Origin of the sequence: Streptococcus iniae (genome assembly GCF_030732225.1) — a bacterium.
In the GTDB taxonomy this organism is placed as follows: domain Bacteria; phylum Bacillota; class Bacilli; order Lactobacillales; family Streptococcaceae; genus Streptococcus; species Streptococcus iniae.
Genome location: NZ_CP132230.1, coordinates 205,344 through 436,029 on the forward strand (window position 1 = coordinate 205,344; position 230,686 = coordinate 436,029).

Annotated in this window: 200 protein-coding genes, 5 tRNA genes, 3 rRNA genes, 1 other RNA gene and 8 pseudogenes (2 of these 217 only partly in view); 172 read left to right on the plus strand and 45 right to left on the minus strand. The window is 38.0% G+C overall.

What is annotated here, in order from left to right; all coding sequences use genetic code 11:
* The 3 genes from Q9317_RS01180 to Q9317_RS01190 form a co-directional block, all read left to right on the plus strand.
* On the plus strand, nt 1-23 hold the final stretch of the coding sequence (locus Q9317_RS01180; RefSeq protein WP_370297328.1) for a triose-phosphate isomerase. The gene continues 670 nt to the left of window position 1, outside the view; 23 of the gene's 693 nt are visible here — the last part of the coding sequence; the start codon falls outside the window, past its left edge; it ends in the stop codon at nt 21-23.
* 1 nt (nt 24) lies between these two features.
* Nucleotides 25-546 carry a YjbQ family protein gene (locus Q9317_RS01185; protein ID WP_003098938.1) on the plus strand — a complete coding sequence of 174 codons (522 nt, stop codon included), beginning with the start codon at nt 25-27 and terminating at the stop codon, nt 544-546.
* A 118-nt stretch (nt 547-664) separates the two neighbouring features.
* Complete coding sequence (locus Q9317_RS01190; protein ID WP_003098940.1) at nt 665-1,270, plus strand: stage II sporulation protein M; 606 nt, start codon at nt 665-667, stop codon at nt 1,268-1,270.
* Nucleotides 1,271-1,343: 73 nt separating this feature from the next.
* Here Q9317_RS01190 and Q9317_RS01195 read toward each other — a convergent pair whose 3' ends face one another.
* Nucleotides 1,344-2,519 carry an IS256 family transposase gene (locus Q9317_RS01195; RefSeq protein WP_003099060.1) on the minus strand — a complete coding sequence of 392 codons (1,176 nt, stop codon included), beginning with the start codon at nt 2,517-2,519 and terminating at the stop codon, nt 1,344-1,346.
* Between the two features lie 225 nt (nt 2,520-2,744).
* On the opposite strand from Q9317_RS01195, the gene Q9317_RS01200 reads away from it, so the two are divergent.
* The 9 genes and pseudogenes from Q9317_RS01200 to Q9317_RS01240 all read left to right on the plus strand — a co-directional run bounded on the left by Q9317_RS01200 (nt 2,745) and on the right by Q9317_RS01240 (nt 12,599).
* Entirely contained in the window at nt 2,745-3,065 is a 321-nt protein-coding gene (locus Q9317_RS01200) for a PadR family transcriptional regulator (RefSeq protein WP_003098942.1), read from the plus strand.
* Nucleotides 3,058-3,651, plus strand: coding sequence for a DUF1700 domain-containing protein (locus Q9317_RS01205; protein ID WP_003098944.1), 594 nt, complete (start codon nt 3,058-3,060; stop codon nt 3,649-3,651). Before Q9317_RS01200 ends, Q9317_RS01205 begins: the two co-directional genes overlap by 8 nt.
* Nucleotides 3,648-4,547 carry a DUF4097 family beta strand repeat-containing protein gene (locus Q9317_RS01210; RefSeq protein WP_003098945.1) on the plus strand — a complete coding sequence of 300 codons (900 nt, stop codon included), beginning with the start codon at nt 3,648-3,650 and terminating at the stop codon, nt 4,545-4,547. The genes Q9317_RS01205 and Q9317_RS01210 overlap by 4 nt, the downstream gene beginning before the upstream one ends.
* Before the next feature lie 79 nt (nt 4,548-4,626).
* Nucleotides 4,627-5,658: a S66 family peptidase gene (locus Q9317_RS01215; RefSeq protein ID WP_003098946.1), complete on the plus strand. Its 1,032-nt coding sequence runs from the start codon at nt 4,627-4,629 to the stop codon at nt 5,656-5,658.
* 340 nt (nt 5,659-5,998) lie between these two features.
* Nucleotides 5,999-6,922 carry a CPBP family intramembrane glutamic endopeptidase gene (locus tag Q9317_RS01220; protein WP_017794663.1) on the plus strand — a complete coding sequence of 308 codons (924 nt, stop codon included), beginning with the start codon at nt 5,999-6,001 and terminating at the stop codon, nt 6,920-6,922.
* 359 nt (nt 6,923-7,281) lie between these two features.
* Nucleotides 7,282-8,202: a metal ABC transporter solute-binding protein, Zn/Mn family gene (locus Q9317_RS01225; protein WP_003098950.1), complete on the plus strand. Its 921-nt coding sequence runs from the start codon at nt 7,282-7,284 to the stop codon at nt 8,200-8,202.
* A gap of 12 nt (nt 8,203-8,214) precedes the next feature.
* Nucleotides 8,215-10,707: a pneumococcal-type histidine triad protein gene (locus tag Q9317_RS01230; protein WP_003098952.1), complete on the plus strand. Its 2,493-nt coding sequence runs from the start codon at nt 8,215-8,217 to the stop codon at nt 10,705-10,707.
* Between the two features lie 312 nt (nt 10,708-11,019).
* Nucleotides 11,020-11,520, plus strand: a pseudogene (locus tag Q9317_RS01235) (pneumococcal-type histidine triad protein); the annotation flags it as partial.
* Nucleotides 11,521-11,672: 152 nt separating this feature from the next.
* Complete coding sequence (locus Q9317_RS01240) at nt 11,673-12,599, plus strand: CPBP family intramembrane glutamic endopeptidase (protein ID WP_003098956.1); 927 nt, start codon at nt 11,673-11,675, stop codon at nt 12,597-12,599.
* Nucleotides 12,600-12,807: 208 nt separating this feature from the next.
* Here the strand turns inward: Q9317_RS01240 and Q9317_RS01245 are convergent, their stop codons facing one another.
* Genes Q9317_RS01245 through Q9317_RS01260 form a run of 4 tightly spaced genes read right to left on the minus strand, consistent with a single transcriptional unit; the run spans nt 12,808 to nt 15,958 of the window.
* Complete coding sequence (locus Q9317_RS01245) at nt 12,808-13,449, minus strand: bifunctional 4-hydroxy-2-oxoglutarate aldolase/2-dehydro-3-deoxy-phosphogluconate aldolase (protein ID WP_003098957.1); 642 nt, start codon at nt 13,447-13,449, stop codon at nt 12,808-12,810.
* An 11-nt stretch (nt 13,450-13,460) separates the two neighbouring features.
* Nucleotides 13,461-14,468, minus strand: coding sequence for a sugar kinase (locus tag Q9317_RS01250; protein WP_003098958.1), 1,008 nt, complete (start codon nt 14,466-14,468; stop codon nt 13,461-13,463).
* 22 nt (nt 14,469-14,490) lie between these two features.
* A complete protein-coding gene (locus tag Q9317_RS01255) occupies nt 14,491-15,132 on the minus strand; it encodes an RpiB/LacA/LacB family sugar-phosphate isomerase (protein ID WP_003098959.1) in 642 nt (213 codons plus the stop codon).
* Between the two features lie 13 nt (nt 15,133-15,145).
* On the minus strand, nt 15,146-15,958 hold the full coding sequence (locus tag Q9317_RS01260) for a gluconate 5-dehydrogenase (RefSeq protein ID WP_003098960.1): 813 nt from the start codon (nt 15,956-15,958) through the stop codon (nt 15,146-15,148).
* Nucleotides 15,959-16,287: 329 nt separating this feature from the next.
* Between Q9317_RS01260 and Q9317_RS01265 the strand changes: the two genes are divergently transcribed.
* The 7 genes from Q9317_RS01265 to Q9317_RS01295 all read left to right on the plus strand — a co-directional run bounded on the left by Q9317_RS01265 (nt 16,288) and on the right by Q9317_RS01295 (nt 23,222).
* Nucleotides 16,288-16,722, plus strand: a complete 435-nt coding sequence (locus tag Q9317_RS01265; RefSeq protein WP_305981563.1) for a PTS sugar transporter subunit IIA — start codon at nt 16,288-16,290, stop codon at nt 16,720-16,722.
* Nucleotides 16,722-17,921: a glycoside hydrolase family 88 protein gene (locus Q9317_RS01270; RefSeq protein ID WP_016355781.1), complete on the plus strand. Its 1,200-nt coding sequence runs from the start codon at nt 16,722-16,724 to the stop codon at nt 17,919-17,921. Before Q9317_RS01265 ends, Q9317_RS01270 begins: the two co-directional genes overlap by 1 nt.
* A 36-nt stretch (nt 17,922-17,957) precedes the next feature.
* Nucleotides 17,958-18,449, plus strand: a complete 492-nt coding sequence (locus Q9317_RS01275; RefSeq protein ID WP_003098964.1) for a PTS sugar transporter subunit IIB — start codon at nt 17,958-17,960, stop codon at nt 18,447-18,449.
* Nucleotides 18,450-18,469: 20 nt separating this feature from the next.
* Nucleotides 18,470-19,336 carry a PTS mannose/fructose/sorbose/N-acetylgalactosamine transporter subunit IIC gene (locus Q9317_RS01280; RefSeq protein WP_003098966.1) on the plus strand — a complete coding sequence of 289 codons (867 nt, stop codon included), beginning with the start codon at nt 18,470-18,472 and terminating at the stop codon, nt 19,334-19,336.
* A complete protein-coding gene (locus Q9317_RS01285) occupies nt 19,323-20,138 on the plus strand; it encodes a PTS system mannose/fructose/sorbose family transporter subunit IID (RefSeq protein ID WP_003098967.1) in 816 nt (271 codons plus the stop codon). The genes Q9317_RS01280 and Q9317_RS01285 overlap by 14 nt, the downstream gene beginning before the upstream one ends.
* Nucleotides 20,139-20,208: 70 nt before the next feature.
* Complete coding sequence (locus tag Q9317_RS01290) at nt 20,209-22,125, plus strand: heparinase II/III domain-containing protein (protein WP_003098968.1); 1,917 nt, start codon at nt 20,209-20,211, stop codon at nt 22,123-22,125.
* Between the two features lie 95 nt (nt 22,126-22,220).
* Nucleotides 22,221-23,222 carry a LacI family DNA-binding transcriptional regulator gene (locus Q9317_RS01295; RefSeq protein ID WP_121791481.1) on the plus strand — a complete coding sequence of 334 codons (1,002 nt, stop codon included), beginning with the start codon at nt 22,221-22,223 and terminating at the stop codon, nt 23,220-23,222.
* 59 nt (nt 23,223-23,281) lie between these two features.
* On the opposite strand, the gene Q9317_RS01300 is transcribed toward Q9317_RS01295, so the two are convergent.
* Entirely contained in the window at nt 23,282-26,785 is a 3,504-nt protein-coding gene (locus Q9317_RS01300) for a polysaccharide lyase 8 family protein (protein ID WP_305981564.1), read from the minus strand.
* 265 nt (nt 26,786-27,050) lie between these two features.
* Here Q9317_RS01300 and Q9317_RS01305 point away from each other — a divergent pair, with 265 nt between their 5' ends.
* The 27 genes from Q9317_RS01305 (at nt 27,051) to Q9317_RS01435 (ending at nt 51,940) form a co-directional block, all read left to right on the plus strand.
* The gene (locus tag Q9317_RS01305) at nt 27,051-27,926 is read left to right on the plus strand and encodes an ABC transporter ATP-binding protein (protein ID WP_003098973.1); all 876 of its coding nucleotides are present in this window, start codon (nt 27,051-27,053) and stop codon (nt 27,924-27,926) included.
* Nucleotides 27,926-28,660 (plus strand): ABC transporter permease, encoded by a 735-nt coding sequence (locus Q9317_RS01310; protein WP_003098975.1) that lies wholly within the window; start codon nt 27,926-27,928, stop codon nt 28,658-28,660. Before Q9317_RS01305 ends, Q9317_RS01310 begins: the two co-directional genes overlap by 1 nt.
* Entirely contained in the window at nt 28,657-29,745 is a 1,089-nt protein-coding gene (locus Q9317_RS01315) for a sensor histidine kinase (RefSeq protein WP_003098977.1), read from the plus strand. The genes Q9317_RS01310 and Q9317_RS01315 overlap by 4 nt, the downstream gene beginning before the upstream one ends.
* A 1-nt stretch (nt 29,746) precedes the next feature.
* Entirely contained in the window at nt 29,747-30,343 is a 597-nt protein-coding gene (locus Q9317_RS01320; protein ID WP_003098979.1) for a response regulator transcription factor, read from the plus strand.
* Nucleotides 30,344-30,832: 489 nt separating this feature from the next.
* Nucleotides 30,833-31,708, plus strand: coding sequence for a MerR family transcriptional regulator (locus Q9317_RS01325; protein WP_017794719.1), 876 nt, complete (start codon nt 30,833-30,835; stop codon nt 31,706-31,708).
* Nucleotides 31,709-32,144: 436 nt separating this feature from the next.
* On the plus strand, nt 32,145-32,420 hold the full coding sequence (gene eutM / locus Q9317_RS01330; protein WP_003098984.1) for an ethanolamine utilization microcompartment protein EutM: 276 nt from the start codon (nt 32,145-32,147) through the stop codon (nt 32,418-32,420).
* 54 nt (nt 32,421-32,474) lie between these two features.
* Nucleotides 32,475-32,756 carry a helix-turn-helix domain-containing protein gene (locus Q9317_RS01335; RefSeq protein WP_003098986.1) on the plus strand — a complete coding sequence of 94 codons (282 nt, stop codon included), beginning with the start codon at nt 32,475-32,477 and terminating at the stop codon, nt 32,754-32,756.
* A gap of 18 nt (nt 32,757-32,774) precedes the next feature.
* Nucleotides 32,775-33,074 (plus strand): BMC domain-containing protein, encoded by a 300-nt coding sequence (locus Q9317_RS01340; RefSeq protein WP_003098987.1) that lies wholly within the window; start codon nt 32,775-32,777, stop codon nt 33,072-33,074.
* Nucleotides 33,075-33,085: 11 nt separating this feature from the next.
* Nucleotides 33,086-33,403 carry a BMC domain-containing protein gene (locus Q9317_RS01345; RefSeq protein ID WP_003098989.1) on the plus strand — a complete coding sequence of 106 codons (318 nt, stop codon included), beginning with the start codon at nt 33,086-33,088 and terminating at the stop codon, nt 33,401-33,403.
* Nucleotides 33,404-33,418: 15 nt separating this feature from the next.
* Complete coding sequence (locus Q9317_RS01350) at nt 33,419-34,774, plus strand: aldehyde dehydrogenase family protein (protein WP_003098990.1); 1,356 nt, start codon at nt 33,419-33,421, stop codon at nt 34,772-34,774.
* A gap of 54 nt (nt 34,775-34,828) precedes the next feature.
* The gene (gene cutC / locus Q9317_RS01355; protein ID WP_003098992.1) at nt 34,829-37,375 is read left to right on the plus strand and encodes a choline trimethylamine-lyase; all 2,547 of its coding nucleotides are present in this window, start codon (nt 34,829-34,831) and stop codon (nt 37,373-37,375) included.
* 65 nt (nt 37,376-37,440) lie between these two features.
* Entirely contained in the window at nt 37,441-38,397 is a 957-nt protein-coding gene (gene cutD, locus Q9317_RS01360; RefSeq protein WP_003098993.1) for a choline TMA-lyase-activating enzyme, read from the plus strand.
* A gap of 16 nt (nt 38,398-38,413) precedes the next feature.
* Nucleotides 38,414-38,767: a BMC domain-containing protein gene (locus tag Q9317_RS01365; protein ID WP_003098995.1), complete on the plus strand. Its 354-nt coding sequence runs from the start codon at nt 38,414-38,416 to the stop codon at nt 38,765-38,767.
* Entirely contained in the window at nt 38,764-39,210 is a 447-nt protein-coding gene (locus tag Q9317_RS01370) for a EutP/PduV family microcompartment system protein (protein WP_003098998.1), read from the plus strand. Before Q9317_RS01365 ends, Q9317_RS01370 begins: the two co-directional genes overlap by 4 nt.
* A complete protein-coding gene (locus Q9317_RS01375) occupies nt 39,207-40,337 on the plus strand; it encodes a 1-propanol dehydrogenase PduQ (protein ID WP_003099001.1) in 1,131 nt (376 codons plus the stop codon). The genes Q9317_RS01370 and Q9317_RS01375 overlap by 4 nt, the downstream gene beginning before the upstream one ends.
* 65 nt (nt 40,338-40,402) lie before the next feature.
* Nucleotides 40,403-41,041, plus strand: coding sequence for a hypothetical protein (locus Q9317_RS01380; protein ID WP_305981565.1), 639 nt, complete (start codon nt 40,403-40,405; stop codon nt 41,039-41,041).
* Nucleotides 41,034-41,873, plus strand: coding sequence for an ethanolamine utilization protein EutJ (gene eutJ, locus Q9317_RS01385; protein WP_003099009.1), 840 nt, complete (start codon nt 41,034-41,036; stop codon nt 41,871-41,873). The genes Q9317_RS01380 and eutJ overlap by 8 nt, the downstream gene beginning before the upstream one ends.
* 11 nt (nt 41,874-41,884) lie before the next feature.
* A complete protein-coding gene (locus tag Q9317_RS01390) occupies nt 41,885-42,181 on the plus strand; it encodes a EutN/CcmL family microcompartment protein (protein ID WP_003099011.1) in 297 nt (98 codons plus the stop codon).
* A 422-nt stretch (nt 42,182-42,603) separates the two neighbouring features.
* Complete coding sequence (locus Q9317_RS01395) at nt 42,604-43,236, plus strand: EutQ-related cupin domain-containing protein (RefSeq protein WP_003099012.1); 633 nt, start codon at nt 42,604-42,606, stop codon at nt 43,234-43,236.
* A gap of 15 nt (nt 43,237-43,251) precedes the next feature.
* Nucleotides 43,252-43,827 (plus strand): BMC domain-containing protein, encoded by a 576-nt coding sequence (locus tag Q9317_RS01400; protein ID WP_003099015.1) that lies wholly within the window; start codon nt 43,252-43,254, stop codon nt 43,825-43,827.
* 31 nt (nt 43,828-43,858) lie between these two features.
* Nucleotides 43,859-45,520, plus strand: a complete 1,662-nt coding sequence (locus Q9317_RS01405) for an acetaldehyde dehydrogenase (acetylating) (protein WP_003099017.1) — start codon at nt 43,859-43,861, stop codon at nt 45,518-45,520.
* 10 nt (nt 45,521-45,530) lie between these two features.
* Nucleotides 45,531-46,229, plus strand: a complete 699-nt coding sequence (locus Q9317_RS01410; RefSeq protein WP_003099019.1) for a phosphate propanoyltransferase — start codon at nt 45,531-45,533, stop codon at nt 46,227-46,229.
* Between the two features lie 12 nt (nt 46,230-46,241).
* Entirely contained in the window at nt 46,242-46,517 is a 276-nt protein-coding gene (locus tag Q9317_RS01415; protein WP_003099021.1) for a BMC domain-containing protein, read from the plus strand.
* Nucleotides 46,518-46,547: 30 nt separating this feature from the next.
* On the plus strand, nt 46,548-46,823 hold the full coding sequence (locus Q9317_RS01420) for a BMC domain-containing protein (RefSeq protein ID WP_003099022.1): 276 nt from the start codon (nt 46,548-46,550) through the stop codon (nt 46,821-46,823).
* 29 nt (nt 46,824-46,852) lie between these two features.
* Entirely contained in the window at nt 46,853-47,128 is a 276-nt protein-coding gene (locus Q9317_RS01425) for a BMC domain-containing protein (RefSeq protein WP_003099024.1), read from the plus strand.
* Nucleotides 47,129-47,250: 122 nt separating this feature from the next.
* Nucleotides 47,251-50,886, plus strand: a complete 3,636-nt coding sequence (gene nifJ / locus Q9317_RS01430; protein WP_003099026.1) for a pyruvate:ferredoxin (flavodoxin) oxidoreductase — start codon at nt 47,251-47,253, stop codon at nt 50,884-50,886.
* Nucleotides 50,887-50,905: 19 nt separating this feature from the next.
* Nucleotides 50,906-51,940, plus strand: coding sequence for a DMT family transporter (locus tag Q9317_RS01435; RefSeq protein WP_003099028.1), 1,035 nt, complete (start codon nt 50,906-50,908; stop codon nt 51,938-51,940).
* 216 nt (nt 51,941-52,156) lie between these two features.
* On the opposite strand, the gene Q9317_RS01440 is transcribed toward Q9317_RS01435, so the two are convergent.
* Nucleotides 52,157-53,332, minus strand: a complete 1,176-nt coding sequence (locus Q9317_RS01440) for an IS256 family transposase (RefSeq protein ID WP_003099060.1) — start codon at nt 53,330-53,332, stop codon at nt 52,157-52,159.
* Between the two features lie 141 nt (nt 53,333-53,473).
* On the opposite strand from Q9317_RS01440, the gene Q9317_RS01445 reads away from it, so the two are divergent.
* The 5 genes from Q9317_RS01445 to Q9317_RS01465 all read left to right on the plus strand — a co-directional run bounded on the left by Q9317_RS01445 (nt 53,474) and on the right by Q9317_RS01465 (nt 58,222).
* Nucleotides 53,474-54,544 (plus strand): SSURE domain-containing protein, encoded by a 1,071-nt coding sequence (locus Q9317_RS01445; protein WP_003099030.1) that lies wholly within the window; start codon nt 53,474-53,476, stop codon nt 54,542-54,544.
* Between the two features lie 133 nt (nt 54,545-54,677).
* Nucleotides 54,678-55,763, plus strand: coding sequence for an ABC transporter permease (locus Q9317_RS01450; protein ID WP_003099032.1), 1,086 nt, complete (start codon nt 54,678-54,680; stop codon nt 55,761-55,763).
* Between the two features lies 1 nt (nt 55,764).
* Entirely contained in the window at nt 55,765-56,442 is a 678-nt protein-coding gene (locus tag Q9317_RS01455; RefSeq protein WP_003099034.1) for an ABC transporter ATP-binding protein, read from the plus strand.
* 42 nt (nt 56,443-56,484) lie between these two features.
* A complete protein-coding gene (locus tag Q9317_RS01460; protein WP_003099036.1) occupies nt 56,485-57,174 on the plus strand; it encodes a response regulator transcription factor in 690 nt (229 codons plus the stop codon).
* Nucleotides 57,161-58,222 (plus strand): HAMP domain-containing sensor histidine kinase, encoded by a 1,062-nt coding sequence (locus Q9317_RS01465; protein ID WP_003099038.1) that lies wholly within the window; start codon nt 57,161-57,163, stop codon nt 58,220-58,222. The genes Q9317_RS01460 and Q9317_RS01465 overlap by 14 nt, the downstream gene beginning before the upstream one ends.
* 154 nt (nt 58,223-58,376) lie before the next feature.
* Here the strand turns inward: Q9317_RS01465 and Q9317_RS01470 are convergent, their stop codons facing one another.
* On the minus strand, nt 58,377-58,973 hold the full coding sequence (locus Q9317_RS01470; protein ID WP_003099040.1) for a uridine kinase family protein: 597 nt from the start codon (nt 58,971-58,973) through the stop codon (nt 58,377-58,379).
* A gap of 226 nt (nt 58,974-59,199) precedes the next feature.
* On the opposite strand from Q9317_RS01470, the gene Q9317_RS01475 reads away from it, so the two are divergent.
* The 4 genes and pseudogenes from Q9317_RS01475 to Q9317_RS01490 all read left to right on the plus strand — a co-directional run bounded on the left by Q9317_RS01475 (nt 59,200) and on the right by Q9317_RS01490 (nt 63,658).
* Nucleotides 59,200-60,069, plus strand: coding sequence for an Rgg/GadR/MutR family transcriptional regulator (locus tag Q9317_RS01475; protein WP_003099042.1), 870 nt, complete (start codon nt 59,200-59,202; stop codon nt 60,067-60,069).
* Nucleotides 60,070-60,146: 77 nt separating this feature from the next.
* Entirely contained in the window at nt 60,147-61,337 is a 1,191-nt protein-coding gene (locus Q9317_RS01480) for an MFS transporter (RefSeq protein WP_016355790.1), read from the plus strand.
* 134 nt (nt 61,338-61,471) lie between these two features.
* Nucleotides 61,472-61,927 carry a hypothetical protein gene (locus Q9317_RS01485; RefSeq protein ID WP_003099045.1) on the plus strand — a complete coding sequence of 152 codons (456 nt, stop codon included), beginning with the start codon at nt 61,472-61,474 and terminating at the stop codon, nt 61,925-61,927.
* A 288-nt stretch (nt 61,928-62,215) separates the two neighbouring features.
* Nucleotides 62,216-63,658, plus strand: a pseudogene (locus Q9317_RS01490) (IS1182 family transposase).
* A gap of 31 nt (nt 63,659-63,689) precedes the next feature.
* On the opposite strand, the gene Q9317_RS01495 reads toward Q9317_RS01490, so the two are convergent.
* The 6 genes and pseudogenes from Q9317_RS01495 to Q9317_RS01520 form a co-directional block, all read right to left on the minus strand.
* Nucleotides 63,690-65,132: an FAD/NAD(P)-binding protein gene (locus Q9317_RS01495; protein ID WP_003099048.1), complete on the minus strand. Its 1,443-nt coding sequence runs from the start codon at nt 65,130-65,132 to the stop codon at nt 63,690-63,692.
* A gap of 81 nt (nt 65,133-65,213) precedes the next feature.
* Nucleotides 65,214-65,720, minus strand: a complete 507-nt coding sequence (locus tag Q9317_RS01500) for a DNA topology modulation protein (protein ID WP_003099050.1) — start codon at nt 65,718-65,720, stop codon at nt 65,214-65,216.
* A gap of 92 nt (nt 65,721-65,812) precedes the next feature.
* Nucleotides 65,813-66,918, minus strand: a protein-coding gene (locus tag Q9317_RS01505; RefSeq protein WP_089180042.1) for an IS3 family transposase whose coding sequence is annotated in 2 segments (ribosomal slippage) — nt 65,813-66,642 and nt 66,642-66,918 — 1,107 coding nt in all. Because the reading frame shifts where the segments join, the coding sequence is not laid out codon by codon here.
* Nucleotides 66,919-67,512: 594 nt separating this feature from the next.
* Nucleotides 67,513-68,391 (minus strand): annotated as a pseudogene (locus Q9317_RS01510) (IS256 family transposase); the annotation flags it as partial.
* Nucleotides 68,392-68,440: 49 nt separating this feature from the next.
* Entirely contained in the window at nt 68,441-69,616 is a 1,176-nt protein-coding gene (locus Q9317_RS01515; RefSeq protein WP_003099060.1) for an IS256 family transposase, read from the minus strand.
* Between the two features lie 89 nt (nt 69,617-69,705).
* A pseudogene (locus Q9317_RS01520) lies at nt 69,706-69,993 on the minus strand (transposase); the annotation flags it as partial.
* Nucleotides 69,994-70,295: 302 nt separating this feature from the next.
* Here Q9317_RS01520 and Q9317_RS01525 point away from each other — a divergent pair.
* From Q9317_RS01525 to Q9317_RS01550, 6 genes are all read left to right on the plus strand, one after another.
* Nucleotides 70,296-70,994 (plus strand): lantibiotic protection ABC transporter ATP-binding subunit, encoded by a 699-nt coding sequence (locus Q9317_RS01525; RefSeq protein WP_003099057.1) that lies wholly within the window; start codon nt 70,296-70,298, stop codon nt 70,992-70,994.
* Between the two features lies 1 nt (nt 70,995).
* A complete protein-coding gene (locus Q9317_RS01530) occupies nt 70,996-71,751 on the plus strand; it encodes a lantibiotic immunity ABC transporter MutE/EpiE family permease subunit (protein WP_003099058.1) in 756 nt (251 codons plus the stop codon).
* Entirely contained in the window at nt 71,744-72,115 is a 372-nt protein-coding gene (locus Q9317_RS01535) for an ABC-2 family transporter permease (RefSeq protein ID WP_231138922.1), read from the plus strand. The genes Q9317_RS01530 and Q9317_RS01535 overlap by 8 nt, the downstream gene beginning before the upstream one ends.
* A gap of 85 nt (nt 72,116-72,200) precedes the next feature.
* A complete protein-coding gene (locus Q9317_RS01540; RefSeq protein WP_003099060.1) occupies nt 72,201-73,376 on the plus strand; it encodes an IS256 family transposase in 1,176 nt (391 codons plus the stop codon).
* Between the two features lie 352 nt (nt 73,377-73,728).
* A complete protein-coding gene (locus Q9317_RS01545; protein ID WP_003099063.1) occupies nt 73,729-74,397 on the plus strand; it encodes a response regulator transcription factor in 669 nt (222 codons plus the stop codon).
* Nucleotides 74,376-75,719, plus strand: a complete 1,344-nt coding sequence (locus tag Q9317_RS01550; RefSeq protein WP_016355796.1) for a sensor histidine kinase — start codon at nt 74,376-74,378, stop codon at nt 75,717-75,719. Before Q9317_RS01545 ends, Q9317_RS01550 begins: the two co-directional genes overlap by 22 nt.
* A 168-nt stretch (nt 75,720-75,887) precedes the next feature.
* On the opposite strand, the gene Q9317_RS01555 is transcribed toward Q9317_RS01550, so the two are convergent.
* From Q9317_RS01555 to Q9317_RS01580, 6 genes are all read right to left on the minus strand, one after another.
* Nucleotides 75,888-75,960 (minus strand) — tRNA-Lys (locus tag Q9317_RS01555).
* A 5-nt stretch (nt 75,961-75,965) separates the two neighbouring features.
* Nucleotides 75,966-76,160, minus strand: a non-coding RNA gene (gene ssrS, locus Q9317_RS01560) — 6S RNA.
* Nucleotides 76,161-76,246: 86 nt separating this feature from the next.
* On the minus strand, nt 76,247-77,518 hold the full coding sequence (locus Q9317_RS01565) for a replication-associated recombination protein A (protein WP_003100581.1): 1,272 nt from the start codon (nt 77,516-77,518) through the stop codon (nt 76,247-76,249).
* Between the two features lie 10 nt (nt 77,519-77,528).
* Nucleotides 77,529-78,104, minus strand: coding sequence for an aminodeoxychorismate/anthranilate synthase component II (locus tag Q9317_RS01570; protein WP_003100582.1), 576 nt, complete (start codon nt 78,102-78,104; stop codon nt 77,529-77,531).
* A gap of 22 nt (nt 78,105-78,126) precedes the next feature.
* Nucleotides 78,127-79,851, minus strand: coding sequence for an aminodeoxychorismate synthase component I (gene pabB, locus Q9317_RS01575; RefSeq protein ID WP_305981566.1), 1,725 nt, complete (start codon nt 79,849-79,851; stop codon nt 78,127-78,129).
* Between the two features lie 85 nt (nt 79,852-79,936).
* Nucleotides 79,937-81,916 carry an amidase family protein gene (locus Q9317_RS01580; RefSeq protein WP_016355800.1) on the minus strand — a complete coding sequence of 660 codons (1,980 nt, stop codon included), beginning with the start codon at nt 81,914-81,916 and terminating at the stop codon, nt 79,937-79,939.
* 202 nt (nt 81,917-82,118) lie between these two features.
* On the opposite strand from Q9317_RS01580, the gene Q9317_RS01585 reads away from it, so the two are divergent.
* From Q9317_RS01585 to Q9317_RS01615, 7 genes are all read left to right on the plus strand, one after another.
* Nucleotides 82,119-82,589, plus strand: a complete 471-nt coding sequence (locus tag Q9317_RS01585) for a DUF3013 family protein (RefSeq protein WP_003100587.1) — start codon at nt 82,119-82,121, stop codon at nt 82,587-82,589.
* A gap of 162 nt (nt 82,590-82,751) precedes the next feature.
* The gene (gene prmA, locus Q9317_RS01590; RefSeq protein WP_003100589.1) at nt 82,752-83,705 is read left to right on the plus strand and encodes a 50S ribosomal protein L11 methyltransferase; all 954 of its coding nucleotides are present in this window, start codon (nt 82,752-82,754) and stop codon (nt 83,703-83,705) included.
* Complete coding sequence (locus Q9317_RS01595) at nt 83,705-84,448, plus strand: 16S rRNA (uracil(1498)-N(3))-methyltransferase (RefSeq protein WP_003100591.1); 744 nt, start codon at nt 83,705-83,707, stop codon at nt 84,446-84,448. Before prmA ends, Q9317_RS01595 begins: the two co-directional genes overlap by 1 nt.
* 114 nt (nt 84,449-84,562) lie before the next feature.
* Nucleotides 84,563-85,813 carry an MFS transporter gene (locus tag Q9317_RS01600; RefSeq protein ID WP_003100592.1) on the plus strand — a complete coding sequence of 417 codons (1,251 nt, stop codon included), beginning with the start codon at nt 84,563-84,565 and terminating at the stop codon, nt 85,811-85,813.
* A 24-nt stretch (nt 85,814-85,837) separates the two neighbouring features.
* Entirely contained in the window at nt 85,838-86,878 is a 1,041-nt protein-coding gene (locus tag Q9317_RS01605) for an ArsR/SmtB family transcription factor (RefSeq protein ID WP_121791483.1), read from the plus strand.
* Nucleotides 86,879-87,071: 193 nt separating this feature from the next.
* Nucleotides 87,072-89,252: a PTS transporter subunit IIBC gene (locus Q9317_RS01610; protein WP_003100605.1), complete on the plus strand. Its 2,181-nt coding sequence runs from the start codon at nt 87,072-87,074 to the stop codon at nt 89,250-89,252.
* Between the two features lie 73 nt (nt 89,253-89,325).
* Nucleotides 89,326-90,141 carry an endonuclease/exonuclease/phosphatase family protein gene (locus Q9317_RS01615; RefSeq protein WP_003100608.1) on the plus strand — a complete coding sequence of 272 codons (816 nt, stop codon included), beginning with the start codon at nt 89,326-89,328 and terminating at the stop codon, nt 90,139-90,141.
* A gap of 44 nt (nt 90,142-90,185) precedes the next feature.
* Here the strand turns inward: Q9317_RS01615 and Q9317_RS01620 are convergent, their stop codons facing one another.
* From Q9317_RS01620 to Q9317_RS01630, 3 genes are all read right to left on the minus strand, one after another.
* Nucleotides 90,186-91,223 carry a M42 family metallopeptidase gene (locus Q9317_RS01620; RefSeq protein WP_003100618.1) on the minus strand — a complete coding sequence of 346 codons (1,038 nt, stop codon included), beginning with the start codon at nt 91,221-91,223 and terminating at the stop codon, nt 90,186-90,188.
* 90 nt (nt 91,224-91,313) lie between these two features.
* Nucleotides 91,314-91,778, minus strand: coding sequence for a class Ib ribonucleoside-diphosphate reductase assembly flavoprotein NrdI (gene nrdI / locus Q9317_RS01625; protein ID WP_003100621.1), 465 nt, complete (start codon nt 91,776-91,778; stop codon nt 91,314-91,316).
* A 105-nt stretch (nt 91,779-91,883) separates the two neighbouring features.
* Nucleotides 91,884-94,271, minus strand: coding sequence for a bifunctional 2',3'-cyclic-nucleotide 2'-phosphodiesterase/3'-nucleotidase (locus Q9317_RS01630; RefSeq protein ID WP_003100624.1), 2,388 nt, complete (start codon nt 94,269-94,271; stop codon nt 91,884-91,886).
* Between the two features lie 250 nt (nt 94,272-94,521).
* Here Q9317_RS01630 and Q9317_RS01635 point away from each other — a divergent pair, with 250 nt between their 5' ends.
* The 9 genes from Q9317_RS01635 to Q9317_RS01675 all read left to right on the plus strand — a co-directional run bounded on the left by Q9317_RS01635 (nt 94,522) and on the right by Q9317_RS01675 (nt 110,246).
* Nucleotides 94,522-96,741 carry a RelA/SpoT family protein gene (locus tag Q9317_RS01635; protein WP_003100627.1) on the plus strand — a complete coding sequence of 740 codons (2,220 nt, stop codon included), beginning with the start codon at nt 94,522-94,524 and terminating at the stop codon, nt 96,739-96,741.
* Between the two features lie 9 nt (nt 96,742-96,750).
* Complete coding sequence (dtd, locus tag Q9317_RS01640; protein ID WP_003100630.1) at nt 96,751-97,194, plus strand: D-aminoacyl-tRNA deacylase; 444 nt, start codon at nt 96,751-96,753, stop codon at nt 97,192-97,194.
* A gap of 13 nt (nt 97,195-97,207) precedes the next feature.
* Nucleotides 97,208-97,636 carry a GtrA family protein gene (locus Q9317_RS01645; protein WP_305981567.1) on the plus strand — a complete coding sequence of 143 codons (429 nt, stop codon included), beginning with the start codon at nt 97,208-97,210 and terminating at the stop codon, nt 97,634-97,636.
* 102 nt (nt 97,637-97,738) lie between these two features.
* Nucleotides 97,739-98,401 (plus strand): YdeI/OmpD-associated family protein, encoded by a 663-nt coding sequence (locus Q9317_RS01650; RefSeq protein WP_003100634.1) that lies wholly within the window; start codon nt 97,739-97,741, stop codon nt 98,399-98,401.
* A gap of 76 nt (nt 98,402-98,477) precedes the next feature.
* Nucleotides 98,478-99,323 (plus strand): helix-turn-helix domain-containing protein, encoded by an 846-nt coding sequence (locus tag Q9317_RS01655; protein WP_003100636.1) that lies wholly within the window; start codon nt 98,478-98,480, stop codon nt 99,321-99,323.
* Between the two features lie 130 nt (nt 99,324-99,453).
* A complete protein-coding gene (locus Q9317_RS01660; protein WP_003100637.1) occupies nt 99,454-100,587 on the plus strand; it encodes an ABC transporter ATP-binding protein in 1,134 nt (377 codons plus the stop codon).
* 80 nt (nt 100,588-100,667) lie between these two features.
* Complete coding sequence (locus Q9317_RS01665; RefSeq protein ID WP_305981568.1) at nt 100,668-102,275, plus strand: glycoside hydrolase family 13 protein; 1,608 nt, start codon at nt 100,668-100,670, stop codon at nt 102,273-102,275.
* A 238-nt stretch (nt 102,276-102,513) separates the two neighbouring features.
* Entirely contained in the window at nt 102,514-103,590 is a 1,077-nt protein-coding gene (locus Q9317_RS01670; protein WP_121791485.1) for a hypothetical protein, read from the plus strand.
* 386 nt (nt 103,591-103,976) lie between these two features.
* Nucleotides 103,977-110,246, plus strand: coding sequence for a pullulanase (locus Q9317_RS01675; RefSeq protein ID WP_003100640.1), 6,270 nt, complete (start codon nt 103,977-103,979; stop codon nt 110,244-110,246).
* A gap of 86 nt (nt 110,247-110,332) precedes the next feature.
* Here Q9317_RS01675 and Q9317_RS01680 read toward each other — a convergent pair whose 3' ends face one another.
* On the minus strand, nt 110,333-111,331 hold the full coding sequence (locus tag Q9317_RS01680) for a LacI family DNA-binding transcriptional regulator (RefSeq protein WP_003100641.1): 999 nt from the start codon (nt 111,329-111,331) through the stop codon (nt 110,333-110,335).
* Between the two features lie 150 nt (nt 111,332-111,481).
* Here Q9317_RS01680 and Q9317_RS01685 point away from each other — a divergent pair, with 150 nt between their 5' ends.
* From Q9317_RS01685 to Q9317_RS01735, 11 genes are all read left to right on the plus strand, one after another.
* Nucleotides 111,482-112,645, plus strand: coding sequence for a galactokinase (locus Q9317_RS01685; RefSeq protein ID WP_003100643.1), 1,164 nt, complete (start codon nt 111,482-111,484; stop codon nt 112,643-112,645).
* A 12-nt stretch (nt 112,646-112,657) separates the two neighbouring features.
* On the plus strand, nt 112,658-114,136 hold the full coding sequence (galT, locus tag Q9317_RS01690) for a UDP-glucose--hexose-1-phosphate uridylyltransferase (protein WP_003100645.1): 1,479 nt from the start codon (nt 112,658-112,660) through the stop codon (nt 114,134-114,136).
* Nucleotides 114,136-115,131, plus strand: a complete 996-nt coding sequence (galE, locus tag Q9317_RS01695; protein WP_003100646.1) for a UDP-glucose 4-epimerase GalE — start codon at nt 114,136-114,138, stop codon at nt 115,129-115,131. The genes galT and galE overlap by 1 nt, the downstream gene beginning before the upstream one ends.
* A gap of 52 nt (nt 115,132-115,183) precedes the next feature.
* A complete protein-coding gene (locus Q9317_RS01700; protein WP_003100648.1) occupies nt 115,184-115,525 on the plus strand; it encodes a DUF6568 family protein in 342 nt (113 codons plus the stop codon).
* A gap of 85 nt (nt 115,526-115,610) precedes the next feature.
* Nucleotides 115,611-115,979 carry a preprotein translocase subunit YajC gene (yajC, locus tag Q9317_RS01705; protein ID WP_003100650.1) on the plus strand — a complete coding sequence of 123 codons (369 nt, stop codon included), beginning with the start codon at nt 115,611-115,613 and terminating at the stop codon, nt 115,977-115,979.
* A gap of 169 nt (nt 115,980-116,148) precedes the next feature.
* A complete protein-coding gene (gene uppS, locus Q9317_RS01710) occupies nt 116,149-116,898 on the plus strand; it encodes an undecaprenyl pyrophosphate synthase (protein ID WP_003100651.1) in 750 nt (249 codons plus the stop codon).
* A 15-nt stretch (nt 116,899-116,913) separates the two neighbouring features.
* The gene (locus tag Q9317_RS01715) at nt 116,914-117,708 is read left to right on the plus strand and encodes a phosphatidate cytidylyltransferase (protein ID WP_003100652.1); all 795 of its coding nucleotides are present in this window, start codon (nt 116,914-116,916) and stop codon (nt 117,706-117,708) included.
* 29 nt (nt 117,709-117,737) lie between these two features.
* Nucleotides 117,738-118,997 carry a M50 family metallopeptidase gene (locus tag Q9317_RS01720; protein WP_003100654.1) on the plus strand — a complete coding sequence of 420 codons (1,260 nt, stop codon included), beginning with the start codon at nt 117,738-117,740 and terminating at the stop codon, nt 118,995-118,997.
* 20 nt (nt 118,998-119,017) lie between these two features.
* Entirely contained in the window at nt 119,018-120,874 is a 1,857-nt protein-coding gene (locus tag Q9317_RS01725; RefSeq protein WP_003100656.1) for a proline--tRNA ligase, read from the plus strand.
* Nucleotides 120,875-120,915: 41 nt separating this feature from the next.
* Nucleotides 120,916-121,473 (plus strand): nucleotidyltransferase family protein, encoded by a 558-nt coding sequence (locus tag Q9317_RS01730; RefSeq protein ID WP_003100659.1) that lies wholly within the window; start codon nt 120,916-120,918, stop codon nt 121,471-121,473.
* Between the two features lie 66 nt (nt 121,474-121,539).
* The gene (locus Q9317_RS01735; RefSeq protein WP_235284168.1) at nt 121,540-122,139 is read left to right on the plus strand and encodes a DUF975 family protein; all 600 of its coding nucleotides are present in this window, start codon (nt 121,540-121,542) and stop codon (nt 122,137-122,139) included.
* Here the strand turns inward: Q9317_RS01735 and Q9317_RS01740 are convergent.
* Nucleotides 122,125-123,078, minus strand: a complete 954-nt coding sequence (locus Q9317_RS01740) for an IS30 family transposase (protein ID WP_003098714.1) — start codon at nt 123,076-123,078, stop codon at nt 122,125-122,127. The two genes, Q9317_RS01735 and Q9317_RS01740, sit on opposite strands and share 15 nt — an antisense overlap.
* A gap of 91 nt (nt 123,079-123,169) precedes the next feature.
* Here Q9317_RS01740 and Q9317_RS01745 point away from each other — a divergent pair.
* The 4 genes and pseudogenes from Q9317_RS01745 to Q9317_RS01760 all read left to right on the plus strand — a co-directional run.
* Nucleotides 123,170-123,463 (plus strand): annotated as a pseudogene (locus Q9317_RS01745) (DUF975 family protein); the annotation flags it as partial.
* A 98-nt stretch (nt 123,464-123,561) separates the two neighbouring features.
* A complete protein-coding gene (locus Q9317_RS01750) occupies nt 123,562-127,956 on the plus strand; it encodes a PolC-type DNA polymerase III (RefSeq protein WP_003100662.1) in 4,395 nt (1,464 codons plus the stop codon).
* 66 nt (nt 127,957-128,022) lie between these two features.
* Complete coding sequence (locus tag Q9317_RS01755) at nt 128,023-128,448, plus strand: MarR family winged helix-turn-helix transcriptional regulator (RefSeq protein WP_003100663.1); 426 nt, start codon at nt 128,023-128,025, stop codon at nt 128,446-128,448.
* A gap of 129 nt (nt 128,449-128,577) precedes the next feature.
* Nucleotides 128,578-129,126, plus strand: a complete 549-nt coding sequence (locus Q9317_RS01760) for an NADPH-dependent FMN reductase (protein ID WP_031239163.1) — start codon at nt 128,578-128,580, stop codon at nt 129,124-129,126.
* Nucleotides 129,127-129,176: 50 nt separating this feature from the next.
* On the opposite strand, the gene def is transcribed toward Q9317_RS01760, so the two are convergent.
* Entirely contained in the window at nt 129,177-129,791 is a 615-nt protein-coding gene (gene def, locus Q9317_RS01765) for a peptide deformylase (RefSeq protein ID WP_003100665.1), read from the minus strand.
* Between the two features lie 247 nt (nt 129,792-130,038).
* Between def and Q9317_RS01770 the strand changes: the two genes are divergently transcribed.
* Nucleotides 130,039-131,214 (plus strand): IS256 family transposase, encoded by a 1,176-nt coding sequence (locus Q9317_RS01770; protein ID WP_003099060.1) that lies wholly within the window; start codon nt 130,039-130,041, stop codon nt 131,212-131,214.
* 474 nt (nt 131,215-131,688) lie between these two features.
* Here Q9317_RS01770 and Q9317_RS01775 read toward each other — a convergent pair whose 3' ends face one another.
* Nucleotides 131,689-132,354 carry a Crp/Fnr family transcriptional regulator gene (locus tag Q9317_RS01775; protein WP_031239164.1) on the minus strand — a complete coding sequence of 222 codons (666 nt, stop codon included), beginning with the start codon at nt 132,352-132,354 and terminating at the stop codon, nt 131,689-131,691.
* A 93-nt stretch (nt 132,355-132,447) separates the two neighbouring features.
* Between Q9317_RS01775 and Q9317_RS01780 the strand changes: the two genes are divergently transcribed.
* The 9 genes and pseudogenes from Q9317_RS01780 to Q9317_RS01820 all read left to right on the plus strand — a co-directional run bounded on the left by Q9317_RS01780 (nt 132,448) and on the right by Q9317_RS01820 (nt 142,020).
* The gene (locus tag Q9317_RS01780; RefSeq protein WP_003100667.1) at nt 132,448-133,617 is read left to right on the plus strand and encodes an MFS transporter; all 1,170 of its coding nucleotides are present in this window, start codon (nt 132,448-132,450) and stop codon (nt 133,615-133,617) included.
* 129 nt (nt 133,618-133,746) lie between these two features.
* Nucleotides 133,747-134,016, plus strand: a complete 270-nt coding sequence (rpsO, locus tag Q9317_RS01785) for a 30S ribosomal protein S15 (RefSeq protein ID WP_003100668.1) — start codon at nt 133,747-133,749, stop codon at nt 134,014-134,016.
* 412 nt (nt 134,017-134,428) lie between these two features.
* Complete coding sequence (pnp, locus tag Q9317_RS01790; RefSeq protein ID WP_003100670.1) at nt 134,429-136,591, plus strand: polyribonucleotide nucleotidyltransferase; 2,163 nt, start codon at nt 134,429-134,431, stop codon at nt 136,589-136,591.
* 2 nt (nt 136,592-136,593) lie between these two features.
* Complete coding sequence (locus tag Q9317_RS01795; protein ID WP_003100675.1) at nt 136,594-137,346, plus strand: SseB family protein; 753 nt, start codon at nt 136,594-136,596, stop codon at nt 137,344-137,346.
* Between the two features lie 10 nt (nt 137,347-137,356).
* Complete coding sequence (gene epsC, locus Q9317_RS01800; RefSeq protein WP_003100676.1) at nt 137,357-137,941, plus strand: serine O-acetyltransferase EpsC; 585 nt, start codon at nt 137,357-137,359, stop codon at nt 137,939-137,941.
* Nucleotides 137,942-137,961: 20 nt separating this feature from the next.
* Nucleotides 137,962-139,305, plus strand: a complete 1,344-nt coding sequence (cysS, locus tag Q9317_RS01805; RefSeq protein WP_003100677.1) for a cysteine--tRNA ligase — start codon at nt 137,962-137,964, stop codon at nt 139,303-139,305.
* Nucleotides 139,298-139,693 (plus strand): Mini-ribonuclease 3, encoded by a 396-nt coding sequence (locus tag Q9317_RS01810; RefSeq protein WP_003100678.1) that lies wholly within the window; start codon nt 139,298-139,300, stop codon nt 139,691-139,693. Before cysS ends, Q9317_RS01810 begins: the two co-directional genes overlap by 8 nt.
* A 112-nt stretch (nt 139,694-139,805) precedes the next feature.
* The gene (locus Q9317_RS01815) at nt 139,806-140,096 is read left to right on the plus strand and encodes a hypothetical protein (protein WP_003100679.1); all 291 of its coding nucleotides are present in this window, start codon (nt 139,806-139,808) and stop codon (nt 140,094-140,096) included.
* A 171-nt stretch (nt 140,097-140,267) separates the two neighbouring features.
* Nucleotides 140,268-142,020 (plus strand): annotated as a pseudogene (locus Q9317_RS01820) (IS1182 family transposase).
* Here Q9317_RS01820 and Q9317_RS01825 read toward each other — a convergent pair.
* On the minus strand, nt 142,012-144,138 hold the full coding sequence (locus Q9317_RS01825; RefSeq protein ID WP_003100690.1) for a GH92 family glycosyl hydrolase: 2,127 nt from the start codon (nt 144,136-144,138) through the stop codon (nt 142,012-142,014). The pseudogene Q9317_RS01820 and the gene Q9317_RS01825 overlap by 9 nt on opposite strands.
* 432 nt (nt 144,139-144,570) lie before the next feature.
* Between Q9317_RS01825 and Q9317_RS01830 the strand changes: the two genes are divergently transcribed.
* The 18 genes from Q9317_RS01830 to Q9317_RS01915 all read left to right on the plus strand — a co-directional run bounded on the left by Q9317_RS01830 (nt 144,571) and on the right by Q9317_RS01915 (nt 165,916).
* Entirely contained in the window at nt 144,571-145,227 is a 657-nt protein-coding gene (locus tag Q9317_RS01830) for a hypothetical protein (protein ID WP_003100692.1), read from the plus strand.
* A gap of 599 nt (nt 145,228-145,826) precedes the next feature.
* Entirely contained in the window at nt 145,827-147,110 is a 1,284-nt protein-coding gene (locus tag Q9317_RS01835; protein ID WP_003100694.1) for a glycoside hydrolase family 125 protein, read from the plus strand.
* A gap of 3 nt (nt 147,111-147,113) precedes the next feature.
* Nucleotides 147,114-149,762 carry an alpha-mannosidase gene (locus Q9317_RS01840; RefSeq protein WP_003100696.1) on the plus strand — a complete coding sequence of 883 codons (2,649 nt, stop codon included), beginning with the start codon at nt 147,114-147,116 and terminating at the stop codon, nt 149,760-149,762.
* Entirely contained in the window at nt 149,759-150,616 is an 858-nt protein-coding gene (locus tag Q9317_RS01845; protein ID WP_003100698.1) for an ROK family protein, read from the plus strand. Before Q9317_RS01840 ends, Q9317_RS01845 begins: the two co-directional genes overlap by 4 nt.
* A 9-nt stretch (nt 150,617-150,625) precedes the next feature.
* On the plus strand, nt 150,626-152,518 hold the full coding sequence (locus Q9317_RS01850; protein WP_003100699.1) for a beta-N-acetylhexosaminidase: 1,893 nt from the start codon (nt 150,626-150,628) through the stop codon (nt 152,516-152,518).
* 174 nt (nt 152,519-152,692) lie between these two features.
* Nucleotides 152,693-153,622 carry an ABC transporter permease gene (locus tag Q9317_RS01855; RefSeq protein WP_003100700.1) on the plus strand — a complete coding sequence of 310 codons (930 nt, stop codon included), beginning with the start codon at nt 152,693-152,695 and terminating at the stop codon, nt 153,620-153,622.
* A gap of 8 nt (nt 153,623-153,630) precedes the next feature.
* Entirely contained in the window at nt 153,631-154,548 is a 918-nt protein-coding gene (locus Q9317_RS01860; protein ID WP_003100701.1) for a carbohydrate ABC transporter permease, read from the plus strand.
* Nucleotides 154,549-154,650: 102 nt separating this feature from the next.
* Complete coding sequence (locus Q9317_RS01865) at nt 154,651-156,120, plus strand: ABC transporter substrate-binding protein (protein WP_003100702.1); 1,470 nt, start codon at nt 154,651-154,653, stop codon at nt 156,118-156,120.
* A gap of 127 nt (nt 156,121-156,247) precedes the next feature.
* Nucleotides 156,248-156,850 carry a DUF624 domain-containing protein gene (locus Q9317_RS01870; protein ID WP_016355811.1) on the plus strand — a complete coding sequence of 201 codons (603 nt, stop codon included), beginning with the start codon at nt 156,248-156,250 and terminating at the stop codon, nt 156,848-156,850.
* A 1-nt stretch (nt 156,851) separates the two neighbouring features.
* Nucleotides 156,852-158,489 carry a sensor histidine kinase gene (locus Q9317_RS01875; RefSeq protein WP_003100706.1) on the plus strand — a complete coding sequence of 546 codons (1,638 nt, stop codon included), beginning with the start codon at nt 156,852-156,854 and terminating at the stop codon, nt 158,487-158,489.
* Nucleotides 158,490-159,821 carry a response regulator transcription factor gene (locus Q9317_RS01880; RefSeq protein ID WP_003100708.1) on the plus strand — a complete coding sequence of 444 codons (1,332 nt, stop codon included), beginning with the start codon at nt 158,490-158,492 and terminating at the stop codon, nt 159,819-159,821.
* A 9-nt stretch (nt 159,822-159,830) separates the two neighbouring features.
* The gene (gene gmuD, locus Q9317_RS01885) at nt 159,831-161,213 is read left to right on the plus strand and encodes a glycoside hydrolase family 1 protein (protein ID WP_003100709.1); all 1,383 of its coding nucleotides are present in this window, start codon (nt 159,831-159,833) and stop codon (nt 161,211-161,213) included.
* Between the two features lie 89 nt (nt 161,214-161,302).
* Complete coding sequence (locus Q9317_RS01890; protein ID WP_003100710.1) at nt 161,303-161,725, plus strand: hypothetical protein; 423 nt, start codon at nt 161,303-161,305, stop codon at nt 161,723-161,725.
* A 601-nt stretch (nt 161,726-162,326) separates the two neighbouring features.
* Nucleotides 162,327-162,767: a hypothetical protein gene (locus Q9317_RS01895; protein WP_003100713.1), complete on the plus strand. Its 441-nt coding sequence runs from the start codon at nt 162,327-162,329 to the stop codon at nt 162,765-162,767.
* Nucleotides 162,764-163,591: a hypothetical protein gene (locus tag Q9317_RS01900; protein ID WP_003100714.1), complete on the plus strand. Its 828-nt coding sequence runs from the start codon at nt 162,764-162,766 to the stop codon at nt 163,589-163,591. Before Q9317_RS01895 ends, Q9317_RS01900 begins: the two co-directional genes overlap by 4 nt.
* A gap of 116 nt (nt 163,592-163,707) precedes the next feature.
* Nucleotides 163,708-164,454: a 23S rRNA (guanosine(2251)-2'-O)-methyltransferase RlmB gene (rlmB, locus tag Q9317_RS01905; protein ID WP_003100715.1), complete on the plus strand. Its 747-nt coding sequence runs from the start codon at nt 163,708-163,710 to the stop codon at nt 164,452-164,454.
* Nucleotides 164,455-164,456: 2 nt separating this feature from the next.
* A complete protein-coding gene (locus Q9317_RS01910) occupies nt 164,457-164,969 on the plus strand; it encodes an NYN domain-containing protein (RefSeq protein ID WP_016355814.1) in 513 nt (170 codons plus the stop codon).
* 83 nt (nt 164,970-165,052) lie between these two features.
* Nucleotides 165,053-165,916, plus strand: a complete 864-nt coding sequence (locus tag Q9317_RS01915) for a DegV family protein (RefSeq protein ID WP_003100722.1) — start codon at nt 165,053-165,055, stop codon at nt 165,914-165,916.
* Between the two features lie 398 nt (nt 165,917-166,314).
* On the opposite strand, the pseudogene Q9317_RS01920 reads toward Q9317_RS01915, so the two are convergent.
* The 3 genes and pseudogenes from Q9317_RS01920 to Q9317_RS01930 form a co-directional block, all read right to left on the minus strand.
* Nucleotides 166,315-166,602, minus strand: a pseudogene (locus Q9317_RS01920) (IS30 family transposase); the annotation flags it as partial.
* Between the two features lie 44 nt (nt 166,603-166,646).
* A protein-coding gene (locus Q9317_RS01925) for an IS3 family transposase (protein WP_089180059.1) occupies nt 166,647-167,752 on the minus strand; the annotation gives its coding sequence in 2 pieces (ribosomal slippage) (nt 166,647-167,476 and nt 167,476-167,752; 1,107 coding nt in all).
* A 72-nt stretch (nt 167,753-167,824) separates the two neighbouring features.
* A pseudogene (locus Q9317_RS01930) lies at nt 167,825-168,115 on the minus strand (helix-turn-helix domain-containing protein); the annotation flags it as partial.
* Nucleotides 168,116-168,411: 296 nt separating this feature from the next.
* Between Q9317_RS01930 and rplM the strand changes: the two are divergent.
* The 16 genes from rplM to Q9317_RS02010 all read left to right on the plus strand — a co-directional run bounded on the left by rplM (nt 168,412) and on the right by Q9317_RS02010 (nt 180,406).
* The gene (gene rplM / locus Q9317_RS01935) at nt 168,412-168,858 is read left to right on the plus strand and encodes a 50S ribosomal protein L13 (RefSeq protein WP_003100730.1); all 447 of its coding nucleotides are present in this window, start codon (nt 168,412-168,414) and stop codon (nt 168,856-168,858) included.
* Between the two features lie 20 nt (nt 168,859-168,878).
* Entirely contained in the window at nt 168,879-169,271 is a 393-nt protein-coding gene (gene rpsI, locus Q9317_RS01940) for a 30S ribosomal protein S9 (RefSeq protein ID WP_003100732.1), read from the plus strand.
* Nucleotides 169,272-169,670: 399 nt separating this feature from the next.
* A complete protein-coding gene (locus Q9317_RS01945) occupies nt 169,671-170,105 on the plus strand; it encodes a hypothetical protein (RefSeq protein ID WP_003100734.1) in 435 nt (144 codons plus the stop codon).
* 3 nt (nt 170,106-170,108) lie between these two features.
* Complete coding sequence (locus Q9317_RS01950; protein WP_305981569.1) at nt 170,109-171,365, plus strand: hypothetical protein; 1,257 nt, start codon at nt 170,109-170,111, stop codon at nt 171,363-171,365.
* A gap of 21 nt (nt 171,366-171,386) precedes the next feature.
* A complete protein-coding gene (locus tag Q9317_RS01955; RefSeq protein ID WP_225111325.1) occupies nt 171,387-171,701 on the plus strand; it encodes a hypothetical protein in 315 nt (104 codons plus the stop codon).
* A gap of 4 nt (nt 171,702-171,705) precedes the next feature.
* Nucleotides 171,706-171,966 carry a hypothetical protein gene (locus tag Q9317_RS01960; protein WP_003100745.1) on the plus strand — a complete coding sequence of 87 codons (261 nt, stop codon included), beginning with the start codon at nt 171,706-171,708 and terminating at the stop codon, nt 171,964-171,966.
* Nucleotides 171,967-172,479: 513 nt separating this feature from the next.
* Nucleotides 172,480-172,632 carry a hypothetical protein gene (locus tag Q9317_RS01965; RefSeq protein WP_183121191.1) on the plus strand — a complete coding sequence of 51 codons (153 nt, stop codon included), beginning with the start codon at nt 172,480-172,482 and terminating at the stop codon, nt 172,630-172,632.
* An 85-nt stretch (nt 172,633-172,717) separates the two neighbouring features.
* The gene (locus Q9317_RS01970) at nt 172,718-173,893 is read left to right on the plus strand and encodes an IS256 family transposase (protein WP_003099060.1); all 1,176 of its coding nucleotides are present in this window, start codon (nt 172,718-172,720) and stop codon (nt 173,891-173,893) included.
* A complete protein-coding gene (locus tag Q9317_RS01975) occupies nt 173,886-174,227 on the plus strand; it encodes a hypothetical protein (protein ID WP_304482256.1) in 342 nt (113 codons plus the stop codon). The genes Q9317_RS01970 and Q9317_RS01975 overlap by 8 nt, the downstream gene beginning before the upstream one ends.
* A gap of 29 nt (nt 174,228-174,256) precedes the next feature.
* A complete protein-coding gene (locus Q9317_RS01980) occupies nt 174,257-175,891 on the plus strand; it encodes an ABC transporter ATP-binding protein (protein ID WP_016355817.1) in 1,635 nt (544 codons plus the stop codon).
* 133 nt (nt 175,892-176,024) lie between these two features.
* Complete coding sequence (locus Q9317_RS01985; RefSeq protein ID WP_003100750.1) at nt 176,025-176,579, plus strand: GNAT family N-acetyltransferase; 555 nt, start codon at nt 176,025-176,027, stop codon at nt 176,577-176,579.
* Between the two features lie 296 nt (nt 176,580-176,875).
* Entirely contained in the window at nt 176,876-177,208 is a 333-nt protein-coding gene (locus Q9317_RS01990) for a hypothetical protein (RefSeq protein WP_003100756.1), read from the plus strand.
* The gene (locus tag Q9317_RS01995; protein ID WP_003100758.1) at nt 177,209-178,417 is read left to right on the plus strand and encodes an alpha/beta hydrolase family protein; all 1,209 of its coding nucleotides are present in this window, start codon (nt 177,209-177,211) and stop codon (nt 178,415-178,417) included.
* Nucleotides 178,405-178,800: a hypothetical protein gene (locus Q9317_RS02000; protein WP_003100760.1), complete on the plus strand. Its 396-nt coding sequence runs from the start codon at nt 178,405-178,407 to the stop codon at nt 178,798-178,800. The genes Q9317_RS01995 and Q9317_RS02000 overlap by 13 nt, the downstream gene beginning before the upstream one ends.
* Before the next feature lie 16 nt (nt 178,801-178,816).
* Nucleotides 178,817-179,098 carry a hypothetical protein gene (locus Q9317_RS02005; RefSeq protein ID WP_003100761.1) on the plus strand — a complete coding sequence of 94 codons (282 nt, stop codon included), beginning with the start codon at nt 178,817-178,819 and terminating at the stop codon, nt 179,096-179,098.
* A gap of 207 nt (nt 179,099-179,305) precedes the next feature.
* Nucleotides 179,306-180,406 (plus strand): LysM peptidoglycan-binding domain-containing protein, encoded by a 1,101-nt coding sequence (locus Q9317_RS02010; RefSeq protein ID WP_016355818.1) that lies wholly within the window; start codon nt 179,306-179,308, stop codon nt 180,404-180,406.
* Nucleotides 180,407-180,701: 295 nt separating this feature from the next.
* Here the strand turns inward: Q9317_RS02010 and Q9317_RS02015 are convergent, their stop codons facing one another.
* The 6 genes from Q9317_RS02015 to Q9317_RS02040 form a co-directional block, all read right to left on the minus strand.
* On the minus strand, nt 180,702-181,400 hold the full coding sequence (locus Q9317_RS02015) for a hypothetical protein (protein WP_003100764.1): 699 nt from the start codon (nt 181,398-181,400) through the stop codon (nt 180,702-180,704).
* Nucleotides 181,393-181,734: a PadR family transcriptional regulator gene (locus tag Q9317_RS02020; RefSeq protein ID WP_003100767.1), complete on the minus strand. Its 342-nt coding sequence runs from the start codon at nt 181,732-181,734 to the stop codon at nt 181,393-181,395. The genes Q9317_RS02015 and Q9317_RS02020 overlap by 8 nt, the downstream gene beginning before the upstream one ends.
* A gap of 185 nt (nt 181,735-181,919) precedes the next feature.
* Nucleotides 181,920-182,966 carry a [citrate (pro-3S)-lyase] ligase gene (citC, locus tag Q9317_RS02025; protein ID WP_003100768.1) on the minus strand — a complete coding sequence of 349 codons (1,047 nt, stop codon included), beginning with the start codon at nt 182,964-182,966 and terminating at the stop codon, nt 181,920-181,922.
* A 43-nt stretch (nt 182,967-183,009) separates the two neighbouring features.
* Nucleotides 183,010-183,897, minus strand: a complete 888-nt coding sequence (citG, locus tag Q9317_RS02030; RefSeq protein WP_031239169.1) for a triphosphoribosyl-dephospho-CoA synthase CitG — start codon at nt 183,895-183,897, stop codon at nt 183,010-183,012.
* Nucleotides 183,887-184,582, minus strand: coding sequence for a GntR family transcriptional regulator (locus Q9317_RS02035; RefSeq protein ID WP_003100772.1), 696 nt, complete (start codon nt 184,580-184,582; stop codon nt 183,887-183,889). Before Q9317_RS02035 ends, citG begins: the two co-directional genes overlap by 11 nt.
* A 143-nt stretch (nt 184,583-184,725) precedes the next feature.
* Nucleotides 184,726-186,129, minus strand: coding sequence for a CitMHS family transporter (locus Q9317_RS02040; protein ID WP_003100773.1), 1,404 nt, complete (start codon nt 186,127-186,129; stop codon nt 184,726-184,728).
* A gap of 314 nt (nt 186,130-186,443) precedes the next feature.
* Between Q9317_RS02040 and Q9317_RS02045 the strand changes: the two genes are divergently transcribed.
* The 9 genes from Q9317_RS02045 to Q9317_RS02085 all read left to right on the plus strand — a co-directional run bounded on the left by Q9317_RS02045 (nt 186,444) and on the right by Q9317_RS02085 (nt 193,222).
* The gene (locus Q9317_RS02045; RefSeq protein ID WP_003100774.1) at nt 186,444-186,770 is read left to right on the plus strand and encodes a hypothetical protein; all 327 of its coding nucleotides are present in this window, start codon (nt 186,444-186,446) and stop codon (nt 186,768-186,770) included.
* A 15-nt stretch (nt 186,771-186,785) separates the two neighbouring features.
* Complete coding sequence (locus tag Q9317_RS02050) at nt 186,786-187,187, plus strand: acetyl-CoA carboxylase biotin carboxyl carrier protein subunit (protein ID WP_003100777.1); 402 nt, start codon at nt 186,786-186,788, stop codon at nt 187,185-187,187.
* 24 nt (nt 187,188-187,211) lie between these two features.
* Nucleotides 187,212-188,333, plus strand: a complete 1,122-nt coding sequence (locus Q9317_RS02055; RefSeq protein WP_003100780.1) for a sodium ion-translocating decarboxylase subunit beta — start codon at nt 187,212-187,214, stop codon at nt 188,331-188,333.
* Between the two features lie 35 nt (nt 188,334-188,368).
* Nucleotides 188,369-188,497 (plus strand): OadG-related small transporter subunit, encoded by a 129-nt coding sequence (locus tag Q9317_RS02060; protein ID WP_003100782.1) that lies wholly within the window; start codon nt 188,369-188,371, stop codon nt 188,495-188,497.
* A gap of 76 nt (nt 188,498-188,573) precedes the next feature.
* Nucleotides 188,574-188,879, plus strand: a complete 306-nt coding sequence (gene citD / locus Q9317_RS02065) for a citrate lyase acyl carrier protein (RefSeq protein ID WP_003100784.1) — start codon at nt 188,574-188,576, stop codon at nt 188,877-188,879.
* Nucleotides 188,867-189,754 carry a citrate (pro-3S)-lyase subunit beta gene (gene citE / locus Q9317_RS02070; protein ID WP_003100786.1) on the plus strand — a complete coding sequence of 296 codons (888 nt, stop codon included), beginning with the start codon at nt 188,867-188,869 and terminating at the stop codon, nt 189,752-189,754. Before citD ends, citE begins: the two co-directional genes overlap by 13 nt.
* On the plus strand, nt 189,754-191,286 hold the full coding sequence (citF, locus tag Q9317_RS02075) for a citrate lyase subunit alpha (RefSeq protein ID WP_003100788.1): 1,533 nt from the start codon (nt 189,754-189,756) through the stop codon (nt 191,284-191,286). Before citE ends, citF begins: the two co-directional genes overlap by 1 nt.
* Complete coding sequence (gene citX, locus Q9317_RS02080) at nt 191,279-191,815, plus strand: citrate lyase holo-[acyl-carrier protein] synthase (protein ID WP_003100793.1); 537 nt, start codon at nt 191,279-191,281, stop codon at nt 191,813-191,815. Before citF ends, citX begins: the two co-directional genes overlap by 8 nt.
* Nucleotides 191,816-191,833: 18 nt before the next feature.
* The gene (locus Q9317_RS02085; RefSeq protein WP_003100795.1) at nt 191,834-193,222 is read left to right on the plus strand and encodes an oxaloacetate decarboxylase subunit alpha; all 1,389 of its coding nucleotides are present in this window, start codon (nt 191,834-191,836) and stop codon (nt 193,220-193,222) included.
* Between the two features lie 245 nt (nt 193,223-193,467).
* On the opposite strand, the gene Q9317_RS02090 is transcribed toward Q9317_RS02085, so the two are convergent.
* Nucleotides 193,468-195,108: a phosphoenolpyruvate carboxykinase (ATP) gene (locus Q9317_RS02090; RefSeq protein WP_003100797.1), complete on the minus strand. Its 1,641-nt coding sequence runs from the start codon at nt 195,106-195,108 to the stop codon at nt 193,468-193,470.
* Nucleotides 195,109-195,319: 211 nt separating this feature from the next.
* Here Q9317_RS02090 and Q9317_RS02095 point away from each other — a divergent pair, with 211 nt between their 5' ends.
* Nucleotides 195,320-196,042, plus strand: a complete 723-nt coding sequence (locus tag Q9317_RS02095) for an alpha/beta fold hydrolase (protein WP_003100799.1) — start codon at nt 195,320-195,322, stop codon at nt 196,040-196,042.
* Nucleotides 196,039-198,600 (plus strand): bifunctional lysylphosphatidylglycerol flippase/synthetase MprF, encoded by a 2,562-nt coding sequence (gene mprF, locus Q9317_RS02100; protein ID WP_003100800.1) that lies wholly within the window; start codon nt 196,039-196,041, stop codon nt 198,598-198,600. The genes Q9317_RS02095 and mprF overlap by 4 nt, the downstream gene beginning before the upstream one ends.
* A 23-nt stretch (nt 198,601-198,623) precedes the next feature.
* Here the strand turns inward: mprF and Q9317_RS02105 are convergent, their stop codons facing one another.
* The 5 genes from Q9317_RS02105 to Q9317_RS02125 form a co-directional block, all read right to left on the minus strand.
* A complete protein-coding gene (locus Q9317_RS02105; protein ID WP_003100801.1) occupies nt 198,624-201,098 on the minus strand; it encodes a YhgE/Pip domain-containing protein in 2,475 nt (824 codons plus the stop codon).
* Between the two features lie 374 nt (nt 201,099-201,472).
* Complete coding sequence (locus Q9317_RS02110) at nt 201,473-202,300, minus strand: energy-coupling factor transporter transmembrane component T family protein (protein ID WP_003100803.1); 828 nt, start codon at nt 202,298-202,300, stop codon at nt 201,473-201,475.
* Nucleotides 202,266-203,966: an ABC transporter ATP-binding protein gene (locus tag Q9317_RS02115; protein ID WP_003100804.1), complete on the minus strand. Its 1,701-nt coding sequence runs from the start codon at nt 203,964-203,966 to the stop codon at nt 202,266-202,268. The genes Q9317_RS02110 and Q9317_RS02115 overlap by 35 nt, the downstream gene beginning before the upstream one ends.
* An 18-nt stretch (nt 203,967-203,984) precedes the next feature.
* Complete coding sequence (locus tag Q9317_RS02120; RefSeq protein ID WP_003100807.1) at nt 203,985-204,530, minus strand: ECF-type riboflavin transporter substrate-binding protein; 546 nt, start codon at nt 204,528-204,530, stop codon at nt 203,985-203,987.
* Nucleotides 204,531-204,550: 20 nt separating this feature from the next.
* Nucleotides 204,551-205,393 (minus strand): SAM hydrolase/SAM-dependent halogenase family protein, encoded by an 843-nt coding sequence (locus Q9317_RS02125; RefSeq protein ID WP_003100809.1) that lies wholly within the window; start codon nt 205,391-205,393, stop codon nt 204,551-204,553.
* A gap of 433 nt (nt 205,394-205,826) precedes the next feature.
* On the opposite strand from Q9317_RS02125, the gene Q9317_RS02130 reads away from it, so the two are divergent.
* The 6 genes from Q9317_RS02130 (at nt 205,827) to Q9317_RS02155 (ending at nt 211,158) form a co-directional block, all read left to right on the plus strand.
* Nucleotides 205,827-207,375: ribosomal RNA gene (locus Q9317_RS02130) — 16S ribosomal RNA — on the plus strand.
* Nucleotides 207,376-207,593: 218 nt separating this feature from the next.
* Nucleotides 207,594-207,666, plus strand: a tRNA-Ala gene (locus Q9317_RS02135).
* A gap of 168 nt (nt 207,667-207,834) precedes the next feature.
* Nucleotides 207,835-210,737, plus strand: a 23S ribosomal RNA gene (locus tag Q9317_RS02140).
* A gap of 71 nt (nt 210,738-210,808) precedes the next feature.
* Nucleotides 210,809-210,923, plus strand: a 5S ribosomal RNA gene (gene rrf / locus Q9317_RS02145).
* Together the 16S, 23S and 5S rRNA genes with 3 tRNA genes alongside form the textbook arrangement of a ribosomal RNA operon.
* Before the next feature lie 11 nt (nt 210,924-210,934).
* Nucleotides 210,935-211,008, plus strand: a tRNA-Asn gene (locus Q9317_RS02150).
* A 76-nt stretch (nt 211,009-211,084) separates the two neighbouring features.
* A tRNA-Arg gene (locus Q9317_RS02155) sits at nt 211,085-211,158 on the plus strand.
* Between the two features lie 118 nt (nt 211,159-211,276).
* Here the strand turns inward: Q9317_RS02155 and Q9317_RS02160 are convergent.
* Complete coding sequence (locus tag Q9317_RS02160) at nt 211,277-212,629, minus strand: aspartate kinase (RefSeq protein ID WP_017794796.1); 1,353 nt, start codon at nt 212,627-212,629, stop codon at nt 211,277-211,279.
* A gap of 170 nt (nt 212,630-212,799) precedes the next feature.
* Here Q9317_RS02160 and truA point away from each other — a divergent pair, with 170 nt between their 5' ends.
* From truA to Q9317_RS02180, 4 genes are read left to right on the plus strand one after another with little or no spacing between them, the layout of a single operon-like run.
* On the plus strand, nt 212,800-213,546 hold the full coding sequence (truA, locus tag Q9317_RS02165) for a tRNA pseudouridine(38-40) synthase TruA (protein ID WP_003100813.1): 747 nt from the start codon (nt 212,800-212,802) through the stop codon (nt 213,544-213,546).
* The gene (locus Q9317_RS02170) at nt 213,539-214,306 is read left to right on the plus strand and encodes a bifunctional hydroxymethylpyrimidine kinase/phosphomethylpyrimidine kinase (RefSeq protein ID WP_003100814.1); all 768 of its coding nucleotides are present in this window, start codon (nt 213,539-213,541) and stop codon (nt 214,304-214,306) included. The genes truA and Q9317_RS02170 overlap by 8 nt, the downstream gene beginning before the upstream one ends.
* Nucleotides 214,290-214,763, plus strand: coding sequence for an ECF transporter S component (locus tag Q9317_RS02175; protein WP_003100815.1), 474 nt, complete (start codon nt 214,290-214,292; stop codon nt 214,761-214,763). Before Q9317_RS02170 ends, Q9317_RS02175 begins: the two co-directional genes overlap by 17 nt.
* A 13-nt stretch (nt 214,764-214,776) precedes the next feature.
* On the plus strand, nt 214,777-215,340 hold the full coding sequence (locus Q9317_RS02180; RefSeq protein ID WP_003100817.1) for a TIGR01440 family protein: 564 nt from the start codon (nt 214,777-214,779) through the stop codon (nt 215,338-215,340).
* 165 nt (nt 215,341-215,505) lie between these two features.
* On the opposite strand, the gene Q9317_RS02185 is transcribed toward Q9317_RS02180, so the two are convergent.
* Nucleotides 215,506-216,357, minus strand: a complete 852-nt coding sequence (locus Q9317_RS02185; RefSeq protein ID WP_003100819.1) for a mechanosensitive ion channel family protein — start codon at nt 216,355-216,357, stop codon at nt 215,506-215,508.
* Between the two features lie 380 nt (nt 216,358-216,737).
* Here Q9317_RS02185 and tig point away from each other — a divergent pair, with 380 nt between their 5' ends.
* The 15 genes from tig to Q9317_RS02260 all read left to right on the plus strand — a co-directional run.
* Nucleotides 216,738-218,021 carry a trigger factor gene (gene tig / locus Q9317_RS02190; protein ID WP_003100820.1) on the plus strand — a complete coding sequence of 428 codons (1,284 nt, stop codon included), beginning with the start codon at nt 216,738-216,740 and terminating at the stop codon, nt 218,019-218,021.
* A gap of 65 nt (nt 218,022-218,086) precedes the next feature.
* Nucleotides 218,087-218,755, plus strand: a complete 669-nt coding sequence (locus Q9317_RS02195; protein WP_003100822.1) for an HAD family hydrolase — start codon at nt 218,087-218,089, stop codon at nt 218,753-218,755.
* 102 nt (nt 218,756-218,857) lie between these two features.
* Nucleotides 218,858-219,427: a DNA-directed RNA polymerase subunit delta gene (rpoE, locus tag Q9317_RS02200; protein WP_003100823.1), complete on the plus strand. Its 570-nt coding sequence runs from the start codon at nt 218,858-218,860 to the stop codon at nt 219,425-219,427.
* Nucleotides 219,428-219,646: 219 nt separating this feature from the next.
* Nucleotides 219,647-221,254 carry a CTP synthase gene (gene pyrG / locus Q9317_RS02205; RefSeq protein ID WP_003100826.1) on the plus strand — a complete coding sequence of 536 codons (1,608 nt, stop codon included), beginning with the start codon at nt 219,647-219,649 and terminating at the stop codon, nt 221,252-221,254.
* A gap of 65 nt (nt 221,255-221,319) precedes the next feature.
* Nucleotides 221,320-223,071: a sensor histidine kinase gene (locus Q9317_RS02210; RefSeq protein WP_003100828.1), complete on the plus strand. Its 1,752-nt coding sequence runs from the start codon at nt 221,320-221,322 to the stop codon at nt 223,069-223,071.
* Nucleotides 223,071-223,802 (plus strand): LytR/AlgR family response regulator transcription factor, encoded by a 732-nt coding sequence (locus Q9317_RS02215; protein ID WP_003100829.1) that lies wholly within the window; start codon nt 223,071-223,073, stop codon nt 223,800-223,802. Before Q9317_RS02210 ends, Q9317_RS02215 begins: the two co-directional genes overlap by 1 nt.
* Before the next feature lie 134 nt (nt 223,803-223,936).
* Nucleotides 223,937-224,389: an antiholin-like murein hydrolase modulator LrgA gene (gene lrgA, locus Q9317_RS02220; protein ID WP_003100830.1), complete on the plus strand. Its 453-nt coding sequence runs from the start codon at nt 223,937-223,939 to the stop codon at nt 224,387-224,389.
* 15 nt (nt 224,390-224,404) lie between these two features.
* Nucleotides 224,405-225,115, plus strand: a complete 711-nt coding sequence (gene lrgB, locus Q9317_RS02225; protein ID WP_003100832.1) for an antiholin-like protein LrgB — start codon at nt 224,405-224,407, stop codon at nt 225,113-225,115.
* Nucleotides 225,116-225,178: 63 nt separating this feature from the next.
* Nucleotides 225,179-226,105, plus strand: coding sequence for an alpha/beta hydrolase (locus tag Q9317_RS02230; protein ID WP_003100833.1), 927 nt, complete (start codon nt 225,179-225,181; stop codon nt 226,103-226,105).
* Nucleotides 226,106-226,157: 52 nt separating this feature from the next.
* Nucleotides 226,158-226,243: transfer RNA gene (locus tag Q9317_RS02235), tRNA-Leu, on the plus strand.
* 193 nt (nt 226,244-226,436) lie between these two features.
* A complete protein-coding gene (locus Q9317_RS02240) occupies nt 226,437-227,318 on the plus strand; it encodes a class II fructose-bisphosphate aldolase (protein WP_003100835.1) in 882 nt (293 codons plus the stop codon).
* A gap of 460 nt (nt 227,319-227,778) precedes the next feature.
* Nucleotides 227,779-228,732 carry an IS30 family transposase gene (locus Q9317_RS02245; RefSeq protein WP_003098612.1) on the plus strand — a complete coding sequence of 318 codons (954 nt, stop codon included), beginning with the start codon at nt 227,779-227,781 and terminating at the stop codon, nt 228,730-228,732.
* 163 nt (nt 228,733-228,895) lie between these two features.
* On the plus strand, nt 228,896-229,084 hold the full coding sequence (gene rpmB / locus Q9317_RS02250; protein WP_003100836.1) for a 50S ribosomal protein L28: 189 nt from the start codon (nt 228,896-228,898) through the stop codon (nt 229,082-229,084).
* Between the two features lie 141 nt (nt 229,085-229,225).
* On the plus strand, nt 229,226-229,591 hold the full coding sequence (locus Q9317_RS02255; RefSeq protein WP_003100837.1) for an Asp23/Gls24 family envelope stress response protein: 366 nt from the start codon (nt 229,226-229,228) through the stop codon (nt 229,589-229,591).
* Nucleotides 229,591-230,686, plus strand: partial view of a DAK2 domain-containing protein gene (locus Q9317_RS02260; protein WP_121791487.1) — the 5' portion only. Its footprint extends 569 nt past the window's final position; only the first 1,096 of its 1,665 coding nucleotides appear in the window; the start codon lies at nt 229,591-229,593; its stop codon lies beyond the right edge, outside the window. The genes Q9317_RS02255 and Q9317_RS02260 overlap by 1 nt, the downstream gene beginning before the upstream one ends.

Consider the following 230,686-nt stretch of genomic DNA (forward strand, 5'->3'; position numbering starts at 1 on the left):
CAAGAATTGAAAAGGAGGTGTAAAATGGCTGTTTTTCAACAACAACTCCTTTTAGACACTGTTGCTGATAGGGATTCTTATTTTGATATAACAGAACATGTTAACACAGCAATTAAAGAAAGTGGCATTCAAAACGGCATTTGTCTAGTCAGTACGCCGCATACCACTTGTTCTGTATTTTTTGAAGAATTCACACATGATAAAGATTGTAATGGCGATGATTTGCTTAATTTAGATTTATCTGAAAAACTAGAAAAGCTTATTGATAGGCATGAGTCAGCCACCTCTTATCGTTACCCAGGACCAAAGCACTATGACGCTGTCGCCTCTTGGCCAAACCCTCAAGAGTGGCTGCCAAATGGTGATAAGAAAGCATTGTGGAACGCAGATGCTCATTTAAAAGCTAGCCTAATGGGATCTAGTGAAACTTTTCCGGTGACCCTGGGTCAACTAGCAGTAGGAAAGACAGGCTATGTTTACTTTGTTGATTTTGACCGCACACGTGGTCGAAGCCGTAAGGTTCAAATAACAATAATGGGTGACTAGAATCCCTTATTAAGGTGGGGAATAGTCGGTTTTAGCAAGGAGAAAAAGTCTTAATTTTATTACTTTGTCAATCTGTGTTATAATAATGATACAAAAAATACAAAAGGTAGGTTTAGGGATGTTTGTTGATAAAACATATCAAAAGACCAGTGACTTTATGCTTTACGCTGTCATATTGCTAGTGTTGACCACTGTGGTGACTTACGCCATTAATCCAAATACTAGTCGTTTAGTAACAGCAATTGCTACAAAGATTCCAACTAAGCTCAGTCAAGCTAATGGTATGGAAAAAGTAATGATATATATTCAACATAATGCCTTTACGGTGCCTTTGAAAATGTTGCTGTTGGCTCTTTTACCGATTCCATTTTTGTTTCTGATACATTTGTTATTGTCTGTGACTATTTTAGGGATTGCGTTTGCTATTGTTCTGAGGTATGATGCTGGACAAGGTATGGCTTTAATTCTTAGTAGTCTTCCACATTCTTTTTTTGAGCTTTTTGGAATATGTTTATTTGCTAGCCTACTTTATAGACTTAATAATGCTTTGTATCACTCTTTATATGTTAACTTGCCATTTTACCAGAAAGAAAAATGTTATTGCCTAAAAGAAGCAGCTCTATCCTTATTAAAAGTCTACTTTTTCTTGGTTTTACCAATTATTAGTTTTGCAGCGATTTGTGAGACTTATCTGACAGAATATATTTATTCATTTTTTCACTAAAAAGGCTAATAGAAGCCTTTTTTTTGATACTGTCAATAATTTTGTGTAAACACAAGAGTAGAGTTTTTGAATATTAGTCAAATAAGCTATCAAGTGTGTCAAAACATACTCCGAATCCTTTATGAATACGAGCTCCGAACTTAATGTTATAGTCTTCGAAAATACTTACAAGGCATCGTTCTAAGGCTTCTTCATTTGGAAAAACCACCCTCTTCTTGCTTTGTCGCTTGATTTCTTTATTGAGTGATTCAATCAAGTTTGTAGAGTAAATACTAGACCAAATGTGATGTGGAAATTGATAGAAAGTTAGGAGATTTTCAGTTGTTTCAAGTGATGTCATAACCTTTTTGTAACGAGGTTTCCACTCAGAAACAAATTGTTCCAATAATTTAATAGCCTCCTGTAAATTTGTGGCACGATAAATCTGCTTGAACTGATTTAGAATAGGTGCCCTATCTACTCGTTTGACCTTACTGGAGATATTGCGACCAATGTGAACCAGACACCGTTGCTGTTTAGCCATTGGATAGGCTTGTTGGATGATTTGATCCACACCGTTAAGCCCGTCTGTAACAACTAGAGAAACTTGCTTAAGTCCTTGATTTTGTAGCCTCTTAAGAAGATCTGACCAAGAGACATTATTTTCATTAGGGGCAATCTCATAGCCAAGAACTGATTTATACCCTTCAGGCGTGATACCAAGTGCAATGTGAATACATTCTTTACTGACCGTACCTCGTCGCAAGGGTAAGTAAGTTCCGTCTAGATACAAGACTGAGTAGTTAGTTTGAAAGGAACGCTCATGAAAGGCAGTGACACTTTCTTGAGTCACTTTTGTGATATTTGACACCGTTGCTGGACTGTAGTGGTGACCATACATGCGCTCAATAATGTCACTGATTTCGCGTGTCGTAACGCCAGTTTGATAGAGTTTAATCACCATCTCTTCCAAGTGGTCATCTCGTCTAGCATAAGATGGTAATAAAACTGGTGAAAACTCGCCGTTTCGATCTCTTGGAATGATTAAATTGACTAAGCCATACTTCGTTTCAAACTGTCGAGAGTAGGTCCCATTACGGCTATTACCTGTATTGTAACCTTCTTTTTTATATGGCTCATATCCAAGGAAAGCTGATAGTTCAACCTGCAAGAGATCATTCATAGCTATTTCTAAAGAGGATCGAAAGAATTCATCAATATCTTGTTTTTGCGCTAGGAAGTTAAGTAATTCTGTGGTAAACTGAGTCATGGGAATAAATCTCTTTCTAGTGAAGTGTCGTAACTCTACTATACAGGATTTATTCCTTTTTTGTGTTTACACAAGATATTTTACACTACCTTTTTTTTCTTCTTTAAAATAATATATAAAATTTTTACATATAAATACTTGACAGTTATTGTTAGTAGGTGTATTCTTGATATGTAAAATATTTATATATAAAAAAATTACACATTGAAATTGAGGAGGCAGTGAATGTATTTTCCAGTGTCAGCTACCTTAATTGAATTTCTGATTTTAGCAATTGTTGACAAGAATGACTCCTATGGATACGAAATCAGCCAGACCATTAAGTTAGTGGCCAGTATCAAAGAGTCGACACTCTATCCCATTCTCAAAAAACTTGAGAAATCAGGGTTTGTTTCAACCTATAGTCAGGAATATCAAGGAAGAAAACGTAAGTATTATGCGATGACCACTTCAGGTAAGGAGCAATTACTTTACTTGAAAGCAGAATGGGTGCTCTACAAGGACACTTTAGATGGGATTATTGAAGGAGGGTTAAAGGATGACTAAGGATGCTTACTTAAGAGCCTTAGATAAATACCTAAAGAAATTACCTGAGCAGGATTATCAGGATGCCATGGATTATTTTCAAGAGTATTTTGACGAAGCAGGACCAGAAAACGAGGAAGAAGCAATTACTGAGTTGGGAAGTCCCAAAGAAGCAGCGCGTGAGATTCTAGGAAAACTTCTCGATGATAAAAAAGAAGAGGACTCAAGCCTTCTTGGGCGAAATGGTAAATCCATTTTATGGATAACCCTTCTATCTCTTTTGTTGGCGCCTATGGCCTTCCCACTTGTCATTGCCTCTATTGCAATTGTTATTGCCATTGTGGTTACTGTCGCAGCCTTACTGTTTAGCCTTGTTGTTGTAGGTTTAGTCCTGTTGGCTAATGGCATCTATGTTTTGGGGGATAGTTTTCACTACTTATCAAGTTCCCTAGCAAACTTTAGTTTAAGTCTATCTATGGGATTTGGCATGTTGGCTGTCGCTCTTGCGGCATTGATGGCAGGTTACAAAGCGTCAGTGCTTATCATTAACGGAGGCTGGGCATTAATTCAGTGGCTGATTCAAAAAAGCCTAGGGGGTAGAGCATGAAAAAATATGAAAAAATCATTGGCATGATTGCTCTTGCTTGTCTGATGCTGGCCCTTTGCTTTGGTGCTTATGGCTATTTGTCAGGTGGTATAGAGGCAGAAAAAATACCTAAAGAGCACATCAAAAATGTCACTCAAACAGTCAAAGCTAAAAAGACATTGCGACTTGATAGTGATGTTAATGATGTGACGATTGAGACTTATAAGGGAAAAGATATCAAAGTCATTTATCCAAAGTCAAAGAAGAATCCTATCACAATTACAGAAGATGATGCTACTTTACAAATAAAAGATTCTGGAAACTGGACTAAGCCTAGAACAAGCGTGCATTTTCTAACCTTGGACTTGCTCAAAGACATTCATAAGGGGGTTAGAATCGGTTTTGAGAGTGGTTACCGCATCACTATTTTGGTTCCAAAAGGCTATCAATTTGACGACCTTAACTTACATTTGCCTGCAGGTAGTTTGGATTTATCGGATATTTCGGCTCAAAAGGCAACTATTACCTTATCAGCTGGGGAATTGCAACTTGATAAAGTGATGTTTAAAGAAGGAAATCTTAACCTTTCAGTAGGAAGCCTAGTGATTTCAAATAGTGTCTTGAATCAGTTTGATTATCAACTTAATACAGGAGACCTTGACATTACTAATAGCCAATTAGGTCAGACACGTGGGAAATTATCTCTAGGTAATTTTACTGGGGATGGTCTTATTTTCAAAGGGAAGAACACATTAGAGTCTCATGTTGGTGATGTTTTCATTTCCCTAAAAGAGTTGAACTTACTAGTGACTACTAAAGGTAATGTTGGTGACACAAACATTACCCCAAGTTTGAAAGACAGTGACACTAATAGATTGGAAATTAAAAATAATCTTGGGAATGTAACCATTCAGTAACAAAAAGGCTCAATACCCATTTGGTGTTGAGTCTTTTGTTCTTTTTTGCTATGCTATTAAAAAGCTTTGGAGGTTGCCTATGATTAAAAAAGTTGCTATTGTGAGTTTATCAAGTGGGATTCTAGGAGAAGACTTTGTTAAACATGAGTTGGATTTGGGGATTTCGCGTTTGAAAGAGTTTGGTCTTGAACTTGTTTTCATGCCAAATGCTTTACAAGGGATAGAGGAACTGTCAACCCATCCAAATCTCCGGGCTCAGGACTTGATTGATGCCTTTGCGGATCCGAGTATTGATATGATTCTTTGTGCCATCGGAGGAGATGATACTTATAGGCTTCTACCGTATTTGTTTGATAATGATGCCCTAGCAAAAGTTATTAATCAAAAAGTTTTTCTGGGCTTCTCAGATACGACCATCAACCATTTAATCTTGCATAAGCTTGGAATTAAAAGCTTTTACGGCCAATCCTTTCTGGCTGATATTTGTGAGTTGGATCATGACATGTTGCCTTATTCACGTGCTTTTTTTGAAGAATTGCTGCGCAATGAACAGATTGCAAGCATAAGTCCGAGTCCTTACTGGTATAGAGAGAGAACTGATTTCAGTGCCAAAGCTCTTGGAACAGCGAGACAGAAATATGCTGATAAAAGAGGTTTTGAATTGCTTAAAGGCCCTTCTCAGTTTAGTGGTCACATTTTGGGAGGCTGCATAGAATCCTTGTATGATATATTTGATGCTAATCGTCATCCAGACATGGTCAGTTTGTGTCAAAAATACCACTTATTTCCAAGCTTAGAAGAGTGGACAGGAAAAATTCTCCTTTTGGAAAGTAGTGAAGAAAAGCCAAAACCAGAACTGTTTAGAAAAATGCTGGAACGATTGAAAGCTACAGGCATATTTGATGTTATATCTGGAGTCCTTGTTGGCAAACCAATGGATGAAAGCTATTATCAATCCTACCGTACGATTTTGTTAGAGGTGATTGATGCAGACATTCCAATTGTTTACAACCTTAATATTGGCCATGCCACACCACGAGCAATCATTCCTTTTGGTGTAGCAGCTCAAGTAGACATTGACAAGCAAACCATTAGCTTTGATTATCCCTAATAATTGCTACTAAAAGTCAGTGTTTTCTTTAGCAAAGACACAAGGTTAGCTAATCTCTTTAAAAGAAGGATTTAGTCCTGTTTTGTATTGGGACAAGTCTTTTTTTTTTGCCTGTGTTTATTGTTGTCGAAAAATGCTTGTGTAGTTGCTTTTTCAAGCTCACTCAGTGATTTTAGGGGATTGCTGTGACTTTTAGTGTTCAGTTTGTTAATGGAAATGGTTGATTGAGGCATAAAGGGCTGAGAAAATCATCTTATAACGCTATATTTTTTAATAATACTATTGTTTTTCTAATATATTTGGTGTATGATGAGATTAAAAAGTGAAAAGAGGTAACTTTATGGGTAAAGCAATCTTAACCTTAACAACCAAACGCTATCAAAAACTTCCAGCCTGGGTCATGACTCTCCTTGCGTGTTTGATGGTACTATCTTTTTTATTTGTTGGTGAAACAGCTGTCAGTATTCTCTTTAGTATTGTTGGAACTCTCTTTTTTCTTGTCAAAATGGGTAGCATGTTCTCTTTTGACCAAGTGGTTGCTATGTTTGATAACATCTATGTAATGTTAACCATGGCAGGGGCACCAGGATTTATCTTGTATTTTTGGCTAAAATATTATGAAAAGCGTCCATTTTCAAGTCTTGGTTTTGTAAAAAAAATCTGGAAATCTGAAATTTTAAAAGGCTGGCTTGTTGGGACAAGTTTAATTATCATTTCTTTTTTAACCTCATATCTATTGGGAGGTTTAAGTTTAGTTTCAGTTGATTTTAGGCCTCTAACACTTCTCCAAATCCTTAGTTTGATGCCATTTTGGTTTTTACAAGGTGGTACAGAGGAACTTTTAACAAGAGGTTGGTTATTACCTGTAATTAAAAGTAGAACAAATCTTATCATTGCCATTGCTCTTTCAAGTAGTTTATTTGGGATTTTGCATATAGGAAATCACCACGTTACTTTCTTATCAATTTTAAGCATTAGTTTATCAGGAGTGTTAATGGCTCTTTATATGATTAAGACAGACAATATTTGGGGTGTAGCTGGTCTTCATGGAGCTTGGAATTTCACTCAAGGCAATATTTTTGGTGTGGCTGTTAGTGGTACAAATGCAGGTTCTTCCTTGTTTCGATTTCAAATTAATCCAAATAGTCCAGAGTGGATTTCTGGTGGAGCCTTTGGGACTGAAGGGAGTTTGATAGCTAGTATTGTTTTAATGATTGGGATCCTGATTTTAATGAAACAATTAAGGCAGGAAAAAACCTTATAAAAACAGTTAAAAAAGAAGTTACAGCTTGGAGGCAAAGGTATTTTGCCTCCAATTTTGTTCCCTTTTTAGAAAACAGCAAGCTGATTTAGTGATCTTTAATCAAAACACCATCTGTAGAATTGGATAAAGTATCACTTAAAGTTGCTATCTGTGTTTCAGGTGATCTTCTGGGGAAGTTTTCTTAAGTGTTCTTTTTGTGATCAATAAGGCCAAGATTTTTAGCGATAATATCAGAATTTTCTTATTGTTTTCACAATAAAAATCTTAGAGTTACTGATCTATAATCTATTGACAAGAGATTAAAATAGTGCTAACATTAACCAGTTAAATAACTGGTTGAGTAAAAAGAAAGGATATTTATGAAGAAATCGATTAAATTACTGTTAATGCTACTCTTAGCCCTTGTGATTAGTGGTTGTAGTAAGGCGGGGCATTTGAGTAAGCAAAAAGAAGGGCTACATATTGTCACGAGTTTTTACCCTGTTTATGCTATTACAAAATCTGTTTCAGGTGATCTCAATGACGTTCGCATGATACAGTCAGCTGCTGGGATTCACTCTTTTGAACCCTCTGTTAATGATGTTGCTGCTATTTATAAGGCTGACCTTTTTATCTATCACTCGCATACTTTAGAAGCGTGGGCTAAGGATTTGCATCCTAATCTTCAAAAATCAAAGGTTCATGTGTTTGAGGCCTCTCAGTCACTAACCTTAGACAGAGTTACTGGACTAGAAGATGTACCAGTAACAGAAGGAATTGATCCTGCTACTTTATACGATCCCCATACCTGGTCAGATCCTGTTTTAGCAGGAGAAGAAGCTCTTGCTATTGCTGAGGAATTGGGTAAGGCTGATCCTGATAATGCACAGCTATATTCCAAGAATGCAAAAGCTTTTAAAGAAGAAGCAGATAACTTAGCAAAGGAATATGCTAAAAAGTTTAAACAGGTCAAATCAAAAACCTTCGTGACACAACACACAGCCTTTTCTTATTTGGCTAAACGTTTTGGCTTGAAACAGTTAGGCATTTCAGGGATTTCACCAGATAGAGAACCATCTCCACGACAATTAACAGAAATTGAAGACTTTGTCCGTTCATATAAGGTAAAAACCATCTTTGCAGAAGATAATGTCAATCCTAAAATTTCAAAAACAATTGCAAAGGCGACAGGCGCTAAAATTGAATTTTTAAGTCCCTTAGAAGCTGCTCCAACTAATGACAAATCCTATCTGGAGAATCTTAGGGACAATATGGAAACACTCTATCAAAATCTTAAATAGAAAGAGACAAAAATGAAAAAGAAATCTGTTTATCTATCGTCAGTAGCTGTATTAATTGCGGCAAATATTGGATGTTATCAACTCGGCAAGCATAATGCTCTGACTGAAACTAATAAAAATAGAATTGCTTATATTGATAGCAAGGAATCACAATCGAAAGCTAAACCATCTGGTGCTAAAACCATGGACCAAATTAGTGCTGAAGAAGGCATATCTGCTGAGCAAATTGTCGTCAAAATCACAGATCAAGGCTATGTCACCTCACATGGCGACCATTTTCATTTCTATAATGGGAAAGTCCCCTATGATGCTATTTTGAGTGAAGAATTGTTAATGACAGACCCTAATTATCAGTTTAAACAGTCTGATGTCATTAATGAGGTTAGAGATGGTTATGTCATTAAAGTTGGCGGAAACTACTATGTTTATCTGAAACCTGGAAGTAAACGTAAAAATATTCGAACGAAAGCTCAGATTGAAGAGCAAGTTGCCAAAGGAACAAAAGAAGCAAAGGAAAAAGGCATTGAAGCAGTTGCACATCTTAGTAAGGCTGAAGCCGCTGCGGTTAAAGAAGCCCGCGCAAGTGGCCGTTACACAACAGATGATGGCTATATTTTTAGTCCAACTGATGTCATTGATGACATGGGAGATGCCTTCCTAGTGCCACACGGCAATCATTTCCATTACATTCCAAAGAAAGATTTATCTGCTTCAGAACTAGCTGCTGCACAGGCCTACTGGAATAACAAGTCAGGTGGTAAAGTTGATTTTTCTGGGAAACATATTTTTGCAAATAATCAGTGGGCTTCAGGTAATCATTCAGATTGGACAGCTGGAACTCCCAATTATCAGCCTGTTGGGCATTTGCCAAGCGCAGCCATTTCAGGTAATGAATACAAGAACAAATCATTTGGAGAATTGCTAGATCAACTGCACCGCCTTGATCTGTCAAAAAGACATGTGGAAGAAGATGGGTTGATTTTTGAGCCAACTCAAGTTACCCGTGCAAATGCTTTTGGTTATGTTATTCCACACGGGGATCATTTCCATATTATTCCTCGTTGGCAGTTGTCTCCTCTTGAGATTACTTTAGCAGAACGTTATCTTGCTGGGCAAACTCAGGGAACTTCAATGGGACCAGTGCAACCTATCCCTACAACACTAGCTCCAGCTTCAAGCGAAGTGCCAGATTCTGGGGTTAATCATCAGTTCTTAGGTCATACGATTCGTGCTTATGGAAAAGGTTTGGATGGTAGACCTTATGACACTAGCGACAGCTATATTTTTACCAAAGCTTCTATTTCAATGGTTGATAAAGCAGGTGTAACGGCTAAGCATGGGGATCATTTCCATTACATGGGCTTTGGTGAATTGGAGCAAGATGAACTCAATCAGGTTGAGGCTTGGCTGAAAGAACATCAACAAGATCAAGACATTAAAGCAAGTTTAGTTCAAATCAAGGTTGGGCAATCCTTATTTGAGCCAAAGAATGTCTTAACTAAAAAGACTGAGAATGGCAAAGTTGGCTATCTTGTTCGTGAAAATGGTGAGGAGATTTTTTACGATCGCAATCACCTTGACTGGACACAAATTGCCTTTGCTGAGCAAGAATTAATGTTAAAAGATACTTCGAACTACAAATATGATGTGGCTAAAAGCACTATAGAGCCACGCTTAGCTGTTCAAGTATCAAGTTTACCAATGCATGCTGGTAATGCTACTTTTGATACAGGAAAAGAATTTATTATTCCTCACATTGACCATATTCATGTGGTGCCTTACCTTTGGTTGAATGAAGAACAAATTGCAACCATTAAGTATGTCATGTTGCATCCAGAAGCTCGTCCTAATATTTGGTCAAACCCAGGGCATGAAGAAGTCGGAACTGTTATTGCAAATAGCACGCCAAAAGAAAAACGTGCAGGTCTAGCTAATTGGCAAATTATTCATACTGCAGAGGAAGTTCAAGAAGCGATTAAAGCAGGGCGTTATGCCACAAATGATGGTTACATTTTTGAGGCCAACGATGTTCTGACACCTGGAACTAGGGTTTGGAGTGATAACTCCTTTAGTATCCCTCGTCCTGGAGGTGAATCAATGCGAAATATCAGCAAAGACCAATTGTCTGATGCAGAATGGCAAAAAGTCCAAGAAGTGCTTGCAAGTAAGAAAGCTAGCGCTACACCACCAAAAGCAGTTGAAACACTAGAAACAGACCAAGAGAATGCAGATAAGGAAGGGCCTTTAGCAACAGAAACTCAAACTGAACCAGCTAGTGAAGACAAGGCTAAAGATAGCCTTGATGACGTTTCTGGTGAGGAAAAAGCAGAAGGAAGCAATCCATTTGGTATGGACCAAGCAAGTTTCAAAGCAAATTTAGCAGCAATTGCAAGTAAGGCAGGGCTTCAAGTGAATCAATTAATTGTTAACGCTTCTGGTGTTCAACACTATGATCAAAATGGTGATTTAGTGACTTATGATATCCATACGATGCAGAAAAAATAAGCCTTGCAATTACTGTAGTGAGCCAATGCATAGCAATTAGTGGTGATTGCACCGTGTTTTATTTCCTTGGGTCAAAGCAGGTTAAGTAAATGGTCTCATCTGAGCACATTGCTTGGTCTGAATCAATAGTTTCTCAAAAGCAATTTACTTAATTGATACCCAAGGTTAACCTTGGGTTAGTCATACAGTTTTCAATGAAAATGACTTGTTTACAGGTCATTTTCTTAGCAGTTTTTGGGATTAACCTTTACAAAAAATAATGCCACAAAGGGGTGAAATCACTCTATAAAAACCTATCATAAAGGAGAAAAAATGAAAAAGACAGCTGCTTATCTAACTGGTGTTTTAGTAGTTGTGCTTGTACTTGTAGGCCTCTTTAGCTTTTACCAAGTTGGTAAGCAAGATAGCAATGCTGGAAAAAAACAAAGGAGTGTCGCCTATATTGACAGTAAGGCATCGCAATCGCAGGCTAAACCATCTGGTGCTAAAACCATGGACCAAATTAGTGCTGAAGAAGGCATATCTGCTGAGCAAATTGTCGTTAAAATCACAGATCAAGGCTATGTCACCTCACATGGCGACCATTTTCATTTCTATAATGGGAAAGTCCCTTATGATGCTATTGTTAGTGAAGAATTGTTAATGACAGACCCTAATTATCAGTTGACACCGTCTGATGTCATTTCTGAAATGAGTGAAGCTGCAATTATTAAGGTTGATGACTCTTATGCTGTTTATGTCTTTCCAGACAGTAGTCGAAAAAATATCCGAACAAAAGATGAAATTGCCCAAGAAGTGGCTAAGGCAAACAAATAGCAGTATGCTAATCGTGGTCGGGGGATTTTTCAAGTGGAAAAGATATGACAAATAATATCAAACAAGCTCTTTATCTGACGATAGATAGCTTGTTTTTTTGTTTAAAATATTGTAATATAATAATAAAAGCATTAAAAAGGGGTAGTCCTATGACTAAAAATATGTTAGTTCTAGCAACTGAGCGTTATAAAAAACTGCCGGCTTGGTTGATGACGATTATTGCCTGCTTGTTAGTATTGTTCTTTCTCCTACTTGGTGAATTAAGTGCTAGTTTATTATTGGCCTTAGTTGCCTTAGTAGCAGCGGTTATGCAAGGTGGAGATACTGCGACTTTCTTTGAAACCGTAACATTATTTGATAATATTTATATTATGCTTGCCATTGCTGGTGCACCGGCAATTATCTTATTTTTCTGGTTACGTTGGTATGAGAAGCGACCATTTTCGAGTCTTGGCTTTTTTAAAAAATCATGGTTTGCAGAGATCATAAAGGGCTGGATGATTGGTATGTTCCTGCTATCTGTTTCTTTACTTGTTTCCTATTTGTTAGGAGGCTTGAAGTTGGTTTCTATTGATTTTTCTCTACAAACCATATTAAAAGTGCTAATCATTATTCCTTTCTGGTTTGTACAAGGTGGTACAGAAGAATTGTTGACCAGAGGATGGTTATTACCGTTGATTAATAAGAGAACGAATCTTATTTTTGCCCTTGTTCTTACAAGTAGTTTATTTGGGATATTGCACTTGGGCAATGACCATGTTACCTTTTTATCCATTCTAAGTATTACCCTATCTGGCTTATTAATGGCCTTATATATGCTTAAAACGGATAATATTTGGGGCGCTGCAGGCCTTCATGGAGCTTGGAATTTTACCCAAGGAAATATTTTTGGCGTTGCTGTCAGTGGGACAGATGCAGGTGCTTCACTCTTTAAATTTGCAGTGAAACCTGACAGTGCACAGTGGATTTCTGGTGGGATGTTTGGCACAGAAGGAAGTTTGATTGCTAGTATTGTTTTAATGATTGGTATTCTTGTTTTACTAAAACAATTGCGTCAAGAAAAATTGCAAAAGTAGAGGTTTCCCTATTTTAGGGGACTTTTTTTAGTGCCATAAAGAAATACAAAAAGGGGCTGGGCAAAAAGCCTAATATAAACAAAACCGCATGAAATCTTTCGTTTACAAACGTTGATTTCATGCGGTTTCTTATTTCGGAAATTTGAAAAAATCAATGAGATTTCGATTTTTTGCCCAGCCCCTTTTAAATAAATTTTTATGCTTGCTTTTAGTGAGCTTCATTTAAGATTTGGTGATAGGTTTTTGCAATTTCTGTGATGCTGTCAAATTGTCCTTGGGCTGCCAATTTATTAAAGTCACCGCCAATCCCGAGTGCGCAAGCACCTGCAGCAAACCATTCTGTCATATTGTGCTGGTTAACACCGCCTGTTACCATGACTTGTACATGTGGTAATGGGGCTTTTAAGGATGCTATAAAGGATGGCCCTAAGTTGCCTCCTGGAAAGACCTTAACCATCTCACTGCCGGCTTCAAGGGCTCTTGTTACTTCTGAGATAGTCATACAGCCAGGAATATAGGGAATAGCATAACGGTTACACATTCTAGCAGTTTCGTCATTAAATGATGGAGAAACAATAAATTGTGCGCCAGATAAAATGGCTAGCCGTGCTGTTTGAGCATCTAAAACAGTCCCGGCTCCTATTAGGATTTCCCGATTTTGTGCATATGCCTCTTTTAAATGGTTAATGACTTCGCTAGCTTTTGTGTTGGTGTAGGCAATTTCAACTACTCTTATGCCACCTTCAATACAAGCTTGAGATGCTTTAATCGCTTCTTGAGCAGTCTCTCCTCTGATTACCACAACGAGTTTTTGTGCTATTAAGGCTAAAATGGTTTCTGATTTTGTCATATGTTTCCCTTTTATCTGATAATATCTTGTGCTAGATTAAGAACCTTAGAAATGGTGTTTGGAGATTCAAACATATTGTCCCCTTTAAGTGTGCATTTTAGGCTAGCACTAGCAACAGCAAAATCGACGGTCCTTTTAGCATCAGCTGTTTGTAACAGTTGGTAAAGGGCTCCAGCAACAAATGCATCGCCACTTCCAACACGTTCTAAGACAGGAGTTGTGATGGTTTGTGATGTTATAAAGCCGTCATGAACACTTAGCATATAGGCTTTGTAATGGTTTCTTCCAAAAGAATCTAAGTGCCTATGGGTATGAAATAAAGCTTCGAAATGAAAAGTTTCCATTAATGCAAGCATTCGACTCTCAATGTCATCTTCACAGGCTTGCTCTCGTTTAAAAAAGGTAAGATCTGAAGCGTTTGCCATTAACGGTTCAATGCCAAAACAAATATCAGCATAGGAGGCGAATTCAGAAAATAGTTTTTTGGCCTGGTCGGCTGCTAATAGTGAACGGCGGTAATTGAGGTCAAAGGAGATTTTAATGCCTCTTTTTTGGGCTTCTTCTAATAGCAAGTGGCTTATTTTTTGAATGTCCTTGCTTAAGGATAAGGTGATTCCGCTGAAGTGAAAAAGACTGACATCATCAAATAAGGCATCTAGATCAATCTTATCATAGCAGAGGTTATGAATACTTGAATGCTTGCGGTCATAGTCAAGAAAAGCTTGTCTGCAACCAAAGGCATTTTCTAGGAAATAAAGTCCCAGACGCTCGCCGCTTTTTTGAATAAACTGAGTGTCTATTTTATTTTGCTCTAGAAATGTTAGAAGGTTTTGACCAAGTCTTGTATTTGGAAGGCAAGTGAGGAGTCTGGTTTCTTGTCCCATACCTTCAAGTGCCCTTGCGACATTAACTTCAGTGCCACCAAAGAAGAGCTGACAAGTTTCTGCATTTGACAAATGTGTCTTGTCTTGAGGGCTTAGGCGCATGAGAGCTTCGCCGAAAAAGAGAATTTTAGGCATATCTTATCCTTTCGCTATGCTGTTACGCCTTTAAGACTTCTTTGAGATAATCTGCAATTTCTGGTTTTTGGCAATTGTCAAAGAAATAGTCTTTGAAATAATGTCCAGAAATGGTTTCTTTTAGGAAGTTTTGATCAATTGTTTTTAAAAGGGTTAGGATATCGGTGTGGCTTACTTTTTTGATGTTTTCTAAAATTCGAGCGTTACGTTGTTCAGCAATAGCGCGTTCTTTAGGATAACCTCCGCCAATGTCATCTTGGAAAAGGCGTTCAAACATGTAGGTTAAATTGAGTTCAGCTCCCCACCCAAAGCCCTTAGCAAATGGAATAGATAAGGCATTGCCACCATTAATTTGAGAAAAGAGGTAGGCATCTAGAGGGTCAGCAGCAAAACCGCAGACCACGCCAGTAAAACTATTGCATGCAAGCATTGCGCCAACCCCTGTTCCGCAACCTGTAATCACAAAGTCAGCAGCACCGCTATTTAATAAGATGGCAGTAAGTAAGCCGTTTTGAACATAGGTTAATTGGCTTTCTCCTTCAACCCCATACATACCATAATTAAAGGTCTGAAAGCCTTTTTGATCAGCGACGGCTTTAAGTTGATTAAAGATGAGTTCGTTTTTAGAAGCTTGGCTATTTTCATTAATAAGTGCAATTTTCATAAGTGTTCCTTTCTTATTGAGGCTGTTTTCCAATGTAAGCTAAAATGCCACCGTCAACATAGAGAATATGTCCGTTGATAAAGTTTGAGGCATCGCTGGCTAAAAATACTGCAGGAGCAGCTAGATCTTCGGCTTCTCCCCAACGCGCTGCGGGTGTTTTCGAAATAATAAACTGGTCAAATGGGTGTCGGCTACCATCTTCTTGTACTTGACGAAGAGGCGCAGTTTGTGGAGTTGCGATGTAACCAGGTCCAATGCCGTTGCACTGAATGTTAGCACTGCCAAATTCAGAGGCAATGTTTTTGGTTAACATTTTAAGGCCTCCTTTTGCAGCAGCATAAGCAGCGACAGTCTCACGGCCAAGTTCACTCATCATGGAGCAAATGTTAATGATTTTACCATGGCCTTTTTCAATCATTCCTGGTAGGACCGCTTTTGAAACGATGAATGGAGCATTTAAGTCAATATCAATAACTTGTCGAAAATCACTGGCAGTCATCTCAAGCATAGGCGTGCGTTTGATAATGCCTGCATTGTTGACTAAGATATCTACAATGCCAACCTCTGTTTTTATTTTAGCAATCAAGTTCGTGATGGCTTCTTCATCAGTCACATCACAAAGATAGCCGTGTGCTTTAATGCCTAATTTTTGGTAGTTTTCAAGTCCTTGATCAATCAAATCCTGACGAATATCATTAAAGATGATGGTCGCGCCAGCCTCTGCTAAAGCGGTTGCGATGGAAAACCCGATTCCATAAGAGGCGCCGGTGACAAGAGCAATTTTTCCCTTGAGAGAAAAGGAGTCAAAAATAGTATTACGATCCATGAAGTTATCCTCCGTTATAATTATCAGGTGGTAAACCTGTTCACTTGAATCCTACCAAAGTAAACCGGTTTTGTCAATGCTAAGCCTCTTTTTTTTGAAAATACTCCGAAATTTAGAATAGTCAAAAAAGGAATTCATATATAGTAGAAAGTGATTAAAGAGTGGTTTTTAATTCTATTTACTAATTGTAAAGCCTCAACTAAAGCTATTTGAAGGTGAAAAGATATTAGTGACAAGAAGCGCTTTTTTTAAAAAAAAGGATTGACAGCCCAAAAAGAAAGCGCTATAATTTATGTATTCAAGTAAACCGGTAAACCAAAGGAGATGAAATGTTAAAAATAATAATTGTCGCTCATGGTCATTTTTCAGATGGCATTATGAGTGCTTTAGAATTAATTGCAGGAAAACAAGAAGACCTCGTTGCTCTTAATTTTATTGAAGGAATGTCTTCTCAAGAATTAGAAACCGCTATTAATAGTGAATTGGTTGCTAAACAAGAGTATTTAATTCTGACCGATTTGCTCGGTGGCACACCTTTTAATCTTGCGACTGGCCTGATGGTGTCGCATCCAGATAAAGTCATTCGTGTGCTGTCAGGACTTAATCTTGCCATGTTAATAGAAGCTGTTTTTTCACGAAACAGCATCTCTGATATTGATCAGTTGGTTGATTCGCTGATAAGTTCATCTCAAAAGGCTATTGTTGATGCTAAGGTTTGCGTGGCAGTTCAAGAAGATGAGCTTCCTTTTGAAGGAGGGATTTGATGGTGACAAAACTAAAAACAATCACGATTGAACCTATTGAAAATCCTGGCCGATTTCAAGAGGCCAAACTTCTGACAAAAGAAGAGATTGAAATTGCCTTAAAAGAAGCCCTTAATCAAGTCAAAAATAATATGGCATATTTCAAGCAGGCCTTTCCTAGACCTGCAACTGTAGACAATAGTTACCCTATTATGGATAATACCGAATGGACCAATGGTTTTTGGACGGGATGTTTATGGTTAGCCTACGAATACAGCAAGGATGACAGCATTAAAGATTTGGCTCATCAAAATGTCCTCTCTTTTAGAGATCGTGTAGAGAATGATATTGCATTAGATCATCATGATTTAGGATTTCTCTATTCTCCATCTTGTGTAGCAGAATACCGTATCAATGGCAATCAAGAGGCGAAATTGGCAGCATTACAAGCAGCAGATAAGCTCATTGAACGCTTTCAAGAAAAAGGCGGTTTCATTCAAGCTTGGGGGCAACTTGGAAAAGCGGAAGATTACCGCCTCATCATTGATTGTCTGCTCAATATTCAGTTGCTTTTCTTTGCTTATGAAGAGACTGGTAAAAGGGTTTATAAAGACATGGCTGAAAGTCATTTCTGTGCTTCGGCAAATCATGTGATTCGTGATGACGCCTCATCTTTTCATACCTTTTATTTTGATCCTGAAACTGGTCAAGCTCTAAAAGGTGTTACACGTCAGGGCTACAGTGATGATTCTTGTTGGGCGAGAGGTCAAGCTTGGGGTGTATACGGTATTCCACTAAGCTATCGTAAAATGAAAGACCCAGGGCAAGTTAACCTCTTTAAAGGGGTGACGCATTACTTCTTGAACCGTTTACCAAAAGATCATGTGTCTTATTGGGATTTGATATTTAATGATGGGTCTGACCACTCTAGGGATTCATCAGCAACAGCCATTGCTGTTTGTGGTATCCATGAAATGTTGAAATATTTACCTGACTCAGATAGTGATAAGGAAACCTATCAGTATGCCATGCATGCTATGTTGAGAAGTTTGATTGACAATTACACGCCTAAAAAAGTAAGCTCAGGAGGCCCTCTTTTGGTGCATGGTGTTTATTCTTGGCATTCCGGAAAAGGTGTTGATGAAGGTAATATTTGGGGAGATTACTATTATCTGGAAGCTCTTCTGCGTTTTTACAAAGATTGGGAACTCTATTGGTAAACACATAAACTTAAGGGATTAATAAGGAGAACACTAATGACAAAACCAAACATTATCATGACAAGGGTTGATGAACGCCTGATACATGGTCAAGGTCAACTATGGGTAAAATTTTTAAGTTGTAACACTGTTATTGTGGCAAATGATGCTGTTTCAGAGGATAAAATGCAACAAACCTTGATGAAAACAGTTGTTCCAGAATCTGTAGCCCTTCGTTTCTTTAGCATTCAAAAAGTGATTGATGTGATTCATAAAGCTAGTCCGGCACAAACCATCTTTATTATTATCAAGGACTTGAAAGACGCTTTGAAACTGATTGAAGGTGGCGTTCCGATTACAGCAATCAACATCGGAAATATTCATAATGCTCCAGGAAAAGAACAGGTGACACGCTCTATTTTCTTAGGAGTTGAGGATAAATTGGCCATTGAAAACATGCACCAAAAATATGGGGTGACCTTTAATACCAAAACGACACCAACAGGAAATGATGGTGCCGCTGACATTAATATTTTAGACAACATATAATCATTTTTAAGGAGAAAACTATGGATATCAGTATCGTTCAAGCTGTTTTGATTGGATTGTGGACAGCTTTCTGTTTTAGTGGTATGTTATTAGGGCTTTACACAAATAGGTGTATTGTGCTATCACTCGGTGTAGGGGTTATTTTAGGAGATATTCAGACTGCTTTGGCAGTAGGGGCTATTTCTGAGTTAGCTTATATGGGATTTGGTGTTGGCGCTGGTGGAACGGTACCGCCAAATCCAATTGGACCTGGGATATTTGGGACCTTAATGGCTATTACCACAGTAGCTGCTAAAGATAAAATTACCCCTGAAGCAGCCCTTGCTTTGTCAACACCTATTGCAGTAGGCATTCAGTTCTTACAAACAGCAACTTATACTGCATTTGCAGGGTCGCCAGAAGCAGCTAAAAAAGCTTTACAAAAAGGCAATATGAAAGCCTTTAAAATTGCTGCTAACGGCACGATTTGGGCATTTGCGGGTCTGGGCTTCTTGTTAGGTTTGGTAGGTGCACTTTCAATGGAAACCTTGACCAGTCTATTTGCTATGATTCCTCCAGTCTTATTAAATGGTCTAACATTAGCAGGAAAAATGCTACCAGCAATTGGTTTTGCAATGATTTTATCTGTAATGGCTAAAAAAGAATTAATCCCTTATATTATTTTAGGTTATGTTTTGGCTGTTTATTTTGGTCTACCACTTTTAACACCAACAAGCAATGCAGATGGTCTCTTAACAGCTGTATCAGCAGGGTCAGTCGCAGGTGTGCCAACTATTGGTGTCGCTTTAATTGCAACTATTTTTGCTCTTATTGATGTCTTTAGAAGACCAACTGTGAAATCTGTTGAAACAAAAACTGAAGGAGATGACCGAGATGACTGGATCTAATAAATTAACAAAAAGTGATTACACAAAAACAGCCTTAAGGGCATTCTATTTGCAAAATGGCTTTAACTACAGTAATTATCAAGGTTTAGGCTATGCTAATGTTATGTATCCGGCCTTGAAGAAATATTACGGCAATGACAAAGAAGCACTTTCAAAAGCCTTAGAAGAAAATGTTGAATTCTACAATACAAACCCACACTTCTTGCCATTTGTCACTAGCTTGCATTTGGCGATGTTAGACAATGAGCGTCCAGAAGAAGAAGTTCGTGGCATTAAGATGGCCTTGATGGGACCATTGGCTGGTATTGGTGATTCGCTATCACAATTCTGTTTGGCACCTTTGTTCTCAACGATTGCAGCTTCATTGGCATCAGATGGTTTGGTGCTTGGCCCTATCTTGTTTTTCCTTGCCATGAATACCATCTTAACAGCCATTAAACTAGCAACTGGGCATTATGGTTATAAACTTGGAACAGGCTTTATTGACAAGTTAAGTGAACAAATGGAAGTGATTTCTAGAGCTGCCAATATCGTTGGGGTAACAGTTATTTCTAGCTTAGCAGCAACTCAGGTTAAACTGACAATTCCTTACACTTTTGCTCCGGATAAAGTCACCAGTGCATCACAAAAAATTGTGACCATTCAAGGGATGCTTGATAAAATTGCACCAGCCATGTTGCCGGTTTTATATACCTTATTGATGTTCTATCTGATAAAAAATAAAAAATGGACAACCTATAAATTAGTTGTGTTAACAGTTGTGATTGGGATTATTGGAAGCTGGCTTGGAATTCTTGCATAGGTAATGTGTGAAAAAGAATGGGTTGATCCGTTAACTCATTCTTTTTACTTTGAGTAAATAGGGATGTCATATGATTAGTAAGAGACAGGAAAAAACAAGCCAATTCTTTAGTGGCTTTGACGATGAGTTTTGTAGGTATTATCTTATTCAGGAAGAAAAGGATGCTTATCTTAACCTGAAAAAAACAGTTGATATGATGATGGTAAATACCTTTATCTTTAATGATAATTGGGATATGGAGCCTTGTTTGACCCCTTATAGGTTAGAGCCCATGCAGTGGGATAAAGAGGTTAATGGGGATAAAGAGTGGAATTATATGCTCAATAGGCATACCTACCTCTTGAAATTTATGACGGTTTATCTGGTGGAACAGAACCCTCATTATTTAGACAAGGTCAAAGCCTTGATGTTTCATTGGATTGATCACAACCAGCTTAAGGCGGACTCACTTGTATCCAGAACTCTTGATACAGGAATGCGGTGTTTTACTTGGTTAAAATTACTTCTGTATTTAGAGCATTTTGAGGCTCTGACAGAAGCTGAGTATCAAAAAATTGTTGCATCCATGAAGGAACAACTTCAATTCCTTTGGGATAACTATGTGGATAAATACAGTTTGAGTAATTGGGGTGTTCTTCAAACGACGGCTATGTTAGCTTGTCTTGATTATTTTGCTGACGATGTGACGATTGCTGGTTTACAATCATTTGCTGAGAGTGAACTTAAGGAACAATTAAGGCTACAAATTCTAGATGATGGTAGTCAATATGAGCAATCGGTTATGTACCATGTTGAAGTCTTTAGAAGTTTGATGGACTTAGCTATTTTTTGCCCTCAGTACAGACCAATCTTGGAAGAAAAATTGCAAGAGATGGCATTGTATATTTATATGATGACTGGTCCAGATCATTGCCAAGTAGCTTTAGGTGACAGTGATATCACTGATACAAGAGACATGATGACGCTAGCAACGATTTTCTTTCAATCTGGGATGTATAAAGAGGCTGCTTTTGACAAGGTTGATTGTGATAATGTCATGCTTTTTGGGAAAGCAGGTATTTCTCACTTTGAAGAGATAAAAGCTCTTGCCATGGATCATCAGGCGAAACATTTCAAATCAAGTGGACATATTTGTCTAAAGGATTCGAGACGTTACCTGTTCTTTAAATGTGGACCTTTTGGGAGTGCACATAGCCACAGTGACCAAAATGCATTGTGTCTATATGATAAAGGAAAGCCTATTGTTATTGATCCGGGGCGTTACACTTATAAGGAAGATCCGCAACGCTACTTTCTTAAGAGTGCAAAGAGTCATTCAACTTGTACCCTAAGTGATATAAAAACAGAAGACATCCGTGATTCTTGGACCTATGAAAGTTATCCTAGTGCTGTCATGTCTGATCTACAAGAAAAAGGGCCTTTTCAATTAATAGAAGGGGTTTATCAGGTTGAAGCTTCTAATGGCAAGACTTTTGAACACAGACGCCTTATTTTATGTTTACCAAATGCTATAACATTGATTTTTGATCACCTAATCGCTAAAGGAGACCATTGTTTGGAAACGCAGTTTGTTTTAGACAAGGACCTTGTTTGTTCTGTGGATAAGTTGAATGACCTTAAGCTTGTTAGTGAAGTGCCTTTCAAATTGGAGCAAATGAGGATTTCTCAGCGCTATAACCAACTGCATCACACAAATGTTTTGAAGAAAACAGTACCCTTTACGGATGAGGGTTATGATTATACCTTGTTTTTAGATGAGCAGTTGGAGGTGACAAGGCTTCCCCTTATTCAAACAGGGTCTGTAAAAACACTAGCATCAGGCTTTGGATGTGACATCAAAGGACCTAACACTCATTATCTGCTTGGTATTTTGCCGCAGGCTATTATTCAAGGGGATAAACTGTATCAGATTGGGAATCAAAAGTTTAGAGGAAGAGTTGTGGTCTATGATGTTATTGCTGATAAACATTATTGCTTAAAGAGTTGACAGACGCTATTAAAATTAGTAAACTTGCTGATAGAAAACAGTTTAGTTAGTCTAAACTAAGCCCGAAAAATAAAGAAGTAAAGGAGGTCTAGCTTGTGTCTAAAAAAGTAACAATTACAGATATTGCCCGTTTGTCAGAAACATCCAAAACAACGGTTTCTTTCTATTTAAATAAGAAATATGAAAAGATGTCAGATGAAACCAGACACCGTATTGAAAGTGTTATTAAAAAAACAGGATATCGTCCAAGCACAATTGCTCGAAGCCTCAATTCCAAAAAAACAAATCTTATTGGTGTCCTTATTGGTGACATTACAAATACCTTTTCCAATCAAATTGTTAAAGGAATAGAGGATGTGACTAAAGAAAAATGCTATCAGGTAATTATTGGTAACAGTAATTACGACTCACAAAGAGAAGACCAATACATTGAAAATATGCTCAATTTAGGGGTGGATGGCTTTATTATTCAACCAACGTCTCACTTCAGAAAATACTCTAGAATTATCAATGAGAAAGAAAAACACATGGTGTTTTTTGATAGTCAACTGTATGAACATAAAACCAATTGGGTAAAAACCAATAATTATGATGCCGTTTATGACATGGTGCAAGGTGCTATGGAAAAGGGTTATACGGAATTTGTGATGATAACGGCTGATACGAGTCTATTAAGTACCCGAATTGAACGCGCTTCAGGCTTTATTGATGCTTTGTCTGAAAAAGATAATCATCATAAAAAATTAGTCATTGACCAGTACTCCACGCAATCAGAAGAGATTGAAAAATTTTTAGAGGAGGCTATTGATCGACGCAAAAAGACCTTGGTCTTTGTCCCCAACTGTTGGGCACTTCCAATGGTCTTTAGTGCGATGAAAAAACTTCAGTTTGATATGCCAATGACAGGTTTAGTTGGTTTTGATAACTTAGAATGGACCAATTTTTCATCTCCTTCGGTGTCAACGATTGTGCAACCAGCTTACCAAGAAGGAATGGAAGCTGCAAAATTGCTGATCAATGAGATTGAAGGGCAATTTCAAGAAGAAAGTCAAAAAATATTTGATTGCCAAATTGAATGGAAAGATTCAACTTATTAGTCGGAAAACATAAAAAGTCGCTGATGCTTGGGCATCAACGGCTTTTTTAGCTGATTTTCTTAAAACGCTTTTGAGATGGTCTGGTGTCTAAAGTAGCCTTTATGTGCATTGGCTAAGTAAAAGGGGGTTTTTAATGTTTTAGGAGCTTTTAAAGCCCAGTTCTTGCTGTCAAAGCTGATTTTCTTAGCCTTAGTTTGTGTTTTTAGAGAAGAAATGTCATTTTTGAAGGCATTAGCTGAACTTAAGCTCTGCAAAAGAGGTGCATTTGAGCCTTTAGGTGATAGCGTTTCAGGTAAAAGCAGTCGAGTGATTGTTTTGCTGGATGGCTCAGTTCTATCAGGTTGGTAATAGTTTTCCTGATAATAATCTCCCATATTTTTAAAAAGGTAAAGTCCAGCTTTTTCAGTTCTTAGATAATTGTTAACCGTTAGTTTATCATCCTTGTACTTGATTAAGGCCCAAATATCATTTCCTTTATCATGAATAAGCTGTTGCTGTTTACTGTTTTCGATAATGGTAATGTCTTGATTCATGCTTATTTTTTGGAAACTATCTTTATCAGTATTTGGAATCAAAAGGTAGGCGTAACTATCATCTGTCTTAAAGTGATTTTGAGAAATAGTGATGAAAGCATTAGTGATGCGGTCTTTGTTTTTAGAACTTGTGTTGATGTCAAAAAAGCTACCGCTTTGTGTTTGCCGTTTCAAATCAATGGTCGTTGGTTTGAGGAAGATGTAACCAAAACTTCGATTTGGTAGAGCTGACTCTAAAAAGATACTGTCTGTTTCAGAAAAACTGTAAGTGACTCCATCAGACAGTCTTACTTGTTTGCCGTTTATATAAACTTGATAAGGTGCTTGCGCATCCTCCTTACGTTGGTCAATAGTGGTGGATACTTTCCCGCTGTGATTAAGGTTTTGAATATCACTTCCTAAAAAGACAATCTTATCATCTAGGATACCCCATCCTTTTTTGGCTGTTAGGGTTCTGTCCCAGTTGGCAAAATCCATAGCTGCAATTCCTAGTTTAGGTGATAATGCCAAGGAGCCCACAAAAGGAGAGTGGCCAGTGACTTGGCCGGTTTCTTTTTTGGCGTCTTGTTTGAGAGCGGTCAGCTTATCCATCAGCTCTTTTGTGGTATTAAGGCGACTGTCATCTTTTTCAGTTGTTCCAGGCATTTTGTAAGGGTTGACAGTGGCCCAGTAGCCCTTTGTGTAATGTTCTTGGTCGTCGTTATAAAGATAGAACATGCCATCTGCGGTGTACCATCCTCTAGTGTTTTCGCCATTCATGCCTTCATAATTTTGAGTACGACTGGAGTGCATTGAAAGAGCAAAAGCAAAGTCTTTTTCAGCGTTGTAGTAGGCTAACTTATCCATGCTATTAAATGTCGAGAGGTAGGATGAAATGGGTTTAATAGCAATGGAGTTGTCAGCTAAGAGTTGATTCATGTTAGCAATGTCGGTATACGTTTTGAGGTTTCTGTAAAGGTGCCCTGTTTTATCTTGACTAAGGATAGATTTTAGGGTGCTTTGCAACTGGCTATTGCGATCATTTTTAGACATGTTTGTGAGTCGTAATAATCCACGGAAAATCTCAATAGCTGCATCGTGTGCATCTGCGCTTTCCCTACTAATAGAACGGCCCCTACTCATATCCATCAATTCTCCCTTGACGATTAAAGGAAGAAAAGCTTTGTTAATCCAAGAATAGAGGGTATCTAGTTGAGCGGTTGAAAAAGTGTCAGGTGATTGCTGAACCAAGGGGATGAGTTGTGTGAGGCCATCAATCAAGACACTACCATAAGCCCCAGTATAAGCAAGGTTGGTGTGATCAATATAGGAACCATCTGCATAGAAGCCTTCGCCTTTATCAACAGTTTTAAAGAGGTTATATAAGGATGAAACAGTCTGTTGAAACATGTCCTTATCTTGTCTTAGGATGGCTGTTAATAGTTTAACACGCCCCATATCCACGAGATTTCCACCTAATGCTTTGAAGGGATTGACCAAGGTTTTTCTGAAATAATAAGGGTCTGGCACAAAGTGATTAATAGCATCCGTGTGTCTTTGAATTTCCTGATCTGAGAAAAAGGGTAGCATCATGGTTAAGGTATTAACGATAGCGCGTGGACTACCAATCTCATAATCCCACCAATTGGCGGTTGCTTCAATGTCCTTATTCGCATTATAATGGTTCAAAGAGAGCCAGTCGAGGGCTTCTTTGACAAGGCGAATGGCAGCTGCGTCATGGTAGAGTGTTGAAGCAGGGTTGGTAATTTGTTTTGCTAAATCCTCAAGACGTCGGTAATGAGCTGTTAACTGTGCAGAATTACTGAAATTATTGAGGTCATTCCAGAGACAGTTTTTGTTTTCATCTGTGTTGACTGTAGTTAGTGCTAGTTTAGCCTTGTTTTCCAAGTCCTCAAACAAAGCTAGCATATTTGGATCCTTGTCATTATAGGACTTGTTGCCAAGAGTGATAGTATTCCAAAGCTGACTTAGTTGCTTGAACTGGCTATCTGAAGCCTCGGTAATCTTTAGAGGAATTATTTGAATCACTTCTTGTTTAGCATTTTTTACCTCTACAACCGTTGTTCCAAGGTGAAGGGGTGTGATTATCCCGTCTTTTAGAGTGGCGATTTTAGGGTCACGAACAGTATAGGAATACTCTTCCATGCACATTAAATGATAGTTGTTAAGTGGTAATGTAATGTCTTTTTCAAGAGTTCTATTTAGAGGTTTTGGTAGCTCAGAATCTTTTTTGCCCAAGGGAATCATTGAAATGTTGTCAAAACTCACTTTGCCAGTGCCTTGTTCATAATAGAGTTCAATGGTAACGTCTGAAACGGCAAGTTTTGGAGAATATATTTTACGGACGGTATGCCAGTTGCTTGTGCCACTAGTCATTGGGGAGAGCCAAAGTCGGTTAGCTTGACCAGGATTAGTGTTTTTTTCCACAATTCGTAGGAAAGCTTGGCCTTCTTTATTTTCGGTAGCGATGTCAAAGCTGATATCATACTGTTGTGAAGGGTCAATCTTGACGACTTGTGTGACCGCACCTCTAAATCCTATCTGGCTTTCCATCGTTAGTTTGGCATCATCTGATATTGCAATAAGAGGATGGGAATCACTTGTATTATTTGAGTCGATGTAAGGTGACCAGTTTTCAACCTCCATCGCATTAGACCATTTGGTATTTGGTGTGGTGGGAGATTTTTGGGTTACCTGATCAAAGTGACCATTTTGAATCCTATTTTGAGGTTTTCCGGATTCATTAGGGGCCTTATTTGAGCTTTCTGTTAGCAAGTTGAGACTGGTAGTGTTTGTAGCAGTAGTTGTTTGTGAACTTGGCTCAGTATTTTGCTTAGGGGTTACCTCTGTAACTGGGGGTTCTTTAGGTGGAGTTGTGGCGTTTTCTTTTTGGTTAAAGCTGATGCTACTTGTTTGTGGTGCTAAAGTCTCCTCAGCCAAGATTGTAGTAGGTGCTGCACTTAGCACTAGAGCTCCTAAAAATAAGCCCGAGTAACGAAAATAATGTGGTTTGGACTTTGGATTTCCCATGTCATTTCTCCTAAATAAGATATAGTAAACCGATTTAATTAAATTATAGCATGGGTTTTGGAAAAGTAAAGCGTTTTCTAGATAAACTTATAAGGATTTGTCAAATTTTGCTTTTAACTAAAATACCAAAGTGTGACCGATAGTTGTTTTGCAATCGAAGATGACTTTTGTCATGGCAAGTCATGACTTTTTGTACTAAAACTAATGTGACATTTGAGCTAAACTAGACCTATCGTATCCCCAAATAATGTAAGAGGTAGAAGTTATGATAAGTGTTGAAAAAGTGTCAAAAACCATTAAAGGTAAACGAATTTTAGATAATCTAACCTTTTCGGTTAATAAAGGAGAGTGTGTAGCTTTGATTGGGCCAAATGGTGCTGGAAAGACAAGCCTATTATCACTTCTTTTAGGTGATTTAAAAACAAGTGAGGGTTCTGTTTTAATTGATCATCACCCACCAAAAGCTACTTGGTTGAAGGGAAAAATTGCAGTTTTACAACAAGAGAACACCATTCCTAAAAGTGTAAAAGTTAAGGAATTAATCCAATTTTTTAGAGAGATTGCTAAGCGGCCCTTAACAGAAGAAACCATTGATAGTCTCTTGGGATTTACTGCTGAGCAGAAAAATCAACTGGCTGATAAATTATCTGGTGGGCAACGTCGCTTGCTCTCATTTGTTTTAATTCTGATTAACCAAACAGACCTTCTTTTTTTAGATGAGCCGACAGCAGGCATGGATACTTCCACACGAAGACGTTTTTGGGAGATTATTGCTACTTTGAAAAAAGAAGGTAAGACCATTATCTATACTAGTCATTATATAGAAGAAGTTGAAGATACTGCCGAACGCATCTTGATTTTAAACAAGGGGCAACTTGTGAAAGACACCACACCTTATGCTTTAGGAAACGCTGAACAAGAAAAAGAATTTGTTCTTCCCAAAAGCTATTTAGAATTAGTGGAAAAATCAACTGTCATCAATAGCATAATTGCCAAAAAAGATAGTATACGCTTTAGGACTTACGAGATTGAGGAAGTTTGGGCGTATTTACAGGAAAATGGGGTTTCTATTTCAGAAATACAAATTCAGAACAAATCACTCTTGGAGACTTTATTTGAGCAAACTAAGGAGGAAGTCTAATGGGACCATTACTTAAAATAGAGTGGATTAAACTGTGGCGTGAATGGCCAGTTCTTATTATGGGAATAGGGATGCCTGTTGGCTTTTTTGTATTCTATTCAGGAATGACAATGTCACCTAACAAGGAAACACAAAATCAATTCATTCAAAATTATATGTTAACCATGACAGCTTTTTCGATGTCAAGTTTTGGCTTTTTCTCATTCCCGGCAATGCTTTTTGAAGATCAAAAAAATCATTGGATTCACTATTTAAAGCATTCTAATGTGACTATTGGTCACTATTACATTTCCAAGATTTGTCGCGTCTACTTTAGTTTTATCACCTCTATTCTGGTGACATTTTTGGTGGCCGCTATTTTTAGAAATGTCCATCTAACATTTGGAAGATGGATAGGCTCAGCAGTCCTACTTTTAGTGTCTGGACTTGTTTTTCTTGCTTTGGGCTTACTGATTAGCCAGATTCCTTCTCCTCAGCTCATGACTATTGTTGGCAATGTTTCCTTCTTGTTATTAGCTATTATTGGAGGGTCTTGGATGCCGATAAGCCTCTTTCCAAATTGGGTGCAGACCATCTCTAAATTAACCCCGACCTATCATGTGAATCAGCTGATTACTCAATTTGCCAAATCAGGGTCACTTAATTGGCAGTCCTTGCTTCTTGTTATTAGCTATGCCATAATAGTGATAACAATAGCCCTCTGGCTAAAACGACAGAAAGAAGAGTTGGCATGATAACAGGTTGGAAACGAGAGAATCCTCTCTTTTATACTCCCTTATTTTTTATGGCATTCCCCATACTTGGACTCATCTATTTTGATTACCCTATTTGGACGCTCTCGATAACCTTACTTTTTCTGGCAGCTTATTTATTTTTAGTCCATGAAAAACCATCTCGATTAAGCCATCTTATCTGGTTATATATGCTAGGTTATATTGCTTACATGACTCTTTTTGTAAATGCTGGCATGATTTGGTTTTTGTTTTACCTCAATTCCTTATTTGTCTATAAATTTAAGGATTCTCTAAACAGTTTTCGGTTTTGGACTTACCTTGTAACAGAACTTTTGATGATTCTTAGTGTGTTTTTATTGTCAAATGATATTTCATTTCGTGCCATGGTTTTGATTGCCCCTTTCATTAATAGTTCCATGTTGATTTTTATGACAAATGAACGGCAAAAGGTAGAGGCAAAAGAAGTGCTTCAAGAAAAGAACAAGTCCATCAATTTACTGTTAGCTGAAAATGAAAGAAACCGAATTGGTCAAGATTTACACGATACTTTGGGGCATGTCTTTGTGATGATGTCGGTTAAAGCTGAATTGGTTCAAACCCTTTTAGAGAGAAAAGACATTGAAAAAGCACAAAAAGAAGTTGCTGATTTGCAAGCTATTTCTCAGACAGCAATGTCAGAAGTGCGTCAAATGGTTACTAATCTTAAAGAACATAAAATTAATCAGGAACTGCTTATTATTCAAAACATCATGGAACTAGCAGGAATTGAGCTAACAATTAAAGGGGCTAAAGAGTGTAATGTGCTTCCAGATCACCTTCAGACTAAAATCAGTATGATTTTAAGAGAACTAACCAATAATCTTCTCAAACATAGTCATGCAGACCAGTGTTTGTTGCAATTTATAAATGAAAAAGATAGATTTCAGCTGGTCTATCAGGATAATGGCCAAGGATTTTTGGAGCCTTACCATCATGACTTACATAGCATCAAAGACAGACTAGTTCTCATTAAAGGTAATTTAAGCATTACCTCCTATAAAAATCCCACTCAAATTGACGTAACCATTCCCTTAAAGGACATCTAAAATGAAACTATTAGTCGCAGAAGACCAATCAATGCTTAGAGATGCTTTATGTCAGCTTTTGTCTTTTCAAGATGAGGTGACCCAGGTATTCTCAGCGGAAAATGGGCAAAAAGCAATTCAACTCCTTTCAAAAGAAGTTATCGATGTCGCCATTTTAGACATTGAGATGCCAGAGCAATCAGGACTTGATGTGTTAGAATGGATTCGAGAAAATCAAGACATTAAAGTCATCATCGTGACAACTTTCAAACGAAAAGGTTATTTTCAACGGGCCTTAAAAGCTCATGTTGATGGGTATGTCTTGAAAGATCGCTCTATTTCCGAACTCATGAAAACAATCAATTTAGTCTTGGAAGGGCATAAAGAATATTCTCCCGAACTTATTGAAGAAGTGGCTTTTTCTTCCAATCCACTAAGTTTAAGAGAGCAAGAGATTCTTAAAGAGGTAGCCACGGGTTCTAGCAACCAAGAAATAGCAGAAACCCTTTTTCTATCTCATGGAACAGTGAGAAACTACATGTCCTCAATTCTGATTAAATTATCAGCTAGCAATCGAACGGATGCCGTCAGAATAGCACGTGACCAAGGGTGGTTATAATTAATTCTTAAATTTCTTAGCCCTTCTAAAGCCATTATTAGATTCAAAAGTCTTCTATAAGGCTTTTTTTGTTATATAATGTTTAGGCTTGGAAAACTTGCCTCCAAGGGAAAGGTTTACCTGCTGGTTAGACTGCTATTAGGAATTGTTAGCAGCAAGGTCTTGTTTTTTGTTTTAACTGGAGTGAAAAATAAACTGATCATTTCAAGTCTCAAAAAGCTATTTTATCATCTTTTAGGACATTTAGGCAGTTTTTTTTGAAGCTAATGTCAGTCTTTAAGAATGATTCTAAAGAATCTTGACCTTGCCCTTAAGGACAGGTTTACAATAGAAATTATCAGAAACTGTTCTATAAAAATAACCTTGACTATGAAAGAATAGTTTATTAAAATAGTTTGAAAAAATCGAGATGAGAAAGCTTTTACTGAATGAAGTCATTGTAAAAAAATGTGAACTGCAAAAATAAAAACGAGAAGGTAGAGGAAAAAGATGGTAGAAGACAGCTTATTTTCTATAGGACGAGCGGCAAACATGAGTGGTGTATCTGCAAAAACACTGCGTTATTATGAAAGTTTAGGACTGATTCATCCTAAATATGTTTCTAAAGAAAATGGTTATCGTTTTTACGATAAAGAAACCTTATTATTGATACCAATTATTAAATATTATCAGCAAGTTGGTTTAAATTTAAAAAGGATTAAGGAATTGATTTCCTTAACAGGCTGTTCCAATCATTATAAGTATTTGAAAAAACGCAAATCAGAAATTCAAGCAGAAAGAGAAAGGTTACTCATTTCCTTGGCTTCAATTGATGATTGGATTCAACTCATTATTGAAGGGGAAATGTGTTTGCAAAATGATCTGCATTCAGAAGCAATGGCTGTCAGTCACATTGTTAGTGTCAAGTATTATGCAGAAGAATCCAGTTACTGTTCAATTGAGCAGCCTTATTATTACAGTTATAAGGAGTCTATCATTAATCTTGATTGGATTAAATATTTAGAAGACAATCAGTTGGAAGTTTCTGGGCCAGTTATCTTAAAATATGATTCACACGAGCAAAAAGTCAAGGGGCAGACGGAAAAAGCAACTATTTTACAGCATTGTTTTCCAGAGTCCTCTGATTTTTCAAATTTTGGTGGCTTCATGGCCTTGTCTTGCTATCACATTGGGGCCTTGGATTCTGTTAATGAGACTTATCAAAAAATCAGAGATTACGCTGCTGCCCACAATTACACTTTAAAAGAAGAATGTTTTGAACGTCATGTTATTGATTACTGGGTGACCCAAAATCTGGATGAGTTTGTTACAGAAATCATCATTCCCATTGTTACAAAAGATGAGATAACAAGAAGTGATTGGTGATGTTCTGTGTAGAAGAAGCCATATCTATCTCAAGCACAAGGTGTAAGAGTCCTTTATAGGGCTTTTTTTGATGTTTTTTTTAACTTGAAGTGCTCTGACGGTATTTCCTTTTGGACTTGTCAAACATTTCTCTAAGAGTAAGGTTATAAGCCAATAAAAGCTTACCTTGGAAGGTCAATAGCTTGAACAGTGCTTGGTTTTGTTAGAAATTGTAGTTGCTAATGCTGAGCATGACAAGCTAGTATTCCCTTATTTATAAGGCTTTTACAAAAAAAGTTTTTTTGCTTGCCTTCACTGTTACATTTTTTACCTATCTCATATTGACCTTCCAGTTATGGAAGGGCTTACAATTGACTGAGATAGACTTTTAATAAGTAGTACTGAAGAAAAAGTCCTAAAAGTGTTTTAGTTAAAAAAATATATTGGAGGTAGTCTTATGAATTCCGAAGCATTAGGAATGATTGAAACAAAAGGATTGGTTAGCTCAATTGAGGCAGCAGATGCCATGGTAAAAGCTGCAAATGTGACTTTGATTGGCAAAGAGTTAGTTGGTGGAGGGCTTGTTACAGTTCTTGTCCGAGGGGATGTCGGTGCTGTTAAAGCAGCCACAGATGCAGGTGCCGCTGCGGCACAACGGATTGGAGAATTGGTTTCAGTTCATGTTATTCCACGTCCACATGGTGAAGTGGAAATGATTTTACCGACTAAATAACGTTATAAGAAGAAGGAGTCACTTCTTCACTATCTTAGAAAAAGAGGTATAGCAATGGGTTTACTACCAGCACGCACAGCTGTTCTAAATTACATGAACACTGTTTCTGAAGCCGATGTACATCAAGTGATGGCTGCCCTAAAGCCACAATATGGTCAGGAAAAACAATTTAAAGAGCCCTTGTTCTTAGAACACTTAATGTCCTTGGAATGCAATGGTTATCTAGAGCAAGCGGGTTATGATTTGGATGATAAGGATGATCTACGAATTTTATTTAGAATCACTGATGATGGCCGTTTAGCCGTACAAAAATATATTTCAAAAACATTTCAATAATAAAAGGAGTAAAGTGATATGAGATATCATGGAGGACAAGCTTTAGGACTTGTTGAGACTGTTGGTCTAGTCCCGGCTTTAGAAGCTTGTGACAAAATGTTAAAAGCCAGCAATGTTAAACTGGTCTCTTACGAAAATGTCGGATCAACCTTAGTGACAATTATGGTTGTTGGAGATGTTGCTGCTGTTGAAGCTTCTGTTGAAGCAGGGGCACAAGCAGCAGCTGCAATAGGAAAATTAACCTCTCATAATGTGATGCCAAGACCCATTCCCTCTGTTGGGGATATTGTTTCCGTGCATGATATTGATAATGAATAAAGGAGAATACCGTGGAAAGATATCAAGCAATTGGTGCCATTGAAACATTTGGATTGGTCTATATCCTAGAAGCAGCAGATGCAATGGTAAAAGCTTCAGAAGTTGATGTTATTGGTTATGAGAATACCGCTTCAGGTTATATTTCTGTGATTGTTCAAGGAGAAACAGAAGCTTGTAAAACGGCTGTTGCAGCAGGTGTTAAAGCTGTTGAAAAAATGGGAACAGAAGTTTACAGCCATGTAGTTATTCCTGGCCCCCATGAAGACTTAAGAAAAATTATTGACCGTTATTCATTATCCTTACTTTTACCAGAAGAGAGTCAAGAATAAGAAAGTGTAGTTTAGATGAGATATATTGACAAAGATTTAGATTCCATTCAAGAAACCAGAAATCTCCTCCTCAATGCGAAATCTTCTTTTCTTCAATTGCAAAGCCTTAATCAAAGTGATTTAGATACTTATAGTAAAAGCTTCATTAGCCAATTGAGCAGTCAGGCTGACGCTTTGATCCATGCTTTTACAATTGGGAATGATTATGGTGTTGAAAAGGACGAAGGTTTTCTTTGTCATACCTTTCTTCAACGTTTTAGTGACACCTTCCAAAACGAAAGCTATGTTGGTATTGTAGCTGGGGATGCAGATGACAAAGTGATTGAAATCGGTGTTCCATTAGGTGTGGTGGCGGTTTTGTTGCCAAGTCATCCAAGTTTTAGCCTAGTTGTGAATTTGATTTTAATAGCGATAAAATCAGGAAACGCCATGATTTTGGTAGCTAATAAACAGTCAAAACTTGCAACTTTAACAGGTATTAAAGAGCTTATTGCGCTAAACGATGAAAGCGGTTACTTAAATGGTGCTATAAGTTTGGCAGAAATTGTTAGTGACGCTGGGATTTCTGAACTTTTAGCTAGTGATAAATTAGACTTACTTGTCAATATTGGATGTCCAGAATACATTTCTAAAGAGTTTAAGAGCAATACCCCTTGTATCTTTGGAGGCGAATCTTCTGGGCCAGTCTTTATTGAAAGAAGTGCAGATATTGAGCAAGCTGTTAGGGATGTTATTTACTCCAGAAGTTTTCACAATGGGATTTTACCAGGAGCAGAACAGTTTCTTGTGACGGAAAATATTATCGCGCAGCCACTAAAAGCTAGCCTTACAGCTAATGGTGCTTACCTCCTCACAACAGATGAAAGGCGCAAGCTGATTACTTTTTTAAAAGTATCAGAAAAAAACATTAGCAATAATTACATGGGCAAGTCAGCTAAATGGATTGCCAAGATGGCTGGTATTTCAGTGCCAGAAAGCACAAAAGTGTTGGTTTGTGTTCAAGATTATTTGACAGAAGAAGACTATTTTAGTCAAAAATTACTGTGTCCGATTATTGTGGTTTATTTGGAACCAGATTGGACCTTGGCTTGTAGCAAGTGTATGTCTTTATTGTCAGAACTTAGAATGGGGCACACCTTGACCATTCACTCCACTAACTGGCAGGTGATTCGAGAATTTGCCATGGTCAAGGCAGTTGGCCGTATTGTTGTTAATGCTCCAACGTCTTGCGCGGCAACAGGACTGACGTCAAGTTTTCCACCGTCTTTAATTTTAGGAGGGATTACGACAGGACGTGGTTATAGTTCAGAAAATATGACTCCCAAACATTGGACTTACACTAGGCGAGTTGGTTTCAAACTAGAGAAATAATGATAGAAATGAGAAGTCGCTTAGGCGATTTCTAAATGAGAGGAAATATCACAAATGGATATGAAAGAATTTACAGCTAAGTTGGAAGAAGCAACGAAGCAATTAAGTGATGCTGAACGTGCCTCACTAGAAAAATTATTCCAAAGTGTATCAGGCGATATTACTAAAGCTGATGACACTCAAAAAGAAAGTCCTCTGATTGCAGCAGAAGGAACTGAAGTGCCAGACGGCATTACCCCACGTTTGAATGCTTTGAAAAAACAATATTTGGAAGCCAAACCAACCATTTCATTGATTAGAGCAATTAACTTAACAAAGATTTCTAAAGAAAATGAAGGCCTGCCAAAAGCTGTTTTACGTGGGACCGCTTTTAAAGAATTTTGTAAAATTGCGCCATTGATTATTCAAGATAATGAATTGCTTGTTGGGGCACCAAATGGTGGTGCACGCTTTGGTGCTTTCTCACCGGACATTTCTTGGCGTTGGTTACGTGATGAGCTTGATACTGTATCAACTCGTCCACAAGACCCATATGCCTTATCTGAAGAAGATAAGAAAATTTTAGTCGATGAAATCTTCCCATATTGGACTGGTAAATCTGTTGATGAAGCTTGTGAATCACAATACCGTGAAGCAGGTGCATGGGAATTATCAGGTGAATCCTTTGTTTCTGACTGTTCATACCATGCAACATCAGGTGGTGGTGACTCAAACCCAGGTTATGATGTCATTGCTATGACTAAAGGGATGCTAGATGTTAAAGCACAAGCACAAGAACACTTGGCTGACCTTGATTATGGTAACCCAGATGATTTAGAGAAAATTTACTTCTATAAAGCACAAATTTTAACTGCTGAAGGGGTTATGATTTATGCTCAAAGAATGTCTGACTATGCCGCACAACTTGCCGCTAAAGAAAGCAATCCAAAACGTAAAGCAGAATTAGAAGCTATTTCTCGAGTTAATGCTAATGTGCCTGCTCATAAACCAGAAACCTTCTGGGAAGCTATGCAATATGTTGTGACCATTCAAAACTTGCTTCTTTGTGAAGAAAACCAAACGGGTCTTTCAATTGGACGTGTTGACCAATACATGTACCCACTTTATAAAAGAGATATTGAAGCTGGCCGCATGACACCCTACCAAGCTTTTGAATTGTCAGGTGCTATGTTCATTAAGATGTCAGAAATGATGTGGTTGACCTCTGAAGGCTCATCTCAATTCTTCGCCGGTTACCAACCATTTGTCAACATGTGTGTTGGTGGTGTTACTCGTGATGGTCGTGATGCTACCAATGACTTAACTTATCTTTTGATGGATGCTGTTCGTCACGTCAAAGTATACCAACCAACCCTTGCAACCCGTGTTCACAATAAATCTCCGCGTGACTACTTGAAGAAAATTGTTGAGGTTGTTCGTGCAGGTATTGGATTCCCAGCTTGTCACTTTGATGACACTCACATCAAGATGATGTTAGCTAAAGGTGTGTCAATGGAAGATGCCCGTGATTACTGTTTGATGGGCTGTGTTGAACCTCAAAAATCAGGTCGCCTTTACCAATGGACATCAACAGCTTACACACAATGGCCAATCTTAATTGAAACAACCTTGAATCATGGTATTCCCCTTTGGTATGGAAAACCAGTTACCCCAGACATGGGATCACTTGATCACTATAAAACATTTGAAGCGTTTGAAACAGCTGTTAAAGAAACCATTAAGTATGTCACTAAATGGACATCTGTAATGACTGTTATTTCGCAACGTGTTCAACGGGAATTGGCACCAGTACCGTTGATGTCAATCATGTATGAAGGCACTATGGAAAATGGACGTGATGTTAAAGCTGGTGGGGCAATGTATAACTTTGGTCCAGGTGTTGTTTGGTCAGGACTTGCGAACTATGCAGACTCAATGGCTGCCATTAAAAAATTAGTTTTTGAAGATAAAAAATACAGTCTTGAAGAATTAAACAAAGCTTTAGTCGCAGACTTTGAAGGTTATGATCAGGTTCGTGCTGATTGCTTGTCGGTTCCTAAGTATGGGAATGACGATGACTATGTTGATTACTTCACGTCAGACATCATTGCCTTCACAGAAGCTGAACACCGTAAATACAAGACTTTGTATTCTGTCTTAAGTCATGGAACCTTGTCTATTTCAAACAACACACCATTAGGGCAAATCACAGCGGCATCAGCATCAGGTCGTCGTGCGTGGACACCATTATCAGATGGGATTTCACCAGATCATGGTATGGATACCAAAGGACCAACAGCAATTATTAAATCTGTTTCTAAGATGGCCAATGAAAACATGAATATTGGTCTTGTTCACAACTTTAAGATTATGGCTGGTTTACTTGATACACCTCAAGGAGAAGAAAGTTTAATCACCCTTCTTAGAACAGCAAGTATTCTTGGTAATGGTGAGATGCAATTTAACTATCTTGACAACAATACCTTGATTGACGCTCAAAAACATCCTGAAAAATACCGTGACTTAATTGTCCGTGTTGCAGGATACAGTGCCTTCTTTGTTGAATTGTGCAAAGATGTTCAAGATGAAATTATTGCAAGAACAGTTTTAACCAGAATTTAAGCAAATAAATGTCCTATAGCAGTCTTAAGTGTAACGGCTTCTATAGGAATAATTAGGAGAAAATAGTGGTGGTAACAACACATAAACATGAAACGCGAATTAATGTCTTCAATGTTCAAAAATACAACCTCTATGATGGTCCAGGAATCCGCACCATCGTCTTCTTTAAGGGGTGTCCGATGCGGTGTAAGTGGTGTGCCAATCCAGAAGGATTGGCATTTGGGACAAACATGATGTATAAAGAGACTCTGTGTAAACCCTATAATTCATGTGCGCAGACCTGTCCTCTTGGCAAAGTTTGCTTTGATTACACAGATAAAGAACATCCCATTGATATTAGGAATTACCAGAAAAAACTACCAAGCCAAGAGGATATTAAGGGCTGTCCAGAAGGTGCCTTAAGCATTGCCGGTCAGTCAAAAACCATCTCAGAACTCATGGCCATTATTCATGAAGACGATGCCTTTTATGACATGTCAGGTGGTGGTGTTACCTTGTCAGGTGGGGAATGTCTGGCACAACCTGAGGGTGCAATTGCTCTTTTACAAGCCTGTAAGCAAGATGGTTTGAACACAGCTGTTGAAACAGCTGGTCATGTGCCTAATAAGGTTGTTATGGCAGTTGCTGAATATACCGATTTATTCTTATTTGACATGAAGCACATGGATTCAAAACGACACAATGAACTTACAGGTGTTGGAAATGAACGGATTTTAGCAAATTTAAAATACATTATTGAAGCAGGATATCAGGTTAAAATCAGAATGCCGATGCTAAAAGAGATTAACGACAGTGAAGAAGAGATTAAATCAGTTATTGAGTTTTTGCTTCCTTACAAAAATTATCCCAATTTTCAAGGGATTGATTTGTTGCCCTATCACAAATTAGGGGTCAATAAGTACAATCAATTAGGCTTGGAATATAAGATAAAAGGAGACCCTTCGTTAAGTCAATATGATTTAGATCGGATTGAAAGTTATATATTATCTTATGATTTTCCAGTAACTGTTGTGAAGCACTGATGATGTCAGGAGGAAAATGGTGTTTGAAGAAATGGGAAAAATAGATCGAATCATTCAAGAATCGGTACCAGGAAAACAAATTACCCTTGCTCATTGCATTGCAGCTCCAATTGATGCTGTTTATGACAGTTTAGGAGTTTCAAAACAAGGTGCTATTGGTATTTTGGCCTTAACACCTTATGAAACTGCTATTATAGCAGCAGATATTGCAGGTAAAGCAGCAGATGTTGATATTTGTTTTGTTGATCGCTTTACAGGTTCTCTCATGTTTAGCGGCGATGTTCAGAGTGTTGAAACCTCTTTAGAAAGTATCTTAGATTATTTCAAGGAAAAATTAGGATTTTCAACAGTTTCCCTAACACGATCATGAAAAAAAGAATCCTTGTTATTGGTCCAGAGGACGATGAGAAAAGAAAACTTCTTGCAATGATTGAGAAGAGTCATTCTTTGAAGCAAGTAAACTCAATTGTTTATCATGACCACACCATTGATGTTCCAAGTTCTTATTTAAGAAGTCCTTGGATGACACGTCACATTATTGCCTGTCAGCAAAATGCTTACTGCGTTTTAATGTTACTGAATGAAAATCGTGAATTTAGGGTTTATTCTCCCAATTTTGCCAGAGCATTTCGAGTGCCAAGTATTGGACTAATCTTACGCAGTGAAGCTAATGACTTGGCTCAACGAGAGGACTGTCATAGAGAATTGGAAGAAGCTAGTCTTGATGAGATTTATGAGATTGTAATAGACGCTCAAGAAGATTGTCAGAGATTAGTCGATAAAATCAAATTATTAAGAGAAGGTAAACAATGAAAGTGCAAGAATTTAAGGTAGGGCCTAAGTTTATATTTGGTAATGGGTCCATAAAAGAAATTTCAAAGTTACCCATAAAAAAAGCTTATGTCATTTGCGATCCCTTTATGGAAAAAAACCATATGGTTGATGAAGTTTTAAAAAACTTGAAAGCAGCTGGAGCAGAAACCATGGTCTTTTCAAAAGTTGTTCCAGACCCAACTGTTCAAGTGGTTTCGCAAGGAGTAGCAGAAATTAAAGCCTTTAAACCTGATACAGTCATTGCGTTAGGTGGTGGTTCAGCCATGGACTCAGCTAAGGCTGTTATAAGGGTTTATACGGAGTCAGAAAAGGTTGACAAGCCAAGGTTAATTGCCATACCAACAACAAGTGGGTCAGGGAGTGAAAATACTGCTTTTGCCGTTATTTCAGACCCAACCTATAATGAAAAAATTGCCTTGGTAGATTCATCAATGGTTCCAGATATTGCTATTTTAGACAATACCTTTACCATGAGTGTTCCCAAAGCAGTAACAGCAGATGCCGGAATGGATGTCTTAACACACTGTTTAGAAGCCTATGTTTCAAATCAAGCGAGTGATTTTTCAGATGCTTGTGCTGAAAAAGGAATTGCTCTAACTTGGAAATACTTACCAGTAACTTACAAATATGGTGAGGATAAGCTGGCGCGTGAAAAGATGCATAATGCCTCATCGATTGCAGGAATTGCCTTTAACAATGCTGGTTTAGGTATTTGCCATAGCTTATCACATGCTATTGGTGCTTTCTTCCATGTTCCTCATGGTAGAATTAATGCCTTTTTGTTACCGCATGTCATTGCTTTTAATGCGTCAGTTAATGAATCCCATGAAACTGAAGTGACAAAACGTTATGCCCAAGTGGCTGAGATTTTAAATTTACAAAGATCAACTGCTAAACAAAGTGTCATGGCTCTAATGGCAGCTATTAAACGGATGTCACAAGCTTTTGGCATACCAAATACTCTTGAAGACTTAGGGATTGATCGAGCAGCGTTTGAAAAAATGATTCCAGAAATGGCAAAGCGTGTTATGGCAGATGCTTGTACACCAACAAATCCTCGCCCGGTAACTCTTAAAGATATTGAGACCATTTACCGAGGCTTGTAGTTGCTTACTTATGATTTGAGAATCACACTAAGTCACAAGATGAACAAAAGGGAAAGAAGAAAAGGATGAAATTTTTAACAGAAGATGATTTACGCCTGAAGTATAATGCCTTTCCTTTCGAAACGTTTACCATTGAAAACAATACTAGATTAACACCAGGAGCAAAAACCTTTCTAATGGATCGTAAAGTCACTATTTATGATGATAATGATCCTCTTTGGCAAAAGAAAAAAGCTATGACAGTGAAGAGAAAATCTAACACACAAAATGCAAAGTCAAAAGGCTTTCGACACTTGCCAGAACAAGCAGAATGGTTTGCCATCCGGTGTGAGTTTTTAAAAACTGCCTCTGATTTGGCACATTTAGACTTGGTTTTAGCTAAAGAATTAGGCGTTTTAGAAAATTGTTTAGCTCTTAGTCTAGTAGGTGAGAAGCAGTCTCCACCACAATTGAAGCTTGAAAAACCACTAAAAGAAATTGATAAGACCTATATCATCACTAACCTGTCAACTGTTTCCATGTTCTTGGAATTGGATAAGGGAAAAATATTGACTAGACTTTATCCTCTTTATTTTCGTTTAGAAGCTTTCATTGAACAACTGTCTGATACAGAAAGTGACCAATTCAAACTGGTTTCTGAGAGGTTGGAGGAGTTGATTGCTTATTACCTGAACAAGAGTGAGGAGGAAAGTTATCATGCATGATGGATTATCAAAAACCTGTGATACTTATGTTGAAGCATTTGAACACGCTCAACAAAACCCCATCAAGAGTAAAGGTGGTGTTTATTTAACAGGCGTTGATTTAGGGACTGCTTACATTGTTTTAGTTGTCTTAGACGAGAATAAAAAAATTGTTGCGGGAGCTCACAGACATGCCAGTGTTATTCGTGACGGTATGGTTGTTGATTACATGGGAGCGATTCAAATCGTTCGTGACTTGAAAAAAAGTCTAGAAGAACAATTAGATGCAGAACTCTTATACGCAGCGGCAGCTATTCCACCTGGGACGGATGCCTTAGATGGTGGCGCCATTAAAAATGTGGTGCAAGGAGCAGGCTTTGAGTTGACGGCCTTGTTGGATGAGCCAACAGCAGCTAATACGATTGTTGGTTTGCAAAATGGAGCTATTGTTGATATTGGTGGTGGAACAACAGGGATTTCAATTTTAAAAGACGGTCAAGTGGTGAAATGCATTGATGAGCCAACTGGTGGGACACATTTTTCACTGGTGGTATCAGGGGCCTACCATCTGGATTTTGAAGCAGCAGATGCTTATAAACGGGACCCTCATAACCACAAGGAATTGCTAGGTGTTCTTAAGCCTGTAGTGGAAAAAGTTGCTTCTATCATTACAAAACACATTGAAGGTTATGATCTTGATCTTATCTATTTAGTTGGTGGAAGCAGTTGCTTAACGGGGATTGAAAGCATTATTGAAAAAGAGACTAAGATCAAAACCATCAAACCTAAAAATCCAATGTTTGTAACACCAATTGGTATTGCGATGAATTGCAGTCAAACCATTATCTATTAAAAGGAGAAACGATGTTAGTTGCAGAGTTAGTTGATAATATATGGGCAACAAGAAAATCTGATGCCCTGAGTGGCGCAAAGTTATTGCTAGCAGAAGTTAAAGGTGGCAGTAAAGCAGGAGAGCTTATTGTTGTTGTAGATATGATTGGTGCAGGAATTGGTGACCGCGTTATTATTACGACAGGTTCTGCAGCTCGTCGCATGATGGGAGACGACCAAATGCCAGTTGATGCCGCAGTTGTTGGAATCATTGATGACAATTATGATGACGTTAAAAAACAAAATGGTAAACAAGAAAGATTTTCGTAACGGAAAGCTTTACGGTCACTACAATGAGTGATAATAAAAAAGGTGTCACAAGATGCCTTAGAAACTTAATGAGAATTGAACTCGGACGGAAAACGAGGAATTTAGATGACTTCCTTCTGAAATCAGGATTTCAGGCAAGCCCCTAAAATTCAGTCGTTTTCTAAACGTCCTTAGTATCTTAATGAGAATTGAACTCGGACGGAAAACGAGGAATTTAGATGACTTCCTTCTGAAATCAGGATTTCAGGTAAGCCCCTAAAATTCAGTCGTTTTCTAGACGTCCTTAGTATCTTAATGAGAATTGAACTCGGACGGAAAACGAGGAATTTAGATGACTTCCTTCTGAAATCAGGATTTCAGGTAAGCCCCTAAAATTCAGTCGTTTTCTAAACGTCCTTAGTATCTTAATTAAAGGAGAAATAATGGCAAATTTAATTGTTGCTAAAGATGTTTTGGCTTGTTTTGAAAAGGGTCAGACAACTTGTTACATCGACCCAGGAACAATCATTACACCTGCTGCTAAAGATGAAGCTAAAAAACGAGGGGTGACTTTTGTAGACTGTCAACAACCTTGTTCAAAACAAGAAACCACTTGTAATGGCGACATAACTTCAGATGAATTGTTGTCCTTATTAAAAAAAATGTTGAGCAATTGTGATGAGAAGGCTGCTAAACCAAGTTTACCTTATCGTAGTGTTGTTCACTCAAATGGTTTAAAAATTGTTAAGGGTGGCACTGTTAGAATGGATGTTTTTGATACTGGAAACCCCGAAGATAAGATTGGTTTCCAAGAGCTTGTTAGTAAAGACGAATCCAAAATGAGTGCTGGTTTCTTAACCATTGACCATTCGAGCTTTGCTTGGAAATTACCATATGAGGAGATTGACTATGTGATTTCTGGAACAGTTTCCATTGATATTGACGGTCAAACCTATGTTGGTCGTGCTGGGGACGTTATATTTGTTCCAGAAGGATCTGATGTGGTTTGGGGCTCGCCTGATAATGCGAAACTCTTTTACACCACTTTTCCAGCTAATTGGGCAGATTTAATGTAACAAAGGGGAGTGTAGATGAAAGCATTAGGAATGATTGAAACTTATGGCCTTATTGCTGCAATTGAAGCAGCAGATGTGATGTTGAAAGTTGCTGATGTTTCCTTGATGGGGTCACAAAAGGTTCGCGGTGGTCTTGTGATGGTTAGCGTAGAAGGTGATGTCGGAGCCGTTAAAACAGCAGTTGAAGCAGGTGCTAGTGCCATAAGACGTTTAGAAGAGGCTTGTTTCATTAGCTCGCATGTCATTCCTCGACCAGATGATCAGTTAGCTACTATTTATCAAAAAGCTAATCAGTCTATCGCGCAGCCTATTGACACTAAAAAAGAAATCACAATAGCTCAAGAGACAGAGATGATTGCAAAAACAGATGTTTCTCTTTCTGAGGAAGAACTCTCCCTAATGACTGCTGTGTCAGAAATGTCAATCAAAGAGTACAGACGGACTCTAGAGAAAATGAAGGTTGACGCTTTGAGACGTATAGTTGCTGTCAATGAGCGGCTTCTAGTAGCTTCAGAAAAACTGGAGAAAATGGTTCGGCGAGACATGATTGACATGTTGGTCAAAGATTTTAAATCACAACATATGAACTGATGATCAAAAAAGATAAGGGGGAATGGATTAAATGAAGACAATCGATATTGATCTCTGCTCGATTCAAGAAGCACGAGATCTTGCAAAAAAAGGGAAAGAAGCGGCTGATAAAGTGGCACACTTCTCTGATGAACAAATTGATGCGATTTTACAGAATATTGTTAAAGCTGTTCAAGCTAATGCCTATCACTTGGCAGAAATGGCAGTTGAAGAAACAGGATTTGGAAAAGTAGCTGATAAAGCTTATAAAAATCATGCGGCATCACATTTGCTTTATGAAGAGATTAAGCATCAAAAAACCTCAGGAATTATTGAATTTGATGAAAAAAATAAACTTTTCAATGTAGCAGAACCAATGGGGTTGATACTAGGGATAACCCCTTCTACAAACCCAACGTCAACCATCATTTTTAAAGCAATGATTGCAATCAAGGCACGTAATGCCATTGTTTTTGCACCTCATCCAGCTGCTAAACGGTGTAGTATTGCGGCAACAGAACTTGTTCGAAAAGCAGCCATTGAAGCAGGAGCACCAGAACATTTGGTTGCTTGCGTGATGAACCCTTCTTTAGAATCAAGTAATACCTTGATGCATGCTAAAGAAGTTTCAATGATTATTGCTACTGGCGGTCCTGGTATGGTTAAAGCAGCTTACAGCAGTGGTAAACCAGCAATAGGTGTTGGGGCAGGAAACTCGCCAGCCTATATTGAACGAACAGCAGATGTTAAAAAAGCCGTTTCAAACATCCTAGCCTCTAAAACCTTTGATAATGGCACCATCTGTGCTTCTGAACAAGCCATTATCTGTGAAGAAGTCAATAAAGATGAGGTTATTCGTGAATTAAAAGCACAAGGTTGTTACTTTATGACCAAAGAGGAAACAGATAAGGTTTGTGATGTTCTCTTTAGAGGCAATTCACAAGGGTGCAACCCATCAATGAGTCCGAAATTTGTTGGAAAACCTGCAACCGAAATTGCTGAGGCAGTTGGCTTAGCCGTTCCAAAGGATACTAAAGTTCTTGTGGGTCCTCAATCAGGTGTCGGTCAAGGCAATCCATTGTCATTTGAAAAATTAACAACAGTTTTAGGTTTCTATGTGGTTAAGAACTGGGAAGAAGCCTGTGCTTTGAGTATTCGTCTCTTGCAAAATGGCATTGGGCACACCATGAGTCTACACACAGAAGATCCAAAAATGATTTTCCGCTTCTCAACAAAACCAGCCTCTCGTATTCTGGTTAATACAGGTGGTAGTCAAGGTGGCACTGGAATCTCAACAGGTTTACCAGTTGCTTTCACACTTGGTTGCGGTACAGCAGGAGGAAGTTCGGTTTCTGAAAACCTTGGACCCAAACATTTGATGAACATCAAAACAGTAGCTTATGGCATAAAAGATGTGACAAACTTAGTGGCCGATGATGCTATTTTTCAGGCTTTGCCAAAAGGGTGCCCAACACAGTCAATGAAAGAAGAGGTATCAGTAGTGTCTTCTGCATCCATTCACTGCAAAGAGACTAGCGTTTCTTGCCAGACACAAAAAGCCTTTCTCGATCAAACGCCTCAATCCATTCAAGAGGCATTTGAAAGACGGCAGGCACAAAAACCTTCTGATGATAGCATAAAAATCAATGCCAATACTGCAGTAGACAATGACACTATTGTAAGAGAAATCTTATCAGCTTTAAAACAGAAATAAGAGGGAGAAGATGGAGCAAGATTTAGAACGTTTATTTTATCAGGTCATTGATCAATTGAGTGGTTTGACGTCTTCAGAAAATCTCAGTCAGGAATCAGCCTTAGTAAAGCCTTCTTGTCCAAGAGATTTGGATACAAATGGGTTTGTTATCCCATTAGGTGTTTCAAACCATCATATCCATCTGTCACAGGCTGATGCGGACCTTCTCTTTGGAGAAGGGTATGTCTTTCAAAAACTCAAAGATCTCTCTCAACCAGGTCAGTTTGCTTTTCAAGAATGTGTCACAATTGCAGGGCCAAAAGGTGTGATTGACAAAGTGCGTATCTTAGGACCAGTTAGAGGAGAAAGCCAAGTTGAAATCACAGCAACAGATGGCTTTAAATTAGGAATTAATGCCCCCTTACGTCTCTCAGGAGACCTAGAAGCTACGCCTAGTTGTACGGTTATCGGACCAGCCGGTTCAGTCCAATTGAAAAAGGGATGTATTATTGCTAAACGCCATATTCATATGACACCAGAAGATGCCAAATGTTTTGGGGTTGTCGACAAAGAAGAAGTCGCCTTAGAGTTGCCAGGTGAGCGTGGCGGTATTCTCAAAAATGTGACCATCCGTGTTAAAGAAACATTTGCACTAGAATGCCATTTAGATACCGAAGAAGCCAACGCCCTGGGAGTTACAGGCAAGGATAAATTACGTTTAATGAAATAAAAGGAGATAAAAATGACTTCAGAAGCATTAGGAATGATTGAAACCAAAGGGTTGATTGGCTCGATAGAAGCCGCAGATGCTATGGTAAAAGCCGCCAACGTTACTTTAATTGGAAAAGAATTTGTTGGGGGAGGTCTAGTAACCGTCTTGGTACGTGGAGATGTAGGAGCAGTAAAAGCCGCCACAGATGCAGGAGCCGCTGCCGCACAACGTGTTGGAGAACTTATTTCAGTTCACGTTATCCCACGACCTCATAGCGAAGTTGAACTGATTTTACCAAATAAATAATGGCTATTGCCAAAAGAAAGAGGAATACACATGAACTCAGAAGCATTAGGAATGGTTGAAACTAAAGGATTAATTGGTTCAATAGAAGCCGCAGACGCCATGGTAAAAGCCGCCAACGTTACTTTAATTGGAAAAGAATTTGTTGGAGGGGGTCTAGTAACCGTCTTGGTACGTGGAGATGTAGGAGCAGTAAAAGCCGCCACAGATGCAGGAGCCGCTGCCGCACAACGTGTTGGAGAACTTATTTCAGTTCACGTTATCCCACGCCCTCACAGTGAAGTTGAATTGATTTTACCAACAAAATAAGGCAAATAAAAAAAGAAAGAGGAATACACATGAACTCAGAAGCATTAGGAATGATTGAAACTAAAGGATTAATTGGTTCAATAGAAGCCGCAGACGCCATGGTAAAAGCCGCCAACGTTACTTTAATTGGAAAAGAATTTGTTGGAGGGGGTCTAGTAACCGTCTTGGTACGTGGAGATGTAGGAGCAGTAAAAGCCGCCACAGATGCAGGAGCCGCTGCCGCCCAACGTGTTGGGGAACTTATTTCAGTTCACGTTATCCCACGTCCTCACAGTGAAGTTGAACTCATTTTACCAAAACACTAATTGGAATCAACAGAGTTGCTGACTGGTAGTGTCAAGTTGCCGGTCTTTACTCTGACAGATGTGTTTGCTTTTAAACAAAGAATGTAACGATTTTTAAAGACAGATTAGAAAGGAGGTAAAGGATGCACAAAGAAATCATGGATGGCAATACAGCCGCAGCTCACATTGCATATGCTTTTAGTGATATGGCAGGTATTTATCCCATTACGCCAAGTTCAACTATGGCTGAATCAGTGGATATCTGGCAAACAGAAGGACGAAAGAATCTGTTTGGGCAAGAACTGAAGGTTGTTGAGATGCAGTCAGAGGCGGGTGTCGCTGGCTTTGTTCACGGTGCATTAAAAACAGGAGCGTTAACAACCACCTTTACCTCCTCACAAGGACTCTTACTCATGTTGCCTAACCTTTATAAAATTGCAGGGGAACTACTTCCCGCAGTTTTTCATGTGGCAGCAAGAGCAGTGACTACTAATGCACTTAGTATTTTTGGTGACCATAGTGATGTCATGTCTGTTCGTCAAAGTGGTTGTGCCATGCTAGCGGAAAGTTCTGTTCAAGAGGTTATGGATTTATCAGTTCTTGCGCATTTGGCAACTCTAGAAACCAGTATTCCTTTTGTCAGCTTTTTTGACGGCTTTAGAACAAGTCATGAATTGCAACGCATAGAGGTTTTTGATAATGATGATTTAAGACCACTCTTAAACGAGGAGGCACTTGCTGTTTTCCGTTCAAGGGCTATGAATCCAAACCACCCCAAGGTTTCTGGAAGCAACCAAGGGCCAGAACTCTATTTTCAACAACGTGAAACGGTCAATAGACATTATCAGATTATCCCTTATGTCGTTCAAAAGTACATGCAAAAAATCAATGCCTTGCGAGGAACCCATTATGATTTAATGACTTATTATGGGGATAAACAAGCAAGTGAACTGATTATTGCAATGGGTTCAGTAGCACAAACCATTGAACAAACCGTGTATTATTTGAATCAAAAAGGGCGAAAAGTTGGTTTTATTAATGTCCACCTTTACCGCCCATTTCCCAAAGAGCATTTCTTAGCCATTTTACCTAAGAGTGTCCAAGCAATTGCTGTCTTAGACAGAACCAAAGAGCCAGGTGCTATTGGTGAGCCACTTTTTATGGATGTGCAATCAGCTCTGTTTGAAAGTGCTTGTCGTCCTAAGGTTATTGGTGGTAGATATGGTATTGGCTGTAAGGATACAGGACCAGAGCAGATTATTGCAGTCTTTGACGAGTTACAAAAATCAGATGCTAAAAAACACTTTACACTTGGAATTGAAGATGATGTCACCCATTTATCTCTAGCTCTAGGAGAAACTCTTGATTTAACAGGAAAAAACAGTTATCAGGTTAAGTTCTGGGGCTTAGGTGGTGATGGAACAGTCAGTCTCAATAAATCCAATGTCAAAATTATTGGTGAGCATACTGATAAGGAAGTTCAAGCCTATTTTTATTATGATTCGCGTAAGCAAAATGGTTTAACGGTTTCCCATTTGAGGTTTAGCCCAGAAGCCATCAAATCTTCTTATTTTGTTCAAGAACCTGATTTTGTGGGGGTGTCAACAGCTGCCTACCTGAGGCAATACGACTTGCTCAAAGGGTTGAAACAAGGAGGGATTTTTCTTCTTAATACCACTTGGAGTCAGGAGCAACTTCATCGCAATTTGCCTGCTAATCTAAAAAAATACCTAGCAGATCATCAGATTCGTTTTTATACAATCAACGCCTATCAAATTGCTCAAACTGTTGGCCTAGACCGCAAATCAAGCATCTGCATGCAGACGGCATTTTTTAAGTTGACACAACTTTTACCAATGCAAGAAGCTATTTTGGCCATGAAAGATCACGTTTTAAAGACTTATAAGCAGAAATCGCCAGAGGTCGTTGCAAAAAATCTCAAGGCAATAGCCTTGTCCATGGATGCTCTGCAAAAGATTGATGTTCCTAAAGAATGGAGTTATGCTCAGCCAACTAGCATGAAAAGGATGGCTCAGACAAATGCTTATTTTAGAGATATTCAAGAGCCTACAACTAGATTGGAAGGCGATACGATATCTGTAGGGCAATTGATCAAACATGGTATGGTAGCAGGTGATTTACCTTTAGGACAGGTAGTGCATGAAAAACGCAGTTTAGCCCTTGAAGTTCCTGAATGGAATGCGGATGCATGCATTCAGTGTAATCAGTGTGCTTTTGTTTGTCCACATGCAGCCATTCGACCTTTTCTAATCGATCAAGATGAGCTCAATGTGGCGCCAAAGGGCTACAACGTTAGAGATTTCAAAGGACAAGATGGTCTTCTATACAGAATTCAAGTGTCAGTAGAAAACTGTACAGGCTGTGAACTCTGTGTTAAAACTTGCCCAGCCAGAGGCAAGGCCCTTAAAATGGTGCCAGTAACCAGTGACAATGAGCTCAAAATGAAAGAAGAAGCCATCAATTGGGCTTTCGCCATGTCTTTGCGGGCCAAAGAGAATCCCGCAAAACCAGGGAGTCTTCTATTCACGCAATTTGAGCAACCCTTATTAGAGTTTTCAGGAGCTTGTCCGGGTTGTGGGGAAACCCCTTATATCAAACTCTTAACACAATTATTTGGTGACCGCATGATGGTGGCAAATGCCACAGGTTGTTCCTCAATCTGGGGAGTCATGGCACCTGCAACTCCTTACAGTACAAACGCTTTAGGGCAAGGCCCTGCTTTAAGCAATTCCCTTCTAGAGGACAATGCTGAATTTGGTTATGGCATGATGCTTGCTAATAAAAATCAAAGGCAAGCTTTGGTGCCATTAATGCAAAAGGCAATGCCAGTTGCTAGTTTGGACTTGAAAGCTTTGATGCAAGACTGGATTGAGCATCTACATCAGGGTCTGGGATCTCGGGCACGAAGTGCAAAATTAAGGTCAGCTTTATCTGAGGAAATGCAAGACCAACCACTTTTAAAAGAGCTTTATGCTCACAGTGATTTATTTGTTAAGCCTTCACAATGGTTAATTGGTGGTGATGGTTGGGCTTATGACATTGGTTTTGGTGGGCTTGATCATGTCTTAGCCAGTGGAGCAGATCTTAATATTTTGGTGCTTGATAATGAAACTTATTCTAACACCGGAGGTCATGTGTCTAAAGGGACGCCAAAATCAGCCATAGCCAAATTCTCATCCTCTGGGAACCGTGGCTCCAAAAAAGATTTGGGCATGATGGCCATGACATATGGCAACGTTTACGTTGCCCAAGTAGCTAGTGGCGCAAATCCGATTCAGCTTATTAAAGCTTTTGAAGAGGCAGAACGTTATCCGGGACCATCCCTTATTATTGCTTATGTGCCTTGTATTAGTCATGGACTTGCAGGTGGTCTAAAAGAGAGCCTAGAGGAAGCTAGGGAGGCTGTGGCATCTGGTTATTGGTCTCTCTACCGATACAACCCGCAATTACAAGAAATGGGTAAGAACCCCATGCAGCTTGATTATAAAAGGCCTCAATTCGATAAAATGATTGACTTTATGGTGAAACAAGAACGTTTTTCAGCCTTGGAGCAGGTCAATCCTATTGCAGCTAAACAATTACTACAAGAAACCGTCAGCAATGCTAGACGTCGATTTCTAACTTATGCTAAGCTATCAGGAGACCATGACAGTTTCATCTCTAAATCAGAGGTCACCCATGCTAGAGCAAATGCTAAAAAAGGAACAGTCATGGCAAATGACTCCCTAGAAGAAATTTTAAAAAGTCTCGACTTTTAACTAAAAATGGAGTAAATAAATGGAAAGCAAAAAACACACTCATATAGCTTCTGCGCAAAGTCAGATGGATAAAGTAACCAATCAATTTCGTGTTAAAGGTATGTTTCACGGTATTATGTCAGGTTTCACCTATGGCATTTATTCTGTGTTATTGATGGTTGCTAGTGGTTATAGTCCTTTAGCGACAGCTGCAGGAATTTTAGCAGCTCCTTATGTCACATCGGGTCTTAATGACTTATTGTCTGGTTTGATTTTAACCCTTTATAATTTGAAACAAGGTAAGTTAAAAGAAATTCCTCGCACCCTAAAAACCCGTCCTGGTCAGCTTTTGATTATTGGCTTCTTATTAGGTGGGCCAATTGCTAGTGGGGCTTATCTTATTGGTCTTTATTTTGCAGGTGCATATGCTATTCCAATCTCAGCAACCAATGCTTTGTTTGGGGCACTTTTTTCAGCTATCTTCTTAAAAACAAAAATCAATTTCCGTGTAGGTTCAGGAATGTTTATCTGTGTTACGGGTGCTATTATTATTAACTGGGTAAAACCAGAAGGTGCACCTAACTTCACATTGGGAATCATTTGTGCCCTTATTGCAGCTATCTGCTGGGGTGCTGAAGGGGTGTTTTCAGCTTTTGGTGGGGCTATGCTTGACCAAGAAGTTGCAGTTAATATCCGTCAATTGATTTCAGGCTGTGTGAGCTTAATCTTGATTGTTCCATCTATTGGAGCAGTCGGTCTTTTAATCAAAACAATTAGTGTAGGTGTTCCAGTCTTTTGGTTAGCCTTAGCAGGGATTGCTGCGGGCATGTCTTTCATCTTTTGGTATAAGGCAAATTCGACAATTGGAACAGCTATTGGAATGTCCTTGAACATTACCTATGCCTTCTGGGGTGTCTTGTTCAGTATCATCTTCTTACACCAAGCTATTACACCAACAATTGTACTTGGTTCAATCATTATCATCGTGGGAGCAATCTTGGTAACCATGAACCCACTTGATTTCTTCAAAAAGCCAGAAACCATTGAAGAACAATTAAGCCTTGATAATGAGTAAGAAGTCTTAGTTATTGGGTATGATGTAAAATGACAAAAAGCCTTTCTCAAAGGCTTTTTGTTAGGTGTGAACTAGCCTCTTCTCATTTTTTGTTTCTTTTAAGACTTAATAAATCCATAAGCACTAATTAAGATTTAGTTAATAAATAATGTAGAATGCCTTAAGAAGGATACTGTCAATAATTTTGTGTAAACACAAGAGTAGAGTTTTTGAATATTAGTCAAATAAGCTATCAAGTGTGTCAAAACATACTCCGAATCCTTTATGAATACGAGCTCCGAACTTAATGTTATAGTCTTCGAAAATACTTACAAGGCATCGTTCTAAGGCTTCTTCATTTGGAAAAACCACCCTCTTCTTGCTTTGTCGCTTGATTTCTTTATTGAGTGATTCAATCAAGTTTGTAGAGTAAATACTAGACCAAATGTGATGTGGAAATTGATAGAAAGTTAGGAGATTTTCAGTTGTTTCAAGTGATGTCATAACCTTTTTGTAACGAGGTTTCCACTCAGAAACAAATTGTTCCAATAATTTAATAGCCTCCTGTAAATTTGTGGCACGATAAATCTGCTTGAACTGATTTAGAATAGGTGCCCTATCTACTCGTTTGACCTTACTGGAGATATTGCGACCAATGTGAACCAGACACCGTTGCTGTTTAGCCATTGGATAGGCTTGTTGGATGATTTGATCCACACCGTTAAGCCCGTCTGTAACAACTAGAGAAACTTGCTTAAGTCCTTGATTTTGTAGCCTCTTAAGAAGATCTGACCAAGAGACATTATTTTCATTAGGGGCAATCTCATAGCCAAGAACTGATTTATACCCTTCAGGCGTGATACCAAGTGCAATGTGAATACATTCTTTACTGACCGTACCTCGTCGCAAGGGTAAGTAAGTTCCGTCTAGATACAAGACTGAGTAGTTAGTTTGAAAGGAACGCTCATGAAAGGCAGTGACACTTTCTTGAGTCACTTTTGTGATATTTGACACCGTTGCTGGACTGTAGTGGTGACCATACATGCGCTCAATAATGTCACTGATTTCGCGTGTCGTAACGCCAGTTTGATAGAGTTTAATCACCATCTCTTCCAAGTGGTCATCTCGTCTAGCATAAGATGGTAATAAAACTGGTGAAAACTCGCCGTTTCGATCTCTTGGAATGATTAAATTGACTAAGCCATACTTCGTTTCAAACTGTCGAGAGTAGGTCCCATTACGGCTATTACCTGTATTGTAACCTTCTTTTTTATATGGCTCATATCCAAGGAAAGCTGATAGTTCAACCTGCAAGAGATCATTCATAGCTATTTCTAAAGAGGATCGAAAGAATTCATCAATATCTTGTTTTTGCGCTAGGAAGTTAAGTAATTCTGTGGTAAACTGAGTCATGGGAATAAATCTCTTTCTAGTGAAGTGTCGTAACTCTACTATACAGGATTTATTCCTTTTTTGTGTTTACACAAGATATTTTACACTACCTTAAGAAGTGCTTGTTATACTAAGGTCACTTAAAAGAAAAGAGGACATTTTATGTTAAACACGTCTCAACAAAAAGGTAAACGCCCAACCACTTGGGTCAAAAAATCTGGATTACTCTTATCAAGTAGTCTGGTCTTATTGCTAGCAGTTCCTAGTCTAGCAATGGCTGAAGATGCCATGCCGTCTCAGATGGAGACAAATTCTATGATGATGACTGACGGCAATTCCAGTGATCAAATGGTCAAAAAAGCCCTCATGGAAAACATTAAGACTTCTATTGATGTTCCAGCCTCCTACCTGACAAATGCCATGTCTCCTGGTCCATTTACAGCGGGTGTTAACCAGTTCATTCCTTTTGAATTATTTGGTGGTGATGGTATGCTTACTCGACTTTTATTGCCCTCATCAAAAGATGCACCATGGTCAGATAATGGAACAAGCATGCATGAGGCGCTCCTACCTTTTAAAGATTTAGAAAAAGGAATGTATTATTATCAGCTTAAACTCGATGGGCCAATGGGTGACTTGCAAGATAAAGCCTTGCTAGACAAGTTGCAAATGAATGGGAAAATGACCTATAAAGCAATGGTTGAGGTTTATGCTGCAAAAGATGGAATGCCTGATATGATGACTAAAGTCGCAAGCAAACCTGTCAAAGTGATGTTAAACAAAAGCACAAGTGATGAGGAAGTGAAAAAAGGCCTGAAATCAATGGTTTCAAAAACGATCCAAATTCCTAGAAAATATGTCAATAATGCCAAATTCCCTGGTCCATTTACAGCAGGTGTGAACGAAACATTGCCATTAGAAGCATTTGGTGGAGATGGCATGTTAACTCGCCTTCTCTTAACGTCATCAAAAGGAGCTAAGTGGTCAGATAATGGTGACAAAAAACATAAGGCTCTCTTTCTTGTCAAAGACTTGGAAAAAAATAAATATTTCTACCAAGTTAAATTGGATGGCAAAGCAGGTCAATTAGAAGACAAAGCCCTTTTAAGCAAACTCATGAAAAATGGGAAACACGATTACATGGCAGAGGTTACCATTTATGGGGCAAAAGATGGCAAAGCTGACATGACTAAGGTTATTGATCACAAAATGGTTACAATCATGGTAAAATAGCGCCTCAATGATAAAAAAGTCAAACTTGGTTTACTAACTCTGTTTGACTTTTTTTAGGGTTAGTCCTTAAAAGGTCATATTCAGGTCACAATACTTTTTTATACTAGGGTTACTAAAAAAAGGAGTGACCGTGATGAAAGTTGCATGGAGTGAACTTAGGTACCAACCTAAAAAATATATTTTGATTGAATTACTGATTGTTTTAATGATTTTTATGGTGATTTTTCTGACAGGCTTAACAAATGGTTTGGGACGTGCTGTTAGTGCTCAGATTGATAACTACGGCAACAAAACCTACCTTTTATCAGAAGATGCCGAAGGGATTATTACCTTTTCAAATATTAGTAAAGACCTGGATCATACCATTGAAGATTTAGCTTTAAAAGATAAGGCAGAGCTTGTTATCCAACGTTCTGGTGTGCAATTAGGAAATAATGCACAAAGCAAAGACTTAACTTATTTTGCTATTGAAAAAAGTGACCTTTTAAATCCCAAAATTGTTGAAGGCAAAGCCTTGTCTGCAAAAGAAGGCGAAATTGTTTTGGATAGCTCTTTTAAAGAAACTCTTTCCATAGGGAGTTCTATTCGTGACAAAGCGTCACAAATGCCCCTAAAAGTTGTTGGTTTTACTGATGACGCCATGTATGGTCATAGCGCGGTAGGCTTTATCACTCCAAAAACATTTGAAACAATGAAAAAAGCAAGTAATCCACAGTACCAGTGGCAAGCACAAGCCATTGTGACAAGTGATGTGATCAAACCTAAAAAATTGCCTAAAGAGCTTAAGGCCTATCAAAAAGAGGACATCATTACAAAAATTCCAGGCTATCAGGCTGAACACTTAACCCTAACAATGATTACTTGGGTTTTATTAATAGCCTCATCAGCTATTTTAGGCGTTTTCTTTTATATTTTGACCCTGCAAAAATTGAAACAATTTGGAGTTCTAAAAGCTATTGGCATGTCCATGACAGCTATTACTGGCATCCAATTATCACAGATTTCACTTTTGTCTTTATTTGGCCTTGTGACAGGACTTGGCTTAACTAGTCTTCTGGCTAGCATTTTACCATCAGCTATGCCTTTTTACCTCAAAACAAGCAATGTCTTGTTGGTGTCCCTTAGTTTTTTGGTGATTTCAATTAGTTGTGGGGCATTATCTCTCTTTAAGGTTAGACAAGTTGATCCTGTTGAAGTGATTGGTGGAAATGGAGAATAATATGACAATCTTAGCATTAAGTGGTGTAACCAAAAAATTTCAAGATGGAGAAGGTGAACGAGTGGTCTTGGACCAACTTGATTTGAGTGTATCTAAAAATGAATTTGTGGCTATTTTAGGGCCGTCTGGGTCTGGGAAATCAACCCTTCTATCAATTGCAGGGCTCTTGCTATCAGCTGATTCTGGCAGTATTCGTATTGCAAATCAAGACCTATCTGCTTTGAAGCAGAAGCAATGGACACAAAAACGTCAAGAATTGTTAGGCTTTATTTTTCAGGACCATCAGTTGTTACCCTTTATGACCATTGGCAAGCAATTGCAAATGGTGGCTAAAATGAAAGGGATTAAGGATAAAAAAGCAGCAGATTTAGAAATCGACAGGCTTTTAGAGGATTTGGGGATTAGTGCTTGTAAAGATAAGTACCCTAATAAGATGTCTGGTGGTCAAAAACAAAGGGCAGCAATTGCGCGTGCTTTTATAGGGAATCCTCAGGTGATTTTAGCTGACGAACCAACGGCTAGTCTGGATCCTGAAAGGGGGCGTGACATCGCGCGCTTGATTCAAATGGAGGTCAAACAAAAGGGAAAAGTAGCTATTATGGTAACCCATGACCAGTCTATTTTGGATTTGGTTGACACCATTTATGACCTTAAAAATGGAAAATTAATCAAGCGCTAGCTTTCAATGGCTCTGTGATATAATGAAGGAAAGGAGAGGCTTATGTTTACCATTTTAGTTGCTGAAGACGATCGGTCATTAAATAAAATCATTTCAACCAAGTTAAAGCAAGAAAACTTCAATGTGCATTCTGTTTTTAATGGCCAAGAAGCATTAGATGTTATGGAGTCACACCATATTGATCTCATTATCACAGACATCATGATGCCCCAGTTAGATGGTTATGGTTTTTTGAAGGTGTTGCGCCAATCAGGTTACCAATTACCAGTTTTGATGATTACAGCAAAATCTCAACTAGAATCTCTAGAAGAGGCTTTTAGGTTAGGCGTTGATGATTATTTGGTAAAACCTCTCAGGCTTCAAGAATTATTGCTGCGCGTGCAAGCCTTATTGAGGCGTGCGCAATTGGAAGTTGAACAGCAATTACAAGTTGGTCAGACAATCTTGGATTACAAGCAATTAACAGTGACCTTGTTAGAGCATCAAGAAGTCATTCAAGTTCCCCCAAAGGAATTTTACTTGCTCTATAAATTATTAAGTCGACCTGAACAAATTTTTACCCGCCTTGAATTGTTGGATGAGATTTGGGGAATGGAAGATGATAAGGATGAGAGGCTTGTTGACGCCTGTGTTAAAAGGGTTCGGCATAAATTTAATGCCAATACGGATTTTGAGATTATCACTATTAGAGGCTTAGGCTACAAAGGGAGATTAGGTCATGGCAAAGTCTAAACACTTGCAATTATCACTGCGATATTATTTTGTCTTGCTTTTTATAGGTATTTTACTGGTTACTTGCTTTTCAGGTCTATTTTTTATTTGCCTGCTACACCTCTTGTTTGGTGTTAAAGGCGGTTTAATGTTCTTTATTGGCAGTTACACAATGGTCATCCTTCTTTTAGGCAGCTTGATTATGTGGCAAGGGTCAATCCACTTAACAAGGCCTATTCAGCAGTTGAATCAGGCCGTCAAAGAAGTGGCTAAGGGAAATTTTGACTATCAGGTGGTTCGTAAAAAATACCCTAATGACACAGCAGATTATCACAATGAACTGGATGAGCTATCTCAGAATCTTAATCAAATGGCTCAGGATTTGAAGAATTTAGACCAAATGAGGCAAGAATTTATTTCCAATGTGTCACATGAATTAAAGACGCCTGTGGCTTCACTCGTTGGGGTTAGTGACTTATTGGCAAGTCATCAGCTAACCTGCGAAGACCAAGCGGAGCTATTACAGATCATGCAGTCAGAAACAATCAGACTTAGCCGTCTTTGTGATGCTATCTTAAATCTTAACCGTTTGGATAGAGATTTTTTACTTGAAGTCAAGGAAACGAGGATTGATGAGCAACTGCGACAAGCCATGATTCTTTTGACCGAAAAGTGGAAAGAAAAGAAGATTTCTCTAGAAATGCCACCTCACGCAGTTAGGCTGGTGACAGACCCGCACTTGACCATGCAAGTGTGGATCAATCTCCTAGACAATGCCATAAAATATTCAGGGGATGACGTCAGACTAGCTATTGCAATCATAGATCAAAAAGATAGTATCTCTGTTGTAATTACAGACCAAGGTATCGGCATTTCAAAAGAAGACCAAAGACGACTCTATGAACCTTTTTATCAGAGTGATCATTCGCATTCACAAGAAGGCAACGGCCTTGGACTATCTATTGTAAAAAAAATTGTCACAGCTCTCTCAGGAACCATCACAATCACAAGCCAATTAGGTCAAGGCACTAAAGTCAGTCTCACATTACCTAGAAATATAAGACCATAAAAAGAATCCCTTTAACAAAACCTGTTGAGGGGATTCTTTTTGTAACTGCTAAAAGTAAGAAATAAATGTTATTTATCTATTAAGGCTTACGTTTCCCATAGCAAAACGATTTTCTATGAGAAATCAATCAAAAAGTTTTAGAGGAGGCTTTTTCTTAGTTATCAATCAGCATGTCCGCAAATTTTTCTGTGGTTTGGTAGTAGTGTTCATATTGTGAGCGTCTAACCCGTTGTGTTTGTTCAATACATTCTTTTTGCTGTCCTCTTTCAGAAACATCTCGATTAAGGCGTCTTTCGAGTTCAGATTCAGCATCAGTACGTAAACAAATGGACAAATCAAATAATTCTCTAGGTAGGAAACCAGCTGACATTCCTTCGACAATTAGGATAGGTTTTTTAGCGATTAGCCGCTTACTTGGAGCCCAAGGCTCATCAATGGTTATGATATCAATTCCGTTTCTTAAAGCTAGGATATCGCGTTGTAAGCTTTTAAGTTCGTGTGAAATTGGTGCGTTAGCCGTTACTTTCTGGTCCGGATCACTTACTAAATGAACGAATTTTCTAAAAGTTCCATCAATAATGTAAGGATCCGTTTCAAGAAGGTTAACATCTTCAGGATTTAAGAGCTCAATCAATTTTTTGGTAAACGTGGTTTTTCCAGATGCCCCGTGCCCATAAATACGAATAACACCTTTCTTTTTCTCGGAAATGAACTGAGTAATTAAAGGTAAGTAGTTACTATAATCTGGCATAAAGAGCTCCTTTGAATGTTTTTTTCATTATACCATAAACCATAGAAAAGCCAGTCAGAAGACTAAAAGTAGCCTATTTTAGCCCAACATAGTTACGCACTTATGATAAAATAACTGTAAAAGAAAACATGAAAAGTTTTGATTAAGACAAGATTTTTTTGCATAAATGGGAAAATCAAAAGAAAAGCCAAGTCATCGCTATAATTGAAGTACTAAGGAGTATATTATGGAACGCTATCAAAAACTAGGTAGTACCTTTAGGTTATTACGAAAAAATAGACATATTTCTTTAAAGCAAGTTGCTACCGATGAGGTATCAGTTTCCCAATTGTCACGCTTTGAGCGAGGGGAATCAGCTCTTTCTGTGGAAAAATTTTTTATAGCATTGGAAAACATTAATGTAGAGATGAAAGAATTCATGGATACATGGAATAACTATCAAAAGACAGAACAAATTCGCTTTATGTCATCTTTAATTGATTTAGAGTATAAGCGAGATATTCAAGGCTTTCGCCAATTATTGGTATCTGAGCAAGAAAAGTTCAAAGAACAGTCAAGTAATTATAGGCATTATCTAAATATTATTTTGTTACAAGGCTTCATTTGCAAGTGTGATTCAAGTATCCCTTTTCCCAAAAAATATGTTGAAGAAATATCAGACTATCTTTTTTCCACAGAACAATGGGAAATTTACGAAATTATTTTAATAGGAAACCTTTATTTATTCATTGATGTTCCCTTGTTACATAAAATGGGTCAAGAAATTATTAATAGAAGAGATTTTTATCAAGAGATTGGAACACATAATGATCTGGTGATAATGACACTTTTAAATATCTGGGAATCCTGTTTACATCGAGATAGCATAGTAATTGCTAGGTATTATCAGGCAGAAATTGAAAAATTACTGCACAATGAAACAAAGGTCTATGAACGAACCATTTATCTTTTCTTATTAGGTCTCCAAGAATATAAAGAAAAGTACGCTTTATCTGGAATTGAAAAAATGAACCAAGCCATACAGATTTTTAAATGGCTTGGCTGTACTAATCTTGCCAATAACTACACCAATGACTTGAAAAAATGCTTACATTAATTTTTGTAGATTTGCGATTTTTTAAACTAAATCACTAAGATACCTTATACTATTAGCAATTAATAGGAGGTAGAATGATGCACAAAAATGAAGGTAAATTATTAGCTAGTGTTGGGATAAGTAAAATAGGCAATGTGATGTATGATTACGGAAATAGTACATGGCTTGCTGGTCTTGGTATACTTGGACAAAAATACATTGGTTATTATCAATTAGCTGAAAATGTGATCTCACTTCTTTTAAATCCAATTGGAGGAGCAGTTGCTGATCGCTTTAAAAGACGAAAAATATTATTGGTAACAGATTTGATAGCTTCTATCATGTGTCTAACTCTAGGTCTATTTGGGACAAAAGACATAATGCTTTGGGGGCTTATTGTAGTCAATGGCGTTTTGGCTGTGTTACATGCCTTTTCAGGGACTTCTTTTCGGTCCTATGTGGCAAATTTAGTTGAAGAAGATAGATTAGTTGCATTTAATGCTCATCTAGAAATGCTGTCACAAATTGTCAGTGTATCATCACCAATTTTAGCCTTTTTGTTTGTTGACAGATTTGGTTTAAAACCAACATTGATTAGTGATGGCATCAGTTTTATGGTATCATTTTTGATTTTATTGTCGCTAAAAGCACCGGAAGGACATGTTACAGAAAATAAACAAAGAGTAACTGTCAAAGAAATTTTTATGGATATTATTGAAGGCCTTAAATTTGTTAGCACTGAAAAAGAGATTTTCTTTCTCTTGATTATAGCTTCTCTAGTGAATTTTTTTATAGCGGCCTATAACTACCTGATTCCTTTTACCAATCAATTGTTTTCAAATCAGTCAAGTTATGCCAGTCTTCTAACAGCTGGTGCTTTGGGGGCCATCTTAGGAGCATTTCTTTCAAGTAAGGTATTTAAAAACACTTACAAAAGTCTCTTGCTCTCTCTTGCTTTAAGTGGATTGGGTCTTACCTTACTAACTGTGTTTGCAACTCTAGGTCTTCCTATAATAGTCATTCTTTTAGGGAACCTCATATTTTCTCTTTTTCTAACAATATTTAATATTCACTTTTTCACCTTGGTTTCTAAAAAAGTACCAGCAGAGTTGCTTGGTAGAGTATTTAGTTCAATCTACACGGTTGCAATAGTATTTATGCCATTAGGAACGTTTTTAATGACAGTATTGCCATCATCCGTTGATAGAAGGTCGTTTTTAGTTATTGGTTTAGCCATAACAGTACTGTCAGCTTTTGCTTATTCTTATGCTGTCAAAAATTTCAAATAGAAACTGGGCATTTTCTTATCTTATGCATTGAGTCAAATGCTTTAAGGTGGTAAAATGAAGTTGAAAAAAGAGTTTCTAATGAGTCCTGTTTACCAGATGATTGTAAAGGTTGTTAATCATATGAGGAGAAAAAAATGAATAAAATGAAGCATCTCATTGCCCTTTTGGCAACACTGTTGGCTGTATTTTTAGTGACTAAGGGATTGGATTCTAGCAGTACCAATAAGGTTTCTACAAAACCTAACACGGCATCAATAAGTAAAATAGGTGCCGTTACAAGGGAGAAAGAGCTTGTTAAAACAGAAAATAAGACAGTAAAAACCTTAGTAAAGGCCTACAAGGATAGTGATGAAGCATTTATCAATCAGATTTTGGACTATCCTGATTCACAAATAGTGATTGCAAACCCAGACGGAGGAAGTGGTTTTTTCACAAATATAATTCCAGACTTTGTTGGTGTTGGTGCCGTCATATCACATAAAGACGGAAAGCGAGTGTCAGTTGATACAAGAAGTCCTGACGCAGCAACCGTTGGAGAAATCAAAGCAGCCCTAAGGCAAGCCAAAATGAATAAAACAGAGATAAACTAGCATAAAAACAGAGAAAAAGCCTTTTTAAAAAAAAGGCTCAGAGTGAAGACAAAGTCCTTGTCTTCACTCTTTTTGATGTTTTTCAAAAGTGGCTCGGACGTAAGCGACTTCCTTCGGAATTCCATTACTCATTTTTTAGCCCTGGTCTAAAAAATTCCGTCGTGGCTTTTCTAATTCGGAATAAGCCACTCATGCCACCGGGAAAAACATCACAATCGTCATTAAAAGTGAGAGATTTTCTCTTCTTGGGAGTATAATAATAGAAAAAATAATTGTGAGGTGCTCTCTATGTTTCACAAAGAAAATCCTAATTTCAATCGCAATCAAGTCGGTTTTTATACCCTAGATGAGTTAGTTCCAGAAGATCATCTGCTTCGTCAAATTGACCAAGCTATTGATTTCTCTTTTATTTATGACTTAGTGACAGATAGTTATTGTCTTGATAATGGGCGTCCTAGTTCAGATCCAGTGATGTTAGTTAAACTCCCTATTATCCAATGTCTCTTTGGTATTCGTTCTATGAGACAAACCATTAAAGAGATAGAAGTGAATGTGGCTTACCGCTGGTTTCTTGGATTGACATTGGAAGATAAGGTCCCTCATTTTACGACTTACGGCAAGAACTACAGTCGTCGTTTTCAAGATAAACAAGTGATTGAAGCCATCTTTTCTCATATATTAGGGCTATGCCTTAATGCTGGGCTGATTGATCCGACTGAAATTTTTGTGGATGGCACTCATATCAAGGCAGCTGCCAACAGTCACAAATATAGCAATCAGAAAGTTGATAGACAAGCTAAGTTTATGAGTGACCAATTGGAGCTGGAAATTGCTAGGGACAGGGAGAAACATGAAAAAAAGTCGCTAGGGCTCGCCAAAGAAAAAGAGCCCATAAATAAGAAAGTTTCTACGACCGATCCTGAAAGTGGTTGGTATCATAAGGGAGAACATAAAGATGTCTTTGCTTACACAAGTCAAGTGGCATGCGATAAGAACGGTTGGGTCTTAGCCTATACTGTAGATGCAGGAAATACTCATGATAGTCAAGCATTTCCTGCACTTTGGAAGAAGATAAAAGAGTTCCGGCCAGACTTTATTATCGCTGATTCTGGCTACAAGACTCCTAGTATTGCCAAGTTACTCTTGGATAATGAAGTGAGACCTGTTTTCCCCTATACTAGGCCTCGTGGTAAGAAAGGCAATTTAAGACCAAATGATTTTATTTATGACTCCTATTATGAGTGTTATCTTTGTCCTGAACACCAAGTATTGTCTTATACAACAACAAATCGAGCTGGCTACAGAGAATATAAAAGTGCCCCCGAAATTTGTGTTTCTTGTCCCCTTCTAGGAATTTGTACTGACAGTAAGAATCACCAAAAGGTAGTGACCCGACATATCTGGAAAGACTACCTGGATATTTGTGAGGATATTCGGCATCAAAAAGGAATGAAGGAGCTCTATCAAAAACGTAAGGAAACGATTGAACGACTCTTTGGAACAGCAAAAGAATACCATAATTTACGTTATGCAAGAGAAAGAGGAAAGTCCAAAATGGAAGACAAGGTTGGACTGACTTTGGCATGTCTTAATATCAAAAAACTGGTGAAAATGATGGCTGGGAAGCCTTTTTATTTTGTCCAAATCTGACAATTTCCACCATATTTCGGCAATATACAAAAAAAGACAAACCTCAAAAATGAAGTTTGTCTACAATCTGAAAGCCTTTAATATAAGGCTTTTTTATGATGTTAAAGATGACTTATTGTCTTAAGACTGCTCGTTCTGCTAATTTTTGAATTTTAATGGTTGAGTTATTCTGGTAAATGACGCCATTGACTAAAGCACCATGGGCATATAAGGTAGGCATGATTCCATATTTGGGAGAAATCACCTGAACAGTCTCAGGAAAAATGGCGAGGCCACCTAATGGATCAATTTGACAAAGTTGTTGATTAAGGAGGGATTGGAGCAGAGGAGTTGCTCTGGTTTGGTTTTCTTTGGTAAGGTTGTAGCCCGTTGCATTGATGACCATATCAACCCTTTGTTCAGATGAGTCTTTGACTGTCAAAGAAAAACCAGAATCAGTAACATTGACTTCCTCAACATCCTCAACAATTGTAAGTCTCTTTGTTTTAGATGCCTCAAGGATTATCTGGGCAGATTCCTCTGGCATAGGATTTCGTAAATTAATAATAGCTTTCCCATAGATTTTTTGATACTCTTTTTGATCTGACGGTGTCATCAAAGGCCATAAATCGGTAAACCAGTCAGTAACTCTTGAAGCCAATTGTTGTAAGAAAAAAAGCTGACGTGGGAATTGAGATGCCAAAGCAATGCCCTGTGTTCCAGTTGCCAAGAATTGATTTTTTGTACTTTCCCAGTCCTTAAAACCAAGGTTTTGTAATTCACCAAGGAAAAGCTCTTCAAATTCTTCCATAGAAAAATGCTTAGTTTCTCGGTGTAATAGAGTTTGTAATTTTTCTTGAGTGAAAAACTGCCAGGGAATCGGCTGATTGTCAATAACCCGTGAGCTTGGAAAGGCATTGGACCGTGAAAAGGCTATGAGAGAGGTTTTAGTATTAGTAATCAGCCATTTAAGCACATCAACAGCAGCTAGTCCAGTTCCTATCACAGCGATTCTTTTGGAATTCCAATTCATTTGAGCTAATTTTTGAATAGGGTAAGGATCAGAAATATAATTGGCATTTCCATCTAATTGGTATGGATCACTAGTAGAGAGTTGCCCACAAGCAAGATGGAGTTCATCAAAAAGGGTTGGAAAAACTTCATTTTTAATAGTGATTTGCCATTGTTTTGTTTTTGAAAGGTAGTGCAAATCATTGATGCTCTCTTTAATTGTCCTAACAGGCAACTTATGAATAAAATCATCAGCTCTTTCGGATAAGTATTTGCCATAAAGAGACCTAGAAACATAGTTTTTCTCGGTGTCATAGCCATTCTCAGCGAGCCATTTAATGAAATCTTCCATGTCACGATAATCAAAAGAAATGTCATTAATAGGAGAATTAATCAAAGCAGACTTATGGTCGCTTTGAAAGGGAATTCCTCGACCAAAATGTTTGGCATCATCAAAACAGTAGAGCTCGATATTAGCTAAATCATCTGACTTAACACGGGAAAAAGCTAATAAAACAGCTAAACCGCTGACACCCATTCCCACAATAGCAATTTTTTTCGTCACAAGTTACATCCTCCATTTCATAACTATAATAGCATAAATCAGAGCCAAAACATGACAAAGAACACAGTATTCCTATATTGCCTATTTGACAGAGTTCATATAGTGATGTAACTGCTTTTGATTGTTTAAAATGATTGTTTTATGAGGATATCTTGCAATGACTGTTTTATATTTCCTTAAACGAGGTGTCGTACGACCATCGAACAGAATCCATTTCATAAATTCAAAATCAAACTTTTCAATACAATCTTCAGCCATATCAGGACGTGTTTGTCCCCGGTAGTTGAGATAGCGCTTAAAAGCTCGGTAGAAACAGGTAAATCTATTGAAGTTAAAATAGATAATACAATCAGCCTCTTTCATTCGCTCTTCATAGAGACAATTGGAATAATTACCTTCAATAATCCAATGATCTTGCTGCATAACTGTTGAAATATCAAGGGCCATGTCATTAACCGTTCGTTCTTGCCAGTTTGCTGCAAAATGAACTTTATCTAAATGAAGCACCTTACAATTGACGTGTTGACCTAAAAAATTTGCTAAAGTCGATTTCCCAGAACCACTATGTCCAATTATTACAATTTTCACTCTTTATCTCCTAACACATTAATCACTACCATAGTATACCACGGTTACTGAAAAGGCAACACTTTTCTGTACAACATTTATAAAGTGTTTTTCTAGGCAATTAATCTTTTAGTCATTGGTGTTTGGTAGTTGAGACTACCATGAATGCGGTGGTAATTCCACCAATGAACATAGTCTTTAGTCTTAAGAACTAGTTCTTCCAGCGATTGAAAGGTTTCTTGATCAACAAATTCAATTTTGAAAGCACGATACGTACTTTCAGCTACGGCATTGTCATAAGGACAACCAGCCTGACTAAGCGAACGTGTGATTCCAAAGGCTTCCAATATTTCATCAATTAACTGATTATCAAACTCTTTGCCACGATCTGAATGGAACATCTTGACTTTGGTCAGGGCGTAAGGGATGCTTTGTATGGCTTGCTTAACGAGTTCAGCGGTCTTGTGCCAACCAAGAGACAGGCCGATGATTTCACGGTTGTATAGGTCAATGATGAGGCAAACATAAGCCCAACGATTGCCTACACGAACATAGGTTAAGTCAGTGACTAAGGCTTGTAGTGGTCTTTCTTGCTTAAACTGCCTGTCTAAGTGGTTGGGAATAGGGGCTTCATTCTTGCCTCTAGAATGTGGTTTGAAGGTGGCTTTCTGATAAACAGAAACCAAATTGAGTCGCTTCATAATGCGTCGAATCCGACGCCGTGAAAGTGTGATACCTTCGTTATTCAAGCATATTTTGATTTTTCTGGATCCGTATCTGGACTCGCTCTCGAGGAAAATTCTTTTAATAGTTTCTTCAAACTCCGTTTCAGATACTGACTCCACGGCTTGATAGTAATAACTTGAGCGTGGCATATTCAGCCAGCGACACATCTTTGAAATGCTGTATTTAGCCTTATTAGCAGTGATTATTTCCCTTTTTGTGCCATAATCACTGCCGCTTGCTTTAGGATATCTAATTGCATTTCGAGTTCTTTATTGTGTTTCCTGAGTTCAATTAGCTCCCGCTGTTCATCTGTCAGATTATCAACAGACTTGAATGAACCAGTTGTTTTGGCTTGTCTAACCCACTTATCGAAGGTGGAAGGGGTTAGCTCGTATTCCTTGATGAGGCTGCTACGCTTTCTACCAGCATTGTAAAGGTCCACAATTTGTTGCTTAAAATCATCGGTGAAGTGACGACGTACTTTTCTAGACATGGTTTTTCTCCCGTTTTTCTTAAGTGTAGAACACTTTATAATTTCTGTCTAGTTTAGTGTAACCTATTCATACTATGATAATTACTTGCTGAGTGTTATGGAATACATTAAAGGAGTTAAAGTTAGTTTTAAAAAGATTATAGTTACATTATAGATGTTTGGTGCAGAAAGGAGTATAATAAATGGTATAGATGAGCTGGCTTTCTCTTTTATTAGATTAGGCAAGGTTGATGAAGTGATGTGTCATATGGTTACATGGGTTAGAGAAGAGGAGAATATGCGAACTATATTAAGATTTTTAGTTATTATAAGTATTTCTGGAATAATATTATTTGTGATAGGGAATGTGTACAATTTATCTTTGAAAAAAAACTTAATTCTTATTTTTTGGAGCTTTTTGTTTGAGTTACAAGTCTTTATTTTTACATGCAAACAAACTAAGGAGATACTTACAAGACAAGAATGGTTTAAACAAATTGTTTTATTTTTTAAGAGTACTATTATGGTACCTGTATTAATTATTCTTATTATTGTGAAAGAAATTTTGATACTGTCAATAATTTTGTGTAAACACGAGAGTAGAGTTTTTGAATATTAGTCAAATAAGCTATCAAGTGTGTCAAAACATACTCCGAATCCTTTATGAATACGAGCTCCGAACTTAATGTTATAGTCTTCGAAAATACTTACAAGGCATCGTTCTAAGGCTTCTTCATTTGGAAAAACCACCCTCTTCTTGCTTTGTCGCTTGATTTCTTTATTGAGTGATTCAATCAAGTTTGTAGAGTAAATACTAGACCAAATGTGATGTGGAAATTGATAGAAAGTTAGGAGATTTTCAGTTGTTTCAAGTGATGTCATAACCTTTTTGTAACGAGGTTTCCACTCAGAAACAAATTGTTCCAATAATTTAATAGCCTCCTGTAAATTTGTGGCACGATAAATCTGCTTGAACTGATTTAGAATAGGTGCCCTATCTACTCGTTTGACCTTACTGGAGATATTGCGACCAATGTGAACCAGACACCGTTGCTGTTTAGCCATTGGATAGGCTTGTTGGATGATTTGATCCACACCGTTAAGCCCGTCTGTAACAACTAGAGAAACTTGCTTAAGTCCTTGATTTTGTAGCCTCTTAAGAAGATCTGACCAAGAGACATTATTTTCATTAGGGGCAATCTCATAGCCAAGAACTGATTTATACCCTTCAGGCGTGATACCAAGTGCAATGTGAATACATTCTTTACTGACCGTACCTCGTCGCAAGGGTAAGTAAGTTCCGTCTAGATACAAGACTGAGTAGTTAGTTTGAAAGGAACGCTCATGAAAGGCAGTGACACTTTCTTGAGTCACTTTTGTGATATTTGACACCGTTGCTGGACTGTAGTGGTGACCATACATGCGCTCAATAATGTCACTGATTTCGCGTGTCGTAACGCCAGTTTGATAGAGTTTAATCACCATCTCTTCCAAGGATACTGTCAATAATTTTGTGTAAACACAAGAGTAGAGTTTTTGAATATTAGTCAAATAAGCTATCAAGTGTGTCAAAACATACTCCGAATCCTTTATGAATACGAGCTCCGAACTTAATGTTATAGTCTTCGAAAATACTTACAAGGCATCGTTCTAAGGCTTCTTCATTTGGAAAAACCACCCTCTTCTTGCTTTGTCGCTTGATTTCTTTATTGAGTGATTCAATCAAGTTTGTAGAGTAAATACTAGACCAAATGTGATGTGGAAATTGATAGAAAGTTAGGAGATTTTCAGTTGTTTCAAGTGATGTCATAACCTTTTTGTAACGAGGTTTCCACTCAGAAACAAATTGTTCCAATAATTTAATAGCCTCCTGTAAATTTGTGGCACGATAAATCTGCTTGAACTGATTTAGAATAGGTGCCCTATCTACTCGTTTGACCTTACTGGAGATATTGCGACCAATGTGAACCAGACACCGTTGCTGTTTAGCCATTGGATAGGCTTGTTGGATGATTTGATCCACACCGTTAAGCCCGTCTGTAACAACTAGAGAAACTTGCTTAAGTCCTTGATTTTGTAGCCTCTTAAGAAGATCTGACCAAGAGACATTATTTTCATTAGGGGCAATCTCATAGCCAAGAACTGATTTATACCCTTCAGGCGTGATACCAAGTGCAATGTGAATACATTCTTTACTGACCGTACCTCGTCGCAAGGGTAAGTAAGTTCCGTCTAGATACAAGACTGAGTAGTTAGTTTGAAAGGAACGCTCATGAAAGGCAGTGACACTTTCTTGAGTCACTTTTGTGATATTTGACACCGTTGCTGGACTGTAGTGGTGACCATACATGCGCTCAATAATGTCACTGATTTCGCGTGTCGTAACGCCAGTTTGATAGAGTTTAATCACCATCTCTTCCAAGTGGTCATCTCGTCTAGCATAAGATGGTAATAAAACTGGTGAAAACTCGCCGTTTCGATCTCTTGGAATGATTAAATTGACTAAGCCATACTTCGTTTCAAACTGTCGAGAGTAGGTCCCATTACGGCTATTACCTGTATTGTAACCTTCTTTTTTATATGGCTCATATCCAAGGAAAGCTGATAGTTCAACCTGCAAGAGATCATTCATAGCTATTTCTAAAGAGGATCGAAAGAATTCATCAATATCTTGTTTTTGCGCTAGGAAGTTAAGTAATTCTGTGGTAAACTGAGTCATGGGAATAAATCTCTTTCTAGTGAAGTGTCGTAACTCTACTATACAGGATTTATTCCTTTTTTGTGTTTACACAAGATATTTTACACTACCCGTCTAGCATAAGATGGTAATAAAACTGGTGAAAACTCGCCGTTTCGATCTCTTGGAATGATTAAATTGACTAAGCCATACTTCGTTTCAAACTGTCGAGAGTAGGTCCCATTACGGCTATTACCTGTATTGTAACCTTCTTTTTTATATGGCTCATATCCAAGGAAAGCTGATAGTTCAACCTGCAAGAGATCATTCATAGCTATTTCTAAAGAGGATCGAAAGAATTCATCAATATCTTGTTTTTGCGCTAGGAAGTTAAGTAATTCTGTGGTAAACTGAGTCATGGGAATAAATCTCTTTCTAGTGAAGTGTCGTAACTCTACTATACAGGATTTATTCCTTTTTTGTGTTTACACAAGATATTTTACACTACCTCGTTAATAGAGCAATAAAAATTAGTTACATCGAACTATAATAATTAAATATTAAAAAATATATCTAGAGAATTTAGAAAACCACTTAATCTTTCAGGTATATTTTTTTGAATTTTTTACAATTACATAAAAGGATTTTAAGGTCTAATTATGAGTTATAATTTAGTTATTTTTTTTATTTATACTAGACCTACTAAATAGGAGGTAATATTATGACTAACATCATTGAAACGAAGAATTTAACAAAACTTTATCGAAAACAGGCTGTTTTAACAAATGTATCAATAAATGTTGAAGAGGGTACTGTTTATGGTTTACTTGGACCAAATGGAGCAGGAAAGTCAACGTTACTAAAATTAATTACTAAAGTTATTCAGCCTAACTCTGGAGAAATTTTATTTGATGGAAATACATTAAGCGATAAGGAATTAAGGAAAATGGGAGCAATTATTGAAAATCCTGCGATCTATCCAAATCTAACGGCTACTGAAAATTTGGAAGTATTAACAACATTATTGGGTATTGATAAGTCAAAAATCGATGAAGTATTACGTATTGTTTCTCTTCAAGACACAGGAAATAAAAAGGTTAAGGAGTTCTCTTTAGGGATGAAACAAAGGCTTGGGATAGCGATGGCTTTAATTAATAACCCTAAACTTTTAATCCTTGATGAACCTACCAATGGTCTAGATCCAATAGGAATACAAGAGTTAAGAGAATTAATCAGAAAATTTGCGGATAGAGGAATAACAATCATTCTATCAAGTCATATTCTAAGTGAGGTTCAACAAGTTGCTGATAAAGTTGGAATAATCAATAAAGGTCGTCTTTGCTATGAAGGTCCAAATAATATGAGAGAGTCTCATTTGGAGGATTTGTTTATGGAAATAATAAAGAAGGAAGGGGTATGAGATGGTTAATGAAATCAAATCAGAAATTATTAAAGAAAAACGTTCAGCTAACTCCAAATTAATGGTTCTAGTACCTCCGATTTTTATTATTTTCAATATTATGATGGGTATGCTAATGGGTGAAAGCCCAGAAGGGAAAAGCTATTTAATGGCTACAGCTTTTAATTGGTATCCAATCATGGTTTTACCTATAATATTAAGTTTACTAGTCATCAATATTAATAATAAGGAGAAAAGATACCATTATATTCTGCAGCGTAGTTTAGGATTAAATGAACAAAAAATACTTATTGCAAAAAATTTAGTTGTCATAATGGAATTGTTTATTATTTTACTACTTTCCTCAATAGCAATTTTTATCTTTGGAACTTCTATTTTACAAGAAGAGATAAGTTTAAATAATATCAGTTTAGCGACTTTGGCCCTCTTTATAGGGAGTCTACCTGTAATTGGTCTATCATTCATTATTAATAGACTTGTTAGAAAGAAATTCTTTCTTCTCCTTATCAATTTTCTTTTAACTTTTCCGTCAGCAATACTAGCCGTAAAAAAAACATGGGTATTTTTTCCCTGGTCTTATAATTTACGTATTTTAACGCCAATAATAAAAGTTCATCCAAATGGAACATTTTTAGAAAAAGGGTCATCCTTTTTAGAAATGAATACCGTTTATATTGGTATAGCACTAAGCATAGGCGTTTATATTATGTCACTAGTAATTCTCCTTATCTTAAAAAGGAGTAAAACCTATGATTAAACTAATTTTTTCTCAATGGCTTAGAACAAAAAGAATGCCTATAAGATTTTTTTTATTAATTTGTCCAATTGCTTTTACATTAATTTTTTGTAGCTATTTATCAGTTGGAAACGCTCTTAAAGGAGTGGAAGTATTTTCATTTTTCGGCTTATTTATTATTGTAGCAACTTTTGCAATTAGTTTTTTTGTTCCGATGTTATATGATGCTGATAAAGATGCTTGTTATTATGCGAATGAATTAAGAGTTGGGGTAAATAGAAGATTAATATTTCTTAGTAAATTTTTTTTGATGTTATTATTTGTATTAATTATTGAAATTATGGCTATTTCTTTATTTATTACGTTTTTAATGACTTTTAGGTAGTGTAAAATATCTTGTGTAAACACAAAAAAGGAATAAATCCTGTATAGTAGAGTTACGACACTTCACTAGAAAGAGATTTATTCCCATGACTCAGTTTACCACAGAATTACTTAACTTCCTAGCGCAAAAACAAGATATTGATGAATTCTTTCGATCCTCTTTAGAAATAGCTATGAATGATCTCTTGCAGGTTGAACTATCAGCTTTCCTTGGATATGAGCCATATAAAAAAGAAGGTTACAATACAGGTAATAGCCGTAATGGGACCTACTCTCGACAGTTTGAAACGAAGTATGGCTTAGTCAATTTAATCATTCCAAGAGATCGAAACGGCGAGTTTTCACCAGTTTTATTACCATCTTATGCTAGACGAGATGACCACTTGGAAGAGATGGTGATTAAACTCTATCAAACTGGCGTTACGACACGCGAAATCAGTGACATTATTGAGCGCATGTATGGTCACCACTACAGTCCAGCAACGGTGTCAAATATCACAAAAGTGACTCAAGAAAGTGTCACTGCCTTTCATGAGCGTTCCTTTCAAACTAACTACTCAGTCTTGTATCTAGACGGAACTTACTTACCCTTGCGACGAGGTACGGTCAGTAAAGAATGTATTCACATTGCACTTGGTATCACGCCTGAAGGGTATAAATCAGTTCTTGGCTATGAGATTGCCCCTAATGAAAATAATGTCTCTTGGTCAGATCTTCTTAAGAGGCTACAAAATCAAGGACTTAAGCAAGTTTCTCTAGTTGTTACAGACGGGCTTAACGGTGTGGATCAAATCATCCAACAAGCCTATCCAATGGCTAAACAGCAACGGTGTCTGGTTCACATTGGTCGCAATATCTCCAGTAAGGTCAAACGAGTAGATAGGGCACCTATTCTAAATCAGTTCAAGCAGATTTATCGTGCCACAAATTTACAGGAGGCTATTAAATTATTGGAACAATTTGTTTCTGAGTGGAAACCTCGTTACAAAAAGGTTATGACATCACTTGAAACAACTGAAAATCTCCTAACTTTCTATCAATTTCCACATCACATTTGGTCTAGTATTTACTCTACAAACTTGATTGAATCACTCAATAAAGAAATCAAGCGACAAAGCAAGAAGAGGGTGGTTTTTCCAAATGAAGAAGCCTTAGAACGATGCCTTGTAAGTATTTTCGAAGACTATAACATTAAGTTCGGAGCTCGTATTCATAAAGGATTCGGAGTATGTTTTGACACACTTGATAGCTTATTTGACTAATATTCAAAAACTCTACTCTTGTGTTTACACAAAATTATTGACAGTATCCCAATGATTGTTTGTTATCAGTTTATTACTTTAAAATATAATTATACAGGTAGTATATTGGTTGGCTGTTTTACTACTTTGGCTTCTATTTTACTAGGCACAACAGACTTAGGTATTATCATTTGGAAATATCTACCATTCGATTGGTCTATAAAATTAGTATTAGATTATGGAAAAGGTCAAAGTAGTACGGATGTAACAATGCTTTATTCATCATTGTCTATACTATTAACATTAGCTTTACTTTTTGTTACTACACAATGGTATAATAAATGGGAAGGTATCAATTATCTGGAGGAATGAGATGAAGATATTAGTAATTGACGATGATATGGATTTATTGAAAATGATCGATACAATACTATGTAAGAATTATCTCGTTGACAGCTTATTGATGCCTTGTAATATTGATCCAAACAAACTCAAAGACTATGATTTAATTATTTTAGATATTATGATGCCAGAAATTAGTGGCTTTGAATTTCTTAAAAAATACAGGGATATTATTGATTCACCTATACTATTATTAACTGCAAAAGATTTCGAAAAAGATAAAATTGAAGGCTTTGCGTTAGGTGCTGATGATTATATAACTAAACCATTCTCAATTAATGAACTTCGAGCAAGAGTTGAGGCCCATATTAGAAGAGAACGTCGAGAAAAACATGTTCGTATTGTTGACTCGATGGTCTCTTGCGATCTTCAATCTAGACAATTATTTTGTTTTGACAGTGAAGTTAACCTTACATCAAGTGAATATGCTATTTGTGAATTGCTACTTAAAAATAAAGGACAAGTTTTTTCAAAAGAAAAAATTTATATAAAACTATATGGTTATGATGGAAGCGGTGATAGCAATACATCCATAACTGAGAGAATTAAACTAATTAGAAAAAAATTTACAAGTTTGGGAATAAATCCAATAAAAACAATTTGGGGAGTAGGTTATAAGTGGGAAATAGAAAAGGTTTAAAATATTTAATTGCTAAGTTTGCTATTTATGAATTAGTTTACACATTCTTTATTATCGTAATAGCATATTTACTGCTTAACTTTCTCATGTATAATAACATTGTATACCCCGCAAATTATCCAGAAAAAAACGTTACCAAAATTGTGAAGAAATTTAAACAATCTAAATTAGAAGTTGATGATATACCATATTATTATGATTATACACTCATTGAAGATAAGAGAGTAATTGAGACAACCATCGATAAAAAGTTTAAAAATTTAGTGGAAACCGCTAAAAAAAATGGAGAATCAAGAACTGATGAAATTATAGGTAATAAAATTTTTAGATATTTTTCGACTGACAATAATGAACTCATTCTTAGTTATAGAGTAACAGTTATTCCTGCTTCAGCTAAGATATACCGTATCTTTGGAAATTTCGAATTATTTTACATATTTGTACTACTGATGATTTGGGGAATAGGTTTTATGATTATTATCAGTAGATCCTATAATATATTGCTTAAAGAAATAAAAAAGATTTCGTCCACTAACTTATACATCCAAGAGATGGAATTGGATTTTCCTAGAGAAAAATCTAAATACAAGGAAATAAGTAATGTTTTGGAAACCTTAGATAAACTAGCAAAGAGTTTAAAGGAATCATTACAAAATCAATGGGAGATGCAAGAAAGACAAAAGGATTTAATTGATTCTGTCACACATGATGTTCGTACCCCCATTACATTAATAAAAGGAAATATTGAACTTTTCAAAGAAGATATCCACTACAATTCTAATGAGTATATTCTTCAAGTAGAGAATGGCGTAAATAGACTTGAAAAATATATTGATAAATTAAGTCAATTTACAGATATAACTATCGCTGATAAAGAGAAGGTGGATTTTAGCGTACTGGAATATTGGATTTCATTACTCGATAATATTTGTACAACCTATAATAGACAACTGAATATTATCAACAAAGACATCAGTACAATTTATTTAGATAAAGAGGGTATGGCAGTCGTCTTACAAAACATTATTGTTAATGCAGTTGAGAATTCACAAGAAGGCTCCAAAATTACAGTCTCATTTTCTGATTTTGAAGACAGTTATACAATGACTGTTTCTGATGAAGGATATGGTTTTGATGATAATATTTTGACTAGTGCGACACAAAAATATGTAACGACAAAGAAGAATGATAGTGTTACAAATGGAGTTGGTTTATACACTGTGAAAACCATAGTTGAACAAAATAATGGTACTCTAAATATCAGCAATATTAATGATGAGATAAAGACAGGTGCTGTGATCAAAATTATTTTTAAAAAGTAAAAAGTTTAGAATAAATCTAATAAAATTGGCTAAGAATCTCGACTCTAAAACTTCAAATACTCAAAAACCACACAGTAATTTTGTCATCTTGAATATTTTCAAGACTGAAATCACTGTGTGGTTTTATTTGAAGCTACTTTTTGCCCAGCCTCTTTATGTATAGTATGATGCCCCCTACAGGGCTCGAACCTGTGACCCATAGATTAAGAGTCTACTGCTCTACCAACTGAGCTAAGGAGGCAAAAAAAGAAAGCTGTATTGGCACCGGTGGTTCACTGTTTGTATTGATCCCGCACAACATAAGCAGGTGGGTAACGCGCCTCTTCTTGAAGTTGCTTCCGCGTGTAACGGCTTGCAGACTAGAAGAGAACTTTGTTTCCCGAAAATACAAAGAAATAGTCGGTCAACACTTAAGTGTGAACTCGTATGCCACAGCAATTATCTTTGTCTATATGATACCACTTTTTGAATTTTTTTCAAGTCTTTTGGGGAATTTTTTGTAAACGTTTGCTCTATTGCAATCATTTTCAATGACCGGACAATTTGTCAATCCGTTCCTTATTTGCTCCCAAGGCTCTCTCGTATTTTCCGGTGTCGTTGGCTTCAAAATAGTGTCGGCCCAAAAGTTTTTCAGGCAAGTAATCTTGTTTAACCCACTTTTCGGGATAGGCGTGTGGGTAGAGATAAGTTTGTGAATTTCCTAATTCTTTACTTCCTGCATAATGCCCATCTCTTAGATGTCTTGGGATAGGTAGGTTTCCTGATGTTTTGAGATCACTGATTGCTGCATCCATAGCTGTATAAGCTGAATTAGACTTAGGCGATAAAGCTAAATCAATAACCACATTAGCAATCAATATCCTAGCCTCAGGAAAGCCAATTTTTTGCGCAGCTTCTAAAGCTGTCACGGTATGTATCTGAGCATCTGGATTGGCTAAGCCAATATCTTCATATGCGATAACCGTCAAACGTCTGGCTAAACTCGGTAAATCTCCCGCCTCCACCAAACGCGCCGCATAGTGAAGACTAGCATCCACATCTGAACCTCGAATAGACTTTTGCAAGGCAGACAGAACATCATAATGCCCGTCTCCATTTTTGTCCATGGTGATATAGCTGCGCTGTAAGGAGTTTTCCAAAGTGTCTAGGGTGAGATGTCTGATGCCATCAGCATTAGCCTTGGTAGACATTACAGCCAGATCAAGAGAATTATAGGCGGAACGTAAGTCTCCGTTAGTAGCAGTTGCAATAAAGTCCAAGGCTTGCTGGTCAAGTGTAATGTCAAAGGCAAAGCCTCTCTCCTTGTCTTTGATGGCTGCTTGTATGGCCTCTTTAACATCCTCATTAGACAAGGGCTCAAGTTCAAAAATTTGGACCCGACTACGAATAGCAGGAGTTACTGAAAAGAAGGGATTTTCGGTGGTAGCCCCAATCATGATGATATTGCCACTTTCTAAAAGTGGCAGTAAAAAATCTTGTTTGGTTTTATCAAGCCTGTGGATTTCATCTAGAAGTAAGACAAGACCACCAGAGAATTTAGCCTCCTCAGCAATTTCTTGTAATCTTTTTTTAGTGTCAACAGTGGCATTGAAAGTTCTAAAAGCGTATTTGGTGGTACCTGCAATAGCAGAGGCGATTGAGGTTTTGCCAATCCCTGGTGGGCCATATAAAATCATGGACGACAGCATGTTAGCTTCAACCATTCTGCGAATGATTTTCCCTTCCCCAACCAAGTGTTTTTGCCCAATAACTTCTGAAATGGTTCTGGGTCGCATGCGTAGGGCTAAATTATCAGGCATGTTTGTCTCCTTAGTCTTTATTTTTCTTAACAATAGTAATGAAATTGTCAATCAAGGTCATACCTTCGGGTGTCCCAATGCTTTCTGGGTGAAATTGTAGACCATAGACGGGTAAATAGTTGTGTTCAAAGGCCATAATTTCATGGTCATGTTTATCTTTTGCTGTAATGATAAAGTCTTCTGGTAATTGATCGACAACAATTGAGTGGTAGCGCATGACAGTCAGCTCTTTTGGGAGACCAAGGAAGAGGTCAGAATCGTGGGTGATGTCAACTTGACTTTGCTTCCCGTGCATAACATAAGTTGCCAAACGAAGGCTTCCTCCTAAAGTCTCGGCAATAGCCTGATGACCCAAGCAAATCCCTAAAATCGGCTTTTTATCAATATAATGTTGAATCAGGGCAGGCATCTGATTAGCGTCTTTGGGCCAACCGGGACCTGGCGAGAAGACTAAGGCATCAGCTTCGTGGGCTTTTTGCCATAGTTTTTCGTCTTGATTGTTTAGCACCAGAACCTGATCAAAAGCCATTAAATACTGAGCCAAATTATAGGTAAAGGAATCATAATTATCGATTAATAGTATCATATGCTAATTGAATTTCCTTCTATCAGTTTTTGGAAATGGTAAGTGGGTATAGGCCACGGACGCTATTGGTGCCATAAATAGCACTTGCTTTTTCGAGGTCTTCAATGGTTAAATCAGCTTCTTTAAGTTTACCTTGCTCAAGTAATTCTTGTCGGTGAATGCCTTTTATGATGGGTAGTGTGCCAACTGGTGTTAGCCACTCCCCATCAATATCCAAGATAAGATTGCCGATTGATGTTTCAAGGAGTTTTCCCTCTGGACTAACAAAGATTTGTTCAGAAGCTTGCGCTTTGAGATGGGGTCTATAGCTGGTCTTGAAGTTCGCAAAAGCAAAATTCTCGACGGGATAATCTTGTCTAACCACTTTTGCCTCTAAAAATTGAGGATCCAAAGGTGTTAACACTTGGTCTGACAGGCTAATATGACCATATAGATCAATAGCCACTGATAGTCGGTAGTCTCCTTGATCTTTTTGAACAAGGTAGTCAGCTAGGCGTTTTTCGAGTTCTTTTTGGTCAAAGGGATAGTCAAAATAAGCACAAGCCTCTTTTAGGCGCTTGATGTGCTTGTCATAAAAGTGAAGAGTTTGTTGGCTGAGTTTTGCTGTTGTTATGACAGTAAAAGCTTTTTTTTGTTTGTAGAGGACTGCTGATTTTTGCTTGATTTCTTCAAATTCATCTTGCCATTGACTTTCCCAGGTAATGCCACCGCCTACACCGTAAACAGCTCGGCGATCAAACAACTGAATGGTTCGAATGCCCACATTAAAAATACAGTCACCATTTGGCAAACAAATCCCGATATTGCCACAGTAAACGCCGCGTGGCTCTTTTTCGAGTCTGGTAATGATGTTCATGGTGGATACTTTAGGAGCGCCTGTGATAGAGCCACATGGGAAGAGGGCGTCAAAAATAGAAACTAGTCCCTTATCCTCAAGGAGTTGTCCTTCTATGGTTGAGGTCATTTGCCAGACGGTTGAGTATTGTTCTAATTGACAAAGTTTGGTCACTTGGACAGTTCCTGTTTGGCAGATTTTACCCATATCATTACGTAACAGGTCAACAATCATCATGTTTTCAGACCGGTTTTTAGGGTCCTGAATGAGCCAGTTGTATTGGGCTTTGTCAGCTTGCAAACTAGGCCCACGTTTTGTTGTTCCTTTCATTGGGCGCGTGATAATGGTCTTGTCCTCTTTTTTGAAGAAGAGCTCAGGGCTTGCTGAAATAATAGCCACTTGATCATGGGCCACATAGGCGTTGTAGCCAGCTCCTTGCTCAACTACCAGACGGTTATAGATAGCAAGACTCTCTTCAAATGGCAGCTCCTGCGTCAGTTGGGTTGTAAAATTAACCTGATAGGTATTGCCCTGTCTCATCTCATGGTGAATCTGCTCGATAGCCCTTTGGTATTCTTTTTCTTGGATAAGGCTAAGCCAGTTATTAGGAAGTTTGATGGACTCATAATCCCGTGGGATTGGGGTGTTTTGGCAAGCGTCATGGACGGTGAAATAGGCATAGTACTCTTGACCTAAGTTCTTTTGGTGGGTGCATAAGTTAGCATCAAAATAGCTAGCTGCCTCATAGCTGACATAACCCACTACATAATAGCCTTTTGCTTGATAGTCAGAGACGGATTGTAAAACCTGACCGACTTCAGAGATTTCTTTGGCTATTAATTCATATAGAGGTTGCTTAAAAATATAGCGACAACCTAATTCTTTAAAATCAATAATGGTTTGAATATGCATAGTTAGATTATATCATAAAAGAAGGTAGCCCAAGCGTTTTGAGGTAGAATGACGGTTGAAAAAAAGCCTAATAAAAGGCTTTTGTTTAATCTTGGTATTTCTTTTTAAAGACAGTAGGTAAAAGGGTTGATAGAGTGGTAACAATCAAGACTTGTCCTAGTAGAGTGGCTTTGTTTTCTTGTTCTCCTGCTTCTGGTAAAGTGGCTTGTTTGTCTGTCTTGTAAGAAGTTTGGGTTTTATAGTTCACAAAGACACTTACCTTTTCAGGGGTTCTTTCTTTTTGTAAGGTGAGGTCTTTATTGGTATCTGTTTTTAGACTTGTTTGTGCTGCTTGTACGGTTTTAGGCGCAGTATGTAGATGGAATAAATGGGCATCTTCAAAGATTTGTCCCATTTGAAGCAGTAATCTGTCGTTATTAGCTTTGCTATTAAACAAAATCCCTAATGGAAGTCCACTTGCTGTGAGGTGTGTTGGTAAAGAAAGTGACGGGGTTCCTGTCAAGTTGACTAGTTGTGTGAAAGGTGTTAAGGTCCAAGCTGGTAGCCATTGACGGTAAATTAAGTCCAGTTTTTCTTCTTTCGATAAATGTGACATATCACTTAATTGTGGGATTAAATCTGGGCTAATGTGCTGGTAGTTTGCTGCTGGTGCTGGGTAGGCTGTGGTAGGGGTTAAAAAGATAGGATAGTCTTTGTAGAAGTCGTCTAGTTGTTTGCTGAGTTGTGCAACGCCTTCCCATGCTTTAGCTAAGTCTTCTTTTGTAAGGTCCTTGCCTGTCTGATAAAGTGCCCATGATAAAAGTTCGACATCTTCTTTTTGAAGGGGTCTTTTGAGGGCTTGTTGTGCCATGAAATTGATGCTTGGCGCAGATGAGGCCGCGATGGTATAGTAGAGTTTCATCATGTCTTGCCCATTGATTGGGTAAGGAACTTCAATGGTTTTGAAACCTTTTTGATTTAAAAAAGCAACAGCGTTTTTAACAGCTAAGACAGCTTCGTCACTAATGGGAGTTCCAGCTGGTGTTTGTGTGGTGTAAGCAATTGGGATATCACGCGTTAATACTTGTGTGTTTTGTTGGGATTTTGCTTTTTCTTTGAGGAGGAATTGAAAGAGCTTTTCAGTGTCTTCCATGCTTTTTGTTAGGGCAAAGTGGCTGACGTTGCTTTTTTCAGAACTTGGATTGCCTTCAAGTATGCCACGGCTAGGGTGAAGCCCAATTAATCCGCTCCAAGAAGCAGGGATTCGAGTGGAGCCGCCACCATCAGATGCACTAGCTAAGCTGACTTGTCCAGAAGCTACTGCAGCTGCAGAACCGCCTGATGATCCTCCGGGGTTTTTATCAAGTTGCCAAGGGTTGTGAGTAATGCCGTAAAGGTCTGAGTTAGTGACATTAATCCAACCCATTTCAGGAAATGATGACTGACCAATAACTACAAAACCAGCTTCTTGGAGTTTTTTGACAAAGCCGCTGGTTGATTGGCTAGTTTTGCCGTCCAAGAAGGCTAGCCCATTAGTATTGCTGCCGCCCGAAATGCTATGACCAAGACCTTTAACAAGAATTGGCACCTTGTAAAACGGTTGACCAGAATCGGTCATTTGATGGCTTTCTTGACGAGCCATGTCTTCTCTTATCGAGATAACATTGTTGAGGTCAGGGTTGGTTTGTTTGATGGTTTCTAAAGCAAGATCTAACAATTGATCGCCAGTCACGCGGTTTTGGCGGGCCCATTCTGCCAGTTGACTGGCACTTGCTGTTTGGTAATCTTCAAGGGTAATTGGGGACAAAGCTTGAGCACTTGTTGCTGTGCTTAGGGGCATGTTGCCTGTAGAGGCCTTGCTTATGCTATCTGCATTAGTAGGTGTAGATGAAGCAGTGTTAAGAGGTGCTTGATCGGCAGAACTAGCAGTAGTAAGGCTTGAGGAAGTAAGCTGAGGGGCACTGCCGTTTGGTAAAAGCTCCTCAGCTTGTATGCTAGTTGTAGCTAATTGTGTGCTAGTAGCAAGCAGCGTCAAGGCAAGTAATACTTGTCTTGTTTTAGAAGGCAATAGTCTATCTTTAATCATTATCATATCTCCTATAATTGTCGTCACTCAATAGTTTAACATAATGAGAGCAAAGTGAAAGTAAAACGCTCTCATAAATGCTGAATCAAAAAAACTGTCATCAATGTCTAAGGAGCTATCACTGATTTAGGACAATAGTTATAACTATCGGTTCTTTTATGCTACAATAGAAGAACATTAAGAAAGAAAAAGGATTCAAAGTATGGCAAAATTTGGTTTTTTATCAGTATTAGAAGAAGAAATGGATAAGCACTTTCATTATGATTATGCAATGGATTGGGACAAAAAGAACCATGCGGTAGAGCTTACTTTTGTTTTGGAAGCTCAAAATAATCAGGCTGTTGAAACCATTGATGACCAGGGTCAAGTGACCAAAGAAGATATTGTCTTTGAAGACTATGTGCTCTTTTACAATCCTGAAAAATCAAAGGTTAATCCTGAAGACTATCTAGTTACCATTCCTTACGAACCTAAAAAAGGCTTATCACGTGAATTCTTAGCCTACTTTGCACATTTCCTAAATGATGTGGCTACAGAAGGGCTTTCTGATTTGATGGACTTTTTAGAAGACGATAGCAAAATCGATTTTGCTTTAGAATGGCATCAAGAAGTGTTCCAAGAAGGGCAAAAAGGATTGGTCGAAAAAGAATTTCATGGATACCCAAGGTATTAAAAGGGTTATCTACTCAAAAGGCTGGGCAAAGTCCGGTCTTTTTCTTATAATTTTTTGAGCGTCAGCTAATTGCGAGCAAAGCGAGCACAAGAGACTACTGCCATAAAGTGTCTAGCTGAAATATGGTATAATAGGAGCAATTGAAATGAATGAGGTAAGAAGATGAACGCATGGCAAGAAGTGACCTTGACAATTAATCGTGAGGCTGAAGAAGCAGTATCTAATCTGTTGATTGAAGCTGGTAGTCAGGGTGTGGCTATTAGTGACACGGCTGATTATCTGGGTCAAAAAGACAGATTTGGCGAGATTTTTAAAGAGGTTGAGCAGTCTGAAATGGTGACTATCACGGCTTATTTTCCAGAAGGTGTTGCTATTGAACCCTTAAAAGAGGAACTTTTATCGCAGATTAATGCTCTTGAAGCATCAGGTTTTAAAACAGGGGCAGTGACTTTAACGACACAAGATTTAGCAGAAGAAGACTGGGCAGACAACTGGAAGAAATACTATGAACCAGCCCGTATCACCCATGACCTAACCATCGTTCCATCATGGACAGACTATGAGGCGACCGCTGGGGAAAAAATCATTCGTTTAGATCCAGGCATGGCTTTTGGCACAGGGACTCACCCAACGACAAAAATGAGCCTTTATGCTCTGGAGCAAGTGCTTCGTGGGGGTGAAACTGTCATTGATGTTGGGACGGGTTCTGGCGTCTTGTCTATTGCAAGCTCTTTACTTGGCGCAAAAGAGATTTATGCTTATGATTTGGATGATGTTGCGGTACGCGTTGCCCAAGAAAATATAGACCTTAATCAAGGTACTGAAAACATTCACGTGGCAGCAGGTGACCTTCTAAAAGGCATTGACGTTAAAGCCCAAGTTATCGTTGCCAACATCCTTGCAGATATCTTGATTCATCTAACAGAGGATGCCTACAGATTAGTTGAAGATGAGGGCTATCTGATTATGTCTGGTATCATTTCAGAAAAATGGGCAATGGTCAAAGAATCAGCAGAAGCAGCAGGATTTTTCCTAGAAACTCATATGATTCAGGGGGAGTGGAATGCTTGTATCTTCAAAAAAACAGACAGTAGATCAGGAGTGATTGGTGGCTAATGCAACAGTATTTTGTAACTGGACAGGCTCAAGCGGAGTGTGTCATAAGAGATAAAGATACCCTTAAACACATGTTTCAAGTCATGCGACTAGCACAGGACGATCACGTGATTTTGGTTTTTGATGATGGGATTAAGCGTTTAGCAAAGGTTATTGATGCAAATGAACATCGCTTAGCCATCATTGAAGATTTGGATGAAAATGTGGAGATGCCGGTTGAGATTACCATTGCCTCAGGTTTTCCTAAAGGAGACAAATTAGACCTGATCAGCCAAAAAGCTACAGAACTTGGTGCCTCTGCCATTTGGTCCTACCCTGCAGATTGGTCAGTGGTTAAATGGGATGGCAAAAAACTTGCCAAAAAGGAAGAAAAATTAGCTAAAATTGTTCAAGGAGCAGCAGAGCAAAGTAAACGTAATAGGCTTCCAGAAGTCAGACTTTTTGAGAAAAAGGTAGATTTCATGACAGAACTTGAGGGCTTTGATAAAATCCTGATTGCTTATGAAGAATCGGCTAAAGAAGGGGAACTATCTGCGCTAGCAAGTAGCATTAAGACTTGGCAAAAAGGAGATAAAATCCTTCTGCTATTTGGTCCTGAAGGTGGTATTTCTCCTAAGGAAATTGCTGCTTTTGAAGCATCTGGTGGTTTTAAAGTTGGCTTGGGTCCTAGAATTATGCGAACCGAAACAGCTCCTTTGTATGCCTTAAGCGCCATCAGTTTCGCCTTAGAATTGAATCAATGAGAAAGTGTTAAACAAACACTTTCTTTTTTTATTTAAATTAAGTATTGACTTTATAAAACGAAGTGTTACTATTTAAATTAAGTAATTGCTTAATTTAAATTCAAAGGAGACTTTATGAAAAAAGTTTTATCGAACAAACTATTTATGGCTACCTTCGTTTCAGATATGTTGTCCAATTTTGGTGATATTGTCTATTATTTTGCGATGATGGCCTATGTTTTACAACTGCCCAATACCAATATCGCTATTTCTTTGGTAACTTTTTCTGAGAGTTTACCTATATTAAGCAAACTGTTAATGAGTATTTGGGGAGATCGGACCAAAAATAAGTTAGATACGATTCTTTGGACTTTGATGCTACGAATTGTTCTTTATAGTATTGTTGGTTTTGCAATGGGCTTTACTCCATCGCTTTGGATTCTGGGACTTGCTTTGCTTGTCAATGTATGTTCGGACCTTGCTGGGCAATATGAAAATGCCCTCTTTACTCCGATTAGTTTACGGATTGTAACTAAAGAAGATCGAGAAGGGATGTTTGCTTTTCGTCAAGCTGTTTCTTCGGTTCTTTATATGCTTTTTCAGGCCAGCGGAGCTTTTTTCATAACTGTTTTGACTTTTTCACAGTTGGCTTACTTTAATGCAAGTACTTTTTTAATCAGTGCAACTATTATGCTAATCATAAGAGGTACTCTGAAACAAAAATTGGATGAAAATCCGATTGTAACGGTGAATAAAGAGGGTTCAGAGACGGTTTTTGAAAGTATCTGCTCTTCACTTAAGTTGGCTTATTCTTCTTTGGACAGTATTCCAGAGGTCAAACAAACCCTTATTAGTATCATGGGGATGAATGCTATTGTTGTCGTTGAAGAGCCCTTGTTTCTTTTGATTGTCAAGCACAATCCTGCCTTTGGTTTTGGAAATCCAATGATGACTTTAGCGCTTATGACTCTTGCATCTGTGTTAGGGAATGTCACAGGCAGTATTTTATTATCTAAACTAAAAACAGACCTGTCATTTGCTAAAATGACGATGCTATCCAGTTTTTTTATCTTAACTTTATTTCTGGGTTATTTAATGCAGACAATGACTCTTATATTAATTTCTGGGTTTTTAATGTGTGTCATTGTTGGAATGATTAATCCTAAATTTTTCGCCTTGCTCTCTAACACGGTACCCGAAAACCAATTAGCAACTATCGAAGGTGGTATTGGTAGTTTTACTATGATAGGGATGCTTCTTAGTCGTCTCATTATTGCTTTAATGGTTCTATTGCTATCAACTGATACGATTTCCGTCATCTTTGTCTTGCTAGCTTTGCTACTTTTAGGGTACACTATAAGAAAGAATAATACCGTTAAACAATGATCATAATATTAGGAAGAAGGAAATATGGATCCTCACTACGATGCTAATGCAAGTTCTCTTATGGAACAATTGTTTATGCCCTATTTTTCTGGTCAGTGGAATCAGGAAGATTGGGATTTCACGGTCAAAGAAAGAGCTATCCTCAAGGATTACCTTCTTGTTTTTGATGAAATTAAAGATTTATTTGAACCATACCGTCAAGATATTGCCACTTATTATTTATCCTATTATGGTGTTAACCTATTACAGGTCTGCTATTTCTTATTTTTAGAGAGAAAAGAAACAGTTTCAACGATCCAAGAGTTGCATCAATTAGCTCTTAAATTGTCAGAACAAGACATCAAAGAAAGATTATGTTTTCTTTTGATGAATGAGGAAGATGCTTCTAAGGGGTTTTGGGATTTACTTGAGAATTCTAATTTAAAGCCTGACACCAAATGGTATTTTAGTCAGTTTTACAAATATCCGCTGGATAATATGAAAAAGCTAATTGCTTTGTCAGAAAAATTAGTTACTTTATATCAACCTTATCTAAAAGCTGGTGAGAAGCACCGTCAGGCTTTTAGTCAGAGTTTTTCTTTGGAAAAGCTGTTTGAGGAAAGTCACGTTATTTCAGAAGAACAGTATCAACAAAACAAAGATAGAGAGTATCACTTGTATATTTTGAGTCCTTGGATGATTTGTTTTGCTTCAACTGATATGACAAGTCGGAATAGAGGTTCAGTTGCTCTTATTGTTTCTTGCTATGTGGATGATTTGCTTTTGTCTCACAATGATTTAGATGATGATGATTTTTCAATTGTCCTTAAGTTGTTGAGTGACATTACCAGGTACAAGGTTATGGTCGAGCTTTTAAAAGGGGAATTAAAGAGTAAAGAGATTGCTGAGAAGTTTGGAATTACAGGAGCAGCAGTTTCCTTTCATACCCAAAAACTTATTAATGCTCATATTTTAATCTTTAGTGAATCTAATAGTAAAGGGAAATATGAGCTTAATAAATCATTTCTTAACCAAGTTATGAATAAACTTAAACAAGAATTATACCTAGATCAAGATGAGATTTAGACTGATTAGATTGTTAAAGAATCCTCCCTAAATAAGATTTGGGGAGAGTTTTTATTCTTTTTGAGAAAACGCTTTACAAATATTATAAAGACAGTTATAATAAATTTAGCAACAACGCAAGCGCTTGCGCAGAAATGTAAAAAGTGCTTGCTTCTCATTAATCTATAAAGATTATGGAAAAAGGAGATTTAGGATGAAAGCTTCAATCAAACAATTCTTTTCTTTTGAATTTTGGCAAAAATTTGGGAAATGTCTAATGGTCGTTATTGCTGTTATGCCTGCTGCAGGTTTAATGGTGAGTATCGGTAATTCTATTCCCATGATTAATCAGGATTCAACAACTCTTGCAACCATTGGTAATGTCATTGCTCAAATAGGTTGGGGAGTTATTGGGAATTTACACCTTTTATTTGCCCTAGCCATTGGAGGTAGTTGGGCTAAAGAAAGAGCAGGAGGAGCTTTTGCTTCTGGCTTAGCATTTGTTTTGATTAACCGTATTACAGGAGCTGTTTATGGGATTAATGCTGCCATGTTGGCTGATCCAGAAGCTAAGATTAAGAGTTTTCTTGGAACACAAATGGTAGTCAAAAATTACTTTACCAGTGTTTTAGAGTTCCCAGCATTAAATACAGGTGTTTTTGTCGGAATTATTGCTGGTTTTGTTGGTGCTACTGCCTATAATAAATACTACAATTATCGTAAATTACCAGAAGTATTAACATTCTTTAATGGAAAACGTTTTGTACCATTTGTTGTTATTCTTCGTTCAACACTGGTAGCACTTGTTTTGGCTCTAATTTGGCCAGTTATCCAATCAGGTATTAATGGTTTTGGGATGTGGATTGCTTCTTCTCAAGATACTGCACCTATTTTAGCACCTTTTTTATATGGTACTTTGGAGCGTCTCTTGTTGCCTTTTGGCTTACATCATATGCTTACCATTCCAATGAACTATACAGCACTTGGTGGCACTTATGAAGTAATGACTGGTGCAAGTGCTGGAACAAAAGTATTCGGCCAAGATCCTCTATGGTTAGCTTGGGTAACAGACTTAGTTGGTCTTAAAGGGTCAGATGCTTCTGCTTATAACCATTTAATGGCAAGTGTGACACCGGCTCGCTTTAAAGTTGGTCAAATGATTGGTGCATCAGGAACCCTTATGGGACTTGCTCTTGCCATGTACCGTAATGTGGATCCAGATAAAAAAGCTAAATATAAAATGATGTTCATTTCAGCAGCTGCAGCGGTATTTTTGACAGGTGTTACAGAACCGCTTGAGTACATGTTTATGTTTGCAGCTATGCCACTTTACCTTGTTTATGCAGTGGTTCAAGGCGCTTCATTTGCTATGGCAGATCTTGTGAACCTTCGTGTGCACTCATTTGGAAATATTGAATTGTTAACCCGTACGCCAATGGCTATTAAAGCTGGATTGGGAATGGACTTGATTAATTTTGTATGGGTATCATTGTTATTTGGTCTTATCATGTACTTGATTGCAGACTTTATGATTAAAAAAATGAAACTAGCAACAGCAGGTCGTCTAGGAAACTACGACGCAGATATGTTGACTGATGACACTCATAAGCAATCACAAGAAGTAGCGGATGCTAATTCACAAGTGGTTCAAATCATCAATCTTTTAGGTGGCGCAAGTAACATTGCTGATGTTGATGCCTGTATGACACGCCTTCGTGTAACAGTGCAAGAAGCTGACAAGGTTTCAGCAGAAGATCTTTGGAAAAAAGCTGGCGCTATGGGGCTGATTGTTAAAGGAAATGGCGTTCAAGCTGTTTATGGTCCTAAGGCGGATATTATCAAATCTGATATTCAAGACTTACTGGATTCAGGAGTAATCATCCCAGAAAGTTCGGTAGAAAATCATAGCTCAACGCTTTCACCAAAGTCATTTAAAGGCATCACAGAAACGGTTCTTTCAGTGGCTGATGGGCTTGCGCTTCCAATCACAGAAGTAGATGACCAAGTTTTTGCTGCTAAGATGATGGGAGATGGCTTCGCTGTTGAACCGGATAATGGCAATGTATACTCACCTGTTTCAGGTGTTATAACGAGCGTTTTCCCAACTAAACATGCTTTAGGGATTTTATCAGATAATGGGCTAGAAGTATTAGTTCATATTGGTTTAGATACGGTTGCTTTAAATGGAGTTCCTTTCTCTGCTAAGGTTAGTGAAGGAGATCGTGTTACAGCTGGTGATTTACTAGTTGTTGCTGATCTTGCAGCCATTACATCAGCAGAACGTGAAACAACAATTGTCGTTGTCTTTACAAATCAACCTGAGATCAAGACTGTTTCACTTGATAAGCAAGGAAAAGTATTAGCTAAACAAGCCATTGCAAGTGTTGCATTGTAAAATGGCGTAACAAGAACAAGAAAAGAGTGACCAAGAAGGTGTCACTCTTCTTCTCATGAGAGGAAATGAAAGAATGGTCAAATGTTTAACCATTAATGTGCATGCTTGGATGGAAGCTGAGCCCCTTAAAAAATTAGTGGACTTGGCAGAGCATATTCTGGCAGAAAAATATGATCTTATCTGCTTGCAGGAAGTCAATCAGTTAATGGAGAGTAAGGCTGCTAGGGAATTGTTGGCTTATCAGGAGATTCCGGGGACGCCCTGTATTCATCAGGATAACTTTGCACTTTTATTGGTTAAATATCTGGAAAAGCAGGGCCAGTCTTACTATTGGTCATGGGCTTATAATCATATTGGCTATGATAAATACCACGAAGGCGTAGCGATTTTATCCAAGAAAGCTATTTCAGTATCTGATATTTTAGTGAGTGAAACTTCTGACCCAGCTGATTATCATACCAGGCGCGTTTTATTGGCTAAGACTTGTTTAGATGGTCAAGATGTAGCTGTTTGCTCCTTGCATTTGTCTTGGTTTGGTAAGGGATTTGAAGGGGAGTGGGCTAAGCTTGAGGCAGAGCTGTCTAGGTTAGATTTACCTTTACTCTTGTTGGGAGATTTTAATAACCCTACAGATCTTGAGGGCTACCAGCTGATGATGGCAAGTAATTTGAACTTGCAAGATAGTCATAAAGTGGCGCAAGTTGTCTATGGCAATCATAGTATTGTAGCTGATATTGATGGTTGGGAAAACAATCAGGAATCCTACAAGGTAGATCATGCTTTGCTTAGTCCGCAATTGCACGTGAGTTCATCGCAAATTGTTTTTGATGGTGGAGCTTCCCCAGTGATTAGTGACCATTATGGTTTGGAGATTGTTCTTCATTTTTAAGATAGGAAAACCCCATAGGCACAAGGCTTATGGGGTTATTTGTTTTAATCAATCATTTGACTTTTAAGATAGGCGTCCACTAATTTTTCAGTGGCTTCTACGGAGTCTGTGTGTGTGCGTTCATAGGAGTGACTTGATTCTATACCTGCACCAAGAAGGGCGTGCCTCACTTCGGCTCCTGAACGTAGAGCTGCTGAGGCATCTGAACCATAATAGGGGTAGATATCTAGTTTGTAAGGGATATTGTTATCCTCACAGAGAGTTACCATTTGTTGACGAAGATCATAATGGTAAGGACCAGAAGCGTCTTTGACACAAATAGAGACAGTGTATTCGTCTGTTGCTTGGTCATCACCCATTGCTCCCATATCAACAGCTAAGTATTCAACAGCTTGAGCTGGTAGGCTGGAGTTTGCGCCATGCCCCACTTCTTCAAAGGCTGAGAAGTAGAAGTGAGTTGTATAGGGTAATTGTATTTTTTCTTCTTGATAGACTTTAAGGAGTTTCATGAGAATGGCTGCTGAAACTTTATCATCTAAGTGACGAGATTTGATAAAGCCGGATTCCGTAACGATGACACGAGGATCAAAGGAGATGAAATCTCCAATTTCAATGCCAAGGGCGCGTGTTTGTTCAGCAGTGCTTACCTTTTCATCGAGCCGAACTTCCATATTAGCTTGATTGCGTTCAGCTGTTCCGGCATCTTTATAGACATGAACAGAGGTTTGGTGCATAAGGATGGTACCAGAAATTTCCTTGCCGTTTTTAGCCACATGCACCGTACAGTTTTCACCCTCAATGGCATTATAAACAAAGCCGCCGACTAAGTCTAATTTTAAACGACCGTCTGGCTTGATGGCACGAACCATAGCGCCTAATGTATCAAGATGGGCTGTGACAACACGGTGTTTATCATCGTTTTGCCCTTGGACAGAAACCATAAGTCCCCCTTTGTGGGTTCTTTTAGGCTTATAACCAAAGGTGCTTAATTCGTTAGTGACATAATCCATGATGGTTTTAGTGTAGCCTGTGGGTGATGGAATATTAGTTAATGCTGTGATGTAGTTAACAGTGGTATTCATAAAATCTCCTTAGGTATAACAATTATCTCCTTAATTATACCATTTATGTTTTTTTAAAACAGTAAAGGTCAGAAAATAAGTTCTGACCTTTTAAGCTTGATTATTTAGCCAAATTTCTTTTTGCTCTAAAATGATTTTTGCGAGACGTTCAATATCAGAACTGGTCCCTCGCATTTCAAAGTCCCCAATCATAGGAAAGCCAAAACGCTTGGCGTATTGCTTTGCAGTTAAACAATACTGCTTGTTAAAATTCAAGTTTCCAGATCCGATAATGCCAAAGCAGCGCTTGTAGTTATCATGTGAACGGATAAAATCTCCAAGTGGGGTTGTTAATATCTCGACATCGCCAGAATCCACCCCATTTCCTCCTTCCAGATAAGTGGGAATGATAGTGAGAAAATCTTCCTCTACTTTGAATGTTTGGTGATTTTGATCTTTGATGTTAATGAGTTTGCAGGTGATGTTTTTGGTATCACTTAGGTATTGTGACAGGCGTTTGACAAAACTTAAGGTATTGCCACTAAGGCTAATAAAGACAATGGTTAATTGGGACATTTCGTCTCCTTTTACTAGATATAGTTGTTTATTATAGAGTTTATCACAATATATAGGAGGAAACAAGAAAAAAAGAAACCAAGCCTTGCTTGATTTCTTGAGTATTTAAGCCTTGTCTTCTTCTTTTTGAGCAAATAATGATGCTAGTCCTAGTAGGCTTAAGCCCATGAATAAGAAGCCTTTAGATTCTTGACTTCCTGTGTGTGGAAGATTTTCATGACTTGTGGCAGTTGCTGATGCGACTTTAACTTGTTGGTAAGCTTTGGCAGCCATTTGATGGATATTTTTACGGTCTTGGTCTGTGAGTGTTCCAGATTTTGGCGTTTCTTCGACAGCTTTAGGTTTAACATATGTGAAGATAAAGTCACCAAATCCTTCAACTGTTGAAAGACCGTTGTATGAAATGTCCTCTTTGTCACCAATCAAATCTTTTGCTTTATCAGAACTTAAGAAATGAAGATCAAGTCCAGCAATGCTATCAGTAAAGTACCAGTTGTTGTCAGCACTTGGGTTAATGGTTTTTTCTGAGACAATATAGTTAATGATGGCTTGACGGTTTTCTAAACCAAGAAGGTGATTGATAGTGGCGTTTTTAACGCCAGGGAATGTTCCACTAGCGCGGTAGTTATTAGTAACAACCATAAATTCTTGGTTAGGATCAATTGCTTTGCCTTGGTATTTCAGGTTGCGAACTCGGCTAGCTTCAGGGTTTACAATAACCCCATTACGGTCATATTTATTTGCTTGTGTAATGTCAAATTCATAAGTAATGCCATCAATAACATCAAAGTTGTAGGTGCGGTATTCAGTATTGACAAGGTTTTGTGGGCCTGCATTTTTAGGGTCGATGGTGTTGAACTGCCCAGCAGACATTTCTAACCACTCTTTGATATCAGCGCCTGTGACTTTCAAAATAGCAGCCACATTATCATACAAATAAAGATCGGCCACATTTTTGATTGCAAGAGGTCCAGCAGGAATATCAGTGTAAGCTGTTGGGTCGTTACGTGTTCCAGCTTTAAATGGTGCTGCAGCAGAAAGCAGTGGGAGATTTGCTTCAGCTGTTCCAGCTAATTGCTGCGCGGCATACCAGAGTTGAGCTTTGTTAACAATTTGAACAGATGGGTCATCTTTAACCAAGGCAAAGTAGCTAGTGATTGGTGCAGTAGAAACACCAACTTGTTGACGAACGTAAGCAACAGTTCCTTCGTGAACTTTTTTAGCAAGTGCTAGAATGTCAGGATTAGCAACAGTTGATTTTGTATCGATTTTGCGGATTTCAGCATGGTTTTTGTCTCTGTTCACAGACCATTTGCCGTTTGTATAGGTTAAGTTGAGATCGATAATACCAAGGTGGTCACCGTATTTTCCAGCCATGGTAACAGGTGTCCCCTTGATAAGACCTGCTTCACCATCGACACCCTCGTATTTTTCGTAAAAACCAGTACCAGTACCTGAAGGGAACTCGGCATGGGAATGACCTGTGACAACGGCATCAACGCCTTTCAAGCTTGCAATTTGGTAACCGACATTTTCTTCGCCAACTTCATAGACATTATCTCCAATACCTGTATGTGCTAAGACTAAAACAATATCAGCCCCTGCTTGACGCATTTTTGGAATAATGTTTTCAACAGCTTGGACAGAGTCCATCACAGTTACTTTACCTTCGAGATTTGCTTTATCCCAAGCCATGATTTGTGGTGGCACAATTCCTGTGATACCGATTTTTAGGTCAACAGTTTTTCCAGTAGCATCAAGAAAAGTTTTGGTGATAATGCTATAAGGATTAAACATGTTTTCCTTGGTAGTAGCATTTAAGACATTGGCATTGACGATTGGAAGATTAGCAGAAGCAATAACGGTATTTAAGTAGTCTAAGCCATAGTTAAATTCGTGGTTTCCTAGAGTTGAAGCGTCATAGCCTAAGAGTTTTAGGGCTTCATACATTGGGTGTGTTTCTCCTGCTTTAACAGGATTAATTAGTGCTGTGTAAGTAGCTAATGGTGTTCCTTGTAAGATATCGCCATTATCCACTAAGACAGTATTGGTTTTTTCTGTTTTTGCTTTATCAATTAGAACGGCTGTTTTAGCTAAACCGATGGTTTGTGAATCTTTATCTTGATAGTAATCGTAATTGACGAGGTTAGAATGCAAGTCAGTTGTTGACAGGATTCTAACATCAAGTGTTTGGCCCTCAACAGGAGTATTAGCTAATGTTTCGGCCTGAGGGCTTGATGCTAGTGTTGTGCTAGTTGGTGTTGTAGGAGGTGTCGGTGTTGCAGTTTCTGGGGAGCTAGTGCTATTGGTTGCTGTCGGTGTTTCAAGGCTTGCAGAAGGTGTACTTGCTATGTCACTGGTTGTATTTGTACTTGTTTCAAGACTAGTTGGAGCGGGAGCTGCTAAGTCTTCAGCTTGAACATAGTGGGCCATACCAGTGGCCATAAGCATGCTTAAAAAGATTGCACTTTTTGAAACGTAATGTTTTTTCATTCGAAATCTCCTAAAATTTATTAAAAAATGAATTTGGATAACCATTATACAACATGTAAAGGGTTTCATCAATCCTTTTTACGAACTTTTTTAAATAAATTGAACAAAAACATACGCATAAACAAGAGCGACATTCTTTGTTTCATGAGAGGAAGAAGATGCTTGAAGCGTGATAAACTAAGGAACTCTGCTTTTGCTTTTGTTGGTAAAATGATAGAATAAAGACAAGAAATTTTTTATGAGGACACAGATGGCAAAAGAAATTAATTTAACGGGAGAAGAAGTGGTTGCAATAGCATCCGGATATATGTCAGAATCTGATGCTGCCTTTGTCAAATTTGCACTTAACTATGCAACGGCGGCGCATTATTATCAGGCACGTAAATCAGGGGAGCCCTATATTATTCACCCTATTCAGGTAGCGGGTATTTTAGCAGACTTACATTTGGATGCTGTCACTGTAGCCTGTGGTTTTTTGCATGATGTTGTGGAAGATACAGATATTACCTTGGCTGATATTGAGACAGACTTTGGTAAAGATGTGCGTGATATCATTGACGGAGTAACCAAACTTGGTAAGGTTGAGTACAAGTCACATGAAGAACAATTAGCTGAAAATCACCGTAAAATGCTAATGGCAATGTCTAAAGATATACGTGTTATCTTGGTTAAATTAGCTGACCGTTTGCACAATATGCGGACTCTCAAGCATTTACGAAAAGATAAACAAGAGCGTATCTCTCGTGAAACCATGGAGATTTATGCGCCTTTGGCTCATCGTTTGGGGATTAGCCGCATTAAGTGGGAGTTAGAAGATTTATCGTTTCGCTACCTTAACGAGACAGAATTTTACCGTATCTCCCATTTGATGACAGAAAAGCGCCGTGAGCGTGAGGCTTTGGTGGATGAAATTGTGGATAAAATCATGACTTACACCAATGAACAAGGACTTTATGGGGATGTTTATGGTCGTCCAAAGCATATTTACTCTATTTATCGTAAGATGCGTGACAAGAAAAAACGTTTTGATCAAATTTTTGATTTGATTGCTATTCGTTGTGTCATGGAGACACAAAGTGATGTCTATGCAATGGTTGGTTATATTCATGAGCTCTGGCGTCCAATGCCAGGCCGCTTCAAGGATTATATTGCAGCTCCAAAAGCCAATGGCTATCAGTCTATTCATACGACTGTATATGGGCCTAAAGGGCCAATTGAAATTCAAATTCGTACAAAAGAAATGCATCAAGTTGCCGAGTATGGGGTTGCGGCTCACTGGGCTTATAAAAAGGGCATTAAAGGTAAAGTTAATCAAGATGACCAAAAAGTTGGCATGAACTGGATTAATGAGCTTGTTGAACTTCAAGATGCTTCAAATGGAGATGCTAAAGATTTTGTTAATTCTGTCAAAGAAGAAATTTTTTCTGAACGTATTTATGTCTTTACGCCGACAGGTGCTGTGCAAGAGTTGCCTAAAGAGTCGGGGCCTATTGATTTTGCATATGCCATACACACCCAAGTTGGTGAAAAAGCGACAGGTGCTAAAGTCAATGGACGCATGGTGCCACTGACAGCTAAATTAAAAACAGGTGATGTGGTCGAGATTGTAACCAATCCAAGTTCCTTTGGGCCAAGTCGTGATTGGATTAAGTTAGTGAAAACTAATAAAGCTCGCAATAAAATCCGCCAATTTTTCAAGAATCAAGACAAGGAACTTTCGGTTAACAAGGGGCGTGAACTTCTGGTTAATTATTTCCAAGAACAAGGCTATGTTGCCAATAAATACTTAGACCGAAAACAGATGGAAGATATTTTGCCGCGTTTAAGTGTCAAGAGTGTGGAGTCGCTTTATGCAGCTGTTGGTTTTGGAGATTTGAGTCCAGTTTCGGTCTTCAATAAATTAACTGAAAAAGAGCGTCGACTAGAAGAGCGGGCTAAAGCTAAAGCTGAAGCTGAAGAATTGGTTAACGGTGGCGAAGTTAAGCATGAAAACAAGGAAGTGCTTAAAGTTCGTAGTGAAAATGGTGTGATTATTCAAGGAGCATCGGGACTTCTTATGCGTATCGCCAAGTGTTGTAATCCTGTTCCTGGCGACAACATCGAAGGTTATATTACAAAAGGCCGAGGGATTGCGATTCACCGAGCAGATTGTAACAATATTAAAGGTCAAGAAGGGTATGAGCAACGTCTGATTGAAGTGGAATGGGACATGGAAAACTCCAGCAAAGATTACCAAGCTGAGATTGATATCTATGGCCTTAACCGCGCAGGACTCCTTAATGATGTTTTGCAGATTCTTTCTAACTCAACAAAAAGTATCTCAACTGTCAATGCTCAACCTACTAAAGACATGAAATTTGCCAATATCCATGTCAGCTTTGGCATACCAAACCTTTCTCACTTAACAACTGTTGTTGAGAAAATCAAGGCAGTTCCAGATATCTACAATGTCAAACGTACGAATGGTTAAGGAGCTTACATGAAAATTATCATCCAACGTGTGTCGCAGGCTTCGGTTAGTATTGATGGGAAAATCGCTGGCGCTATCAATCAAGGCTTAATGCTCCTTGTCGGAGTTGGACCAGAAGATGACCAATCAGATTTAGACTATGCTGCGCGAAAAATTCTCAATATGCGTATCTTTTCAGATACTGATGACAAAATGAATTTGTCTGTTCAAGATATTGGAGGAAGCATTCTGTCTATTTCGCAGTTTACCCTCTATGCAGACACCAAAAAAGGGAATAGACCTGCCTTTACGGGGGCTGCTAAACCTGATAGGGCTAGTCAGCTTTATGACCAATTTAATGCTTTGCTAGCTGAAACATGTCCCCTTGAAAAAGGGATTTTTGGAGCAGACATGCAAGTTTCCTTGATTAATGATGGGCCTGTAACCATTGTTTTAGATACAAAAAATAAGTAAAAGGAGGACTGTCTTGTCAAAACAAGTCTTAAAAAGTGAGGTGTTTGCTTATTTGATTTTTGGCCTGTTGACAACTCTCCTCTATCTACTTATTCGATTTTTTGTCTATCAAATGACAGGACAAGCGACCTTGTCGGCGGCAATTGCTAATGTTACGGCAATTCTTTTTGCTTTTATCACCAATGATCAGTTTGTATTTCCACAAAAACCGCAAGGGGTGCTCAAACGATTTTGGCAGTTTGTTCTTGTAAGGTTGTCAACCTTGGTGATGGATCTTGCTTTAGCCTATTTTCTTGTAGAGAAATACCCACAAATAATTGCTTGTTTTGTGGGAAATGATTTGTCAAGGGTTAATAAAGTAGAGTCTGTTTTGGCGCAAATCTTAATCATTGCTGTCAATTACTTTGTTAGCAAATACCTTATTTTTAGAAATCATAACTGAAAGGGAGATGGTATGACCGTCTCTTTTTTGAGTTTCATTTGTCGCTATTTGTCTGAATTTTTTATAAAATGAGTTAAAAAGAATTGAGAGGGTGAAGAAATCATGACAGAACCATTGTTTAAAAAATTGAAGATGGCTAAATTCCAAGATATAACCTTAATGAAGCTGGCTAGGGAAAAGAGTGTTTTTGATCACTTTCCGCAAAATGCCTTTCCTGCTGATTTAATTGTGGGCTATGTTTATCACTTAGAAGAGATGAAAGAGCTTATTTTTAGGGTTTTTAATGAAAAGCTTCTTAAGCCTAATGGACACCTTTACCTTATGTATCCAAAAACCAAAAATAAGTTGGGTTATGAGGCTATTGGTCGTGATAGTATTTTCCCATTTTTGAAGGTTGATCAAGACAATGGTTATGTTGAGGGAACGACCATTAAATTCAATCGAATGAATGCACTAGATGACAATTACACTCTTTTGGGACTTAAATATACTAAGGAAGTGGAAGAAAGATCAGCATCTAAATCTAGCCAAAAAGTTGCAGATTATGTGGAGAAAATTAATGATGTCAAAGCTTATCTTACAACCCATCCCAAAGAAAAGGTATTTTTTGAGCAGTTAACACCCGGCTATCAAAGAGGGTGGGCCAGATATATTTACTCAGCAAAAACAAAGGCGACACAAGAGAAACGTCAAACAGAGATGCTTGATATCCTTAAAGCTGGTTTTAAATCACGCGAACTCTATCGAGCTAGCTTGAAATCATAGTAGAAATAAGAGCTCTTTCTTTTGAAAGGGTTTTTCTGTGTTATAATGTCTATAAGTATAGCTTGAAAGGATAAGTATGGAACTGAAAGAATTATTTCCGGGTGTGACTTGTGGAGCGTTTCCGCTATCAGACGATGCCTTTGTTAGTATTGAAGAAGATGGGCGTTTTTTTCATTTCCCTAAGGATAGTTTGTCTGAAAGGGAATTGTCTCTTCTTTCTTTAAAAACGGGTCAGAAGTTAAAAAACAGGCCTCATTTAACAGCTTGGGAAGGTTATTTATTAAAAGGAACTGGGAAATTGCCTGATCTTTTAGAGTTTTATCAGTTTCTTTATCTTAATCACCATCAGTCTCTTTCTGAGGAGTTGATTGATCTGTTGGTTACACTTTTGGGCGGTGTTCAAGCAGTGGTGAGAATTAGTCAGTCGCGGACGGCCTTTTTACTTAACCCTAAAGAAGAAGGGGATGCCTATCAGATTCTTAAGGATGTTTTGCCAACAGTAGAAAATGATTTTGGTTTAGCCTTGTCGGCCTTTCTAGGGAATCCTTGGACATTAGGGACAAATAACCAGCTTAAAGCTTTTTTTGAGGAAGAAAATACACTTTTTTCAGCTTATTTATCTCGAAAAGGCGATAAGAAGTTAACCTATTTTTCAGAGCTAATGGTATGGTCTCTTTTAGTTCAGATATCAGTGGAAGCTATTCAAGATCATTTTAATCAAATTTTTCTTCAAAATAAGGACGTTTCGGATATAGTGACTGCTCTTTGGCAATGCCAAGGGAATATGGTGCAGACTGCCCAACGTTTGTTTATTCACCGCAACTCATTACAATACAAATTGGACAAATTATTAGCTCAATCAGGCTTAAACCTTAAGAATTTAGACGATTTAGCATTTGTTCATCTCTTTTTGTTAACATAAGTCGTGTGCAAGGTGCCCAAAAAGTTTGGGCGCCTTGTCTGTATTTTGAAAACGCTATCTTTGCTATAATAAACCTATCAACATAAAAAAGAATATTGGTTAATAGCACCAATACTAATAGGAGTCCGTCATGGTAGAATTAAATTTAAATCATATCTACAAAAAATACCCAAACACAACACATTACGCTGTTGAAGATTTTGATTTGGATATCAAAGACAAAGAATTTATTGTTTTTGTAGGCCCATCAGGATGTGGGAAGTCAACAACGCTTCGTATGATTGCTGGTCTGGAAGATATTTCAGAAGGGGAACTTAAAATCGATGGCGAAGTGGTTAATGACAAATCACCTAAAGACCGTGATATCGCAATGGTTTTCCAAAACTATGCCCTCTACCCACACATGTCAGTTTACGACAACATGGCTTTTGGTTTGAAACTGCGTAAATACAAAAAAGATGATATTGACAAACGGGTTAAAGAGGCGGCTGAAATTCTTGGTTTAACAGAATTTTTAGACCGTAAACCAGCTGATCTTTCTGGTGGACAACGTCAGCGTGTTGCGATGGGACGTGCCATTGTCCGTGACGCTAAAGTATTCTTGATGGATGAACCTTTATCAAACTTAGATGCCAAACTACGTGTTTCAATGCGTGCTGAAATTGCAAAAATTCACCGTCGTATTGGGTCAACTACAATCTATGTTACCCACGACCAAACAGAAGCTATGACTTTGGCTGACCGTATCGTTATCATGAGTGCAACAAAAAACCCTCAAGGAAATGGTACTATAGGTAAAATCGAACAAGTTGGTTCACCACAAGAATTGTATAATCTTCCTGCAAATAAATTTGTTGCTGGCTTTATTGGAAGCCCTGCTATGAACTTCTTTGAAGTAACTGTAAAAGATGGCAGAATGACAAGTGAAGATGGTTTGGATATTGCTATTCCTGAAGGTCAAGAGAAAATTCTTGAAGCTGCTGGTTACAAAGGTAAAAAAGTGACTTTTGGAATCCGTCCAGAAGATATTTCAGGCAATCAAATCGTCCAAGATACTTATCCAAATGCAAGTGTTTGTGCGGAAGTTTTAGTATCTGAACTTTTAGGTTCAGAAACAATGCTTTATGTGAAATTAGGGCAAACAGAATTTGCTTCTCGTGTAGATGCCCGTGATTTCCATAATCCAGGTGAACAAGTCAATTTGACTTTCAATGTTGCAAAAGGACATTTCTTTGACATTGACACGGAACAAGCAATTCGCTAGTTAATCGATCCTCCTAGAATAATGCAAGGTCCTCAAAAAATATTTTGGGGATTTTGTTTCAAATTAGAAAGAGACAGACAATGCAAAAACACTGGTGGCACAAAGCTACAATTTATCAAATTTACCCATGCTCATTTCAAGACACAACTGGTAACGGGATTGGTGACCTTAAAGGGATTACGCAACGCTTAGATTATTTGGAGAAACTAGGGATTACGGCTATTTGGTTATCCCCAGTTTACCAATCCCCAATGGATGACAATGGTTATGATATTTCAGATTATCAGGCTGTTGCGGATGTTTTTGGGGATATGGCTGATATGGATTGCCTGCTTGATGAAGCCAATAAACGTGGCATTAAAATCATCATGGACTTAGTGGTCAATCATACGTCTGATGAACATGCTTGGTTTATTGAAGCTAGGGAAAATCCGCAGAGTCCAGAAAGAGATTTTTACATCTGGAGAGATGAGCCTAACAACTTAACATCGATTTTCTCAGGCTCCGCTTGGGAATTAGATGCTCAATCAGGACAATATTATTTGCATCTTTTCAGTAAAAGGCAACCTGACCTTAACTGGGAAAATGAGGACTTGCGTCAAAAAATCTATGATATGATGAATTTCTGGATTGATAAAGGCATTGGTGGTTTCCGTATGGATGTTATTGACTTAATTGGCAAGATTCCTGACGCTGAAATCACAGGTAACGGCCCTAAATTACATGATTACTTGAAAGAAATGAATCGTGCAAGTTTTGGAAACCATGATTTACTCACAGTTGGAGAAACTTGGGGGGCGACTCCTGAGATTGCCAGACTTTATTCTCGCCCTGAAAATCAAGAATTGTCAATGGTTTTTCAATTTGAGCATGTTGGCTTACAACACAAACCCAATCGTCCTAAATGGGATTTTGCAGAGGAACTAGATGTTCCGGCTTTGAAATCTATTTTCGCCAAGTGGCAGACAGAGCTTAAATTGGGTGAAGGCTGGAACTCGCTTTTTTGGAATAATCATGATTTACCTCGGGTATTGTCCATCTGGGGAAATGACAGTGACTATAGGGTTAAATCAGGAAAAGCAATGGCAATCTTGCTTCATTTGATGCGAGGAACTCCTTACATTTATCAAGGTGAGGAAATTGGGATGACCAATTATCCCTTTGAGTCTTTGAGTCAGGTCAATGATATTGAGTCTTTAAATTATGCTAAAGAAGCTCTTGAAAATGGTGTTTCAAAAGCGAATATTATAGAGAGTATTCGTCAGGTTGGTCGCGACAACGCTAGAACTCCTATGCAATGGGATGCTAGTCCAAATGCAGGTTTCTCAAGTGCTCAAGAACCATGGTTGGCTGTTAATCCGAACTTTGAGGAAATTAATGTGGCCAGTGCCTTGGCTGACAAAGACTCGCTCTTTTACACTTATCAAACATTAGTGACCCTTCGTAAAGAAGAGGACTGGCTAATTGATGCTGATTTCACCTTGCTTGAGACTGCCGACAAGGTTTTTGCCTATGAACGTTGTTTAGGTGAGGACACTTATTTGATAGTGGTTAATCTATCTGATCAAGACCAAGAGTTTAAGTTATCTTGTGATCATTACGAGACGATTATTGCAAACACAGATCCACAAGCAGTCATTGCCAATGCTAAATTAGCAGCCTGGGATGCCTTTTGTATTAAAAAATAAAAAGAAATCAAAGAACCCTAAAACAACTAAGGGTTTTTTGATTGTAAAAACCTAGGTTTGTTTTATAATGTAAGATTAAATTAATAAAACTATTGGAAGATATAGTTTAACAAAGGAAAATTTATATAAAATTATTACTTTGAAATTACTGCTATGTTAGTGTTTGATGAGACTTCTTTTTGTTAGATTCTACGATATCAGTTTTGCATAAATGAATTAGAAGGGAAAAACAATAGAAATGAAAAAAATAAATTGCTTTTGTAGCTTTTTAGTGATTGGCATAGTTTTTATGATTCTAAGTGGGTGTCAACAAAGACAAGCAAGTAAACCTTATCAGCTCGCTATTTTTGACAAGAATCAGATTAAAACATTCACTGCTTCGGGTAGTAGCTTAAAACCTGTAGAGACTATTAAAAGAACGGGAACCGAACTTTTTGAAAAGGAAAGTTTTAAGGCATTAGGAAATCAATATGTGACAAAAACCTTAGAAGGAAATAGTTTGAAGGTTTATCTAGAGAGTATTGATAAGAAAAATTTAACTGAAATAATTAGTCCTGCACCTGGAAATGATGCTTATACATCTATAGCGGATGATCATTATTTCTATACCACTGCTGTTTTTACTGATAGGATAGATTTTTATAAATTTGATAAAAATCTGAAACAGGTACTTCATCAAAAAATCCCGAATCAAGAGAGTTTGAATGCGAGTAATCAATTTTTATTAATTGATCATTACCTTTATTTATTGGTTAGTTATGTTGATAAAAATACGCAAAAACCAGGGACAAGTCTTTGGAAAATGGATAAATTTTTTAAAATTATTGAAAAAATAGATTTAGAGGATGGGTCTGCTTATCTAAGGATGGCTAATGTGGGTCATAAACTTTATCTTCCAGAAACGTTTGCTGGTTATTTAACAAATGGTGAACCTCAGTCAGGAAATCGCATCATGGTTTTTGATTTAGATACAAGGGAAAAATATTATTTAATGTCATCGCTAAATTATCCCAAGTCAATTTATTATCATGATGGTGCTAATCAGTTGATAATAGAAAATGATGGCTTTTATAATAAGAATTTCCCTTGGACCATCCGTGATTTATCTACAAATTCAGAGCGGACAATTAGTCATGAGATGCCTGAAGATAAAGATTACTCTCCTCCGTTTTTTGCTAAAAATGAAAGGTCTTATTACTTTCTTTTTTCGGATTATTTAATAATTTATGATGTTCAATCTGGTCAAAAAACAAACATTCCCTTGTCAAAATATAAAATAGACTCTGCTCATGCCATGATTTTAAACGACTCATAAATTATAATTCAAGTTGTTAAAGAAAAAAATCATAGATTAGCTGTGGTGATAAGGATTCTGCAAACTGCTTATTTAAAGTAAGAAAAAGTTGAGTGTTTGCTCAACTTTTTTTGTCTAGGGCAAGACTGTCTTGCACCTGAGTAGAAAGTTCACGGTGTCCTCTAAAAAGCATTTGAAATTTTTTTGAAGTTTTCCCGACTCAGATAACTGTACGTTGGAACTTGATGAGTTTATCTAATAATGCTTATTATAAGCAAACGTTTGCGTATGTCTAAATGTTGTTTTGACTAGTTGGTGAGAATCTTTTGTTTAATTTTAGGGAAGCGCTTGCTTTTGTTAAAAAGTCTCGGTATACTAATAGTGAAAAAAGCTCAAAGGAGAAAATGATGTCTCAATTATCCCTTAAAAAGCAGCAGTCTTTGACTGCTGAAAAACGTCAGTTTTTTAGTATCCGTCGCCTAAAGGTTGGAACGGCATCTGTTGCTATTGCCTCTGCCCTTTTCTTTTTAGGTGTTGGCAATGTACATGCTGAATCCCCTCTTGTTTCAGAAGCACAAGTTAGTGCACAAGTGTCTCCAACAGAAGTGTCGCAGGTAAGTAAGGCAATAAGCACTCCAACTGCAATTGTTGGCAAAGAAGTAAGTAGCTCGTTGGCCGCATCAGAATCAAGTTCTCTTCAAAATTCTGCTTCTAAGGTTGATGCAAGTACTAGTGTGGCAGTTGATAATACTGCGCAAAATCAAGCACTTGCTGTAGAAAAAACGCCAACACCAACGCCTGTAACTGAAATCCCAATTGCAAAAGGAGATATTCGTCTTCATTTCCAAGAAGTGACAGACACTAATGTTAAGACATCTGGACTTTGGACGTGGGGGGCTGTTGAAAAGCCGTCAACAGGAACATGGCCAAGTGCTGCGAGTTCTTTTGATAGCAGTAAAGAAGATGATTATGGCCATTATATTGATGTCACAAAATCTACTCAGGCAGGTGATATTGGCTATGTTTTGCTTAATAACGGTCAAAAAGTAGGCGGAGATAGTGATCGTAAAATCACTTTGATTGATCCAAATATGAATGAAGTCTGGGTTGATAACTCCTTTAACACCTATACCTACCAGCCGTTAGCAGCTGCAAATACTATTCGTATCAATTATAAACGTGCTGACAATAACTATGATGGTTGGGGTCTTTGGGTTTGGGGTGACGTCGCAAGTGCTCATCAAAAATGGCCAAACGATGCCCTTGACTTTGTTAATGAAGGGAAATATGGTCGCTACATAGATCTCCCTTTATCTAAAGCTCTTGATTCCAGTATTGGCTTTTTATTGGTCAATAAAAAGGATCCAACTTTAGCTGGGAATAAAAGCATTGATTATAAATTTGCTAATCGTAACTTGCACAGTCAAGTCTTTCTAAAAAGCGGTGATGATGAGCTCTATACCAACTCTTACTATGTCAAGAGCCAAGTAGAACAGGATTTTAGCAAAGCGATTCCAGGAACAAAAGGGATTCAGGTAGAGGCAAAAAGCCTACGTGCTTTTAATTACAACGAGACTGGACTGATTGACCTTACGGTGACAAATCCTAATAATGCTAAAATCACGCGCATGGAAGTGGATACAGCTCAATTGGGTGGTGGTAAAATTCTGATTTCAAAAGAACTTAACCGTGTAACCATTACGGCTACTGCAAATACAGCTGTTGGTACTTATCAATTGCCGGTCCGTCTGTATGACGCAGATAATGGTTATTATGATGCTAAAGTTTCTGTAACTATTACACCTCGTCAGAAAAAAACAGGTGAGAAAGATTGGGATGAACAAGTTATTTACTTTATGATGACTGACCGTTTTTATAATGGCGATACGAGTAATGACAATCCTTACCATCAACCTTACAGTACTGCTGTCAATAAAGCTGGAACTTATAAAGGTGGTGACTTTAAAGGGGTAACAGCTAAACTTGATTATCTGAAATCACTTGGTGTGACCAGTGTTTGGTTGACGCCGATTGTGGAAAATGTGCCACAAAATGTGAGCACTGAAGCTGGTAAAGATTATTATGCATATCATGGCTACTGGGCTGATAATTTTGAAAAATTAAATCCACATCTTGGAACATTAGCAGATTTCCATCACTTGATTGATCAAGCGGCAGAACGTGGCATTGCTATTATTGTTGATGTTGTTTTAAATCACGCTGGCTATGGTGCTGAAAGTAAATTCCCTGGAATGCTTCGGACAGGAAGTGAGATAAAAGCAGGTGATGATCAAAGAGATGCTCTTGCTGGTTTACCTGACTTTAAAACAGAAAATGACACCGTTCGTAAACAGTTAGTTGCTTGGCAAAGTCAGTGGTTGGAAAAATCAAAAACAGCAAAAGGTAATAGTATTTATGCCTTTCGTGTAGATACAGTTAAACATGTCGATGACACCACTTGGCAACACTTCAAGAATGAATTGGCCTTAAAAGATGCTGATTTCCATTTGGTTGGAGAAAGTTGGGGAGCCAATTACAAAGATACCAAAGGTGATTTAGGAACAGGCACCATGGATAGTTTGCTTGATTTTGGCTTTAAAGACATTGCCAAAATGCTAGTGAAGGGGCAAATGAAAGCAACAAGTGATGAACTCGCTGCTCGAAATCTTTTTATCAACAATAGCCAACTCCTATCACAATTCTTAGGTAGCCATGATGAAGATGGGTTCCTTTATAGCATTGGAAAAGATCTGGATAAGTTTAAACTTGCAGTTAGTCTTTTATTGACAGCCAAAGGGCAACCTGTCATTTATTATGGTGAAGAACTTGGGCAATCAGGTGCCAATAACTGGCCTTATTATGACAACCGTTACGACTTTAATTGGGCAGAAACAAAGTCAAGTGAGTTGCTTACCCATTACAAAAAACTGTTAGCCTTTCGTAATACTCACAGTGAACTGCTTGCTAGAGGTGATTACAGTTTAGTGGCTTCAAATGACAGTCAAAAATGGCTCTTAAGCAAACGCAGTTTAGCAGATGAGAGTGTTTATGTGCTTTATCATTTGGAAAATAGCCCAAGGCAGATAGCACTAACAGTTTCAGGGGCAACTGCTGTGATTACAGATGCCTATTCAGGCAAAACTTATCAAGCCAAAGCTGGCGCTGATGGGACTTATGTTGTCTTGATTGATATGCCAGACAGCTCTAATGGGGGCACCTTGCTGTTACAAGTGTCAGCTGGCGACATTATCAAGGCTCAAACGACTCTGGATGCGCAAGCGCCAATTGCTGCTGGTTTTATCAGGATGCACTTCAATAAACTGCCGTCTGATGACTTATCAAGCCTTGGCTTATGGCTTTGGGAAGACGTTGAAGTACCTTCAGAAAAGACAGGGGCTTGGCCAAATGGGGCGACAAGTTTTGCGACGGCAAAACAAGATGATTATGGTTACTATTTAGATATTAAATTATCAGAAGGGCCAAGAGATTTGCTCAAATGGTTGATTAACAATACAAGTGGGCAAAATATTACAGGAGATCAAGCCCTAGATATCCTTAGCCAGTCCATGAATGAAGTGTGGTTTGATCATAATTACAAAGCATATTATTACCGTCCGCAAGAAGCAGGAACAATTAGAATTAATTATTTCAGAACAGATGGTCACTATGATGATAAATCACTCTGGCTTTGGGGCAGTGTTGACCCTACAACCTTAAGTCAATTAGGGAAGTGGCCAGATGGCATTAATTTTGACAAAATGGGTAAATATGGTGCTTATATTGATATTAAGTTGAGTGATTTACCAAGTGACATCGGCTTCTTGCTTTTAGATGAAAGTAAAACAGGAGACAGTGTGAAAATTAGACAGGAAGATTATAAATTTACAGATTTGAAAAATAATAGCCAACTCTTCTTAAGAGATGATGATCCAAGCATCTATACCAATCCCTATTATGTTAACAATGTTCGTATGCTAGGAGCACAACAAACTGGTCCAAAAACAATTGAAGCTAGCATGACAAGTTTGGAAGGCGCTGACAAAGAAAGTATTCTGAAAAACCTAAAAGTGACAGACAATAATGGGCAAGTCCTCGCGGTCACTGATCTAACTTTAGATGCTAGTCAAAAAACCATTCGTTTAACAGGTGAGTTTGATGTTGCTAAAGGCCCTTATGTTTTAACATATTTATCAGATCGTTTTACGGCAAAAAGTAATTGGCAATATAAAGATGCACTGTACGCCTACGATGGTCCTTTGGGTGCGCGTGTTCTAAATAATGGTCAGGCGGTAGATGTAACCATTTGGTCACCAAGTGCTGAGAAGGTTTCCCTAATTGTTTATGATAAAGATGATCAAAACCGTGTCCTTGGTAAAGTAGTCATGATCAAAGGTGACAAAGGGCAATGGAGTGTTCAACTAAACCAAGCATCATCATTAGGCATTAAGGATTACCGTGGTTATTATTACCATTATGAGATTAATCGTGAAGGCAAAACGACTTTAGTTTTAGATCCTTATGCTAAATCATTAGCAGCCTGGAATTCTGAAATGGCAGATAAGGGACCAGCTTATGCTGTTGCTAAAGCGGCCTTTGTTGATTCAAGTCAAATTGGTCCAAAAGACCTTACCTATGCTAACATTCCAGGGTTTAAGAAGCGAGAAGATGCCATTATCTATGAAGCGCATGTTCGTGATTTCACATCAGATGTGGCCATTTCTAGCCAATTGAAAAACCAATTTGGAACCTTTGCGGCTTTCGCAGAGAGATTAGATTACCTGCAAGAACTAGGTGTGACTCATATTCAATTGTTACCAGTCATGTCATATTACTTCGTCAATGAAATGAACAAAGAACGGCTGACGAACTACGCTTCAAGTGGCACCAATTACAACTGGGGCTATGACCCACAAAGTTATTTTGCCTTGACTGGCATGTATGCGTCAGATCCGACAGATCCAGCAAAACGCATTCTCGAATTTAAAGAATTGGTTAATGAGATTCACAAACGTGGCATGGGGGTTATCCTTGACGTAGTCTATAATCACACGGCTAAAGTGTCTATTTTTGAAGATTTAGAACCAAATTACTACCATTTTATGGATGCTGATGGAACGCCTCGCACAAGTTTTGGTGGTGGTCGTTTGGGGACAACTCATTACATGTCTCGCCGTCTTATGCTTGATTCTATCTCTTACATGGTTTCAGAGTTTAAAGTTGATGGTTTTCGTTTTGACATGATGGGTGACCATGACGCAGCTTCCATTGAAGCGGCCTTTCATGCGGCAAAAGCTCTTAACCCTAATATTATTATGTTAGGTGAAGGCTGGGTGACTTACGCAGGTGATCAAAACAAACCTCAACAAGCAGCAGATCAGACCTGGATGAGTAAGACAGATACAGTTGCTTCTTTCTCTGATGACATCAGAAATATGCTGAAGTCTGGTTTTGGTAATGAAGGTGAACCTGCTTTCTTAACAGGAGGGAGCAGAAGTATCAATGGTTTGTTTAGTAATATCAAGGCTCAACCCACAAACTTTACAGCAGATGATCCAGGTGATGTGATTCAATATATTGCGGCCCATGATAATTTAACCCTTTTTGATATCATTGCTCAGTCCATCAAAAAAGATCCAGCACGTGCTGAGAACTACGCTGAAATTCATCGTCGCTTGCGTTTAGGCAACCTGATGATTATGACCTCTCAAGGAACTGCATTTGTGCATTCAGGTCAAGAATATGGGCGTAGCAAACAATTCCGTGATGATGCTTATAAAAAACCTGTAGCTAGTGACAAGGTGCCAAATAAAGCTCATTTATTGGTAAATGCTGACGGGACACCGTTTGAGTACCCTTACTTTATCCATGATTCTTATGATGCAACAGATGCCATTAATCATTTTGATTGGAGTAAGGCTACAGACAGTAAAGTTTTCCCTGAAAGTACCAAGAGTCAAGCTTACATGAAAGGTTTAATTGCCTTGCGTCGTTCAAGTGATGCCTTTCGTTTAGGGACGAAAGCTTTGGTGGATCAAAATGTCAAACTCTTGACTATTCCAGGCCAAAATGGAGTTGCAGCATCTGATTTGGTTATTGGCTATCAATTGACAGCAACTAATGGTGACCGTTATGTTGTCCTTATTAATGCTGATCAAAAAGAGCGCCACTTCGTCCTTGATAAGGAGTGGTTGACAGCGGATGTTCTTGTTGATGGTGAGCATGCAGGCATTACTGCTTTGACCAATCCAAGTGGCTTGGTGATTGATGCTAATGGCTTACGCTTGTCAGGGTTAACAGCTACAGTGCTTAGGATAGCAGGTGCTAAAATTCAAGAGCCGGATCGTCCGGCGTCCTCAGATATACAGACTTCTCCTGTTGCTGATACTGTAAGTAAATCTCCTAATGGACAGTTAGTGGAAGCAGTGCTAACTCCTAACAATAGTAGTCACGTTGATCAGCCAACTAGTCAAGAAACAAGTCTGCAAATTCTTGAGCAAAAAGCTAGTCAATCAGCTTCGAAAGCTGTTAAGAAGGCTAAAAAAGCAATGCAGAAAGCTCAAAGTAAGGCTGGTGTCAAGTTGAAACAATCAAATCATTTTGCCTTGAAAGCTAACGCACTGGCGGTCTTAACAATCCTAGCTGCAGGAGTGGCGTATTTCTATAAAAAGAAAAAATAAGAAGCAAAAAAGTTGAGTTCACACTCAACTTTTTTAGTGGTCTTTTCTATTTTTAGAGACTTGTGATGTAAGAGGATAGGGTTATCTTACAAACTGGAATCTCTCAGTGTTAGTTTGGTGCCAAGTCTTGTCAGGGTGACACTACTGCCTGGAGAGATAAGCTGTTTATTAAGGATATCAACAGCAGTAGTTCCCATTTCCTCTGTAAAAACAGTAATACTGCTAAGAGCAGGGTAGACTTGCTTAGTGATTGGAGTGTCGTTAAAGCAAATTAAACTGACCCGATTTGGAACAGTGATACCAGCCTCTTGAAGTGCACGAAGTGCGCCCACAGCTAAGGTGTCGTTGGCTACAAAAAATGCTTTAGGCAGGTTATCCCCAAGTGTTTTAATGGCTTGAGTCATGAGTTGATAGCCAGATTGGGTTGAAAAATCACCAACAAAAATAGAATCAGGCCTGTAAATTCCGTTTTCGTAAGCATAGTTTTTAAAGGTTCTAAACCGTTGGTCAATGATGGTTTCTAATTGATCAGAGGTCTTTTCCTCGCCTGCAATCATCCCAATTTGTCTTAATCCTTTTGAGAGGAAATGGTCTATGACACGCATCACGGAATGGTCAAAGTCTGTGGTAACGCAATGATGACCAGCTGTTAAGGTATCGGAATCAACAAAGACCAAGACTTTGTCAAATGCTTCTAAAGTGGTGATTTGTTTTTGACTAAATTTGCCAATGGCGATAATTCCAACGATATCTTCATCCATGACTAAGGGATCATTGTTGAAAAAACGTGTGATATCATAGCCTAATTGCTCAGCACGTTTTTCCAAGCCAATTCGAATGGAATAATAGTAGAGGTCGTTGAGTTCTTCTTGTTGGCTATACCATTCATAAATAGCGATTTTTTGCTTACTTTTAGGGCTATTAATGGCTTTCTCGTGTTTTTTATAGCCTAGCTGATCAGCGCTGGTCAAAATGCGATGTCTAGTTTCTTCACTTACAGATAGACTTTGGTCTTGGTTAAGTACTCGTGATACAGTAGCTTGAGATACTTTTGCTAGTTTGGCAATGTCTTTTAAAGTGGCCATGATTTTCTCTTTTCAAGTTTTTAGGTGCTTGTATTATAGCATGCCTTCGTAATGGATTTCAATAGTTTAGTAAAATTTTAGTAAAACAATTGACGGTCATCTCCTGATTGCTTACAATGAAAGTATCGAAAAACATTAAAGGAGACTCCTATGACGCATCAAGAACTACAAGCAGCTTTTCAATCTATTTTTGCAGAAGAAGCCCAAGGCCTTTACTTCTCACCGGGTCGTATTAACCTAATAGGTGAGCACACAGACTACAACGGAGGCCATGTTTTTCCAGCGGCAATTACACTGGGGACCTATGGGGCTGCTAGAAAACGTGACGATCGAAATTGCCGTTTCTACTCGGCTAATTTTAAAGAGGTTGGTATTATTGAGATTAGTCTTGATCAGTTGGTTTTTGTTAAGAAGGATAACTGGACTAATTATGCCAAAGGTGTTATCGCATTCTTGCAAGAAGCTGGTCATACTATTGATAGTGGCTTTGACCTCTACGTTGACGGTAATATTCCAAATGGTTCAGGCCTGTCGTCGTCAGCTTCACTTGAGTTGTTGGTGGGAATTGTTTGTGAAGACTTGTTTCAGTTGAAACTAGACCGTCTTGATTTAGTAAAAATTGGTAAACAAACAGAAAATCAATTTATTGGTGTTAACTCAGGCATCATGGATCAATTTGCTATTGGAATGGGAGCAGACAAAAAGGCTATTTACCTTGATACCAATACCTTAGCATATGATTTGGTGCCACTTGATTTAGGAGAGCATGTGATTGTCATCATGAACACCAATAAACGTCGGGAACTAGCAGATTCAAAATACAATGAGCGCCGAGCTGAATGTGAAAAAGCTCTTGAAGAGTTAAAAACCTTATTAGATATCGATACTTTGGGGCAATTAGATGCTGACACATTTGATCAATACGCTTATTTGATTAAAGACAGTAATTGTATGAAACGTGCCCGCCATGCTGTGCTTGAAAATCAGCGCACTGCAAAAGCTCGTAAGGCTTTAGAAGCAGGAGAGTTGGAAGTTTTTGGTCGCCTAGTCAATGCATCACATGTTTCTTTAGAACATGATTATCAAGTAACTGGAATTGAACTGGATACTCTGGTTCATACAGCTTGGCAACAAGAAGGTGTTCTTGGAGCGCGTATGACAGGAGCTGGATTTGGTGGCTGTGCCATTGCAATTGTAGCAAAAGATAAGGTTGACAGTTTCAAAGAAAGGGTTGCAAAAACCTATACTGAAATAATCGGTTACGCGCCAACTTTTTATATGGCAGAAGTTGCTAAAGGTTCTCATCTTCTTTAAGAAAGGGATATTATGACAGTGATTAACCAATTTGTAGAGGGCTTGATTGCCAAATCTGACTACCAAAAAGAAGATGCTATTTATTTGACGAACCGCATTTTAGCCTTAGTTGGTGAAGAAGGAACAGATAAAGAGTCGGCTAGCTCTGAACTTATTGACTTAAAAGATGAATTGGTTGCTCTTGCTGTCGCTAATGGTAAAGTGGGGCAGCTCTTGGAAGAAAGAGACTGTCTTGGAGCAGAATTGATGAATTTTATGACCCCGATTCCGAGTCAGTTGAATCAAAGGTTCTGGAAGACTTACCAAGTCTCAAAAGAGCAAGCTCTTGCTGATTTTTACCAATTGAGTCAAGATAATGACTACATCAAAGTGTCAGCTATTGCTAAAAATATTGCTTTTAAGACGCCTTCTGCTTATGGAGATATGGAAATCACCATCAATCTTTCCAAGCCTGAAAAAGATCCAAAGGCTATTGCTGCAGCTAAATTAGCCAAATCCTCTTCTTACCCCAAATGTCAACTTTGTATGGAAAATGAAGGGTATCAAGGTAGAATTGATCATCCCGCGCGTGCCAATCACCGTATTATCAGAATGGATTTAAACCAAGAAGAATGGGGGTTTCAATATTCTCCCTATGCTTACTTCAATGAACACTGCATTTTCCTAGATAGTCACCATGAGCCCATGCTTATTACAGCCTCTACTTTTTCACAATTACTTGGTATTGTTGAGCAGTTTCCGGGTTATTTTGCAGGGTCCAACTCTGATTTGCCCATTGTTGGGGGTTCTATTTTGACACATAATCATTATCAGGGAGGGCGTCATGATTTTCCTATGGCCCTTGCTAAGGTAGAGAAGCGTTTTACCTTTAGTGATTACCCTGAAATTACTGCAGAACTGCTCAAGTGGCCCATGTCCGTAATTCGCCTAAAAGGCACAGATAAGTCAGCTTTAGTTAGTTTGGCAGAAAAAATCCGACTGGCTTGGCGACACTACAGTGATGAATCTGTTGATATTCGTGCATTCTCCGGGGAGCAACCCCATCACACCTTGACACCAATCGCAAGGCGCAGGGCTGATCAGTTTGAACTTGATCTTGTCTTACGGGACAATCACACCAGTTCAGAATTTCCTGATGGTGTTTTCCATCCTCATAAAGAATGGCACCATATTAAAAAAGAAAATATTGGCCTAATTGAGGTTATGGGTTTAGCCATTTTACCACCAAGGCTAAAGGATGAACTGCAGGAAGTTGAAAAATATCTCTTAGATGAGTATAATAACATAGCAGACTATCACAAAGAGTGGGCTGATACCATTAAGGCTAGTCGAGACATTAGTAAAGAAACTGTTAGTGGTGTGGTTCAAGAGGCTCTAGGGCAGGTTTTTGTGCATGTCCTTGAAGATGCAGGTGTTTATAAGGACACTTCAAAAGGAAGAGCTGCTTTTGCAGATTTTATCAAAACTCTTGGAGTTAAAGGAGATATATAATGGCAATATTAGTCTTAGGTGGGGCCGGATACATAGGGTCGCATATGGTAGACCGTTTAATTGAAGTGGACAAAGAAGAAGTTGTTGTTGTTGATAATTTGGTAACAGGGCACCGCAAAGCTGTGCATGCTGCTGCTAAATTTTATGAGGGCGACTTAGCAGATCAAGACTTTATGCGTCAGGTTTTCTCAGAAAATCAAAGCATTGATGCTGTTATTCACTTTGCAGCCTACTCTCAGGTTGGTGAGTCAATGGAAGATCCTTTGAAATACTTTGATAACAATACTGTAGGCATGGTCAAATTGCTTGAGGTTATGAAAGACTATCAGGTTAAAAAGATTGTCTTTTCTTCGACAGCAGCCACTTACGGCATTCCAAAAGAAATCCCAATTAAGGAAACAAGTCCTCAAACCCCTATTAATCCTTACGGGGAAAGTAAGCTTATGATGGAAAAAATCATGGCCTGGTGTGATCAAGCTTACGGCATTAAATTTGTAGCTCTTCGTTACTTTAACGTTGCAGGTGATAAGCCGGATGGCTCAATTGGAGAAGACCATCAACCAGAAACACACTTGATTCCAATCGTACTACAAGTAGCAAATGGTCAACGCGATAAAATCATGGTTTTTGGAGATGACTATTCAACCCCTGATGGAACTAATATTCGTGATTATGTCCATCCTTTTGATTTGGCGCAAGCGCATAGTTTAGCAGTCCAATACTTACGAGCTGGCAATGCATCAACTGCTTTTAATTTAGGATCATCAACTGGCTTTTCTAATCTTGAGATTCTTGAAGTGGCTCGAAAAGTAACAGGAAAATCCATTCCAGCAGAAATTGGTCCACGTCGTGCAGGTGATCCGGATTCACTAGTTGCAGACTCGAGCCGTGCAAGGGAAGTCCTTGGGTGGAAACCAGAGTTTGACGACATTGAAAAAATTATTCAAACTGCTTGGACCTGGCATTCAAGCCATCCGAATGGTTATGAGGATTAACAAAGTGAAGTGGTTAAGGCTTAACCACTTTTTTTCAGTAAAAGGAGGAAATATGAGCATTGAAGCAATTTTTCAAGCTTTCACGCCAGTAAACATGGATCAAATGGAGACCTTGCTCCAAAAGGAAGAACTGATTTTATTTGTTGGTCGTTTAAGTTGTCCTTATTGCCGTAAGTTTGCACCAAAATTGCAGCAGGCTTCCCTTAGTCAGAAAAAAGAGGTTTATTTTTTAGACTCAGAAGATTTAGCTTATTTTGATGACATTCAAGCTTTCAGACATCAATTTGGAATGACGACTGTTCCAGCATTGCTAGTTAAACATCAAGGGAGTTTAGACCTTGTTTGCGACTCGTCAATGACTCTTTCTGAAATTGAAAAACGACTAGCTATTTAAGCTTTTAGGGTTGGCTTGTCTTGCTATCTTGTGTTAAATTTGGTATAGTAAAACATGACTTTTATATTTGAATAAGGAGACAAAAATGGGTGGACTTTCAACAATTTTGATGTTTGTTGTAATGATTGGTTTAATCTTTATCATGCAACGTCAACAAAAAAAACAAGCACAAGCACGTCAAGACCAATTAAACACTATTGAAAAAGGTGATGAAATTGTGACTATCGGAGGCATGTTTGCCCTTGTTGATGAAGTAAATAAAGAAGCTAATCGTGTTGTTCTTGATGTTGATGGTATTTATTTGCCATTTGAATTAGGAGCTGTTAAACGTATTGTGACTAAAGCAGGAGCTCAAGAAGAGTCTGTGGTTACAAAAGAACTAGTAGAAACTGAAGAAGCTGTCTCTGTCGTTGAGCCGGCTGAAGGAGAATCTGCAGTTGAAAGTAATGACTAAGCTTTAAAGAAGCATTTTCATTGCTAATATGATCAAGGGTAGAGGGATGAAAAAGAGATTTTTCAAGCTTTCTGCCCTTTTTTTCTGCAATTCACTATCAAAAGGCAAGTCAAAAGTCTCTAATTATGGTAAAATAAAAGATAATTATGCTTTTACGTAAGGAAAACACATGTTCGGATTAAAACTAAAACCAAAAAAAGCTGCTATTGATAAAGTGCCCAAACATATTGGGATTATTATGGATGGCAATGGCCGTTGGGCTAAGAAAAGATTGCAACCGAGAGTTTTTGGGCACAAAGCCGGAATGGATGCACTCCAAGATGTAACCATTGCTGCTTCAGACTACGGGGTCAAGGTATTAACAGTTTATGCTTTCTCAACAGAAAACTGGACACGACCACAAGATGAAGTGTCCTACATCATGAACTTACCTGTAGAATTTTTTGACAAATACGTGCCTGAATTGAACAAAAACAATGTTAGAATTCAAATGATTGGTGATACGCATAAATTGCCAGAATCAACCCTAAAAGCAATGACTAAGGCTATCGAAAGTACACGTAGGAATTCAGGACTTGTGCTTAATTTTGCCCTTAACTATGGTGGTCGCGCAGAAATTACCAATGCGGTGAAAATGATTGCTCAAGATGTCTTGGATGCTAAATTAAACCCAGGAGACATTACTGAAGATTTAATTTCTGGTCATTTGATGACGGATCATCTTCCTTATCTCTATAGGGATCCAGATTTGATTATCAGAACCAGTGGAGAATTGCGACTCAGTAATTTTTTACCATGGCAATCAGCTTACAGTGAATTTTATTTTACACCCGTTTTATGGCCAGACTTCAAAAAAGCGGCATTTGAAGAGGCATTGCAAGAATATAGCCGCAGACATCGCCGATTTGGTGGGGTTTAGAGGAGATAAGGATTTATGAAAGAACGTGTTATTTGGGGAAGCATTGCTGCAGCAATCTTTTTACCCTTTCTAATTATTGGAAATTTACCCTTTCAATTAGTTGTGGGTATCCTTGCGATGATTGCTGTTTCAGAACTTTTAAAAATGAAAAAACTAGAAGTCTTTTCATTTGAAGGTGTTCTAGCCATGCTTGCAGCTTTTACTTTAACCATTCCCATGGATAATTACTTAAGATTTTTACCGATTGATGGAAATTTTGCAAGTTTTGGCTTGATTGTCTTCCTTATTTTAGCAGGAACAGTTATCAATAGCGATCATTACTCTTTTGAAGATGCCACTTTCCCAATTGCTTCGAGCCTTTATGTTGGTATTGGTTTTCAAAATCTTGTCAATGCTAGGATGGCAGGGATGGATAAAGTCCTATTAGCACTCTTCATTGTTTGGGCAACAGATATTGGCGCCTATGTTATTGGTCGTCGTTTCGGGAAACGTAGACTCTTGCCTAAAGTATCCCCAAATAAAACCGTTGAAGGAAGTCTTGGTGGTATTGCCTCAGCACTTGTTGTTGCATTCATTTTTATGTTAGTTGATAAGTCTGTTTATGCTCCACACCATTTCTTGGTCATGTTGATTTTTGTTATTCTCTTTTCAATTTTTGGTCAATTTGGTGACTTGGTGGAGAGTGCCATCAAACGCCATTTTGGGGTTAAAGATTCAGGGAAACTGATTCCTGGACATGGCGGTATTTTGGATAGATTTGATTCTATGATTTTTGTGTTTCCAATCATGCATTTATTAGGATTATTCTAAAGTGATTACAATAGTTTGAAAGGAAGTCTATGCTAGGTTTATTTACCTTTATTATTGTTTTTGGAATATTAGTTATTGTCCATGAATTTGGGCATTTCTATTTTGCCAAAAAATCAGGCATTCTCGTAAGAGAATTTGCCATCGGTATGGGGCCAAAAATTTTTTCTCATATTGATGCAGAAGGAACCCTCTATACCATTCGTATTTTGCCTCTGGGAGGTTATGTTCGTATGGCCGGTTGGGGTGATGATACCACTGAAATTAAGACTGGCACACCAGCTAGTTTAACCCTTAATGACAAAGGTTTGGTGCAACGCATCAACTTGTCCCAAGGGAAGATTGATCCAACCAGTTTGCCCATGAATGTGACAGACTATGATTTAGAAGATAAACTCTTCATCACAGGTCTTGTTATTGACGCGTCAAAAACCTATCAGGTTGACCATGATGCAACCATTGTCGAAGAAGATGGTACGGAAGTTAGAATAGCTCCCTTAGATGTACAGTATCAAAATGCTAGCATATGGGGAAGAATAATCACTAACTTTGCAGGGCCTATGAACAACTTTATTTTAGGAATTCTTGTCTTTATTCTATTGGCTTTTGTTCAAGGTGGCGCTTTTGACATGTCCTCAAATCATGTGCGTGTTATGGAAAATGGTGCGGCAGCAAAAGCTGGTCTTAAAAACAATGACCAAATTCTAAAAATCAACCAATATGAGGTTAGAAATTGGAAAGAATTAACAAGTGCTGTTGATAAAGCAACTAAAGAAGTTGGACCAAACAAAGCTCTTCATCTTACAGTTAAGTCAAAAGGACAAACAAAAGAACTCGCCTTAAGGCCACAAAAAATTGGCAAATCTTATGCTTTAGGTGTGCAAGTGGGTTTAAAGACAGGCTTTTTAGATAAAATTGTCGGTGGCTTTGAAATGGCTGCAGATGGGTCTGTGCGTATCATTAATGCCCTTCGTGGCTTAATAGCAAACTTTAGTCTGGATAAATTAGGTGGACCTGTTGCTATGTATCAAATGTCTAATCAAGCAGCTAAAAATGGCTTAACCTCTGTTCTTGGTTTGATGGGCTTACTGTCAATCAACTTAGGCCTCTTTAACCTTATTCCCATCCCTGCCCTTGATGGTGGCAAGATACTTATTAATATAATTGAATTAATTCGTCGTAAACCGCTAAAACAAGAAATAGAAAGTTATATCACGCTTGCAGGAGTTGCTATCATGATTATTTTGATGATTGCGGTCACCTGGAATGATATCATGCGTGCCTTTTTCTAAAAATAGGAGAACTAATAACAATGAAACAATCAAAAATGCTTATCCCAACCCTAAGGGAAATGCCAAGTGATGCTCAAGTCATCAGTCATGCTTTGATGCTACGTGCCGGTTATGTACGTCAAGTATCAGCAGGTATCTACGCCTACTTGCCACTTGCAAACCGCACCATTGAAAAACTCAAAAACATCATGCGTCAAGAATTTGATAAAATTGGAGCAGTAGAAATGCTTGCGCCAGCTTTATTGACAGCTGACTTATGGCGTGAATCAGGTCGTTACGACACTTATGGTGATGACCTGTATAAGTTAAAAAACAGAGACAAATCTGATTTTATCTTGGGACCAACTCACGAAGAAACTTTTACAACATTGGTTCGTGATGCTGTTAAATCATACAAACAATTACCCCTTAATTTATACCAAATCCAATCAAAATATCGTGATGAAAAACGCCCTCGAAATGGACTCTTACGTACCCGTGAATTTATCATGAAAGATGGCTATAGCTTCCACCAGGACTATAACGATTTAGATATTACTTATGAGGATTATCGCAGAGCTTATGAAGCTATTTTTACCAGAGCAGGTCTTGAGTTTAAAGGCATTATTGGTGATGGCGGAGCTATGGGAGGTAAAGATTCTCAAGAATTCATGGCTATTACCCCAGAACGCACGGATTTGGAGCGTTGGTTAGTTCTTGATAAGTCAATTCCGTCATTATCAGACATTCCAGAAACAGTTTTAGAAGACATTAAAGCAGAACTAAACAACTGGATGATTTCAGGTGAAGATACGGTTGCTTACTCAAGTGAATCTAGTTACGCTGCTAACCTTGAAATGGCAAGTAATGCTTATACCCCAGTAACAAAAGTTGAAGCTCAAAATGCTCTTGAAGAAGTGGCGACACCAGACTGTAAAACCATTGATCAAGTGGCAGATTTCTTGTCAGTTGATGAAAAAGAAACAATCAAGACCCTCTTATTTATGGCTGATGGGGAGCCAGTTGTTGCCTTGTTAGTCGGTAATGATCAGGTTAATGATGTTAAACTGAAAAATTACCTTGGGGCAGACTTCCTTGAAGCAGCAAGCGAAGTAGAAGCGCAATCTGTTTTTGGTGCTAACTTTGGTTCTTTAGGACCAGTTGGTTTACCAGAGTCAGTGAAAATTATCGCAGATAGAAATGTTCATGACTTGGCAAATGCTGTTGCAGGTGCTAATAAAGATGGTTTCCACCTAAAAGGTGTTAATCCAGAGCGTGACTTCACAGCTGAATATGTTGACATTCGTGAAGTTAAAGAAGGAGAAATGTCTCCAGATGGCCACGGAGTTCTTCAATTTGCCCGTGGTATTGAGGTTGGTCACATCTTTAAACTTGGAACGCGTTATTCTGACAGCATGAATGCTAACATCTTAGATGAAAATGGCAGAGCAGTTCCAATTGTTATGGGATGTTATGGTATTGGTGTTAGCCGTATTTTATCAGCTGTTATCGAACAACATGCCCGTTTATTTGTTAGCAAAACACCAAAAGGTGATTTCCGCTATTCATGGGGCATTAACTTCCCTAAAGAATTAGCACCATTTGATGTTCATCTCATTACCGTTAATACAAAAGACCAAGAAGCTCAAGACTTAACTGCTAAAATTGAAGCAGACTTGATGGCAAAAGGTTATGAAGTGTTAACAGATGACCGTAATGAACGTGTTGGCTCAAAATTCTCTGATAGTGATTTGATTGGTCTACCAATCCGTGTTACTGTTGGGAAAAAAGCAGGTGAAGGCATTGTTGAGATTAAAATCAAGGCAAGTGGTGACAGCATTGAAGTTCATGCTGATAACTTAATTGAAACCCTTCATATTTTAACCAAAGATAACTAAAATTAACCAGCTTAGGCTGGTTTTTTTGCTATAATACAACTATGACAGAAGATGACTTAAGGGCATGGATTCTAGCAGATAAGGATTTCATGGCCCTATTACAAATTGTAGAAGCGCAGCAGTTACCAGATGCTTGGGTTGCAGCAGGGTGTTTGCGTAATTTTATTTGGAATAAATTAGCTTATGGCACAGGATTTGATAAGACAACAGATATTGACCTTGTGTTTTTTGATGCTGATCGCTCTTATCAAGATTCTCTAGAGATTGAGAAAAACTTAAAGAGAGAACATCCTGAATTTAAGTGGGAAGTTCGAAATCAAGCTTACATGCATGGGCATAGTCCCGAAACCTTGCCTTATCAGTCAACTTGTGATGCCATTTCAAAATACCCTGAAACCTGTACAGCTTTGGCTCTACGATTGACGGAAGGTTTTTTAGAATTCTTTATTCCTTATGGTTTGGAAGTTGTTGAGAAGTTTGAGTGTCGACCAACACCATATTTTTTGGAGAATACGAAGCGGATGGAGCTCTACAAGAAACGGTTGGGCAGCAAAAAATGGACGGAAAAATGGCCAAAATGTTGTTTTTACCATCTTTAACATTAAATTATCTTAATCTAAGATAAAAAGTGGTATAATTTAGAAAAAGAAAAAGTGAGGAAATAGATGATGAAAACGAGAGCTGAACTTAAAAGAGAGGCTAAAGAAGCCCTTAAAGGAAACTGGGGCTGGGCTATCCAAATTACCTTCTTACCAATGCTATTGGTTGTATTTATTAATGTTATGCTTAATTACTTTATTGATCGTTCAATGTCGACCATTGGACTTGATGGGGAACTTGTATTAACATCGACGGGTTTATTCTTCTCCCTTATACTTTCGATAATTTATATAATAGTACTTACGGGATTAGAAGTTAACTTTGAGAACGCCTTTTTGAATTTAATTCGTGGCAAGAAAACAAGTTTTACCCCAGCTATGTCATATGCTTTTACACAAAGACGTTTCGGAAAATTCTTTTTAACGAATTTAGTCATGGGGATTTTCGTATACCTTTGGTTACTACTATTGGTCATTCCTGGTATTATTAAAAGTTTGTCTTACTCTCAAGCAAATTACATCTTAATTGATCAGATTGAGAATGGCGATGAGGTAAGTGTTACAGGTCCAATCACAAAAAGTAGAGCTATGATGGACGGTCACAAATGGGAATTCTTTGTTCTCCAATTAAGGCTAAATTTCAAGTCCAAGTTAGCCAACGGTTAAAAACTCTTTAGGAGATTTGTAGTCTAATATTTTCTTAGGATAGTTGTTTATCCAATTTTCAATGAATGCGACCTCTCTTTGGGTCGTTTTCTTTGTTCCTTTAGGTAACCATCTTCTGATCAGTCTGTTGTGGTTCTCATTCGTTCCCCTTTCCCAGGAAGCGTAGGGATGTGCGTAGTAGATATCTTCTTTTGGAAAGACAAGAGAAAGTCTGTTGAATTCAGTTCCGTTATCAGCTGTAATAGAGTGAATAGAGTGAGTCTTTACTATACTTTCTAAGGCATGATTGACCGACTGAGCAGACTTATCCGGAATGAGTCTGATAATCTGGTGACGACTACGGCGGTCTGTTAGAGTTAGTAGACATTCATTCTTAGCCCTTGTTAGAATGACCGTATCAATTTCATAATGCCCATTTTCAAGTCTACGATTAATCGCATCAGGTCTTTTCTCAATGGATTGACCAGCAGGTTTGAAACGAGGGCTAGCCTTCTTTGATTTTCCCTTTCTTTTCCTTGGATACAAGATGTGATCAGAATGGATGCCAAGGTGTCCGTTATGAATCCAATAATAGATGGTTGAAACAGGAACAGCTATACCTTTCGACTTCACCATCATTTCAGGTGAAAAGTTCTGCCTCATATAGTGCAGAATCCTCTCTTTCGTATCTTTATCCAAGCCAATAGAACGAATAGAATTTCGTCGTTTATTCTCATAGCTAGCTTGAGCGTAGTCAGCTTGATAAATCATTTCAAATTTACCTTTACGAATTTGTTGTCTAACAAGTCCTCGTTTAACCTCATTATGAATGGTTTGAGGCGCTTTACCTAGCAAGTTAGCGATGGCTCTATTGGACTTTCCTTCTGACTTCCATTTCTCGATGAAGTAACGCTCAGCTATTGTCAAATGTTTTCCTTTTGGTGTATAATGTTCATGCATCTCAAAGTGTCCTATCTTGTGTTTGTGGTGAACTACAAGTATATCTCTTTGAGATGTTTTTTCATACCCTCAGATGGCTAACTTCATTTTAGAACTTTCTGTTCTCCAATTAAGTTTTATTGGTTGGTCTTTTCTTGCTTTATTCTTGACATTTGGTATTGGGTTCATCTGGTTATCACCTTATATAATGGCAACTACGGCTGCATATTATGATAATTTAAAGGCTGAAACTTCAGGTGAGAAACGCCTATTAAACGTTGAAAATCCGGAAGAATCAACTGCTGATGACTATGAAGAACTTGATTTTGAAGAAGCAAAAGAAGAAGTGGTTTCAGATGTGCCATTAATGGGACAGCCTGAAATTAAAGATGCTACTATGAAATAAGAAGCAAGACTTGATTAACCAAGTCTTTTCTTCTTGTCAAAATAGATAAGTCACCTAAAATATGATAGAATAGAAGCTAAGAAAATCAGGAGAAGACTATGTCGGACTTATTCGTTAAATTAATGGAACAGATAGAGATGCCGCTTGAAATGAGACGTTCAAGTGCTTTTTCGTCTGCTGATATTAGTGAAGTTAAAGTGCATTCTTTATCACGATTGTGGGAATTTCATTTTACTTTTGCTGAGATTTTACCTATTGAGGTCTATAAAGAATTAGATGACCGTCTCAGAACTACTTTTGCGGCAGCTAATATCAAGGTGACTTTTGATATTAAAGCAACGGTTGTTGATTACTCAGATCACTTATTGCAAGCCTATTACCAAGAAGCATTTGAGCATGCCCCTTGTGATGCTGCGAGTTTTAAGTCGTCTTTTGCTAAGTTAACTGTTACTTATGATCAAGATAGACTTTTGATTTCAACACCTGACTTTGTCAATAATGATCATTTTAAATATAATCATATTCCAAATTTACAGCAACAAATGCATGCTTTTGGCTTTTTAGATTTGCAAATTGAAATGGTTTCTGACTTAGAGATGACACAGGTTCTTCAAAATCATTATGAGAATAACCGCCAGGCTATCTTAGAAAAAGCTGTCCAAGAAAATTTGGAGGCTCAAAAGTCACTGGAGGCCTTACAACCAAGTGAAGAGTCAGCGCCAAAACCAACTTATGATTTTAAAGAACGGGTAGCCCAAAGGCAGGCTGGTTTTGAAAAGGCAACAATCACACCGATGATTGAGGTAGAAACAGAAGAAAACCGCATCGTTTTTGAAGGAATGGTTTTTGATGTGGAACGCAAAACAACGCGAACAGGTCGACACATCATTAACTTTAAAATGACAGACTACAGTTCATCTTTTGCGATGCAAAAATGGGCTAAAGATGATGATGAATTGCGCAAGTATGACTTAATTGCTAAGGGTGCTTGGCTGCGTGTTCAAGGGAATATTGAAACCAATCCCTTTACAAAAAGCTTGACCATGAATGTTCAACAAGTTAAAGAAATTGTCCATCATGAACGTAAGGATTTAATGCCTGAAGGGCAAAAACGTGTGGAACTCCATGCTCATACAAATATGTCAACCATGGATGCATTGCCAACTGTGGAGTCTTTAATTGATAAGGCTGCTAGATGGGGACATCCCGCTATTGCTATTACTGACCATGGCAATGTCCAATCTTTTCCACATGGTTACCATAAAGCTCGAAAAGCAGGGATTAAAGCCATTTTTGGACTAGAAGCTAATATCGTAGAAGACAAGGTGCCAATTTCTTACGACCCTATTTCCTTAGACTTGCATGAAGCAACCTATGTTGTATTTGACGTCGAGACAACAGGACTTTCTGCTGTCAATAATGATTTAATTCAGATTGCAGCTTCAAAAATGTATAAAGGCAATATCATTGAACAATTTGATGAATTTATTGACCCAGGGCACCCGCTTTCAGCTTTTACAACAGAGTTAACAGGTATCACAGACAATCACCTTCTTGGTGCAAAACCCTTAAAAGAAGTTCTAGAACTCTTTCAAGCATTTTGCAAGGATACTGTTCTTGTTGCCCATAATGCTAGTTTTGATATTGGCTTTATGAATGCCAATTATGAGCGTCACCAGTTGCCGACCATTACCCAGCCTGTTATTGATACCTTAGAATTTGCTAGAAACCTTTACCCAGAATACAAACGTCATGGTTTGGGGCCTTTGACCAAACGTTTCCAGGTTGCTTTAGAGCATCACCATATGGCCAATTATGATGCAGAAGCAACAGGTCGTTTGCTCTTTATCTTCCTAAAAGAAGCAAGGGAAAAGCATGGGATCACTGATTTAAACCAATTGAACACCAAGTTAGTTGCTGAAGATTCTTATAAAAAAGCCCGTGTTAAACATGCAACCATTTATGTGCAAAATCAACTTGGTTTGAAAAATATTTTCAAATTGGTCAGCCTTTCTAATGTCAAGTATTTTGAAGGAGTCCCAAGAATTCCTCGTACCGTTTTAGACCAGTATCGAGAAGGTTTACTGCTTGGGACAGCTTGTTCAGACGGTGAAGTATTTGACGCTATTTTAACCAAAGGTGTTGATCAAGCTGCAGCAATTGCTGACTATTATGATTTTATTGAAATCATGCCACCAGCCCTTTATCAGCCCTTGATTGCCCGTGAGTTAATTAAGGATGAAGCAGGCATTCAACAAGCTATTTTTGACCTCATTGAAGTTGGTCGTAAACTCAATAAACCTGTTATTGCAACAGGAAATGTTCATTACTTGGAGCCTGAAGATGAGATTTACCGTGAAATCATTGTTCGGAGTCTTGGTCAAGGGGCTATTATCAATAGAACCATTGGCCGTGGGGAAGGGGCCCAGCCTGCACCACTGCCAAAAGCCCATTTTAGAACAACTAATGAAATGTTGGATGAGTTTGCCTTTTTGGGGAAAGACCTAGCTTATCAAGTGGTGGTTCAAAATTCACAGGATTTTGCTAATAAGATTGAAGATGTCGAAGTTGTAAAAGGGGATCTTTACACACCATATATTGAAAAAGCCGAAGAAACAGTCGCAGAATTAACCTATCAAAAAGCCTTTGAAATCTATGGAAATCCTCTTCCGGACATCATTGATTTAAGGATTGAAAAAGAGTTAACTTCTATTCTTGGTAACGGTTTTGCGGTGATTTATCTTGCTTCGCAACTTTTGGTAAATCGCTCAAATGAACGTGGCTATCTTGTTGGTTCTAGGGGGTCTGTTGGTTCGAGTTTTGTTGCCACCATGATTGGAATCACAGAAGTTAATCCAATGCCACCACACTATGTTTGTCCTAAGTGTCAACATTCAGAATTCATTACAGATGGCTCTGTTGGTTCAGGATATGACTTGCCAAATAAGGATTGTCCTGAATGTGGTGCAAGTTATCAAAAAGACGGCCAAGACATTCCCTTTGAAACCTTCCTTGGATTTGATGGGGACAAGGTTCCTGATATTGACTTGAACTTCTCTGGTGATGACCAACCCAATGCCCATTTAGATGTTCGTGATATTTTTGGAGCTGAGTATGCTTTTCGTGCAGGAACCGTTGGTACTGTTGCTGAAAAAACAGCTTATGGATTTGTTAAGGGTTACGAACGTGACTACGGGAAATTCTACCGTGATGCCGAAGTGGATCGCTTGGCAACAGGTGCTGCAGGGGTAAAAAGAACGACCGGTCAGCATCCTGGCGGTATTGTTGTTATTCCAAATTACATGGATGTTTATGACTTTACTCCGGTCCAATTCCCAGCTGAGGACGTGACAGCCTCATGGCAAACCACCCACTTTAACTTCCATGATATTGATGAAAACGTCCTCAAACTTGATATTCTAGGGCATGATGACCCTACAATGATTCGTAAACTGCAAGACTTGTCTGACATTGATCCTCAGACCATTCCTGCAGATGACCCAGGAGTAATGGCTCTTTTTTCAGGAACAGAAGTACTTGGCGTTACTCCAGAACAGATTGGAACACCAACAGGGATGCTTGGTATTCCAGAATTTGGAACTAATTTTGTTCGTGGAATGGTTAATGAGACGCATCCAACTACTTTTGCAGAGTTGTTGCAGTTGTCTGGTCTTTCTCACGGAACAGATGTTTGGCTTGGCAATGCTCAAGACCTGATCAAAGATGGGATTGCAACCCTAAAAACAGTTATTGGTTGTCGTGATGATATCATGGTTTACCTCATGCACGCTGGCTTAGAACCTAAAATGGCCTTTACCATTATGGAAAGAGTGCGTAAGGGGCTTTGGTTAAAAATTTCAGAAGACGAGCGTAATTCCTATATTGATGCCATGCGTCAAAACAATGTTCCAGACTGGTATATTGAATCGTGTGGAAAAATCAAATACATGTTCCCTAAAGCCCATGCTGCAGCATATGTGTTGATGGCTTTGCGTGTTGCCTACTTTAAGGTGCATTACCCAATCATGTATTATTGTGCCTATTTCTCCATTCGCGCAAAGGCTTTTGATCTAAAAACCATGAGTGGTGGTTTAGCTGCAGTCAAAGCAAAAATGGAAGAAATTGCCCTTAAAAAGAAAAATAACGAAGCTTCAAATGTGGAGAATGATCTCTTTACCACACTTGAAATTGTCAATGAAATGTTAGAGCGTGGTTTCAAATTTGGTAAACTTGATTTGTATCGTAGCGATGCTTTAGAATTTCAAATTGAAGACGATACCTTGATTCCTCCTTTTATTGCTATGGAGGGACTGGGAGAAAACGTTGCAAAACAGATTGTCAGAGCTCGTGAAGAAGGAGAGTTCCTTTCAAAAATGGAACTCAGAAAACGTGGGGGCGCTTCAGCTACACTAGTAGAAAAAATGGACGATATGGGGATTTTAGGAAACCTTCCAGAAGATAACCAATTAAGTTTATTTGAAGATTTCTTTTAAAAAAACGGTTTGATTGAATTCCTTACTAGTTAGTGATAAAATTAAAAACTAAGATAAGGAGACTATATGGGCGACTTTAAAAATAATGCCGTAAAATCAATGGTGGTTCTAAGAAAAGCTTTTAGAACAATTGATGCTAAAGTATCAGAGTCCTTTAAAGACTATGACTTGACCCCAACGCAATTTGCCGTTTTAGACGTTTTATATGCCAAGGGAACCATGAAAATTGGTGAATTGATCAGTAACATGCTAGCAACATCTGGCAATATGACCGTGGTCATTAAAAACATGGAAAAAAAAGGGTGGGTCCTACGACACACCTGTCCAAATGATAAACGTGCTTTTTTAGTTAGCCTAACGGCCAATGGCAAAGCTGTCATTGAAAAAGCTCTGCCAAGTCATATTCATCGTGTTGAAGAAAGTTTTTCGGTTTTAACAGAGGCAGAGCAGGAAGAATTGATAAGACTTCTGAAAAAATTTAAGTCTCTGTAAGTCATTTTTGTTGACCAAAAAGGTTAGTAGCGATATAATTACTATATAGTAATAAATTCCAATTCAGAAAGAGGAATACAGATGTCACTATTAGCAACATTAAAAGGTTTATTCAAAGGAGAAAAAGACATGAAAACAGTTTTATTTATTGACGGTTCATTACGCAAAGGCTCATTTAACCATCAACTAGCACTTGAGGCTGAGAAAGCTCTGGTTGGCAAAGCTAATGTTAGCTATTTAGATTGGGCACAAGTACCAGTTTTCTCACAAGACTTAGAAGCAAATGCACCAGAATCAGTCGTTAAGATGCGTGAAGCTATCCTTGCAGCAGATGCTATTTGGATTTTCTCACCTGTTTATAACTTCTCCATTCCAGGTTCTGTCAAAAACTTACTTGATTGGGCGTCACGTGCTTTAGATTTATCAGACACAACTGGTCAATCAGCTATTGGCGGCAAAGTAACAACGGTTTCATCAGTAGCAAATGGTGGACATGACCAGTTATTTGCCATTTACAATGATTTGTTGCCATTTATCCGTACAAGTGTTGCTGGTGACTTTACAAAAGCAACAGTTAATCCAGAAGCTTGGGGAACTGGTGTTCTTGACATTTCAGATGACACCAAAGAAAGCTTAAAAGCGCAAGCAGAAGCAGTACTAGCTGCTATTGAAGGTTAAACCTCTTTAGCTTAAAAACAAAACTCTCAATCTTTGATTGAGAGTTTTGTTTATTCAATGATTAACATGCCTTCTTTTATGGCAAATGGGGACTCTGAATTAATGCGGTCATAAAACATAATGCCGTTGATATGATCAATTTCGTGTTGAACAACAATAGAGTTGTAACCTTTTAGTTTGATTTTTTGTTTGTCGCCATTTTTGTCAAAATATTCGACTGTAACACGAGAATGACGAACAACATAACCCTCAACCACACGGTCAACAGACAGACACCCTTCACCATCAGCAAGAGCGGCATCTTGAACAGAGTGAGAAATAATTTTAGGGTTGTACATGATTTCTTGAAGACTGTAGGCTTCTTTTGGAGGATTGCCTTCGCTATCTTCCGGATTTGGAACTAAGACAGCAATAATGCGTTTTGAAATGTCCAATTGAGGTGCAGCAAGACCAACACCACCGCGTAATCCAAGCTTTTCAGCCATAACAGGATCTTGGGAATTTTTTAAGAATTGCATCATTTTTTCCCCTAAAATGATATCTTGGTCACTAAGGGGTAATGCCACCTCTTTAGCTTGCGCTCTCAAGGTAGGATTTCCTTCGCGGATAATATCATTCATATCAATCATGTGACTGGCTTTGATTATTTTTTCTTGAGCAGACATTGTAACTCCTTCTAATTTGTCAATGGCTATACTATATCATAAATCCTTCTTTTTTTAAAGGAGATTGGATGAATGCTACGTAAAAGAAAGAGAAATGAAAATAGTGAAAAAATTAAGAAAACGCAATGAAAATGAACTTTGTTGATTGACAAATAAGGGTAGTGTAAAATATCTTGTGTAAACACAAAAAAGGAATAAATCCTGTATAGTAGAGTTACGACACTTCACTAGAAAGAGATTTATTCCCATGACTCAGTTTACCACAGAATTACTTAACTTCCTAGCGCAAAAACAAGATATTGATGAATTCTTTCGATCCTCTTTAGAAATAGCTATGAATGATCTCTTGCAGGTTGAACTATCAGCTTTCCTTGGATATGAGCCATATAAAAAAGAAGGTTACAATACAGGTAATAGCCGTAATGGGACCTACTCTCGACAGTTTGAAACGAAGTATGGCTTAGTCAATTTAATCATTCCAAGAGATCGAAACGGCGAGTTTTCACCAGTTTTATTACCATCTTATGCTAGACGAGATGACCACTTGGAAGAGATGGTGATTAAACTCTATCAAACTGGCGTTACGACACGCGAAATCAGTGACATTATTGAGCGCATGTATGGTCACCACTACAGTCCAGCAACGGTGTCAAATATCACAAAAGTGACTCAAGAAAGTGTCACTGCCTTTCATGAGCGTTCCTTTCAAACTAACTACTCAGTCTTGTATCTAGACGGAACTTACTTACCCTTGCGACGAGGTACGGTCAGTAAAGAATGTATTCACATTGCACTTGGTATCACGCCTGAAGGGTATAAATCAGTTCTTGGCTATGAGATTGCCCCTAATGAAAATAATGTCTCTTGGTCAGATCTTCTTAAGAGGCTACAAAATCAAGGACTTAAGCAAGTTTCTCTAGTTGTTACAGACGGGCTTAACGGTGTGGATCAAATCATCCAACAAGCCTATCCAATGGCTAAACAGCAACGGTGTCTGGTTCACATTGGTCGCAATATCTCCAGTAAGGTCAAACGAGTAGATAGGGCACCTATTCTAAATCAGTTCAAGCAGATTTATCGTGCCACAAATTTACAGGAGGCTATTAAATTATTGGAACAATTTGTTTCTGAGTGGAAACCTCGTTACAAAAAGGTTATGACATCACTTGAAACAACTGAAAATCTCCTAACTTTCTATCAATTTCCACATCACATTTGGTCTAGTATTTACTCTACAAACTTGATTGAATCACTCAATAAAGAAATCAAGCGACAAAGCAAGAAGAGGGTGGTTTTTCCAAATGAAGAAGCCTTAGAACGATGCCTTGTAAGTATTTTCGAAGACTATAACATTAAGTTCGGAGCTCGTATTCATAAAGGATTCGGAGTATGTTTTGACACACTTGATAGCTTATTTGACTAATATTCAAAAACTCTACTCTTGTGTTTACACAAAATTATTGACAGTATCCAAATAAGCGATAAAGGGCTATAATATTTAAAATTTCAAAATAATGAATTGTATAATGAGTTACAATTACTGAGGTTATTTCTAAAACACTTTTTTAGTGACCGTTTTACTATAGGGTTAGAAGTGTGTTGTGACGCCTTATTTTTCTATTTTTGGATGACTATTCTTATCTTGTTAGGGTTATTGTTAAGAACTTAACGATAGGAATACCTGTTGATGTTGCTACGGTTCAGAGAGAGGGTTGTAGGGTATTTAACAGACAAGTTGATTGAAAATGTCAGAAAATGTCTTTTTCAAATCAATGACCTTGTGATTGATAACTTAGTAGGATAAACTAAGTGTAATCTCCAAACAAATTGAATCTTCAACTAGAGAGAAGAAGAGACTGATGCGAAAAAGGACCTATGTTAGGTCCTTTTTTCGGGTTTAATGATGAATGGTCAGTGCTTCAATTTTGGATTTATCCAGGATACAGTAGTCTTTAAAGGCTTTGCGTTCGATAATTTGAGCATCAATCAGTTGGTTGAGGACGCGGTGTAAGTGGCGATAGCTAGTGCCAAAAGAATCAGCAAGCAAGGTTAGGTTCAGGGTAAATGCACCGTTGACTTCATTTTCGAGAATATGACTAGCCAGCCTTTCTTTAACAGAATAGCTGATGTTGGTGCTTGAACGAATGTTTTGCTGGTAAAAGTTTTTGGCCAACTCACGGCCAATTTGATAGAGAAATTGAGGATTTTCAAGCAATTTTTTCTTGTCTCGCAAAGGAAGTTGAATGAAATAGGTATCCTCTAAGGCGATCACAGAAGTCACTGCTTTTTGATTGGTCATTAGTTCAATATCTCCGATAATACAGGGCTTGGACTGGGTTTCTAAAATGTGTTCCTTACCATTGAATAATCTTCTGACAATTTTGACAGAACCACTAACTGTATAGCCAATAACAGTAATATCTTGGTCTTGACGACAAATAGCCTCACCTTTTCGAAAAAGCAAGAGTTGTAACTGGTGATGGTATTCAGGAGGAAAAAAATCCTGAAGCTTGTGTTTTTTTAGCAAGCTCTTTAATAAAAAAGTGTCTGAAATCGTCTTCATCATCATTTTATGACCTAGGTCCTATTTTTATTGTTTGCTATTGATTATACTGAATATAAGTTTAATTGACAAGAAGAAAGAAGTAAGCAACCCATGAAAGCAATTTTTGAAAAAATAAGTCTTTTGAGTTTATCACTCATGATGATTTCACCTTTTTCCGTCTCACCAGCCCTTCCCAAGATGATGGCTTATTATCAAGCTTTAGGCTATCAAGCAGCTAGTGTTAATATTCTCTTTTCCCTATCATCAGTTGCTATTTTGGGCATTTTAGTGATTAACCCAATTTTAAATCGTTACCTGTCTGAAAAGGCAATTGTTATAATAGGTCTAAGTTTGCTAGCTTTTGGTGGCAGTAGTCCCTTTTTATTTCAAGCCTACCCTCTTGTTTTTTTATCCCGTATTTTACTTGGAGTTGGTATTGGTTTAATTAATGCTAAAGCTATCAATATTATTAGTGAGCGTTTTTCGGGTAAGGCAAGGGTTAAGCTTTTAGGCTATAGAGCTTCTTTTGAAGTGGTCGGCTCTTCTATTCTTACTTTTGTATCGGGCTATCTAATTGCCTTTGGTTGGTCTAAAGCTTTTTTGATTTATGCTTTGGCAATTCCAATCTTGATCTTATACCTTGTTTTTGTTCCTCAAGTTGAAGCTCCAAAAGCAAAGGTAAGCCATCACCACAAGGTTGAAAAATTAAAGCCATCACAAGTGAAACTGATTTTTGGTTTAGCCTTATATGCCGGCTTTGTGATTTTAGTGAACACTTCAATTACCCTTCGGGTGCCACTTGTAGTGGATCAGATGCAACTTGGCAGTCCAAAAGAAGCTAGTCTTATTTTAAGTTTAATGATGTTGATGGGGATTATTTCTGGCCTGAGTTTCAGTCATTTCCTTGTTCACCTGAAGTCTTACTTTATGGGGATTGTAGCTATATCACTTGGCCTTGGCACATTAGTGCTTTGGTCGGCTAGTAGTTTGCTTTTAGTGGCAATAGGTGCCCTTCTAACAGGATTGGTCTATAGTTTGGGAGTGACTCTTGCCTTTCATACCGTTTCTGAAGCTTTCCCACCTTCTCAATTAACTGCTGCAACAACTTTTGTTTTAATTGGATGTAATATTGGGGGTGGGGCAGCTGCCTTGGTTTTACAGATGTTTTCTACCTGGTCACCTTCGGTTATTTTGCCCTATCTTATTTATGCCATCATTAGCTTGATTATGGGAAGTCTTTTGATTGCTGCTCAGCTATTTAAGCAAAAAAAGAGCAAGTAACCATCATCAATCTTGACCAAAAGAAGTCTTTCTGCTAGAATAGAATGGTCGTAAGACACACCAACTTTTTCTTGGTTTTAGGAGTGCCAACCCTAGGACTCGGATTAAGCAATAAAAGGAGAAATTATTATGGCAATCTCAAAAGAGAAAAAAAATGAAATCATCGCTCAATATGCACGTCATGAAGGCGATACTGGTTCAGTTGAAGTTCAAGTAGCAGTTCTTACATGGGAAATCAACCACTTGAACGGTCACATTAAGGACCACAAAAAAGACCACGCTACATACCGTGGATTGATGAAAAAAATCGGTCACCGTCGTAACTTATTAGCTTACTTACGTCGTACAGATGTTAACCGTTACCGTGATTTAATTCAATCTTTAGGTCTTCGTCGTTAATGTTAAGTTTAAAATGCCCTTTGTCTTCTGGACAGAGGGTGTTTTTTTGTAGAGCATATCGTTTATTTTTGCTTGACAGATGGTTAGTTATGCCGGTTTGTTTCTCATTCCATAAAATGGTCATAAAGGGTTAAAAAAGACTTAAGGTGTTTAAGCAGTTTTATTTTAAAACACCTTTGTTTTTCTGCCTTCTGACAAAATCTCTTTTTCTTGTTAAAAACTCTAGTAATCTTTTCTTTTGCTTTAAAAATGTGATAAAATAATGAGGATACGTCGTTTGATACAAAGAGGAATTTAGCAGTTTTATGCTAGCTTGCTCTTTGTAGCAAAACAGCGTATATCAGATTACAAAAAACTTATTTTTGAAAGGAATTGAAAAGTGGATTTTCTGCTTTTTAAAGGAATTTATTTTATGTCAAAACAAACATTTACAACAACTTTTGCGGGGAAACCCTTGGTTGTTGAAATTGGTCAGGTGGCAAAACAAGCAAATGGAGCAACTGTGGTTCGTTATGGCGAGTCAACAGTCTTAACAGCAGCTGTTATGTCTAAAAAGATGGCAACGGGCGATTTCTTCCCATTGCAAGTCAACTATGAAGAAAAAATGTATGCAGCAGGCAAATTCCCTGGAGGTTTCATGAAACGTGAGGGGCGTCCATCAACAGATGCAACCCTAACTGCCCGTTTAATTGACCGTCCAATTCGCCCAATGTTTGCAGAAGGATTTCGTAATGAGATTCAAGTCATTAACACCGTTCTTTCTTATGATGAAAATGCTAGCGCCCCAATGGCAGCTATGTTTGGCTCATCATTAGCCCTCTCTATTTCAGACATTCCATTTAATGGACCAATTGCTGGGGTACAAGTAGGTTACATTGATGGTCAATTTATCATCAACCCAGATAAAGAACAATTAGAAGCTTCGCTATTAGAATTAACAGTCGCTGGTAGCAAAGAAGCCATTAACATGGTTGAATCAGGAGCAAAAGAACTCTCTGAAGACATTATGCTTGAAGCCCTTCTTAAAGGACACCAAGCTATTCAAGAATTAATTGCTTTCCAAGAAGAAATTGTAGCAGCAGTTGGAAAAGAAAAAGCAGAAGTGGAATTGCTTCAAGTTAATGCTGACTTACAGGCTGAAATTGTAGCAAAATACAATGCGGATTTGCAAAAAGCTGTTCAAGTTGAAGAGAAAAAAGCACGTGAAGCAGCTACTGAAGACGTTAAAGAAGCTGTTAAAGCTGAATATGAAGAAAGATTTGCTGAGGATGAGAACCTAGCAACCATTATGCGTGATGTTGCTGAAATTCTCGAGCAAATGGAACATGCTGAGGTACGCCGTCTCATTACTGAAGACAAAGTTCGCCCAGACGGTCGTAAAATTGATGAAATTCGTCCATTGGATGCACAAATTGATTTCTTACCAAAAGTTCATGGTTCAGGACTCTTTACACGTGGTCAAACACAAGCCTTGTCAGTCTTGACCTTGGCCCCAATGGGAGAAACTCAAATCATTGATGGTTTAGATGAAGAATACAAAAAACGCTTCTTGCATCATTACAACTTCCCACAATACTCTGTTGGGGAAACAGGACGTTATGGTGCTGCTGGTCGTCGTGAAATTGGACATGGTGCACTTGGTGAACGTGCCCTTGAACAAGTTTTACCAAGCCTTGAAGACTTCCCCTATGCTATCCGTTTGGTAGCGGAAGTTTTGGAATCAAATGGTTCATCATCGCAAGCTTCAATCTGTGCAGGAACTCTGGCCTTGATGGCTGGTGGTGTGCCAATTAAAGCACCGGTAGCAGGTATTGCCATGGGACTTATTTCAGATGGGACTAATTACACTGTTTTAACAGATATTCAAGGTCTTGAAGACCACTTTGGTGACATGGACTTTAAAGTGGCTGGAACACGTGAGGGGATTACAGCACTTCAAATGGATATTAAGATTGCAGGAATCACGCCTCAAATTTTAGAAGAAGCTCTAGCTCAAGCTAAAAAAGCCCGCTTTGAAATCCTTGATGTTATTGAAGAAACAATTGCTGAACCACGCCCAGAATTAGCACCAACGGCACCGAAAATTGATACCATCAAAATTGATGTGGACAAAATTAAGATTGTCATTGGTAAAGGTGGCGAAACCATTGATAAAATTATTGCTGAAACAGGTGTTAAAATTGACATCGATGACGAAGGAACTGTTCAAATCTTCTCAAGTGATCAAGCTGCCATTAACCGTACCAAAGAAATTATTGCTAGTCTTGTTCGTGAAGCAAAAGTTGGTGAAGTTTACCATGCTAAAGTTGTTCGTATTGAAAAATTTGGAGCCTTTGTTAACCTCTTTGACAAAACAGATGCCCTTGTTCATATTTCTGAAATTGCATGGAGCCGCACTGCAAATGTGTCAGATGTTCTAGAATTAGGCGAAGAAGTTGATGTTAAAGTCATTAAAATTGATGACAAAGGCCGTGTTGATGCCTCAATGAAAGCCTTGTTGCCACGCCCACCAAAACCTGAGAAAAAAGCTCCAGAAGTGGAAGCTAAGTCAGAAGATAAACTAAAAGAAGACTAAAAATGACACTAGAAACAAATGAATTAGACACACGCCTTCGTGCATTTATTAATGCACCAGATAATTTTTTAGATAGCCTTGCTTTGGTTGACGCCCTTCACCACTTTCCGGTATGGGCAACCAAAGAACCCTATGCTATCGAGATTGAAGGGGTTACGGTTACCCCTGTATTTACAGATAAGGATGATATGGCCCTCTTTAAAGAGGCGCAAAAAAGTGCTCAAAGTCATTACTGGTTGGAACGCTCAGCTATTGCTGTTCTAGAAGAAATTATTACTTCAGGCGTTTCAGGTATGGTTTTCAACCTTAAGACAAAAGGTGATTTTGGCAACTCGACCATCTTCAAAAGCAGTGAAATGATTCAATTTTTGAATAACTGTACTACTGTTTTAAACACACTAATGAGTGATGAGAATCAGGCTGCTGATACTATGGATAAAATCTATCTGGTTCCAGCTTTCATTCATGAAAAAGAAGAAGGCTATTACGACCGCTTTTTCCCAACCATGTCAACACCAGAAGGGAAGTCTTATATCCCGGCCTTTTCAAATTTGCAAAGTTTTGCAAAATGGTACAATCAAAAAGATTTTGGCGGTGCTTTCCGTAAAGGTCACGGCCTGGTTTTGACTTGGACAATTAATGATATTTATCAGCCACGAAATGGTGATAATGATATTGAAGACAGTCTTGGTGTAGCCATCAATCCCTTCGATGAGCAACAAATTCTATTGGATTGGACAGAAATTGAAAAATAAAGGAGAGGCTATGGGCTGGTGGAAAAAAAGCATTAACATCATCAAAGAATTGGATCCAGCAGCTCGTTGTACCAGTGAAATTCTCCTGACCTACCCAGGCTTAAAAGCCTTAGCTGCTCATCGTATTTCGCATTATCTCTGGAAACGACACTTTTATTTGCTAGCACGTATGCATAGCCAATTTTGGCGTTTTTGGACAGGTATTGAAATTCATCCAGGGGCAACAATTGCGGCGGGAGTTTTTATTGACCATGGAGCTGGTTTGGTTATTGGAGAAACAGCTATTGTTGAAGAAGGAGTCATGCTTTATCATGGGGTTACCCTAGGGGGTACAGGTAAGGACAAGGGGAAACGCCATCCAACAATCCGAAAAGGCGCTCTGATTTCAGCGCATGCGCAAGTCATTGGACCAATTGAAGTTGGTGCTAATGCCAAAGTTGGTGCTTCAGCTGTTGTTTTATCAGATGTTCCCGAAGACGTGACTGTTGTAGGTGTTCCTGCCAAAGTAGTGCGTGTTCATGGGCAAAAAGACACAATCCAAATTAAAACACTCGAGCACATTAGAGAAGAATCCTATTATTCTTCAAAATTGTGACATCATAAAGGAAGTAATGAATGATTAAAATTTACGACACCATGTCACGGTCTTTGCGTGACTTCGTTCCCTTAGTTGACAATACTGTGAGCATGTATGTCTGCGGTCCAACCGTCTATAATTATATTCACATTGGGAATGCACGTTCATCAGTAGCCTTTGACACTATCAGACGCTATTTTGAATACCGAGGCTACAAGGTCAATTACATTTCAAACTTCACAGACGTTGACGATAAAATAATCACTGCCGCCAAAGCTGCAAATCTAACCCCGAAGGCTTTAGCAGATCAGTTTATAGAAGCCTTTAAAGAAGACACGGGAAAATTAGCTGTTCTTCCGGCCAATCAGCATCCGCGGGTCATGGATTATATGGATGACATCATCTCTTTTGTGTCTATCTTGATTGACAAGGGCTACGCTTATGAATCAGCGGGAGATGTTTACTTCAGAGTTGAAAAGGCTGAGGATTATGGCAAATTAGCTAATAAAACGTTAGCAGATCTTGAGGTGGGAGCTTCTGGACGGACAGACCAAGAACAAGACTTAAAAGAAAATCCCTTGGACTTTGCCCTTTGGAAATCGGCGAAGGCTGATGAGATTTCATGGGAAAGCCCGTGGAGCAATGGTCGCCCGGGGTGGCACATTGAATGTTCTGTTATGGCAACTGAGATTTTGGGAGATACGATTGATATTCATGGGGGCGGAGCTGACTTAGAGTTTCCACACCATACTAATGAAATTGCCCAGTCAGAAGCTAAAACAGGAAAAACGTTTGCCAACTACTGGATGCATAATGGCTTTGTCAATATTGACAATGAAAAAATGTCTAAATCTCTTGGTAATTTTATCACTGTTCACGATATGCTTGAAAAAGTGGATCCACAGGTCTTGCGTTTCTTTCTTGCAACGCAACAATATCGTAAACCAATCAATTTTACTGAAAAAGCTATCCATGACGCTGAAGTTAACCTTAAATACCTCAAAAATACCTCTAGTCAACCTCTTTTGGACCTTAACAATGCCCAAGAAGTTCAAGGTTTTATTGACCAGTTTACAGATGCAATGGACAGTGACTTTAATGCTGCCAATGGGATTACAGTTGTTTATGACTTTGCCAAATGGTTAAACTCAGGAAATTATAGTAAAGAGGCGAAAAAGGCTTTTGAGGACATGTTAGCTGTTTTTGGAATTTATTTTGAAGAGGAAGTGCTTGATCACGATATTGAAAATCTGATTGCAGAACGTCAAGTTGCCCGTGCGAACCGAGATTTTGCCCGTGCGGATGCCATTCGTGACCAGTTGGCTGCTCAAGGCATCAAATTGCTTGATACCAAAGAGGGCGTGAGGTGGACACGTGACTAATCTTGATGTCAACTTGATTAATGGCATTGCCTTAGCTTTTGAAGGAGATGCTGTTTATTCTTACTATATTCGTCGCCACTTGATTTATAGTGGGCAAACTAAACCAAGCAAGTTGCACCACATGGCAACTAAATATGTCTCAGCAAAAGCACAAGCTAACCTCATTGAAAAACTCTTAGAAGATCAGCTATTAACTGAAAAAGAAATTGATATTTATAAACGAGGACGTAACACTAAAAGCCATACCAAGGCTAAAAATACTGATGTTGTAACTTATCGTATGTCTACAGGATTTGAAGCTATCATGGGTTATCTAGACATGACAGGAGAGCAAGAACGCCTAGAAGAATTAATCAACTGGTGTATCAAAACTGTAGAAAACACTTAACAATCATTGAACAGATGGTTTTTAAGTAGGAATGCTAATAAATCAGGATAAGAATCATTTTGTAAAAATCTTGCTTTACTGTAAAAATAGGACACTTTAAAGGGGGTAGCATTTGAAAAAGATAAAAAATAGTATTAATCATTACGCTGAATATTATATTATTGCAGTAATGATGCTTTGGTTTGGGATGCTATTTGTCTCTTGGGACCAGATGCTGTTTGGGGTATCTATCTACTTTTTTGTGATGCAAAAAATATTTGTTATTTTGGGATTGGTAACTCTTTTAATGTCTATGATAGCAAAACGAAAGTTGCTCTTCCTCTTCGGTGTTCTTTTCCTCTTTGCTTTCTGGGTTAATATGTTTTTACTTTTTTTCGTCTTGCCTCCTATTTTTGGAAATTAAAGACTTACTGAATGACTTATTTATACTGCTATATTATAGCAAAAGAAGAGGCTGGGCAAAAAGTAGCTTCAGAATAGAAAAAAACGAGCATTTCCGCAGTTGGAGATGCTCGTTTTCCTATGTCATGGTTTATAATTATAATAACCACAAAACAACTAGAAAGCCATGACTATGTATAAAGAGTATAACACAAATCAATTGAGTTTGGAACTAAACCTTGCCTACGATATTCCTATGAATCATGAAGTTAGATTGATCAGTCTTTTTGTGGATAGTATTCCTAGCCAAGTTTTATTAGAAGATAAGTCACACACTGGTCGTCCTGCCTTTCATCCTGCTATGCTTTTGAAGATGACGCTCTTCGCCTATGCCCGTCAAGTCTTTTCTGGTCGCAAAATGGTGCAGATGAATGAGGAAGTGATTCCCATGAAATGGTTGAGTCAGGATACTTATGTCAGCTATAAGACCATCAATAATTTTCGCTCAAGCAAGCATGCCAACAACCTGATTAAGACTGCCTTTATTTACTTCACCCTCCTTATGCGTGAGAATGGCATGATTGAAGATGAGGCACTCTTCATTGATGGCACCAAGCTAGAAGCTGATGTCAATCTCTACTCTTTCACTTGGAAAAGAGCTGTTGATAAATACGAATATGCCTTAAATGGGAAAATCTCAGAACTCTATGACCAGCTGGTTCAAGAGGGGGTAAACCTAGCTCTGTCCAAAGAAGAATGCGAAACCAGCGAGGGGTTAGTGCGCCTTTTAGAAGACACTGAACAGGCCTTGGCTGAAGTTGAGAAAGCAATTTCTGAAGAACCAAAGGTTATCAAGGGAGGTTCTGCCAATAAGCAGAAGCGACGTCGTATTAAGAAACTGCGCAACCAGTTGAGAAAGGATTATCTCCCTCGTAAGCAACGCTATGAGGAGGCTAGAGAGATTCTAGAAGAGCGTAACTCTTTCTCCAAAACGGACCACGATGCCACTTTTATGCGAATGAAAGAGGAAAGAAATAGTCTGGGGAGAGACTATTTCTTCACGAGCTTTAAAATAAAAGAGCGAGTATGATGAATGGCCAGCTTAAGCCAGGCTACAATATCCAAGCTGCCACTAATGGCCAATATGTTCTTGCTTACGATATATTTTCAAATCCAACAGACACCCGAACTCTGAAACCATTTCTCCAATCCATTCAAACTCTGGACCTCTTTCAAAATATTGTCGCCGATGCCGGTTATGGCAGTGAGGAGAATTATAGTTTTATCATTGATGAGTTGGAGAAATCTCCTCTTATTCCCTATGGTATGTACCAGAAGGAATTGACTAAGAAATATAAAAACAGTCCTACTAATCCAAATAATTGGGACTACCTTGAAGAAACAGACCAATTCATTAAACCAGATGGTGTTGTTTATTCCTTTAAATATTACTCTCGTAGAAAAGATAAGTATGGCTTTGAACGGGATTTCAAGATTTATGAGGCAGAAAAAATACAAAGCACGGAAGAGTTGGAAAAACTTTCCAAAACAGAAAATGGTCGCCAGAAACAGATCCATTACAATCCAACTTGGAATTACTTTAAAGAACTCATAAAGGAAGAATTACATAGCGAAGATGGCTCTCGAATCTATGCCAAACGGAAAATCGATGTCGAACCCGTTTTTGGCCGATTGAAGAGTGTTTTTGGCGTGCGTAGAGTCCATGTCAGAGGCAATCAAGCCGTCCAAACGGAGGTTGGATTCCTCTTCATGAGTATGAATCTAATAAAATTGGCCAAGAATCTCGACCCTAAAACTTCAAATACTCAAAAACCACACAGTAATTTTGTCATCTTGAATATTTTCAAGACTGAAATCACTGTGTGGTTTTATTTGAAGCTACTTTTTGCCCAGCCTCTTCTTTATTTACAAGTGTATCAGGCTAACAAACTTAGGCGAAAGACTAATGATTTAGCTCTTATCAATTCTTGATGCTTGAGTTCTGTTATGGGATGGCTATCTAAAGTTACAGTGCCAACAAATTGGAAATGGTCGTAATTATTTTGGGTGACAATAGTAAGTGCTTGATTTTCAGGAAGATTTAATCTGACCTTTGAAAAGAGAGGGATACCAAATTGGTATGTGGCTTTACCAGGACAAACAGGGTAAAAACCTAAGCAAGAAAAAAGATACCAAGCTGACATGCTGCCATTATCCTCATCACCAGGAAAGGCTGTAAAAGTATTGGTGAAGAGTTTAGAGCGTAATTGTTTTATTAAGAGACTGGTGTATTCTGGTTTTTGGCTCCAATGAAATAAATAAGGAATGTGAAAACTTGGTTGATTTGATAGGGCGAGTTGACCAAAGTGGCCTTCGGCCATTTCACTCATTTCATGGATTTCGTAACCATAGTTATCGGCTGTAAAAAGAGGCTTACTTTGACAGAGTTTTAGGAGGTACTGCGTGAAAGCAACTTTTCCTCCCAACAAAGAAATTGTCCCTTCAATATCATGATAAGCGCCTAGTGTTGACTGAATAGCAGAGCATTCGGCATAATCTTTCCCCCAAGCATAGGGATTAAAGGGCTCTCTAAAGTTACCATCACTATCTTTTGCCCGTAAAAATCCAGAATGAGCATCAAATAATCTTTTGTAATTCAGGCTCTTGTCAAAGAATTCCTTAGCTAAATCTTCATGTCCTAGCTTTTTAGCAACAGTCCCAATACACCAGTCGCTATAGGCATAATCAAGGCTATGGCTAACACTTTCGGTATACTTGCTTGGTAAATAGCCAAGTGCTTGATAATCCTCATTACCAGTGCGACCAAATCGGTGATTAGGATCGGATTTTTGACGATTAGTTAACATGGCTTCAAAGAGTTGAGGGGTGATATCACCTGCAAGTCCCTTAGTTACCGCGTCAGCAATTACCCCATCAACTAAAGTTCCCGGCATGATAGCTCTCTCATTGGGTGATAGCCATTTTGGTAAAAAACCAGTATCTTGATAATGCTGTAAAATCCCTTCTAAAAAGTCAGCCAAGTAATCTGGATATAGGATTGATAGCAGTGGATAATTACTACGAAATGTATCCCAATAGCCATTGTTGGTGTAGAATTTCCCTACTTTGACACTGTTACTATGGGGGTCAAAATGAATAGCTTGATTCTTGTCATCTTTTTCAAAAAACGTTTGAGGAAAGAGTAAACACCTGTAGAGACAATGGTAAAAAAGAGCTTTTTCATCTGCCTTATCAAGGTCCTCAATAAGGACACGACTCAGCAGGCTAGTCCATTTTTGAGTCGCCTTTTGATGGGCTAGTTCAAACGGTTCTTGCTCCAGTAAATTTTTCTTGGCTTGTTTGGGACTGATAAAAGAGGTTGCTAACTGGCACTGCAAGTGACTAGTCTTAAAAGTCACTTGTAGATGTAAATCTTTTCCTTCAATAAGAGTATCAACAGTTCTTGCGCCGTCTTCAATCACTTCCTGACAGGACAAAATCGCATCATCGAACTTAAGTAGTGCATACATAGCAAAGTCTTCAGATGGCGTTTGACTAGCATTTTTAAGGGTAATAAGTAGCTGATTAGGGCTTAGTAGTTGATAGCAAGCCCAACCTGGAGCATGAAACACCAAACTAAGAGGAGCTGCGCTAGCAGAATTCACGTCCAAAGTGGCTCCGTAAAGACTGGGAGTTAGCTGACTTGTGACTTGAAACCGATGGGAATAGAGTTTAAGTAGGTCTGGTCTAAAAACAGCAGAATCCATGTCATAACTAGACTGCCTATGAAACAGACTGTGTCCATATAAGGTGCCAGTGACAGGTGTAATAAGTAATTGTGAGAAATCACCTACCCAAGGACTGGGCTGATGGGTAAGGCGTATCCCTTGGTAAACAGGTTCGTAAGGATTAAACCACCAATTCCCGTGTTGGTCAGTAGTTTGAGGTGCAAAATAAGTCATCCCAAAGGGATACCCTGTTAAAGGAAGAGTATTTCCATTTGAAAAAGCATGAGAATTATAAGTCCCTAAGCGTGTATCAATTGTTTCTAAAATCGTTGACATTGCCGGTTCCTCCAAAAAGCAAATGTAAGGCCTATTTTTATTATAAGCTAAAAAAAAGATAAGCATAGAGGCTTTGTGAGAGAAGCTTGATTTGTGTAAAAAGGGGTTTAATTTGTGTATAGGATTTGCTAAAGAACTATAAAAAAATAAAAATAAACCACCTAAAAAACCAATCAAATTATTTATAAATTATATTATTATTTGATTTTAACTAAAAAAGTGGTAAAATAAAAATAGAAAAAGAATTTCAGATTAGAAAGGATAAAAATCGGAAAACAATATTATTTGAAATTCCTATTAACAACATTTAAAACATAGTATTCTAGTTAATAAGTCAAGGAGACTATTTATGAAAGCAAAAAAACAATAACTTCATTAATCTTTTTAACTACGTTATTATTCAGTCTTATTATTTCTCCGATTACATATGCAATGACGCAAAACGATAGTACAACAAAGGTATCTATTTCGAGAGAAGAAGCAGACCTGTTAAAAACATATCACCAAAATATAAATTTTATAACTGACCAAGAATCACTGAATTTAAAAAAAATTGTTTTAAACTCAATTAACGAAAAGATTCCAGTACATTCATCTTTAAAAGAGTATGATTTTGAAAATATTAGAACATTTAAGTATGATACAATGACACTAGTTAGTGTATCAAAGTATAACAGTTTACTTAGCACATTGACATTCACTATTGATTCAGGGGAAATAACCAGTTATATTGAAAATGATGTAATTAACGACAACGGATACTTTAGAAGTAACGTATACGAAAACGGTGCGTTAGTATCAAGTAATTTAACAACAGCTAAATATCTTTCAAATGATGAAGTTCTTGAAAGCATAAAATCACTTGAAAATGCTACACTAGACAATGTTTTAGTAGGTAAAACAAGAGGTTTAGACGCAAAATGTTTTGCAATTTTTACAGGAGCAGGAGCAGCAATTATCGGAGCTATTCTTAAACTTTGCGGAACACCATGTGCTTTAACTCCTCCTGTCTGTGTCGCATGTTTAGGAGGTATTGTAGCAGTTGGAGCTGGCTCAATAGCTGCAGGTGTTGCTTTTTGTTGGAAATGATGTAACAATATGGTATTAGAATATATATTAGTGTTTATTGCCACATTTGGCTTCGTATATTTTTGTGTTAATTTACCCGATATTATAACTCGTATTTACAAAAAGTTCAAAAAGCACTAAGGTTTTAAGTTTTGAATTGCACATCGTCTATAACTCTCTTGATAAAACAAAAGAACTGAGTTGATTATTCAACTCAGTTCTTTTCATCTTTAAGTTTTTGAAAAGCACCAACAAATACTTGACTTACTTTCAATGGTTGTCAAAAATAAATTCGATCTATCAGATAGCTCGACTGATTCATTTCAATGAAATCATGTAAATCTAAAATGTTTGGTATTGAGAATGCTCTGATAATCTGAAGTAAATCTTTAAAGTTTGATTTTTTGTCTCAATATCAAAGTTCCTGATCTGCCTAATACCCGTCTTATCATAGTGATATTTATTTTTTTTTAAAATAGTCTCCTTATTCTCATATGTTAGAGATAGAGGGCATCTAGAGAAGCTTGATTTGTGTAAAAAGGGGTTTAATTTGTGTATAGGATTTGCTAAAGAACTTTTTTAAACTAAGAATAGGATAAACTAGCTTCAAGGAGACTAATATGTTATATACCAAGGAAAAGACACAAGCATGGCTTGAAATGATTGCTAATAAAACAAAGGATCACCCAAGTTGGGCAAAGGTTTTTGAAAAATGTTTTACCAATACTTTAGATGAAACCATGACAAAACTGGATGATGGGACTACCTTTATTTTGACAGGTGATATTCCAGCTATGTGGCTAAGAGACTCAGCTGCCCAAGTTAGACCATATTTAGCCTTAGCTAAAGAGGATTTACTACTTAGGCAGACTATTTTAGGTTTAATTGAGCGTCAGCTGACCTTTATTTGCCATGACCCTTATGCAAATTCTTTTAACATGTCAGAAAATTGGAATGGTCATCATGAAACTGATAAAACACATCTAACGGGTTGGATTTGGGAGCGCAAATATGAGGTGGATTCCTTATGTTACCCGTTGCAATTGGCCTATTTACTCTGGCAAAAAACAGGAGAAAGCAGTCAATTTAATACTACTTTTTTTAAGGCCCTTAAAACCATTGTTGAGCTTTGGACGGTAGAGCAAAATCATGACAATTCTCCTTATCGTTTTGAGAGAGAAACAAACCGACAAGAAGATACCTTAGTTAATGATGGTTGTGGTCCTGCTTGTGCCTATACAGGGATGACCTGGTCTGCTTTTCGTCCCAGTGATGATGCTTGTCAGTATTCTTATTTAGTGCCTTCAAACATGTTTGCTGTTGTTGTGTTAGACTATGCATTAGAGATTATTGACAGTTTATTCAATGATACTTATAAGGATCTAGCCCAGAATATCCTGACCCTGAAAGAAGCCATTGATTCCGGTATTAAAGCCTATGGGGTAACACAGAACCAAAAAGGAGAGAAGGTATTTGCCTATGAAGTAGATGGTTTGGGCAATGCTTCCATTATGGATGACCCCAATGTGCCTAGCTTATTAGCTGCACCTTATTTAGGCTATTGTCAAATTGATGACCCTATTTATCAGGCGACTAGACGAACAATCTTAAGTCCTGAAAATCCTTATTACTATCAAGGAGAATACGCCAAAGGCTTGGGCAGTAGCCATACCTTTTACCGCTATATTTGGCCAATTGCCCTTGCAATTCAAGGTTTAACCACAAAGGATAAGAAAGAAAAAGAAGAACTGCTTGACATTATGGTTGCCTGTGATGGTGAAACGGGTGTTATGCATGAAAGTTTTCATGTTGATGATCCTAAGAAATTTTCACGGGAATGGTTTTCATGGGCAAATATGATGTTTTGTGAATTAGTTCTAGATTACTTAGAATTGGAGCAGTAGGATATGGTAAAAGAAACCGTACATATTATTTCTCACAGCCATTGGGATAGGGAGTGGTATCTTCCTTTAGAAGAACACAGGATGCGTTTGGTTGAATTGTTTGATGATCTTTTTGACTTGTTTGACCGAGACCCGGATTTTAAGAGTTTTCACTTAGATGGGCAAACCATTGTTCTTGAAGATTATCTGGAAATGAGACCACAAAACAAAGACCGTCTGCAAAAATACATCGACCAAGGCAAACTCATTATTGGTCCCTTTTATATTCTTCAAGATGATTACCTCATCAGTTCAGAGTCTCATGTTAGAAATCATTTAATTGGTCATCTAGATAGTCAGAAATGGGGGAAAGCTCCAAAGATTGGTTATTATCCAGATACTTTTGGCAATGCTGGCCAGATTCCACAATTGTTAAAACAATCAGGTGTTGATGTGGCTCTTTTTGGCCGTGGTGTTAAACCTGTTGGCTTTGATAACCAGGTTTTATCTGATGATCATTTCCAGTCCAATTTTTCTGAAATGATTTGGCAAGGAGCAGACGGTAGTCAAGTCTTAGGCATCTTATTTGCCAACTGGTATAGTAACGGCAATGAAATTCCAGCTGAAAAAGAAGCAGCTAAAGAATTTTGGGATATCAAGTTGAGAGATGTCAGGAAGTATGCCTCCACATCACATTATTTACTGATGAATGGTTGTGACCATCAGCCTGTTCAAAAAAATCTCAGCCAAGCCATAGCCTTAGCTCAGGAACTTTATCCTGATATTGACTTTAAACACAGCTCTTTTGAAGACTATATTAGTGCCGTAAAAGAGGATATCACAACAGAGTTATCTAAAGTCAAAGGAGAATTAATTAGTCAGGAAACTGACGGATGGTACACACTAGCTAACACGGCTTCAACCCGAATTTATTTGAAACAAGCCCACAACACATCAGAAAATCTGCTAGAGAAAATTGTAGAGCCCCTTGTTGTGATGACAAAACAATCTTACCCTAAAGATGAGTTGCGTTATGCTTGGAAGCTCCTCCTTCAAAATGCTCCTCATGATAGTATTTGTGGTTGCAGTGTTGATCCTGTTCACCGTGAAATGGAAACACGTTATGAAAAGGTGCAACAAGTTGGAAACTTTCTTTGCCAAAGACTTTTGGAAAATTGGGAAAAAGATTTGGATTCCCAAAATCTCTCACCATTAGCCTTAACCGTTTTTAACACCAGTGCTCAAACAAAGACACAAGAAGTCAGCCTGGAATTGGTTGTTGAACAAGAAGATTTCCGTGATGGGCAACTGGAAAAACACTATCAAGCGATGGCACAAGTGGATGTGTCAGACTTAGCACTTTATAGCTCAGACAACAAACGACTTGCCGCAAAAATTGAGGATTTAGGGGTGAATTTTAACTATTACCTGCCCAAAGATGCTTTTCGCTCTGCCAATTTCGCCCGTAAACTCAAGGTTACTTTTGTCGTTGAAGACCTAGCGGCCTTCTCATGGCGCAGCTATCAATTAAAAAAAGACAAGGAAAACCCTAAAGAAAGCCCTAAAGCAAGTCAAGTGCTAGAGAATGCTCTGCTTAGAATATACCCTAATGAAAAAGGGGAATTAGTCTGGGAGAATAAATCTACCGGGCAAAGCTACCCGAACTTTTTACAGTTTGAAGATTGCGGCGATCTGGGTAATGAATATGTCTTTAAAGCACCAGAAAATGAGAAGCCCATTTTCTCTGAGCTGGTGAACTTTGAGATGCTTGAATCATATGGAAAACTAGCCAAGGCAAGAGTTTGTCATCGCTTAATGATTCCAAGTCAAATGCAAGACCGTTTACGAGATGAACAAAAAAGGTTAATTGAATTTCGACACCGGAAATCACAACGTCAAAGGGATCTTAAAGAATGGTTTATTGAAACAGAATTGATCCTTTATGAAGGGCAAGAAAGACTAGAGTGTCGTTGTCATTTTGATAATCAGATGAAAGACCATCGCTTACGTGCTATTTTTGATTTTGCTATTAGTAGTGACAAGCACTATGCGGATTCAATTTTTGAGCGTGTAGAAAGGCCTAATCATACACATTCCAACTGGGAAAATCCAAGTAATCCACAGCGGCATCGCAGTTTTATTCAATTGCAAAATGACAAACACGCCATGACCCTGTCAAGCAAAGGTTTATTTGAGTATGAAATTCTTCATAACCGTCAGATTGCTTTAACCCTTCTTCGTGCAGTAGGAGAACTGGGGGATTGGGGTTATTTTCCAACACCAGATGCTCAGTGTTTAAGAGACTTCACTCTGGAGTTTGCAATTGACTTGCATGCACCAAATGATACTTATCAAGCTATTCAAAAAGCACAGGCCTTTCAGACAGATTTGATTTTGAAACAGGTCTCACAACATCAGGGAACTGTACCAGCTGATGCAACTTGCATAGAACACCCAGTGCTTGCTGATGACAGATTATGTGTCACATCCTTGAAAGTATCAGAAGATGGCAAAGACAGTTTGCTTCGTTATTTCAATCTGTCACAAGAAAAAATCGCCTTGTCGCATAAGGCCAGAGGAGTAGATTTGTTAGAAAATGGCATTGGTCAATTAGGAAAAGTCATGGCTGGTCAAGAAATCAGAACAGAAATCATTGAAGGGGATAGTCTATGAAGGTCGCATGTTTTGATATTGGTGGAACAGGTCTTAAATTTGCCTTAATTGGACAAGATTTGGTTCTTAAGGATAAAAAAGAAGTGCCAACTCCTAAGGAATTAGAAGGCCTGTTAGCATTTATAGCTGACTGTTTACAGGGAAAAAAGGTAGATGCACTTTCTTTTAGTTTCCCAGGAGCAATTGATAAAGATCGTGGGCAGATTATGGGGATTAGTGCAGTACCTTATATCCATGGGCCGTCTTGGTATGACTTATTAGCTGATTATCACTTGCCTATTTACCTTGAAAATGATGCCAACTGTGTGGGTTTGAGTCAACTGGCTATCAGTAAAGAGATTAAGAACTTTATGTGTGTGGTATGTGGTACAGGAATAGGTGGAGCACTGGTGATTGACCGTAAATTAATTGCTGGACCAAAGGCTTTCGCAGGAGAATATGGCTGTATGATTGTGGATTCTAGTCAAAAGCCCATTCAAAACTGGTCACAATTAGCCTCTACAGGAAGTCTTGTCAGACAAGTAACCAAGGAGTCTCATAAGGATTTGGGATGGACTGGCCGTAAGATTTTTGAAGCCGCTGCTAATGGCGATCAGACGTGTCAGAATGCCATTAATCGCATGATAAGATACCTTGCTATTGGCATGATGAATCTCTACTATTGTTGCGACCCAGAAATGATTTTTATTGGTGGTGGCATCAGTCAAAACCCTGACTTTATTAACCAACTAAAAGAAGAGCTGCAACAATTGACAGCTAACTATGAAGGTTTTCCGGTGGCTCCAGAAATTGCAGCTTGTCATTATCATCAGGATGCCAATTTAATTGGAGCCTATATGAACACATTCCAGTAGGAGGATTTTATGACACTTAAACTAAAGTTAGCAGCTGATATGTCAAAAGAGAAAATTTTACAGACGGCAGCTCACCTAGGCATAGAAGAAGGGCATTTACAGGTTAGTGTTGACCCGGAAGTCAACAGTTTACAGGTGAGTAAAAATCAAGGCAATTATCGGATTCTTGCTCCCAAGGCCCACATGGTTTTTAGAGGCTTACTCTTGTTGGCTCGGGAATTAAAAAACACTACTGAAGACCTTACGATTTCCGAAAGTTTTGCTTATAGGGATTTGGGCTTCATGGCGGATGTATCACGCAATGCCGTCTTAACAGTTGAAGCCGCAAAACAAATGATAGCCCTCTTAGCTCAAATGGGTTACTCCTCTTTCCAACTTTACATGGAAGATACCTATCAGATTAAAGACCAACCTTATTTTGGCTATTTTAGAGGGGCCTATAGTAGCAAAGAACTTCAAACAATTGAAAAAGAGTGTCAGGCCTATGGCATGACCTTTATCCCTTGTATCCAGACTCTCGCCCACCTGCATTCATTTGTGAGATGGGAACAAGAAGCCATCCGACAAATACATGATATTGATAATATTCTCTTGTGTGGTAAAGACGAAACCTATGCCTTGATTGATCAGATGTTTGAAGCCATGTCTCAGCTTGAAACACGAAAAATCAATATTGGTATGGATGAAGCGTTTCAAATTGGATTAGGCAGCTATTTGAGGCAAAATGGCTTTCAAAATAGGAGCCTGATCATGTGTCAACATTTGGAGCGCGTGCTTGATATTGCTGATAAATATGGCTTTACTTGTAGCATGTGGAGTGATATGTTTTTCCAATTGATTTCAGCAAGTGAAGATGGCTTGCTTATCGATGAAGAGTTATCAGCTTATTTGACCAAAGTCATGAAACGGGTGACCGTAATCAACTGGGATTACTACCAGACAAAAGAAGAAAACTATGACAGGAGCTTCCAGCGGCACAAGTCTTTAGGTCAAGATATTGCCTTTGCAGGTGGGGCTTGGAAGTGGATTGGTTACACTCCTGACAATGATTTCAGCCTTTATATTGCCCCTAAAGCGCATGCCTCTTGCCAGAAAAATCAGATTCAAGAAGTAACGATCACAGCTTGGGGAGATAATGGGGCAGAAGCGTCAGCTTTTTCAGTGCTGCCAAGTCTCTTAGCTTGGGCTGAGTTAGCTTACACCGATAGCTATGATTTTATGGATAAGCATTGTCACCTCTTGTTTAATCTTTCCTTGAGTGATTTTATGGCAATTGATTTAGCTAATTTAACGCCTAGCAATCCCCATAGCCATGGCATTCGAGAGCAAAGTGGCATAAACCCTAACCGTTACCTTTTATACCAAGACATTTTGTGTCCACTTTTACAGAATCACTTAGACAGTAGCCTTGATAGCAAGCATTATCTTGATGCTGCGCAAAAACTAGCCTATATTCAAGAAAAGGACTCTCCATATGCTTATCTCTTTGAGACTCAAGAAAAACTCTGTCACTTGCTTGCGCTGAAGATCACGGTCACACAAAACATTAGAAGTGCCTACAAGGAGAATCAGCAGGAGCAGTTGGCAAGAGCCTGCTTGCAGTTATCAGACCTAAAAATCTTATTAGAAGATTTTAGAGAAGCTCATAGTCATCAGTGGTTGCTTGAGAATAAAATTTTTGGCTTAGATACCATTGACATCAGATTAGGGGGGCTTGGAGCAAGAATTGACCGAGCCATTAGTCGGATTGAAGATTATTTACTTGGAGTGATTCCTGCAATTGAAGAGCTAGAAGTGCCCATTCTTCAGTACAGTGATCAGTGTCTTCCGAGTGAGTATAAGGCAATCCCAGCCAATCAGTGGCAATTACTGGTGACAGGATCAACCCTCTACACCACCTGATAAAAGAATTAAAAACAAAGACAAAGTGATTTTATCAATAATCTAGGACTTCTGGCGACAGAAGTCTTTTTTGAAACTATAATTTGTAGAATTTTGCCTATAATGTGGCTATTAACAGATAATATAAAGATAAGTATACTAGTATTGTAAAGGTTTACATAGAAAGAGAAGACTATGAACAAAAGAATACAAGTATTGAAACAAAATGCCATATTTTTCCTCATGGTTTTACCAGGTGTCTTATGGTTTATTACTTTCTTCTTTATTCCAGTATTTGGAAATGTTGTGGCATTCCAAGACTTTAGGATTACAGGAGAAGGCTTTGTCGACAGTGTCATGCATAGCAAATGGGTTGGTTTTGAAAACTTCAAATTTCTCTTCCAATCAAAAGATGCCTACATTATCACACGTAATACCTTGCTCTATAACATTGGCTTCATTTTATTAGGTTTGTTTTTTGCAGTAGGAATAGCCATTGTTTTTAGCCAACTGCGTTCTAAGAAGATGGTTAAAATTTTTCAAACAACAACCCTCTTCCCCTATTTTCTATCATGGGTTATTATTAGTTTCTTTGTTTATGCCTTTTTAAGTCCTGATAAAGGTTTATTCAACAATATATTACGTTCTTTCCACATGAACCCAATCAACTGGTATAATGAAGCGAGTTTTTGGCCCTTCATTCTTATCTTTCTAGGAGTTTGGAAGGGGCTTGGCTACAATAGTATCATTTATTACGCAAGTATCATGGGGATTGACCCCACTTATCACGAAGCAGCTATCATTGATGGGGCTAGCAAATGGCAACAAATCAGATATGTAACCTTACCACAATTGGCTCCATTAATAACCATCTTGACCATTTTAGCCGTTGGTAACATCTTCCGTGCCGACTTTGGTCTCTTTTACCAGATCCCTAAAAATTCTGGAACACTTTATAATGTGACGCAAGTACTAGACACCTATGTTTATAACGGGATTTCAGGAACAGGTGATATAGGGATGGCAGCCGCAGCGGGGCTTTATCAGTCCGTCGTTGGGTGTTTGCTTCTAACAACAACCAATCTCATTGTCCGCCGACTTGATCCAGAATCAGCACTATTTTAGGAGTCGCCATGAAAAAGAAGAAAATTAAGTCAGTTGAATTACATGTTTTTGATAAAAAAACAAATGTGATTTTCAATGTTCTCTTAGCATTGTTTGCATTATCATGTATCCTTCCTTTTATCTTTGTTATCATTATTTCCATTACCGATGAATCCAGTTTGATGACAAAAGGTTATTCCTTCTGGCCATCGCTACTAAGTTTTTCGGGATATGAATACTTATACGAACTCCGCGGGCAAATTTTACAGGCCTTGTTTATTACAGTTTTCATTACTATCGTTGGAACAAGTTTGAATGTGTTTTTTACAACCCTCTATGCCTATGCCATTTCGAGACGAAGTTTTAAGTACCGTCGTTTTTTCACCATGATGGCCTTGGTAACCATGCTCTTTAGTGCAGGGGTCATTCCTACATATATCATCATGACCACCTTCTTACACTTGAAAGATACAGTGGCTGCTTTGATTCTACCAATGCTTTTGAGCCCTTTTAACATCATGGTTATGCGTTCCTTTTTCAAAAAAACCATCTCAGAATCAATTATTGAATCTGCTCGCATGGACGGTGCAGGTGAATTGCGTATCTTCTTCCAGATTTGTTTACCAATGACCCTACCTGGGATTGCGACTATTTCCTTGTTTACAGCCTTAGCATTTTGGAATGATTGGTACAATGCCTTACTTTACATCCAAAGTGATAACTTAGTTCCCTTGCAGTACTTATTAATGAAGATTCAATCCAACATGGAATACCTCTCAGAAAATATATCAGCAGGGGCTCAAATTTCTAGTATTTCAGGGTCTTTACCAAAAGAGGCAACCCGAATGGCTATTGTTGTTGTATCAACCTTACCAATAGCTTGTCTATACCCATTCTTCCAGCGTTATTTTGTAAAAGGATTAACGATTGGAGGTGTCAAAGAGTAGAAAGTTACTAACCATCCTAGGGAGGGAGGCATGAAGAACTTATCATAAATCCTATATAACCGTTTGCAATGCTCTTATAACTAAACATAGAAAGGTAACACAATGAAAACTTGCAAAAAAGTATTAATGTCAACGATGGCGCTATCATCAATTCTTGCACTATCAGCTTGTTCAGGATTAAAAGGAGGGCAAAAAAATAGCCAAACCAAAGATGGTAAAACCAATATTGTAATGTATCAAATTGGAGAACCAGCTAAAAACTTTGATACCTTGATGAAAAATGCCAATAAAATCATTGAAAAAGAAACTGGAGCTCATCTGGACATTAAGTTTATTAACTGGGGTGACTATAATGATAAAATGGCCATTATGACATCATCTGGAGAACAGTATGACATTGCCTTTTCTTACAATTATGCCATTAACGCACAAAAAGGTGCCTATGCTGATTTGACTGATCTTTACAAAAAAGAAGGTAAGGCCCTTTATGACATCCTTGACCCAGCCTATATCAAAGGAAACAAAGTAAACGGAAAAATCTATGCTGTTCCAGTTATCGGAAATATCGCTAACCAACAGATGTTCTCCTTCAATAAAGAACTCGTTGACAAGTATCATTTTGACATCTCATCTGTTAAAACCTATGAAGATCTAGAACCAATGTTAGCTGTTATTAAAGAAAAAGAACCTAAAGTTACGCCTATGGCCTATACCAAAGGAACAAAAGTATCAGATAACTTTGATTATATTCTAGGTGATATCATGCCATTTGCAGTTGACTTAGAAGGGGACCCAACTAAGATTGTGAACCAGTATGAAGTGCCTCATTTCCAAAAACACCTTAAAACAGTTCATAATTATTATAAAGCAGGCTATATTCCTTCAGATGTTGCTACAAGTGATGCTGAATTTAAACTCTCAGTACCAAACTGGTTTGTTCGTAAAGAAACTCAAGGTCCAGCTGACTTAGGTGATAGCCTCTTAACAACTGTTGCAGGTTTCCCAATTGTGTCACGCCCACTAACAAATGCTTATAAAACAAGTGGCTCAGTACAAGCAGCTAACTTCGTTATTTCAAGCACTTCAAAAAATAAAGCAAAAGCAATGGAAGTGTTAACACTTTTGAACACAAACAAAGAACTTCTTAATGGTCTTGTATTTGGTCCAGAAGGAACAAACTGGGAAAAAGTACCAGGTAAAAAAGATACCATTAAATTGCTCAAAGGCTATTCAAATGACACACGCATGCCAGCTTGGAATACTGGTAACAGCCAACTTCTTTACCGTACAGAAAATGTAACAGATGCAGACGTTGCACAATCTGAAAAAGTCTTAAAAGAAGCTGTTGAATCTCCAGCTTTAGGATTCAGTTTCAATACAGATCCTGTTAAAACTGAAATTACACGTCTTCAAAATATTATGAATCAATACAATGCAAGCATTCATACAGGAACAGTAGACCCTGACAAATCAATCCCTGAATTGATGGATTTATTGAACAAAGAAGAAGCTTATACCAAAGTCATGAAAGAAATGCAAAAACAATACGATGCATTCCTAGCTAAAAAATAAGTTGATTAAAGGTGCCCGGTACTTTCCTCTTGATAGAATAGGAAGCCGGGCTTCTTTTTTGGAAACGTGTTCAAGAATGGTTCTTTTTGATATAATGGTGGGACATAAAAGAATAGGAAAAAAAGAAATGACAGTAATTGATAAACTATTTCATTGGGTCTATTATGTAATGAAACTCAGCATGATTTATGTGGTCTTGCTTATAAGTGGTTTCTTTCTTTTGGGCTTTAGTCCAGCCAATGCAAGCCTAATGACCTTGTATAATAAGCATAGAACAGCTGCTGAAAAATACACCTTTTCAGAAGCCTTTGCAGAATTTAAATCGACTTTTAAACTCAGCAACAGCGTGTTTTTGATTGTTGCGATGATTGCACTTGGGCTTTTATATACCCTGTGGGGGCTTAGCCATATGACTCCCAGCCTTGTGGTCTACTTTTTTTTAATCATGACTCTGTTAGCCAGTCTTTTTTTAGCCAGTTTTTATGCTGTCTATTTGAAATTACAAGTCTATTATGATTTTAAATTGAAAGATGCCCTTAGTTTGTCATTTATAGCCATTTTCTTTCACTGGCTGTCTATTTGCAAATGCTTACTAGGAACAGTTGTTTTGCTAGTTATTGGAAGGCACTTACCTTTAGTTTTAGTGGTCTTTCTTCCTGTTTTTTGGCTGATATTTACCTTTGATATTTTGGAGCCGATTTACAAACAAGTCTCAAAGCAAGGATTGTGATATGAAGAAGATACTCATTCATACCCTCTTAAAAAGTTACTCTTATTTGGTTATTACCATTATTATCTTTTTTGCAAGTGTTTTATCCTATATCAACTGGGAGCATTATAATCAAAGTATTGAAAGTAGTCAGCAGTTGGTTTTGGAAAATGTCAAAAATGAGTTGGACGGCTATTCTGAACAAGTTAAGGGCCAGATTTTTGATATCTCACAAGACAAGGACAAAATTGAAGGCATCAACAGGTATTTCCAAATGAGTCCTTCAGAGTACGAGGCTTGGCTCTTGCACCATCCCTTGTTTTTGGTCAAAAATGTCTCTTTTCATAACACTATCAGATCTCTTTACCGTAACCTGCCCTTTGTAACGGGTGTTGACTTGGCCATGGCAAATGAAAAGCGCGTCCTTGTGTCAACAGATGAATTCAAGTCAGGCTATTTGATTTCTTCTAAGGACTATAAAGCACCAGTCAATAGTTTTCCAATTAATCTTTATGATGCTTCAAGTCTGACACTGCTTGGGACCTTTTATATTAGGGTGGACGATGGTATTCTTGAAAAAATAATTGATCAGAGCACGCGATTGCCGGTTGCAGTAAGCATCAAAGATACCTTAAACCGACAATTTTATAAACGCAAATCAATTGGTCAAAAAGACCGTTTGGCTTATCAATACAGTGGTGATTTGCTGATAGAAGTTGGTTTGTCTAAGAATTACATCTTAAAAGAAGTTGGCCGACTAACAGCTCTGATTTACTTAGTTAGTGCCATTCTTATTGGTATTTTATTGCTAGTTTTACGTAGGGTTTTTCACCATTATCAAGTGCAAGTTACAGACCTTGTTGATACCATGCAATTAATCACAGACCAAGATAATAGTATTCGAATCAATACTGACAACAAACAACAAGAAATGTATTTGATTTCCAGTCAGATTAATGACATGTTGGACTCTTTAGACCATTCAATTCGTGATATTTATCGACTTGAATTAGCCCAGCAAGATGCTAATATGAGAGCCTTGCAGTCGCAGATTAACCCACACTTTCTCTACAATACTCTTGAATTCTTTAGAATGTATTCTGTCACTAAAGAAATGGATGACTTGGCAGATATGCTCTATGAGTTTAGCAGCCTGCTACGAGGGAGTATTTCTCAGAAAAAAGAGACTACCTTGCAAGAGGAATTGGCTTTTTGTGAGAAGCATAGTTACATTTGCCAAATCAGATACCCACGCTCAATTGCTTATTCCTATCAGATTGAAAAAGGGTGTGAAGATATCAAGATTCCACGCTTTAGCATACAGCCTTTGGTTGAAAATTACTTTATTCACGGTGTGGACTTAAAACGCATGGATAATGCCATCAGTGTTAAGGTATCACGTCAAGGAAATGCTGTTGAGATTTTAATCAGAGATAATGGAAAAGGAATGACCAAAGACACCCTATCAGCTTGTGAGGAGTTGCTTGGACAAAGACAGGTACTCAATCAAGAGCAATTAAAATCAATTGGAATAGTGAATGTTCATGAACGACTACTCCTTTATTTTGGGGACAGGTATCAGATTAGCTTGCACTCAACAGAAGCTATCGGAGTTACCTATTCCATTTCTATAACAGGTGTTTTTAGTGAGGAGGATTAAATGAATCAGATTAGCATGCTTGTTGTTGACGATGAGTACATGATTTTAGAGGGCATGAAAAAGCTCCTACCTTATGAAGAATTTGGCATCACTCATATTGAAACGGCAGAAAATGCAGAAATTGCTTTGGCCTATTTTGCTAATCATGCTGTTGATATCGTCTTGACAGATGTTTGTATGCCAGAGATGACAGGTCTTGAAATGATTACAAAAATGAAGCAACTGTCTAGCAAGACGTCCTATGTTATGATGTCAGGGTTTCAAGAGTTTGATTATGTCAAACAAGCAATCTCATTGGGAGTCAAAGATTATTTGGTTAAACCTATTAATAAAAAAGAATTAGCACAGCTTTTACAGGCACTAGTTAAGGAAAAAACCAACGAAAATGCCCTATGGCAAAAGGTTTTAAAGGGTCAAGAGCCTGTTCAAAGCCTCTTGTCGGAAGGTCAAAAGACCTATTTTCTTGCTTCCTTGCAAAAACAAGAAGGTTTTGAAAGCTTAGACATGTTAATTAATCATCAGCCTGTTTATGTGGCTTTTACAAGCAAAGATTGCCACCAAGAAAGTGACTATCAGGAAGTGTTGGATGCTCAAAGTCAATTGCCAGAGATCTTAGAACGTTTGGAACGTTATCTTTTTTATGGGCAGTTATCAGAAAGCAAAGACGTTAGGACGCATTCATTTTATGAACAACTCCTACCGCTTTTAGAGTCGGGGCAAGTTCACAAGCTTGAAAGTGAACTCTTAACAATTGTTGATGACTTAAAAGAGTTAACTCCGGCAGTTTACCTAAGTAAACAGTTTTTTAATCATGTCATGGCAGCGGTCTACCATCATTTTCAACAGCTAGATCAACTGCAACTAGAAGATTATCATCTTAAAGTAGAAGCAACTACAAGGCTAACGGATTTACTAAGCATCACACTAAACCATCTCAAAACAATAGGAGACAGTAGGAGCTTTAATAAACATGTTGAGGAAATTTTAACTATTATAGACCGAGATTACCATCTTGAACTGACCTTAAAAGAAGTCAGTGAACGGCTTTTTCTCAATACGGTTTATTTAGGACAAATTATCAAAAAAGAGACAGGCGCAACCTTTGCAGAATTGCTCAATCGAAAACGTATTAAGATGGCCCAACAGCACTTAATGACCGGGGACCAAAGTATTGAAGAGATATGTTTTCAAGTTGGCTACACCAATTTAGGTTATTTTTACAAAATATTTAAAAGGATTTGCGGAGAATCCCCTAAATCATACCGACAAAAATTAACTCATCGTCATCACAAAACACTTGAAGATGAACAGTCATTAGAAGACACTAAATAAGGAGATTCTATGTATCACTTTCCAAAACATTTTTATTGGGGGACATCAACCTCAGGCCCTCAGACAGAAGGCCGTATAGCAGGAGACCAAAAAGGGGATAATAATTGGGATTATTGGTACTCACTTGAACCTGAAAAATTCCATAACAAGATTGGTCCAGAAAGAACCTCTACTTTTTATGAGCACTTTGAAGAAGACATTGATTTATTAGTGGCTACAGGACACACCATGTTTAGAACCTCTATTCAGTGGTCGCGTTTAATTCCAAATGGTGTTGGTGACCTTAATCAGGAAGCACTTATCTTTTACCGTCAGGTCTTTCAAAAAATTCGTGCCAAAGGGATTCGCCTGATGGTTAACCTCTATCATTTTGACATGCCTTATGCTCTAGAAGCAAAAGGAGGTTGGGAAAACAGAGAGACAGTTTATGCTTTTAGAGATTACGCCAAAGCTTGTTTTGAGAATTTTGGAGACCTTGTAGATGATTGGATTACCTTTAATGAACCGATTGTTCATGTGGAATGTGGCTACATTTACCAATACCACTACCCAAATAAAGTAGATGCTAAATTAGCTGTTCAGGTTGCCTATCATACCCAATTGGCAAGTTCCTTAGCTGTTGAAGCTTGTCATGAAATGTTGCCTCAGCATAAAATCGGCATTATCCTTAACCTAACCCCAGCCTATCCTAGAAGCCAAGAAACTGAAGACTTGGAAGCGGCAAAAGTTGCGGAACTCTTTCAGGCCAAATCCTTCCTAGACCCATCTGTCAAAGGGCATTATCCTGAAGCATTACTGGAAATAGTAAGAAAACACCACTTAATGCCAAATTATGACCCAGGTGATTGTGACCTTATTTCCCAAAATACGGTTGATTTTTTAGGAGTCAATTATTACCAACCCTTACGGGTCAAGGCACCAAACCAAAAACCAGATCAAGGCCAAGCCTTTATGCCCAACTGGTATTTTGAACCCTATGATATGCCAGGGCGCAAAATAAACCCGCATCGGGGTTGGGAAATTTATGAAGAAGGCCTCTATGACATTGCCCAAAACATCAAAGACAATTATGGAAATATTGAATGGATCCTAACCGAAAATGGAATGGGTGTTGAAGGTGAAGAAGCTTTCCAAGAAGATGGAATGATTGCAGATGATTATAGAATCGACTTTGTTAAAAATCATCTCAAAGTCCTCCACCGGGCAATTTCAGACGGGGCTAACTGTAAAGGCTACCTCATGTGGACCTTTATTGATTGCTGGTCCTGGTTAAATGCCTATAAAAACCGATATGGCTTGGTTGCTTTAGACCTTGAAACACAAGAGCGCCGCATCAAAAAATCAGGATACTGGCTAAAAGAAGTCAGTGACAAAAACGGTTTTGACGACTAAGTGAGCTTTAAGGCAAAACAGTAAATCCTTGCTATTTGTCATTACTCCTTTATAATAAGAAGTAGATTAAGGCAAGAGGAGGACTGACTATGACACCCAAAAAACCAAAGATGCTTTTCACTCTAGTAGCATTATCCATTTTAGGAATGATAGGGACAAGCCCTGTCAAGGCTGAAAGCCCACAAGGACCAAGTATTAAAGCAGAAGCACAAGAAAGCAAAGCTGTCGCTGTTTCAAGCCAATTCCGCAAAGACCAACCAATTGTAGATGTTAGCATTAACATCGGAGATAAATACACCCAAGCTGGTAAAGTCACCATTAATTTGCAAGACAAAGAGGGAAAAACACTTGTGACCATCCCCTTTGACTTACCAGAAGGTGCCAAAAGCATGACTGCTTGGTTTGACATGACCGGTATGGCAAGTGGTGATTACACGATTTCAGTTGGCTTCCAAAACCCTACAGGAAGTTACCAAGCTCAAACAGAAGCCTTCACCTATACCGCAAAGTAAACAAAGAGAAGAAAGAGCAGATGAGTGATTCATCTGCTCTTTGTATTAGTGGTGAACTATTTTTGAAAGTCAATAATCTGAAGACAAGCAGGCATAGAGCTTTCAGTAAAACGGCTTGTGTCGTCCAAGATTGACTGGTGATGTTTACTATCTTTTAAAGCATTATGTGCTATAATATCCACGTCTCTTTGAGCAGTCTATCTATTATTATTTTACGAGCGAGTTTGTTCTTGCTCTTTTTATAGTTCTCTGATGAAACGGTAATGAAGTTCAATGGTGACTGGGTGGTTTTTGCCACTTCCAATTGGCGGTAAATGAAGTCGTTTGGTACTTTTTAGTCCTACGAACGGTAGTTTCTTTAACTTTTTCATAAAAAATCTCCTTTCGAGAAAAGGACAGTGTTTTTTGAGGGAAATGGAACTCAATAAGCGATGGGAAGATTATGAAAACGGTCTCGAGATATGCTATAATAGAAGCAGAAAATAAAATAAATTCGATTTCTGAGCGAGATGAAGCAAGAAGCTTGGTTGATGATGACTGTTATCGCATTGTCGGATTGCCGTTCTTTGTTAAGAAAACTTTGAGAGGTTTATAAATCATAATGGAAAGTTTTACAATTGAATTTGAAGCTGATTCGGAAGGCTACTTTACTTATGAGTGCCCATTTTGCGAAGAACAGTTTAAACTATTAGCTTCCGAAGTGCAAGATGAAGATTTTGAACTCGAGGAATTATTTTGTCCGTATTGCGGATTAGTTGATGGTTCTGATAAGTTTTATTCAAAAGAAGTATTAGCCTATATTCAAAATTTTGTTGAAGAATGGATGATTAGCGCTGTAAATAAGAGTTTTGGTTCAATAAAAAGTTCAAAAAATTTTAAGGTTGATTTCAAGAAGATAAAACATAACTCCATTGCTAAACCATCTGAAATAGATTCCGTTGAGGAAGAATTTACTTGTGAGGTGTGCGAAAAACATGAAAAAGTTTTATTTAGTGCAGGTGCTTCAAAAGTTTTCTGTGCTTACTGTGGAGGTGATTTATGATGGAAGAATTACAAAAATATAGGAAAATCAGTTTAGATTTCAGAAGAAATTCATCAAATATGTTGAATACAAAGTATAGCGACGGTCTACTATATCTCATTAGATTTAAAGAATTTATTGACAAGAACGATATTATACGTCAAATTTTAGAAGACATATGGACTGATTTACCGAAAGATTTTAATGAAGAGCTCGTATCGGAAGATAATAATTCAGGGTGGAGAAATTTCAATATTCCCATAGATGAATCGAAACATTTAAAACTCTGCTACGATTATTTGAATAAAATTATAGAAAATAATGATGATCTAGCTGGATTATCTTCTACATTTTTCTTAACTTCTTCTAAAAAGTTTAATGATAAAATACGGGAGTTTTTGAAGAAAGCATTCAAGCCATTAGTTGACTATATAAATGACCAACTTTCTCAAAAAATAATGGAACTAACTGGAGTAAATCAAGCCATGTCTCAAATTACACAAAATATTGAAAATAATTATGGAACAGCTTCTGCGGTTGGGGCTGGAACTATATCATCGGTAAATAATGTGTCTGTGACGGATGTTGAAACAGTAAAAAAACTCTGCTCAGATATTTTGATAGACTTAGCTGGATTAAATATGTTTTCAGAGGATGATAAGGAAATTATTATTGATGATATTGAGACGATTCAATCGGAAGTGTCTGCCGATAGTCCCAAGAAGATAAAGCTCAAGAAAGCTTGGAATTCAATTCATGGATTTATTCCTAAGATCCCAGCGGGGCTAGGTATTACATTACAATTCATGGAACTGGGTGAGAAATTATCTACATTCTTCTTTTAGTGCTACTATTGTCTCTCAGTATGAGAGATATAAAAATCACGGGGATATCGTGATTTTTATGGTTATAGGATTTGCATTGATTTGGACTGCTGTTTGATCTGTGCTATAATAGTCCTATGAAAACAAATGAAACGATTGAAACAAACGACATGGTCTATGGTGTTCATGCTGTCACAGAAAGTTTGATAGCAAACACCGGTAATAAACTCTACATTCAAGAAGACTTACGTGGCAAAAATGTTGATAAAATCAAAGATTTAGCTGCAGAAAAAAAAGTCTCTATTTCTTGGACCCCTAAAAAAACCTTATCAGAAATGACTGATGGCGCAGTACATCAAGGCTTCGTTTTGCGTGTGTCTGAATTTGCCTATACAGAACTTTCTGATATCATTACAAAAGCAGAGAGCCAAGAAAATCCTTTACTTCTAATTCTTGATGGCCTCACAGATCCTCATAATTTTGGATCTATCCTGAGAACTGCTGATGCTACTCAAGTTACGGGTGTCATTATTCCTAAACACCGCGCTGTCGGCGTCACACCAGTTGTTGCTAAAACTTCAACTGGTGCAGTTGAATATGTTCCCATTGCACGTGTGACAAACCTCAGTCAGACACTTGATATCTTAAAAGATAAGGGCTTCTGGGTTTTTGGGACAGATATGGATGGCACGCCGTCCCACCGCTGGAATACTGCTGGCAAACTTGCCTTAATTATTGGCAGTGAAGGTAAGGGGATTTCACCCAATATTAAGAAACAGGTAGATGAGATGATTACCATTCCAATGGCTGGTCATGTACAAAGTTTAAATGCAGGTGTTGCGGCAGCTGTGTTGATGTACGAAGTTTTCCGTAATAAACAATAAGTATGAAAAAAAGAATTCTATTGGTTGATGGCTACAATATGATAGCCTTTTGGCAGGAAACTAGACAACTCTTTAAAAGCAATCAATTAGATCAAGCAAGAGAAGTCTTATTGACGAAGCTCAACAATTACGCCCATTTTGCTAAGACGGAAATTACCTGTGTCTTTGATGCTCAATTTGTACCAGGGGTTAGACAACGCTATGATCACTATATGGTAACCGTCATCTTTACGGAAGAAGAAGAAACAGCCGATGCTTATATTGAACGCATGGCCACAGAGCTTAATACTACTTTGAATCTCGTTGAGGTAGCCACAAGTGACCTAAATGAGCAGTGGACTATTTTCGCTCAAGGTGCTCTTAGAGTGCCTGCTAGAGAGCTTGAAAGACGGGTCAATACAGTCAAATCCGATTTGGATAAAATGTCACAAGACATTGAATGGCAAAAACCTAAAATTAGGCCATTTGAAGGTAGTCAGATGGAAAAACTGCAAGATTTTTTAAAAGATTTATAAAAGGAACTCGCTTTTTGCGCGTTTTTTTGTTAAAATAAAAAAACTTTGACAATCAAACAAAAATCACACATAAGGAACTACAAATGACTTTTAAATTAATGACGGATTCAGCCGCAGATCTTAATGAGGACTGGATCAATGCTTACGCTATTTTCCGCTTAGGGCTTACTGTTGAAATGGATGGAAACGTATATGAAACCTTTGGTGAAGATGCGCTGACAACCGATTTTCTTTTGAATCAAATGAAAACTGGTAGCCAACCTAAGACAAGTCAAGTCAATGTCGGGCAATTTGAAGAGGCTTTTCGAACATTTGCAAAAGAACAAAAAGAAGTGCTTTACATTTCCCTTTCGTCAGCTCTTTCAGGGACATATAATAGTGCTCTTATGGCGCGAGACATGGTTTTAGAAGACTATCCAGATGCCAAAATCACTATTATTGATAGCCTTCTTGCAGCTGGAGGCCAAGGCTTATTGGTATTGATGGCAGCAGAAGCGCGTGCTAAAGGCTTTAGCCTAGACCAGACAGAAACCCTAATCAGAGACAGTCAATCACGCCTGCGTGCTTATTTCTTAGTAGATGATCTCTTCCATCTGATGCGTGGTGGCCGTGTCTCTAAAGGAGCTGCTATTTTGGGAAGCCTAGCTTCCATAAAACCTCTGTTAAAAATTGCAGGAGATGGCCAATTAACACCAATCGCTAAAATCAAGGGCCGTAAAAAGGCTAAAAAAGAATTAATGCAGTTGGCTCTATCTGATTTGTCTGACAAACGACTTGTCGTTGCTTATAATGGCACAGCCGACAGAGCAAATGAACTCAAAGAAGAACTTCTAGCAGAAACAGAAGTGAGCCAAGTCTTACTCTTACCAATTGGTCCAGTAATCTCAGCACACTTAGGAACAGATGCCTTAGCAGTCTTTGTCATCGGAAAAGAACCAAGACAATAATAACAAAAAGGATTGCAAAATAATCCTCTTTGTATTTGTAAGGCACTTGATAAGAGTTTAGACGCCCTTTTTTGGGAATCAAAATAAGCTCTGTGCTTTTGTTACAGCTCTGCTATTTTAAAAAAGAAAAGTAAAAAAAAGAGCTAAATTTTCAAAGTAAGTTCCAGCTCCTGTAGGAGCGGAATTTAGCCTGATAAAAATTGATAAAACCAGTGGAAATCCGTCTCAAAGTAAGTTCCACTGGTTTTTATCATGACCGATTTTATAAGCTTTTAAACCATCTTTTCTCAGAAAAAAGTGTACACAAAATCCCTTAATCTGAAAGCGTTTCAGATTAAGTTCCGCTATGGTGGAAGTTAGTGTGAGACGTTTGAGGGAATTAGATTTATATTTTTATATTAGATTTTGTCTTTCAAGAGTATCGGAGATTGGCAGACTTTCGCTGCCGGAATTTTAGTAATGCCAAGTAGACTGGCGACATTTTCTCCATATGTAAAGCAGAATAGTTCATAAGCAGACTTTCCGTTTAGAGACTGCCTTTTCACGCTGTTGATATGCGATAGGGTTAGATTGATATCTTCTTGAGTTAGCGTATCAAATGATGTTCCTTTGGGAAGTATATCTCTGATGAGGGTATGATTCTTCTCGATTCTAGCTTTTTGGTCAGAACGGTTTGGGTCACAGAATGAAAAGGCAACACTTTTCTGTACAACATTTATAAAGTGTTTTTCTAGGCAATTAATCTTTTAGTCATTGGTGTTTGGTAGTTGAGACTACCATGAATGCGGTGGTAATTCCACCAATGAACATAGTCTTTAGTCTTAAGAACTAGTTCTTCCAGCGATTGAAAGGTTTCTTGATAAACAAATTCAATTTTGAAAGCACGATACGTACTTTCAGCTACGGCATTGTCATAAGGACAACCAGCCTGACTAAGCGAACGTGTGATTCCAAAGGCTTCCAATATTTCATCAATTAACTGATTATCAAACTCTTTGCCACGATCTGAATGGAACATCTTGACTTTGGTCAGGGCGTAAGGGATGCTTTGTATGGCTTGCTTAACGAGTTCAGCGGTCTTGTGCCAACCAAGAGACAGGCCGATGATTTCACGGTTGTATAGGTCAATGATGAGGCAAACATAAGCCCAACGATTGCCTACACGAACATAGGTTAAGTCAGTGACTAAGGCTTGTAGTGGTCTTTCTTGCTTAAACTGCCTGTCTAAGTGGTTGGGAATAGGGGCTTCATTCTTGCCTCTAGAATGTGGTTTGAAGGTGGCTTTCTGATAAACAGAAACCAAATTGAGTCGCTTCATAATGCGTCGAATCCGACGCCGTGAAAGTGTGATACCTTCGTTATTCAAGCATATTTTGATTTTTCTGGATCCGTATCTGGACTCGCTCTCGAGGAAAATTCTTTTAATAGTTTCTTCAAACTCCGTTTCAGATACTGACTCCACGGCTTGATAGTAATAACTTGAGCGTGGCATATTCAGCCAGCGACACATCTTTGAAATGCTGTATTTAGCCTTATTAGCAGTGATTATTTCCCTTTTTGTGCCATAATCACTGCCGCTTGCTTTAGGATATCTAATTGCATTTCGAGTTCTTTATTGTGTTTCCTGAGTTCAATTAGCTCCCGCTGTTCATCTGTCAGATTATCAACAGACTTGAATGAACCAGTTGTTTTGGCTTGTCTAACCCACTTATCGAAGGTGGAAGGGGTTAGCTCGTATTCCTTGATGAGGCTGCTACGCTTTCTACCAGCATTGTAAAGGTCCACAATTTGTTGCTTAAAATCATCGGTGAAGTGACGACGTACTTTTCTAGACATGGTTTTTCTCCCGTTTTTCTTAAGTGTAGAACACTTTATAATTTCTGTCTAGTTTAGTGTAACCTATTCAAGTTGTTCGTAGTTTTTCTGAGCTTGCTTAGCATAATAGAAGATTTTCTTGTAACCGCAGTTGATTCTCCTTTTTGGGCACCCATTACAAACATAGGGAGCTTTTTTCAAGAGGGGACAATCTAGACAGTTCTTAGAACCATCTCTGAATTGCTTATTTCGTTTGACTTCCTTAGCGATTGTAGTAGGGTCTTTCTGGAGTTTTAGTCCAATGGATTTAAAGGTTTCTCCTCTATCCAAACCTGATTGAACGTCGTTACGGTCTGAGAGGGTTAAGTGTTTATGTTTTGTCAAGATAGATATTCTCATTTCTAACTCAAACGTCTCAGACTTAATTCCACCATAAAAATCCTTCTCACACTAACTTCCGGTTTTGGAGGGCAGACGGAACTTACTTTGAGAAATTACAAGTAAAAAAAAGATAAGTAAAGAAGTTTAAATGACTTGACGTAAGGGCTAGTAATTTGATATTATAGTAGGCGGTATTGTTTACCCCATTTGAAAGGCCCCGGAACCTTCCAAATACCTTCGGTGGGACGGAACACCCACCACACTGTAAACAAATATTACGAATTCGTATAGGAGAAATCATGAACAAAACAACTTTCATGGCTAAAACAGGCCAAGTTGAACGCAAATGGTACGTTGTTGACGCAACTGATGTGCCACTTGGACGTCTTTCTGCAGTAGTTGCTAGCGTACTTCGCGGAAAAAACAAACCAACTTTCACACCACACACTGATACAGGTGACTTTGTGATTGTTATCAATGCTGAAAAAGTTAAATTAACTGGTAAAAAAGCAACTGATAAAATCTACTACACTCACTCAATGTACCCAGGTGGATTGAAACAAATCTCAGCAGGTGAACTACGTTCTAAAAATGCTGTTCGTTTGATTGAAAAATCTGTTAAAGGCATGCTTCCACATAACACTCTTGGACGTGCACAAGGTATGAAATTGAAAGTCTTCGTTGGAGCTGAGCACACACATGCTGCACAACAACCAGAAGTACTTGACATCTCAGGACTTATCTAAGAGGAAAGGAGCATTATATAATGGCACAAGCACAATATGCAGGTACTGGCCGTCGTAAAAACGCTGTTGCACGCGTTCGTTTGGTTCCAGGTACTGGTAAAATCACAGTTAACAAAAAAGATGTTGAAGAATACATCCCACACGCAGACTTACGTCTTGTTATCAACCAACCATTCGCAGTGACTTCAACTGAAGGTTCATACGACGTTTTCGTTAACGTAAATGGTGGTGGATACGGTGGTCAATCAGGTGCGATCCGTCATGGTATCGCTCGCGCATTGCTACAAGTAGACCCAGACTTCCGCGATTCATTGAAACGCGCTGGACTTCTTACACGTGACGCACGTATGGTTGAACGTAAAAAACCAGGTCTTAAAAAAGCCCGCAAGGCATCACAATTCTCAAAACGTTAATATTCAGTTATATCAACGTTTCAAGGCACTTTGCAAGTCATTGCAAGGTGTTTTTTTTATTTTAAAGAAGTTCAGCATCACAGACTATGGGCTGTAGATTTAATATTATTTGTAGGATAAAATGAAGGAAATACTAAGTTGAGTTGATAATAAAAAATAATGCTTTAATGGTGGTGATATTATGGGGGTGTTTGTAATATATAGCTATTAAATAATTGTTTTCTAATGGTAAAGTGTTATAATTAAAAAAATGGAAAATGAGATAGTTATGGTAACTGCACCACTTGTAAACAGAAAACCTTATACAAGTCAAATTGTTACAGTAATTAATAATGTCGAATAAATTTAGGTAAATAAATTATTTGGATAAATTGATGATATATTTGAGGAGATGGTAAAATGAATAAAAGGTTACTAGGTATTGTTGCAATACTAGTTATTTTAATAGGAGGTGGAGTTGCGATGAAAAGTATATTTACTGGAGAAGAGATTCCAAAAGATAATTCATCAATAAGTTCAAAAGACAGAGATAATGAATTGAAGATTGAAACAGAACTCGCAAAAAAAATAATTAGTGAGTACGATGGTGTAAAAAAAATTGAGTTTTCTAATTGGGGGCATTCAGAAAAGACTGGAATTTACTCGAAAATGGCTACAATAAATAATGAAGATCAGATTTCATACTCATTTGATGATAATAAGTCTATAAATTCTCTAAGAGGATATGTAACAGATGATGATATGTATGTTATAAAAAGAAAAGAATTATTGAATATAGGGAAAATTGATTTAAGCAAGTGTTCAATTACATACTCATTTAGAATGAAAGAGTGAAATATGGTATCAGACGGATTAAATAATTTTTTTGCAGGACAGCTTTATAATATTGATCCATCTGTAGCAAAATCAAATAATGAAAAAGTTGTCACCGAAAAATCAAAACTTACTGATAGTACTACGGGTAAAGAGTATAAAGTCATTGAAACAAGAAATAATCCTTTAAACGGCATGCAAGCTATGGCAGTTGCACCACTTGTAAATGGAAAACCAGATACAAGTCAAATTGTTATAGCATACGCTGGTACTAATTCTTCTGATAGAAATGATATAAATACCGATTACCAGTCGGTAGTTGTTGGTAATAAAAAACTACAAAAGCCTCGTAATGAGATTGTTGATGGACAAGTTGAATCTGCTTTAGCATTTGCAAAAGATATCAAAGATACTTATAAAGAAGCTTCGATTTCTACAACAGGTCATTCCTTGGGAGAATATCTTGCAATGATTATTGCTGCTGAGAACCACTGGTCGAATACAGGTTTCAATGGACCTGATGGATGGAATAACCTATCACCTCAAGCAAAGGAATGGGTGCTTGCGAACTCTGAAAAGTTTAAAAATTTTAGAAATAGTGAAGATATTATTGGCCTAGTTAACGGTAATCAAATGAGAGCTGGAATTTCAATTGATATGGGGATTGATGGTGATTATAGTAAGATAACTGAGATATTTGGCGAATACTTAAAACACCATGAGATTACACAGTGGAAGTTTGATGAAGATGGTAACATCATCATTCCTAAAAATGGGAAAAATGCAGAAGCGGTTTTAGTTTACGAACAAAAAATAAAACAGCTTAAATATGAAGAAACAAACAAGGAAATCAGTCAGTTACGAACAAAGTTCAGAAAATCTGGTGGAGGGCTTTCATCTCAGGAGAAAATTTATTTGAATGATGTACTAGCTCTAAATGTTGTTTCAACAGTATCGTCTGAGTTTCATTCACTATTAGCTAGTTTAGGGCAAATTTATAAAGATGGAATAACAGAAGCTGAGGAACTTTGGGATAGTACACTTGAACAGTCAAAATCAATAGGAACGCACTTAAATGAAACTGAGATTAAAGAAGCTTTGTCTCATGTTGGATTCACTGAACAAAGAGTAGTTACTAGTCAGAAAGAGAAGTTCGCCGAGAAATTATCTAAAGTAAATGGGATGACTCACAAATTTGATGACCTTCAATCATCAATTAAAGCAAGTATCAATAAGTTAGTAGCTGCAGATGACGCTTTGGCTAAGGAAATTTCTGCTTAGGAGGTATCGCTTTTGACAAAAGTGGATGATATTTTTTTACATTACCAAAAAGAACGATTGAAATTAGAAGAGCAAGAAGATGAATTGCATTTGAATTCCAAAAAAGGGGAGCAACTTATCGATGATTATTTTGCAAAACTTAACTATGTTTTTAAAAGTGATACGGAGGCTGATTTTGAAGGTAGAGAGTATGCCCTAAGAAAAGGACAAATGCTCTTTGCCAAATTTGAAGAGTTGGTTGAAAATGAACGATTGAGATTGGCTAAGTCTTACGATGCATTAGAAAAAGCCTATCAAAAAGAAATGCTTTCGATTTCTGAAGATGAGAGGAAATAATTGAATGGGATTATTGGATAAACAATTAGAGGAACTTCGTAAGGAACTTGAAAAAGCAATGATTGAAGGTATTGGGGTAAAAGCAATAGCTACCAGCTATTATAATAAAGCAAAAATTAAAGTAAAAGAATCCGAAATTGTTGAAGAAGCAAAAAATTTTATGACAAATAATGCAACTTCTATGGAAGAAGCAGTAAAAGGAAAGTTTGGGACTAAAATAAAAGAATCTCTTGAATCTCAGAAGAATCTTTTAAATGATTTGTAAGGCCATAAATGCTAGAAATAATAATTACTTTTCCTCCACTTTAAAAGCTCCGAAAACTAAATTCTTGATAACACCTCCACTATTAGAGGAAACCAGGTCTAAGAAAGCCCGTAAAGCAAGTCAGTTCTCAAAACGTTAATTGGAAAGAATTGGAGATTATATGGAACATTCCTCTTTGGGATGTTCTTTTTTTATTTTAAAGAAGTTCAGCATCGCAGACTATGGGTCGTAGCTTCAACATTGTTTGTAAGAAAAAAATGAAGGAACATTAAATTGAGTTAATAATTAAAAAAATAATGCTTTAATGATGGTGATGTTTGTAATCAATAACTATTAACTATTTTTTTCTAATGGTAACGTGTTATAATTAAAAAAAAATAGAAAATGATATAGTTATGATAGCTACACCACTTGTAAATGGAAAACCTGATGCAAGTTAAAATGTACAGTAATTAATAAATTTAGGTAATGAATTATTTGGATAAATTGATGATATATTTAGGAGATAGTAAAATGAATAAAAAGATGATAACTTTTATAGCAATTATTATCGTGATTTTAGGAAGTGGGTTTGCAATGAAGAGTATATTTACAGGTAAGGAAATTAAAAAAAATAATGAGATTAATATTATTCATAAAGAAGAACAAGATAGACTTAAGAGGTAGTGTAAAATATCTTGTGTAAACACAAAAAAGGAATAAATCCTGTATAGTAGAGTTACGACACTTCACTAGAAAGAGATTTATTCCCATGACTCAGTTTACCACAGAATTACTTAACTTCCTAGCGCAAAAACAAGATATTGATGAATTCTTTCGATCCTCTTTAGAAATAGCTATGAATGATCTCTTGCAGGTTGAACTATCAGCTTTCCTTGGATATGAGCCATATAAAAAAGAAGGTTACAATACAGGTAATAGCCGTAATGGGACCTACTCTCGACAGTTTGAAACGAAGTATGGCTTAGTCAATTTAATCATTCCAAGAGATCGAAACGGCGAGTTTTCACCAGTTTTATTACCATCTTATGCTAGACGAGATGACCACTTGGAAGAGATGGTGATTAAACTCTATCAAACTGGCGTTACGACACGCGAAATCAGTGACATTATTGAGCGCATGTATGGTCACCACTACAGTCCAGCAACGGTGTCAAATATCACAAAAGTGACTCAAGAAAGTGTCACTGCCTTTCATGAGCGTTCCTTTCAAACTAACTACTCAGTCTTGTATCTAGACGGAACTTACTTACCCTTGCGACGAGGTACGGTCAGTAAAGAATGTATTCACATTGCACTTGGTATCACGCCTGAAGGGTATAAATCAGTTCTTGGCTATGAGATTGCCCCTAATGAAAATAATGTCTCTTGGTCAGATCTTCTTAAGAGGCTACAAAATCAAGGACTTAAGCAAGTTTCTCTAGTTGTTACAGACGGGCTTAACGGTGTGGATCAAATCATCCAACAAGCCTATCCAATGGCTAAACAGCAACGGTGTCTGGTTCACATTGGTCGCAATATCTCCAGTAAGGTCAAACGAGTAGATAGGGCACCTATTCTAAATCAGTTCAAGCAGATTTATCGTGCCACAAATTTACAGGAGGCTATTAAATTATTGGAACAATTTGTTTCTGAGTGGAAACCTCGTTACAAAAAGGTTATGACATCACTTGAAACAACTGAAAATCTCCTAACTTTCTATCAATTTCCACATCACATTTGGTCTAGTATTTACTCTACAAACTTGATTGAATCACTCAATAAAGAAATCAAGCGACAAAGCAAGAAGAGGGTGGTTTTTCCAAATGAAGAAGCCTTAGAACGATGCCTTGTAAGTATTTTCGAAGACTATAACATTAAGTTCGGAGCTCGTATTCATAAAGGATTCGGAGTATGTTTTGACACACTTGATAGCTTATTTGACTAATATTCAAAAACTCTACTCTTGTGTTTACACAAAATTATTGACAGTATCACTTAAGAATTATATATTAAAAAATATTATACTTACTAAGAATGAAAAAATTAAAAAAATAACATTTATTCAGTTTGAAAAAGACGATATAGCTGGCAACTGGCTTATAACTGTAAAAATTAATAATAAATATCTCATGTCATTAAGTGAGGATAAATTAGGGGGACAGATACGAACTTCTGGGTATTCGTCAAATGAGTTAAAAGAGAAGAAGCTATCTAGCTCTGAAATAAACAACGAAAATATAGAAGTTGACTATTTTGAAGGAGAGTATATTCGGTTTTAGAAATTTTCCATGGCCTATCATTTGTACTATTGGTATTTGTAACACAGGAACTTTTTGACTCTTTAAATCAGTCAGTAAATCAAAAAGATGTCAAAACTAGTTTACTTGCTATATTGATTTTATTTACTTGCGGTTTGCTTAGTCAATTATTGAACGGCATAACCAATTTTTTAGCCAATTATATAAAAAATAGTGTTATTGGTAAAATAGCTGGTTTAACTCAGAAAAAAGCAAGTAGAATAAAACCTATTGAGTATGAGCGTTCTCAATACTTAGATGATATTGAAAAAGCAGTTGAAGGGATTAAAAGTTCCTGTGATCTAGCTCAAATAATATTATCGGTGTTCTTTTTCTACATTCCTTATTTTACATTTATGAGTATATATTTATTCCAACAATCTAACATACTTGTTTTTAGTGTTTTATTAGTTTTTATTCCAGTAGTCCTTGGACAATTCGTTAAATCCAAATACTCTTATGAGTTAAATGAAAATATATCAAATGATAAAAGAGCATCAAGAGAATTCGAGAAAAGCTTGGTCGATTTAAAAAATGTTAAAGAAGTTCGTTTGTTTGGTGCGAGTCAATTTTTTTTCGCTAAACTAAAAGAGACAATTTTACGGATTAATGCAGGGATTCTAGACAACAGTAAAAAAAATCTTCGGTTATCAATTTATTTGAATCTAATTAGTATACTTGGCTATGTCATATTGCTATCAATGTTATTTCTTTTAACGATTAGAGGGGAAATTTCAATTGGAGCATTTGGAGCCATTTTTGCCTCAATTGAAACAATGTTTATTATAATGGATGAAATTATCAATGACAGTTTAGGGGAAATTAGTGAGAAATCAGGTTTAATTGTACACTTGGTTAATTTTATGGCCATACCTGAGAAAAGCACACAAGAAGGAAGCCCATTAAATAAAAACATAGCATTAAAAAATGTTTCATTTCATTATCCTGATACAGATAGAAATGTAATTGAAAATATCAATTTACTTATCACTGAGGGGGAAAAACTTGCGGTTGTAGGTATAAATGGCTCGGGAAAAACAACTTTAGTAAAATTATTAACAGCCATTTTTGAACCCACTGAAGGAACAATTTTGATTCACGGTATGGATACAAGCAAGATAAATCCCAATAGAATCTATAACCGGTATGCAATTGTTTGTCAAAAATTTAACCGTTACAAACTGTCTTTAGAAGATAATGTTCGAATTGCAAATTTTGAAGATAAGAAGAAAGACTATAAAGCAGCACTCCGTAAAGCATCATTTAAGGTCAATGATAAGAATATTGATGGAGATACCATTTTATCTAGAGAATTTGATGGAATTGATTTGTCTGGAGGACAGTGGCAAAGGATAGCCTTATCTCGAGCATATTTTAGAGACCGGGAAATAATTATTTTAGATGAACCAACCTCTGCTATTGATCCAATTGAGGAAACGCAGTTGTATCATCAATTTTTCTCCCTTTCTGAAAATAAAACTTCTATTATCATCACTCACAGATTAGGCTCTGCCAAACTAGCAGATAGGGTTATCCTGATGGATAAAGGAAGAATCATTGGTGACGGAACTCATGAAGCGTTACTGATGACTAATCATCACTATAAGAAAATGTGGGACGCACAAGCCCGTTGGTATGTCAGGTAGTCTTGTCGGAAAGTTTATTAACAAGATTTGCTTTTGTTTTGGCTCTGTTTTGGTATAATGTTTTTTAATAGATAAGCCGTGGCATTTTAGTGCTTCTGGTTTGTGTTCATTTCAGCTAAAGGAGTTTGTGGCGATGTTTGTTTATGATGAGAAGACGAATACTATTGAAACAGAAGCATTGTTGTTAAGGCAGTTTGTTTTGGAGGACAGTCAGTCTGTTGCTATAATTTGCAATAGTGATCAGGTTCAAAAAGGGACCCTTTCCTTGCCGAAACCTTATACTCCAGATTCAGCAATAGCTTGGATTGGTAGTCATAAGTCACGTTGTGAGCAGGACAGTGCCTATAACTATGCCATTACGGATAAGAAGACTGGCCAACTGTACGGTTCTGTAAGTTTAGTGAGATATCCTAAGACAGACTTGGCTGAACTGGGTTACTGGATAGATCCAGAAGTTTGGAACAAAGGTATCGCTACCGAGGCAGCTAAAGCAATGATTAATTATGGATTTCAGATAAAAAACTTGCATAAAATTACGGCAAAACATTTTCTTTATAATATGGCATCAGGTAAGGTTATGGTGAAAGCTGGCATGTCAAAAGAAGGGGATCAAAAGCAACAAGTCTTAAAAGATGGTAACTATGAAGATGTAGTCCATTATGGAGTGCTTAACTCCGAAGTCTTATAGAGAGAAATTAAAGTGTTCCTTGAGGAATGCTTTTCCTATTGCATTGTGTTGTGAGCGAGAATTGGTATTCCTTTAAGGGTCAGTAAAATTAAAAAGAGTCTAAAATTAGAAACGAAAAGCTGATTTGAAAACTATTAGGGCTGTTTTGCATTAATTTCTCTTATGATTTTTAAATATTTGTTATAATGTAATTGACATAATGTTTTTAAATTAAAAGAGGATAAAAGGGTTAGGTTGTGAGAAAAAGGAAAACTTATATCATTTTAGCGCTAATCGTTGTAATAGGGGGGATTGTCATGAAACAGTTATTTGCCAGTCATGCAGACTTGGATAAAAAAATAGAGCAAGATAGAATAGCGAAGTACATTAACGACTATGTTTATTTAGCTGATGGCGAAGTCATCACAGACATCGCTTTTACGGATTTTGAGAAAAATGAGATGACAGGCTCTTGGATGATTACAACAAAAATTAACGGCAAGTATGATATTAGTTTTTCAGAAACTACTATGGGAGGAAAATTGCGTGCCTTAGGTTATTTTCCAAATGAAATCGATGTAAGAACTGAAAAAGAAGTGGGGCGCAAGGATTTTGAGGCCTTAACAATTACCTATGTTGAGGTAAACTAAATGCCTACAGATCAAGATTATAGATATTTAGCAGAAGATAGTTACAATATTGACTCAAAATTACTTAAACAAACCCTACAAGAAGGTCAAATTGTCGGAAATGGCCGGTATATTATTGTCGATAAACCTGTTGATAACACTCGAAATGGTATGCAGGCCATGGCTGTTGCTCCTATTTTAGAAGGCACAAAAGATCGACCAGACCTTAGCCACATTATTATTGCCTTTGCTGGGACAAATTCTAGTGATTTTCTAGACCTTCAAACAGATCTTCAAATGATAGGTGCAGGTGCAACAGAAACTTTAACAGATGTTAAAACAAGAACATTGCAAGATTCTCAAGGAAAAACTGCATTAGAATATGCTAGGCAAATTGCTGCAAAATACCCGAAAGCTGCCATTTCAACAACGGGACATTCACTAGGACAATCTCAGGCCATGTATGTGGCCTTAAAAAACGGCTGGCTAAATGTCGGTTACAATGGACCAGATATCCATCACATGCTGACGCAAGATGGTATTAAATACATGATGGATCATCCAGAACAATTTAGAAATTATCGCAATAAGTATGATCTGATTGGAAATATCACTGGAAATAAAACACAAACAGCTATTTATTACAATGGAATAGAAGGTTTGTATGGGCCATTAAAGGTGCACAGTTTAAACAATTGGAAGTTTGACCAGGATGGAAATGTCATTGACAGTAATGGTAAGCGGCTAACTCCAAAATTGACAATTGCCTTAGCACAGACAACAGTAGAAACCTTTCGTATAACGCAATTAAAGAAACGGTTAGCACAAGATGGTTTATCCGAAAATGAGACCATATTTTTAGATGCTGAAGAAGCTTTTTCAATCTCTAGGGGACTTGTTTCAACTGCAGAAACAGCTTTGGCAGAAATGACCACTTCGGTTAACGCAAGCATGCAAAAAGCAGAAGAGCTTTTTCGAACCACCAAGTCAATGCCAAAGGGAGTAACAGATTTAACGGAGGCTGAGTTATCAGAAGCCTATGCAGCAGGAGGAGTGACTTACGACAGTATTGTAGCAAAAACAAGTGAGCATTTTGAGGCAAAAATAGCACAAGCACAAGCTATTGTGACGGCATATAATACCTTAAAAAATCAGATTGATACAGGTATTGATAGGATGCTTGCTCAAGATAGTGTTTTAGCTGGAGACTTTAAAAAATGGAAAGCTTAAATCAGATATCGGAAAAACTTTTAAACAAGCGTGTAGAATTGGAAACCTTAGAAGACAGTTATCACCGATCAAACAATAATCTGGCAGAACAAGTTTATGATTTGGAGCAAAAACGTTCTGATTTGGAAAATCTTCTTCAAGAAACCTATGAAACAACCAGCTATGACTTGAGGCAAGATGATTCTGTCAATGAAGAATCCTTTATGGCAATGAATCAGATTTTTACCTTTTTTCAAACGGAGTTGGATGAGGAATTTACTAAAGAATACAGGATTTTATTGGATCAAGAAGAAGAGCTGAGACAGGAATACCTGAAAAAACGGCAAATCCTTCAAGACTCAGTAGAGCAATTGCAACAAAAGAATACAGCATATAAACATTAAAAGAAGGAGAGCGACAATGAGTGTTGTTGGAGAATTTTTTCGAGGGAAAACGGAGTTGAATACTGTTAAAAAAGAACTTGATAAAGCACTAGTTACAGGTGTCCATGCCCCTCGCCTTAAAAAAGATATTGGAATACTGGTAAACTCAGGTGATGGTGATATTACAGCAATAGCAGGAAGTGCCAGAAGTAGTATTACAGCCCTAGCACTCCAACTGGACACTGCTCTAAAAGGACAATTCAAAAGAAAAGTAGATGCAGCAATTGAGACAACTATTAGCCACTATGACCAATTTTAAAAGGGTTACTGAGGTCTTTTTTTGGCAATTATGACAATGACTTGTTTTTTAGGTCTTTTGTTACTAATAATTAGTGATATGTTACAAAGCATGTGTTTTATGTCAGTCATAAGTCGGTTTCTTTAAATAACATTTGGAGTGCTTTTTTTCCTTTTTATTTATGGTAGTATGGTTTTATCATAAAATGAAAAGGTAATGATTTTAAAGATGAATAAGAAATTGTTTTTAGCGTCAACATTTGCTTTAACGATGTTTGCAGCTGGAACTGTCCAAGCTGATGAAATGCCATGGACTGCCAGATCGGTTGAAGACATTCGTGCTGATTTAGTGGCAACAGCTGATGGGCAAACATACAGCATTAAATATGGAGATACCCTTAGTTCAATTGCTGAAGCAATGTCTATTGATGTTAATGTATTAGCTCAAGTGAATCAAATCAGTAATATTGATTTGATTTTCCCAAATACAAAATTGGTAATGACTTACGATCAGAATAAGAATCTTGCAAGGATTGAAATTCAGCCAGCTGCACCAACAAGTACACAGGCACCACAATCAGCGACAGTGAACCTTGAAACTAATCAAGTGGTTGTTGATAACACTGCACATCCTTTAGAAGATGTGTCATCGCAAACACAAGTAGCACCAGAAACACCTCAAGCACAAGTAGCACCAGAAACAAGTGCAGTGGATGCGAGCGTTTCAGCACAACCATCTGTAACTGAACCGGTATCAGAAGTGTCAGTTGAGGAGACAAAAGCAGCTGAAGTAGCACCAGAAGCACCGGCAGAAGAATTACCGGCAGAACCAACGATTACAAGTGAAATGGTAGCTACAAAAGCATTAGGAAGTGTGTCTGACTATGGTCAACCATCTGCTTACCAAGCCCCTGTTGATGTGCCAGAAATGACTCCTGTGACACCGGCACCTGCTGCTCAAGTAGCTCCAACACCATCGCTTAATACCACTGGTCTTCAACCTCAAGCAGCAGCTTACATGAATGAAGTTGCTGGAATTTATGGCATCACTCATTTCAGCACTTACCGCCCAGGTGATAGTCAAGATCATGGAAAAGGTTTAGCAGTTGACTTTATGGTGCCAGTAAGTTCTGTTCTTGGTGACCAAGTTGCAGATTATACCATTGCCAATATGGCATCACGTAAGGTATCTTATATTATCTGGAAACAACGTTTCTACTCACCATATCCAAGCATTTACGGACCAGCTAACACGTGGAACCTAATGCCGGACCGGGGCAGTGTCACAGAAAATCACTATGATCACGTTCACGTGTCCTTCAACCCATAAATAAAAAAATCAGGTCTATTCTTGCTTTCAGATTGAAGTGCCAGTCCATTTTGGACACGTTCTTCAATCTTTTTTCTTGTCTTTTGTACTATCATGGGCAATATAGAATATATGGGAAATGGGTCTTCTTGCAACAAATGGCGGTCTTTCATTAGAGAGTTCCTTTTTAATACTAGTCTTGCTTGGTTTTAGGATACAATCCTTATGATGTTTATTTCCTTCACAGGTCCAATACCTTAGTGTAGTGGACCTTTTGCCTATTCTTTTTTAGTTATAATCTTATCAGAAAAGTTGGTTAGAAGCCCTTGTTATATTTCTCATTCAAATACTTTTCCATGGCTTTGTAGCAGGCATATACGAAAGCAGTAAGCAGTATGTAAATCCAAAATGGTATCGTTATTTTTGGGAGTTGCATTACTATTCCAAGTAGAGGAGTAAAGGCAATAAGGATATAGGCAAAAATACCATAAAAAATGATGCTTTTCTTTTGCGTTTTTTTATTGTCTGTGTAGGTGCTGTTGATAATGAGAGAAACCAACTTGGTGGCTAAAAAAGCAATTAAGACAGCCATGACGAAATCGATGACTGTAAGTTGTACAGCAGCTATTACTTCTTTATGAATGATAAATTGACCTAATATATAGTTTAACAAATCGCGACCAAAATAAATTAGCATGAAAATTACCATTATCATAACTCCCAGCTGCAGATTATTCAGCTGTTTTTCTTTCTTAGTCATGTGAGGTGCTGCTGCCATGACTTGATCCATAAACAAATGCTTGTCCTCACCAAAAACGTCATCTAAAGTCGCTTGTCTTTCTTGCCCATCCAACAAAAGTGTCACCAAATCATTACGAATCAATTCCTGATGATAGGGATTAATCTCAGCTCCTCTCAAGCAGATAATCATATTAGTGTAAGCCTCTTGATGTGTCGCATGAATTCCCTTCTCTAAAAGATTGTTTTCTTTTTGCAGTTTTTTCACCTTATGCATCTTTATCACCTGAACTTTCTTTCTGTAATAATTGGTCTAACGCATTGCTGAGCAGGGACCAATTGTTTTTAAAGCCAGCTAGTTGTTTAATGCCAACAGCTGTTAATCTGTAATACTTCCTTTTAGGACCCTGTGGGGATGGTTTTTGCTCCCCTTGAATGCATTGACTGCTCTGCAATCTCAAAATAATGGGGTAAATTGTTCCTTCAGAAATCTCTCCGAAGCCGTAGGCTTCTAATTTTTTAGAAATTTCGTAGGCATAAGTTTCTTCCTGATGAATAATTTCAAGAATAGCCCCTTCAAGTAGGCCCTTTAACATTTGTGATGGAATCATTTCAAAAACCACCTCCTGACTACCTTGTTATACAAGTTACTGATTTGACTATATTGTAATGCAAGGTAGAAGACTTGTCAAGGATTTAGGTGTGATTTTTTGAAATCACATAAAAAAACTCTATAACATTCCTTAACAAAGAAGTTATAGAGTCTGGGTTGTTATAGGCAAGTCTATGTTATGCACTAATAATGGATGACGGACTTGCTTTTTTGAATGCGGTTAATGATGTCTTTGGCTCGCTCAGAAGTGAAAAAGTCATAGGTTGTTTTAGGAACCAATGGTTTGATCTTGTTGACTTGCTTGTCTTTGAGGTATTGGCGGACGGTTGAAGCACTAATGATTTGGCCGTTAACTTCTTTTCTTGGGATAAGAACGCAGTCAATACCTTCTTGTGGTAGATACTCTTGCATGATGGCATTGTAAATACCAGTAACCTGACTATGAGGTTCTTGTCCTACGTATCGTTTATGAATGCCTAATTGGTTGGCAATAGCTGTGAAAATGGTAAGATCTAGCTTAGCTTGACTGACGATGACGCTTTGTTTGTCTTTTTGGAAATAACTCGGAAAAGTGGCTTGGCTGATAATATAAGGACCTGTTTCATGATAAATAATATTATCTAAATGGGCAGTTCCAGCTAAAATCAATTCTTTTCGGATATGAAAGGGGATTAAACTACTGTCATCACTGACCATAAATAGGTGTAACACCTCATTTTCTAAAGCTGCTTTTTCAATGAGGTGAAGATGTCCCAAGGTAAAGGGGTTGGCATTTAAGACAATAGCAGCCTGTGACTTGTTCTTAGAAGTTGCTAGGGCTAGCTTATCCAAGTAGTGCTTAAAGCCTTCTTTACGGTTTTCCATAAATGTCAAGAGTTCAGGAATGCTAACAATAGGATAAAAACCTAAGTCAGCAAAGAAATGACTAGCATCTGGCTTGGTGTAGACAAAGACATGGGAATGCCCATCTTCAACAGCTTTTGTAAGAAGATGACTAACAATGAGGTTTAGCAGCCCCTCACCCTTATATTTTTGGCAAATGGCAAAACAGCGCAAGCTATTTTTAAAGAGGCTACCAGTAGCAATTAATTGGTCTTTTTCGTTAAAGATACCGCAGGTATAGTCTAAATTGAGGTCTCGTTGAATGCCTGCAGCTTCTAAAAGTTGAGTGACCTGTCTCTGGTTTTTGTGATCAGATGGGAAAATTTTGGATACGGAAAATACAGACATGGCTAATCCTTTCTATCACAGATAAGAAGTGAGTGGTTGCTTCTTACAAGAGTTTTTCTAAAAAAGCAAAATAAAGGGATAAAATTAATAAGTCAGCAGAACCACCAGGGCTAAGATTGTGTTGAATGAGTTTTTCGTTATAGTTGCTTAAGGCTAATTCACAGTCTTTTTCGGATTGGACATTGGCAAGAAGTTTTAGGCAGTCCTCTTGTACCATTTGTAAGGCCTTGTGCCCTCCTCGGTGTAGCAGGTTTCCATCTTCAACAAATGTCATGAGATACAGTAGTAACTGTAATTGTAACTGACGATGGCTAAGGTTTTCTTGCGCTTTTTCTCTTAAAAATGGCATGGCTTTAGTGCTTAAGCTAGGGTAGCCTAAACTGGCCTCTCCTCTGGGCCCTTTGATGCCGTAGTTGAGGTAAAGTTTTTCCCCGTAGGTTAGTTCTTTCTTGTCTGTCAACTGTCCTAAATCATGTGCAATCAGGTGTTTTGTCATTGGAATAACAAGCTGGCAGATGGCTGTGCTATCTGTCTCTTTAAAGACATACTGCTCATCAATCTCTGGGTGTTGCGCCAGGTATTTTCCTGTTGCCCCTAAAATCAGTGCCAAAGAAAAATTAATGCCTTTATGGGTATTGACGCCTTTGGTGGCTTGAAACATGCTTGATTCTGCTTGAATACCTTCTTGACGTAAGTGGTTAAAGAGGGTTTCAGGGGTTTCCTGATAATGGTGATATCCAATTGCCAGGTAGCGTTCAAGGTGACTGGTAAGGGCGAGGGTTGAATCAATAAAGGTAGAGAGTGTCATGTCCTTGTGTGCCCCATTATCAGCGCAGTCTACTAGTCCTGCTTTAGGGGTCAATGTTACTTCATATAATAGCGCCTTGCACGCGCATTGACTGAAGTAGCGCAGTCTTTTGTTACTGTCCATGTTTTTGTTCCAATTCCTGAACGACGAATTCTAAGGAGTGGTTCAGGTGTTCGTGAGTAATTAGGGTAACTTGTTGGTAGTCTTTATTTTTCATTCCACGGTAGATTAACCAATGTTCATCTAAGGCTTTTCGACGTCTTTGGGGTGATGAAATGGATATGCGACGGAAGTAGAGCAAATAAGCTTGGAGTTCGCCTAAAATTTCTTTAAGGCGAAGCATGTTACTTTTTTGATAAATAAGATTGTTAAAATCATTGAAATTGCCTAAAACCTTGTCAATTTCATTATCAAGCAAGTAGCCTTCGCAGGTCTCTAAGAGTAGACGCATTTCTTCAAAATCAGCGTCTGACATCATGTTCATCGCAGTTGTTGATGCCAAAGTGTCTAGGGCTTTTCGAATTTCAAAGATTTCATGGGCATCAGCTAAGGTCACTCCCCTAACAATAATACCACGATTTGGAATGTGTTCGACTAATTTTTCGCCCTCTAAGACACCTAGAGCATAGCGGATTGGTGTTCGGCTGATATTGAGTTCTCCAGAGAACTCTTTTTCATTGATTCTTGTTCCTGCTGGTATTTCTCGTAAAATAATCGATTTTTTAAAGGCCTCATAGAGTGCTATTTTTAAAGGGATATTTTTTGAAAGGTCTAGGTTATTTTTGATAACCTGTATGGTTGGATTCATCTTTACTCCTTTATTGATAGGGCTAGCTAAAAATAGTGGGACTATTAAAGCAATGGGGTCTGTCTATTCAATGATGACATAGAAAAAAAGGTTATGTAAATGAGTATAACCTTTTTTTAACAGGAGGTAAATAACAAATGGTCTTATTGAGGAATGTAGATTGGCATATGGCCTAATAAGATAATAGTCACAATAAAGATGATGAAAATACCTAAAGCATATTTACCAGCAGTGCGTTGCCATTCACCCATATCAAGATCTGTTAAACGTAAGAGCAGATAGATGAAAGCAACAAGTGGACTTAGTAAGTGGAAGGCTTGACCCATTAATGATGCCAAAGCCATTGACATGTTATCAAACCCATATTGAGCACCTGTTTGAGCAAGTACTGGCATGATACCGTAGTAGAAACCATCATTTGATAAGAAGAATGTTCCTGGTGCAGAAAGTAAGGCGATGATTAATCCCCAAAAGCCGCCTAATTGTTTTGGAATAATAGTTGTAAAGCTTTGTGCTAAGGCATTTGCCATTCCTGAACCTTGGAAGAGTCCCATGAAAATACCAGCAGCAAAGACAAGGATAACAACTTGAACAGCATCTCCAGAATTTTCTCCAATACGTTTTGATTGGTCTTTTAAGTTAGGGTAATTCACCATAAGGGCAATAATTGTTCCTACTGCAAATAAGAGAAGAGATGGGATAGTAATAGCTTTGTGGAAAGAGCCTGCAACTAACCAAGTAATTAATAAAATGGTTAAAAGAGCATTGAAAGCAAAGAGATGTGGACGTCGGATTGATTCTTTATCAGGATTACTGATAGTTGTTAGTTTTTGCAATTCTTCTTCAGTTAAAGTAGTGATACCAAGGCGTTGACGTTCTTTTCTTCCCATACTAGGTGCAACAATGAAAATAACGTATAGAAGAGATAAAATCATTCCAGGTGCTAAGTAGCCTAGGATTTCAGGGCCGACATTAAGCACTGACATAGCGCGTGCTGTAGGACCACCCCATGGCAAGAGATTCATAATAGTGTTTTGTAAGATTAATAAAACACCAAGATTCATCACTTTCATGTTTAATTTTTGGTAAATTGGCAAGAAAGCTGACACCACAATTAAAGTTGTAGTGGTTCCATCACCATTTAGAGAAACAGCTCCTGAAACAATTGCAGTTGCCATCAAAACTTTCATTGGATCACCTTTGGCAAAACGAATCATTTTTGCAGTAATCGGATCAAACAACCCTGTGTCTAACATGATAGAAAAGTATAAGATGGCAAAGAGTAACATGATACCAGTTTTAGCAGTTTGGTTAACCCCATATAAAACCATAGGACCAATAGCTGTGATGTTATTAGGAAGCTTTGCATCACCTAAGGATTTAACAAAAGCAGGATCTGAAGCAAATTCAGCACTACCTGTTAAGATGGCGATAATGGTAAAGACCAAAGGTATCATGACCAAGGCTGACAATGGAGACATTTTCTTAGTCATAACGACATACATGAAAATGATAATCATTGCATAAGCTAATATTGTGAGTAACATAAGTCCTCTCCTTTTAGAAAATGATGAGATGTTAGTTGAAGCAAAACAGAAATTTGTTTCTAACATAACAATGAGATAGTAATAGTGTAAATGAAAATTTTTGAAAATGGAAGCGCTTTTTTAAGAAAAAACATTAAAAAAACACCGCAGATCCTATCAGTTCAAGAATATTTATGTCAACTTGATTAGCCTTATATGAAGAAAAATGAAAGAACACAAAAAAGCCAAAAAAAAAGAACAATTCGTTATATAATAAGATTAGGCCATAAACGATTTGGACATTGCATCAAATGCATTCAGAAAGGAGGTCACTTATGGGAATACTGAACCGACTTTTTAGAAAACAAGAAAGTCTATTATCACCGCACCAATCTAGATCAGACAGGGAAAAAAAGGAAGCGCTGTCAGAATGGGAAAAGCTACCAGCTTACATCCCTGCTGATCCTAAGGATTATCCCTTGGTAAGTTTGATTGCGACAGCAATTGCAAGTGGAGACAAGCCAGATAGCCAATTTACAATTACTAATATTTGGCAGCGCAATCCAGAGGTTATAGATCTTTCCTTGATTACTGCCAGCCTTGCTGCTGAAACGCTTAGTGATGGTCATTATACAATAAAAACAATTTATCGGAAAAAATAAAAAGGGGATACCAGAATGTTACGTAAATTTAAAATCTCAATTGATGGGAAAGAATACCTTGTTGAAATGGAAGAAATTGGGGCTGTTCAGCCAACTGTAGCCCAAACACAGCCACTTCCCGCAGAACAAATAGCGCCTCAAGCAGCACCAGAAGTTGCTAAAGAAGAAGTGGTTACAGCAGCACCAGTTGTGAGTCCTGCAGGAGCTGAAGCACTTCCAGCACCAATGCCAGGAACTATTTTAAAAGTTTTAGTCAATGTTGGTGATAGCGTTTCAGAAAATCAACCTCTTTTGATACTTGAAGCCATGAAGATGGAAAATGAGATTGTTGCCAGTCAAGCTGGAACAGTATCAGCGATTCATGTTACACCAGGACAAGTTGTCAATGCTGGAGATGGCCTTATTTCAATTGGCTAATCGTAAAAGGAAAGGAAGTATCTAGTGGAAACTTTAGTACAAGGAATAATGTCAATTACCATTCCTCAAATTGTGATGATGCTCATTGGAGCAACATTAATGTATTTAGGAATCAAAAAAGAGTATGAACCAACCTTATTAGTTCCAATGGGATTAGGGACCATTTTGGTCAATTTTCCAGGAACAGGTGTGCTGACACAAGTTGTTAATGGTGTTGAGCAAGAAGGTGTCTTTGATGTTTTGTTTAACATTGGGATTGGGACAGAATTATTCCCACTGTTAATTTTTATTGGGATAGGAGCCATGATTGACTTTGGTCCTCTCTTACAAAACCCCTTCATGTTACTGTTTGGTGCAGCAGCTCAATTTGGGATTTTCTTTGTTGTCGTAGTTGCAGTAATGGCAGGTTTTGATATTAAAGAAGCTGCTTCAATTGGTATCATTGGCGCAGCTGATGGACCAACTTCAATTTTTGTTGCCAATCAATTGGCGCCGAGTCTGCTTGGACCAATTACGGTAGCCGCCTATTCTTACATGGCACTTGTTCCAATTATTCAACCTTTTGCCATCAAATTGGTAACAACTAAAAAAGAACGCCGTATCCGTATGACTTATAAGGCAGAAGCAGTTTCAAAAACAACTAAAATTCTGTTTCCAATCGTCATTACCTTAGTTGCAGGTTTTATTGCTCCGATTTCATTACCATTGGTTGGGTTTTTGATGTTTGGAAATCTTCTTAGAGAATGTGGTGTTTTAGATCGTTTATCACAAACAGCACAGAATGAATTGGTTAACATTGTATCGATTCTTTTAGGGTTAACCATCTCTGTTAAAATGCAAGCAGATCTCTTTTTAAACTTCCAGACGTTAATGATCATTCTTTTTGGTTTGGTAGCCTTTATTATGGATTCAATTGGCGGGGTAGTTTTTGCAAAAATTTTGAATCTTTTCCGCAAAAATAAAATTAACCCAATGATTGGTGCAGCAGGGATTTCAGCTTTTCCAATGTCAAGTCGTGTTATTCAAAAGATGGCAACTGATGAAGATCCGCAAAACTTTATTTTGATGTATGCTGTAGGGGCTAATGTTTCAGGACAGATTGCATCAGTTATTGCAGGTGGTCTTTTGTTATCATTCTTTAACTAATCAGATATATTGAATAAACAAGAAGAGAGAATATTATGAATATGGAACATTTAACCATTGCTTTTCAGCTAATGGGTGTTGGTATGGCAGGAGTTTTTATTGTATTAGGTATTTTATATGCTGTAGCAGAACTCTTGATTAGATTTTTACCAGAAAAGAAATAAGAACTTGCTGACAGAAATGGGAACATCCCTTTTCTTTAGGCACTAAGTAGATAAGTATAATGAGTGAGGTGACATTATGGATATTAAGCAGACTGCAGTAGCAGGAAGCCTAGAATCTAGTGATATCATGATAACAATAAGCCCGTCATCACATGGTATCCAGATTAATTTAGAAAGTAGCGTTGAAAAGCAATTCGGCAACCGCATCCGTCAGGTAATTGAGCAATCTTTGATTAACTTAGGTGTTGATAATGTTGAGGTTCAAGCTGTTGATAAAGGTGCCCTAGATTGCACTATTAAAGCTAGAACAATTGCAGCAGCTTACCGAGCTTCTGGTAATGACCATTATAACTGGAAGGAGATCGATACATGGAACGTTTAAGAAGAACGATGATGTTTGTGCCAGGTGCAAATGCTGCCATGTTGAGGGATGCTCCACTTTATGGTGCAGATTCTATCATGTTTGATTTAGAAGATTCGGTGTCATTAAAAGAAAAAGACAGTGCTAGAGCTTTGGTTTATTTTGCTCTCAAGACCTTTGATTACAGTCAGGTTGAAACAGTCGTTCGTGTTAATGGTTTAGATACTGTAGGTGCTTTAGATATTGAAGCAGTTGTATTAGCAGGAGTCAATGTTGTTCGCCTTCCTAAGACAGAAACTGCCCAAGATATTATTGATGTAGAGGCAGTTATTGCACAAGTTGAGCGAGACAATGGCATTGAAGTAGGACGCACTAAAATGATGGCAGCTATCGAATCTGCTGAGGGTGTCCTTAATGCTCGTGAGATCGCTAAAGCTTCAGAGAGATTAATTGGGATTGCTCTTGGGGCGGAAGACTATGTCACTAATATGAAAACAAGACGCTATCCTGATGGGCAAGAGCTCTTTTTTGCCCGTAGTATGATATTACATGCGGCACGCGCAGCAGGAATTGCAGCAATTGATACGGTTTATTCTGACGTTAACAATACAGAAGGTTTCCAAAACGAAGTTGCCTTGATTAAACAACTTGGCTTTGATGGTAAATCAGTGATTAATCCTCGTCAAATTCCTTTAGTTAATGCGATTTATGCACCAAGTGATAAAGAAATTCAGCACGCTAAGGAAGTGATTTGGGCAATTCAAGAAGCAGAAAGCAAAGGCTCTGGTGTTATTTCCTTGAAAGGGAAAATGGTTGATAAGCCAATTGTTGAAAGAGCACAGCGTGTAATGATGTTAGCCAAAGCAGCAGGCTTGTTGACTGGGGAGGAATTATAATGGTTATCAACAAAGTAAATCGTGATATCCCTCAAGAATATGCCCAAAAATATGGTGTTTTTGAGGGTGAATTAGCACATATTAAAGCTTATAATGAGGCTAGCCGTCAGATTAAACCTGTTAAGCCTCAAGAATCTAAAATGCTGTCAAGTATTCGTGAAGCAATTGAAAAGACTGGCCTCAAGGATGGCATGACTATTTCTTTCCATCATCACTTCCGTGAGGGGGATTATATCATGAATATGGTCCTAAAAGAAATTGCTGACATGGGGTTTAAGAATCTTTCTATTGCACCAAGTTCCATTGCTAACGTTCATGAACCACTCATTGAACACATTAAAAATGGTGTGGTGACTAACATTACATCGTCAGGTCTTAGAGATAAGGTGGGCGCAGCTATTTCCTCTGGTATTATGGAAAATCCTGTCCTTATTCGTTCTCATGGAGGTCGTGCGCGTGCAATTGCATCTGGCGATATCCATATTGATGTGGCATTTTTAGGTGCACCAAGTTCAGATGCATATGGCAATGCTAATGGCACAAAAGGCAAGGCAACCTGTGGTTCCTTAGGTTATGCTATGATTGATGCTAAATATGCAGATCAAGTTGTTATTATTACAGACAGTTTGATGCCTTACCCGAACACACCAATTTCAATTCCACAAACCGATGTTGATTATGTTGTTGTCGTAGATGAAATTGGAGATCCAAATGGCATCGCTAAAGGTGCAACGCGTTACACTAAAAATCCTAAGGAATTATTGATTGCAGAATATGCAGCTCAAGTTATCACGCAATCCCCTTATTACAAACAAGGTTTCTCATTCCAAACAGGAACAGGTGGTGCGTCTTTAGCAGTAACACGTTACATGCGTGAACAAATGTTAAAAGATGGCATCACAGCAAACTTTGCCCTTGGAGGAATTACCAATGCCATGGTTGAACTTTTAGAAGAGGGCTTAGTTGAAAAGATTATTGATGTTCAGGATTTTGATCATCCTTCAGCCCTTTCATTGGATAAAAATAGCCATCATTATGAGATTGATGCCAATATGTATGCCTCGCCTTTAAGTAAAGGTGCTGTCATTAATCAACTTGATACTTGTATCTTATCAGCATTAGAGGTTGATAGTGATTTCAATGTTAATGTTATGACTGGTTCAGATGGTGTGATTAGAGGAGCATCAGGGGGGCATTGTGATACAGCTTTTGCATCTAAAATGAGTCTAGTCATTGCGCCACTTGTTCGTGGCCGCATTCCAACCATTGTTGATAAGGTTAACACAGTTATTACACCTGGAAGCAGTGTTGACATCGTGGTTACTGAAATTGGCATTGCTATTAATCCAAATAGGCAAGACCTAATAGAACATTTTAAAACACTTGCTATTCCTCAATACAGCATTCAAGAACTCAAAGAAAAAGCCTACCAAGTTGTCGGTGAGCCTGAGGCCATTCAATATGGTGATAAAGTTGTTGCTTTAATTGAATACCGTGATGGTAGCTTGATAGATCTTGTCCGAAATGTTTAATGGAGAACTCTTTGATGGAGAAGCTGTTACTTTAGCTGAGATGATGCGGGCACGTGAATTGAGGAGTGCTCGTCAACTGTCTTTTTTAAAGGCTATTCCTTATGCGAGTCTACTATCTGTCACAATGAATATTCCAGGAGACATCAAAAACTCACAAAGATTGGAAGCATTAGCTAAAGCTATGTGTGACCTTATTCAAGTAGAATTAAACAATGATAGCATTTACAAGGAAGAATACCTCAGTTTAAAGACGGGTATAGAGTATTATTGCCTTGTTGATTTGTCGGCTAAAAGCTTGAAAGAAAAAATGATAGCACTCGAACAAAAGACTGCTTTAGGTCGGTTGATGGATTTAGATGTCTTGTACTTAGAGTCCGATCACATAAAAGCAGTTAGTAGAGTAGAGTTAGGGTTTCAAACAAGGCGATGTTTCTTGTGTCAAGAAGATGCTAAGATTTGTGGGCGCTCACGTAACCATACTATTTCAGAAATGCGCGTGGCAATTAGTGAAATGCTTTCACATTTATAAAGGTAAAGGAGGAAAGAGATGGCAAAAATAAGGATAACCGAAACCTCTCTTAGAGATGGACAACAAAGTCAAATTGCGACTCGAATGACAACCGAGCAAATGCTACCAATCCTTGAAGAACTTGATAATGCTGGTTACCATGCATTAGAAGTCTGGGGAGGAGCAACCTTTGATGCTTGCCTTCGTTTTTTAAATGAAGACCCATGGGAAAGGTTACGTACGATTCGTAAAGCTGTTAAAAAAACAAAATTGCAGATGCTTTTACGGGGCCAAAATATCCTGGGTTACCGTAATTATGCAGATGATGTTGTCAGAGAATTTGTCAAAAAATCGATTGAAAATGGTATTGATATCATTCGTGTCTTTGATGCTTTGAATGATTCACGAAATTTACAAACAGCAGTTGCTGCTACAAAAGAATTCGGTGGACATGCCCAGGTAGCTATTTCTTACACCACAAGTCCAGTTCACACGGTAGATTATTTTATTAAACTGGCTCAAGAATATGCAGCACTTGGCGCAGATTCAATCTGCATTAAAGATATGGCAGGTGTTTTAACACCTCAAACTGGCTATGATCTTGTTAAAGGGATTAAAGAGCTTGTTGACCTCCCTATTGAAGTTCACACGCATGCAACAAGTGGTATTTCAGAAATGACTTATCTTAAAGTTGCTGAAGCAGGTGCAGATATTATTGATACAGCTGTCTCATCTTTTGCGGGAGGAACTAGCCAACCTGCAACAGAATCTGTTGTTATGGGCTTGGAAGACCTTGGTTTTGAAACAGGGATTGATTTAAAACGTGTTGAAAATGTGGCAACATATCTTAATGGGGTCAGAGATCACTTTCGTAACGAGGGACTTCTCAATCCTAAAATTAAAGATGTTGACCCTAAAACCCTGATTTACCAGGTTCCAGGCGGTATGCTATCAAATCTATTAAGTCAATTAACAGAACAAGGCTTGGCTGATAAATATGAAGAAGTTCTTATTGAAGTGCCAAAAGTAAGAGCAGATTTAGGTTACCCACCTCTTGTTACCCCGCTATCTCAAATGGTGGGAACCCAGGCTTTAATGAATATTATTGCAGGTGAGCGGTATAAGGTTGTTCCAAATGAAATTAAAGATTATGTTCGAGGACTCTATGGACGCCCTCCCGCACCACTTGCTCCTGGCATGAAAGAAAAAATTATAGGGGATGAAGAGGTTATTACCATCAGACCGGCTGATTTACTTGCTCCGCAATTAAAGGCATTAGCTGAAGAAATTGCTTGTTATGCAAGAAGTGAAGAAGACGTCTTAAGTTATGCTTCTTTCCCTCAACAGGCAAAAGACTTTTTGGGACGACGCGAAGACCCATTTTACGACGTCCCTCTTCAAACAGTCACAGTTAGCATTGATATCTAAAATTGGGAGACTCGGTAAAAAGAGTCTCCTAATTTTAAAAATAGATAAACAGAAAATGCTCCTTTAATGGAAAAATGGACAAGTGCTTATGACATGTTTTGGCATATAGAAGTTAGTAAGTTATTTATTATAGTGACGATTGTAGCTCATTTGTGATTAATCCTGATGAGATAGGTTTAAGACATCAGAAAAATAAAAAGAGAAAGGGAGGCAAAATGATATTGTCTCCGTTTTTCTTTGTTCAGTTAAAAGGTTAAAGTGTTAACGATTTCTTCTAGTCTTGAGATACTTGCCTTCATTAATTGATTGGAGGTGCCATCAGTTTGACAGTCTTGTAAATAGGACAGTCTCAAAGCCATGCGGTCTTTTAATAAGTTAAGGTAGGAGTGATTTTTTTCATCAACAGGGAAATCAGCTAAGTCCAAATAAGAAAAGTCTTTAAGGTGTTTAAAAGTGGTAAAACTTGCCTTGTCATCCACCACAGCCTCAATACAAGCAAGTGTTGTTTCTTTTGAAATATCATGGTCAAGGTATTTCCCAGTGTTGATAATATAGCAGTCAACACCTGATTCAAATAAATGGTAGAAATTAGTGAAGTCATCTTCTAGTGGATAAATTCGAAACGGATTAGCATAGGGAACGATAACTAAAGTGTCCAAATTGCCACTAACATTTTCAGCACTGGAGCGTTTGGTCATCAGTGTACATCCCAAAGCAGAAGCTAATAGGGAATCAGAGACTTTTACCAATGGTGGTAATGAATCATCTTTCATAATCCAAAAAATAGAGGAAATTCCCTTATCAATATAGTCAACTCTGTTTGGTGTTGCATAGCGTGATTTAACTGTCCGTCCGTTACCGTTTCGGATGTCCTCTGTAACAAGGACTCGTTTTCCCTTGTGGTCCCTTGTGACACCACAGTTTTGAACCGTTAAGAAATAGTCTTGCTCAGAATGACCAGCTGGATAGTCATTGGTCTTATCAAAGTAAGAGGGTTCTAAAGCAATGGATGATCCATCAGTCATTGAGATAACAAAAGCATCGTCATGAAGAACTCGGATGTCATATTTTCCATCGTGTTTTGCATGTGTTAGAGTTGATTTGCCAGAACCTGATAAGCCAAAGAAAGATGCGACATAGGAAGTGTCTGCTTTATTGAACTCTTTTAAGCCGCCATGACAAGCTACAAATTGATGACGTGCAGCAGTTGCCCATGCTAAGGTAAGTGTGCCTTTTTTGATTTCACCAAAGTAGTTCATGCCTAAGATAGCTGTTACATTGTGTTCGGTATCAAAATATGCCAGACCATCGGGATAATCAGGATGAGACCAGCTTGGGTCAAAGAAGACAAAAATATCATTTTCATCGTAAGAAAGAGAAGTTTTGTATTTTTCCTCATAAGCCGCAGTGACAATTTGGAAATTTAAAAGCCAAGAATAGAGGTTGTTAATTTCCATTTCAGGCATCATAATATGAGCTTTAATCATAAAATGCTCATCCAAGCCCACCACAGCTTGTGAGGCAATGAAAGGTTTGAAACTTGCTTGGTAGATAGCCTCTCGAATAATAGCATCAATCTTTTTATCTTCTTTTGGATTATTTCCACGGATGCGCCTTGCCTTAGCAGTTCTTCCCACAACAGCACCGCCATTAGCCACTAAAATACGAGAATCACTGTCTAATCCTAATGCTTCTGGATGAGAAATCCTTTGATCTAAAACAATAGTATTAGGAGCATCGTGAGCCATTTGATAGGCTTGTTGCAAATCATTGATATAGCGAACATTATTTCCATAAAAAGCTGTTTCAATAATTGTTTTTGTTGATGAGAAGTGAGCATTTGCTCGGACAATTTGTTCTGATGTGTAGTGACTGATTGATGCCATAGGCTTCCTCCTTTAATATGTTACTAACATTCTAACATAAGAAAGCGCTTTCCTCAATAGAGGAACACCTTTAGAACAGTTTGACAGCACAGACTAAAACGGAAATTTTATGGATAAATTAAGAAAAGCTCATTAAGATGAGTTGAAGTCAACTTCTTTTAGTCATATTTGGATGAAATATAGTAAAATAGAGTCATGAGAAAGTCGGGTGATGAGATTGTATTACACATGCCAAAATGGACAGAAACTCTATTACGAAATACATGGACAAGGAAGTCCCATTGTCTTTTTTCACGGCAATGGCTTATCAAGTCAGTATTTTAAACATCAAAAAGTATTAGCTAAAAACTACCAATTAATTATGATTGACAGTCCTGGTCAGGGACAGTCAGATGCTCTTGAACACATGGTATCCTTTGCTGATATTGCAAAAGAGATAAGGAGCTTATTACATCATTTGCACCTGTCTTCCTATGTTATTGTAGGCCATAGTGATGGTGCCAATTTGGCTATAGCTTATGCTCAGCTCTATCCAGATAATGTTGCAGCATTACTCTTGAATGCTGGGAACATTCAGTTTAGAGGATTGACCTACATATCACGTTTACTGATTTCTTACAAAGTCTGTAAACTCTCCTTACTTTCAAAAATTTTCCCTACTCTAAAGAATGCTTATTATGTTGCTCACCTTATGACAATTAACCAACACCTCAAAAGGTCTCCTTTCAAGCAGGCAAAGCCTGTCTATGTTTTGGTAGGTGAAAAAGATATGATCAAAGAAAAGCATTCTTTAAAAATAGCAAAGCTCTATCAAAAGAGCCGTTTGATTATCTTGCCCAAGTTTGGCCACCATATTGCAACTAAGGACCCTGAGGTTTTTAATCAATTTATTAATGACTTAATGAATGAGTTAGAAAGAAAAAATACTGTATGAAGAAACTTATTACCAACCTGAAAAACTACCAATCGAGTATAAAACTTGTTTTCTTTTTATCGGTGTCCATGATTGTTATTTTGGAACTGGGAAAACTCATTAAGACCATTTCCATTGCTGATATTAAAAATGGCTTAAGTCAACTAACCCCTTTTTCAATTGTTATCATGTTTGTTTTGGGGATTTGCGCCCTCATTCCAATGCTCTTTTTTGACATTATTTTAAACCAGGAAATTAAAAGCAAGCATTCCTTGGTTTATATCTTAGAAACTAGCTGGATTATCAATTCTATCAATAATCTGGTTGGGTTTGCAGGCTTAGTGGATATTGGATTGCGCTATTCTTTTTATTCTGAAGATGACAAAGCAAGTGATAGTATGCAAGGTATTTCAAAAGTCATTCCCTTTTTTATTACGGGGCTTTCTTTTTTGAGTCTTTTAACCTTCCTCTTGATATTTTGTTTTCCAACCAGCCCTTCCATTGAAAAGTTTTGGATTGTCTTGTTAGGCGCCTCACTTTACCTTCCAGTTGTTTTGTATATTTCAGGCCACCCTAAATTAAAATTCTTTGGGCAATTGGCACGAAAACGGCAATTACAACTGATTATGGCATCGACACTTGATTGGCTAGTGATTTCTGGATTTTTCACTCTTATTGGTCGTTTCCTTGACCTAGAAGTGCCGCTTTATAACCTCATACCACTCTTTTTCATTTCAATGATATTAGGGATGGTATCGATGATACCAGGTGGACTTGGTAGTTTTGATTTGATCATGACGGCTGGCTTAGTTAATTTAGGCTATGCGACAGATCAGGTACTAACTTGGATTTTACTGTTTCGCTTTTTCTATTATGTGATTCCTTTTGTCATTGGAGGCTTGCTCTTTTTCAAACAGATGGGTGGAAAACTCAATGATAACTATCTTGGAATGCCAAAAACCATCGGGCACATTGTCCTTCAAAATGGAATTGTCTTTTTCTTAAGGGTATTTGGTTACTTCATGATTTTATCAGCCCTCATTCCCGAAGAAATTGCTGGTATGAAGTGGCTCGCTGGTTTAAATCCTATCCAAGGGCATCTGCTTTGGCAATTTCCTAGTATCTTATTGGGCAGTCTTTTCTTTTTATTGGCACGATTTGTCAAACGACAATTGGCTATTTCTTATCCCTTAGCTATTGGGCTCTTTCTAACAACCATTATTTATATTAATTTGGGAAATCTAGCAATCCCAACGACAGTTCTGCTAGGACTTGCTTTTTTGATGGTCATCATTATCAAAAAGCAGCTCAATCGACAGGTGTTTATTTATTCCTGGGAAGACAAGACAAGAGACGCCTTGGTCTTTATGGCAACCTTTGTTACCTTCTTTTCAGTTGGTGGTAAGGTATTAATCCATGCTTTTCCAAAGTTGAATCAAGTGCAATTTAATTATTTCTTATTTTATTGGCTACATCTTTTCTTTTTGGCCTTTATCCTAGTAGCGGTCTATCAACTGGTGATTAGGAGAGCTTCACGGAAAAAATGGCTCATTGGTCAGAGCTTTGATAAAGAAAGGTACCAAGCCTTGTTAGAGCGCTTTAAGGTTCAAAGCAGCGATGCCAGTCTGGCTTTTTTAGGGGATAAACGGCTCTTTTGGTATAGAAATCATGATGAAGATTGTCTAGTCTTTCAATTTGCAGTGAAAAATAACAAATGTATTGTTATGGGAGAACCTATTGGTGATAAATCTATGATCGAAGAGGGCTTGTCTGCCTTTATTAAAGAAGCAAAATTAAACAATATGAAAGTTGTCTTTTATGAAGTTGGCCAGGAAACAACCCTAGCCTTACATGAATTTGGCTATGAGTTTATTAAATTTGGAGAAACTGCACATGTCAATTTATCACAGTTTTCACTAGAAGGCAGAAAAGGCAAAAAATTCCGTACGATTGTTAATAAAATTGACCATAAAGGTTATCAATTTGAAGTTGTTAAGCCGCCCTTTTCGGAAGCTTTCTTAGAAGAATTAAACCTGATCTCAGAGGATTGGTTACAAGGGCGACAAGAAAAAGGTTACTCTGTTGGATTTTTTGATAAAGCCTATTTACAACTGGCACCAATAGCTATAGTTAGAAGAGAAGATGGGAGTATTATAGCCTTCACTAACTTACTGCCAACCAATTCAAAAGAAGAATCTTCTGTTGATTTGATGCGTTATTATACAGACCAATCCCAAAATGGGATTATGGATTTTCTCTTTATTAAACTCTTTTTATATTTTAAAGAAGAAGGTGTTGCCTATTTTGATTTAGGAATGGCTCCCTTAGCAAATGTTGGCAATAAAGATAATAGCTTTTTACAAGAGAAAATAGCTTATTTAATCTTTGCCTTTTCAACACGTTTTTACTCCTTTGGAGGGCTACGACAGTACAAACAAAAATTTAGCCCAGAATGGTCAGCTCGCTACATTGTCTATCCAAAGACCACTTGGTTGCTCTATGACTTATTAGCAATTTATCAGGTTGAGAGTAGTAAAATAAAAGATTGTAGTCAATCATGTATACAAAAAATCAAGTAACCCTTTGGCTACTTGATTTTTTATTAATCTTTATCACGGTAAATGACAAGTCCAACAAGCATTGCTCCAATAGTGAAAAGAGCAAGCATTGAAGCAGGTTTAGCAATATTTCCAGTCATGGAAATGGCTTGACGCAAACCAGCTACAGAATAAGACATTGGAAGGAATTTTCCAATTTTAGTGAAGATTGGAGGACAGATTTCTAAAGGATATGTCCCAGCACTTGATCCTAGTTGGAAAAGGAGAAAGAATAGTGAAGCAAAAGACCCAAAGCGTCTATCCCATCCTAGAAGTGCAGTGACGACAGCCATTAATGCCCAAGACGTTAAGAGAATAACTAAGAAAGTTAACCCTTTGTGATTTGGTTCAAATCCCATGAACAAAATAGTAGTATAAACAACAAGTGATGCTAAACTTGAAATCAAACCATTGATTAGCAGTTTTGATTTAGCCCAATCATAACGACTTTGATGTTTTTCACCTTTAAGAGAATCATAGAAGATGATATTAGCGGCCATTGCAGCAACCAGTAAAGCCACTGACATCATATATGGTGCCATTCCCACGCCATTTGTTTTGACATTGTCTTTATCTTTATGGCTAACTTTAATAGGGTTAGCAAGTCGATTGGAGTTGTCTTTTTTGAAAGAAACAGTTGAAAGACCTTTATCTGCCATTGCTAATTTTTCAGCTAGAGTACTTGTTCCAACAGAAAGTGCTGCTATTCCATCTTTAAGTTTGTTTCCACCTTGAGCTAGTTTAGCAGAGCCGTCGGTCATCTTAGAAGCACCGTCAGCTAACTGATTTCCCCCATCAACCAATTGTCCAGACTTCTCATTAATGGTATTAGAACCAGAGTTTAGTTCTGTGACACCATCTCTTAACTGAGGATTTTTAGCAGCTAATGTAGAAGCGCCATTACTTAGTTGTGAGACAGCACCAGTGTATCGTGTGATGCCAGTAGATAATTCTTGTCCTTTACTTGACAATTGTCCTTGAAGCATTTGGATGCCACCGGAAAGTCTTTGACTACCAGGAACCATCAGGGATAAATTAGAATTAATTTGTCCCATTCCGGCTGAAAGTTTTGTTAGAGCACTTGTCGCATTTGGAAGTGCTTGATTTGTCCCAGCATTGATTTGAGCAAGAGATGTTTGAAGTGTTGTTAATTGTCCTACAAGGGAAGCTAATTGTTGAGCACTTGTTGAAATAGTTTTAAGACCTTCATCAATTGCAGAAGCTTTTTCGGAAATTGAAGTGGCTAGGTTAGTAGAACTTGAAGGGCTATTATTAATAGCAGCAGTAATTTCTGCTTGTTGCCCAGCTGTTAGACTTGCATAAGCACCTGTTGATTGGACAGCAGCTAAAGTGTTGCTTTTATCTAAAGCGGCTGCTGATGCTAGGCTTTCAGCTTGTGATTTAATAGATGCAACAGCAGTAGTAAGGCTAGATAGATTGACAGGCTTTACAGCATCTGTTGGTAAGGCAGAGACTGCTCCATTTAATTGATTGATACGAGCCTGTAATTGAGGCAAGCCTGTGATGAGGGCTTGAATATTTGCTGTGTTTTCAGGATTAGGAGTTGTCGCCTTTTGCATTTGAGCTAATGCGGCTTGAAGGTTATTAGCTCCTTCGGCTAATTGCTGAATCTGAGCTGATCCAGCTGTTAATTGCTTGGCCCCACTTAGAAGTTCACTAGACTTGCTATCAAGTTGATTAGCTCCAGCTGATAATTTGTTGACACCATCAGTATAGGTAAAAAGTCCATCAGAAAGACTGTTAATACCAGTATGTAATTGTGAAACACCACCAGTGTATTGATTAATACCGTTGGCTAGTTTGTTGGCCCCAGCTGTGAAAGTTTGACTTGAGTTAGCTAGTAGTCTTAAGTTATCACTGATTTGTTGACTTCCAGAAGCTGCTTCTTTAGAACCGTTTGAAAGTTTTTGACTTCCCTGAGCAGCTTGTCCCATGCCATCTTGGAGTTGGCCTAGTTTGGCAAAAAGTTTTTCATTGTAAGTTTTGGTCAAGGTTTTCGAAACTTTGGATTCTAACTTAATCATTGCTGATTCACTGATTTTAGAAGAAATAAAATTATGGCCCTTAGACGTTTCATATGTGATGGTTGCTTTTTCTGGATTTTTTGTCATCACAGAGGCAACTTTACTTGAAAAATTATCTGGGAAAGTGATAATCATATAGTATTTCCCAGCATCAAGTTTTTCTTGAGCTGTTTTTTCAGAAACGAAATGAAAATCCAAGTCCTTATTTTTTGACAGTGTGTCCACCATCTCATTTCCGACGTTGATGGATTTATTATCTAAGCTAGCACCCTTATCTTGATTGACAACGGCAACTGGAAATTGGTTGAAGTGGGCATAAGGATTCCACATAGAACTGAGGAAAACCAGGCAATATAGTGCAGGAACCAAAGCTATCCCTATGATTGTTACCCATAGGTTTGGGCTTTTTAATAATGTCCTTGTTTCTTTAAACATTTTTATCTCCTTCTAAATATACGGTCATTTATAATTACAATAGTTTATTATACGAATTTCAAAAATAATTACAAGCATTTTTCACTGGATTTAGACACACTGTATAAAAGTGTCCAAAAAAAGAAAGCCCAATGTTTTCAGTGCTATCTCTGCAAAGGGAAATCAGCTAATCACATGAAAAAACAAGAAAGCCCATCAAGACTAGGACAAAAGGTTATTTCGGTCTCTTGTTTGAAAAATGAATGCTCTAAAAAAGCATAGCTTGAACGCTTTTTGAAAAACGTCAGTCTATGCCTTTTATAGTATTTTGGACTTTCTGTCCAAAGTCTTTATACTGATTGTAGTAAGGTGGAAGAAATGTTGATTGCTTTTGTTTAGAAAGGGTTATAAAATCTTCCCTTATTGAGAACAAATAAAGCAAGGGAGGCAAGTAAGATAAGCAGGGCCAGTAGGATGGTTATGAAATCATTTCGACTCAACCTTTTATAGGTATACCAAGTCCGCTTAGAGTGCTTGCCGAAGCGCCGTAACTCCATAGCCGTCGATACCAAATCAATTCTATCCAAAGAACTAAAAATTAATGGGATAATGATTTGTAAATTCCCTTTAATCCGGTCTAAAAGTTTAGCTTTCTTAGAGAGTTCTAAACCGCGAGCCTCTTGAGATATTTTAATCATGTGGAATTCTTCTTGAACGTCAGGGATGTAGCGAAGCGTCAAACTGACCGCATAAGCAACCTTGTAAGGAACTCCGATTTGGTTAAGGCTTGAAGCAAATTGACTAGGATTAGTGGTGACTAAAAATAAAATAGCTAATGGTACGGTTGAGAAATATTTCAAGCTCAAATTAAAGAGATAGAAGAGTTCCTGACTAGTCAGATAAAATGGACCAATTCCTTCTAGTAAAACAGTTTTAGAACCATAAATACTTTCACCATAACCAGGAGCAAAGAGATAAACCATGATAACATTTAAGATAGCAAAGAAGGTGACAAAGAAGGTGACAAAGGAAATACTCTTCCATGGAATCCGCGCTTTTTTCAAGAGAAAGAGTGACAAGATTCCAATAAAGAGAATAAGGCGTGTGTCATAGGTTGTCATACAAGCGACTGAAACCACAATAAAGAAAATGAGTTTGCTAGCACCAGATAAATCTTCTAGAAATGTATCATTCTTTTGGTAACCTATTAAACGTTGAACCATGTCTCTTCCTTTCTTTTGTCATATAATAATGTGTTAATGCCAGTGATGAGCAATGCAGTTTTTCAGCAAGTTGGAACAAGCTTGTCTTTTTTAAATGCCCTTCTTCTAAAATGGCTTCATTAGATAGAATTTCCTCGGGTTTAGCATCTGCAATAATTTTGCCTTTACTCATAACAAGTGTACGATCAGAGTATTCCATCATTAACTGCATATCGTGAGTCACCATTATAATAGTATGTCCTTTTTGATTCAACTCATTTAAAAAGTTCATGATGTCAGAATAGTTTTTCTTATCCTGTCCAGCCGTTGGCTCATCAAGAATCAGAATATCAGGATCAAGTACTAAAATAGCTGCAATACTCAAGCGTTTTTTTTGTCCATAAGACAAAGCAGAAACCGGCCAGTTTCTAAAAGGGTAAAGGCCACAAACTTTGAGAGTTTCTTCGACTTTTGGATGAATCTCCTCTTCAGAGTAATGCCTCAGCCTCAGCCCCTTAGCGACTTCATCAAAAATGGCAGACTCACTAATCATTTGATTAGGATTCTGTAAAACATAACCAATCCGGTCTGCTCTCTCTTTAATTGAGTCAGCAGAGATATCCTCACCATTCAAATAAAGTGGACTATTAATAGGAATAAAACGACAAAGCGCTTTTGCGAGAGTTGATTTCCCAGCCCCGTTTTGGCCGACAATAGCAAGACGCTCACCCTTATAGATCCTTAAGTCAATAGCCTTGAGAATAGGTTTCTTGTCATAAGCAAAAGAAATATTCTCAGCAAAGAGTAATGTTTCTTTTTCCTCGGGGATTATCGGTGGCTCAGGTAAGTTAATCGTGAAATCTTCCAAATCCAAATGATTTAGGTTGGCTAGTTGAGCATTTGCAGGGAAACCGTATCCCATATCACGCAGACTTGTTAGGTAAAGAGGTTCGCGAATTCCATTTTTGGTAAGGAGGTCAGTTTTAAGCAGTTGATCTGGTTCACCATCAAAGAGGATGCGTCCGTCATTAATCAAAATAATCTTATCAACCTGTCGGTAGAGAACATCTTCTAGGCGATGCTCAATAATAATGGTGGTTGCGTCGGTTGATTGATGAATGCGGTCAATCAAATCAATAGTGTCCAAACCAGATTTTGGATCTAAATTGGCTAAAGGCTCATCAAAAAGTAAAATCGGACTTTCATCAACTAAAACCCCTGCTAAGCTGACCCTTTGTTTTTGTCCACCAGATAAATCTTGAGGACGATGCTCCAATAACTCTAACAAATCAAGTTTATGGGCCCATTCATTAATAATGGCAGTCATGTCGACTTGAGAGAAACAGTCGTTTTCTAAAGCAAAAGCAATATCCTCTGCAACGGATAAACCAATGAACTGACCATCTGTATCTTGAAGAACCGTCGAAATAAGTTTTGATTTATCATAAATGGACAAATCAAAAAAATCTTTTCCATCTAAAGTCAAGGAACCTTTATGCTCTCCTTGAAAATGGTTTGGAATTAAGCCATTAAGGCAGTTGCCAAGTGTCGATTTTCCACTTCCAGAAGGTCCAACAATTAGCACTTTTTGTCCTTTTTCAATACAAGTATTGATGTTAATTAAGGTTGGACTTGATTGAGCATCATAAGTGAAGGTGAAATCTTTGAATTCAATAAAATGTGTCATAATTTAGAAATGTCTTGGTTAGTCTTTTTTAAGACTACCAGATTTGGTACGAGAATTAGCATAGGCAAGAACTAACAAAGTCCCTGCAATTCCGATAGTAAAAATATTAGCAAGCCCTGCAAATAATCCCTGGGTAAAAACTTTATTAGCAGGCTCATGGTAGATAAGAATATCACCAATTGGTGCAATAATTGCCCAAGCTACGATATTAACGATGATCTGTGTGACATTAAACATTAAAATATCTTTTTTAGAGAAGCGACCTTTGGTAATATTAAGCTTGTTTTTAAGAAGTCCAATACCAAAACCAACAATACCACTTGGAAGAACCCAAGACCACCAAACGCCGTATCCAGCAAGCATATCTTTTAGCATGTGACCAATAAAACCAACAAAGAAACCTGCAAGAGGTCCAAAGATTAAAGCAAATAAGGCTTGAAGAGCATACTGAAGTGAAATGGTTGTATTGGTAAAAATTGTAATAGGGACAAACATTCCAATAATAACAAATAAAGCAGCGCCAATACCGATAGCAACAACAGATTTAATAGAAGTGTTTTTCATGACTAATTCTCCTTATGAGGTTAAAGTTTTTTTAATTCAATATGCCAATTTTGACCAACGCCAACATTATAAGCTTTGGCAAAAGACCCTTGGTTAATGGCTACACCAACACGGTATAAGGAATTAATATAAATAATAGGTTGTCCAATACGAACATCAGCAAATGATTTACCATAGGTTACCTGATTTTGATAGACTAACATATCATTATTGTAGATAGTGACTTCGAAGCGTTCTCCAAATTGAGGATTGAAACTATAAAATTCTTCGCGCTCGATTGATGTCCAAAGCGATCCAAAACGAACATCCAGGATATCAATAACACCTCGAATCACCTTTTCTTCTATTAAAGTGTCAACAACTGGAAGCTCGATAATGCCATCAACTGATAATTCAGGACCAACCTCTTCGAAGTTGATATGCCCGCTAGCTAATTTAGCTCCAGTATAGGCGTAGACATCCCGTCCATGGAAAGTGTAAGAAAGTTCAGTATTCTGGCGACGATTGTTAACTTCAGAGATTTCACGAATAGCTTTAATGCCAATATGTTTCTTTATATAAGATAAAGTACCATTATCTGGGGTAACTATATATTGATGAGTTGTTGTTAAAGCGACAACGCTTTTTCGTTTAGAGCCAACCCCTGGATCAACAACAGAAACAAAAGTTGTGCCAGAAGGCCAATAGTTAACTGTTTGAAAAAGACGGTAAGAAGCTTCAAAAATATTATATGGTGTAATGTCGTGCGTCAAATGGTAAATGCCAAGACTAGCTTCTTCTTGTAATGCCACACCGATCATTGCAGAAACAGCACCATCAACTAAGCCAAAATCAGATTGTAAGACCAGTAAGTTATTGTTCATACCCAGATTTCCTTTTCCTATTATAATATCTTTATTTTATCACAAAGCTAACCATTAAAAAATAGATAATACACGAACTTTAAAACAATTTCCCACAATTATTATTAGTATATTAAGGAAAACGAATTATTTTATTAAAATCTCTTGACAAAGGGATGATAAGTAGGTATACTAATAAAGCTGTCAGGAAGCAAAGAAACTTCTAAGAAGAATGAAGAAAGACAAAAGAAAAAGTAAAAAAACAGTTGACAAACATAAGCTAACCTGATAGAATATAATAGTTGTCTCGTAAGAGATACAAAGACCTTTGAGAACTGAATAAGACAAAAAAACCAAACGTGCAGGGTGATATGTTAACGCATATTACCTGTCAATAAAGAAACAACGAAATAAATCTGTCAGCGACAGAAACAATGAGTAAAGAACTCAAACTTTTAATGAGAGTTTGATCCTGGCTCAGGACGAACGCTGGCGGCGTGCCTAATACATGCAAGTAGAACGCTGAGGATTGGTGCTTGCACTAATCCAAAGAGTTGCGAACGGGTGAGTAACGCGTAGGTAACCTACCTCATAGCGGGGGATAACTATTGGAAACGATAGCTAATACCGCATGATACTAGAGTACACATGTACTTAAGTTAAAAGGAGCAATTGCTTCACTATGAGATGGACCTGCGTTGTATTAGCTAGTTGGTGAGGTAACGGCTCACCAAGGCGACGATACATAGCCGACCTGAGAGGGTGATCGGCCACACTGGGACTGAGACACGGCCCAGACTCCTACGGGAGGCAGCAGTAGGGAATCTTCGGCAATGGACGGAAGTCTGACCGAGCAACGCCGCGTGAGTGAAGAAGGTTTTCGGATCGTAAAGCTCTGTTGTTAGAGAAGAACGGTAATGGGAGTGGAAAATCCATTACGTGACGGTAACTAACCAGAAAGGGACGGCTAACTACGTGCCAGCAGCCGCGGTAATACGTAGGTCTCGAGCGTTGTCCGGATTTATTGGGCGTAAAGCGAGCGCAGGCGGTTCTATAAGTCTGAAGTAAAAGGCAGTGGCTCAACCATTGTATGCTTTGGAAACTGTAGAACTTGAGTGCAGAAGGGGAGAGTGGAATTCCATGTGTAGCGGTGAAATGCGTAGATATATGGAGGAACACCGGTGGCGAAAGCGGCTCTCTGGTCTGTAACTGACGCTGAGGCTCGAAAGCGTGGGGAGCAAACAGGATTAGATACCCTGGTAGTCCACGCCGTAAACGATGAGTGCTAGGTGTTAGGCCCTTTCCGGGGCTTAGTGCCGCAGCTAACGCATTAAGCACTCCGCCTGGGGAGTACGACCGCAAGGTTGAAACTCAAAGGAATTGACGGGGGCCCGCACAAGCGGTGGAGCATGTGGTTTAATTCGAAGCAACGCGAAGAACCTTACCAGGTCTTGACATCCCTCTGACCGTCCTAGAGATAGGATTTTCCTTCGGGACAGAGGAGACAGGTGGTGCATGGTTGTCGTCAGCTCGTGTCGTGAGATGTTGGGTTAAGTCCCGCAACGAGCGCAACCCCTATTGTTAGTTGCCATCATTAAGTTGGGCACTCTAGCGAGACTGCCGGTAATAAACCGGAGGAAGGTGGGGATGACGTCAAATCATCATGCCCCTTATGACCTGGGCTACACACGTGCTACAATGGTTGGTACAACGAGTCGCAAGCCGGTGACGGCAAGCTAATCTCTTAAAGCCAATCTCAGTTCGGATTGTAGGCTGCAACTCGCCTACATGAAGTCGGAATCGCTAGTAATCGCGGATCAGCACGCCGCGGTGAATACGTTCCCGGGCCTTGTACACACCGCCCGTCACACCACGAGAGTTTGTAACACCCGAAGTCGGTGAGGTAACCTTTTAGGAGCCAGCCGCCTAAGGTGGGATAGATGATTGGGGTGAAGTCGTAACAAGGTAGCCGTATCGGAAGGTGCGGCTGGATCACCTCCTTTCTAAGGATAAGGAAGTACGTTTGGAAGTCTTATTTAGTTTTGAGAGGTCTTAAAAAAGTAAAGAGAACGTTAAGAAATCTGTATGAAAATAGGAAAGAGACGCAGTGTCAAAAGACACAAGGAAGTTTATCATTTTCACTAAGATTTTAGTTCGAATACAATTTAGATCCATAATATAGTATGAGTAACAAGATAAGAAACGTTAACATATTAACTGTGGGGCCTTAGCTCAGCTGGGAGAGCGCCTGCTTTGCACGCAGGAGGTCAGCGGTTCGATCCCGCTAGGCTCCATAGACAAGGAAGTCTCTAAAATACGTGAAGTCCATTGAAAATTGAATATCTATATCAAATTCCACGATCATGAAAATGATTGTAGAAAAAGTAACAAGAAATAAACCGAAAAAAAGATAAACGCGAACATATTAAAAAAAATAAAGAAGGTCGAAAGACTGGAAATAAGGTTAAGTTAATAAGGGCGCACGGTGGATGCCTTGGCACTAGAAGCCGAAGAAGGACGTGACTAACGACGAAATGCTTTGGGGAGCTGTAAGTAAGCGCTGATCCAGAGATGTCCGAATGGGGGAACCCGGCATGTAATGCATGTCATCCATGACTGTTAAGGTCATGAGAAGGAAGACGCAGTGAACTGAAACATCTAAGTAGCTGCAGGAAGAGAAAGCAAAAGCGATTGCCTTAGTAGCGGCGAGCGAAACGGCAGGAGGGCAAACCGAGGAGTTTACTCCTCGGGGTTGTAGGACTGCGACGTGGGACTAAAATTAATAGAAGAATTACCTGGGAAGGTAAGCCAAAGAGAGTAAAAGCCTCGTATTTAAAATTGAAATTAGCCCTAGCAGTATCCTGAGTACGGCGAGACACGCGAAATCTCGTCGGAATCTGGGAGGACCATCTCCCAACCCTAAATACTCTCTAGTGACCGATAGTGAACCAGTACCGTGAGGGAAAGGTGAAAAGCACCCCGGGAGGGGAGTGAAATAGAACCTGAAACCGTGTGCCTACAACAAGTTCGAGCCCGTTAATGGGTGAGAGCGTGCCTTTTGTAGAATGAACCGGCGAGTTACGATATGATGCGAGGTTAAGTTGAAGAGACGGAGCCGTAGGGAAACCGAGTCTTAATAGGGCGACATAGTATCATGTTGTAGACCCGAAACCATGTGACCTACCCATGAGCAGGTTGAAGGTGCGGTAAAACGCACTGGAGGACCGAACCAGGGCACGTTGAAAAGTGCTTGGATGACTTGTGGGTAGCGGAGAAATTCCAAACGAACTTGGAGATAGCTGGTTCTCTCCGAAATAGCTTTAGGGCTAGCGTCGATGTTAAGTCTCTTGGAGGTAGAGCACTGTTTGGGTGAGGGGTCCATCCCGGATTACCAATCTCAGATAAACTCCGAATGCCAAGACGATATAATCGGCAGTCAGACTGCGAGTGCTAAGATCCGTAGTCGAAAGGGAAACAGCCCAGACCACCAGCTAAGGTCCCAAAATAATTGTTAAGTGGAAAAGGATGTGGGGTTGCACAGACAACTAGGATGTTAGCTTAGAAGCAGCTATTCATTCAAAGAGTGCGTAATAGCTCACTAGTCGAGTGACCCTGCGCCGAAAATGTACCGGGGCTAAAACAATTTACCGAAGCTGTGGATTACCTTAAGAGGTAATGGTAGGAGAGCGTTCTATATGTGAAGAAGGTATACCGTGAGGAGTGCTGGAACGTATAGAAGTGAGAATGCCGGTATGAGTAGCGAAAGACAGGTGAGAATCCTGTCCACCGTAAGACTAAGGTTTCCAGGGGAAGGCTCGTCCGCCCTGGGTTAGTCGGGACCTAAGGAGAGACCGAAAGGTGTATTCGATGGCCAACAGGTTGATATTCCTGTACTAGTGTATATAGTGATGGAGGGACGCAGAAGGCTAACTAAACCAGACGACTGGAAGAGTCTGGCCAATCAGTGAGGCGTGATATGAGTCAAATGCTTATATCTATAACGTTGAGCTGTGATGGGGAGCGAATTAAGTAGCGAAGTTAGTGATGTCACACTGCCAAGAAAAGCTTCTAGCGTTTAAGTATACACTACCCGTACCGCAAACCGACACAGGTAGTCGAGGCGAGTAGCCTCAGGTGATCGAGAGAACTCTCGTTAAGGAACTCGGCAAAATGACCCCGTAACTTCGGGAGAAGGGGTGCTGTCAGCGATGACAGCCGCAGTGAATAGGCCCAAGCAACTGTTTATCAAAAACACAGCTCTCTGCTAAATCGTAAGATGATGTATAGGGGGTGACGCCTGCCCGGTGCTGGAAGGTTAAGAGGAGTGCTTAGCGTAAGCGAAGGTATGAATTGAAGCCCCAGTAAACGGCGGCCGTAACTATAACGGTCCTAAGGTAGCGAAATTCCTTGTCGGGTAAGTTCCGACCCGCACGAAAGGCGTAATGATTTGGGCACTGTCTCAACGAGAGACTCGGTGAAATTTTAGTACCTGTGAAGATGCAGGTTACCCGCGACAGGACGGAAAGACCCCATGGAGCTTTACTGCAGTTTGATATTGAGTATCTGTACCACATGTACAGGATAGGTAGGAGCCATTGAAGACGGGACGCCAGTTTCGTTAGAGGCGATGTTGGGATACTACCCTTGTGTTATGGCTACTCTAACCCAGATAGGTAATCCCTATCGGAGACAGTGTCTGACGGGCAGTTTGACTGGGGCGGTCGCCTCCTAAAAGGTAACGGAGGCGCCCAAAGGTTCCCTCAGATTGGTTGGAAATCAATCGCAGAGTGTAAAGGTATAAGGGAGCTTGACTGCGAGAGCTACAACTCGAGCAGGGACGAAAGTCGGGCTTAGTGATCCGGTGGTTCCGCATGGAAGGGCCATCGCTCAACGGATAAAAGCTACCCTGGGGATAACAGGCTTATCTCCCCCAAGAGTTCACATCGACGGGGAGGTTTGGCACCTCGATGTCGGCTCGTCGCATCCTGGGGCTGTAGTCGGTCCCAAGGGTTGGGCTGTTCGCCCATTAAAGCGGCACGCGAGCTGGGTTCAGAACGTCGTGAGACAGTTCGGTCCCTATCCGTCGCGGGCGTAGGAAATTTGAGAGGATCTGCTCCTAGTACGAGAGGACCAGAGTGGACTTACCGCTGGTGTACCAGTTGTCTTGCCAAAGGCATCGCTGGGTAGCTATGTAGGGAAGGGATAAGCGCTGAAAGCATCTAAGTGCGAAGCCCCCCTCAAGATGAGATTTCCCATAACTTTATGTTAGTAAGAGCCCTGAGAGATGATCAGGTAGATAGGTTAGAAGTGTAAGTGTAGTGATACATGTAGCGGACTAATACTAATAGCTCGAGGACTTATCCGAAAAAAGAGTTTATTGACAATAAGGGATATAACTTGATACAATATAGATATTCAATTTTGAGTGGACTCAAGTTAAGTGACGATAGCCTAGGAGATACACCTGTACCCATGCCGAACACAGTAGTTAAGCCCTAGAACGCCTGAAGTAGTTGGGGGTTGCCCCTGTTAGATACGGAAGTCGCTTAGCTTAGTTTACCATCCGCCATAGCTCAGTTGGTAGTAGCGCATGACTGTTAATCATGATGTCGTAGGTTCGAGTCCTACTGGCGGAGTAAGAGGAGATAGGATAGCCTATCTTTTTTTTGCATTTTTAGTGATAAGATGATATGATAGTTTTAAAGTTAGTAAGCACCCTTAGCTCAACTGGATAGAGTACCTGACTACGAATCAGGCGGTTAGAGGTTCGACTCCTCTAGGGTGCATTATTTTTACTTTTTGAACATGACATAAATGTCATGTTCTTTTTCTTTGCCTTCTTTTATAATACTTATAAAAGAAAAATGCTTCCGATTTGTCAAGGAAGCATGTAGTTGTGATAGGTTAACCTTCGAAGAATACCTTATAAAGAGCTTTGATGGCTTTTTGTTCATCTTTTGAATCAATAACAAACATGACTGAGACTTCACTTGATCCTTGTGAAATCATGGAAATGTTAATGTGATTTTCTGACAGAGCTTTTGTTGCTTTAGCAGTTACCCCAACATGACTTCTCATATTTTCACCAACTAACATTATTATAGAGAGGTTTCGCGTTATACTAGCTTGATCAACTTCTAATTCATGTATTAAGGTGTTAAAAATTTCTTGTTCTTTGATTGGCGTTAACTCTTTTTCTCTGATGACAATTGATAAGTCATCGATTCCTGTTGGCATATGTTCCCATCTAATATTTAAATCTTCTAGTATTTGAAGAACTTTTCGCCCGAATCCGACTTCTCTATTCATTAGGTATTTTGAAACATTGATACTGACAAATTGATTGTCTCCTGAAATTCCTACAACTGGCTTATGATCTCCTTGATGCTTAAGGACAATTTTTGTACCAGGATGTTGAGGATTATTTGTGTTTTTTATAACGAGTGGAATTTTTCCACGGTATGCTGGAATAAGGGCTTCATCATGCAAAACTGAAAAACCAGCATATGCTAATTCTCGCATCTCTTTGTAAGTAACTTCTTTGATTGAACGTGGTTGATGTACAATGCCAGGATGAGCCACGAATATACCGTCTACATCGGTAAAATTTTCATAAAGTTTAGCACCCACACCTGCTGCAATAAGTGATCCCGTAATATCAGATCCTCCTCTTGAGAAAGTACAAATGTCTCCACCTTTTGTGACACCAAAAAAACCAGGGATAACTAGAACACCTTCATACTCTTTTAGCTCCTCGAGTTTGTCATAACTTGAAGGTAAGATCCTTGCATTTTGTGGTTCACTTGTCACAATTAGCCCTGCTTTTTCAGGGTGCATATAGCGAGCTCTGAGGCCATTTAATCTAAAGAATTCAGCAATCAATTTGGCATTATTATTTTCACCAGCTGCCAAAAATGTATCGTAAAGAAAGTCGTTTTCTGCAATAGGTAATTGGGAGAGATTTTTAATAGAAATACTAATTTCATCCAGTATGGTTGTTCCTAATTGCAATTCATCACAAATTTCTTTAAAGCGATTAATAATCCAATTTTGACTTTGGCTATAATCTGCATTAGTAACATAGGCATCATGGTAGGCAATAAGGGCATCAGTAATTTTGATATCATTCTGACTTTGTTTACCTGGTGCTGAGACCACAATAAATTTCCTTTCTGAATCTGATTTTACGATGTCTAGCACTTTTTGAAGTTGCTCTGCAGATGCTAGGGAACTACCACCAAATTTTGTGACTTTCATATTCTATATCCAATCTTTAAATAATAGGAATAATTATAACAGAAATTGTTAAAATTGTCAGTAGATTCTGGAAAAAGTGAGAATGGTTTCAATTCCTTCTTTTTGGATTGTCTGGGTACAGTTATGAATCAAAAAAACATAGAATCCATTTTTAATGCTAAAATAGTGTCATGACAAGATATAAAGCAATTATTTCATATGATGGTAGTCTTTTTTCAGGCTTTCAACGGCAAACTCATGCAAGAACTGTGCAAGAAGAAATTGAAAAAACGTTAACAAAGATATGTAATGGACAGAGTGTTACAATTCATGGAGCAGGTAGAACTGATGCTGGCGTTCATGCTTATGCGCAAGTCATTCATTTTGACTTGGAAACCACTAGGGATGTTGAAAAGTTACGATTTGCACTAGATACACAGACTCCTGATGACATTGATTTTATTAGCGTGGAAGAAGTTAGTGAAGCATTCCACTCTAGGTATAATAAGCACAGTAAGACCTATGAATTTCTAGTAGATATTGGTAGACCTAAAAATCCTATGATGCGTCATTATGCAACACATTATCCCTATGATTTGGATTTGAAACGCATACAGTTGGCTATTAAGGATTTGGTTGGGACTCATGATTTTACTGGCTTTACTGCTGCGGGGACTAGTATTGAAAATAAGGTACGTACAATCACCAAAGCTGAAATGACTTATGATAGTGACCGTCAGTTTTTGATTTTTACCTTTTCAGGAAACGGTTTTCTATATAAACAAGTTCGTAATATGGTTGGCACACTGCTTAAAATTGGAAATGGTCGTATGCCAGTTGAACAAATTAATCTTATTTTAGAGGCTAAAGATCGTCAATTAGCTGGTCCAACTGCTGTAGGAAATGGGTTATATTTAAAGGAGATTTCTTATGAGTAATAAATATATTTTAGCGATTTCAGGAAATGATATTTTCAGTGGAGGTGGTCTTCATGCGGATTTGACGACGTTTACAACTAGTCAACTTCATGGTTTTCTTGCTTTGACATGTTTAACGGCAATGACAGAAAAAGGATTTGAGGTGTTTCCGACAGATGAGACTGTTTTTAATTACCAACTTGATAGTTTGTCTGAGGTTCCATTTTCGGCAATCAAAATTGGCCTTTTGCCGACACCTTCATTAGCAAAACAAACCTTACGATTTATTAAAACAAAATCTCACCTTCCAATTGTGTTAGACCCTGTTCTTGTTTGTAAGGAGAGCCATGATGTTGAGGTTAACGTTCTTCGTGATGACTTAATTGCATTTTTCCCTTATGTAAGTATCATTACACCTAACTTGGTGGAAGCAGAGCTTTTATCCCAAAAAACAATTAAAACTATTGAAGATATGAAAGAGGCTGCTCAAATTCTCTACAAACTAGGGGCTAAGCAGATTGTTATTAAAGGCGGTAATCGTTTTAGTCAAGAAAAGGCAATTGACCTTTTCTATGACGGTAATATTTTTGAGCTATTAGATTATCCGATTTTATCGCAAAATAATATTGGAGCTGGTTGTACATTTGCATCTAGTATAGCTAGTCATTTAGCACAAGAAGAGTCATCTTTTGATGCTGTAAAAGAAGCCAAGGATTTTGTTTATCAAGCTATTATTAAAGCTGATGATTACGGGGTGAAACAATTTGGCAAAACATCATAAAACGAAAGAATTAACAGTATTAGCTCTTTTAACAGCATTGTCTGTGGTTTTGGGACGGTTTATTATGGTGCCAACACCAACAGGTTTTTTAACCTTACTTGATGCAGGGATTTATTTTACAAGCTTCTATTTTGGAGCAAGACAAGGAGCAATTGTTGGAGGGCTTTCAGGGTTTTTAATTGATTTACTTGCTGGATATCCACAGTGGATGTTTCATAGTTTGATTGCTCATGGGGCACAAGGTTATTTTGCAGGTTGGACAGGTTACAAACGTGTGCTTGGATTGCTATTAGCCTCTTTTGTGATGATTGCTTGGTATTTTTTAGGTTCATTGCTATTGGGTTATGGTCTTGGAGGATCTTTTGCAGGTATATGGGGAAATGTCATGCAAAATTTCTTTGGGATGCTAGTAGGTTATTTTGTTTTTATTGCTGTTAAAGGTGCTGAGAAAAAATAAAGTGAGGAATACCATGGATTTACATATTTTGGAGCAAGAAACAAGAGTTTTGGTTTTAGATATTATTGACCGTTCTGCTATTAAAAAAGGTCAGGTATTTGTCCTAGGGCTTTCCTCAAGTGAAGTTATTGGTGGGAAAATTGGTCAAGAATCCAGTTTAGAGATTGGCGAGGTTATTGTTAAAACACTTCTTGATGTCTTAACTTCTCGTGGTATTTATTTAGCCGTCCAAGGCTGTGAGCATCTTAATCGTGCACTTGTGGTTGAAGAATCCTATGCTCTAGATAAGGAGCTTGAAATTGTTAATGTTTTACCGAGTCTTCATGCTGGAGGGAGTGGTCAAATGGCTGCCTTTAAATACATGGAAAATCCAGTAGAAGTAGAGGAAATTGTTGCTCATGCAGGTCTTGATATTGGTGATACTTCCATTGGTATGCATGTCAAAAAGGTTCAGGTGCCAATTGTTCCGGTTCAACGAGAACTGGGTGCAGCACATGTGACAGCTTTGGCTAGTCGACCAAAACTAATCGGTGGTTCAAGAGCTAACTATAAGGTAGATGCTATTCGTAAGCAATAAAGGGCCAAAGACAAAATTGATTTCTATTTTAGAACTACGTCATTATCAAGCTCGACGTCTTACTCTATTTAAATTAAAGAAAAAGCAATAAGGCTGGCGCTCTGTAACACAGAATTCCAGTCTTATTTGCTTTGTGATTGTGTAGTTGACTCTTGTTCTAAAATCTTATGATTTTGTAAGGTTTGGTTGCTGTAAAGGAAATGATGTTGGCAATGCAATGCCTTCGTTTAATAAGGCTTCCTGATATAATTTATAGAATGTATGGTAAATTAAAAATTGTTTACCATTTTCTGTGAAGATAGCTATTTTAAATGAAAATTGACCATTTGGACTTACTTGGGGTCCTAAAATATTAGGATGGTCAATAATTTCTGGAAAGTTTTTAACTTCATTATCGTTGACAGTTTTAATGATTTCAGTTACCTTTTCGAGATTAGTTGTAGAGTATAAAGGAATTTCAATGAGTGCTCTCATATTGCCTCGAGATTTATTGCTAACAACTGTAATATTTCGATTGGGAATAAAATGCAGTGTTCCATCAAACCCGCGAACTTGTGTGGTACGAATTCCAACACTTGAAATACTACCATCAATTCCAGCAATTGTAACAGTATCTCCGACTTCAAAATGGTTTTCCAGCAAAATGAAAAAACCATTGACGACATCTGAAAGAAAACCCTGAGCGCCTAAACCAATAGCGACCCCTGCAATTCCTGCTCCAGCAAGTAAACTAGAAACTGGAATACCAATAATACTGAGAATCCAATAGATTAGGAAAAAGTAGAGAATATAGTTGATAAGATTGTGGGTTAGTTTTGAGAGGGTATTTTTTCTGGCCAGTGTTTGTTTTGTGAAGGGGAATGATTTAGCAACTGTTTTTTCAAAAATGCGATTGACAATTTGTTTTAGTAACAGGAAAAAAATCAGTAAAAGCAAGAGAGAAATGATTTTTGAAAATAAGGTGAAAAGAATATCTTCAAAGTGAAATTGCTGTAGGTAATTCATTATAAAAGTCATAAAAATTCCTTTCTATCTTAGATAGTTTATCAAAAATTGAGCAAAATGAAAACATCAGTCAATGAAACTTCATATTTCTTTAAAGTGATTGGTTAAACGATACATTATTTTAGTTGATACGTTGCCTTCAATACTCATTTTTTAAAGACATGTTGCTTTTTCACAGTAAGAATTATTTCGAATGCTAGGCATCCCTTATCATTTTGTGCTAATGCTTTTTTGTTTAGCAACTAGGAAAAAGAATGAGATCTAAAATGAAGTGGTTGTGAAAATTTTGAAGTCTGCTGACTGCTGAGATATAATGCACAAAAAACTTTAAAATAGCTGTAAAATATGATAGAATGAACTGTATCTAAATTATTTTAAGGAGAAATGACTTAATGTCTACATCATTTGAAAACAAAGCTACTAACCGTGGCCTTATTACATTTACAATTGGTCAAGATAAAATCAAACCAGCTCTTGATCAAGCATTTAACAAAATTAAAAAAGATTTGAATGCACCAGGTTTCCGTAAAGGACATATGCCTCGTCCAATCTTTAATCAAAAATTTGGTGAAGAAGTTCTTTATGAAGATGCTTTAAACATCATTTTGCCAGAAGCTTATGAAGCTGCTGTTGCTGAGCTTGAACTTGAAGTTGTTGCGCAACCAAAAATTGATGTTCTTTCAATGGAAAAAGGCAAAGACTGGGAAATTACTGCTGAAGTTGTTACAAAACCAGAAGTTAAACTTGGTGACTACAAAGATTTAGCTGTTGAAGTTGACCTTTCAAAAGAAGTAAGTGACGACGAAGTTGCTGAAAAACTTGAGCGCGAACGTAAAAACCTTGCTGAATTAGTTGTTAAAGAAGATGCAGCTGAACTTGGTGATACTGTTGTGATTGATTTCCTTGGTTCAATTGATGACGTTGAATTTGATGGTGGAAAAGGGGATAACTTCTCACTTGAACTTGGTTCAGGTCAATTTATTCCAGGTTTTGAAGATCAACTTGTTGGTAAAAAAGCTAGTGAAACTGTAGATGTTATGGTAACATTCCCAGAAGATTACCAAGCTGAAGACCTTGCAGGTAAAGAAGCTAAATTTGTAACAACAGTTCATGAAGTTAAAATGAAAGAAGTTCCAGAACTTGATGATGAGTTAGCTAAAGATATCGATGAAGAAGTTGAAACTCTTGAAGATTTGAAAGCTAAATACCGTAAAGAGCTTGAGTCAGCTAAAGAAATTGCGTACGATGACGCTGTTGAAGGAGCTGCTATTGAATTAGCTGTTGCCAATGCTGAAATCGTTGAATTGCCAGAAGAAATGGTACATGATGAAGTTCACCGTTCAATGAACGAATTCATGGGCAATATGCAACGTCAAGGGATTTCACCTGAAATGTACTTCCAATTAACAGGTACTACTCAAGACGATCTTCACAAACAATACGAAGCAGAAGCTGACAAACGTGTTAAAACAAACCTTGTTATTGAAGCAATTGCTAAAGCAGAAGGTTTTGAAGCTACTGATGAAGATATCGAAAAAGAAATCAATGATCTTGCAACTGAGTACAATATGCCAGTTGAACAAGTACGTTCATTACTTTCACCTGAAATGTTGAAACATGACATTGCTATGAAAAAAGCAGTTGAAGTTATCACTGAATCAGCAAAAGTTAAATAAGTTCATTGACAAGAGAGACTGAAAATTATTTTTCAGTCTTTTTTTGTCTACTAGAGGAGGATGGCGTGAAAGCTATAATTTTTGATATGGATGGTGTCATTGTTGATACAGAATATTTAGATTTTCAATTACAGAGTGTCTATATTAAATCAATTGCCAAGAATCCTGAAGAATTAAGTCATGAGGATTTTTCAAGTTTGGTTGGACGTACAGGGAGGGATTTATATGATAGAATCATTGCACTAAGTCACACTCAACATCCTTTTGAGGAAGTGACTCTTGCTTTAGAAGCTATCGCGCAAGAAAAATATCGAAAAGAAATGGTAGAAAAACTCTTTCGCAAGGATGTTTTGAAGATTATCGCTTTTGCAAAAGAACAGGGCATTTTATTAGGACTTGCCTCATCAAGCGCCATGAAGGATATCCTATCAGTTCTAAGCAGTCATGACCTTGTTGCACAATTCGACTTAATTGTTACAGGTGAGGATTTCACAGCTAGCAAACCCCATCCAGAAATCTATTTGCATAGCCTTGAAAAACTTGGTGTTACAGCTAATCAAACCATAGTAATTGAAGACTCCCCTTCAGGAATAGCTGCCGCAAAAGCAGCAGGTCTAACAGTGATTGCTTATGAAGAAAAACGAATGCAAGTGGATCAAAGCGCTGCTGATTATATCATGCCAGACATGCAACACATTTATATGAAAGTCAAAGACTTAGCGAGTAAGGTTTAAAGAAGCAATTGCTTCTTTTTTCCGATTTGCCTGATAAAAGCTTTGACGAATGACTGAAATTAGCGTAAAATAGATAGGAATGATAAAATAAGGAGAACTGCCTTGAAATTAGAGATATTTGCAGGACAAGAAAAAAGCGAACTTTCAATGATTGAAGTTGCACGTGCTATTTTAGAGGAACGTGGTCGCGACAATGAAATGTATTTCAGTGACTTAGTCAATGATATTCAAACCTACTTAGGGAAGTCTGATGCGGATATTCGTCAAGCATTACCATTTTTCTACACTGACTTGAATACAGATGGTAGTTTTATTCCATTAGGAGATAACAAATGGGGTCTTCGTTCATGGTATGCTATTGATGAAATCGATGAAGAAATCATTACACTTGAAGAAGATGAAGATGGCTCACCAAAACGTAAAAATAAACGTGTTAATGCCTTTATGGATGGCGATGAAGATGCTATCGACTATAATGATGATGATCCAGAAGATGAAGACTTCGTTGAAGAAACCATCGACATTGAATATGATGAAGAAGATCCAGATGATGAAAAATCAGAAGTGGAATCTTACGACTCAGAATTAAATGAAATCATTCCAGAAGATGATATCGAAGAAGTTGAAATTAACGAAGAAGATGATGAAGAAGAAGAGGAAGAGGAAGAATAATTCCTGAGTCAACTGATTTGTGGTTTTACTATTTGACAAACTGCTTAATATAGTTTATATTATTATTCGGGCACCTCTTTATGAGGTCGGATAAAAGCTCCCTAATTATTAGGGGGCTATTTTTATTTTTTCTTTTAGAGAAAAAAGTAATCCCTAGAGTTATCAGGCGACTTATTACGACAGTGATAAGCAATTATTTTTGAAAAGGATGGCATGTTTATGACAAAATATATTTTTGTAACTGGTGGGGTTGTATCTTCAATTGGTAAAGGGATTGTTGCGGCAAGTCTTGGACGTTTGCTTAAGAACCGAGGTCTCAAAGTTACCATTCAAAAATTTGACCCATACATCAATATTGATCCAGGGACTATGAGCCCTTACCAGCATGGGGAAGTCTATGTTACTGACGATGGTGCTGAAACAGATTTGGATTTAGGGCACTATGAGCGCTTCATTGATATTAACCTTAATAAATATTCGAATGTTACAACAGGTAAAATCTACAGTGAGGTCCTTCGTAAAGAACGTAAAGGGGAATACCTTGGGGCAACAGTTCAGGTAATTCCACATATCACAGATGCTTTGAAAGAAAAAATCAAACGTGCAGCCACAACGACAGATTCTGATGTCATTATCACAGAAGTTGGTGGAACAGTTGGTGATATTGAAAGTTTGCCATTCCTTGAGGCTCTTCGCCAAATGAAAGCAGATGTTGGTTCAGACAATGTCATGTACATTCATACCACATTACTGCCTTACTTGAAGGCTGCAGGTGAGATGAAAACAAAACCAACACAACACTCTGTTAAAGAACTTCGTGGCTTAGGAATTCAACCTAATATGCTAGTTATTCGAACAGAAGAAGAAGTTGAGCAAGGCATTAAAAACAAATTGGCACAGTTTTGTGATGTGGAACCAGAAGCCGTTATTGAATCTCGTGACGTTGAGCATTTGTACCAGATTCCATTAAACTTACAGGCTCAAAATATGGATCAAATTGTTTGTGATCATTTGAAATTAGATGTGCCAGCGGCTGACATGACAGAGTGGTCACAAATGGTTGATAAGGTGATGAACCTTAAGAAAACCACTAAAATTGCTCTTGTTGGGAAATATGTGGAATTGCCTGATGCTTACTTATCAGTGGTTGAAGCCCTTAAGCACTCAGGTTGTGTTAATGATAGTGCCATCGACTTGAAGTGGGTTAATGCTAATGACGTCACAGAAGCTAATGTTGCAGAACTGCTGGCTGACGCTGATGGCATTATTGTTCCTGGCGGTTTTGGCCAACGAGGAAGTGAAGGAAAAATTCAAGCCATCAAGTATGCTCGTGAGCAAGATGTACCAATGCTTGGTGTCTGCTTAGGCATGCAATTGACTTGTGTGGAATTTGCCCGTCACGTTCTTAATTTGGAAGGTGCACATTCAGCTGAATTAGATCCAGAAACAAATTACCCAATTATCGATATTATGCGTGATCAAATTGATATTGAGGATATGGGTGGCACCTTACGTTTAGGATTATACCCATGTAAATTAAAAGTTGGCTCAAGAGCGGCGCAAGCTTATAACAACCAAGAAGTTGTTCAACGTCGTCATCGTCACCGTTATGAATTTAACACGAAATTCCGTAAACAATTTGAAGAAGCTGGCTTTGTTTTCTCAGGTGTTTCACCAGATAACCGTTTGATGGAGATTGTTGAATTACCAGAGAAAAAATTCTTTGTTGCTGCTCAATACCATCCAGAATTACAAAGTCGTCCAAACCATGCAGAAGAGCTTTACACAGCCTTTGTGACTGCTGCAGTGGAGAACAGCTTGGCGTAAACGGACAGGTTATGACTTGAAAAAATGCCTTTTCAAGTGCTATAATAACCCCAAGAGGTTATGATATGGTTTCGTTATTTCTACCCCTCCTTGAACGAGTAGGGCTAATTATTCTATTGGCTAATCTATTAATGATTAGCCCTTTTTATAAAAAAATGATGTATCAGAGGGATTCTTACAGAGTTCGCTGGATACTGATTTTAACGTTTAGTGTTTTTGCTATTATTAGTAATTTTACGGGAGTTTTGGTTACAGCACCATTTGAAATTGGCAGTGGTGGCTTGGTTAATCTTTCTTCACACACCTCTATTGCAAACACCCGCACCTTAACCATCGGAATGTCAGGGCTTATTGGTGGGCCTTTTGTCGGCTTTTTTGTCGGTCTCATCTCAGGTATGGTCAGATGGCTTCAAGGGGGAACTGCTCCTTATACTTACTTTATTTCCTCGCTTTTGATTGGCATTTTATCGGGCTTTGTTGGTAGAATAAGCTTGCGCAAAAAAACCTATCCTAAAATCTGGCAAGGAAGTTTGTGTGGTGCATTGATGGAATTGGTTCAGATGCTTTGTATTCTAACCTTTCTACCAGACAAGATTCAAGCTTTAGAACTCATTCAGACCATTGCCTTACCAATGGCTTTGGTTAATGCTCTAGGAACAGGTATTTTCTTATCCATTATTATTGGAACCTTGAGGCAAGAAGAAAGCATGAGAGCTATCCAAACCCACGATGTTTTGGAATTGGCTAACACGACTTTACCTTATTTTAGACAAGGTTTAACCTTTGAATCTGCTGAAAAAGCTGCAGATGAGATTAAAAAATTTATGCGCGTGTCAGCAGTCAGTATGACAAATAGAAGTTCTATTTTAGCACATGTTGGGGCAGCAAGTGATCACCATATTCCGACCAAAAAAATTATCACAGATTTATCGCGTAACGTTGTTGAATCTGGACAAATACAAGTGGTTCACAGCCGTGAGGCAATTGGCTGTCATTACCCAGATTGCCCTTTAGCAGCAGCCATTGTTGTGCCTTTGTTTGTAAAAGGAAAAGTGGAGGGAACTTTCAAGTTATACTTTACCGATGCGGATGATTTAACTTATGTTGAAGAACAATTAGCTAAAGGATTAGGGAATATTTTTTCATCCCAACTAGAACTTGGCCAAATGGCGACAGAAAAAGGTCTTTTAAAAGATGCAGAAATCAAGTCTTTGCAGGCGCAAGTTAATCCTCACTTTCTCTTTAATGCCATTAATACGATTTCTGCTTTGATGAGAGTTGACAGTGAAAAAGCCCGTTATCTGTTATTGCAATTGGGACATTATTTCAGGTCAAACATCACATCAACCCGTCACAATTTAATTTCAGTTGAAGAAGAGGTCAATCATCTTAATGCCTACTTAACCATTGAGCAAGCCCGTTTTCCTGGACGCTTTAGCATTGATTTGGAGATCCCTGATGAGCTGAAAAAAGCTAGTATCCCACCATTTACCATTCAAGTTTTGGTGGAAAATGCGTTAAAACATGCTTTTTCTGGTCGTAAAAATGATAATAAGGTTCATGTTTCTTTGTCTAAAGAAAAGGAGCAACTTCATCTTAGTGTTGTGGATAATGGGCAGGGCATTGCAAGAGAACTATTAGCAAAACTGGGGAAAGAAAGTGTTCCTTCTCTTAAAGGGACAGGATCAGCACTTGAGAATTTAAACCGTCGATTGCATAGCCTTTATGATGATAAGGTTCAGATGCTAATAGGCTCTGATGATAAAGGGACACGGTTTGATATTTTTGTTCCTATTCAGTGGACAAAGGAGGATTAATGAAAGTAGCACTTATTGATGACGAGCCTTTAGCCCGTATGGAATTATCTTATTTATTGCACCAGACACAAGAGGTTGAGCAAATTTTGGAAGGGGATTCTATTGAAGATGCTTTTCAACTCTTGTTAACAGATCAGCCTGATGTTCTCTTTTTAGATATTCATTTAACAGATGAAAGTGGCATTGACTTGGCTAAACGTTTGACAAAAATACCTAACCCTCCGCTTATTATTTTTGCGACAGCTTATGATAATCATGCTTTGGAGGCTTTTGAGGTTAATGCTTTGGATTATGTGTTAAAGCCCTTTGAAGAAACACGTGTCCGCGTAGCTGTTCAAAAGGCAAAAGCTGCTTTAATAGCCAAAAAAATGTCTCAGTCAGCACCTGCTAACAGAGACAATCAGATGGGGCGCTTAACCGTTGAGACAGATGAACGGATTTACTTACTCTCTTTCCAAGATATTATCTACTGTGAGGTGCAGGGTAAAGAAACAACTCTTTACACTAAAACAGGTAAATACATCAGTCAAACAAGTTTATCAGCTCTTGAAAAGCAATTACCAGCGCAGCTATTTTTTAAAGTGCACCGTTCTTATCTGATCAACCAAGATCAAATCATGGAAATTCAACCCTGGTTCAACCAGACCTACCAAGTCACCATGTCAAATGGAGATAAGGTTCCTGTTAGCAGATCTTATTTAAAGGTTTTTCGGGAGAAAGTAGGCTTATAAGCAAGTATTTTGAGGTCCAATCTATGCATTTCGTACCTTCTAAACAGTCAATTATTCCAAAAAGAGCCTAAGGGTTCTTTTTTTGCTTATAATAAAGACAAGAAATCGTCAAAGAGAAAAAAGGAGCTGCAACTATGAAAAAAACCTATTCGATTTTATATCAATCAGTGGTGATTGGCCTCATTGTCTTACTGTCTAAATTAATTGAAAAAATGCTACCGTTTGTGATGCCAGCGTCTGTGATTGGCTTGGTTTTACTTTTCTTAGCCTTGAGCTTTAAGTTCATTAAGTTGGAAGAAGTTGAAGATGTAGGTGACAAGCTTGTTTCAAATATTGGCCTCTTTTTTGTACCAGCGGGTGTCTCTGTTATTAATTCTCTTGGTATTTTAAAAGCTCATTTTGTGCTAGACATCGTTTTAATTTTTACATCAACAGTTATCCTTCTTGTTTCAACAGGTTGGATGACACAGATGATTCTAAAAATGGAACCTCAAAAAGCCTTTCATTTTGCATCAATTTTTACCAAACAGCAGGAATCAAAAGCAAGAAGAAAGTCTTTAGCAACAAGCAACAGTTATAGCAAATAAAGGGATGGTGGACGTATGATAGCAAATCTCATTAACGTTTTAAAAGAGACCACAATATTTGGTGTCTTGTTATCTGTAGGGACTTTCTATATTGGGCAAATGTTGTTTAAGAAATCAAAAGGATTCTTCTTGTTTGCGCCTTTGTTTGTGGCCATGGTTTTAGGGATTGCTGCCTTATTAATCACAGGTATTAGTTTTGAAGATTATAATAAAGGGGGTCAAATCATTAGTTTCTTCCTTGAGCCTGCGACTATTTGCTTTGCTATCCCGCTTTATCGTAAAAGAGATGTTTTGAAAAAAAACTGGTTACAAATTGTTGGTGGCATTAGTTTAGGGAGTGTTGTAGCTGTTTACGGGATTTATGTGATGTCCAATCTCCTTCAATTGGGTAAAGTAGTAACAGCCTCTATGTTACCTCAAGCAGCAACGACAGCGATTGCTATGCCAACTTCTCTAGCACTTGGTGGCTCAGCAGAATTGACATCATTAGCTTGTATTTTAAATGGTGTTATTATTTATGCTCTCGCTAAACCTTTGATTAATTTCTTTAAAATTAATGATCCCATTGCACGAGGTTTAGCCCTTGGAACAGCAGGGCATGCTCTAGGCGTTTCAGCAGCTAAAGATTTTGGACAGGTGGAAGAATCCATGGCTTCCATTGCTCTAGTGATTGTAGGCGTTATTGTCACTGTGGTTGTTCCTATTTTAGCAAATATCCTCTTATAAATAAAAGAGAAAAAAGAGAAAAAAACCTTTCTTTTTTCTCTTTTTTTTAGTAAACTATTTGATATGAAAATTATTCGATTATCAAAGTATTTGGCACTTATCGTTGCCATTTTAGTAACCATTAGTATTGCTGCAAGCTTTTATTTTTTTCATGTGGCACAAGTCCGAGAAAAAAAATCATTTATTAATTCAAGCAGTTTAACAGCTAAAAGTTCCCTTTATGGCATGCAAAAAGCATTTGACCAATTAGAACCTGAGACACGCTATTTAACCAATCGTGGGCATAAGCAAGTGGCTTGGTATTTACCCGCTGAAAGCAATTCCTCTAAAACAGTTGTTATTGTTCATGGTTTTGTTAACAGTAAAGCTAATATGAAACCCTATGCGATCTTATTTAGGGAATTAGGGTATAATGTTCTAATGCCTGATAATGAGGCACATGGCAAGAGTCAGGGGGATATTATTGGCTATGGTTGGAATGATAGAAAAAATCTGATTGCCTGGACAAATGAATTATTAGCAGAGAATGCTAAGCAGGAGATTACTTACTTTGGATTATCTATGGGTGGAGCGACTGTTATGATGGCAAGCGGTGAGCCATTACCCAAACAAGTTAAGGCTATTATTGAAGATTGTGGTTACTCAAGTGTCTGGGAAGAGTTGAAGTTTCAAGCTAAGGAGATGTATCAGCTTCCTGCTTTTCCACTTTTATATCAAGTGTCTGCTCTTTCCAAAATACGGGCTGGTTTTAGCTATCAAGAGGCCAGTGCTGTTGAGCAATTGAAGAAAAACAAATTACCTGTTCTTTTTATTCATGGAAACAAGGATAATTTTGTACCGACTTCAATGGTTTATGACAATTATAAAGCTACAAAAGGACCAAAATCTCTCTATATTGCCAAAGGGGCAAAACATGCTAAATCTTTTGAAAGCAATCCTGAAGCCTATAAAAAAGAAATCAAAGATTTTTTAAGTAAATATCAAAAATAATCTTGACAGTATAACTCATAGTTGATATAATATTTTATGTTGCTAATGAGTAGCGGAAATGGCGGAATTGGCAGACGCGCAGGACTAAGGATCCTGTGACCGCTTTAGGTCGTGGGGGTTCAAGTCCCCCTTTCCGCATCAGATGATGAACTTCGGTTCATCTTTTTTTGTGGCTTAAAAGAGATTGAAAAGTAAGTTAAAACAGGTTTTTCAAGGAATTTAGTGTTTCGAAAACGTTTTATCATGAGCTGACACTAGAAATTTCAGCCTAATTGTGCTAAAATGAACAATGTAACGGGAAATACCCGAAAAATAAGAGGAGGCCTTACAAATGGCAATCGTTTCAGCAGAAAAATTTGTACAAGCAGCTCGTGAAAACGGCTACGCTGTTGGTGGATTTAACACAAACAACTTAGAGTGGACTCAAGCTATCTTGCGTGCAGCAGAAGCTAAAAAAGCTCCAGTTCTTATCCAAACTTCAATGGGTGCTGCAAAATACATGGGTGGTTACAAAGTATGTCAATCACTTATTTCTAACCTTGTAGAATCAATGGGAATCACTGTTCCTGTAGCTATTCACCTTGACCACGGTCATTATGAAGATGCTTTAGAATGTATTGAAGTTGGTTACTCTTCAATCATGTTTGACGGTTCACACCTTCCAGTTGAAGAAAACCTTGCGAAAACAGCAGAAGTTGTTAAAATCGCTCATGCAAAAGGTGTTTCTGTAGAAGCTGAAGTTGGAACTATCGGTGGTGAAGAAGACGGAATCGTTGGTAAAGGTGAACTTGCTCCAATCGAAGACGCTAAAGCTATGGTTGCAACTGGAATTGATTTCCTTGCTGCTGGTATCGGTAACATTCATGGTCCATACCCAGCTAACTGGGAAGGTCTTGCTCTTGACCACTTAGAAAAATTAGCTGCTGCTGTACCAGGATTCCCAATCGTATTGCACGGTGGATCAGGTATTCCTGATGATCAAATCAAAGCAGCTATCAAACTTGGTGTTGCTAAAGTTAACGTTAACACTGAAAGCCAAATCGCTTTCTCTGATGCAACTCGTGAATTTGCACGTAACTACGATGCTAACGAAGCAGAATACGATGGTAAAAAATTATTTGACCCACGTAAATTCTTGGCACCAGGAATCAAAGCTGTTCAAGGCGCTGTAGAAGAACGTATTGACGTATTCGGATCAGCAAACAAAGCTTAATTGAGAATTTAAAATCTATTAAAGCCCTTTTTAAGGGCTTTTTTATGTACGATTGATGTTCTAAAAATTAAGAATAAAGTGAACAGTTTAACTCTCTTTGAAAAAGTAGGCAATATTGTTTGATATTAATGATTAGGATATTTTGGATAGGGTATTATACAATGAGCTAACACTCATTTTACAAATCTTAGGCATTGTAGTAGTCAAAAGATTATTGGCGTCTTAAATCCAAGTGGAGTAGCATACACTTATCAATTCATTAATGGCATTGAAGATCATATCACGGAAGTCCCATATGATGGAACAATGGAAAATCTATTTAAAGAGCTAAAAAAACGCATGAGCTAATGGCTTGGGGGAAGAAAGTTCTAAAATGAAGTTAGCCATCTGAGGGTATGAAAAAACATCTCAAAGAGATATACTTGTAGTTCACCACAAACACAAGATAGGACACTTTGAGATGCATGAACATTATACACCAAAAGGAAAACATTTGACAATAGCTGAGCGTTACTTCATCGAGAAATGGAAGTCAGAAGGAAAGTCCAATAGAGCCATCGCTAACTTGCTAGGTAAAGCGCCTCAAACCATTCATAATGAGGTTAAACGAGGACTTGTCAGACAACAAATTCGTAAAGGTAAATTTGAAATGATTTATCAAGCTGACTACGCTCAAGCTAGCTATGAGAATAAACGACGAAATTCTATTCGTTCTATTGGCTTGGATAAAGATACGAAAGAGAGGATTCTGCACTATATGAGGCAGAACTTTTCACCTGAAATGATGGTGAAGTCGAAAGGTATAGCTGTTCCTGTTTCAACCATCTATTATTGGATTCATAACGGACACCTTGGCATCCATTCTGATCACATCTTGTATCCAAGGAAAAGAAAGGGAAAATCAAAGAAGGCTAGCCCTCGTTTCAAACCTGCTGGTCAATCCATTGAGAAAAGACCTGATGCGATTAATCGTAGACTTGAAAATGGGCATTATGAAATTGATACGGTTATTCTAACAAGGGCTAAGAATGAATGTCTACTAACTCTAACAGACCGCCGTAGTCGTCACCAGATTATCAGACTCATTCCGGATAAGTCTGCTCAGTCGGTCAATCATGCCTTAGAAAGTATAGTAAAGACTCACCCTATTCACTCTATTACAGCTGATAACGGAACTGAATTCAACAGACTTTCTCTTGTCTTTCCAAAAGAAGATATCTACTACGCACATCCCTACGCTTCCTGGGAAAGGGGAACGAATGAGAACCATAACAGACTGATCAGAAGATGGTTACCTAAAGGAACAAAGAAAACGACCCAAAGAGAGGTCGCATTCATTGAAAATTGGATAAACAACTATCCTAAGAAAATATTAGACTACAAATCTCCTAAAGAGTTTTTAACCGCTGGCTAACTTGGACTTGAAATTTAGCAATGGCTTGGGGGATGATTTGAATGCGGAAATCTAAAAGAAAATGAAATATACCTTGCTAAATGATAAGCCATGTGGTAGAATAGTTTAGTATGTGGTGCTAGCACATCAAAAACATATTCTACGTAGGAGGAAACAGATCAACATGGCTAAAGTATGTTATTTTACAGGTCGTAAAACCGTATCTGGTAACAACCGTTCACACGCAATGAACCAAACAAAACGTACAGTTAAACCAAATCTTCAAAAACTTACTGTTCTTATCGACGGTAAACCAAAAAAAGTTTGGGTTTCAGCTCGTGCGCTTAAATCTGGTAAAGTAGAACGCGTCTAATAAAAAAATAAGCCTTCGGGCTTTTTTTTATTAGACAATCGTATAGGAAAGGGCATTTGAATGAGCTTTTGCCTATATTTTTTTACAATAGCATTATTATATGGTAAAATAGATTGATAAAAACTTTTTGAGGTAGTAAATATGACTGTAAAAATGAATACAAATGATGGTCTGATCGAACTATCTGACGACGTTATTGCAACTGTCGTTGGTGGTTCCGCAACGGAAATTTTTGGCGTTGTTGGAATGGCAAGTAAAAGTGCTATTAAAGACAATTTTCAATCACTACTTCGCAAAGAAAACTATGCCAAAGGTGTAGTTGTTAAGTCAACAGATTTGGGTATTTCTGTTGATGTTTATACCGTAATGAGTTATGGGGTTAAAATCAGTGAAGTGTCTAAAAATATCCAAGAACGTGTGAAGTTTAACCTTGAGAGCCAGTTAGGTTTAACTGCAGATATGGTTAACGTCTACGTACAAAATATTAAGGTTGTGGGAGAAAATTAGTGTCAAATATTACAACAAGTTTATTTCAAGAGATGGTTCAAGCAGCTGCTACCCGTCTTGGTAAACAAGCAGAGTATGTCAATTCTTTAAACATCTTTCCTGTTCCAGATGGTGATACTGGGACAAATATGGGGATGACAATGGACAATGGAGCCAAAGAAGTAGCCGATAAACCAGCACAAACAGTTGGGGAAGTTGGACAAATCTTATCAAAAGGTCTTTTGATGGGAGCACGCGGAAATTCAGGAGTTATTACCTCTCAATTATTCCGTGGTTTTGGTCAAAGCATTAAAGATAAAAATGAGCTTAACGGTAAAGATTTGGCACATGCCTTCCAATCAGGTGTAGAAGTTGCCTACAAAGCAGTTATGAAGCCTGTTGAAGGGACTATTTTAACGGTTTCTCGTGGTGCTGCTAGTGCTGCTTTGAAAAAAGCTGACGAGTCAGATGATGCCGTTGAAGTTATGGAAGCTGCTCTTAAGGGAGCAAAACGTGCTTTAGCTAAAACACCAGACATGCTTCCAGTTCTTAAGGAAGTAGGTGTTGTTGACTCTGGTGGTCAAGGACTTGTTTATATTTATGAAGGTTTTATGTCTGCTTTAAATGGCGACTACGTGGCTTCTGAAGATTTTAAAGCGACTCCAGCTAATATGTCTGAAATGATTAATACAGAGCATCACAAGGCTGTAGTTGGTCATGTTGCTACAGAAGACATCACTTTTGGTTACTGTACAGAAATCATGGTTGCTCTAAAACAAGGACCAACTTATGTTAAAGAATTCAATTATGACGAATTCCAAGGCTACTTAAGCAATCTTGGCGATTCTTTACTTGTTGTCAATGATGACGAGATTGTTAAAGTTCACGTGCATACTGAAGATCCGGGACTTGTTATGCAAGAAGGTCTTAAATATGGTTCTCTTGTTAAGATTAAAGTAGATAACATGCGTAGCCAACATGATGCACAAGTTGAACATACAAAGACAAGTGCACCAAAAGCTGAGCCTAAAGAATACGGTTTAATTGCTGTTGTTGCTGGTGAAGGGCTTGCAGAAATCTTCAAAGCACAAGGTGTTGATTACATTATTTCTGGTG

Bases quoted from the DNA above. Each gene is read 5' to 3' on its own strand.
- Q9317_RS01250 (WP_003098958.1), bottom strand. From the start codon at position 14,468: ATGCCTAAAATTCTCTTTTTCGGCGAAGCTCTCATGCGCCTAAGCCCT.
- Q9317_RS01380 (WP_305981565.1), top strand. From the start codon at position 40,403: ATGAAATTTTTAACAGAAGATGATTTACGCCTGAAGTATAATGCCTTT.
- Q9317_RS01410 (WP_003099019.1), top strand. From the start codon at position 45,531: ATGGAGCAAGATTTAGAACGTTTATTTTATCAGGTCATTGATCAATTG.
- Q9317_RS01655 (WP_003100636.1), top strand. From the start codon at position 98,478: ATGGAACTGAAAGAATTATTTCCGGGTGTGACTTGTGGAGCGTTTCCG.
- Q9317_RS01990 (WP_003100756.1), top strand. From the start codon at position 176,876: ATGAAACAGTTATTTGCCAGTCATGCAGACTTGGATAAAAAAATAGAG.
- Q9317_RS01445 (WP_003099030.1), top strand. From the start codon at position 53,474: ATGTTAAACACGTCTCAACAAAAAGGTAAACGCCCAACCACTTGGGTC.
- Q9317_RS01875 (WP_003100706.1), top strand. From the start codon at position 156,852: ATGAAGAAGATACTCATTCATACCCTCTTAAAAAGTTACTCTTATTTG.
- Q9317_RS01215 (WP_003098946.1), top strand. From the start codon at position 4,627: ATGATTAAAAAAGTTGCTATTGTGAGTTTATCAAGTGGGATTCTAGGA.
- Q9317_RS01525 (WP_003099057.1), top strand. From the start codon at position 70,296: ATGACTAACATCATTGAAACGAAGAATTTAACAAAACTTTATCGAAAA.
- rpsO (WP_003100668.1), top strand. From the start codon at position 133,747: ATGGCAATCTCAAAAGAGAAAAAAAATGAAATCATCGCTCAATATGCA.
- Q9317_RS01630 (WP_003100624.1), bottom strand. From the start codon at position 94,271: ATGAAAAAACATTACGTTTCAAAAAGTGCAATCTTTTTAAGCATGCTT.
- Q9317_RS01985 (WP_003100750.1), top strand. From the start codon at position 176,025: ATGTTTGTTTATGATGAGAAGACGAATACTATTGAAACAGAAGCATTG.
- rpmB (WP_003100836.1), top strand. From the start codon at position 228,896: ATGGCTAAAGTATGTTATTTTACAGGTCGTAAAACCGTATCTGGTAAC.
- Q9317_RS02010 (WP_016355818.1), top strand. From the start codon at position 179,306: ATGAATAAGAAATTGTTTTTAGCGTCAACATTTGCTTTAACGATGTTT.
- Q9317_RS02215 (WP_003100829.1), top strand. From the start codon at position 223,071: ATGAAAGTAGCACTTATTGATGACGAGCCTTTAGCCCGTATGGAATTA.
- Q9317_RS01685 (WP_003100643.1), top strand. From the start codon at position 111,482: ATGACGCATCAAGAACTACAAGCAGCTTTTCAATCTATTTTTGCAGAA.
- Q9317_RS01950 (WP_305981569.1), top strand. From the start codon at position 170,109: ATGGTATCAGACGGATTAAATAATTTTTTTGCAGGACAGCTTTATAAT.
- Q9317_RS01995 (WP_003100758.1), top strand. From the start codon at position 177,209: ATGCCTACAGATCAAGATTATAGATATTTAGCAGAAGATAGTTACAAT.
- Q9317_RS01755 (WP_003100663.1), top strand. From the start codon at position 128,023: ATGGGCGACTTTAAAAATAATGCCGTAAAATCAATGGTGGTTCTAAGA.
- eutJ (WP_003099009.1), top strand. From the start codon at position 41,034: ATGCATGATGGATTATCAAAAACCTGTGATACTTATGTTGAAGCATTT.
- Q9317_RS01415 (WP_003099021.1), top strand. From the start codon at position 46,242: ATGACTTCAGAAGCATTAGGAATGATTGAAACCAAAGGGTTGATTGGC.
- galT (WP_003100645.1), top strand. From the start codon at position 112,658: ATGACAGTGATTAACCAATTTGTAGAGGGCTTGATTGCCAAATCTGAC.
- Q9317_RS01970 (WP_003099060.1), top strand. From the start codon at position 172,718: ATGACTCAGTTTACCACAGAATTACTTAACTTCCTAGCGCAAAAACAA.
- Q9317_RS01230 (WP_003098952.1), top strand. From the start codon at position 8,215: ATGAAAAAGAAATCTGTTTATCTATCGTCAGTAGCTGTATTAATTGCG.
- Q9317_RS01365 (WP_003098995.1), top strand. From the start codon at position 38,414: ATGGTGTTTGAAGAAATGGGAAAAATAGATCGAATCATTCAAGAATCG.
- Q9317_RS02115 (WP_003100804.1), bottom strand. From the start codon at position 203,966: ATGACACATTTTATTGAATTCAAAGATTTCACCTTCACTTATGATGCT.
- Q9317_RS01285 (WP_003098967.1), top strand. From the start codon at position 19,323: ATGACTGGATCTAATAAATTAACAAAAAGTGATTACACAAAAACAGCC.
- Q9317_RS01830 (WP_003100692.1), top strand. From the start codon at position 144,571: ATGACGCAAAACGATAGTACAACAAAGGTATCTATTTCGAGAGAAGAA.
- nrdI (WP_003100621.1), bottom strand. From the start codon at position 91,778: ATGTCCCAATTAACCATTGTCTTTATTAGCCTTAGTGGCAATACCTTA.
- Q9317_RS02035 (WP_003100772.1), bottom strand. From the start codon at position 184,582: ATGAATCCAACCATACAGGTTATCAAAAATAACCTAGACCTTTCAAAA.
- Q9317_RS02110 (WP_003100803.1), bottom strand. From the start codon at position 202,300: ATGGTTCAACGTTTAATAGGTTACCAAAAGAATGATACATTTCTAGAA.
- Q9317_RS01910 (WP_016355814.1), top strand. From the start codon at position 164,457: ATGAAAAAAAGAATTCTATTGGTTGATGGCTACAATATGATAGCCTTT.
- Q9317_RS01435 (WP_003099028.1), top strand. From the start codon at position 50,906: ATGGAAAGCAAAAAACACACTCATATAGCTTCTGCGCAAAGTCAGATG.
- citE (WP_003100786.1), top strand. From the start codon at position 188,867: ATGGAACGTTTAAGAAGAACGATGATGTTTGTGCCAGGTGCAAATGCT.
- Q9317_RS02255 (WP_003100837.1), top strand. From the start codon at position 229,226: ATGACTGTAAAAATGAATACAAATGATGGTCTGATCGAACTATCTGAC.
- Q9317_RS01475 (WP_003099042.1), top strand. From the start codon at position 59,200: ATGGAACGCTATCAAAAACTAGGTAGTACCTTTAGGTTATTACGAAAA.
- pnp (WP_003100670.1), top strand. From the start codon at position 134,429: ATGTCAAAACAAACATTTACAACAACTTTTGCGGGGAAACCCTTGGTT.
- Q9317_RS01660 (WP_003100637.1), top strand. From the start codon at position 99,454: ATGGTAGAATTAAATTTAAATCATATCTACAAAAAATACCCAAACACA.
- Q9317_RS02245 (WP_003098612.1), top strand. From the start codon at position 227,779: ATGCATGAACATTATACACCAAAAGGAAAACATTTGACAATAGCTGAG.
- citC (WP_003100768.1), bottom strand. From the start codon at position 182,966: ATGTCTGTATTTTCCGTATCCAAAATTTTCCCATCTGATCACAAAAAC.
- Q9317_RS01565 (WP_003100581.1), bottom strand. From the start codon at position 77,518: ATGCCTGATAATTTAGCCCTACGCATGCGACCCAGAACCATTTCAGAA.
- Q9317_RS01440 (WP_003099060.1), bottom strand. From the start codon at position 53,332: ATGACTCAGTTTACCACAGAATTACTTAACTTCCTAGCGCAAAAACAA.
- rpsI (WP_003100732.1), top strand. From the start codon at position 168,879: ATGGCACAAGCACAATATGCAGGTACTGGCCGTCGTAAAAACGCTGTT.
- Q9317_RS01315 (WP_003098977.1), top strand. From the start codon at position 28,657: ATGATAACAGGTTGGAAACGAGAGAATCCTCTCTTTTATACTCCCTTA.
- Q9317_RS02125 (WP_003100809.1), bottom strand. From the start codon at position 205,393: ATGAACAATAACTTACTGGTCTTACAATCTGATTTTGGCTTAGTTGAT.
- nifJ (WP_003099026.1), top strand. From the start codon at position 47,251: ATGCACAAAGAAATCATGGATGGCAATACAGCCGCAGCTCACATTGCA.
- Q9317_RS01620 (WP_003100618.1), bottom strand. From the start codon at position 91,223: ATGAATACCACTGTTAACTACATCACAGCATTAACTAATATTCCATCA.
- lrgB (WP_003100832.1), top strand. From the start codon at position 224,405: ATGATAGCAAATCTCATTAACGTTTTAAAAGAGACCACAATATTTGGT.
- Q9317_RS01210 (WP_003098945.1), top strand. From the start codon at position 3,648: ATGAAAAAATATGAAAAAATCATTGGCATGATTGCTCTTGCTTGTCTG.
- Q9317_RS01275 (WP_003098964.1), top strand. From the start codon at position 17,958: ATGACAAAACCAAACATTATCATGACAAGGGTTGATGAACGCCTGATA.
- Q9317_RS02050 (WP_003100777.1), top strand. From the start codon at position 186,786: ATGTTACGTAAATTTAAAATCTCAATTGATGGGAAAGAATACCTTGTT.
- Q9317_RS02120 (WP_003100807.1), bottom strand. From the start codon at position 204,530: ATGAAAAACACTTCTATTAAATCTGTTGTTGCTATCGGTATTGGCGCT.
- Q9317_RS01860 (WP_003100701.1), top strand. From the start codon at position 153,631: ATGAAAAAGAAGAAAATTAAGTCAGTTGAATTACATGTTTTTGATAAA.
- dtd (WP_003100630.1), top strand. From the start codon at position 96,751: ATGAAAATTATCATCCAACGTGTGTCGCAGGCTTCGGTTAGTATTGAT.
- Q9317_RS01420 (WP_003099022.1), top strand. From the start codon at position 46,548: ATGAACTCAGAAGCATTAGGAATGGTTGAAACTAAAGGATTAATTGGT.
- Q9317_RS01485 (WP_003099045.1), top strand. From the start codon at position 61,472: ATGAATAAAATGAAGCATCTCATTGCCCTTTTGGCAACACTGTTGGCT.
- Q9317_RS02060 (WP_003100782.1), top strand. From the start codon at position 188,369: ATGAATATGGAACATTTAACCATTGCTTTTCAGCTAATGGGTGTTGGT.
- Q9317_RS01260 (WP_003098960.1), bottom strand. From the start codon at position 15,958: ATGGATCGTAATACTATTTTTGACTCCTTTTCTCTCAAGGGAAAAATT.
- Q9317_RS01220 (WP_017794663.1), top strand. From the start codon at position 5,999: ATGGGTAAAGCAATCTTAACCTTAACAACCAAACGCTATCAAAAACTT.
- Q9317_RS01225 (WP_003098950.1), top strand. From the start codon at position 7,282: ATGAAGAAATCGATTAAATTACTGTTAATGCTACTCTTAGCCCTTGTG.
- Q9317_RS02000 (WP_003100760.1), top strand. From the start codon at position 178,405: ATGGAAAGCTTAAATCAGATATCGGAAAAACTTTTAAACAAGCGTGTA.
- cysS (WP_003100677.1), top strand. From the start codon at position 137,962: ATGATTAAAATTTACGACACCATGTCACGGTCTTTGCGTGACTTCGTT.
- Q9317_RS01890 (WP_003100710.1), top strand. From the start codon at position 161,303: ATGACACCCAAAAAACCAAAGATGCTTTTCACTCTAGTAGCATTATCC.
- Q9317_RS01255 (WP_003098959.1), bottom strand. From the start codon at position 15,132: ATGAAAATTGCACTTATTAATGAAAATAGCCAAGCTTCTAAAAACGAA.
- Q9317_RS01535 (WP_231138922.1), top strand. From the start codon at position 71,744: ATGATTAAACTAATTTTTTCTCAATGGCTTAGAACAAAAAGAATGCCT.
- Q9317_RS01350 (WP_003098990.1), top strand. From the start codon at position 33,419: ATGAGATATATTGACAAAGATTTAGATTCCATTCAAGAAACCAGAAAT.
- eutM (WP_003098984.1), top strand. From the start codon at position 32,145: ATGAATTCCGAAGCATTAGGAATGATTGAAACAAAAGGATTGGTTAGC.
- Q9317_RS01700 (WP_003100648.1), top strand. From the start codon at position 115,184: ATGAGCATTGAAGCAATTTTTCAAGCTTTCACGCCAGTAAACATGGAT.
- Q9317_RS02230 (WP_003100833.1), top strand. From the start codon at position 225,179: ATGAAAATTATTCGATTATCAAAGTATTTGGCACTTATCGTTGCCATT.
- Q9317_RS01545 (WP_003099063.1), top strand. From the start codon at position 73,729: ATGAAGATATTAGTAATTGACGATGATATGGATTTATTGAAAATGATC.
- Q9317_RS01455 (WP_003099034.1), top strand. From the start codon at position 55,765: ATGACAATCTTAGCATTAAGTGGTGTAACCAAAAAATTTCAAGATGGA.
- epsC (WP_003100676.1), top strand. From the start codon at position 137,357: ATGGGCTGGTGGAAAAAAAGCATTAACATCATCAAAGAATTGGATCCA.
- Q9317_RS01850 (WP_003100699.1), top strand. From the start codon at position 150,626: ATGACACTTAAACTAAAGTTAGCAGCTGATATGTCAAAAGAGAAAATT.
- Q9317_RS01615 (WP_003100608.1), top strand. From the start codon at position 89,326: ATGGTCAAATGTTTAACCATTAATGTGCATGCTTGGATGGAAGCTGAG.
- Q9317_RS01240 (WP_003098956.1), top strand. From the start codon at position 11,673: ATGACTAAAAATATGTTAGTTCTAGCAACTGAGCGTTATAAAAAACTG.
- Q9317_RS01665 (WP_305981568.1), top strand. From the start codon at position 100,668: ATGCAAAAACACTGGTGGCACAAAGCTACAATTTATCAAATTTACCCA.
- Q9317_RS01245 (WP_003098957.1), bottom strand. From the start codon at position 13,449: ATGACAAAATCAGAAACCATTTTAGCCTTAATAGCACAAAAACTCGTT.
- citX (WP_003100793.1), top strand. From the start codon at position 191,279: ATGTTTAATGGAGAACTCTTTGATGGAGAAGCTGTTACTTTAGCTGAG.
- mprF (WP_003100800.1), top strand. From the start codon at position 196,039: ATGAAGAAACTTATTACCAACCTGAAAAACTACCAATCGAGTATAAAA.
- Q9317_RS01595 (WP_003100591.1), top strand. From the start codon at position 83,705: ATGCAACAGTATTTTGTAACTGGACAGGCTCAAGCGGAGTGTGTCATA.
- Q9317_RS01720 (WP_003100654.1), top strand. From the start codon at position 117,738: ATGCTAGGTTTATTTACCTTTATTATTGTTTTTGGAATATTAGTTATT.
- Q9317_RS01835 (WP_003100694.1), top strand. From the start codon at position 145,827: ATGTTATATACCAAGGAAAAGACACAAGCATGGCTTGAAATGATTGCT.
- Q9317_RS01735 (WP_235284168.1), top strand. From the start codon at position 121,540: ATGATGAAAACGAGAGCTGAACTTAAAAGAGAGGCTAAAGAAGCCCTT.
- Q9317_RS01395 (WP_003099012.1), top strand. From the start codon at position 42,604: ATGGCAAATTTAATTGTTGCTAAAGATGTTTTGGCTTGTTTTGAAAAG.
- Q9317_RS01320 (WP_003098979.1), top strand. From the start codon at position 29,747: ATGAAACTATTAGTCGCAGAAGACCAATCAATGCTTAGAGATGCTTTA.
- Q9317_RS01840 (WP_003100696.1), top strand. From the start codon at position 147,114: ATGGTAAAAGAAACCGTACATATTATTTCTCACAGCCATTGGGATAGG.
- prmA (WP_003100589.1), top strand. From the start codon at position 82,752: ATGAACGCATGGCAAGAAGTGACCTTGACAATTAATCGTGAGGCTGAA.
- Q9317_RS02085 (WP_003100795.1), top strand. From the start codon at position 191,834: ATGGCAAAAATAAGGATAACCGAAACCTCTCTTAGAGATGGACAACAA.
- Q9317_RS02020 (WP_003100767.1), bottom strand. From the start codon at position 181,734: ATGATTCCATCACAAATGTTAAAGGGCCTACTTGAAGGGGCTATTCTT.
- Q9317_RS01680 (WP_003100641.1), bottom strand. From the start codon at position 111,331: ATGGCCACTTTAAAAGACATTGCCAAACTAGCAAAAGTATCTCAAGCT.
- Q9317_RS01715 (WP_003100652.1), top strand. From the start codon at position 116,914: ATGAAAGAACGTGTTATTTGGGGAAGCATTGCTGCAGCAATCTTTTTA.
- Q9317_RS01470 (WP_003099040.1), bottom strand. From the start codon at position 58,973: ATGCCAGATTATAGTAACTACTTACCTTTAATTACTCAGTTCATTTCC.
- Q9317_RS01340 (WP_003098987.1), top strand. From the start codon at position 32,775: ATGAGATATCATGGAGGACAAGCTTTAGGACTTGTTGAGACTGTTGGT.
- Q9317_RS01675 (WP_003100640.1), top strand. From the start codon at position 103,977: ATGTCTCAATTATCCCTTAAAAAGCAGCAGTCTTTGACTGCTGAAAAA.
- galE (WP_003100646.1), top strand. From the start codon at position 114,136: ATGGCAATATTAGTCTTAGGTGGGGCCGGATACATAGGGTCGCATATG.
- Q9317_RS02040 (WP_003100773.1), bottom strand. From the start codon at position 186,129: ATGTTACTCACAATATTAGCTTATGCAATGATTATCATTTTCATGTAT.
- Q9317_RS01200 (WP_003098942.1), top strand. From the start codon at position 2,745: ATGTATTTTCCAGTGTCAGCTACCTTAATTGAATTTCTGATTTTAGCA.
- Q9317_RS01400 (WP_003099015.1), top strand. From the start codon at position 43,252: ATGAAAGCATTAGGAATGATTGAAACTTATGGCCTTATTGCTGCAATT.
- Q9317_RS01300 (WP_305981564.1), bottom strand. From the start codon at position 26,785: ATGGGAAATCCAAAGTCCAAACCACATTATTTTCGTTACTCGGGCTTA.
- Q9317_RS02210 (WP_003100828.1), top strand. From the start codon at position 221,320: ATGGTTTCGTTATTTCTACCCCTCCTTGAACGAGTAGGGCTAATTATT.
- Q9317_RS01195 (WP_003099060.1), bottom strand. From the start codon at position 2,519: ATGACTCAGTTTACCACAGAATTACTTAACTTCCTAGCGCAAAAACAA.
- Q9317_RS01730 (WP_003100659.1), top strand. From the start codon at position 120,916: ATGACAGAAGATGACTTAAGGGCATGGATTCTAGCAGATAAGGATTTC.
- Q9317_RS01605 (WP_121791483.1), top strand. From the start codon at position 85,838: ATGGATCCTCACTACGATGCTAATGCAAGTTCTCTTATGGAACAATTG.
- pabB (WP_305981566.1), bottom strand. From the start codon at position 79,851: ATGCATATTCAAACCATTATTGATTTTAAAGAATTAGGTTGTCGCTAT.
- Q9317_RS01770 (WP_003099060.1), top strand. From the start codon at position 130,039: ATGACTCAGTTTACCACAGAATTACTTAACTTCCTAGCGCAAAAACAA.
- pyrG (WP_003100826.1), top strand. From the start codon at position 219,647: ATGACAAAATATATTTTTGTAACTGGTGGGGTTGTATCTTCAATTGGT.
- Q9317_RS01335 (WP_003098986.1), top strand. From the start codon at position 32,475: ATGGGTTTACTACCAGCACGCACAGCTGTTCTAAATTACATGAACACT.
- Q9317_RS01610 (WP_003100605.1), top strand. From the start codon at position 87,072: ATGAAAGCTTCAATCAAACAATTCTTTTCTTTTGAATTTTGGCAAAAA.
- Q9317_RS02095 (WP_003100799.1), top strand. From the start codon at position 195,320: ATGAGATTGTATTACACATGCCAAAATGGACAGAAACTCTATTACGAA.
- Q9317_RS01375 (WP_003099001.1), top strand. From the start codon at position 39,207: ATGAAAGTGCAAGAATTTAAGGTAGGGCCTAAGTTTATATTTGGTAAT.
- Q9317_RS01450 (WP_003099032.1), top strand. From the start codon at position 54,678: ATGAAAGTTGCATGGAGTGAACTTAGGTACCAACCTAAAAAATATATT.
- Q9317_RS01325 (WP_017794719.1), top strand. From the start codon at position 30,833: ATGGTAGAAGACAGCTTATTTTCTATAGGACGAGCGGCAAACATGAGT.
- Q9317_RS01185 (WP_003098938.1), top strand. From the start codon at position 25: ATGGCTGTTTTTCAACAACAACTCCTTTTAGACACTGTTGCTGATAGG.
- Q9317_RS01795 (WP_003100675.1), top strand. From the start codon at position 136,594: ATGACACTAGAAACAAATGAATTAGACACACGCCTTCGTGCATTTATT.
- Q9317_RS01270 (WP_016355781.1), top strand. From the start codon at position 16,722: ATGGTGACAAAACTAAAAACAATCACGATTGAACCTATTGAAAATCCT.
- Q9317_RS01650 (WP_003100634.1), top strand. From the start codon at position 97,739: ATGACAGAACCATTGTTTAAAAAATTGAAGATGGCTAAATTCCAAGAT.
- Q9317_RS01760 (WP_031239163.1), top strand. From the start codon at position 128,578: ATGAAAACAGTTTTATTTATTGACGGTTCATTACGCAAAGGCTCATTT.
- Q9317_RS01960 (WP_003100745.1), top strand. From the start codon at position 171,706: ATGGGATTATTGGATAAACAATTAGAGGAACTTCGTAAGGAACTTGAA.
- Q9317_RS01530 (WP_003099058.1), top strand. From the start codon at position 70,996: ATGGTTAATGAAATCAAATCAGAAATTATTAAAGAAAAACGTTCAGCT.
- Q9317_RS01895 (WP_003100713.1), top strand. From the start codon at position 162,327: ATGGAAAGTTTTACAATTGAATTTGAAGCTGATTCGGAAGGCTACTTT.
- Q9317_RS01870 (WP_016355811.1), top strand. From the start codon at position 156,248: ATGACAGTAATTGATAAACTATTTCATTGGGTCTATTATGTAATGAAA.
- Q9317_RS01370 (WP_003098998.1), top strand. From the start codon at position 38,764: ATGAAAAAAAGAATCCTTGTTATTGGTCCAGAGGACGATGAGAAAAGA.
- gmuD (WP_003100709.1), top strand. From the start codon at position 159,831: ATGTATCACTTTCCAAAACATTTTTATTGGGGGACATCAACCTCAGGC.
- def (WP_003100665.1), bottom strand. From the start codon at position 129,791: ATGTCTGCTCAAGAAAAAATAATCAAAGCCAGTCACATGATTGATATG.
- Q9317_RS02240 (WP_003100835.1), top strand. From the start codon at position 226,437: ATGGCAATCGTTTCAGCAGAAAAATTTGTACAAGCAGCTCGTGAAAAC.
- Q9317_RS01825 (WP_003100690.1), bottom strand. From the start codon at position 144,138: ATGTCAACGATTTTAGAAACAATTGATACACGCTTAGGGACTTATAAT.
- citD (WP_003100784.1), top strand. From the start codon at position 188,574: ATGGATATTAAGCAGACTGCAGTAGCAGGAAGCCTAGAATCTAGTGAT.
- Q9317_RS02160 (WP_017794796.1), bottom strand. From the start codon at position 212,629: ATGAAAGTCACAAAATTTGGTGGTAGTTCCCTAGCATCTGCAGAGCAA.
- citF (WP_003100788.1), top strand. From the start codon at position 189,754: ATGGTTATCAACAAAGTAAATCGTGATATCCCTCAAGAATATGCCCAA.
- Q9317_RS01405 (WP_003099017.1), top strand. From the start codon at position 43,859: ATGAAGACAATCGATATTGATCTCTGCTCGATTCAAGAAGCACGAGAT.
- cutC (WP_003098992.1), top strand. From the start codon at position 34,829: ATGGATATGAAAGAATTTACAGCTAAGTTGGAAGAAGCAACGAAGCAA.
- Q9317_RS01670 (WP_121791485.1), top strand. From the start codon at position 102,514: ATGAAAAAAATAAATTGCTTTTGTAGCTTTTTAGTGATTGGCATAGTT.
- Q9317_RS02180 (WP_003100817.1), top strand. From the start codon at position 214,777: ATGGATTTACATATTTTGGAGCAAGAAACAAGAGTTTTGGTTTTAGAT.
- lrgA (WP_003100830.1), top strand. From the start codon at position 223,937: ATGAAAAAAACCTATTCGATTTTATATCAATCAGTGGTGATTGGCCTC.
- Q9317_RS01425 (WP_003099024.1), top strand. From the start codon at position 46,853: ATGAACTCAGAAGCATTAGGAATGATTGAAACTAAAGGATTAATTGGT.
- Q9317_RS01480 (WP_016355790.1), top strand. From the start codon at position 60,147: ATGCACAAAAATGAAGGTAAATTATTAGCTAGTGTTGGGATAAGTAAA.
- Q9317_RS02105 (WP_003100801.1), bottom strand. From the start codon at position 201,098: ATGTTTAAAGAAACAAGGACATTATTAAAAAGCCCAAACCTATGGGTA.
- Q9317_RS01290 (WP_003098968.1), top strand. From the start codon at position 20,209: ATGATTAGTAAGAGACAGGAAAAAACAAGCCAATTCTTTAGTGGCTTT.
- Q9317_RS02015 (WP_003100764.1), bottom strand. From the start codon at position 181,400: ATGCATAAGGTGAAAAAACTGCAAAAAGAAAACAATCTTTTAGAGAAG.
- Q9317_RS01915 (WP_003100722.1), top strand. From the start codon at position 165,053: ATGACTTTTAAATTAATGACGGATTCAGCCGCAGATCTTAATGAGGAC.
- Q9317_RS01775 (WP_031239164.1), bottom strand. From the start codon at position 132,354: ATGAAGACGATTTCAGACACTTTTTTATTAAAGAGCTTGCTAAAAAAA.
- Q9317_RS02045 (WP_003100774.1), top strand. From the start codon at position 186,444: ATGGGAATACTGAACCGACTTTTTAGAAAACAAGAAAGTCTATTATCA.
- Q9317_RS01515 (WP_003099060.1), bottom strand. From the start codon at position 69,616: ATGACTCAGTTTACCACAGAATTACTTAACTTCCTAGCGCAAAAACAA.
- Q9317_RS02170 (WP_003100814.1), top strand. From the start codon at position 213,539: ATGAGTAATAAATATATTTTAGCGATTTCAGGAAATGATATTTTCAGT.
- Q9317_RS01570 (WP_003100582.1), bottom strand. From the start codon at position 78,104: ATGATACTATTAATCGATAATTATGATTCCTTTACCTATAATTTGGCT.
- Q9317_RS01635 (WP_003100627.1), top strand. From the start codon at position 94,522: ATGGCAAAAGAAATTAATTTAACGGGAGAAGAAGTGGTTGCAATAGCA.
- Q9317_RS01280 (WP_003098966.1), top strand. From the start codon at position 18,470: ATGGATATCAGTATCGTTCAAGCTGTTTTGATTGGATTGTGGACAGCT.
- Q9317_RS01750 (WP_003100662.1), top strand. From the start codon at position 123,562: ATGTCGGACTTATTCGTTAAATTAATGGAACAGATAGAGATGCCGCTT.
- Q9317_RS01865 (WP_003100702.1), top strand. From the start codon at position 154,651: ATGAAAACTTGCAAAAAAGTATTAATGTCAACGATGGCGCTATCATCA.
- tig (WP_003100820.1), top strand. From the start codon at position 216,738: ATGTCTACATCATTTGAAAACAAAGCTACTAACCGTGGCCTTATTACA.
- Q9317_RS01205 (WP_003098944.1), top strand. From the start codon at position 3,058: ATGACTAAGGATGCTTACTTAAGAGCCTTAGATAAATACCTAAAGAAA.
- Q9317_RS01390 (WP_003099011.1), top strand. From the start codon at position 41,885: ATGTTAGTTGCAGAGTTAGTTGATAATATATGGGCAACAAGAAAATCT.
- Q9317_RS01880 (WP_003100708.1), top strand. From the start codon at position 158,490: ATGAATCAGATTAGCATGCTTGTTGTTGACGATGAGTACATGATTTTA.
- Q9317_RS01855 (WP_003100700.1), top strand. From the start codon at position 152,693: ATGAACAAAAGAATACAAGTATTGAAACAAAATGCCATATTTTTCCTC.
- Q9317_RS01540 (WP_003099060.1), top strand. From the start codon at position 72,201: ATGACTCAGTTTACCACAGAATTACTTAACTTCCTAGCGCAAAAACAA.
- Q9317_RS01305 (WP_003098973.1), top strand. From the start codon at position 27,051: ATGATAAGTGTTGAAAAAGTGTCAAAAACCATTAAAGGTAAACGAATT.
- Q9317_RS01190 (WP_003098940.1), top strand. From the start codon at position 665: ATGTTTGTTGATAAAACATATCAAAAGACCAGTGACTTTATGCTTTAC.
- Q9317_RS01585 (WP_003100587.1), top strand. From the start codon at position 82,119: ATGGCAAAATTTGGTTTTTTATCAGTATTAGAAGAAGAAATGGATAAG.
- Q9317_RS01945 (WP_003100734.1), top strand. From the start codon at position 169,671: ATGAATAAAAGGTTACTAGGTATTGTTGCAATACTAGTTATTTTAATA.
- rplM (WP_003100730.1), top strand. From the start codon at position 168,412: ATGAACAAAACAACTTTCATGGCTAAAACAGGCCAAGTTGAACGCAAA.
- Q9317_RS01310 (WP_003098975.1), top strand. From the start codon at position 27,926: ATGGGACCATTACTTAAAATAGAGTGGATTAAACTGTGGCGTGAATGG.
- Q9317_RS01845 (WP_003100698.1), top strand. From the start codon at position 149,759: ATGAAGGTCGCATGTTTTGATATTGGTGGAACAGGTCTTAAATTTGCC.
- Q9317_RS01725 (WP_003100656.1), top strand. From the start codon at position 119,018: ATGAAACAATCAAAAATGCTTATCCCAACCCTAAGGGAAATGCCAAGT.
- citG (WP_031239169.1), bottom strand. From the start codon at position 183,897: ATGGACAGTAACAAAAGACTGCGCTACTTCAGTCAATGCGCGTGCAAG.
- Q9317_RS01780 (WP_003100667.1), top strand. From the start codon at position 132,448: ATGAAAGCAATTTTTGAAAAAATAAGTCTTTTGAGTTTATCACTCATG.
- Q9317_RS01580 (WP_016355800.1), bottom strand. From the start codon at position 81,916: ATGATTAAAGATAGACTATTGCCTTCTAAAACAAGACAAGTATTACTT.
- yajC (WP_003100650.1), top strand. From the start codon at position 115,611: ATGGGTGGACTTTCAACAATTTTGATGTTTGTTGTAATGATTGGTTTA.
- uppS (WP_003100651.1), top strand. From the start codon at position 116,149: ATGTTCGGATTAAAACTAAAACCAAAAAAAGCTGCTATTGATAAAGTG.
- Q9317_RS01265 (WP_305981563.1), top strand. From the start codon at position 16,288: ATGTTAAAAATAATAATTGTCGCTCATGGTCATTTTTCAGATGGCATT.
- Q9317_RS01460 (WP_003099036.1), top strand. From the start codon at position 56,485: ATGTTTACCATTTTAGTTGCTGAAGACGATCGGTCATTAAATAAAATC.
- Q9317_RS01740 (WP_003098714.1), bottom strand. From the start codon at position 123,078: ATGCATGAACATTATACACCAAAAGGAAAACATTTGACAATAGCTGAG.
- Q9317_RS01600 (WP_003100592.1), top strand. From the start codon at position 84,563: ATGAAAAAAGTTTTATCGAACAAACTATTTATGGCTACCTTCGTTTCA.
- Q9317_RS02090 (WP_003100797.1), bottom strand. From the start codon at position 195,108: ATGGCATCAATCAGTCACTACACATCAGAACAAATTGTCCGAGCAAAT.
- truA (WP_003100813.1), top strand. From the start codon at position 212,800: ATGACAAGATATAAAGCAATTATTTCATATGATGGTAGTCTTTTTTCA.
- Q9317_RS01465 (WP_003099038.1), top strand. From the start codon at position 57,161: ATGGCAAAGTCTAAACACTTGCAATTATCACTGCGATATTATTTTGTC.
- Q9317_RS01900 (WP_003100714.1), top strand. From the start codon at position 162,764: ATGATGGAAGAATTACAAAAATATAGGAAAATCAGTTTAGATTTCAGA.
- Q9317_RS01965 (WP_183121191.1), top strand. From the start codon at position 172,480: ATGAATAAAAAGATGATAACTTTTATAGCAATTATTATCGTGATTTTA.
- Q9317_RS02185 (WP_003100819.1), bottom strand. From the start codon at position 216,357: ATGACTTTTATAATGAATTACCTACAGCAATTTCACTTTGAAGATATT.
- rlmB (WP_003100715.1), top strand. From the start codon at position 163,708: ATGAAAACAAATGAAACGATTGAAACAAACGACATGGTCTATGGTGTT.
- Q9317_RS02005 (WP_003100761.1), top strand. From the start codon at position 178,817: ATGAGTGTTGTTGGAGAATTTTTTCGAGGGAAAACGGAGTTGAATACT.